We start from the raw sequence: 224,938 nt of genomic DNA, 5'->3' as shown, positions 1-224,938 counted from the left end.
CCAGGCTTCGATGAACTGAAGCGAGCCACTGTCGAAAACTGCGTAACTCATTGAATCTCAAGGAGTTTTCCGTTTCGACTGCGCCGGAAGTGGGGCGAATTATAGACCTCTGGAATCTGCCGTCAACCGTTAATTTCAGTTTTCTTTCAATAACTTGCAGGCAGGCTAAAAAGCACTCGATTCCCTCTATATAGAAGAAGGAATCAGCGCGCTTCTATATAGAAGTGAAGATCACAGCACGCCATCGTCCTTCAGCGCAGCCACCGCACCTGCGCCCAGCCCCAGCACTCGCTGCAAAACCTCCAGCGTATGCTCGCCCAGCAATGGCGGTGCACGACGATACTCGACCGGGGTTTGCGAGAGACGTATCGGACTGGCGACTTGCGGCACCTTACCCGCCAACGCATGGGGCAACTCGATCGCCAACCCACGCGCCTTTACCTGCGGATCCTCAAATACCTGCGACAGGTCGTTGATCGGCCCACACGGTACGCCTGCCAGCTCCAACTGAGCGACCCATTCGGCTGTGGTCTTGAACACTGTTGCCTGGCGAATCAACGGAATCAGCACCGCACGGTTCGCCACCCGCAGCTTGTTCGTGACGAACCGTGGATCGTCCGCCCACTGCGGCTGACCGGCCACCTCGGCAAACTTGCGGAACTGGCCGTCATTGCCCACGGTGAGAATGAAGTCGCCGTCGGCTGTAGGAAAGTCCTGATAAGGCACGATGTTCGGATGAGCATTACCCAGACGCTTGGGCGCATTGCCCGTCGTCAGGTAGTTCATCGCCTGGTTGGCCAGGCACGCTACCTGAACATCCAGCAACGCCATGTCGATGTGCTGACCACCGCCATCGTGATCCCGATGCGCCAGTGCCGCGAGGATCGCCACGGTCGAATACAGACCTGTGAGGATATCTGTCAGCGCCACCCCCACCTTTACCGGGCCGGCGCCCTCATCACCCTCGGGGCGCCCGGTCAGACTCATCAGCCCGCCCAGCCCCTGGATCATGAAGTCGTAGCCCGCACGCTTGGCGTAAGGCCCGGTCTGACCGAATCCGGTGATCGAGCAGTAGATCAGGTCTGGATTGATCGCCTTCAGCGATTCGTAGTCCAGCCCATACGCTGCCAAGCCACCCACCTTGAAGTTCTCGATGAGGATGTCCGACTTCGCCGCGAGGTCCCGCACAAGCTGCTGCCCTTCGGGGCGTGTGAAGTCGATGGTCACCGACTGCTTGTTGCGGTTGGCCGACAAATAGTAAGCCGCCTCGCTGGTGTTCTCCCCATAAGCGTCTTTAAGGAAAGGAGGCCCCCAGGCGCGAGTATCGTCACCATTACCCGGGCGCTCGACCTTGATTACCTCGGCGCCAAGGTCGGCGAGGATCTGCCCGGCCCACGGCCCGGCCAATACTCGCGATAAATCCAGTACCCGCAGATGCGACAGCGCGCCCATGGTCGCTCTCCTGTTAATAGAACGCCTGCAGACCGGTTTGCGCACGCCCAAGGATCAGCGCGTGGACGTCATGCGTACCTTCATAGGTATTCACCACTTCCAGGTTGACCAGGTGACGGGCCACGCCAAACTCGTCGGAGATACCATTACCGCCCAACATGTCACGGGCCATACGGGCGATATCCAGCGACTTGCCGCAGGAATTGCGCTTCATGATCGAAGTGATCTCGACCGCTGCGGTACCTTCATCCTTCATGCGGCCCAGTCGCAGGCAACCTTGCAGGGCCAGGGTGATCTCGGTTTGCATGTCGGCCAGCTTCTTCTGGATCAGCTGAGTGGCAGCCAACGGGCGACCGAACTGCTGACGATCGAGGGTGTACTGGCGAGCGGTGTGCCAGCAGAACTCGGCAGCGCCCAGTGCGCCCCAGGAGATGCCGTAGCGCGCGGAGTTAAGGCAGGTGAACGGACCTTTCAGGCCGCGCACGTCGGGGAAGATGTTCTCTTCCGGCACAAAGACGTTGTCCATGACGATTTCACCGGTGATCGACGCCCGCAGGCCGACCTTGCCGTGAATCGCCGGAGCGCTCAGGCCTTTCCAGCCTTTCTCCAGCACGAAGCCACGGATGTCGCCGGCATCGTCCTTGGCCCAGACCACGAACACATCGGCGATCGGGCTGTTGGTGATCCACATCTTGGCGCCGCTCAGGCTGTAGCCGCCGTCGACCTTGCGCGCGCGAGTGATCATCGCGCCCGGATCGGAACCGTGGTTCGGCTCGGTCAGGCCGAAGCAGCCGATCCATTCGCCGGACGCCAGTTTCGGCAGGTATTTCTGTTTCTGTGCTTCAGTGCCGAATTCATTGATTGGCACCATCACCAACGAGGACTGCACGCTCATCATCGAACGGTAGCCGGAGTCGACACGCTCCACTTCGCGGGCGATCAGGCCGTAGCTGACGTAGTTCAGACCGCTGCCACCGTACTGCTCAGGGATGGTCGCGCCGAGCAGCCCGACTTCGCCCATTTCGCGGAAGATCGCCGGATCGGTTTTTTCATGGCGGAACGCTTCGAGGACACGTGGCGCCAGGCTCTGCTGAGCGAACTGGGCGGCGGTGTCGCGGATCATGCGCTCCTCTTCGGTGAGCTGTTGATCCAGCAGCAGGGGATCGATCCAGTTGAAACTAGCTTTACCGCCCATGAGTGTGTCCTCGCAAATCGGTGAATTAACGTGGCATTGATCCTAGGCCGGGTTCGCCATCGCGGCAAACGAGGATTTCGCATCCTGTTGTGCTAATTTCTCACTCCGAAACGTCGCTGAATGCCTTTTAAGCGGCGCATTAGTGAGGTTGACGTACATGCGTAGAAAGATCCCCAGTACCACAGCCCTGATCAGCTTTGAAGCCGCCGCTCGCCACGAGAGCTTTACCAAGGCCGCCGAAGAGCTTTCCCTCACCCAGGGCGCGATTTGCCGACAGATCGCCAGCCTGGAGGACTTCCTCAGTGTGGAACTGTTCCGACGCTCACGACGCGGGGTGAAGCTGACGGAAGCCGGCCTGTCCTACAGCCGCAGGGTCGCCACGCAACTGGATGCCGTCGAGCGCGACACGCTTTCGGTCATGGGCCAACAAGGCACCAATGTGATCGAACTGGCAGTGGTGCCGACCTTCGGCACGCAATGGCTGCTGCCAAGGCTGAAGGATTTCCAGCTCAAGCACCCCGAGGTCACGGTCAACCTGACCAACCGCACCCGCCCATTCCTGTTTGCCGACACTGATTTCGACGCAGCGATTTACTTCGGCGACGCCGATTGGTCGGGTACCGAATCTCACAGGCTGATGGGCGAAAATCCGATGCCAGTATGCAGCCCCGCCCTGCTCGGCAGCAGAACGCATCTGACACCCGACGAGATCGCCGAGCTGCCGCTGCTGCAACAGACCACCCGCCCCTACGCCTGGCGCCAGTGGTTCAACTCACAGCACCTGAGCATCCCCCGTGACATGACAGGCCCACGCTACGAGCTATTCTCCATGCTGGCCCAGGCAGCCATGCACGACATGGGGATCGCGCTGATTCCACCGTTCCTGATTCAGCGCGAACTGACCGAGAAACGCTTGGTGATCGCCAACCCGAATGCGCTCTCCAGCATCAAGGCGTATTACCTGATGATTCCAGAGCGAAAAGTCGAATCGGCGTCGCTCAAGGCTTTTCGCGACTGGCTGGTGAATCAGGCAAACAGCTACAGCCTAGAAGGATAGGGGCTTTCAGCAATTGCTAACCCGGTAGTCAGGAAAATAAAAGCCCTACAGATATAAGTATTTGTCGCAAAATCGCAGACTGTATCCGAAAGTCGTACAGACGTCCCACAAGCGCCTGCGGACGTGGCTTTGAGCCTCCATCGAAGACTCATTACGGCCTATTCACGTCGCCGATGAGAAATTTTTTCAAATTCAGCCAGAATCCTTACAAGGCACGGCCTGCAAGGGATTGCGCCGGCCATCTGCGACATTCGGTCACGGGATGACTTGTAGTTAATTTTCCGTCACCCGTCATAATCCCTTGAAGGGCATAAAGTTCGCCTGCAAAATGCCGCGCCCCGCCCTGATTTGGCGGGATCGTGCTGATCGGCCGCCCCAGTCGCACCATCCGCAGTGCCTGGGTTTACTCAATAAGATCACGCAGGAGATTTGACGTGCACATTGGTGTTCCTCTCGAAACCCAGACCGGTGAAACACGGGTTGCTGCAACCCCGGAAACCATTAAAAAGCTGATCAGCCAAGGTCATAAGGTCACTGTGCAAACCGGCGCCGGCGTCAAAGCCAGTGTTGTCGACAGTGCCTATGAAGCAGCGGGCGCAACCATTGGCAGTGCCAATGACGCGTTCGGTGCCGAGCTGATTCTCAAAGTGGTCGCCCCCAGCGACGCCGAACTGACGCTGATCAAGCGCGGCGCGGTGCTGGTGGGGATGCTCAACCCGTTCAACAACGAAACCATCGCCAAAATGGCCGAGTGCGGGATCACCGCGTTCGCCCTCGAAGCGGCGCCGCGCACCTCCCGCGCGCAGAGTCTCGATGTGTTGTCGTCGCAGGCGAACATTGCCGGCTATAAGGCTGTGTTGCTGGCCGCGCACTACTATCCGCGCTTCATGCCGATGCTGATGACCGCTGCGGGCACCGTGAAAGCGGCGCGCGTGCTGATTCTCGGCGCAGGCGTGGCCGGGTTGCAGGCGATTGCCACGGCGAAACGTCTGGGTGCGGTGATCGAAGCGTCTGACGTACGTCCGGCGGTGAAGGAGCAGATCGAATCCCTCGGCGCCAAGTTCGTCGACGTGCCTTACGAAACCGACGAAGAGCGCGAATGCGCGGTCGGTGTCGGCGGTTACGCGCGACCAATGCCGGCGAGCTGGATGCAGCGTCAGGCCCAGGCCGTGCACGAACGCGCCAAACAGGCCGACATCGTCATCACCACCGCACTGATCCCGGGCCGCAAGGCTCCGGTGCTGTTGAGCGCGGACACCGTGGCGCAGATGAAGCCGGGCTCGGTGGTCATCGACCTCGCAGCAGCCCAGGGCGGCAACTGCCCGCTGACCGTGGCCGATCAGGTCGTGGTCGAGAACGGCGTGACCATCGTCGGCCCGACCAACCTGGCCGGTGAAGTTGCTGCAGACGCCTCGGCGCTGTACGCCCGCAACCTGCTGGACTTCCTCAAGCTGGTGTTCACCAAAGAAGGCCAGTTCGACGTCAACCTCGAAGACGACATCGTCGCCGCGTGCCTGATGTGCCGCGACGGCCAAGTCATCCGCAAAAACGCCTAAGCAGGGATTCAGACGATGGAAGAGCTTATCTCCCCCGGTATCTACAACCTGATCATCTTCGTGCTGGCGATTTATGTCGGTTACCACGTGGTCTGGAACGTTACACCTGCGCTGCACACGCCGCTGATGGCGGTGACCAACGCCATCTCGGCAATCGTGATCGTCGGCGCCATGCTGGCCGCCGCCCTCACCGTCACGCCGCTGGGCAAGACCATGGGCACCCTCGCCGTGGCACTGGCGGCGGTCAACGTGTTCGGTGGCTTCCTGGTCACCCGCCGCATGCTTGAGATGTTCAAGAAGAAAGCCCCGAAAGCAAAAGAAGAGGCGCCGAAGTAATGAGCATGAATCTCGTCACGACGCTCTACCTGATCGCGTCGATCTGTTTCATCCAGGCCCTCAAAGGCCTGTCGCACCCGACTACGTCGCGGCGCGGCAACCTGTTCGGCATGCTCGGCATGGCCCTCGCCATCCTCACCACCATCGGCCTCATCTATAAGCTGGGCGCTGAGCTGGCGACTGCGGGTATCGGTTATGTGATCGTCGGCCTGCTGATCGGCGGCAGCGCCGGTTCGATCATGGCCAAGCGCGTTGAAATGACCAAGATGCCAGAGCTGGTCGCCTTCATGCACAGCATGATCGGTCTGGCGGCGGTGTTCATTGCGATTGCCGCGGTGGTCGAGCCGCAATCGCTGGGCATCGTCAAGCAACTGGGCGACTCGATCCCTGCGGGCAACCGTCTGGAGCTGTTCCTCGGTGCCGCGATCGGTGCAGTCACCTTCTCCGGTTCGGTGATTGCCTTCGGCAAGCTGTCGGGCAAGTACAAGTTCCGCCTGTTCCAGGGTGCACCCGTACAGTTCAGCGGTCAGCACAAGCTGAACGCGGTATTGGGTCTGGCAACACTGGTGCTGGGCGTGACCTTCATGCTCACCGGCAACCTCGCTGCGTTCGCGCTGATGCTGGCCCTGGCGTTCGTGATGGGCGTGCTGATCATCATCCCGATCGGTGGCGCCGACATGCCGGTGGTGGTGTCGATGCTCAACAGCTATTCCGGCTGGGCGGCGGCGGGGATCGGCTTCTCGCTGAACAACTCGATGCTGATCATTGCCGGTTCGCTGGTGGGTTCGAGCGGTGCAATCCTCTCGTACATCATGTGCAAGGCGATGAACCGTTCCTTCTTTAATGTACTGCTCGGCGGTTTCGGCAACACGGCCGACGCTGGCCCGGCCGGTGCGAAAGAAGCCCGTCCGGTGAAATCCGGTTCGGCTGACGACGCGACCTTCCTGCTGACCAACGCCGACACCGTGATCATTGTCCCGGGTTACGGTCTGGCAGTGGCCCGCGCGCAGCATGCGCTGAAAGAACTGACCGAGAAGCTGACCCACCGTGGCGTCACTGTGAAGTACGCGATCCACCCGGTGGCCGGTCGCATGCCAGGTCACATGAACGTACTGCTGGCCGAGGCCGAAGTACCTTACGACCAAGTGTTCGAGATGGAAGACATCAACTCCGAGTTCGGCCAGGCCGACGTGGTGCTGGTGCTCGGCGCCAACGACGTGGTCAACCCGGCCGCCAAGAACGATCCGAAATCGCCGATTGCCGGCATGCCGATTCTCGAAGCGTTCAAGGCCAAGACCATCATCGTCAACAAGCGCTCGATGGCCAGCGGCTATGCCGGCCTGGACAACGAACTGTTCTACCTGGACAAGACCATGATGGTGTTCGGCGACGCGAAAAAAGTCATCGAAGACATGGTCAAAGCGGTCGAGTAATCCGTCGCTGCGGTACCGAACGCCCCGACTTGTCGGGGCGTTTTTGTTTGCGCATAGCGTCGGACAATTTGCCGCGTTGTTGCAGATCCGGTAACGGTGTTTTACTTCAAACCCGCTAAATAGACGCCTCGTTTGCGACCTTGGTAGCGGGACAGGCGCCCGCGAAATTCACTAGACTGCGCATCCTGCTACTCGCTTCCCGAGAAAATAATCCATGTACCGTGACCGTATTCGCCTGCCTTCGTTGTTGGATAAAGTGATGAGCGCCGCCGACGCCGCCGCGCTGATTGAAGACGGCATGACCGTCGGCATGAGTGGCTTCACCCGCGCCGGCGAAGCCAAGGCTGTCCCTCACGCACTGGCCGAGCGAGCCAAGGTCACGCCGCTGAAGATCAGCCTGATGACCGGGGCCAGCCTGGGCAACGACCTCGACAAGCAACTGACCGAGGCCGGCGTTCTGTCGCGGCGCATGCCGTTCCAGGTCGACAGCACCTTGCGCAAGGCGATCAACGCCGGCGAGGTGATGTTCATCGACCAGCATCTGTCGGAAACCGTTGAACAGTTGCGCAATCAGCAATTGAAGCTGCCGGACATCGCGGTGATCGAAGCCGTGGCCATCACCGAGCAGGGCCACATCGTGCCGACCACCTCGGTGGGCAACTCGGCAAGCTTCGCGATTTTCGCCAAGCAGGTGATCGTCGAGATCAACCTGGCGCACAACGCCAACCTCGAAGGCCTGCATGACATCTATATTCCGACCTATCGCCCGACACGCACGCCGATCCCGCTGGTGAAAGTCGATGACCGCATCGGCAGCACTGCGATCCCGATTCCACCGGAGAAGATCGTCGCCATCGTCATCACACAGCAGTCGGATTCGCCGTCCACGGTGTCGACCCCGGATGTCGACACCAACGCCATTGCCGAGCACCTGATCACCTTCTTCAAGCAGGAAGTCGACGCCGGTCGCATGACCAACAAGCTCGGCCCGTTACAGGCCGGGATCGGCAACATTGCCAACGCGGTGATGTGCGGTCTGATCGACTCGCCGTTCGAAGACCTGACCATGTACTCCGAAGTGCTGCAGGACTCGACCTTCGATCTGATCGATGCGGGCAAGCTGAGCTTTGCCTCGGGCAGCTCGATCACCCTGTCGGAGCGGCGTAACAGCGACGTGTTCGGCAATCTGGAGAAGTACAAGGACAAACTGGTCCTGCGCCCGCAGGAGATCTCCAACCATCCGGAAGTGGTGCGCCGGCTGGGCATCATCGGCATCAACACCGCGCTGGAGTTCGACATCTACGGCAACGTCAACTCCACCCACGTCTGTGGCACACGGATGATGAACGGCATCGGTGGCTCCGGCGACTTCGCACGCAATGCGCACCTGGCGGTATTCGTGACCAAGTCGATCGCCAAGGGCGGGGCGATTTCCAGCGTGGTGCCGATGGTCAGCCACGTCGACCACACCGAGCATGACGTCGACATCCTGGTGACCGAAGTCGGCCTGGCCGACCTGCGCGGCCTGGCGCCGCGCGAACGCGCCCGGGCGATCATCGACAACTGTGTGCATCCGGATTATCGCCAGGCGCTGAATGACTACTTCACCGCTGCCTGCGCCATCGGCGGTCATACCCCACACATCCTGCGCGAAGCCCTGAGCTGGCACATCAACCTGGAAGAAACCGGACGCATGCTCGCGGTGTAATCACACAGTCAAACCGCTGATGCAAACACAGTTTGTGTCAGCGGATTTTTTCACCCGCCACATCTGGCAAAAACTGTACTGCTGTACCGGTTGCTTCCTACAGCTTTTGCCTACCGCCTCCCTCGAATTGAGCAAAAGCGCACCACATAAGTGCGGACAGGTACAGTTTGCTCAATTTTGACCCGTACACCCCCTATAAACAGTTAACTGGTCACTCACAATACAGTTGAACTGTATCTAGAGAGACTAGGCAAACCAGAGGATCATGGGCACCAGTTAAACCACTACCTGATCCCGCCACAAGCGGAAGGATGTCAACCATGGAACGTACACTCAGTTCCGAACTGTTCTTCGAAGACAAAGCTGCAAAAAACCAGGCTTCCCTGCCTCTGCGCGTTATCGCCAACCTGATGTTGTGGCAGCGCCGCATCTCCAGCCGCCATCAACTGGCTCGTCTGGATTCGCGTCTGCTGGCTGACGCCGGTATCAGCGAAGCACAACGCTACGAAGAGCTGAGCAAGCCGTTCTGGCGCTAAGTAGCGTCGCTGGCTCTGGTCGTTAGACCCACCGCCAGCAACCCGAATTGAATAAACAAGACCCGTCGCGGGAAACCGCGACGGGTTTTGTCGTTTCAGGGGTTTGAAAAGCACCCATACAGCGACTCACAGCAGCAACAGGTACAGTTTATTAAATCCTTAATCTGAACCAGTACAATTTCACTTCGGTGTATCTGCTTCTCACATTGCATCCGGCGCACCATGTCCTTAACCCCTCTCGGCTTAAGGAATGCGCCATGAAAGACTTACAGGATGTTTCAGCAATTTCGATCCAACCGCTGGTTCGTCCACAACCGCTGCGACGCTTGCTGCGTGGCGTGTGGCAGGGACTGGAGCGCGCCAGGACACGGCGTCTACTGGCTCAGCTTGATCAGCGCGACCTCGCGGATCTCGGTCTCAGCCACGCCGATCGGCTCAGCGAACTGGAGAAACCTTTCTGGCGCTAGCATTCTGCCCACTGTCCGAACCCCGCGCGCCGGCCTAATATCCACGCCAGAACGTGGCGAATCTTCTGTAACCCGCGTCTGACTCATCAGACACAAGCCACCTCTCTATACGGTTCACTTTCAGGAGATCCACCATGTCCCGTCTTCGCCTGCTCAGCGCTGCCGCCTTACTGGCCGTGGCTGCCAACGCCAGCGCCTCCAGCTTCATCGTGACCACCGACGCCGTGGTTGGCGCGCTGAAGTCCTCGTCGGACGCCACTTCCGACGTCAGCTCTTCGCTGCGTGACAACAAGGTGGTTATCGCCGCCCGTGACGACGCGGCCAGCTTCGTCGCCAGCCAAGGCCAGATCCGCGGCGTGAAACTGGAAAGTGCCCTGGATCTGATCCGCCATCAGGCGCCGCAACTCAACGCAACCGACGCCCAACTGGCGCAAGCCATTCTGGCGATCTGATCCGACGTTGCTGTGAGGGACACGCCAGTCGTGTCCCTATGTTTCGCCGCTGGCTCTGGCCCGGGCATTTGCGCTAGCCTTTAGGCTCGTTAATCGTTATCGAGTCCCATGCGTTTACTCAAACTGCTTTTTCCTTCTGTGCTCATCAGCGCCTGCTGGGCGACGTCGGTCGATGCCTTTGATGTCTCCACGCAAAACACTGTGGTCAGCCTCTGGGCGACCGGTATGGTGTCTTCCGCACCGTTCGACCGTAAACTGTTGCTCGCCGCTCACGATGACGCGGCGGCGTTTGTTGCCAGTGACGGTGAATGGCGAGGCGCGCAGCTCGAATCCGCCCTGCACTACCTGCGCAAATCCCGACCAAAACTTCATGTCAGCGACCTTGAACTGGCACAGGCAATTCTCGTCCAATAGTTATTCCAGTCCTTCGTTATCATTGCCCTTCCGGAGTCGTTCCATGCGTAGCCCGCTGATTGCTGCCGCCCTTGGCCTGTTTTTGTTGGCCGACGTGGCCCAGGCGCACACCCTGGTAGCCACCAGTAACATCATCGTTCGTGCCTCCCAGCGCACCATCGATTTCACCTCAGACACCACGACGTCGATTCGCGATTCGAAAATCATCCGCGAAGCCCACGACGATGCGGCCAGCTTCGTTGCCACCAACGGCGACATTCGCGGTGCACACCTGGAAGCCGCCCTCAATACCTTGCGCACGCGCGTGCCGGAAGCTCGCGACGCCAGTGACCAGGTACTCGCCGAAGCCATCCTCGCACTGTGAAGTCACTCGGCGCCTGGCTGCTGGCCGGGGCGTTGCTGCTGCTTGGCAACAGCGCTCACGCCAGCCTGCAATTGCGACTCAAGACCGACGGTCTGAGCCCCGCTCAACAGCAGGCCAGCCAGGCGCTGCTCGATGAAGCGATGCAGAAGCTGCCGCCGAGCTTCGTCGAACAGCTGGACCGGCGTATCGATGTCGGCTGGACCGACGACATGCCCGGCAACGCCTACGGCCAGGCGACCCTGGTTGCCGAACTCGACCTGAACCGCAAACTGCTGGCAGGCCTCACCGACGGCAGCGCGGCCAAAGAGAAAACCAATCGCCCCCACGGCACGGTGCGCCAGGAACTGCTGGCAACGGTGCTGCACGAACTCACCCACATTTATGACCGCGCGCGCCTGTGGCCCGCCGCCGAGCGCACGCTGATCCAGCGCTGCACCCGCCGGAGCAACAGCGCCGGCCTGATCGGCATTCCCGACGAATGTCGCGGCCAGACCGAACGGCGCTTCACCCTCAGCGATGACCCGCGTCTGCTCGATCTCGCCGGTTGGCAGCAATACGTCGGGCGCCGTGGCGAGCGTGAACAGCACAATCGTCAGGTGGCCCGCAGTCCGGATCTGTACGAGATCTCCAGCCCGAAAGAGTTTGTCGCGGTCAACATGGAGTATTTCCTCCTCGACCCGAGCTATGCCTGTCGGCGTCCGGCGCTCTATCGCTACTACAAGGAGCGCTTCGGCTGGGCACCTGCGGCCAAGGACACCTGCAGCAACACCTTCGCCTTCCTCAATGCCGGCAACGATTTCGCCAAACAGCCACTGGGGCAAGTCGATCCGGAACGGGTGTATGCCGTCGACTACCTGCTGGCCGAGGCCAACCAGAACTGGGTCAGCCGCTGGGGCCACAGCATGTTGCGCCTGGTGATCTGTGCGCCGGGCCGACCACGGGGCCCGGATTGCCGGCTCGACCTGGACCAGCATCTGGTGCTGTCCTACCGCGCCTTTGTCGGTGACGTGCAGTTGTCGAGCTGGGACGGTCTGGTCGGCAAGTACCCGTCGCGGCTGTTCGTGCTGCCGCTGGCCCAAGTCATCGATGAATACACCAAGACCGAACTGCGCAGCCTCGCTTCGGTGCCACTGAACCTGTCGCGCACCGAGATTGAAGAGGTGGTCGAACACGCTGCCGAGATGCACTGGAGCTACGACGGCAACTACTTCTTCCTGTCCAACAACTGCGCCGTCGAAAGCCTCAAGCTGTTGCGCAGCGGCAGCAACAACAAGCAACTCGTCGGCCTCGACAGCATCATGCCCAACGGTTTGCTGGAGGTCTTGAAAGGTCGTGGCCTGGCCGACACCAGCGTACTGGACAATCCCAGGGAAGCCCTGCGCCTGGGCTATCGCTTCGACTCGTTCCGCGATCGCTATCAGGCGATGTTCGATGTGTTGAAGAAACAGTTGCCGATCCAACAGACCAGCGTCGAGGACTGGCTATCGCTGTCTGCCGAAGAGCGGCGCCAGTGGTTCGAGCGCGCAGACCTGCGCACCAGTGCTGCGCTATTGCTGCTGGAACAGGCCAGCTATCGCCGCCAGTTGCTGCTGGCCCAGGATGAGGTCAAGCAACGCTACCTTGGCGCCCGGGAGCTGGAGAATGGTGGCATGGACAAGGCCAACGCCACCCTGCAGGAAATTCTCGCCAACAGCGGCTTCCTCAGTCGTCCGGCGGAACTGCTCGACAGCCGCGGCTACGGTCTGCCGCAACCGAGCGAGTTCAAGCGTCTGCAAGACGAAAGCAGCCAACGCCAAAAGCAACTGCTGGCCCTGAGCGGCGATCTGGACAAGGAAGTGCGCAAGTTGCTGGAACCCAAGCGTGCGGCGGAGATTGCCGCCAGCGAAGCCAACGTGAAACAGATCGGCGAGCATCTGCGCAAACTGCACAAGGCATCCGGCGGACTTGAATTACCCTGAGACAGAAGACTGGAACTGAGCCTTGTGGCGAGGGAGCTTGCTCCCGCTCGGCTGCGCAGCAGTCGCAAAGCGGCTGAATGCAGAATTTGCAGAGCCGCTCCGCGCCCCATCGGGAGCAAGCGCCCTCGCCACAGATGATCGTGTCAGATCAGTACAGAACACCGTCCAGAATTTCGTAAACGATCCCGGTGCCCACCGCGATCAGCACGATGTCACCCCCGGCCCTGCGCCATTCATAGCCCGGATACACCGGCAGACGACTCAGTGCCCGACCGTCCAGCCGCTCGCCGTAATAGCCGTGCGGCAACGGCCGGCCGCGCTCCAGACGAATGCCCGGCGGTGGCGGTGCACCGCGCACGAAATAGCCGTGGTTGTCGCGAATGGTCTGCCGCACCGGACCGAAATCGCGCGGTGGACCGCCACGGTGGTCGTTCTGCGGGCCACGGTGATCGTCGCCGTGATTCTCGTAATGGCCCGGTTGCGGGCCGCCGTGGTCATGATCATCGCGTGGATCGGCGCTGGCCAGCAGCGGGGTCGCGCTGATCATCAGCACACCCAGTCCGGCAATCAGACGTTTCGGCATTTTCATCGGGTCTTTCCTCACTGCACAAACAGCAAAAAGGGATTCAGAACGTGGTTCTGAATCCCTCGGTCTTGCTTGATTAGGCTGCGTTGTGAGGCGCGAATTCCTCTGTATCAGGAACTTTACCTTCAGCTGACGCGGGCCTGACGCACGCCTTCGGAAAGCGCTTTGCACAGACCCAGCACACCGTCGATGGCCTGGTCCGGCGTGGTCGCGTTGGCGATGTGATCGATCAGCGCCGACCCCACCACCACACCGTCGGCCAAGCGCGCGATTGCCGCCGCTTGCTCCGGTGTACGGATACCGAAGCCGATGCTGATCGGCAGATCCGTGTGACGACGCAAGCGCGTCACCGCTTCTTCGACGTGCTCCAGCGTCGCCGCACCGGCACCGGTCACCCCGGCCACGGATACGTAGTAAACGAAACCGGAGCTGCCATTGAGCACCTTCGGCAGACGCGCGTCGTCAGTGGTCGGGGTGGTCAGGCGAATGAAGTCCAGGCCGGCAGCCTGGGCCGGGTCGCACAGTTCATTGTTGTGCTCTGGGGGCATGTCGACCACGATCAGACCGTCGACGCCGGCGTCTTTGGCATCCGCGATGAAGCGCTCGACGCCATACATGTGCACCGGGTTGAAGTAGCCCATCAGCACCAGCGGCGTGTCGCTATTGCCTTCGCGGAATTCGCGGACCATCTGCAGGGTTTTCGTCAGATTCTGCTTGGCGCCCAACGCACGGATGTTCGCCAGTTGAATCGCCGGGCCGTCGGCCATCGGGTCGGTGAACGGCATGCCCAGTTCGATCACATCGGCGCCAGCACCCGGCAGGCCTTTGAGGATCGCCAGCGAAGTGGCGTAGTCCGGATCACCGGCGGTGACGAAGGTCACCAGCGCGGCGCGGTTCTGTTGCTTGAGTTCGGCAAAACGGGTTTGCAGGCGGCTCATCAGTGTTTCTCCTGCTTCGACTGTTCCATGTGATGCATCACGGTCTGCATGTCTTTGTCGCCACGGCCCGACAGGTTGACCACCATCAGGTGATCCTTCGGCAGTTTCGGTGCGCGTTTGAATACTTCAGCCAACGCATGAGCGCTTTCCAGTGCAGGAATGATCCCTTCCAGACGGCAGCATTTGTGAAACGCTTCAAGGGCTTCGTCGTCGGTCACGGAGGTGTACTGAACGCGACCGATGTCATGCAACCAGGCGTGTTCAGGGCCGATGCCCGGGTAGTCCAGACCGGCGGAAATCGAGTGGGCGTCGATGATCTGGCCATCGTCGTCCTGCAACAGGAAGGTCCGGTTGCCGTGCAACACACCCGGTACACCGCCATTGAGGCTGGCCGCGTGTTTGCCGGTTTCGATGCCGTAACCGGCCGCTTCAACGCCGATGATCTCGACGCTCTTGTCGTCGAGGAATGGATGGAACAGGCCCATGGCGTTGGAACCACCACCGATGCACGCCACCAGGCTGTCCGGCAGACGCCCCTCCTGAGCCTGCAGCTGCTCGCGGGTTTCCTTGCCGATCACGGCCTGGAAGTCACGCACCATCGCCGGGTACGGGTGCGGGCCGGCCACGGTGCCGATCAGGTAGAAAGTGCTGTCGACGTTGGTCACCCAGTCACGCAGGGCTTCGTTCATCGCGTCTTTCAGGGTGCCGGTGCCGGCCACCACCGGGATCACTTCGGCGCCCAGCAGCTTCATGCGGAACACGTTGGCCTGCTGACGCTCGATGTCAGTGGTGCCCATGTAGATCACGCAGTCCAGACCGAAGCGTGCGGCCACGGTTGCGGTTGCCACGCCGTGCATGCCGGCGCCAGTTTCGGCGATGATGCGTTTCTTGCCCATGCGCCGCGCCAGCAGGATCTGGCCAATGCAGTTGTTGATCTTGTGCGCGCCGGTGTGGTTCAGCTCTTCGCGCTTGAGGTAGATCTTGGCGCCGCCACAGAATTCGGTCAGTCGCTCGGCGAAATACAGCGGGCTCGGACGTCCGACGTAATCACGCTGGAAATAGGCCAGCTCTTCCTTGAACGCCGGATCTTCCTTGGCCGCTTCGTATTCGCGGGCCAGATCGAGAATCAACGGCATCAGGGTTTCCGCCACGTAGCGGCCACCGAACGCGCCGAACAGGCCGTTATCGTCAGGGCCGCTGCGCAGATTGGAAGTGTTCGACGTCTGGGTCATGGTGTGCTCCAGGTGAATTCGGTTCGAAAGACAATGACGCCACTCTACCCCTCACCTTCCACGCTGAAAACCGATAAGATCGCCACAACCTGTCAGGAAAACTCACAGATATCATGAGCCATGACCTTCCCCCGCTGAACGCCTTGCGGGCCTTTGAAGCCACCGCCCGGCTGAACAGCGTCAGTCAGGCCGCCGAGCAGCTGCACGTTACCCACGGTGCCGTCAGCCGTCAGCTCAAAGTGCTCGAAGAGCATCTGGGCGTGAGCCTGTTCGTCAAGGACGGGCGCGGCTTGAAACTCACAGATGCCGGCATTCGTCTGCGAGACGCCAGCGGCGAGGCATTCGATCGATTGCGCAGTGTGTGTGCCGAGTTGACGCAAAGCACCGCCGACGCGCCATTCGTCCTCGGCTGCTCGGGGAGCCTGTTGGCGCGCTGGTTCATTCCACGCCTGGGCCGGCTGAATGCCGACTTGCCGGACTTGCGTCTGCACCTGTCGGCCGGTGAAGGTGATCTCGATCCACGGCGCCCCGGACTCGACGCCTTGCTGCTGTTCGCCGAGCCGCCATGGCCGGCAGACATGCAGGTGTATGAACTGGCGGCGGAACGCATCGGGCCGGTAATGAGCCCGCTGTTCAGCGGTTATCAGCGCCTGCAAACCGCGCCGGCGTCCGCCTTGCTCAGCGAACCGTTGCTGCACACCACCTCGCGCCCGCAAGCCTGGCCGAGCTGGGCACAGCAAAGCCACCTCGACGCCAAGGCGTTGAAGCTCGGGCAAGGTTTTGAGCATTTGTATTATTTGCTGGAAGCCGCAGTGGCCGGACTCGGCGTGGCGATCGCGCCAGAGCCGCTGGTGGCGGAAGATCTGAAGGCCGGTCGCCTGGTTGCACCGTGGGGTTTCTGTGAAACCCCGGCGCAACTGGCGCTGTGGCTACCCAAGCGCGCCGCAGACGGGCGCGCCCGGCAACTGGCGCAGTGGCTCAAGAACGAGCTGCGCCAGTCGGATCACTCGCCGCGCTTGAACAGCAAGTAAGCGGCCAGCAAGCCGATTGCACCGACTGCCACACCGGCGGTGGTCCAAGGATGTTCCTGAGCGTAATCGCGGGTGGCGATGCCGGTCTCGCGGGTTTTCACTTTGACTTCTTCATAGGCATCGCTGAGCAGGCTGCGCGAATGTTTCAGCGCGCTTTCAGCGTTGCTCTTGAGCGCCTTGAGGGTCTTGCGCGACTCGTCAGAGGCGTCATCCTTCAGGCTTTCCAACGATTTGAGCAGACTCTCGATCTCGGCTTCCATGCTTTGCAACGAGGCTTTACGTAAAGAGGTGTTGGCCATGGTGGCTCTCCTGCATTGGTGATGAGTGGCGTGTGTTGGTTGGGACTTCGCCGGTTCGAGAAAGTGCAGAAAATCTGAACTTCGCTTGCGCCGTGGCACCGAAATCAACAGAGCAGATTCACTGCTAGTCTCAATTCCACACGTCAATTTCACCCGTCAAGGAGTTCGCCATGAGTGACCATCACACGTACAAGAAAGTCGAGCTGGTCGGCTCGTCCACCACCAGCATCGAAGACGCCATCAACAATGCGCTGGCTGAAGCGAACAAGAGCATCAAACACCTGGAATGGTTTGAAGTGGTCGAGACCCGTGGCCACATCAAGGACGGCAAGGCAGCGCATTTCCAGGTCACGCTGAAAGTCGGCTTCCGGATTGCCAGCAGCTGAGTTTGCGCTACGCTTCTGAACTTGCGCGCTGGCCGAGTGCCATAGGAATGGCAAAGCGCTACAAGGTGAGTGCATCGGGATGCCCGATGCCCGCCTCTTTTAATCCGACCAGGGAGTGCGACCGATGAAGAAGTTCATATTGGCAGTAGGTTTGTTGAGCCTTGCGGGTGGCGCGTTTGCTGCTGGCAAGCCTTGTGAAGAGCTGAAAAGCGAGATTGCGGCGAAGCTGGATGCCAAGGGCGTTTCAGGGTATTCGCTAGAGATTGTTGATAAGGGCACCGCAACGGATGGCAAGGTCAACGGTACCTGCGAGGGCGGCACCAAGGAAATCGTCTACAAACGCGGGTGATCGCGATTGAAATGCAAAAGCCGACGCGAAGGCGTCGGCTTTTTTGTGGGTGATGATTTTCTATTGCGGGCGTCAGCCCTTCATCACCTGCGCCAGCAATTCATAGGAATGCAGGCGATCGGCATGCTCATACAGGTCGCAGGTGAAAATCAGCTCATCGGCCTGGGTCTGCTCGACCAGCACCTCCAGCTTCGCACGGATCTTCTGCGGGCTGCCGACCATCGCCAGACCGAGGAAATCACCCACCGCCTCGCGCTCATGGGGCAGCCACAGGCCGTCCATGCTTTTCACTGGCGGACGCTGCACCAGACTCTGCCCACGCATCAACGCGAGAATGCGCTGGTACACCGACGTCGCCAAGTAGTCGGCCTGCTCATCGGTATCCGCCGCCACCAGCGGCACACCGAGCATCACGTACGGTTTATCGAGCACCGCCGACGGTTTGAAGTGGTTGCGATAGACCCGAATCGCCTCATGCATGAAACGCGGCGCGAAGTGCGAGGCAAAGGCATAAGGCAAACCGCGCTCACCGGCCAGTTGCGCACTGAACAGACTGGAACCGAGCAACCAGATCGGCACATGGGTGCCGGTGCCGGGCATGGCGATTACCCGCTGATCCGGGGTGCGCGGACCGAGGAAACGCGCCAGCTCGGCGACGTCTTCCGGGAAGTCATCGGCACTGCCGGAGCGTTCACGGCGCAGGGCACGGGCAGTCATTTGATCGGAACCCGGCGCACGGCCCAGACCCAGGTCGATGCGTCCCGGATACAGGCTTTCCAGGGTGCCGAACTGTTCGGCGATCACCAGCGGCGCGTGGTTGGGCAGCATGACGCCGCCGGAGCCGACGCGAATCGTCGAGGTGCCGCCGGCCAGATAGCCCAGCAACACCGAGGTGGCCGAACTGGCGATGCCGTCCATGTTGTGGTGCTCGGCGACCCAGAACCGGGTATAGCCGAGCTTCTCGACGTGCTGCGCCAGGTCCAGCGAGTTGCGCAGCGACTGCGCCGGGCTGCCGTTTTCGCGCACCGGCACCAGATCGAGGGTAGAAAATTTTACATCTGAGAGTTGCTTCATAAACCTGCTTCTCCGAGTGAGGAGGCAGGTTTTTCTTGCTAACGAAAACCTGCCGAATCCATAAGCGTGTTTTGTGCAATGAGGGCATATACCCGAATTTCAATAGCGCAGGCAAAATTTCCTACTAAAAAAGTCAACCATTCAGATGAGCTGAACTTTGTCCCGGCGTCTATCCTCAGAAGCCTTGCAAGCAAAACCACGACGGCGCGGCGTTCCGCGCCAGATCTTGAGGAGGCAGACATGGCTATCGTGAAGAAAGCATCCGCACATTGGGCAGGCGATCTGAAAACCGGCATCGGCTCGATCTCGACCGAAACCGGTGTCCTCAGAGAAGCGCCCTACGGCTTCAAGGCCCGCTTCGAAGGCGGCAAGGGCACCAACCCGGAAGAACTGATTGGCGCGGCCCATGCCGGCTGTTTTTCCATGGCGTTTTCGATGATTCTCGGCGATGCCGGCCTGACGGCCGAGAGCATCGACACCAACGCTGAAGTCACTCTGGATCAAGTCGAGGGCGGTTTTGCGATCACTGCGGTGAAGCTGATCCTCAAGGCGAAAATCCCGGGGGCGACCCAGGCGCAGTTTGAAGAACTGAGCAACAAGGCCAAGGAAGGATGCCCGGTGTCCAAGGTGTTGAATGCCAAGATCACCCTTGAAGCTTCGTTGGTCAGCTGAGTCGGCGCTGACTGGCCCCTTCGCGAGCAGGCTCGCTCCCACAGGGGATGTGTGTTGTGAACACGTCCAATGTGGGGGCGAGCCTGCTCGTGATGGCGATCCAAAGTTACCGCAGTACTTGAAGATGTGAGCGAAGTCAGAACCCGCTGCGCAAAAATATGGTCGAATACGTGACAGCAGCTTCAGCGCACGCCCGTGCGCGCTGCACCAGGGAGCTTCATCTATGAAACGTATTGGCTTGGCTATTCTCTGCAGTGCACTGGCCACAACGGTTCTGGCCGCACCGAAAGATTGTGAAGAATTGAAGAAAGAGATCGAAGTAAAAATCCAGGCGAATGCAGTGCCGTCCTACACACTGGAAATTGTCAGCAAGGAAGAGGCCGACAAGCACGATGTGGCGATGGTTGTCGGCACCTGCGAAAACGGCACAAAAGCGATTGTCTACCAGAAGAATGACATCTGACATTCCGCTCAAGGCACGCAGTTGATCTGGCGTTCTTCGGCAACTATCTGCCCTTGGCGATTGATCAACCGAGCACTCGGCGTGAACGCCAGCGACCGGGCTTCAAGACGGTAACGATGCCCGGCTTCGAAATGATCGTAGCGCACGGTCATGTAACACAGACGCTCTTGCGGGTCAGTGTCCATGCCTTGGCTGCCACCGAAGATTTCGAAATCGAAGCGCACCGTCAGCTCATGACTGCCCGGCGCGACCTGGAAAAAGCGCCCGTCCCGCAGGCGCACGTTGTCCAGCCGTTCAGCCATCAGCACTTTACCGCCGGGTGTCGGCATCGAAAAGTCGACCCAGGCCTTGGCGGGATCGGCTGCCGGCATCGGGCTCTGACAGCCGGCAAGCAGACTTGCGGCGAGCAACAACGTCAACCTGTGCATGATCAATGTCCTGTGATTTGGACATCCAGCATAATCCCGATCAGGTTTTCTGGCAGCCCGCGGGTGTGCCCTGCCCCACGACTTTGCGCTGTTCATCATAAAGCTTCGCCCATGGCCGGAAACCGATGCTGCCGGCCTGCAGTTGATAGCGCTGACCCGCGCTGAAATCCTTGAACTTCACATTCAATTGACAGTCGCGCCACAGTGGCTCGGCATCGGGGCCGATGTTGGTGGCGTCGACCGGGAATTGATAGCGCACCTGCAATTGGTGGCTGCCGGGCTCAACTTCAAAATAACGTTTGTCGACGGTCGCCTTGTCATCGACTTTCAGCGCTTGCAGCGCCGTGTCCTGTTGCCGGGCATCGAGGTCGATCCAGGCTTGCGAGGGGTCAGGGTCGGGCATTCCGAATCCGGCACAACCGGCCAGCGTCAGCAGGCCTCCTGTCAGCAACAACATGCGCATAGCGAAGCTCCAAATGGCGGGATAGTCTTGCGGGCAGACTTTCCAAAGGATTTTTATTTTGAGCAGGCCGCTTCCAAGCCATGGGTTACTTGATCGCGTTTTTCGGATTTTGTTTCCGGGTGTGATGTTTTTGTTGCTCAACGGTTGTTCCAGCGTCAGCTATTACAGCCAGCTGGCCAGCGGTCAGCTGCAACTGCTGCGGGCGCGCGAGCCGGTGACCAAGGTGATCGCCGACCCCAGCCGCGATGCGGCATTGCGCACGCACCTGATCCAGTCGCAGAAGGCTCGGGCCTTCGCCAGCGAACAGCTGCACCTGCCGGACAACCAGAGCTATCGCCTGTACGCCGACATTGGCCGGCCTTACGTGGTGTGGAACGTGTTCGCCACCCCGGAGTTTTCTCTGACCCCGCAGAACCATTGCTTCCCGATCGCCGGTTGCGTGGCCTATCGCGGCTACTACACCCAGAGCGCCGCCCGTGGTGAAGCGGCGATCCAGCGCCTGCAAGGCATGGACGTGTCGATTGGCGGCGTCGAGGCCTATTCGACCCTGGGCTGGTTCAACGACCCGATTCTCAATTCGATGATGGGCTGGGGCGACGAGCGCCTGGCCACGCTGATCTTCCATGAATTGGCGCACCAGCGCTTCTATGTGCAGGACGACACCGAGTTCAACGAGTCCTTTGCCACGTTTGTGGAACAGGAAGGCACCCGGCAGTGGCGGGCGTTTCGGGGCCTGCCACCGGACACCGACTCGCGCCTCCAGCAACGTGACCAGTTCATCGAGTTGGTTCTGGAAACGCGCTCACGCCTGGAAAAGCTCTATGCCCAGGCACTGCCGGCCGAGCAGATGCGCGAGCGCAAAGCGGCAACGTTCGAGCAGTTTCGTCGCGAATATCGACTGATGCGCGACAGCCTGTGGGCCGGGGACAAGCGCTATGACGCCTGGGTGAATATGCCGCTGAACAATGCGCGGTTGTTGCCGTTCGGGCTGTATGACCAGTGGGTACCGGCGTTTGCAGCGCTGTTCAGGCAAGTTGGGGGGGATTGGGTGCGGTTTTATGCTGAGGTTGAGAAGTTGGGGGATTTGCCTGTCGAGAAGCGCAAGGCGGCTTTGAAAATATTGGTAGATACAAACAGTTGAGTTGATTGGAAGACGCCATCGCGAGCAGGCTCACTCCTACAGGGGAACGCATTCCAAATGTAAGAGTGAGCCTGCTCGCGATAGCAATCTGATCAGCGTCGCAAAAACGCCTGATGCAACTCCGCCAGCGTTTCACAGTGATAAGCCGGCGCTTCGGCATTCAACTCTTCAAAACTGCCAAACCCGTAACCTACCGCCGCCGCGTCGAGCCCGTTGCTGCGCGCGCCAATCAGGTCGTGCTTGCGATCGCCGATCATCAGCGTAGTGGCCGGGTCCAGCCCTTCTTCGGCCACCAGGTGCGCAATCAGCTCGACCTTATTGGTCCGCGTGCCATCCAGTTCACTGCCGTAGATCACCTTGAAATGTTTGGCGAAGTCGAAATGCCGGGCGATCTCGCGGGCGAATACCCATGGCTTGGAGGTCGCGATATACAGCTGTCGCCCCTGGCCGCTCAGGGTTTCGAGCAATGGCGTGACGCCGTCGAACACGCGGTTTTCGTAGAGGCCGGTGACCTTGAAGCGCTCGCGATAGAAGTTCACTGCTTCCCAGGCCTTGGCCTCATCGAAATCATAGAACTGCATGAACGCCTGCAACAGCGGCGGGCCGATGAAGTGTTCGAGCTTGGTCAGGTCCGGCTCATCGATGCCGAGCTTGCTCAAGGCGAACTGGATGGAACGGGTGATGCCCTCACGCGGGTCGGTCAGGGTGCCATCGAGGTCGAACAGTACGGTTTGGTAATGCATGAGAAATCCTGAGCAGGTGTAAGGCGATTCAGCGCTGGTCGTAGCCTTCGGCCAGGTGCAGATCCTTGAGCTTCACGTAGTTCGCCGCGCTGTAGGTGAAAAAGGCGCGTTCCTTGTCGGTCAGCGGGCGGACTTGTTTCACCGGGCTGCCCACGTAGAGGAAGCCGCTTTCCAGGCGCTTGCCCGGGGGCACCAGACTGCCGGCGCCGATGATCACGTCATCCTCGACCACTGCGCCGTCCATGACGATGCTGCCCATGCCGATCAGCACGCGGCTGCCGACGCTGCAGCCATGCAGCATGACCTTGTGGGCAATGGTCACGTCGTCACCGATCAATAGCGGGAAGCCGTCCGGGTTGAACGGGCCGGCATGGGTGATGTGCAGCACGCAGCCGTCCTGCACGCTGGTGCGCGCGCCGATACGGATGCGGTGCATGTCGCCGCGGATCACGGTCAGCGGCCACACGGAGCTGTCTTCGCCGATTTCGACGTCGCCGATCACCACCGCCGAGGCGTCGACAAACGCGCCTTTGCTGAGCTGCGGGGTGTGATTCTGATACTTGCGAACGGACACGATAAGTTCTCTCTCTGTCGCCGATAGCTGCGGTGAATGCCGATTGTAATTAAGATGGTTGCATGTTTCCCCAGCCAAGGTGCCAACCGTGAGCGTGAACAACCCTCTTCTGCAGTCCTACGACCTGCCCCCGTTCTCCACGATCCGTGCCGAACATGTGCTGCCAGCGATTGAAACCATTCTGGCCGACAACCGCGCCGCCATTGCCGAGATCCTCAAGACCCAAGGCCAGAACCCTACCTGGGCCGGCCTGGTATTGGCGATGGACGAACTCAATGATCGCCTCGGCGCCGCCTGGAGCCCGGTCAGTCACCTCAACGCCGTGTGCAACAGCGCCGAACTGCGCGAAGCCTACGAGTCGTGCCTGCCGGCCCTGAGCGCCTACTCCACCGAGATGGGCCAGAACCGCGAGCTGTTCCAGGCTTATGAAGCGCTGGCCAACAGCCCGGAAGCCGCCGGTTTCGACGTGGCGCAAAAGACGATTCTGGAACACGCCCTGCGCGATTTCCGCCTGTCGGGTATCGACCTGCCGGAAGCCGAGCAGAAGCGCTACGCCGAAGTGCAGAGCAAACTGTCCGAGCTGGGCAGCCGCTTCTCCAACCAGTTGCTCGACGCCACGCAAGCCTGGACCAAGCACGTCACCGACGAAGCCGCCCTCGCCGGCCTGACCGATTCGGCCAAGGCGCAAATGGCGGCTGCCGCACAGGCCAAGGGCCTCGATGGCTGGCTGATCACCCTGGAATTCCCGAGCTACTACGCGGTGATGACCTACGCGCAAGATCGCGCGCTGCGTGAAGAAGTCTACGCCGCCTACTGCACCCGTGCCTCGGATCAAGGCCCGAACGCCGGGCAGAACGACAACGGCCCGGTGATGGAAGAGATCCTCGACCTGCGCCAGGAACTGGCCAAATTGTTGGGTTTCGCCAGCTTCTCCGAGCTGAGCCTGGCGACCAAGATGGCCGAGTCCAGCGATCAGGTGCTGAGCTTCCTGCGCGACCTGGCCAAGCGCAGCAAGCCGTTTGCCGCACAGGACCTGCAACAGTTGCGTGCCTTCGCCGCCGAACAGGGCTGCGCCGATCTGCAAAGCTGGGACAGCGGTTTCTACGGCGAAAAACTCCGCGAGCAACGCTACAGCGTCGCTCAGGAAACCCTGCGCGCCTACTTCCCGATCGATAAAGTCCTCGGCGGTCTGTTCGCCATCGTCCAGCGCCTGTACGGCATCGAAATCGCCGAACTGAAAGGCTTCGACACCTGGCACCCCGACGTGCGCCTGTTCGAGATCAAGGAAAACGGCCAGCACGTCGGCCGCTTCTTCTTCGACCTCTACGCCCGCGCCAACAAGCGCGGCGGTGCCTGGATGGACGGCGCCCGCGACCGTCGTCGTACCGTCGACGGCGTGCTGCAAAGCCCGGTCGCCAACCTGGTGTGCAACTTCACCCCGGCCGACAGCGGCAAGCCTGCGCTGCTGACCCACGATGAGGTGACCACCCTGTTCCACGAATTCGGCCATGGCCTGCATCACCTCCTGACCCGCGTTGATCATGCCGGTGTCTCCGGGATCAACGGCGTGGCATGGGACGCGGTCGAGCTGCCGAGCCAGTTCATGGAAAACTGGTGCTGGGAGCCGGAAGGCCTGGCGCTGATTTCCGGTCATTACGAAACCGGCGAGCCGCTGCCACAGGACCTGCTGGAAAAAATGCTCGCGGCGAAGAACTTCCAGTCCGGGCTGATGATGGTTCGCCAGCTGGAATTCTCGCTGTTCGACTTCGAACTGCACGCCACCCACGGTGATGGCCGCAGCGTTGCCCAGGTGCTGGAAGGCGTGCGCGACGAGGTGTCGGTCATGCGTCCTCCGGCGTACAACCGCTTCCCCAACAGCTTCGCGCACATCTTCGCCGGCGGTTACGCGGCTGGCTATTACAGCTACAAGTGGGCCGAAGTGCTGTCGGCAGATGCCTTCTCCAAGTTCGAAGAGGACGGCGTGCTCAACGCCGACACCGGTCGTGCCTTCCGCGAAGCGATTCTGGCCCGTGGCGGTTCGCAGGCGCCGATGGTGCTGTTCGTCGACTTCCGTGGCCGCGAGCCATCGATTGACGCACTCTTGCGCCATAGCGGCCTGAGTGAGGACGCGGCAGCATGAGTGAGGCTCCTGTGATTACCAAGAAACGCTTTATCGCCGGGGCTGTCTGCCCGGCGTGCAGCGAGCCGGACAAGCTGATGATGTGGAGCGAAGACAACGTGCCGCACCGCGAGTGCGTGGCCTGCGGTTACTCCGATACGCTGAACGAACAAGGGCTGTCGGTACCGAAAGAGCTGGGCACGCGGGTCAACACCAGCGCGCTCAACAAGCCTGCGCCGGACAAGACGGTGCAGGCGGTCCAGTTCTTCCCGAATCCGAAACTGAAGAAAAAGTCCGAAGACTGAGCCGGTGAATAGCCCTCCACGGTGCAACGCCGTGGAGGGCTCGGCTTATTTGAGATTGACCGACTGCAACCAGCTCTTCATCGAGCAGGTCGCAAACGCACTGGTGCTGCAATCGCCATTGGCCAGCGCGGTGCGCAGTTTGTCGGCATCGGCCTGCATCACATAGCGCACGCCATCCTTGAAATGGCCGCTTTCACCAAACCCGCCCTGAGTCATCTCATTCAGCGCGTCTTCCTTGCTCCAGCCCTGCACCACGATCCGGTACATCGCAGCCATCAGGCCGGTACGGTCGGAACCGTGCTTGCAATGCATCAACACCGGGCCATTGGCTTCGGCAGCCTGAATCGCGCGCAACGCCTTGAGCACATCGGCGTCATCTACATGGTTGGTGCGATAAGGCAGTTGCACCTGATTGATGCCCGGCTCGGACAGCCAGCGGCTGTCGGCTTCCGGCAGGAAGTTGATCACCGTCGCCACTTTCAGGTTCTTCAGCAACGGCACCGCGCCAGCATCCGGCAAGGCACTGCGGTAAAGCGTTGGCGACATCTGGAACAGGTTGTACTGGACTTCAACCGGTTGCGCCCACTCAGGCGGACGCGATGACGCAGAAGCGTCAGCCTGTGCCGGCATCAAGTGCAGCAGGGCAACCAGCGACAAACATAAAACAGGAAAAAGGCGCACTCGTGACATGCTGGGCTGACCGTATCGGGATTCATCAATGAAAGGCCTTGCAGCTTCCACGTCCGACGGTCAAAGCCCTGTGAGGCACTTGTCAAAGAATCGTGAATCCGCGCGATTTCATTGAGCGCCGAGTAAAAAAACCGCGGCTTTTTCCGCTGAATCGGTTCAAGCCGATGATTAGCCTGCTACCATTTGTCACACGATGTTGCAGGCGTCCCCCTTTTCCCGGTCAACCGGGCCTCGCGCCGCGACGAAAAAATGCTCAAGCCGTTCGCAGAAACGGACAACCATCAATGCCTGATGAGGTGCACCCCATGTCTGATGCAGATCGAGACAACCCGCGGCGTGAGTTTTTGCGCAAATCCCTGACCCTGATTCCCGTGGTCACCCTCGCCGGTAGCGGCCTGGGCAGCAGCGTGTTGCAAGCGGCGCCTGAAGCCACCCCGGCGGCGCCCGCAGCACCCCCGACGAAAACCGAGGCCGGTGCCTACCAGCCGAGCTATTTCACCGCCGAGGAATGGGCCTTCATCAATGCCGCCGTGGCGCAATTGATCCCCAACGACGCCCAAGGCCCGGGTGCCCTGGAAGCCGGCGTGCCGGAATACATCGACCGCCAGATGAACACCCCGTACGCCGCCGGTGCCCTGTGGTACATGCAGGGTCCGTTCAACGCCGACGCCGCGCCGGAGATGGGTTGGCAGAGCAAACTGGTGCCCAAAGAGATCTATCGCCTTGGCATCGCTGCCACGGACCAGTGGGCAAAATCCCTCAACGGTAAAACATTTGCCGAGCAAGACAGCGCTACCCGAGACGATTTGCTCAAGCAACTCGAAGCCGGCAAACCGCAGTTCGATGCGGTTCCGGCGAAGATTTTCTTCAATCTGCTGCTGCAAAACACCAAGGAAGGGTTCTTCTGCGACCCGATCCACGGCGGCAATAAAGGCATGGTCGGCTGGACCATGATCGGCTTCCCCGGCGCCCGCGCCGATTTCATGGATTGGGTGGAACGCAACGAGCAATACCCCTTCCCGGCAGTTTCGATTCGCGGCGAGAGGGCGTAAGCATGGCAACCGTAATGAAGAAGGTCGACGCGGTGATCGTCGGTTTCGGCTGGACCGGCGCAATCATGGCCAAAGAGCTGACCGAAGCCGGGCTCAATGTGCTGGCGCTGGAGCGCGGGCCGATGCAGGACACCTACCCCGACGGCAACTATCCGCAGGTGATCGACGAACTCACCTACAGCGTGCGGAAAAAACTCTTTCAGGACATCTCGAAAGAAACCGTCACCATCCGCCACAGCGTCAACGACATCGCCCTGCCGAACCGCCAGTTGGGTGCGTTCCTGCCGGGTAATGGCGTGGGCGGCGCCGGTTTGCACTGGTCGGGCGTGCACTTCCGGGTCGATCCGATCGAACTGCGCATGCGCAGCCATTACGAAGAGCGCTACGGCAAAAGCTTTATCCCCAAGGACATGACCATCCAGGACTTCGGCGTCAGTTATGAAGAATTGGAGCCGTTCTTCGATTTCGCCGAGAAAGTCTTCGGCACCTCGGGCCAGGCCTGGACCGTGAAGGGCCAACTGGTCGGTCAGGGCAAAGGCGGCAACCCGTATGCGCCGGATCGTTCCAACCCGTTCCCGCTGGAGGCGCAGAAAAACACGGTTTCCGCACAGCTGTTCGGCAAAGCAGCGACAGAAGTCGGTTACAAACCCTACAACCTGCCCTCGGCGAATACCTCAGGCCCGTACACCAATCCCTACGGCGCACAGATGGGCCCGTGCAACTTCTGCGGATTCTGCAGCGGCTACGTTTGCTACATGTATTCCAAGGCCTCGCCGAACGTGAACATTCTGCCGGCGCTCAAGCCGCTGCCGAATTTCGAGCTGCGGCCTAACGCCCATGTCCTGCGGGTCAACCTCGACAGCACCAAGTCCAAGGCCACCGGCGTGACTTACATCGACGGTCAGGGCCGCGAGATCGAGCAACCGGCGGATCTGGTGATCCTCGGCGCCTTCCAGTTGCACAACGTGCGCCTGATGCTGCTCTCGGGCATCGGCAAGCCGTACGACCCGATCAGCGGCGAAGGCGTGGTCGGGCGCAACTTCGCCTACCAGAACATGGCGACCATCAAGGCGTTCTTCGACAAGGACACCCACACCAACAACTTCATCGGTGCCGGCGGCAACGGCGTGGCGCTGGATGACTTCAACGCCGACAACTTCGACCACGGTCCGCACGGCTTCGTCGGCGGTTCGCCGATGTGGGTCAACCAGGCCGGCAGCCGGCCGATTGCCGGGACTTCAAACCCGCCGGGCACTCCAGCCTGGGGCAGCGCGTGGAAACGTGCGACCGCCGATTACTACACCCACCAGGTGTCGATGGACGCCCACGGCGCGCATCAGTCCTACCGCGGCAACTACCTCGATCTGGACCCGGTGTACCGCGATGCCTACGGCTTGCCACTGCTGCGCATGACCTTCGACTGGCAGGAAAACGACATCAAGATGAACCGCTTCATGGTCGAGAAAATGGGCAAGGTCGCCCAAGCCATGGGGCCGAAAGCCATCGCGGTGATCGGCAAACAGGTCGGTGATCACTTCAACACCGCGGCCTACCAGACCACCCACCTCAACGGGGGCGCGATCATGGGCACCGATCCGAAGAAGAGCGCGCTGAACCGCTACCTGCAGAGCTGGGACGTGCACAACGTATTCGTACCGGGTGCATCGGCATTCCCGCAGGGTCTGGGCTACAACCCGACCGGGCTGGTGGCGGCGTTGACCTACTGGTCGGCCAAGGCGATCCGCGAGCAGTACCTGAAAAACCCCGGCCCGCTGGTTCAGGCATAAGGAGCGATGACCATGAAAAATCTCGTTATCGCGACCCTGGCCCTGCTCGGCAGCGTGGCTGTACACGCTGCCGACGTTGATTCAGCGTTGATCAAACAAGGCGAATATCTTGCCCGCGCCGGCGACTGCGTGGCCTGTCACACCGCCAAGGGCGGCAAGCCGTTCGCCGGCGGCCTGCCGATGGAAACCCCGATCGGCACGATCTACTCGACCAACATCACCCCGGACAAAACCGGCCTCGGTGAGTACAGCTTCGAGGACTTCGACAAGGCCGTGCGCCATGGCGTCGCCAAAAACGGCAGTACCTTGTACCCGGCGATGCCGTATCCGTCCTACGCCCGCGTCAGCGAAGCCGACATGCAAGCGCTGTACGCGTACTTCATGCACGGCGTTGAACCGGTGGCACAGGAGAACAAGGCCAGCGACATCCCATGGCCGTTGAGCATGCGCTGGCCGTTGATGGGCTGGCGCTGGCTGTTTGCGCCGAAGGTCGAAGATTACCAGGCAACGTCGGACGATCCGGTGATCGACCGTGGCGCCTATCTGGTCGAAGGCCTCGGCCATTGCGGCGCGTGCCATACGCCACGTGCCCTGACCATGCAGGAAAAATCCCTGAGCGCCACTGACGGCAAAAACTTCCTCGCCGGCAGTGCACCGCTGGAAGGCTGGATCGCCAAGAGCCTGCGCGGGGATCACAAGGACGGTCTCGGCAGCTGGAGCGAGGCGCAACTGGTGCAGTTCCTCAAGACCGGGCGCAGTGATCGCAGCGCGGTGTTCGGCGGCATGAGCGATGTGGTCACCCACAGCATGCAATACATGACCGACGCCGACCTGACCGCGATTGCCCGTTATCTCAAGTCGCTGCCGGCCAATGATCCCGCGGATCAGCCGCACCAGTACGACGAGAAAGCCGCCAAGGCCCTGTGGAACGGCGACGACAGCCAACGCGGCGCAGCGGTGTACATCGACAATTGCGCGGCCTGCCACCGCACCGACGGCCACGGCTATACCCGAGTGTTCCCGGCCCTGGCGGGCAATCCGGTGCTGCAATCGGAAGACCCGACCTCGTTGATTCACATCGTGCTCAAGGGCGGCACCCTGCCGGCCACGCACACGGCGCCATCGACCTTCACCATGCCGGGTTTCGCCTGGCGCCTGTCGGATCAGGAAGTGGCCGATGTGGTGAGCTTCATCCGTGGCAGTTGGGGTAACACCGGCGCGCCAGTGAAAGCCGCCGATGTCGCCGAACTGCGCAAGGAGGACATGAAACACACCTCCAGCGACGACCTCGGTCAGGTCACGCAACACAACTGACCAATCGCCCGACGGCACTAGCCAGATGAGCAACGCCTCGATACTGTATATGCACACAGTATCGGGGCGTTTTCATGTCTATTCCATTGCCACCTCGGGGCCGCGGCACCGCGACCAACCCGCACAATCGCTTTGCGCCGAACCGTTCGGTGGCCGAGGATGACGGCTGGTATCAGGAAGTGCCCGACACGCAGAACACCGAGGTGATGATCGAAACCGCGAAAACCATCATTACCCGCAACACCTCGCCGGACCTGCCCTTCGACCGTTCGATCAATCCCTATCGCGGCTGCGAGCACGGCTGCATCTATTGCTACGCGCGACCCAGCCACGCCTATTGGGACATGTCGCCGGGGCTGGATTTTGAAACGAAGCTGATCGCCAAGACCAACGCCGCCCAGGTGCTGGAAGAACAGTTGAGCAGACGCGGCTACCAGTGCGCGCCGATCAACCTCGGCTCCAACACCGATCCGTATCAGCCCATCGAACGCGAACACCGGATCACCCGCCAGACCCTCGAAGTGCTGCTGCGCTATCGGCACCCGGTGACCATCGTCACCAAGGGTTCGCTGATTTTGCGCGACCTCGACCTGCTCACTGAACTGGCGCAGCAACGGCTGGTGGCGGTAATGATCAGCCTGACCACCCTCGACGACGAACTCAAACGCATCCTCGAACCGCGCGCAGCGGCGCCCAAGGCCCGATTGCGGGCGATACGGGTGATGCGCGAAGCGGGCATTCCCGTGGGGGTGCTGTGTTCGCCGATGATTCCGATGATCAACGACAGCGAAATCGAAAGCCTGCTGACCGAGGCGCATGCCGCCGGTGCGCAAAGCGCCGCGTACATGATGCTGCGCCTGCCGCTGGAGGTGGCGCCGCTGTTCGAAGAATGGCTGCAGGCGCACTACCCGCAGCGTGCCGCGCATGTGCTGAGCCTGGTGCGCCAGAGCCGGGGCGGCGAGCTGTACGACAGCCGTTTTGGCGTCAGGATGCGCGGCGAGGGGCCGTTCGCCGATCTGCTCGCGCAGCGTTTCGCCAAAGCCATTAAACGTCTCGGTTTAAATCACCGTGAAGGCTACAACCTCGATTGCACGGCCTTCTGTCCGCCGGGTCGTCAGATGTCGTTGATCTAGCAACAATCCGCCTTGGTTGATGGGTTGGAATCCTTTCGTCGAACTGCCCCAGTCACGTTTTTTGTGATCTGGAACACACGTTCTAGAGCGATTGATTCAGTTTGAGTTAAGTTTCGGCGGCTACCTTGTTCATCGAGTGACTGACGGGTCTGGATGACCCGGATGTTTTAAACAGCCACTGGCTTTACACCGGAATACACGGGAATGACTCCCCGAATCCGCCAAAGAGGATGAATCATGAGTGACAAGGATAAACAGCCGTTGGCTGCGTCGGCGCAAGCCGTCCCTGGGGCGGCATCCGCCGATGCAGCGCTGAAAACCATCGTTGACGGCTTTTTGCATTTTCATCATGAGGTCTTCCCGCAGCAGGAAGAACTCTTCAAGAAACTCGCCACGGCGCAATCGCCACGCGCGATGTTCATTACCTGTGCCGACTCGCGCATCGTGCCGGAACTGATCACCCAGAGTTCACCCGGCGATCTGTTCGTGACCCGTAACGTCGGCAACGTCGTACCACCTTACGGCCAGATGAACGGCGGCGTCTCCACCGCCATCGAATACGCGGTGCTGGCGCTGGGCGTACAGCACATCATCATCTGCGGCCACTCCGATTGCGGCGCCATGCGCGCAGTGCTCAATCCGGACAGTCTGGAAAAAATGCCGACAGTCAAAGCCTGGCTGCGTCATGCGGAAGTGGCAAAAACCATGGTGCACGAAAACTGTAACTGCACCGACGAAAAAGAAAGCATGCCGATCCTCACCGAGGAGAACGTCATCGCCCAATTGCAGCACTTGCGTACCCATCCTTCGGTAGCCTCGCGCATGGCGAACGGTCATCTGTTCATCCATGGCTGGGTCTACAACATCGAAACCAGTGAAATCAAAGCTTACGACGCGGATCAGGGACGTTTCCTGCCGCTCGACGGCAGCCATCCGATTCCGGTGGCGACGCCCAAAGCGCGCTTCTAAATCCTCCTAAACATCTGTGTGGTTTGACGCCGGTCGCTGTTTCAGCGATCCGGCCTCGCCATGCCTGAAGAAAACTTCGGGAGAGTCACCATGCGTGCTGCTCAATTGAAAGCGGTTCTGCCACGGGAGCTGCTGGCTTCGGTGGTTGTGTTCCTGGTCGCCCTGCCGCTGTGCATGGGTATTGCGATTGCTTCCGGGTTGCCGCCGGCCAAAGGCCTGATCACCGGGATCATCGGCGGTCTGGTGGTCGGTTGGCTGGCGGGCTCGCCATTGCAGGTCAGCGGTCCGGCGGCGGGGCTGGCGGTGCTGGTGTTCGAACTGGTGCGCCAGCACGGGATCGAGATGCTCGGGCCGATTCTGTTGCTCGCCGGTTTCCTGCAACTGGTGGCCGGGCGCCTGAAACTCGGTTGCTGGTTTCGGGTGACGGCGCCAGCGGTGGTCTACGGCATGCTGGCGGGGATCGGCGTGTTGATCGTGCTCTCGCAAGTGCACGTGATGCTCGACGCCAAGCCGCAACCCTCCGGCCTGGATAACCTCACGGCCTTCCCCGGCGCGGTGGCGCAAGCCTTGCCCTCGTTCGGCTGGCAGGCCGGTCTGCTCGGGCTGGCGACCATCGCGGTGATGTGGCTGTGGGAGAAATTTCGCCCGCATTCGCTGCGATTCATTCCCGGTGCGCTGCTCGGTGTTGGCCTGGCGACAGGCGCCAGCCTGCTGCTGGCGTTGCAGGTCAAACGGGTTGAGGTACCGGAGAACCTCGCCGAAGCCATCGACTGGCTGAAACCGGCGGACCTGCTCAGCCTCGCTGATCCGACCCTGTTGATTGCTGCGTTTGCCGTGGCGTTCATCGCCAGCGCCGAAACCCTGCTGTCGGCGGCGGCGGTGGACCGCATGCACAGCGGTGTGCGTTCAGACTTCGACCGTGAGCTGTCGGCGCAAGGTGTCGGCAACATGCTCTGCGGACTGGTCGGTGCGCTGCCGATGACCGGGGTGATCGTGCGCAGCTCGGCCAACGTGCAGGCCGGTGCGACCACGCGTTATTCGACGATCTTCCATGGCCTGTGGCTGTTGGGGTTCGTGCTGTTGCTGTCGAGCGTGCTGCAAAGCATTCCGGTGGCGAGTCTGGCGGGGGTGCTGGTGTACACCGGTTTCAAACTGGTCGACCTCAAGGCGTTTCGCGGTCTGGGCCGTTACGGGCGGATGCCGATGTTCACCTACGCCGCCACGGCGCTGGCGATCATCTTCACCGACCTGTTGACCGGCGTGTTGATTGGTTTCGGCCTGACCCTGTTGAAACTGGCGTTCAAGGCTTCGCGGTTGAAAATCAGCCTGATCGACCTGCCGCAGGACGGCGAGATGGAGTTGCGCCTGGTCGGTGCAGCGACCTTCCTCAAGGTGCCGGCGCTGACCCAGGTACTGGGCAGCATTCCAGCGGGCACGACGGTGCATGTGCCGCTCAATAACCTGAGCTACATCGACCATTCGTGTCTGGAGTTGCTGGAAGAATGGGGCCGGGCGAACGCGGCGAAAGGGTCGAAGCTGTTGATCGAGTCGCGAGGGTTGAAGCGCAGGCTTGAGGGACGGATTCGCACAACCACAGGTATCGGCGCGGCCGGATAAATCTTCCCGCCTGCACACAAACCCTGTAGGAGCTGCCGCAGGCTGCGATCTTTTGATCTTGATTGTTAAAAACCACATCAAAAGATCGCAGCCTGCGGCAGCTCCTACATTGGATTGTGTGTCACTCAGGCGGCAGGCTGGTCGAGTTCCAGGCCCACACCCAGGCGACGGCCCATGCACGGCCAGCGCTTCCATGCCGCACCGGTATCCGGGCTGCTCAGTTTGTCGCGGTAGGCTTCTACCGATTCCAGCGCGAAACTCTCGTCGTCGAGCATTTCGTCGATGGCGTGATGCACCGCTTCGTCCAGTTGGTTGGCAAATTCCTCACCGATCAATTGGTGAGCAATCAGGTTGGCGACCGTCATGTCCAAGGGGATCAGTGGCTGGCCGAGATGCTTGATGTACAGGTCGTTGACCTCTTCGACAAAGCGGTGCGCCAGATAGGCTTCGTCCAGCAGGCTGTCCAGGCCGACCGGCGGCTGGAGGAAGTACTGCTCGGCGATTTTCAGCACCGGTTTGATCTGTGACTCGATTCCCGCTTCCCTGGCAACTTCATTGGCTGCATCCAGCATGTCTGGCACTTCGTCGATGTAGGCGGTGACGAAGCTGGTCAACGCTTCTTCGCGGTTAGCGTCCGGCAATTGGATGGCCGAATGCAGATGAGGCAACTTGGCTTCCAGCTGACGCTTGAGCCGTCCGGTTTCGTTTTCGGTTTGTCGGGCTTTTTGGATCTGCTCGCGCAATGCGGCGGTGTTCATGAAAACTCCAGGGTACAAGGCATTGAAATAGGGAAGACATAAGTTAGCTGGCTTACGAAAAATGCTAAGACGCATTTGTCATAATTATTTCATCCTTGATGCACCGGCGTTATATCGGCTCGCCACCACTCGTCTGCATCCTTCTCCATTCGTGCCCTTGAGCGCAAGCCCCGGCTGTTTCAGATCATTTACGCGCCGACATTGCAATTCCCGATGGCTGTCTATACTCGCCATTGAATGGAGTTAGCTGATGACGCCCGACTGCACCCGCAGCAAGGCCCGGCGATTCAAGTTCGTAGTCTGATGCAGCCGCTCCCTTGCCGCAGGCGAAAGCCGGCGGGATAACAAGAACGATAAGGGGAACCCGCAATGATGCGACATCCACACGTCTGGATGGGCCTCCTGTTGTGGTCGATTTTCAGCCAGGCCAACGCGGCCTGGACTGTGAATATGGCGCCTGGAGCGACTGAAATCAGTCACGCAGTATTCGACCTGCACATGACCATTTTCTGGATCTGTGTGGTGATCGGGATCATCGTCTTCGGCGCCATGTTCTGGTCGATGATCGTGCATCGCCGCTCGACCGGGCAGGTCGCCGCGAAATTCCACGAAAGCACCACCGTCGAAATTCTCTGGACCGTCGTGCCGTTGCTGATTCTGGTGGCGATGGCCGTTCCGGCGACTGCCACCCTGATCCGCATGTACGACACCAGTGAGCCGGATATCGATATCCAGATCACCGGTTACCAGTGGAAGTGGCACTACAAATACCTGGGCCAGGACGTCGAGTTCTTCAGCAACCTGGCCACCCCCGCCGAACAGATCCACAACAAGGAAGCCAAGGGCGAGCACTACCTGCTCGAAGTCGACAAGCCGCTGGTGCTGCCGGTCGGCGCCAAGGTGCGCTTCCTCGTGACCTCCGCCGACGTGATCCACTCGTGGTGGGTGCCGGCGTTCGCGGTCAAGCGCGATGCGATCCCGGGGTTTGTCAACGAAGCCTGGACGCGCATCGACAAACCCGGCATTTACCGCGGCCAGTGCGCCGAGCTGTGCGGCAAGGATCACGGCTTCATGCCGATCGTGGTCGACGTCAAGGAGAAGCCCGACTACGACAAGTGGCTGGCCGACCGCAAGGCCGAAGCGGCGCAGCTCAAGGAGCTGACCAGCAAGGAATGGACGCTGGACGAGCTTAAAGAGCGCGGCGACAAGATCTATCACACCACTTGCGTGGCCTGTCACCAGGCCGAAGGCCAGGGCCTGCCGCCGATGTTCCCGGCGCTCAAGGGCTCGAAAATCGCCACCGGGCCGAAAGAAGGCCACCTGAGCATTGTCTTCCACGGCAAGCCCGGCACCGCCATGGCGGCGTTCGGCAAGCAGTTGTCGGAAGTCGATATCGCAGCGGTCGTGACCTACGAACGTAACGCCTGGGGCAACAACAAGGGCGACATGGTCACGCCAAAAGAAGTGCTTGAGCTCAAACAGGCGGAAAGCAAATGAGCCGGTCCACCGCGTACTTCGTGAAACGGCCGGGGCAGCGCGCCCCGGCCAGCCCCGTCCACTCACGTAAAGGAGACCGGCCATGAGCGCTGTAATCGATGACCACGGTCATGCCGACCACGCCCATGGCCCCGCCAAAGGCCTGATGCGCTGGGTGCTGACCACCAACCACAAGGACATCGGCACGCTGTACCTGTGGTTCGCCTTCTGCATGTTCCTGCTCGGCGGCTCGTTCGCCATGGTGATCCGCGCCGAACTGTTCCAGCCCGGCCTGCAGATCGTCGAACCGGCGTTCTTCAACCAGATGACCACCATGCACGGTCTGGTGATGGTCTTCGGTGCGGTGATGCCGGCGTTCGTCGGCCTCGCCAACTGGATGATCCCGCTGATGATCGGCGCGCCGGACATGGCCCTGCCACGGATGAACAACTTCAGCTTCTGGCTGCTGCCGGCGGCGTTCCTGCTGCTGGTCTCGACCCTGTTCACCGCCGGTGGCGGACCGAACTTCGGCTGGACGTTCTACGCCCCGCTGTCCACCACCTACGCGCCGGAAAGCGTCACCTACTTCATCTTCGCCATCCACCTGATGGGGATCAGTTCGATCATGGGCGCGATCAACGTGATCGCCACCATCCTCAACCTGCGCGCCCCCGGCATGACCCTGATGAAAATGCCGCTGTTCGTCTGGACCTGGCTGATCACCGCGTTCCTGCTGATCGCGGTGATGCCGGTGCTGGCCGGGTGCGTGACGATGATGCTGATGGATATCCATTTCGGCACCAGCTTCTTCAGTGCCGCCGGTGGCGGTGACCCGGTCTTGTTCCAGCATGTGTTCTGGTTCTTCGGCCACCCCGAGGTGTACATCATGATCCTGCCGGCCTTCGGCGCCGTCAGCCAGATCATCCCGACCTTCTCGCGCAAGCCGCTGTTCGGCTACACCTCGATGGTCTATGCGACGGCGAGCATCGCGTTCCTGTCGTTCATTGTCTGGGCGCACCACATGTTCGTGGTCGGCATCCCGCTGGTGGGCGAGTTGTTCTTCATGTACGCGACCATGCTCATCGCCGTGCCGACCGGGGTCAAGGTGTTCAACTGGGCCAGCACCATGTGGCAAGGCTCGCTGACCTTCGAGACGCCGATGCTGTTTGCCGTGGCGTTCGTGATCCTGTTCTCGATCGGCGGTTTCTCCGGACTGATGCTGGCCATCGCTCCCGCGGACTTCCAGTATCAGGACACTTACTTCGTGGTGGCGCACTTCCACTACGTGCTGGTGCCGGGGGCGATCTTCGGGATCTTCGCCTCGGCCTATTACTGGTTGCCGAAGTGGACCGGGCACATGTACGACGAAACCCTCGGCAAGCTGCATTTCTGGCTGTCGTTCGTCGGCATGAACCTGACCTTCTTCCCGATGCACTTCGTCGGCCTTGCGGGGATGCCGCGGCGGATTCCGGACTACAACCTGCAGTTCGCCGACTTCAACATGGTCTCGTCGATCGGCGCGTTCATGTTCGGTGCCACGCAGATCTTCTTCCTGTTCATCGTGATCAAGACCATTCGCGGCGGCCCACCGGCCCCGGCCAAACCGTGGGATGGCGCTGAAGGCCTGGAGTGGAGCGTGCCGTCGCCGGCGCCTTATCACACCTTTACTACGCCGCCGGAAGTGAAATGAAACGCTCCTCTGCTAACGCGACCCCTGTGGCGAGGGAGCTTGCTCCCGCCTGGGTGCGCAGCGCCCAAAAAATCATTGGGGCGGCTGCGCCACCCAGCGGGAGCAAGCTCCCTCGCCACAACGGCTCACTCGCACCTTCGAGGGAGGCATGAACCATGGCTGACTCGATCTCGCTGAAAAAACTGGTCACCCGCCTGCTCGGAGTCGTCGTCGCAATGTTTGTCTTCGGCTTTGCCCTGGTGCCGATCTACGACGTGATGTGCAAGGCCTTCGGCATCAACGGCAAGACGGCCGGGCAATACGAGGGCGAGCAGGTGGTGGATAGCACGCGGCAGGTGCGCGTGCAGTTTCTGTCGACCAACAACATCGACATGCCGTGGGAGTTTTACCCCAAGCACGATGAGCTGACCGCCAACCCGGGCGCGGTCAACGAGATGATTTTCGTGGCGCGCAACCCCACCGACAAACCGATGAGCGCCCAGGCCGTGCCGAGTATCGCGCCCAGCGAAGCGGCGGCGTATTTCCACAAGACCGAATGCTTTTGCTTTACCCAGCAGGTGCTGCAGCCGGGTCAGCAGATCGAGATGCCGGTGCGTTTCATCGTTGACCGCGACATGCCCAAGGACGTGAAGCACCTGACGCTGTCCTACACGCTGTTCGATATCACCGCCCGACATCCTCCGGTGGCTGCAAACACTGGCGGTTAAGCGTGCCCGATAAGGAGAACAATAAATGGCAACTCATGAGCACTATTACGTCCCGGCCCAGAGCAAATGGCCGATCATCGCCACCTTCGGCATGGTCATCACCGTGTACGGCCTGGCGACCTGGTTCAACGATCTGAAGGCGGCTCGTCCGGAATCCCACGGCCCGTACATCTTTTTCGTCGGCGGGTTGTTACTGGCGTACATGCTGTTCGGCTGGTTCGGCGCGGTGATCAAGGAAAGCCGCGCGGGCTTGTACAGCCCGCAACTGGATCGCTCGTTCCGCTGGGGCATGAGTTGGTTCATCTTCTCCGAGGTGATGTTCTTCGTCGCTTTCTTCGGTGCGCTGTTCTACGTGCGGCACATTTCCGGGCCGGCGCTGGGTGGCGAAGGCCCGAAAGGCATCGCCCACATGCTCTGGCCGAACTTCCAGTTCACCTGGCCGCTGCTGCACACGCCGGATCCGAAACTGTTCCCGCCGCCCAAGGAAGTCATCAGCCCGTGGGGCCTGCCGCTGATCAACACGATTCTGCTGGTCAGCTCCAGCGTGACCATCACCATCGCCCACCATGCCTTGAAAAAGGGCCATCGCGGTGCGCTGAAAATCTGGCTGGCGATCACCGTGCTGCTGGGCTGCGCGTTCCTCGGCTTCCAGGCTGAGGAATACATGCACGCCTACCACGAATTGGGGCTGACCCTGGGTTCGGGCATCTACGGCGCGACGTTCTTCATGCTCACCGGTTTCCACGGCGCCCACGTGACCATCGGCACGATCATCCTGTTCGTGATGCTGATGCGCATCATGAAGGGCCATTTCGATGCCGAACATCAGTTCGGTTTCGAGGCGGCGAGCTGGTACTGGCACTTCGTCGATGTGGTGTGGATCGGCCTGTTCGTCTTCGTTTACGTACTCTGAGCGTCCGCTACCAAGGCGCGTGCGACACCAGTTGGCCGCTGTAGAAGCCCCAGGCGATCAAGCCGACGGTGGCAGCGGCCAGTGCCACCCGAACACTCAAGGCGATCACCAGGCGATTGGAACTGCTGTCGTCCTTGACCAGGAAAAACAGGCCGCTGAACAGGCTGATCACCGTGGCAATCAGCAGCACGACAATGGCTGCTTTGAGCATGGGAAGACTCCGGGGGACAGGCGATGCAGTTGAGTATAGCGATCGCGACGACTGACTTTGTGGCGCGGCCATGAAGCGCTTTCGCCCGGGCGTGATACCGACCGTGGTGGTGGCGCTGTTGTTGCCGCTGCTGGTGTCGCTTGGGTTCTGGCAGCTGGGCCGGGGCGCGGAGAAAACCGCGCTGCTCGCCAGTTACGCCGAACGCCGCGCCGCCGAACCGATGGCCAGCAGCGAGTTGCTCCTCGGCAGCGACCCGGCCTATCGCCGCGTGCACCTGTACGGCCAGTTCGATGGCGCGCACAGCCTGCTGCTCGATAACCGCCAGCGCAACGGCAAGGTCGGCGTCGAGCTGCTGCAACCGTTTCAGGACCGCGCCACCGGCCTGTGGCTGCTGGTCAATCGTGGCTGGCTGCCATGGCCGGACCGCCGCGTCACGCCGCAATTCACCACCCCGACCGAGGCGCTAAGCCTCGACGCCTGGGTCTACGTCGCCCCCGGCGCCACCTTCCAGTTGCACGCCGACCCGGTCAGCAGCACCTGGCCGCAAACCATCACCGCCGTCGAGCCCGCCAGACTGTGGAAAACCCTCGAGCGCGACGGTTTCGCTTACGAATTACGCGCCGAACCCGGCCCTGCCAGCTATGAGGCCGACTGGCCGGTCGTCGCCATGGGCCCGGAAAAACACCTCGGTTACGCCGTGCAGTGGTTCGCCATGGCCACCGCCCTGCTCGGTCTCTACCTCTACCTCGGCTGGCACAAAGCAAAGGAGAACAACCATGGGAACGGCCATGAATCCACCCAGCATGTCTGAGGCAAAAACCCCGGCCAGCCGTCGTCGCGGACGGCTCCAGCTGCTGCTGATTGTGCTCGGCGTGGTCGGCCCGATGATCCTCGCCACCGGCATGTACAAATTGCAGTTCTGGGTGCCGGAAGGGCGCAGCTACCACGGCGAGCTGATCGGCAACGGCCAGTCCCGCGCCGACCTCGGTGTGCAGGCCGATGAACAGCGTTGGCAGATGCTGGTCACGGCGCCCAAGGATTGTGCGGTCGACTGCCAGCAACTGGTGTACCTCGCCCGGCAGATCCAGATCGGCCTCGGCCGCGATGCCGGGCGCGCCAGCCATGCCCTCGCCGCCGCGCAACCGCTGAGCGCCGACTACGAGGCCAAGCTGAGCCGCGAATACCCGCAATTGCAACGCTACCCGCTGGACGCCGCCGCCTTCAGCAAGGCCACCGGCGACAAGGCCACGCCGCAGCTGTGGGTCATCGACCCGCACGGCAACCTCGTGCTGCGCTACGACCCGAGTGTGAAGGGCAAGGATCTGCTCAACGACCTGCGCCACCTGCTGAAACTGTCGAACATCGGATAAGGGCATCGTCATGGCCAAACCTGGATTTCGCCTCGCGCTGTTTGCCACCCTGCTGGCACTGATCGTCGTGCTGCTCGGCGCCTACACCCGCCTGACCCACGCCGGCTTGGGCTGTCCGGACTGGCCGGGGTGCTACGGTTTTATCAGCGTGCCGAAAAGCGAAGCCCAACTGGCCCATGCCGAACTGCATTACCCCGACTCGCCGGTGGTGGCGCACAAGGGCTGGAACGAGATGATCCACCGTTACTTCGCCGGCACCCTCGGCCTGCTGATTTCGATCCTGGCCGGGCGCGCCTGGGTCAATCGTCGCCATCCCGGCCAGCCGCTGAAGCTGCCGCTGTTTCTGCTGGCGGTGGTGTTCGCCCAAGCGGCGTTCGGCATGTGGACGGTGACGCTCAAGCTCTGGCCGCAAGTGGTCACCGGGCATCTGCTCGGCGGTTTTGCGACATTGAGCCTGCTGTTCCTGCTGACCTTGAGATTGTCCGGGGTGTTGCCGGCACTGACCGTGCCCAAGCGCTTGCAGTATTGGGCGACTGCCGGGCTGTTGCTGGTGATTGGCCAGATCGCGCTGGGTGGCTGGGTCAGTTCCAACTACGCAGCAGTGGCCTGCATCGACTTCCCGACCTGCCACGGCCAATGGTTGCCGCCCGCCGACTTCGCCAATGGTTTTCACCTGACTCAACACATCGGCCCGAACTACCTCGGCGGACAACTCGACAGCGATGCGCGCACGGCGATTCACCTGACCCACCGCATCGGCGCCCTGCTGGTGACGCTGGTGCTGCTGGGGCTGGCCTGGCAACTCAGGGCCGTCGGCATGACCCGGCTCGCCGGTCTGGTACTGGTCGCCCTCGGCGCACAAATCACTCTTGGCATCAGCAACGTGCTGTTCCATTTGCCGCTGCCGGTGGCCGTGGCACACAACGCCGGCGGCGCAGCACTGCTGCTGACCATGGTGCTGGTCAATTACCACGCGCGGACCAGTCTGGTCCGGGTCAAACAGCCGGTGCTCGCACGCTGGCGCCTGAGCCCGCGTAAACAGGTGGCCGCGCCCATCACGATAAAAGGAGAAACGCCATGGCGCTTCTGATCGGCGAACGTCCCGCGCAAGCGCTGTGGCGTGACTATCTGGAGCTGACCAAGCCGAAAGTGGTGGTGCTGATGCTCATCACCTCGCTGGTCGGCATGTTCCTCGCGACCCGCGCCGGGGTGCCGTGGACGGTGCTGGTATTCGGCAACCTGGGTATTGCGCTGTGTGCCGGCGGTGCGGCGGCGGTCAACCATGTGGTGGACCGGCGCATCGATGCGGTGATGGCGCGCACGCACAAACGGCCGCTGGCTGAAGGCCGGGTGTCACCTGCCGCGGCACTGACCTTTGCCTTGGTGCTGGCGCTGCTCGGCCAGGCGTTGTTGCTGACCTTCACCAATCCACTGACTGCGTGGCTGACCCTCGCTTCGTTACTCGGCTACGCGGTGATCTACACCGGTTTCCTCAAACGTGCGACGCCACAGAACATCGTCATCGGCGGCCTCGCCGGCGCGGCACCACCGCTGCTCGGCTGGACCGCCGCCACCGGTCATGTCAGCGCCGAACCGTTGCTGCTGGTGCTGATCATCTTCGCCTGGACCCCGCCGCACTTCTGGGCGCTGGCGATCCATCGCAAAGAGGAATACGCCAAGGCCGATATCCCGATGCTGCCGGTCACCCACGGCGAGCACTACACCAAGGTGCACATTCTGCTGTACACCTTTGCGCTGCTGGCGGTGAGTCTGCTGCCGTACGTGATCCACATGAGCGGCGTGCTCTACCTGATCTGCGCCCTCGCGCTCGGCGCAAGGTTTCTGCAATGGGCCGTGGTGCTGTACCGTGGCACTCGGCCGCACGCGGCGATCAATACCTTCAAGTACTCTATTTATTACTTGTTCCTGTTGTTCATCGCCCTGCTCGTAGACCACTACTTACTGTTGAACCTATGACTCGAACCCAGAAAACCGTCTTCATCCTCGTCGCCGTGATCGCGCTGATCCTGGGACTTACCGTCAACAAAGTGCTGAGTGGCAAGGGCCAGGGCGATCCCACCGCGCTGATCGACGCCGGCATCATTCTGCTGCCGCAGAGCCGTACCCTGCCGGGCGTGACGATGACCAATCAGGATGGCCAACCGGTCGCCATCGACGAATTGAAGGGCAAGTGGAGCCTGCTGTTCTTCGGCTACACCTTCTGCCCGGACATCTGCCCGACCACCCTCGCGCAACTGCGCCAGATCAAGAGCGAGTTGCCCAAAGACGCTGTGGATAAGTTGCAGATCGTGCTGGTCAGCGTTGACCCGAACCGCGATAACCCGCAGCAGTTGAAGCAGTACCTGGGCTACTTCGATCCGCAGTTCGTGGGCCTCACGCCGAAGTCGATCGAAGAACTGCAGAAGGTCGCCAACGCGGTGAGCATTCCGTTTATTCCGGCGGACACCAGCAAGCCGAATTACACCGTCGACCATAGCGGCAATCTGGCGGTGATCGGCCCGGACGGCACGCAGCGCGGCTTTATTCGTGCGCCGTTGAACAACGCCAAACTGGTGGCGCAGCTCCCGGTCATGCTTAACCGCAAGTAACGCCCTGATGAAAATCTGTGGCGAGGGAGCTTGCTCCCGCTGGGCTGCGAAGCGGCCCCAAAACCAGCTGATGCGGACTAATAGTTGCACCGCAACAGTAGGGTTTACGACTGCTGCGCAGCCGAGCGGGAGCAAGCTCCCTCGCCACAAAAACCGGCATCCAGGGGATCTGTGTTTTGGGCACAAAAAAGGGGACGCCATTGGCGTCCCCTTTTCATTGCAGCAATCTGTATCAGAACGCCGGCAATACCGCGCCTTTGTACTTCTCGGTGATGAATTTCTTCACTTCCGGGCTGTGCAGGGCGGCGGCCAGTTTCTGCATCGCGTCGCTGTCCTTGTTGTCCGCACGGGACACCAGGATGTTCACGTAAGGCGAGTCGTTGCCTTCGATCACCAGCGCGTCATTGGACGGATCGAGCTTGGCTTCCAGCGCGTAATTGGTGTTGATCAGTGCCAGGTCGACCTGAGTCAGCACGCGCGGGATGGTCGCGGCTTCCAGTTCACGGATTTTCAGGTCTTTCGGGTTCTGCGCGATGTCTTTAACGGTCGACAGGATGTTGGTCGGGTCCTTCAAAGTAATCAGGCCAGCCTTGGCTAGCAGCAACAGTGCACGGCCGCCGTTGGTGGCGTCGTTCGGGATCACCACGTTGGCGCCGCTTGGCAGTTCATCGAGCTTCTTGATCTTGCTCGAGTACGCGCCCAGCGGCTCCAGATGCACGCCAGTCACGGCGACCAGGCTGGTGCCCTTGGCCTTGTTGAACTCATCGAGGTAAGGCTGGTGCTGGAAGAAGTTGGCGTCCAGACGTTTTTCGGCAACCTGTACGTTCGGCTGAATGTAGTCGGTGAAGACCTTGACCTTCAGATCCACACCTTCTTTGGCCAGGGCCGGCTTCACGAACTCGAGGATTTCCGCATGCGGCACCGGGCTGGCGGCAACGGTCAGGGTTTCTTCTGCGTGCGCGGAAAAGGCAGCAACGGCAGCGAGGGCAACGATCAGTTTTTTCATTCAGCTAACTCCTTATTAGGCGCCCGTCTGGCGCCTGCCAGCGAATGGCCGGCTCATTCTTGATTAAAAAACCGGTTATTTGCGCGAGAAATGCACGACCAGTCGATCACCAACCATTTGCAGCACTTGCACCAGAATCAACAGCAGCACCACGGTGACGATCATCACGTCAGTCTGGAAGCGCTGGTAGCCGAAGCGGATCGCCAGGTCACCCAGACCACCGGCACCGACCACACCGGCCATGGCCGTGTAGGACACCAGGGTAATCGCCGTCACCGTAATCGCTGCGAAGATGCCCGGACGGGCTTCCGGCAGCAAGGCGTTCATGATGATCTGCCGGGTGGTCGCGCCCATCGACTGGGTCGCCTCGATGATGCCGCGATCGACTTCACGCAGCGCGGTTTCCACCAGGCGCGCGAAGAACGGGGTTGCCCCCACCACCAGCGGCGGAATCGCCCCGGCCACGCCCAGCGAGGTGCCAGTGATCATCACGGTGAACGGGATCATCACGATCAACAGAATGATGAACGGCAGCGAGCGCAGGATGTTCACCGCCAACGACATGATCGCGTAGACCACCCGGTTTTCCAGCAGCTGGCGCGGGCTGCAGAGAAACAGCAGCACACCCAGCGGCAGGCCGAGCAGAACAGTGAACAACAGCGAACCACCGAGCATCAGCATGGTGTCGTTGGTGGCCAAGCCGATTTCCAGCCAGTCGATGTTCTGGAAGAACAGCTTGATGGCTTCTACTGCGGCGTCGTAGTTCTTGATTGCAGCGTCGTACATTTCCATTAACGCAGCACCTCCATGTGAACGTCGGCGGCGGTGAAACGGGCGAAGGCCGCTTCCATGTCGCCACCGGTGACGGCGAGGGTCAATTGCCCGTAAGGAATGTCTTTGATGCGGTCGATGCGACCGGCGAGGATGCTGTAGTCGACCCCGGTTTCCCGGGCGACGGTACCGAGCAACGGCGCGTAAGTCGCTTCGCCCTGGAAGGTCAGACGGACGATGCGACCCGGCACGTGAGCGAAGTCATCACGCTGCTCGTTTTCGTCGATCTGCTCGCTTTCCTGCACAAAACGCTTGGTGGTCGGGTGCTGCGGATGCAGGAACACATCGGCCACCGAGCCTTGCTCGACGATCACGCCTGCGTCCATCACCGCCACCTGATCGCAGACGCGACGGATCACATCCATCTCGTGGGTGATCAGGACGATGGTCAGTTTCAGCTCGCGGTTGATCTCGGCCAGCAGTTGCAGGACCGACGCGGTGGTCTGCGGGTCGAGGGCACTGGTGGCCTCGTCACACAGCAGAATCTTCGGTTTGGTCGCCAGGGCGCGGGCGATGCCGACGCGCTGCTTCTGGCCGCCAGACAATTGCGCCGGGTACTTTTTGGCGTGATCCGACAGACCGACCCGCGCCAGCAACTCGGCAACGCGTTGATTGATCTCGCTGGTCGACAGCTCACCGGCCAGGGTCAGCGGCAGCGCAACGTTGTCGGCCACGGTCTTGGAGGCGAGCAGGTTGAAGTGCTGGAAGATCATCCCGACTTGCTGGCGGAAACGACGCAGGCCGTTGGCGTCCAGCGCGGTGACTTCTTCGCCGTCGACGATGATCTTGCCGCCGCTGGAGTCTTCCAGGCGATTGATCAGACGCAGCAGGGTACTTTTTCCCGCACCGGAATGGCCGATCAGGCCGAAGACCTGACCGTTTTCAATCGAAAGACTGGTCGGGTGCAGGGCGGGAATGTCCTTACCGGCAACGCGGTAAGTTTTGTGGACGTTTTGAAACTCGATCACGTAGCGAACCTTGTGGGGCGCGTTAGAAAAGGATCAGCGGTTAGCCGGGCGCGCATTTTAGCCTGTCCGTATAGAGGTTCTTAGCATTTATTTCGCAATTAACCTTCGATTTGGCAATAACAAGATCAAAGGTCATAAAAAAGGAACGCCCGTTCCTGCTCATTGGTCACTAGTTAAACGACTTGAAACCCTGGGTAACCGTGCCCGGAAACGCTCAAGAGTCCCCGTTGAAACGGGGTCAACCGAGGAGTTTACGTCTGATGAGCAGCAAGAAACCTACGACCGACAAAAGCCAGCTGGCCGGAACCGATACCAAGGATCGCGCCAACACCAACGCCAAACTCGACAGCCTGGAGAAATTTCGCTCCGACGCTACCGGCCAGGCCCTGCGCACCAACCAAGGGGTGAAGGTCGCCGATAACCAGAACACCCTCAAGGCCGGCCCGCGCGGACCGTCGCTGCTGGAAGATTTCATCATGCGTGAAAAGATCACGCACTTTGACCACGAACGCATTCCGGAGCGCATCGTCCACGCCCGCGGCACCGGCGCCCATGGTTTCTTCCAGGCCTACGAGAACCATTCGACACTGACCAAGGCCGGTTTCCTGCAGGATCCGGGGAAAAAGACCCCGGTGTTCGTGCGTTTTTCTACCGTGCAGGGGCCACGCGGCTCCGGCGACACCGTGCGTGACGTGCGCGGTTTTGCCGTGAAGTTCTTCACCGACGAAGGCAACTTCGATCTGGTCGGCAATAACATGCCGGTGTTCTTCATTCAGGATGCGATCAAGTTTCCCGACTTCGTTCACGCGGTAAAACCTGAACCGCACAACGAAATCCCGACCGGCGGCTCGGCCCACGACACCTTCTGGGATTTCGTCTCCTTGGTGCCGGAATCGGCACACATGGTGATCTGGGCGATGTCCGACCGGGCGATCCCGAAAAGCCTGCGCAGCATGCAGGGCTTCGGCGTGCACACCTTCCGGCTGGTCAACGCCGAGGGCAAATCGCGCTTCGTCAAATTCCACTGGCGCCCTACCGCCGGCACTTGCTCGCTGGTCTGGGACGAAGCACAAAAGCTCGCCGGTAAAGACACCGACTACCACCGCCGCGATCTCTGGGAAGCCATCGAGATGGGCGACTATCCAGAGTGGGAACTCGGCGTACAGATCATCGAGGAGGAAAACGAACACGACTTCGATTTCGACATCCTCGACCCGACCAAATTGATCCCTGAAGAAATCGTGCCGATCACCCCACTGGGCAAGATGACGTTGAACCGCAACCCGGACAACTTCTTTGCCGAGACCGAGCAGGTTGCGTTCTGCCCGGGCCACATCGTGCCAGGCATCGACTTCTCCAACGACCCGTTGCTGCAAGGTCGGCTGTTTTCCTACACCGACACGCAAATCAGCCGACTCGGTGGGCCGAACTTTCATGAACTGCCAATCAACCGCCCGGTGGCGCCGTTCCACAACGGTCAGCGCGATGCTCAGCACCGCACGGTGATCGACAAGGGTCGCGCGTCTTACGAGCCGAACTCGATTGACGGTGGCTGGCCCAAAGAAACCCCGCCGGCCGCGCAAGACGGTGGTTTCGAGACGTATCCGGAACGCATCGATGCCGCCAAGATCCGCCAGCGCAGCGAATCGTTCAGCGATCACTTCTCTCAGGCGCGGCTGTTCTTCCACAGCATGAGCGCACACGAGAAGGAGCACATCATTGCCGCCTACAGCTTCGAGTTGGGCAAGGTCGAGCGCGAGTTCATCCGTGCGCGGCAGGTGAACGAGATTCTCGCCAACATCGACCTGGAACTGGCCAAACGTGTCGCGGCCAACCTGGGCCTGCCGGCGCCAGGCAAAGGCACGGTCGAGGTGCGTAAAACCTCCTTCGACAATTCGCCTTCGCTGAGTCAGGCCAACCTGCTGCCGGAGAACATCAAAACCCGCAAAGTGGCAATTCTTGCCGCCAACGGCGTCGATGGTGCAGCGATTGATGCGATGAAGAAGGCCCTGGCGGCGGAAGGTGCGCACGCCAAGCTGCTCGGCCCGACCTCCGCGCCGGTGAAGACCGCCGATGGCAAGACCCTCGCGGTGGATGCGTCGATGGAAGGCATGCCTTCGGTGATCTTCGATGCGGTGTTCGTGCCGGGTGGCGCAGCATCGATCAAAGCGCTGAGCGGCGACGGCGTGGCGCTGCACTACCTGCTGGAGGCGTACAAGCATCTGAAGGCGATTGCGCTGCATGGCGAGGCCAAGCAGTTGCAGGATCTGCTGAAGCTGGAGGCGGACGCTGGATTGTTGCAAGGCAAGGATGTGCCGGGGTTGACCAAGCCGTTCTTCGCGGCAATCGGGCAGCATCGGGTTTGGGCGCGGGAGCCTAAGGCGAAAGCCATTCCGGCTTAAAAGCAAAAGATCGCAGCCTTCGGCAGCTCCTACAGAGGATGAGTTTCACCTGTAGGCGCTGCCGGAGGCTGCGAAGCTTTTAGGGTTTACGCGGGCTCAAGACCATCTGCGCCGGCACTGTGCGCAGGATTTGCTTCTCAATCTGCAGATCGAAATCCGGATTCAGTTTCTTCACGCGTTTTTTCAACAATGTCGCCAGCCAAGGATAATCCTGGGTACGCGGCGCCTGAATGCTTACGGCACATTCGTAATTCACCACATCGGCGGCGATCGCATCCAATTGCCGGCGAAGTTTGCGACTGTCGTTGATGTTCAGCGCCACCGTGGTGCTCTCAGCGGTCGGATCGATCACCTTGGCTTTCGGCTTGGCTTCGGCCGCCAGCAGCGCCGCTTCGGCCTTTTCCAGCTCGGCCTTACGGGCTTCGGTGATGGCGCCGTTGACGCCACCGGTCAGCGCCGGGGCCTTGGGCATCAGCGCGCGGGCACGGCTCAGCGCAGTGGCGGCGGCGTTCACATCCCCTTTCTGCAACACGATCTGGCTGCGGCGCAGGTAGGCTTCGGCCAACTGCCGCTGGTACTGCTCAAGGGACTGATCGCTGGGGTTTTGTGCCTGCAAGGTGGCCAATTGGTCTTCGGCGGTGGCCAGTTCGCTACTGGCCAGGCTTTGTTCCAGCTGTGCGATGGCCGTGGCCCGCGCGTCGGGGGCTTCGGCCACCGGCGGCGTGCTTTGGCAGGCGCCCAGCAGCACGGAAAATGCGACAAGGAGCAGATAACGGGAGGCGAACGGCTTCATTCCTGCGACTCTCTAATTGCGCAAAAAGCGAGCAAGTCTACACCCCTCGACGGGGCAGAACAAAACTCAGCAGAAACAGTGCGGCCGCCGTTACCACGATTGACGGCCCCGCCGGGGTGTCTTTGAACCATGACAGCGCCAGCCCGCCACACACCGCGAGCATGCCCAGCAGGCTCGCGCCCAGGGCCATCTGCTCCGGCGAGCGGGCGTGACGCTGTGCCGCAGCCGCCGGGATAATCAGCAGCGAGGTAATCAGCAACACCCCGACGATTTTCATCGCCACCGCGATCACCACCGCGATCAACAGCATCAGCGCCATGCGCAGGCCCGCCACCGGCAGGCCTTCGACCCTGGCCAACTCTTCATGCACGGTGATCGCCAGCAGCGGTCGCCACAGCGTCACCAGCAACACCAGGACCGCCGCGCTGCCGCCGAGGATCCAGGCCAGATCGGTCGGGCTGATCGCCAGCAGGTCGCCAAACAGATAGGCCATCAGGTCGATCCGCACTTCATGCATGAAGCTTAGTACCACCAGGCCAAGAGAGAGCGTGCTCGGCGCAAGAATCCCCAACAGCGTGTCGGAGGCCAGCGGCTGGCGCTGTTGCAAGGTCACCAGCAGCACCGCCAGCAGCAGGCAGCCAACCGTGACCGCAACGGTCGGGCTGACATCCAGCAGAAAGCCCAGCGCCACGCCCAGCAGCGCGGCGTGCGACAGGGTGTCGCCGAAATAAGCCATACGCCGCCAGACCACGAACGAGCCTAACGGCCCGGCAACCACCGCCAGTGCCAGACCTGCAAGCAGGGCATACAACAGAAAATCAGCCATGCTTGCAGTGGTCTCCGTGAACGTGGGTATGGCCCGCACCGGGCGCCTTGACCACCGAACCGTGCAGGTCGTGGGCGTGGTCGTGATGATGGTGATAGATCGCCAGGCTCGGCGCGTTCTTGCCGAACAGCTCGACGAACGCCGGATCGCCGCTGACCTGCTCGGGGTGCCCGGAGCAGCAGACGTGACGGTTCAGGCACACCACCTGATCGGTGGTGCTCATCACCAGATGCAAATCGTGGGACACCATCAGCACGCCGCAGCCGTGACGGTCACGCAGGCGGGTGATCAGGCTGTAAAGCTCGGCTTGCCCGGCGACGTCGACGCCTTGCACCGGTTCATCAAGCACCAGCAATTGCGGCTCGCGCAGCAACGCCCGCGCCAATAGCACGCGCTGCATCTCACCGCCGGAAACGCTTTGCACCGGGCTGTCGATGACGTGTTCGGCGCCAACTTCCTTGAGCGCGGCCAGCGCACGCGGACGATCAACGCCCGGCACCAGGCGCAGGAAGCGCAGCACCGACAGCGGCAAGGTCGGATCGACGTGCAGCTTCTGCGGCATGTAGCCGACGCGCAGTTTCGGCTTGCGCCAGACGCTGCCGCTGTCCGGCTTCAACAGTCCGAGCACGGCGCGCACCAGCGTGGTCTTGCCGGCGCCGTTGGGGCCGATCAGGGTGACGATCTGCCCCGGCTCGACGCTCAGCTCGATGTTGTCCAGCACGGTCTGCCCGGCAAACGTCACGGCGACGTGCTGAAGACGGATCAACGGGTCGCTCATCAGGCCCCCTGGCAACCGGCGCACAAGCCGACCACTTCGACGGTCTGCGCTTCGACGATGAAACCGACGTCCTTGGCGCTGTTGATGATCGCGTCGCTGATGGCTTTCTGTTCCAGCTCGATGGCAGCGTGGCAGTCGCGGCAGATCAGGAACTGACCTTGATGCGCATGCTCGGGATGCACGCAACCGACGAAGGCGTTGAGCGACGAGATGCGGTGCACCAGGCCGTTTTCCAGCAGAAAATCCAGCGCGCGGTACACGGTCGGCGGCGCGGCGCGGCGGCCGTCCTGCTCGCTCAGCACCGCGAGAATGTCGTAGGCGCCCAGCGGCTTGTGGCTCTGCCACACCAGTTCCAGCACGCGCCGGCGCAATGCAGTCAGGCGCAGACCTTTCTGGGCGCACAAGGCATCGGCCTCGGTCAGTGCGCTGTGCACGCAATGAGAGTGGTCGTGGGGACGGCTGGCAATCGGTGTAATAGGCATGGGCGGCGACGAGTTTTGATAGAGACGTTATTATGTTACCCGTTCTCGCCTCCTTGAGTGGTCATCGTGTCCCGACTTTTTTCTGTTTTTGTGGCGTTTGTCGCCAGTTTTCTGCTGATCGGTTCGGCCAAGGCCGAAGTCAAGGTCCTCACCAGCATCAAACCGTTGCAGTTGATTGCCGCCGCCGTGCAGGACGGCGTGGCCATTCCCGAAGTGCTGTTGCCGCCGGGCGCCTCGCCGCATAACTACGCGCTGCGCCCGTCTGATGTGCGCAAGGTGCAATCGGTGGACCTGCTGTACTGGATCGGCCCGGACATGGAAGGGTTCCTGCCCCGCGTATTGAACGGCCGGACCCTGCCGAGCGTGGCCGTGCAGGATCTGCCGGGCATGAAACTGCGCCGCTTTGCCGAAGACAGCCACTCCCACGCCGAAGACGCCGACGAGCATGATCACGATCACCGCCCGGGCACCCTGGACGCGCATTTGTGGTTATCGCCGGTCAACGCGCGGGTGATTGCCGACAAAATGGCCGCCGACCTGAGTGCAGTAGATCCGGCCAACGCCGAGCGCTATCAGAGCAACGCCAAGGCTTTCGACGGACGCCTCGATGCGCTGGATGCGCGTTTGAAGAAGCGTCTGGCCAGTGTTGAAGGCAAGCCGTACTTCGTGTTCCACGAAGCCTTCGATTATTTCGAGGAAGCTTACGGCTTGAAACACACGGGCGTGTTCAGCGTGGCCGCCGAAGTGCAGCCGGGCGCCCAGCACGTCGCGGCGATGCGCAAACGCCTGCAGGAAGTGGGCAAGACCTGTGTGTTCAGCGAGCCGCCGCTGCGTCCGCGTCTGGCCGAAACGTTGGTGGCTGGCCTGCCGGTGAAACTGGCGGAGCTGGATGCGCTGGGCGGATACACCCCGGCGACGGCTCAGGGCTATGAGCAAGTGCTGGAGAAGTTGGGTAACGATTTGGCGGGATGCCTGGAGTCGCTGTAACCCATAGAAAAAGATCGCAGCCTTCGGCAGCTCCTACAGGTTCCGGGTTCGCCACGATACCTGTGTAGGAGCTGCCGAAGGCTGCGATCTTTTGATCTTAGAGGGCGAACGGTAACGGTGTACTGACCTGCTGCCGCTGCGCCAACCGCTGCTCGAACTCCTGCGGATCGTGAATCAGCACGTCCTGCCCGGCAAACTGCTCCGCTGCGATCAACCGCGACAGCCAGAACCGCACACACGCCACCCGCAGCATCGTCGGCCATAGCTCCGCTTCGGCAGCCGTAAACGGCCGCAGCGCCGCATAGGCACCGAGAAACGCACGGGCACGCGGGCCATCGATCAAACCGTCCTCGTCCGAACACCAGTCATTCAAGGCAATCGCCACGTCGTAGAGCATCGGCCCCGAACAGGCGTTGTAGAAGTCGATCAGGCCGGTCAGGTGCGTGCCTTCGAACATCGCGTTATCGCGAAACAGGTCGGCGTGGATGTTGGCCCGAGGCAGTGCGAGGATCTTCTCTTTGCGCTCGGTGATTTCCTCCAGCGCCTTGTGCAGCAGCGCACGCGGCGCATCGCTCAGGTGCGAGAGAAACTCGCTGCCCTCCTCCAGCATCCAGTCCAGGCCGCGATCGGTCTTGCGCTTGATCATGCGCTCGCCCTGGGTCGCCAGGTGCAGATGCGCCTGCAACTCGCCGACCTGCGCGCAATGTTGCGCGTTGGCAACTTTGATGTGCTTGCCCGCCAGACGCGGTTGCAGCAGCGCCGGTTTGCCCTTCAGCTCACGCAACGCCACGCCGTCGGTGGTGCGCAGTGCGTAAGGCACCGGCAGATCGGCCTCGTGCAGGACATCGAGCAGGTCGATGAAGAACGGCATCTCCTGCACCGGGCCGCGCTCGACCAGGGTCAGGACGAATTCGCCCTGCTCCAGGCTGATAAAGAAATTGGTGTTTTCGCTGCCGGCGGCGATCCCCTGGAAATCAAGCAGACGGCCGAGCCCATAAGGGGCGAGAAAGGTTTCCAGCTCGGGCCGAGCCAGGGGGGTGAACACAGACATGGTTAAAAACTGCTCAGTTCGGGCGCCGCTGTCGAGCGGCGCCGATTAAAAGTCGGGAAACTTACTTCCAGGTAAAGATTTCCCACGACGGAATCAGCATATCCGGCTGGTCGGAGCGGATGTAGTTCGCGTCCGAACCATCGGCGCGCACCAGGAAATACGGTTTACCGCCCTTGGGCGTGACCTTGATCGCATAAACGAAGCCACTGCGGCTGTATTCCTGAATGACCTTGTCGCCTTCGGTGTGCGTGTTAATGGTAACTTCCGGCTCCTTTGACGGTGCATCATCCGCCGCCATCGCGGCCAAGGGTGAGGCAGCAATCAAACTGACCAGCAGCAAGCGATTTAGCGTACGCATGATAACCTTGTCCCTTTGTCGTCAACGGTCCCGCTATTCTAGCGCCGGGCCCGCCGAAAAGGTTGATTCTGCTCATGAGCCAAGCCCCCCTCGTCCTGGTGGACGGTTCGTCTTACCTGTACCGCGCTTTCCACGCACTGCCACCGCTGACCACCTCCAAAGGCCTGCCGACCGGCGCGGTCAAAGGGGTGCTGAACATGCTCAAGAGTCTGCGCAAGCAGTACCCGGACAGCCCGTTCGCCGTGGTCTTCGACGCCAAGGGCGGGACGTTTCGCGATGAGATGTACGCCGAATACAAAGCCAACCGCCCGAGCATGCCCGACGACATGCGCGTGCAGATCGAGCCGCTGCACCAGAGCGTGATCGCCCTCGGTTTCCCGCTGCTGTGCGTGGAAGGCGTCGAGGCTGACGACGTGATCGGCACCCTGGCGCGCAGCAGCGCGGCGGCGGATCGCCCGGTGATCATCTCCACCGGCGACAAGGACATGGCGCAACTGGTCGACGGCCACATTACCTTGGTCAATACCATGTCCGGTAGCTCGATGGACGTGGAGGGCGTGAAGGAGAAATTCGGCGTCGCTCCCGAGCAGATCATCGATTATCTGGCGCTGATGGGCGATTCTTCCGACAACATTCCGGGTGTTCCCGGCATCGGCCCGAAGACCGCATCCGGCCTGCTGGTGGGGGTCAACGGTGGCCTCAACGAGCTTTACGCGAATCTCGACATCGTCCCGACCCTGCCGATTCGCGGCGCCAAGACCCTGCCGGCCAAGCTCGAAGAGCACAAGGAGATGGCGTTCCTCTCCTATCAGCTGGCAACGATCAAGATCGACGTGCCGCTGGACATCGGCCTCGACGACCTGCAGATGGGCCAGGAAGACCCGGCCAAACTCTACGAGCTCTACACCCTGCTGGAATTCAAGAGCTGGCTGAATGATCTGGATCGCGACGCCAAGCGCCAGGAACTGAGCGCGGCCGCCGAGCCTGCGCCGGCCGGCGATCTGTTCAGCGCGCCAGCAGAAGAAGCCCCTGCAGCACCGGCTGAAGCCGCGTACGAAACCATCCTCGATCAGGCGCGCTTCGACGTCTGGCTGGAAAAACTCAACAACGCCAAGCTGTTCGCCTTCGACACTGAAACCACCGGCATCGACGCGCAACAGGCGCAACTGGTCGGCCTGTCGTTCGCGGTGCAGGCCAACGAAGCGGCGTACATCCCGCTGACCCACTCCTACATCGGCGTGCCGGAGCAACTGGATCGCGACACCGTGCTGCGCGCGCTGAAGCCGATTCTCGAAGACCCGAACAAACTCAAGGTCGGCCAGCACGCCAAGTTCGACATGAACATCCTGGCCAACTGCGCCATCGGCGGCGATCAGAGCCAGGGCATCAACGTGCGCGGCATCGCCTTCGACACGATGCTTGAGTCCTACGTGCTCAACTCCACCGCCACCCGCCACGACATGGACAGCCTTGCGCAGAAGTACCTGGACCACACCACTGTGAGCTTCCAGGACATCGCCGGCAAAGGCGCCAAGCAACTGACCTTCGACCAGATCGCCCTGGAACAGGCCGGCCCGTACGCCGCCGAAGATGCCGACATCACCTTGCGCCTGCACCAGACCCTGTTCGAAAAACTCAGCGCGATCCCGAGCCTGGCCAGCGTGCTGACCAACATCGAGATCCCGCTGGTGCCGGTGCTGGCGCGCATCGAGCGCCAAGGGGCGTTCGTCGATGCCGAACTGCTCGGCATCCAGAGCATTGAACTGGGCAACAAAATGGTCGCGCTGGAGCGCGAAGCGTTCGAGATCGCCGGGGAGGAATTCAACCTCGGCTCGCCGAAGCAGTTGGGCGTGATCCTCTACGAAAAGCTCGGCCTGCCGGTGCTGAAGAAAACCGCCAAGGGCCAGCCATCGACCGCTGAGGAGGTGCTGGCGAAACTCGCCGAGGACGATCATCGTCTGCCGAAAGTGCTGATGGAACACCGTTCCATGAGCAAGCTGAAGAGCACCTACACCGATCGGCTGCCGGAGCAGATCAACCCGCGCACCGGGCGCATCCACACCTCGTACCACCAGGCCGTGGCATCCACCGGGCGCTTGTCTTCCAGCGATCCGAACCTGCAGAACATTCCGGTGCGTACCGCTGAAGGCCGGCGTATCCGTCAGGCCTTCGTCGCGCCAAAAGGTTACAAACTGCTGGCGGCGGACTATTCGCAGATCGAACTGCGGATCATGGCTCACCTGTCCAAGGACGAAGGCCTGATGAACGCCTTCCGCAACAACCTGGACGTGCACACCGCCACCGCCGCCGAAGTGTTCCGGGTCGAACTCAACGAAGTGACCTCCGACCAGCGCCGCGGCGCCAAGGCGATCAACTTCGGTCTGATCTACGGCATGGGCGCACAGAAGCTCGGCAAGGACATCGGCGTCGACACCAAGACCGCCAAGGCCTACATCGACACCTATTTCGCCCGCTACCCGGGCGTGCGCGAATACATGGAGCGCACTCGCAAACAGGCCGCCGATCAGGGCTACGTCGAGACGTTCTTCGGTCGACGCCTGTACCTGCCGGAGATCAACTCGAACAAACCGCAGGAACGCGCCGCCGCCGAGCGCACGGCGATCAACGCGCCGATGCAGGGCACCGCAGCGGACATCATCAAGAAAGCCATGGTGGCGGTGGATAACTGGCTGGCAGCGTCCGGGCTGGACGCCAGAGTCATCTTGCAGGTGCACGATGAACTGGTACTGGAGGTTCGCGAGGATCTGGTCGATCAGGTGAGCCAGGAAATCCGCCTGCACATGAGCGAAGCGGCGAAGCTGGACGTGCCGTTGCTGGTGGAAGTCGGTGTCGGCAACAACTGGGACGAGGCGCACTAAGGCGTCTGGCCCGGCCGTTTGCCGCGACACGGTGTCGCGGCAAACGCCAGAAACGGCCTTATTTCAAAACGCGCTTGGGGTTATTCCAAAGCTTTTTGAAAAAAATCTGAACTAATCTGACCGCTCACTACTCAGAGATACTGAATGGCTGGTGAAGCCCTTCAATGCTCCTATGTTGTGTTAAGTGTTGGCAGATATCTGAACCCCGCCCTAGCGGTTCGGAACTTAAACCCCGGAACTTCTCCCTCCCCATATGAAGTCCGGGGCTTTTTTTGCCTCAAAACTGGCTGCGGCGCCGCCAGAGTGCGTTAAAAGCGCAGCTAAAAATGCTCATTCAGGTCCCCTAAACTCCGCTTTTTACCAGCACTTTTGCCTTGCCTGGCAGCACCGCAGACAGTTTTGACAATCCCTCACTCAGCTGTTGCTTCTGCACCTTTATCCGCCAGTTCCATCCAGCCTGCCAACACAGTGTAGGCCTCTTCCAGCCCCATGCGCTTTGGCGCCGAGAACAGCTGGATTGTCACCAGATCGCCCCAACCCTTGCGGATTTCCGACTGCACTTTGAGCAGGGTGTTCTTGGCTGCGCCATAGGTCAGTTTGTCGGCCTTGGTCAGCAGAATGTGCATCGGCATGCCGGCGGCAACGGCCCAGTCGAGCATCAGCAGGTCGAAGTCGGTCATTGGATGACGGATGTCCATCATCAGAATCAAACCCTTCAAACTCTCCCGGCCACCGAGGTACGCCTCGAGGTGACGCTGCCAGTGTTGCTTGAGCGGGATCGGTACTTTTGCATAACCGTAGCCAGGAAGGTCGACCAGACGCCGTTCATCGTCTAGCTTGAAGAAGTTCAACAGCTGTGTGCGACCCGGGGTTTTCGAGGTGCGCGCCAGGCTGGCGTGAGTCAGGGTGTTCAGTGCGCTGGATTTACCGGCGTTGGAACGACCGGCGAACGCCACTTCGAAGCCTTCGTCGTCAGGGCATTGATCGACTTTGGCGGCACTGAGCATGAACGTGGACTGTTGGCACAGGCCGAGGATGGGATTCTTGAGTTGCATGGGATTTCCGATGTGGGCGGCGCCGGGATTGGGCGCGGAACGCGGTGTCGCTTCCGTTTCAGTGACGCCAGTATATAATGCCGCAGATTTTGTGTGTGCTTTGTCCCAGCGAAGGATGAAGTTCACGAGAGCCAAAGACCTTGATTGCGCATCAGAACGCAGAACGCTCTCAACCCTGAAAAGGTCGTTTTATGACGAAATGGCTGCTGGCTGCCGGAGTCCTGATACCGCTTTACAGCGCACAGGCTACACAGGAACCGGAAGCCGTGTACAACCGTGTTTGTGGTGCCTGTCATTCCGGCCAACTCCCCATGGCGCCCGAAAGAGGCGATCAGGAGGCTTGGACGCCGAGGTTGGCGAAAGGTATGGAGACGCTGGTGCAACACGTAACCCAGGGTTTCAAGGCGATGCCGCCGCGTGGTTTGTGCATGGACTGCAGTGCCGAGGATTACCAGGCCATCATCCTTTGGATGAGCGAGAGTAAACCCGGTCCATAACTCTTAACCCTTAGCCGTAGTTGGATTAGCTGATGAACAAATTGATCGTGAGTCTGCTGTTGACCGTGGGAATCTCAGGCATCGCCCATGCTGCAGGGGATGCAGCAGCCGGCCAGGCAAAGGCTGCCGTATGCGGCGCCTGCCATGGCCCGGACGGGAACAGCATGGCACCCAACTTTCCGAAACTGGCAGGTCAAGGTGAACGCTACCTGACCAAGCAACTGCACGACATCAAGTCAGGCAAGCGCACCGTTCTGGAAATGACCGGCTTGCTGACCAACCTGAGCGATCAGGACCTGGCCGACATCGCCGCCTACTTCGCCAGTCAGAAAGGCAGCGTCGGCGCAGCCGATCCAAAGATCGTCGCTCGCGGTGAAGCTTTGTTCCGCGGCGGTAATCTGGCCAAGGGCCTGCCAGCCTGCACCGGTTGCCACTCGCCGAATGGCGCCGGCAACGCCGCCGCCGGCTTCCCGCATCTGGGTGGCCAACACGCTCAATACATTGCCAAGCAACTGACCGATTTCCGCAAGGAAGAAGGCGGCCGCAACAACGACGGCGACACCATGACCATGCAAACGATCGCCAAGCGCCTGAGCGACGAAGACATCGCTGCGGTCGCCAGCTACATCCAGGGCCTGCACTAACCGCCCTGAATCGAGCGTTAACGCTGATGGACATCTCCTGCAACGTTAACGCTCGATTAATCCGTCGCAGCAAGTATAAAAAGGGTGGCTTTGGCCGCCCTTTTTTGTGGCCGCTGCCGTTACACTACAGAACTCATGCCCGCCAGGATCTGTCTGAAAACAGGTCGCGCGAGGCGACCAAAATTGTCCAGGAGTAAAGCATGCGTAATCTGATCATCAGCGCCGCTCTCGTCGCTGCCAGTCTGTTCGGCGTGACCGCCCAGGCCGCTGAAGCACCGGCTGCCCCTTACGTCGAACTGGCTAACCCGGTGCCGGTGGCAGAGCCTGGCAAGATCGAAGTGGTCGAGCTGTTCTGGTATGGCTGCCCGCACTGCTACGCGTTCGAGCCGGTGATCAATCCATGGGTTGAAAAACTGCCTTCCGACGTCAACTTCGTACGTATTCCCGCCATGTTCGGCGGCCCATGGGACGCTCACGGTCAAATGTTCCTGACCCTGGAAGCAATGGGTGTCGAGCACAAGGTTCACAACGCCGTGTTCAATGCCATTCAGAAAGAACACAAGAAGCTGACCGACAAGAATGACATGGCCGATTTCCTCGCCACCCAAGGCGTGGACAAGGAAAAATTCCTCGCCACTTTCGATTCGTTCGCCATCAAGGGCCAGATCGTCAAGGCGCGTGAACTGGCCAAGAAGTATGAAATCACTGGCGTACCAACCATGATCGTCAACGGCAAATACCGCTTCGACATCGGCTCCGCCGGTGGTGCCGAAGAAGCCTTGAAACTGGCTGATCAACTGGTCGCCAAAGAGCGAGCAGCCAACAAGGCCGCCGCCAACTAAGCGCGGTAACCGCCATGCGCCGCTGGGGAACCGAACGCATCGTTGGCCTGCATGATCCGCAGGTCAACGAGCATCATCTGGAGTCCACGGGCCTGCCCGCAGACCATCGTCTGCGCTTGCTCAGTTTCAATATCCAGGTCGGCATCAGCACCGAGCGCTATCGGCATTACCTGACCCGCAGCTGGCAGCACCTGCTGCCGCACACCGGGCGCTCAAGCAATCTGCAGAAGATTGGCGACCTGCTGGGCGACTTCGATCTGGTCGCCCTGCAGGAAGCCGATGGCGGCAGCCTGCGTTCAGGCTACGTCAATCAGGTCGAACACCTGGCGCACCTCGGCGCCTTTCCCTACTGGTATCAACAACTCAATCGCAACCTCGGCCGACTGGCCCAGCACAGCAATGGCGTGCTCAGTCGCCTGAAGCCGTGGGCGATCGAAGACCATCCGCTGCCCGGCCCGAAAGGTCGCGGCGCCATCCTGCTGCGCTTCGGCGAAGGCCCGGAAGCGCTGGTGGTGGTAATGATGCACCTGGCGCTTGGCGCGCGAGTGCGCAGCCTGCAACTGGCCTACATTCGTGACCTGATCAGTGGCTACAAGCACCAGATATTGATGGGTGACATGAACACCCATGCCAGTGATCTGCTACAACAGTCACCGTTACGCGATCTCGGCCTGCTGGCCCCGCAGATGGAAGCCACGTTTCCCAGCTGGCGGCCGCAGCGTTGCCTGGATCATATTTTGCTCAGCCCGACCCTGACCCTGGAAAAGGTCGAAGTGCTGGCTCAACCCATTTCCGATCACCTGCCGGTCGCGGTAGAGATTCGTCTGCCGGGTTCGCTCACGGCCGATGCATTGCCCGCGTTGAGTCCTGCCCCTCGCGGAACCCCTGAATGAGCGACGACGCCCAGCGCTGGAAAGAGAAATACCTCAAAAGCATCGAACAACAGGACAAGCTCGAACGTCGCTGGGCCGCCAGGCTCGACTTGCTGCGTCGCGGCCTGGTGCGCAGCACCCTGGCGGCGGAAGGCACCGACAAAGTCGTTGATCAGTGCATGAAAGAGATGCGCGACGTGGTGCGCACCGACGACATGGACGCCGGCCTCGCCGCCCTGCTGCCGCGCCTGGAGAAAGCCGTACTCGATTCCGAGCAGCGCCGCGAGACCCGTATCGATCAGGTCAGCACGGCGTTGACCGCGCTGGTCACCCAACTGCAAGCCTTGCCGCTGCCGCGTGAAGTCGCGCAACCGCTGAAGAAGTTCGCCAAGCAACTCGACAGCCGGGTCGGTCAGGCGCGGGAAATGCCGTTGCTGCTCAGCGAGCTCAGCGGCTTGCAGGGCAAGGCCTTGAGCCAGCTGGAAACGCCCGCCGGACCGGACCGCCCGGGTTTTCTGCAGCGTCTGTTTGGCAATCGCGACAGTGAAGAGACGCCGGCAACACCTGCGCCGGCGCCGGCGCCGGTAGCGGAGCAACCTCAAGCGCCAACGCCAACGCCAACGCCAACGCAACCTACACCCAGCGCAGAGCCAGCGCCGCAGCCTGTGCAGGCAGCTCCCGCCGAGCCGACTCCAGCGCCGCCCGTCATCGCACCCCCTGTCGCGCCGCCCCCTGAAGTCATCCTTGATCAGGTGCAAGCGCCGGCCGAATCACCCGTGGTTTCGTTCGTGCCGCCGGTCATCGCGGTCGAGGCATTCGCCGAAACAGCTGCCGCCCCCACGCAGCCGGTACCCGAACCGTCGGCCGCGCCAATCGCACCGCCAGCCGCTTCGATGACAGCAGCGACGTTCAACCCCGACGAACTGATCCATCCCGGGGACATTCCAAGCACCACGCCGCTGATCCTCGACAGCCTGCCCCTGCCCGAACCCATCGCCCAGGCATTGGCCGCCATCGATCCGGAGCAATCGGAACAGGACATTCTCTACGCCCTGCCCGATTCGCCGGAGCCGTCGTACAGCTCGGTGGCCAAGCACATCGAAGACACGCTGATCGGGCTGCTCGACGACCTGACCCTGCCCGAGCGCCATCGACCGCAGGCCGAGGCAATGCGCGACCGTTTGAAAAACGGGCTGAACTGGTACGAACTACTACCGATTCTCGACGATCTTGCCACGTTGATGTTGGCGATCACCGACAGCGGCCAGCACGAATTCGAAGCCTATCTGCAGCAACTCAACGAACGTCTCGAAGCGTTCCAGAGCAACCTGCAGGCCGCCAGCGACGGCCACGCCGACAACAGCTCGGCGGCGCGGGCGATGGACACGCAGATCCGCGAACAGGTCGACGGCTTGCAGACCAGCATGCAGGAAGCGGCCGACCTGGACGACCTCAAGCAAGTGCTGGAGAACCACCTCGAAGGCCTGCTCGGCACCATGGACCAGCACCAGAAGCAGCGCGATGCCCGCGAGCAGGAAGTCGCGGCACGCCTCAAGGGCCTGGCCGAACGCGTGGCGCACATGGAGCAGGAAGCCCTGGGCTTCCGGGAGCACCTGGAAGAACAACGCCAGAAAGCCTTGATCGACCCGCTCACCGGCCTGCCCAACCGCGCCGCGTGGAGCGAACGGCTCGAACACGAGATCAAGCAGTGGCAGCAGCACGGCAACACCCTGAGCCTGGCGATGCTCGACCTCGATCACTTCAAGCGAATCAATGACAACTACGGCCATCTGGCCGGCGACAAGGTGCTGAAGATCATCGCCACGGTGTTGCGCAAGCGCCTGCGCGGTGCAGATTTCATTGCCCGTTTTGGTGGTGAGGAATTCGTTCTGCTGATGCCGGCGACCACACCCCCCGTGGGCGCCAAACTGCTGGAGACCCTGCGCGCCGCAATCGAAGCCTGCCCGTTCCACTTCAAGGGCGAGCGAGTGACGATCACCCTTTCCATGGGACTCGCATCGTTTCGGCCGGGAGAACACAGCGATCTGGTGCTTAAAAGAGCCGATCAGGCGTTGTACCGCGCTAAAAACGGTGGACGCAACCGGATCGAACTGGGCTGAACAATTGTTCCATTTTGTTTAAATCAGCCCGTCGACCGTCGATACGCAAGGCAGTACGTTACACTGTTGCATTACTGTCTTGCGTGTACTGCCTCCTGCCATGAAATTTTTTACCCTCCTCGCGTCACTGCTCGTCCTGGCCGGTTGTGCCAGCGGCCCGCGTTACGACACCAGCCATCCTTCGGCCAACCACGACAGCCGCGTGCAGTTCGTGATCGTGCATTACACCTCCGCGTCACTCGCGCGTTCGCTGCAACTGCTGACCCATGGCGAAGTCAGCAGCCACTACCTGATCGGCGACGACAAGAGCGGCACCATCTACAAGCTCATGGATGAAAACCAGCGCGCCTGGCACGCCGGGGAGAGCCAATGGCTGGGCCGTACCTGGCTGAACTCCAGCTCGATCGGCATCGAAATCGTCAACCCGGGCTTCAAGGACACCCCGACCGGGCGCCTGTGGTTCCCGTACAGCGAAGCGCAGATTCAATCGCTGATCGTGTTGCTCAAGGACATCAGCCAGCGCCAAGGCATCAGCCCGCGCCATATCATCGGCCACAGCGACATTGCGCCGCTGCGCAAACTGGACCCGGGCCCGTTGTTTCCGTGGAAGCGCCTGGCCGCCGAAGGCTTGGGCATATGGCCCAATGAACAAGCGGTGGCGCGTCAGCAGGCGCAGTTCAACGCCGAGCTGCCAGGCATCAGCTGGTTTCAGGAACAACTGGCGCGTGTCGGTTACGACACCCCGCAAACCGGCGAGCTGGATGTCGCAACCCGCCACGTCCTGGCCGCGTTCCAGATGCATTACCGCCCTTCACGCTTTGACGGTACGCCGGACGCGCAAACGGCCGCGTTGTTGCTGGTACTCAACCAGACAAAATAATGACGCCCGCCCGACGGTCAGGGCGAAACCGCAATCAGCAGCTATAACTCATTGGTAACTCTTCGGATATTCCATGATGGTTGCTACCCGAGAGACGCTGCGTAGCTGGTTTTATCGCCCCTGGTTTTTGGCGATGATCGCGGCTGTCCTCAGTGCTGCGCTGCTGATCACCGGTGGAATGTTCTTCGCCGTGCATCAGATCGAACAGAACGAGAGCCAGGAAATGAACGCTCAGGGCGAACGCTTCCTGGCACGTCTTGAGCAATTGTTCGGGCAGTTGCGCGAAAGCCTCGATGATCTCGAGGCGCAGCCTTTGCGCAGTTGCGATGACGAAATGATCGCCACCCTGCAACAGGTGACCTTCAACTATCGCTTCGTCTACGAAGCGGCCTACATGGACGGCTCACGGATCTGCTCCAACCGGCCTCGGCAGGAAGGACTGTCAGTGGCTCGCGCACCGGACATCAAAGGGCCGACCTACAGCTACTGGCTCAACACCACCACCGAACCTGATGAAAACCGTGCCGCGCTGATGCTCGGGCGCGGTAATTTTCGCGTCGCGACCTCTCGCGGGCATTTGACCGACATGGTCGATCTGCCGCCGGACAGCAGCTTGCTGGTGGTGCTGGATCACGGCAAACGGGCGATTCCGGTACTCGGCACGGCTCAGGCATGGCCACCGGCCGAGGCCTGGCCACCAAAGAGCCGCGAAGCCCTGCAGGTGACCCAGTCACAACTGATCTACCGGATGCCGACGAACAACCCGGAATACCAATTGGTGCTGATCACGCCGCGTAGCGGTATGCACATTCCGTCGGTCTGGTGGTGGATGCTGCCGGTCTGCCTGCTGCTGGGAGCATTTATCGGGTTCTGCGTGTTTTTGCTGGTGCGCCAGCGTCAGTCGCTGGACGCCGAGCTGCAGGGCGCGATCCGTCGCGGGGAGCTGCAGGTGCTGTATCAACCGATCTTCGACCTCGACAGCCGCAACTGCGTGGGTGCCGAAGCCCTGCTGCGCTGGCGACGTCCGGATGGCACGCTGACCAGTCCCGACCTGTTCATTCCTTTGGCGGAAAACACCGGGCAGATTCGGCAGATGACCGATTTCGTCCTGCAACGGCTGCTGGAACAACTGGGGCCGGTGCTGCGCGCCAATCCGCAGCTGTACATCTCGGTCAACCTCGCCGCGTGCGACGTGATGGTGCCGCGCATCGGCCAGGTCATGGCCAGGCTGTTGACCCTGCACCGGGTCGCGGCACGGCAGATTGCCTTCGAGGTCACCGAGCGCGGGCTGATCGATGTCGTGGTGGCACGGGAGAACCTGCAAGCCTTGCGCGATGTCGGCCATCAAGTGTTGATCGATGACTTCGGCACCGGCTATTGCAGCCTCGCCTACCTGCAAACCCTGCCGGTGGACTGCCTGAAGATCGACAAGGCGTTTATCGACGCGCTCGGGCATGACGCCGCCAGCAGCGGCGTTGCCCCGCACATCATCCACATGGCGCAGGCACTGGAGTTGAAAGTGATTGCCGAGGGCATCGAGCATGAAGCGCAAGCCGTGTTTCTCAGCAGCGAAGGGGTGAAATTCGGCCAGGGCTGGTTATTCGCCCAAGCCTTGAGTGCGGTGCAGTTCATTGAGCTGATCACCCGTGGCCGGCGCCTCGCCGGACGCCGACTCGACGACGAAGCCTAAACCGCCAGCGCCATGTAGAACTGCGTGCCCTGCCCCGGCCGCGAATAAACCCCCATCCGCCCGCCGTGCAACTGGACGATTTCCTTGCACAGCGCCAGACCGAGGCCGGCACCGCCCTTCTTGCGCCCGACCTGCACGAACGGTTCGAAGATCCGCCCCTGCTGACCGTAGGCAATGCCCTCGCCGTTGTCTTCCACGCTGATGATCACCCGCTCACCATGCCGGCGCGCCTGCAGGCGGATCTGCCCGTCGCGAGCGGTATGGCGCAGGGCGTTGTCGATGAGGTTGTCCAGTACCCGATCGAGTTGCACCTGATCGGCCTGCAAGCGTGGCAGCGGCCCCTGCACTTCGACGTTGAGGGCAATGCCCTTGCTCGCGGCCGAATCGGCGAAACGCAATTGCGCCTGCTCCAGCAAGTCTTCGATGGAACACGGCGCCAGCGTGAGTTTCTGCAAACCGTTCTGGTAACGCGAGAAGTTGAGCAGGTCGTTGATCAGCTGCATTAGGCGCTGCATCTCTTCGTTGACCGTGTCGAGCAGGTCTGCCTCGCGTGATTCCGGGGGAAACTTGGCCCGCTCGCGAAACAGGCCGAACGCCATGTGCATGCCGGTCACCGGCGTGCGCAATTCATGGGAAGCACGCAGCACAAACTCACTGCGCACCCGCTCGAAAGCACGCTGCTCGGTGACGTCGTGCAACACCATCACCGCGCCGAGAATATGCCCCTGCGTGTGGCTGACCGGGGTCAGGCTGTACGTCAGCAAACGGGATTCACCATCGACTTCGATGCTCAAATCTTCCGGCGCGCGCTCCAGCGTGCCGCCGCGCAGTACCAGGTGCAGCTGTGCATCGAGCTCCGGGCGCTGCAGCGCTGCGCCCAGTCCTTGGCCCAGCCGATCGCTGTCCCAGCCCAATTGCCGCTGGGCCACCGGATTGAGGTGTTCCAGGTGCCCTTCGCGGTCGATCATCAACAAGCCGTCGTCAATGCTGTCGAGCACTGCCTGCAGACGCTGTTGACCGGCCAGCAGTTCGTCGACATTGGTCGCCTGATGCTCACGCAACGCTTCTGCCATCAGCCCGAAGCGCTTGGTCAACTGATTCATTTCCGCCGCTGAGGAAATCGGCAGGGTCACTTCGAAATTGCCCTGACCGATGTTGTCCGCCGCTTGTGCCAGTGCCTCGATCGGCGCGCCAAAACGCCGGGCAATCGCATGCGCCGTGACAAAACCGATGATCAACACCGCCAGTCCCACCAGACCGAGGAGGCCCGAGACCAGCAGCGCCCGCTCTCTGGCGTCATGCTGGACCGCGTTGATGTTGTCCAGCGCGTGCTTGTGCTCGGCGATCAATCCGTTGCGCAGGGTGTTGAAGTGTTCTCTGAGATCGCTGTTGCCATTGAGCACGTTGCCCGGATCACGCGACAGCTCGAATGCCTGCAGAAAACTCAGATAATCGGCCTTGGCCTGGGTAAATCCGTACTGCCGGCCATCGCCCTCTTCCTCCTTGGCAATACCTTCATCAAGCAATTGCAGGTAATGCTGCTTTGACGCCTCGAACGCGACGGGATCGGGCTTCTCGGCCAGCATCAGCACCAATTGGTCGCCGAGGGTCTGGCGCAATTTGAGCCCCAGGTCCAGGGTCACGAAGTTGCTGCGGATTGTCGCTTCCTGAGTACCGGCCATCTGCATCACGCTGACCAGCCCGAGCAGCAGCCCGAGCAAAGCAACCGTGATCAGCGCAGAAATACTCAGGAACAAGCGCGTGCGCAACTTCATCGCCAGTTTCATCGTCGGGCGCTCACAGGTTGTACTGCTTGCGCTTGCGATACAGAGTCGACGCGTCGATGCCCAAGGTCTTGGCCGCCTGATCAAGGGTACCGGCCGTTGCCAGCACCGCACCGATGTGGGCTTTTTCCAGTTCATCCAGACTCAGCGCCGCGCCGACCCGGGGTGCGTTGTTGGCCGGTTGTTCGGCCATGCCGAGGTGGCTGATTTCCACGCGTTCCTGCGGACAGATGATGCTCGCCCGCTCGACCACGTTGCGCAGCTCACGAATATTGCCCGGCCAGCGGTAGCCGAGCAGCGCTTCCCGCGCCTCGTCGCTGAAGCCACGGGCCGGACGGGCGTATTCTTTGACGAAACGCGCGAGGAAACGGTCGGCCAGGGTCAGGATGTCCTCGGCGCGCTCGCGCAGCGGCGGCAGATGCAGAGTGATCACGTTCAGGCGATACAACAGGTCCTCACGGAAGCGACCGTCGCGCACCATGTCTTCAAGGTTGAGGTTGGTCGCGGCAAGAATACGCACATCGGCGCGGCGGGTGACTGGGTCCCCTACCCGCTCATATTCCTTGTCTTGAATAAACCGCAGCAACTTGGGTTGCAACGTCAGGGGAAAATCGCCGATCTCGTCGAGAAACAACGTGCCACCGTCCGCCTGATTGACCCGACCCAAGGTGCTTTCGCTGGCCCCGGTAAACGCGCCGCGACTGTGGCCGAACAGCTCGCTTTCCATCAGTTCGGCGGTCAACGACGGGCAGTTGATGGTCACGCAGGATTTCTTCTCGCGCTTGCTCCAGCCGTGAATGGCTCGCGCCAGTTCGCCTTTACCGGTGCCGGACTCGCCAAGGATCAGAATGTTGGCGTCGGTACCGGCGACCTGACGCGCGGTTTCCAGCACGACTTTCATCGCCGGGCTGTGAGAATCGAGGCCATCCTTGGGTTTGCGGATCTCGCCTTCGAGGGCTTCCAGGCGCGCCGAGAGCTGACGCACTTCCAGTTGCTTGGCGGTCGCCAGGCGCAACTGATCGGGGCTGCACGGCTTGACCAGATAGTCGGCGGCGCCCGCCTGGATCGCATCCACGGCGGTATCGACCGCCGAGTGCGCGGTGACGATCACCACGCGCATCCATGGCGCCTGAACACGCATCTGCGCCAGCACATCAAGACCGTTGTCTTCGCCCAGACGTAAATCAAGGAAGCACAGGTCGAACACCTGACGTTGCAGCAATGCCTCGGCCTGCGCCGCGCTGTTGGCGGTGGCCACTGTATAACCTTCGTCTTCGAGGCAATAACGGAAGGTTCGCAGGATGGCAGACTCGTCGTCCACCAGCAGAATGCGGCCTTGATGCTCAGTGGCAGATTCCATTTTTCCTACGCTCCATAAGTGATTGATCTTGGTTAGTCCCGGAAAAATCGGGCAAGTTGCATGGTCGATTCTGAACGATGCCAGCCATAGCAGGGTAGCCCTCTCCTGACATGACGGCCAATCCATTGAATTTGTTGAACATTTAAACAATCACCGGATTGCAGGCGGTTGCCTGCGTACTTTTCTGACATCCGAGACCTGCTCTCAATTCAATAAGAATGAAATCTCCTACGAAATAATCATGCATTTCGCACGACCGCAGATGACCCATCGTGCAGGATGCGTCCATGGCTGAAATCTCATCGCTTATAAGCCATTGATTTTATTGAATATTTTTCAATTAAAAAACTGGCATGCAGCCTGCAATAACTCATTCAGCCCGGGCAGATTCCACTGCCCTAACCAAACAAGAGTGAGGAAACCCAGGATGACTCGCCAACGTGCCGCCAAATTGCGTATCTCGCCACTGCATATCCAGCAGGGTCTGTTTGGCGTACTTGCACTGTTGATCACCCTGATCGCTTGCCAGCAATACCTGAGCTGGGAGAACAGCCAGAAACCTGAGCCGCTGATCTCGATTCAACACAACACGCAGACACACTTCAGCGCCGTCAGCAGCAGCCAGGCCGAGAGCGCCTCGATGCGCATGATGGATGTCGATCAGCCGCAGCCGCTGGATCAACTGCCACGTGAAGAGCGCTGGGTTTTCTGACGCACCAAGAATTCGGGCGCAACGCGCCAGGACACGCAACATCCCTAAATAGAGAAGTAAGGAGAATCACCATGTTGAGCTGGGCAATTACATTCTTGATCATTGCCATCATCGCCGCCGTACTGGGCTTCGGTGGTATCGCGGGCACCGCCACGGGTATCGCCAAGATTCTCTTTGTCGTGTTCCTGGTGATGTTCATCGCTTCCTTCTTCTTTGGCCGTCGCGGCCGAGGTTAACGATGATCGCTTTAAAGACACTGGCAGCCGCCCTGCTTCTGGGCGGTAGTGCCATGGCGATGGCGGCCAATGATGGCCAGACGCGGGTCAACGAGCTGCTTGGCTCCGACCCGCAATACAGGGAAACCTGGCAAGGCGTTGTGAAGCACGAAGAACGTCTGCCGGAATGGGTGATGAACCTGTCCGGCACGCCAGAACAGCAGATGAATGCCGTGACGGAAGACGGTGACAAGTATCTGGTCGGGCCGCTCTGCGAATCCGCAGACAAGTGCCTCAACCACCGCTTGATCGTCGCGTTCAGCTTCGACAAGAAAGATGCTTACGCCATGCTCGTCGATGTGCCCGAAGGACTGCCGGCCGACAAGTCGCCGACGCGACATGCAACCTACCGCTTCCTCGGCAAACCCGATCAGGGCATGCAGGATCTTTTGATGGAAACCCTCAAGAAAGATCCAAAGTGGTACTGATTTGAACATGAAGGCAGCAGCCCTGCTGCCTTCCATTGCGCCCGCCCGAGGAAGGTGGTCGCATGACCAAGGGGCCGGGACGTTCTGACTGTTTCAGGGTCGGAGTGACCTACGGGTACAGGGAGTGCCTGCGCAAGGGCCGGGTCAGGGTAAAAGCTGCGACGCAGGTTCGCCGGCCCTCGGCGGTTCGACGGACTTGCGCTGAGCTTTTCATGATGCAAAACATTGATCTAGAGCGTCCTGCTCATCTTTTTATGGCTCAGACTGCGCGCGAAAACATTACGCCGTGTTTCCTGACGACCGTATATCGACAAAGAGTCCTTTTAAGCAGTGAGACTTCTAGTCTGCAAATGAAGGCTTTTTCTTGAATTTTTCGCCGAATTCAATCGCTCAAAAAACAACCAACCTAAGCTGAAATGGCCGGTTCACGGCACTTATGCCGGCTTAAATGTCGCAATCGAACCGGTTGGGACGCCAGTTTCATTTAAAAAAGCTCATGCCGATTCGGCATAGGGTAGGCGTTTACGGCATTAGACGGCGCAACCTTGCATCGGAATAGTTGCGCCTTTTTTCGCCTGCCGAAGAGCCGTAAACACGCGCTTCGGGGCACCTTATACGGAGGCAGATGCACAGACTTTTCCGCTAAAGAGCGTTCCAGTTGCTGCATGTGCCTGAGTCAAACGCAAGTAAGGGTAAAGATAATGAAGAAGGCAAAACTCAGCCTCGCCTGGCAGATCCTCATCGGTCTGGTTCTAGGGATTGCAATTGGTGCGTTGCTCAACCATTTCAGTGCCGAGAAGGCCTGGTGGATCAGTAACGTCCTGCAACCGGCAGGCGATATCTTTATCCGTCTGATCAAGATGATCGTGATCCCGATCGTCATCTCCTCCCTGATTGTCGGCATTGCCGGCGTGGGCGACGCCAAGAAACTCGGGCGTATCGGCCTGAAGACGATCATCTATTTCGAAATCGTCACCACCATCGCCATTGTTGTCGGCCTGCTGCTGGCCAACCTGTTCCATCCGGGCACCGGCATCGACATGAGCACGCTGGGCACGGTGGACATCTCCAAGTACCAGGCGACCGCCGCCGAAGTGCAGCATGAACACGCGTTCATCGAGACCATCCTTAACCTGATCCCGTCGAACATCTTCGCGGCCATGGCCCGCGGCGAGATGCTGCCGATCATCTTCTTCTCCGTGCTGTTCGGCCTCGGTCTGTCGAGCCTGCAATCGGACCTGCGCGAGCCGCTGGTGAAGATGTTCCAGGGCGTCTCGGAAAGCATGTTCAAAGTCACCCACATGATCATGAACTACGCCCCGATCGGCGTGTTCGCCCTGATCGCGGTGACCGTCGCCAACTTCGGTTTCGCTTCGCTGCTGCCGCTGGCCAAGCTGGTGATCCTGGTTTACGTGGCCATCGCCTTCTTCGCCTTCGTGGTGCTGGGCCTGATCGCCAAGCTGTTCGGCTTCTCCGTGCTCAAGCTGATGCGCATCTTCAAGGATGAGCTGGTGCTGGCCTACTCCACCGCCTCCTCGGAAACCGTGCTGCCACGGGTGATCGAGAAGATGGAAGCCTACGGCGCACCGAAAGCCATCTGCAGCTTCGTGGTGCCGACCGGTTACTCGTTCAACCTCGACGGTTCGACCCTATACCAGTCCATCGCGGCGATCTTCATTGCCCAGCTGTACGGCATCGACCTGTCGATCAGCCAGCAACTGCTGCTGGTCCTGACCCTGATGGTCACCTCCAAAGGCATCGCCGGCGTACCGGGCGTGTCCTTCGTGGTGCTGCTGGCCACCCTGGGCAGCGTCGGTATCCCGCTGGAAGGCCTGGCCTTTATCGCCGGTGTCGACCGCATCATGGACATGGCGCGTACCGCACTGAACGTAATCGGCAACGCCCTGGCGGTACTGGTTATTGCGCGTTGGGAAGGCATGTACGACGACGCCAAGGGCCAGCGCTACTGGAACTCCCTGCCGCACTGGCGCAGCAAGGAAAAACTGCCGGCTGGCGAAATCTCGAAGAACTGATAGCTGAACCTCTGTAGGAGCTGCCGCAGGCTGCGATCTTTTGATCTTGCTTTTGAAAAATCAAAAGATCGCAGCCTTCGGCAGCTCCTACCGTTGATTGAGTCCAGCCATACGAACGAACCCCGGAGAAATCCGGGGTTTGTCGTTTCTGGCGACCCCGCTATCATTCGCCGCATCTTCCGGGGGATTTGACTGATGCTTAATGGCCTGTGGCTTGGCTTCTTCGTCGTGGCAGCAATATCGGCGCTGGTGCAGTGGCTGGTCGGCGGCAACGCCGGGATTTTTGCGGCGATGGTGGAAAGCATTTTTGCCATGGCCAAGCTGTCGGTCGAGGTGATGGTGCTGCTGTTCGGCACCCTGACCCTGTGGCTGGGCTTCCTGCGCATCGCTGAGAAAGCCGGGATCGTCGAATGGCTGGCCAAGGTCCTCGGCCCGCTGTTCCTGCGCCTGATGCCGGAAGTCCCGCCCGGTCACCCAGCGCTGGGCCTGATCACCCTGAACTTCGCCGCCAACGGCCTGGGGCTGGACAACGCCGCGACGCCGATCGGCCTCAAGGCCATGAAAGCGCTGCAAGAGCTCAATCCCAGTGCCACCGTCGCCAGCAACGCGCAGATCCTGTTCCTGGTGCTCAACGCGTCGTCCCTGACCCTGTTGCCGGTGACGATCTTCATGTACCGCGCCCAGCAAGGCGCACCGGACCCGACGCTGGTGTTCCTGCCGATCCTGCTGGCAACCAGTTGCTCGACCATCGTCGGCTTCCTCTCGGTGGCGTTCATGCAGCGCCTGCGCATCTGGGACCCGGTGGTGCTGGCATATCTAGTTCCCGGAGCGCTGCTCCTCGGCGGCTTCATGGCACTGCTGGCGACGATGTCGGCCACGGCGCTGGCCGGGCTGTCATCAATCCTCGGCAACCTCACGCTGTTCGGCCTGATCATGCTGTTCCTGGTGATCGGCGCGCTGCGCAAGGTCAAGGTCTACGAGGCCTTCGTCGAGGGCGCGAAAGAGGGCTTCGACGTCGCCAAGAACCTGCTGCCGTACCTGGTGGCGATGCTGTGCGCGATTGGCGTGCTGCGGGCGTCCGGGGCGCTGGACTTCGGTCTGGACGGGATTCGCCACCTGATCGAGTGGGCCGGGTGGGACACGCGGTTTGTCGACGCGTTGCCGACGGCGATGGTCAAACCGTTTTCCGGCAGCGCCGCACGGGCGATGCTGATCGAGACGATGAAAACCTCGGGCGTCGACAGCTTCCCGTCACTGGTGGCGGCGACGATACAGGGCAGCACCGAGACCACGTTCTATGTGCTGGCTGTGTATTTCGGCGCGGTGGGGATTCAACGCGCGCGGCATGCGGTGGGCTGTGCGCTGCTGGCGGAACTGGCCGGTGTGCTGGGCGCGATTGGCGTCTGCTACTGGTTCTTCGGCTGATCCCAGACTTCTTGGGCTAGACAGATTCTCTGTGGCGAGGGAGCTTGCTCCCTCGCCACAAAGGCATCCCTGTAAAGTCAGAGTTTTGGAGGGGCGAGCTTCTGGCCCTGATCGACCGCCCACGCCACGACTTTCGCGGTCAGCCGATCACTGGCCTGCCCAAACCCCGCCACCACCGCCGGCACCTGCACATCGCTCAGCGGCTGACGCTCTTCAAAGCGCCGGCTGGCGAGAATCTTCTGGTCGTAGCCGCGCACCAGCAACGCATCGACCCGCACCACGACGCTGGCCTGGTTGCCCTGATACTCGGTCTGAAACGCCTGCAGACTGCCGCCCAGCTCCAGATCCGCAGCGAAGTTGCTGTCATCGGTGCTGAGCAACGTCACCCGGCCATCACGCGCAAAGCCATCGAGCAGCCGATTGCGCACCAGCACCGGCGCCGGATCGCTCCAGCGCGAGGCCTTGTAGCTGCTGATCACGTCACCCTGTGGAATCACCGCGATGTTCGGCCGGTTCAGCGCTTCGCTGGCCTGCAGTTTGTTCAGCCGTAGCGACCAGTGCTGGATGGCCGCCGGGCTGGCCGAGGCGGGCGCCTGCGCGGCGGGCAGGCGATAAACGTCCGATGGCTCGGCCTTGGGCAGGATCGAGCACGCACTGAGCAGGGTAAGGCCTGCGGCGAAGAGGGCGAGACGAGTCAGCTTCATGGCGTGAACTCCTTGTTCTTGTCACTGCCCAGCAGGTAACCGCTTGGGTTGGCCTCCAGGCGTTGGGAAATGGCGCGCAGCGAAGTCAGGGTTTCACGCAGCTCGCGAATCGCCGGGGCCAGGCCATTGAGGCCCTGCATACCGTTGTCGAGGGCGTTCTGGTTCTTGCTCAGCAGGCCGTTGATGGTCGCGCTGCTCTGTTCCAGCGACTTCATCGCCTGCTCGGCACTGCCCAGCGCCTGCTTGCCCTGATCGTTGAGCAGGCCGTTGGCGTTGCGCATCAGCAGCGAGGTCTGTTCGAGCATGCTGCCGGCCTGTTTGCCGACGCTCGCCAGTTGCTGCATGGCCTGGCGCAGGTCGCCGCGTTGATCGTTGATCGAGCCGGTGGTCTGCTCCAGATGCGCCAGGGTGTTGCTGACACGCTCGACGTTCTGCGGGGAGAACATCTGGTTGGCATTGTTCAACAGGGCGGTGATGCCGGTCATCAAGTCGTTGCTGTCATTGAGCAGCCGGGAAATGGGCGAGGGCGCGGCAACGATGGTCGGCAATTCGCCGTCATGCCCGCGCAGTTTCGGGCTCTGCGGGGTGCCGCCGCTGAGCTGGATGATCGAGGTCCCGGTGATCCCGGCCAAGGCCAGCTTGGCCTGGGTGTCTTCCTTGACCGGCGTGTCACCGCCGAGGCGAATCCGCGCCAGCACCCGGCGCGGGTCTTTCGGGTCGAGGCGCAGGCTGACCACGTCGCCGACCTTGATCCCGCTGTACTGCACCGGGCTGCCCTTGGACAGGCCGCTGACCGCCTCGTTGAAGACCACTTCGTAATCCTTGAACTCGGAGTCGACGCTGGACTTGGCCAGCCACAGGCCGAAGAGCAGGGCGCCTGCCACCACTATCACCGAGAACAGGCCGATCAACACATGATGGGCTCGGGTTTCCATGTCAGACCTCGTTGAGCAATTTGGCGGCGTCCAGCGCCGAGCGGCCGCGCGGGCCGTGGAAGTATTCGTGAATCCACGCGTCAGCGGTTTCCGAGACCACGTCGATCGGGCCGGCGACCAGCACTTTCTTCTGCGCCAGCACCGCCACACGGTCGGTGATGGTGTAGAGCGTGTCGAGGTCGTGGGTCACCAGAAACACGCTCAGGCCCAGCGCATCGCGCAGGGTCAGGATCAGTTGATCGAACGCTGCCGCGCCAATCGGATCGAGGCCGGCGGTGGGTTCGTCGAGAAACAGGATATCCGGGTCCAGCGCCAGCGCCCGGGCCAGCGCGGCGCGCTTGATCATGCCGCCGGACAACGAGGCCGGGTATTTGTCCGCCGCCGACAGCGGCAGCCCGGCCAGCGCCAGCTTCACCGCCGCCAGGTGCTCGGCGTCGTTGCGGCTCAGGCCGGCGTGTTCGATCAGAGGCAGGGCAACGTTCTCGGTCACCGTCAGCGAGGAGAACAGCGCGCCCTTCTGGAACAACACGCCGAAGCGCCGCTCGACCAGCGAGCGCTCGTGTTCGGACAGGCTCGGCAGGTTCTGGCCGAAGACTTTCACGCTGCCTTCGCTGGGCCGGCGCAGGCCGACAATGCTGCGCAGCAGCACCGATTTGCCGCTGCCGGAGCCGCCGACCACGGCAAGGATTTCGCCTTTGTACAGATCCAGGTCGAGGTTCTCGTGCACGCTCTGGCTGCCAAAGCGGTTGCACAGACCACGGACTTCGATCACCGCCTCCGAGGGCGCGCGGGGTAGACGACTCACCAGCCCATCTCCATGAAGAACAGCGCAGCCACCGCGTCGAGCACGATCACCACAAAAATCGACTGCACCACGGCGGACGTGGTGTGCGCGCCGACCGATTCGGCGCTGCCGCTGACCTTGAAGCCTTCCAGGCAACCGATCGTCGCGATCAGAAAGGCAAAGATCGGTGCTTTCACCAGGCCGACCAGAAAATGCTGAATGCCGATGTCGCTTTGCAGCAGCGAGAGGAACATCGCCGGCGAGATCCCCAACGACACCGCACACACCACGCCACCACCAATGATCCCGCAGAGCATCGCCAGAAACGTCAGCATCGGCAGCGCCACCAGCATCGCCAGCACCCGCGGCACCACCAGCAACTCCATCGGGTCGAGGCCCAGCGTTCGGATCGCATCGATCTCCTCGTTGGCCTTCATCGAGCCGATCTGCGCGGTGAACGCACTGGCGGTGCGCCCGGCCATCAGGATCGCAGTGAGCAACACGCCGAACTCGCGCAGGAAGGAGAAGCCCACCAGGTCCACGGTAAAGATCGTCGCGCCGAAACTGGCCAGCACCGTCGCACCGAGAAACGCCACCACCGCGCCCACCAGAAAGGTCAGCAGCGCCACGATCGGCGCGGCGTCGAGGCCGGTCTGCTCGATGTGTGCAACGACGGGGGTGATGCGCCAGCGCTTGGGACGGAACAGATTGCGGGCAATGGTTTCGAGGATCAGGCCGATGAAACCCAGCACTTGCAGGGTGTCCTGCCAGACCGTTTCCACCGCGCGCCCGATGCGCGTCAGCAATTGCACGCTGACGCTGACTTCCGGCTCCTTGATCGGCACGCAGAAATCGCTCAGCGAGCGATACACGGTTTGCAGCAACGCGCGGTCAGCCGGGGAAATCGTGCAGTCGGGGTGTTCGGCGGATTGGCCCAGACGCTCGGAACCGAGCAACTCCACCAGCAGCGAAGCGCCCGCAGTGTCGAGGGCGCCGAGGCTGTTGAGGTCAACCACGGTATTGGCGTCGTACTGGCCGCGAAGCTGTTCGGTCAGGTGCTTGAGGTCGGCGTAATGGGCAAGCGTCCAGTCCCCGGACACCCGCAGGCGGGCAGGGCTGAGCGACGTGTCCAGTCGGGCATTACCGGTCATCGAGCTGCTGGTCATAAGCTCCGTGCTTGTTCGGCTAAATACGCTGGCATACGTAATAGCACGAACCGGATTACTTTTCTTTGATCGCTGTGCTGTCCGTCACTTCGAAACGCAGCACACCAATCACCTGACCGTCTTCAGTCAGCACCCGCACCTGCCACTTGCCCACCGGGTTGCCGGGGAAGTTCTGCTTGTGCGTCCAGGCGCGATAGCCTTCCTTGCGCCCGCCATGGATATCGAGGGCGATGCGGTCGACTTCCTGACCGTTGAACTGCCACACGTGGTAGATCCGCTCATCAAGCCCGCGCGGGGCGTTGATTGCGGTGTAGGCGTAGAGGCCGCCGTTGCGGATCTGCTCGGCACTGACTTCGTCCAGGCTCGCGCCGGGCGTACGGTCCTGCAACTGGGTGCTGATCGCCACGTCGGTCATCCACAGCGTCGCCGGCGGCACCCACGAGCGCAGGGTCCAGCCGACCGCGCCGATGCCGAACGTGATGCATAGGATCGCCAGCGCGTTGCGCACGGTACGGATCGGAAAGATCGACGCCAGGCTCGGGAACGACAACACCACCGCCGTGCCCAGCGCCCATTTGAAACTCTGCGCGGTGGTCAGGTGCATGATCACCGGCAACGCGGTAAGCAGGGCGGCAAACAGGGTCAGGGTGTGCAACGCGAGAAACGCCCAGCGCCGTGGCGCCAGCCATTTGTAGTAGAGCGGGTCGACAATCGAGATCAACGCGGCGATGCACAGCAGGCCGGTGAAGATCAGCTGGCCGCTGTTCCACGTCGTGGTGATGAAGAAGAACGGCAGGACGAAAAACAGGCTTTCCTGGTGGATCATCTGCGTCGCGTAACGCAACAGCGGCTGCGGGATTTCGCGTTTGAAGATGCGGGTGAACAGCCCGGTGAGGGTGTTCTCCAGCATCAGCCAGATCCAGCTGAGCAGCATGATGATGGTGATCCAGCTCGCCAGCCCCTGCTGCCGATCGACCAGAATGAAACTGCCGACCCCGGAGATGAAACCGCCGAGCGCAATGACCCCGGGATAGCGCTTAATCAGTTCGAAAATGCGCTGGATGATCTGGGGTATTTTTGGCATTTGGCGGTTCACGACTTGAGAGGAAAAAACCTCGACAGAGTACCGCCGGCGCGGCGGTGTGGCGAGGCTCCCGGTCACTTAAAACCATCGCATTTCCCTGTAGGAGTGAGCCTGCTCGCGATTGCGGTCTATCAGCCACTATTTATGCGGCTGACACAACGCAATCGCGAGCAGGCTCACTCCTACAAGGTTAATATTCGGCGGGTTTTCGGCGTCGGTGCAAACGCCAGCCAATCAGCCCCAGCAACACCACGCCCAGACCACCGGCAATCAGCCACAACACCTCATCATCACTGAGCAACGGCTTCTCGATCCGCAGATACCCCGGCTGCAACAGCAATTCGCGCATGGCCTTGTTCGCCGTTTCCAGGGTCACGCCCTGCAGCTCGCGGGCCGGGTTGGCAAAGCGCCCGTCCTCGTAGTCGCCCAGCGCGCTCCAGTAGTAATCCGCCATCGCGCTGTTGCCTTGCACAGCCCAGGCCTGGTGGGCGATGGCCGCCTGTTTGATCCGGGCGAAGGTGTCGGGGTCGAGGCCGTTTTTCAGCAAGTCAGCCTTGAGGTCTTCCAGCACCTGCTTGGCTTCGGCGAGGTCATCGCGATCCACGTCGGCATTGAGGCTCATGAAGCCGACCCCGCCAAACACTTCACGCTCGGCCCATGGCCCATAGGACAAGCCGTGGTTCAGACGAATCTGCCGGTACAGCGCCCAGTCGAGGTAGTCCTTGAGGATGTCGAACGTCTCGTCGTACTGATCGTCGAGCATCGGCTCCGGCACCAGCCAGTGCAACTTGGCACTGTCGCCGATGAAGCCGCGGGTGAGGGTGCGTTCATGGGCGGCGCTGGTGCGGATGTCCGGCAGCTCACGGTGCTCGGCCGGGTCCACCGCTTCGAGCGCACCCCAGGTGCGTTCCAGATAGGCCGGCAGCAGTTTGTCGAGCTCGCCGACGACGATCAGGGTCATGTTGTTCGGCGCGTACCAGGTCTTGCGCACCTGCTCCAGTTGTTGCTGGGTCAGGTGACCGACTTCGGCCCGTTGCGGGCATTTCAGGCCCAGTTCCACCGCCAGTTGATTGCTCGCGGTGTGGCCCAGATCCTGCCGGTCGAGGAAGCGTTGCAGGCGCGTGTAATGGCCGCCGTCCTCGCGCTCGACCACGCGCTTGGCGGCGTTGATCGCGTTGTCGTCGATACGGGTCTGGGTCAGCAGGCCGAGCAGCAGGTCGAGCACCTTGCGCTGGTTCTTCGCCGGGGCTTCGATGACGAACGTGGTGTCGGCGTTGCTGGTGAACGCGTTCCACTCACCGCCCAGCGCCTGCATGCGCTCCTCGAGGCCGCCTTCGCCGGTGGCGTCGACGCCGCTGAACAGCAGGTGCTCGAGCAGGTGCGGCAGCTCTTTTTCATCGCAGTCGAAATCGTCGAGACCGACGCCCACCACCAGACGAATCGCCACATGCCCGCGTTCGGTGCCGGGCTTGAGCAACAGTTGCAAACCGTTGGGCAGCGCATAGCCTTCGACCTGAAAGCGATCAACGGCAAAGGCGGGCAGGGAACCGAGCAACAGACAGGCGAACAACAGGCAACGCATAACAGGCTTCCATACGGCTGATTTGGAGATCCGTGTCGTCAGTCAGGCCCTCATCGCTAGCAAGCCAGCTCCCACAAGGATTGGCGGCATTCACAAAACCCTGTGGGAGCTGGCTTGCCAGCGATGACGTCCTTGAGGCTGAACTCTGAGTTACTGACTGACCCCAGCCGCAGACGTTCAAGGTGAATGCGTAATGTCGGCAATATCATCCGCTTCCAGCGCCCCGGTGTCCGCCGTTTCCAGCACCACGTAAGCACTGCTGCAAAACAGCGAATTCAAGCGCTTCATATCCGCAATCAGCTCCAGATGCAGCGAACTGGTTTCCAGACTCTGCACGATCTTACGTTGCAAACGGCTGACATGGGCATGGGCCAAACGGCGTTCCTGTGCGCGGAAGCGACGTTTTTCACGCAGCAACTGCCGGGCGCTTTCCTTGTCGCCGCTGAGAAACACCGACAGCCCCAAGCGCAGGTTGGCGATCAGTTGCTGATGCAGCCCGGCCAGTTCCTCCAGTCCGTCCTCGGAGAACGAGCGCCGTTGTGAGGTTTTCTGCTGCTGCACCTTGCGCAACATGCGTTCGATCAGGTCGCTGGCCAATTTCAGGTTGATCGCCAGCTCGATGGTCTCCGCCCAGCGCCGACTGTCCTGCTCGCCAAGGTCCTCGCGGGGCATTTGCGCCAGGTACAGCTTGATCGCGCTGTACAGCGCCTCGACGTCATCGGTCAGACGGCGCATCTCCTGGGTGACGGCGGTCTGTTTGCCGCGCAGCACATCGAGGGTGGCGTCGAGCATGTTGTCGATCAGATCGCCCATGCGCAGGGTCTCGCGGGCGGCGTTGGCCAGCGCCAGGCTTGGGGTGACCAACGCCGTCGCATCGAGATGACGCGGCTTGGCGGTGCCATTGACCTCCGGGCGCTCCGGCAGCAGCCACGCGCACAGGCGCGCCATCGGCGAGACGCTGGGCAACAGAATCAGGCAGCGCGCCGTGTTGTAGAGCAGGTGGAAGCCGATGACCATTTCCTGCGGACTGAAATCCAGGCCGTCCATCCAGTGCACCAGCGGATCGAGCACCGGAATGATCAGCAACAGCCCAATCAGTTTGTACAACAGGCTGCCCAGCGCTACTTGCCGCCCGGCGGCGTTCTGCATGCTGGTGCTCATGAACGCCAGCACGCCGCTGCCGATGTTGGCGCCGATCACCAGACCGATCGCCACCGGCAGGCTGATCACGCTGGCGCCGGCCAGCGTCGCGGTCAGCAGCACGGCGGCGAGGCTGGAATAGGAAATCATCGCGAACAGCGCGCCTACCAGGGCGTCGAGGAGGATGTCGCCGGTCAGTGAAGCAAAGATCACCTTCACCCCTTGGGCGTGGGTAATCGGTGCGGCGGCTTCGACGATCAGTTGCAGCGCGAGAATGATCAGGCCCAGACCGATGCTGACCCGGCCCATCTGCCCGAGCCGCGTCTGTTTGCGCGACAGAAAGAAAATCACCCCGAGAAAAATCAGCAGCGGCGACAGCCACGACAGGTCAAAGGTCAGCACCCGCGCCATCAGCGCGGTACCGACGTCGGCGCCCAGCATGGTCGCCAGCGCCGGGGTCAGCGCCATCAGGCCCTGACCGACAAAAGAAGTGACAAGCATGGCGGTGGCGTTGCTGCTCTGCACCATCGCAGTCACGACGATGCCGGCGACGAACGCGAGCCAGCGCTTGGACATGTTCTGGCCAATGACATGGCGCAGGTTGGTGCCGTACACCCGCAGGATGCCGGTTCGGACGATGTGCGTGCCCCAGATCAGCAGGGTCACGGCAGAAAGCAAATTGAGCAGGGTGAGCATGCAGACCCCCTGTATTTCAGCGCCCCAGAGGAGCAAGTGGACGGTACCGCGCGGTTTCTACGTCTTGTACTTAAGCTGTAGTTGGCTAACGGTCAGGGCGCCAGCATTGCACAGCTAAAGTGCTGATTGAAATAAAAGTGTCATGAAAATGGGTTTATTCATGACGTGCACAACCGCCACGAAACCCTGTGGGAGCAGGCTTGCCAGCGATGACCACAGCACTGCCAACATTGATGTTGCCTGACACGCCGCTATCGCTGGCAAGCCAGCTCCCACAGGGTTTTCGGTGATGTTTTGAAGGGGTTACACACGAATTTTCCGGGATGTTTAACCACACGTCGTGTTACGTCCGGGAGGCTACAAATCCTTGCGCCGTTGCCTACGGCTACGCCAGAATCCGCCGGCTTGTGCGCCTTGGACTTGCTGCGTAATTTGGCTCCATCACTGCCCATCAGTGATCGGGTTTAGCAGCTCGTCGAGTTGAGCCGTACAGGCCTCTATCAGTCAGGGATTTGATTCCTGCACTTGATGGTGGCTGTGCGCAGGGCACCTTCGGGTGCGCCGATTGCTTGGCTCGTCGGTCTGCTAACCTGCGCACAGCTGCCACCCTGATCGTTTAGCAGCGGATTGGTTGCAGCCTTACTCTGAAGAGAGGTTAGAGCCAATGTTCAAAGTGACACCGAATCCACCGGACACCGAGCCGGCACCCCATAACTCCGCCAACGAAGCGCAACGCATGAAAGAGGCGGCCGACCGGGCCATCGGTTTCTACCTCGACCCCAAGCTCCGGAAAAGCGCCGAACCCGCGCGCAAACCCAGCACCATTTTCCTCATTGATCCCGCCGTCGATAACGAAACCCTTTTGGTGCATGCCTGCGAATCACTGGCGTCGGCAAGCATCATGGCCAGTGATCTGGCCGGGTTCATCGACGGGCCGCAGCGCAATTCTCTCCTCGGCATTCAGCAGGTGATCATGCTGGGCGAACTGGCCGTGAACCGGGTGCTGGATAACCTCGCGCCCATCTCCTAAAGGCAAACCACTCGTCGCCACCTGTCAGACCTGACAGGTGGCAACCTTGCGAATTTCCTGTGTGATAGCTCCTTGCCCCTCACCTGTGCGATCCGGAGCTTCCCATGAACACGCGCAACCTGACTGACGAAACACAGTCGCAACCCATTACCCCGTTTGCACTCCGTCCGCCGATCCTCCCCAACTGGACGACCCCCGTGGTGGGCTATGACGGCGGTATCCGGGCGGCGGCCATCGAGGGGGGGCTGGCCTATGAGATCAGCCCTTGGCTGAACATGGCTCCTAACGACGCCGTAGACTTTTACTGGGGCAACGAATCAGCTCCGATTTTCACGGTAGTCATCAAAGATGGCGAGGAAAACAAACCGGTACGCGGTTTTATCGACGCCGGGCATATCATCAACGGTGATGTTGACGACTTGTTTTACATCGTCAGGCGCGTCAGCCAAGCACCGGAAGAATCCACCCCCAGACTCAAGCTGCTGGTCAAGCTCGATCGACCCGGGGGCTACGATGACGATCTCAATGAACCCGGACATTCGCACCTGCGCTTTTCGATCCCACAAGCCATCATCGACAAGGGCGTAGGCCCGGACGAAGCCAAGGCAGGCGTGCCCGTTACCATCGAGCCTTATCCCTTCATGCGGGTGCGTGACCGGATTCACTTCTTTTGGGGCCCCGTCAGGATTCTTGTCGTTGTCACCCAAGAGCAGGCCAATGACCCGGCCAACCACCCGTTGATCGTGATGGTCGATGAAGCCCACATTGAACAGGCTGGCGACAACGACAAGCTCTCGCTGCAGTATCAGGTCATCGACGAAGTCAACAATTATCCCGATCCGCGCTCTCCGTGGTCTGCGGTCATCCAGGTACTGGTGGACCTCCAACAAAATCGCCTCGAAGCCCCCATCGTCATTGAGGCAAACCCCCTTACGGACGTCATCCACCTCGACGAACTGGGCGAGAACGACGTCGAGGTGGTCATCAACACCCCAAGCGGCGATTTCAAGGTGAATGACAAGGTGCTCGCCACTTGGGTTGGTACGCCGGCTGAAGGCTCGCAAGTGATTCACGGGCCGATAGAGCTGACCGTCACCCGCCCGGGGATCGCCGTCAGTTTCATGGTGCCCAACGCCAAAGTCAGGGCCATTGCCAAGGGCCGCGCTACGGCTTCCTATGTGCTGAAAAGCCCCGGCAACCCGGATCGGCCTTCAAAAAACGCCACGGTCATCGTCGAAGGTGACATCAGCCAACTGCAGCCGCCTCGGGTTCTGGAGGCCTCCGCCGGACAACTGCCTGCCAATGCGCAGCAAGCCACGATCTCGGTGCCGTACTACCCAGGGCGCCACCCGGGTGATTTGATCATCTTTCGCTGGGAAGGCACCGCCCCGGGTGGCGGCCGGACCTATTTCGAGATCCGGGTCATTGTCTCCAATGAAGCGGAAGGCACCCCCATCGAACGCACCGTGCCGAACAGCGAAATCACCCCGTTAAACGGCGGCACGGTGAAGGTGCATTACACCGTGGCCAATGACGACATCATGCTCAGCAGCGTTCGCGACTCGTTGCCGTTGAATCTGACTGTCGGTGAGGCGCAGGCAGATTTACCCAAACCGGAAGTGCCTCAGGCGCCCGATGACGTTCTGCTTCCGGAGAATGTGCCAGGGGGAGTCGACATCATCGCGCCGTTTACCGGCACCCTTGCCGGCGATACCGTAGGCCTGCGCTGGGTGGGCTCGATCAGTGGCGCGCATCCGCTGTATGAGGTGCCACTCAATTCGCATACCGCAGGCTATCCGGTGCCTTTCCAGGTGGACCCGTCGTACGCCGAAGCCAACCGCAATGGCACAGTGAACCTCGATTACTACGTCAAGCGTGCAGGCCAACCCCTGCGCTATTCCCTGGTGCGCACCTTGAGCATCGGGGTCGCCCAGCCCAAATGGGCAGCGCCCCAGGTAAAGGAGGCTCCCTCCGGAATACTTGATCCCAACACCTATCAGAGCGGTTTCACCGTACGCGTCGATACAACCGGGATGCAAAACAACGACGGCATCGACCTGATCATCGAAGGTCGCCCTGGCGAAGGCTCGGTGCGCCCGGAACGGCGCTATGTGCAGGGGCAGGCTTACATCGACTTCCCGATTGCCGCGTCGATCACCGGTGCCAATATCGGCAAGAGCGTGAGTGTGCGATATGACGTGGTGCGGGCCAGCGGCCCATTGCCTTCGGAAGTTTTACAATTACAGATCGGCACACTGAGTGACTTGCCGACGCCGAAGCTGGAAGGTTTCGACGGTGAATCGCTGAACATCGGTCAAATCAAAGATGCAACCCAAGTACTTTGCGCTCAATGGCCGTTCCAGCAATACGGCGCTCCCGTGTGGGTGAGTTATATCGAAACCCGAACGGATGGAACAACCCGTACACTTGATCATCTTGTGGGAGTGGCCAACAATCAAATCATCGGATTGGCAGTGCCGGCGGCGGTACACTGGCTACGCGAGTGCGGTGAGAGTTCTACCGTCAGTATTGTTTTGAAAGTTGGGTTGTTTCAGGCGGCAACGCTTGCGGATGCGGTTGCTTGCCCGCTGAGAGCTTATAAAATCCACACGTTATTCGATGATTTAACAACGTTTACAGATTATGAATTTAATGATTGGAACGTGCGTAGTAGGCCAAGCAAGATAACTGAAGAAAATGGAGAATATTATCTAGAGCCTGTGCAAACATGGATTAGTATTGATAAAAAATTTGACGGACTTAAAACCAACGTTGGCTTTGAATTGAGTTTTGATTACTACATACCTAACGACGTGTGGTTAACTGTTAATGAAGTTTTCCCCGAGAGCGTTTCAATACTTCTGAGATCAAAAAACGAATGGACACGTTTTATCTTGGGTTACCTTAATACTAGACCCTCTCCTTCAATCATTATTTCGTTGGGGGAGGCCAAATCGAAAGTTGACAACATCCGCCTTAGACAGACGTCACCATAAAAACTTGCAATATCGAATATCAATAACACTCAACATAAGCAAATTTAAAAATAAATAAAGGGGCCCCAAAGGCCCCTTTATCGTCACTTCACATGCCCTTACTGCCCCGGCACGTCCTTGCGCAGTTTCACCGGATCTTGCTGCTGTTTCTTCTTGGCCATCGCGCCGCGCAGTTTGATGTTGATCGCCTCAACCGCCAGCGAGAACGCCATGGCGAAGTAGACGTAGCCTTTCGGTACGTGCACGTCGAACGACTCGGCAATCAGCACGGTACCGACCACCAGCAGGAACGACAGCGCCAGCATTTTCAGCGACGGGTGCTTGTCGATGAACTCGCTGATTTTGCCCGAGGCCGCCATCATCACCAGTACGGCTACGACAATTGCCGCGACCATCACCGGCACATGGGAGACCATACCGACGGCGGTGATCACCGAGTCCAGCGAGAACACGATGTCGATGATCGCGATCTGGATGATGGTGTAAAGGAAGTTGCCGCCCTTGCCCGAAGGCTCGTCGCCGCTTTCGTCTTCGCCTTCCAGTGCGTGGTACATCTCTTGCGAGCTCTTCCACAGCAGGAACAGGCCACCGAAGAACAGAATCAGGTCGCGGCCGGAAATGCCCTGGCCGAACACCACGAACAGGTCGGCGGTGAGGCGCATCACCCAGGTGATCGACAGCAGCAACAGGATCCGCGTGATCATCGCCAGGCCCAGGCCGAAGATCCGCGTGCGCTGCTGCATGTGTTTGGGCATGCGGCTGACCAGGATCGAAATCATGATGATGTTATCGATGCCCAGAACGATTTCCAGGGCGGTCAGGGTAAAGAAGGCAACCCAGATTTCGGGGTTGGTCAGCCAATCCATGTGTATTCCTTTGAGCGAGTGTTAAACCATGACGCCAGCAAGCAGCTGGCGTCATGGTGAGTGAATGCCGTTACAACGTGCTGAACAGCGGGAACGTCCCCAGCAGCAAGGCGGCCACCAGTATGCACAGGCAGACCAGCACTGCCCACTTCAGGGTGAAACGCTGGTGGTCACCGAATTCGATACCGGCCAGTGCCACCAGCAGATACGTCGACGGAACCAGCGGACTCAGCAAGTGGACGGGCTGCCCGACGATCGAGGCACGGGCCATTTCCACCGCGGTAATGCCGTAATGGCTGGCCGCTTCGGAGAGCACCGGCAACACGCCGTAGTAGAACGCGTCGTTCGACATGAAGAACGTGAACGGCATGCTCACCAGCGCCGTGATCACCGCCAGGTACGGGCCGAGGAAGTCCGGGATTACTGCCAGCAGACTTTTCGACATGGCGTCGACCATGCCGGTTCCGGACAGGATACCGGTGAAGATGCCCGCAGCAAAAATCAGACTGACCACCGACAGCACGCTACCCGCGTGGGCCGCTACGCGGTCCTTCTGCATTTGCAGGCACGGGTAGTTGACGATCATCGCGATGCTGAACGCCACCATGAACAGCACCGGCAACGGCAGCAGGCCGGCGATCAGCGTGCACATCAGGGCCAGGGTCAGCAGGCCGTTGAACCAGATCAGCTTCGGACGGCGGGCGTCCGGGAACTGCGACACGCTGATTTCGCTGTGATCGATCTCGTCGCCGATCAGGTGCAGCTCACCCAGACGCGCACGTTCACGTTTGCCGTAGAAGTAGGCAATGATCAGGATCGCCACCACACCGGCAGCCATCGCCGGGATCATCGGCACGAAGATGTCCGACGGGTCGACATGCAGCGCACTGGCGGCACGCGCGGTCGGGCCGCCCCAAGGGGTCATGTTCATCACGCCACCGGCGAGGATGATCAGACCGGCCATGATCCGCGGGCTCATGCCGATGCGGCTGTACAGCGGCAGCATGGCGGCCACGCAGATCATGTAAGTGGTCGCGCCGTCACCATCAAGGGAAACGACGAGCGCCAGCACGGCGGTACCGACCGAAACTTTCAGCGGGTCGCCCTTGACCAGTTTGAGGATCTTGCGCACGGCCGGGTCGAACAGGCCGGAGTCGATCATCAGGGCGAAGTACAGAATCGCGAACATCAGCATCACGCCGGTCGGCGCGAGCTTGGTGATGCCTTCGAGCATCATCGGGCCGATCTTCGGCGCGAAACCACCGAACAGGGCGAACAGGATCGGGATGATGATCAGGGCGATCAGCGCAGACAGGCGCTTGGTCATGATCAGGAACATGAACGTGATGACCATGGCAAAGCCAAGGAAAGTCAGCATGGGAATACTCCAGGCGTAGCGCGGCGAATGAAGTGAGCGGATCGGAGGGGATCAGCGCAGAACGGGAAGCACGAGGCGTACGGGCGGAGTTTCAGCGAGAAGGCGGGCTACAGAGGACATCAGAATCACCATTGTTGTTGTTAATTGGGCCTGACGTGCGAGCGATCACACGCATTGGCCAACCGGTCTGTTGCCGGTAGTGGCGGCGATCCTAATCGGGCAACCTTTCAGCTACCTTTCGCCGACGAAAGCTTCGGGCGAATGGCCAACCGGCCGTCGGATGCGGCTAGAGTCAATCAATTCGGGGACGGGAGGGCAGGAACATGGGAGAAGTGCACAGCGGTGGCTGCCATTGCAGACATATCCGCTATCAGTTCAGCGGGGCATTGCACGACATCGCGCACTGCCACTGCTCGATCTGCCGCAAGGTCAGCGGCGGCATCGTCACCACATGGATCAGCGTGCCGGCGGCGAATTTCCAGTGGCTGGCGGGGACTCCGGCGCGCTATGACTCCTCCAGCAGTTGCGCGCGCTACTTCTGCCCGCAATGCGGCGCGCAACTGGCGCTGGTGACCCTGCTCAGCCCGGAGAGCATCGATGTGACCATCGCCACGCTGGATCACCCGCAGCGCGCACCGGCCGAGCGGCATATCTGGACCGACAGCCAACTGCCCTGGCTGCATCTGGACGAGCATCTGCCGGGCGAACCCGAAGAAACCCTTTGATCAGAAAATAGACAGGTCCAACGGGCGTATCGCGCCCATCCAGATCGCATGCTCGGTGTGGTCGAGCAGATCATTGCCGGTGTCCGGGTGCAGGAACACCACCAACCCCTGGCGATTGAGCGCCAGCCACGGCAGCACCTCGCCAATCAGCTGCGGACCGAAGGCCAGTTGGCAGCTCCAGTCCGGGTGCGGGCCGACCGGACGCTCGTGCATCCGGCCCATCTGCAAGGCAAATGTCTGCGCCGCCCGCTCGCACAAGGCCCGGGCCTGCGCAAGCGTGCTGGCGTCGTAATAGATATGGGCGTGGTAGCCCTTGATCGTGTGCATGTGCAAGCCTCTGAATCGATTCGAACCCTCGCCGGTTCCTGTGGGTCACACGCCATATGACAGGAACAGGAGCTCAGCCATGAAAAATGCCGAAACCCCGACGGTGAAAGTGGTGCTCTATGGTGCCATGGCCAGCCTGGGCGGCGCGTTGATGGCTGAAATGCTGCGCAGGCAGCACGAAGTCATCGCGATTCTCGACGATTTGAACGTGCTCGCGCCACGGCCCGGACTGCGCACCAAGAGCGGCGATCTGTTCGACGCCGAGCGGGTCAAGCAAAGCGTAGCGGGCAGCTCGGCGGTGATTTGCCTGCTGGATGCACCGGGCCTGCCGTTCAGCAGCGACCAGGTGGAACGGTCCGTGGTGCTGGGACCGGTGGAGCAGGTGCTGGCGGTCGATGCATTGGTCGACGGCCTGCAAGCGGCGAACGTGTCACGGCTGTTTTTGGTGGGGAATTTTGCCGTCCTTGATGAACCGGATCTGGACGACGGGCTGCAACGCCACGCCGCCGAAGAAATCCGCGAAGCCCTGCAAAGCAGCCCGTTGCAGTGGACACTGGTGAACGCGCCCCACGGTGTGGCCGGGCTGAGCATCGAGCATTTCAGTCAGGTGGGCGGCAATCTTGAGCCGGGGCTGGCAGAACCGCTGGAACGGCTGAACCGGGTTGCGGTGGGGATTGCCGATGAGCTGCGGTTGAATCTGCATGTCGGGCAGCATGTGAATTTTGTGGCGACGTCAGATACGTAAAAAGATCGCAGCCTGCGGCAGCTCCTACATAGATATGCAACCTCCTGTAGGAGCTGCCGCAGGCTGCGATCTTTTGATCTTCAAACCGCAATCGAAGGCAACGCCATACCATTCAGGGATTCTGCACTGCTGGCCTGCTCAGCCATCAACCAGTCGACAAACTGCTGAATCAACGCGCTCCGGCGTTTCCGTTGCGGCAGCACCACGTAATAACCGAGGCGCGAGAGGGTGGTTTCGGCGATGGGCCGACAGAGCAAGCCTTGGGTCAGCAAGTTATCCACAAGGTGGCGCCAACCAATCGCCACGCCCTGACCGCCAATCGCCGCTTGAATCAGCAACGTGTAGTTGTCGAAACGCAATTGTCCCGGTGCCGGTGGCGTGCTGATACCCAGTTCGCGGAACAGCCCGCTCCAGTCAAACCAGTTGCTGCTGTTTTCCCCGCGCAGGTGCAGCAGCGGCAACTCCAGCAGTGCCTGAGCGGGCAAGGGCAGGGGCCGGTCCTTGAGCAATTGCGGGCTGCACACCGGGAACACTTCTTCGCTGAACAGCCAATGGCTCTCGCCCTGTTTGAAGCGCCCGTCGCCAAACAGCACCGCGACATCGATATCGGTGCGCAGCATGTTGTGGTTGCGCTCGCTGGTCACCAGGCTGACGTCGACGTTCGGGTTGGCCTGGTGAAAGCGCTGCAGGCGCGGCATCAGCCAATAGGCAGCGAAGGCAAAGTCGGTGGCGACCTGCAACACTTCATGCTGCTGTTGCGTACTGATCGCGCTCAATCCTGCGTCGATATGCTGCAAACCGAGCTGAACCTGCTCGAACAGGATCGCCCCGCCCTCAGTGAGTTCGATACCCCGGTAGATCCGGTCAAACAACCGTGCACCCAACTGCTCTTCCAGGCGCTTGATCTGCTGACTGATCGCCGGTTGCGTGGTGCCCAATTCCACCGCCGCTGCGGTAAAACTGCGATGCCGCGCCGCAGCTTCGAAGGCGCGCAACAGGTCGAGGGACAGATTACCGAGGGCTTCATACATAAGCTGTGCTTATCCTAGTCATTGTCCGGCGCGGGCTTTACCGGACAGGGGATGGGCTCCATGCTCGATCGCAGCAATGTCGCATAAATATTCACTATGGAATGCCGCGATCACATGAAGCGCAAGAACATTCTTTTCATCATGGCCGATCAAATGGCCGCGCCAATGTTGCCGATCTACGGCCCGTCGCCGATCAAACTGCCGAATCTCTCACGCCTCGCCGCCCAAGGCGTGGTGTTCGATGCCGCGTACTGCAACAGTCCGCTTTGCGCGCCGTCACGCTTCACCCTGGTCAGCGGCCAGTTGCCGAGCAAGATCGGCGCCTACGACAACGCCGCCGATTTCCCCGCCGACATTCCGACCTACGCCCACTATCTGCGCCGCCTCGGCTACCGCACCGCGCTGTCGGGAAAGATGCATTTCTGCGGCCCGGATCAACTGCACGGCTATGAAGAACGCCTGACCAGCGACATTTACCCGGCCGATTACGGCTGGGCGGTGAACTGGGACGAACCGGACGTGCGCCCAAGCTGGTATCACAACATGTCTTCGGTGCTGCAGGCCGGGCCGTGCGTGCGCACCAACCAGCTCGACTTCGATGAAGAGGTGGTGTTCAAGGCCCAGCAATACCTGTTCGACCATATCCGCGAGGACGGCGATCAGCCGTTCTGCCTCACGGTGTCGATGACTCACCCACACGACCCGTACACGATTCCCAAGGCATTCTGGGATTTGTACGACGACGGCGACATCCCGTTGCCGACAACCCCGGATCAACACACCCTCGATCCCCACTCGCAACGCCTGCTCAAGGTCTACGACCTGTGGGACAAGCCGCTGCCTGTGGATAAAATTCGCGACGCGCGCCGTGCCTATTTCGGCGCGTGCAGCTATATCGACGCCAACGTTGGCAAACTCCTGCAAACCCTCGAAGATACCGGGCTGATCGACGACACCATCATCGTGTTCTCCGGCGACCATGGCGACATGCTCGGCGAGAAAGGCCTCTGGTACAAAATGCACTGGTTCGAGATGGCTGCTCGCGTGCCCCTGTTGATAAGTGCTCCAGGCCAGTTCAATGCAGCCCGCGTCAGCGCCGCCGTATCGACCGCCGACCTGTTGCCGACCTTCGTCGAGCTGGCCGGCGGCACCCTAGAACCGGGCCTGCCGCTGGATGGCCGTTCGTTGCTGGCGCATCTGCAAGGGCAGGGCGGGCATGACGAAGTGTTCGGCGAATACATGGCCGAAGGCACCGTCAGCCCGCTGATGATGATCCGGCGCGGCGCGTACAAATTTATCTACAGTGAAAGCGACCCTTGCCTACTCTTCGATGTGCACAACGATCCGCGCGAGCTCGAAGAACTCAGCCAGTCGCCGCAACATCAGCAAATTTTCGACGATTTTCTCGCTGAAGCGCGGGCGAAGTGGGACATCCCGGCGATCCACCGCGAGGTCCTCGCCAGCCAGCGCCGCCGTCGTTTTGTTGCCGATGCCCTGACCATCGGCAAGCTGAAGAGCTGGGATCACCAGCCGCTGGTGGATGCCAGTCAGCAGTACATGCGCAACCACATCGACCTCGACGATCTGGAACGCAAGGCCCGTTATCCACAACCCTGCCAAAACCAATAATGTTAAGGGGAAGTCCATGCGCAAGTTATCCACAGTGCTGACGATTAGTCTGCTGGCCCTGGGCAGTGCCTCGGCATTTGCCGAACAAAGCTGCGAAACGGTGAAAATGGCCGACCCGGGCTGGAGCGACATCGCCGCCACTAACGCCATCACCGGGTTTCTGCTGGACGGCATGGGCTACAAGGCCAAGGTCGACACCCTCGCGGTGCCGATCACCTTCGGCGGGTTGAAGGACGGTCAGGTGGATGTGTTCCTCGGCAACTGGATGCCGGCGCAGCAGGGCTTCTACGACAAGTTCGTCGCCACCGGCGACGTGACGCAACTGGCGAAGAACCTCGACGGTACCGAATTCACTCTGGCAGTCCCGGATTACGTGTGGGACGCCGGTGTGCATAACTTTGCCGACCTGAACAAATACGCCGACAAGTTCGAGAAGAAGATCTACGGCATCGGCTCCGGTGCACCCGCGAACATCTCGCTGCAGGAGATCATCAAGAAGAACGACTTCGACCTCGGGCAGTGGAAGCTGATCGAGTCCAGCGAACAGGCGATGCTCGCCGAAGTGTCGCGGGCCGTGAAGAAACAGAAATTCGTCACCTTCCTCGGCTGGACCCCGCACCCGATGAACGTGCAGTTGAAGATGCATTACCTGAAGGGCGGCGAGAAGTATTTCGGCGACACCGGCAGCGTATTCACCCTGACGCGCAAAGGCTACGCCGAGGCCTGCCCGAACGTGGGCAAGTTGCTGACCAACCTGTCGTTTACCCAGGACATGGAGAACAGCATCATGGCTGAGGTGGTGAACAAGAAGGTCAGCAATGCCGACGCGGCGAAGGCGTGGATCAAGGCCAATCCGGCGGTGCTGGATAAATGGCTGGACGGGGTGAAGACCGTGGATGGCAAGGATGCTTTGCCTGCGGTGAAGGCCAGGCTCTGACGCATTCTTGTGGCGAGGGAGCTTGCTCCCGCTGGAGTGCGAAGCGCTCCCAATCGGGCTGACTGGGTTTTCGCAGATAAACCGAGCAGTCTGGTTTGCGACTGCTTCGCAGCCGGGCGGGAGCAAGCTCCCTCGCCACAGTGATTGCCGCGTCCTGATAACCTTGCATAAACCCACACCCCGCGAGGACCCATGGCCCTGCCCAGTCGCCACTCACTTTTCCCCTTCCTGACCTGGCTGCCCCGGCAAACCCGCGCCAGCGTCGGCCGGGATCTGGTCGTTGGCCTCAGCGGTGCCATTCTCGCGTTGCCACAGTCGATCGCCTACGCACTGATCGCCGGCCTGCCACCGGAATACGGACTTTACGCCGCGATCATCCCGGTCTTGATCGCCTGCCTGTGGGGTTCGTCGTGGCATCTGATCTGCGGCCCGACTGCAGCGATTTCGATTGTGCTGTATGCCAGCGTCAGTCCCTTGGCCGTGCCCGCGTCGCAGGATTACATCACGCTGATCCTGCTGCTGACCTTTCTTGCCGGTCTCTTCCAGTGGCTACTGGGCTTGCTGCGCTTCGGCGCTTTAGTGAATTTCGTTTCGCATTCGGTGGTGCTCGGCTTCACCCTCGGCGCAGCGGTGGTGATTGCCATCGGCCAATTGCCCAACCTGTTGGGGCTGGACCTGCCGGCGAAAGCCACGGCCCTGGCCAGCCTGATGGACCTGCTGCAACACCTGCGGGCTGTGGATAAACCGTCATTGGTATTGGGCGTGGCGACGGTGCTCGTCGGTTTCGTGCTCAAACAATTGCTGCCGCGCTGGCCGACCCTGTTGATAACCCTGGTGCTGGGCAGTGCAGTCGTGTGGTTGTGGCCGTCGATGTTCGGCCATGTGCATCTGGTCAGCGCTTTTGTCGGGCGCTTGCCGCCGTTCAGTGGGTTGCCGCTGGATCTGGATCTGATTCTGCGCTTGCTGCCGAGTGCGGTGGCGGTGGGCATGCTCGGGCTGGTCACCAGCCTGTCGATTGCCCGCTCGATTGCTGCACGTTCGCAGCAGCTGCTCGATGCCAATCAGGAAGTTCGCGCGCAAGGTTTATCGAATATCGTCGGCGCGTTCTTTTCCGGATCGTTGTCCGCCGGCTCGTTCACCCGTTCCGGCCTGAGTTACGAGGCGGGCGCCTGCTCACCGCTGGCCGGGGTGTTTTCGGCGATCTGGGTGGCGTTGTTCGCGATTTTCGGCGCCGGACTGATTTCGCACATTCCGATTCCCGCCATGGCCGGGAGCATTCTGTTGATCGCCTGGGGACTGGTGGATCATCGCGGCATCCGCTCGTTGCTGCGGGTCAGCCACGCCGAGTTCGTGGTCATGGCGCTGACCTGTCTCGCGACCCTGCTGCTGGAATTGCAGACCGCGATTTATGCCGGGGTGCTGGCGTCGCTGTTTTTCTACCTCAAGCGGACATCGCAACCGCGCGTCCAGCATTGGCGCGACGGTGAAGACGATGTGCTGCGGGTCGGTGGCTCGATCTTCTTCGGCGCCAGCCATTACCTGCAAGTGCGTCTGCAACGGCTGCACGGCACGCGCGTGGTGATCGATGCGCAACACATCAACTTCATCGACTATTCAGGGGTGGAGATGCTGCATCAGGAGGCGCGGCGCCTGCTGCGCCAGGATCGCAGCCTGACCCTGCGCCGGGCACGGCCGCAGGTGGTGGAGGAGTTGAGAAAGCTGGAAGGGCCGGAGCAATGCCCGATCCGGTTTGAGGACTGAAAAGATCGCAGCCTGCGGCAGCTCCTACAGGGTGAACGCAATCCCCATGTAGGAGCTGCCGCAGGCTGCGATCTTTTGATCTTCAACCCGCCAATTGGCGGCGTAGTTCGGCCAGCACCGGTGCCGTATCCGGACGCACTCCGCGCCACAGGAAAAACGCCTCGGCTGCTTGCTCAGCCAGCATCCCCAGACCATCCATCGACACCGCCGCACCCTGCTCGCTGGCCCAGCGGCAGAACGCGGTCGGTTCCTTGCCGTACATCATGTCGTAGCACAAGGTCTGACCCGGCTCGATCAGGCTCGGTGCAATCGGCGGCACGTCGCCGGTCAGGCTGGCGGAGGTGGCGTTGATGATCACGTCCACCGGCTCCTGCAACCAGTCGAAACCACTGGCCGACACCGGTCCCAGATCACAGAACAACTCGGCCAGCAGCTCGGCCTTGTCCACCGTGCGATTGGCGATGATCACCGACGCCGGTTTTTCCGCCAGCAACGGCTCCAGCGCGCCACGCACTGCGCCACCCGCACCGAGCAGCAGGATGCGTTTGCCGGTCAGGCTGAAACCGGCGTTCACCGTCAGGTCGCGCACCAGTCCGGCGCCGTCGGTGTTGTCGCCCAGCAATGAACCATCGGCCAGTTTGCTCAAGGTGTTTACCGCACCGGCCCGTTGCGCACGAGCGGTCAGGCTGTTCGCCAGACGATAGGCCTCTTCCTTGAACGGCACAGTGACGTTGGCGCCGCGACCTTCCTGGAAGAACGCCATGGCGCAGGCACTAAAGTCGTCGAGTGGCGCCAGCAGGGTGCTGTAGTCGAGACGCTGCCCGGTCTGCTCGGCGAACAGTTTGTGAATCATCGGCGACTTGCTGTGGCCGATCGGGTTACCGAAAACGACGTAACGATCCATCAGCAGTCCTCAGGCCTGGGCCAGCCAGTCGCGGTCTTGCAGGAAGTAGTCGGTCAGACGCGCCTCTTCGCTGCCGGGCTCGGCCTTGAAGTCGTAGGCCCAACGCACTTGCGGCGGCAGCGACATGAGGATCGACTCGGTACGCCCGCCGGACTGCAGGCCGAACAGCGTGCCGCGGTCATACACCAGGTTGAACTCGACGTAGCGGCCACGACGGAATTCCTGGAATTCACGTTGCTTTGCAGTGAACGCGTCGTTCTTGCGCCGTTGGACGATCGGCAGGTAAGCGTCGATGTAGGCATCACCGATGGCGCGCATGAAGGCGAAACTGGTGTCGAAGTCCCACTCGTTCAGGTCGTCGAAGAACAGGCCGCCGATGCCGCGCGGTTCATGGCGGTGCTTGATGTGGAAGTAGGTGTCACACCAAGCCTTGTAACGCGGATAGACGTCCGGCCCAAATGGCGCGCAGGCCTGCTCGGCGACCCGATGCCAATGGATGCAGTCTTCTTCGTTGCCGTAATACGGGGTCAGGTCGAAGCCGCCACCGAACCACCAGACCGGCTCTTCACCTTCCTTTTCGGCGATGAAAAAGCGCACGTTGGCGTGGGACGTCGGCACGTGCGGGTTGTGCGGGTGAATCACCAGCGACACGCCGAGTGCTTCGAAGCCACGCCCCGCCAACTCCGGGCGATGGGCGCTGGCCGACGGCGGCAGACCGCTGCCGAACACATGGGAAAAGTTGACCCCGCCCTTTTCGATCACCGTACCGTTTTCGATCACGCGGGTGCGACCGCCACCGCCGGCAGGCCGGGCCCAGGCGTCTTCGACGAAGCGCGTGCCGCCGTCCTCGGTTTCCAGTGCGGCGCAAATGCGGTCTTGCAGGTCGAGCAGATAGGCCTTTACGGCGTCGGTGCGGGTCGTCATGGCTTCACCTTGAATCAGGGCATAGCTACGCGGGCGCCCCGCAGGCGGGGGTCGGCGCAAATGGGCGCGTAGCATAACACCGCAGGCAAGCGCGCCGCAGTTGACGAAGATCAACCAGGGGAGTTGGATAGGGGGCTCATAAAAGACCCAAGGAGAGCAGGCAGATGGCAAAGCGTATCCAGTTCCGCGCCCACGGCGGTCCCGAAGTGCTCGAGTTTGTTGACTATGAACCCGCTGCTCCCGGCCCGAATCAGGTACGGGTGGCCAACAAGGCGATCGGTCTGAACTTCATCGACACCTACTACCGCAGCGGTCTGTATGCACCGCCCGCTCTGCCATCCGGCCTCGGCGCTGAAGGCGCCGGCATCGTCGATGCGGTGGGCAGCGACGTCACCCGGTTCAAGGTCGGTGATCGCGTGGCATACGGCAGCGGTCCGCTGGGTGCCTACAGCGAGTTGCACATCCTGCCCGAGGCCAATCTGGTCAAGCTGCCGGACGAAATCAGCTTCGACACTGCCGCCGGGGTCATGCTCAAGGGCCTGACCGTGCAATACCTGCTGCGCCAGACCTATGAGCTCAAGGGCGGCGAAACCATTCTGTTCCACGCCGCCGCCGGGGGCGTCGGCTCGCTGGCCTGCCAATGGGCCAAGGCACTGGGCGTGAAACTGATCGGCACCGTCAGTTCCAAGGAAAAAGCCGAGCTGGCCAAGGCCAACGGCGCCTGGGCGACCATCGACTACAGCCACGAAGACGTTGCCCAGCGCGTGCTGGAGCTGACCGATGGCAAGAAAGTTCCGGTGGTCTACGACGGCGTCGGCAAGGACACCTGGCTGACCTCGCTCGACAGCGTGGCGCCGCGTGGCCTGCTGGTGAGTTTCGGCAATGCTTCCGGTGCAGTGGACGGGGTCAATCTGGGGATTCTTGCGGCCAAGGGTTCGCTGTACGTGACCCGCCCGACCCTGGCAACCTACGCCAACAACGCCGAGAACCTGCAGCGCATGGCCGACGAGCTGTTCGAGATGATCATCAGCGGCAAGATCACGGTGGACATCAGCCAGCGCTATCCACTGGCTGAGGCGGCAAAAGCGCAGATCGAACTGTCGGCCCGGCGCACCACCGGCTCGACCATCCTCCTGCCCTGATAAACCTTCGGCGTCTTGCCAGTCAGGGTCTCGGTACCACGACTGGCAGGACGGTCGAACGCCTTCAGACACCCGGCGGATGACACGCCAACGGTTTCTGCACCAGATGGCCAACCGTCGCCTGGTCAGGCTGTTGAACCGCCGCGAGGATTTGCCGCCATTCGGCTGACAACACCCAGTAATCGCCGCGTGCGCGCTGTTCGATGTGCAGGGCATTGGACGCGATCGGCATCAGGCCGAAACGCTGGAAAAAGCGCAGCTGTTGTGACCTGCACAGTGCGGTGACGCCCTGGTAACCGCTTTTTATCGCCCACTCGGCAGCGGCTGCCAACAGACCGTTGACCGCGATGGGCAGTTGATGGGTCGAGTAAGAGATCAAGCGACTGAATTCGACATGACGTGACAGCGCCACCGTGGGCGACACATGTTGCTGCGCCAACAGCGCCCATTCGAACGGGGCCGGAGTCGCCCGCATGACCGCCAGCAGTTGATCGTGCCGGTACAGCAGAAAGTGGGTACTGCGCGACTTTATCGCCAGTTGCGTTTCGAGCATCCGCGCACGTGAGGTCAGCATGTAATGCTGCAGCCGCAGCCGAAATTGCCGATCGATAAACCGATCGAACTCCTGAGTATCCGCCCCCGCTTCAAGCGTTACGATACGGCATCCCTCATGGTGACTCTTTAGCGTCACCTGAAGCGCCTGCAGGTAATCCGTGAGTTGCAAATCCGTAGTGTCCATTCTTTCTCCGCAGACCTTAACTTATCGAAGTGTTTCGAGTGCAGGGAAAGGATGGTTGCTTTTGGCGATTCCGCCACGGCAGGAGGTCTGATAATCAAGTGGGAAAAGTCAATGATTCCGGTGACTTGGCGACTATTCCGACGCGGGAACACGCCCCGTTGCAGGACAAATCGCAGGCACGCGTAGTACTCCTCGCCATCAAGCCGAGGAGTACTCACATTTCAAAGGTTCAAGGCCGGATCAGTCGGGACGAATGACCTTGCCGGTCGCCAGATCACGGATCACGCTGGGGTTCTTGCGCCCACCCAGTTGCCCGCCGAGGATCAGGTCGATCTGCCCGCGGAAATACTGTTCGACACGCAACCGTGTGCGCGCCGCCGGACGCCCCTGGGGGTTGGCCGAAGTCGAAATCAGTGGCCCGACCATCGAGCACAGATCGCGGACCTGCGGATGATCGCTGACCCGCAGCGCCACCGTGTCATGCACGCCCGTCACCCATTCCGGCAACAGGTTCTGATGCGGCACCAGCCAGGTATTCGGCCCCGGCCACGTGCTGGACATGCGGTCGATCCACTCTTGCGGGAAGTCTTCGAACAGAAAATCGAACTGACGGATGTTGTCGGCGACCAGGATCAGGCCCTTGTCCACCGAACGGTTCTTGATCGCCAAAAGCCGATCCACCGCCTCTTCGTTCCACGGGTCGCAACCCAGCCCCCAAACGGCTTCGGTTGGATAGGCAATCACCGCCCCGGCGCGAATCTCTCGCGCGGCTTGTTGCACACGCCAACTGTTGACCATGAAAAAACTCTCCGCAAACAGGTTTTGCGCAGTTTACCGATCTTCCCTGTAAAACCTAGCGTGTCCTGGCCAGCCAGCGACCGTTTTCGCACACCGCACGCCCCTCCATTTCCAGTTCAGTGAGCGCGACCAGGACTTTGGGCAGCGCCCAGCCACTGCTGTCGGCCAACGCCTCACTGGTGTGCGGCGCGGCATGCAGCAGGTTCAACAGGGGATGCTCACTGCGCGGCGTGTCTGTGGATAACGGCAGATGTTGCCAGCCGCGCAAGGCTTCGAGGATGTGCTCGATGGTTTCCACCAGCACCGCGCCGTCGCGGATCAACTGGTGACACCCCCGCGCGCCGGGGTGATGGATCGAGCCGGGAATCGCATACACCTCGCGCCCTTGTTCCGCCGCCAGCCGCGCGGTGATCAGCGAACCACTGGCGACACTCGCCTCAACCACCAGTACGCCGAGGGATAATCCGCTGATGATCCGATTGCGCCGCGGAAAGTTGCTCGCCGTCGGGCCGGCGTCCAGGGGGAACTCCGAAAGCACCGCGCTGCCGGCGGCGATCATCGCCTCGGCCAGGCGCTGATTGCGCTGTGGATAAAATTTTTCCAGACCGGTACCAAGGACGCCCACGGTGTGCCCGCCGACATCCAGCGCAGCTTGATGGGCGGCTGCATCGATGCCTAGCGCCAGGCCACTGGTGATGACAAAACCGGCCCCGGCCAGGCTGCGGGAAAACGCCGCGGCGGTGTCCATTCCCGGACGCGAGGCGCGACGGCTGCCGACCATCGCCAGTTGCGGTTTTTCCAGAATCAACGGATCGCCGGCCACGAACAACAGCGGCGGCGGGTCGGGTATCTGCGCCAGCAGTGCCGGGTAATCGGCCTGGTCCCACATCAGCAAATGCTGGTGCGGACGCTCTAGCCAGCGCAATGCATGGCTGGCGCCATCGCGCACTTCGGGACTGCGCCGCGCCTCGGCAGACGCCGCCGGCAAACCCAGCGCTCGCCAGGCACTGGCCGGCGCACTGAGGGCTTTCGAGGCCGAGCCGAAGGCTTCGAGCAGTTTGGCAAAACGTTTGGGGCCAACATCCGGCAAACGGTGCAGGCGCAAACGCGCTTCCAGTTCCGCAGGGGAAACCGGCGTAGAGGCAGACAGCATCGTGGATCATCCTTGATCGTTATAAGTCCCGAACCATTCGGAACAAGCTGTGGATAACTCTGTTGGTAACTTGTTAAGCCTGCTAAGGATTTCGCACCTTGTCGAGCACCGCCAGTGAGCGTGAAGCGTTGAGCACAAGGCCGTAACTGAGCTTGTCGTAAGTGCGGAACACCATCAGCAACCCGGCCCGTTCGTCAGGAATTTTCAGTGGCTGGCCGGTGACCCGGTCGCGCACGGTTTCCCCGGTTTTCATCACCACCAGTACATTGCCTTCGGCCAGACCGTCGCGTTTGCCCTTGTTCAGGGTGACCACGTCCATCACGCCGATCTGGGTGACGCCGCGCGGCACGTCGATGATCAGCCCATTGATCGCGGCGCTCGGAGCGCTGGGCATGAAGGTTGAGTTGATCGAACGCTCTTCGCCGCTGAACAAGCGGTCGCCCAGGCGCACTTCCTGGGTGGTGCGTTGCAGGGCGAGAGTGGCGACGTCGCCTTCGGTGGCCACGATCTCACCGCCACCGATGTCGTCGGCGTTGATCCCGAGAAACTCTTTGGTCTGCGGGTCGGTGTATACCTTGCCCTGGCGGAAGATGCCGTACACCGGCTGATTCGGGTCGAAATGGCCGCGAGCGAAGATCCGGTCGCCGGTGCCGCTGAGCACGCGTTCAGCATCGCCGGCGACGATGTACGGCGCCTTGTCGAAATCCTCGACCTTGTCGACGATGCGGTTGCTCAGCAGAAAACTGTTGATCGATTTCAGTGGGATGCTCGGAATCGCCTCGGCCACCGGGCTGGTGCGGATACGCGGCGACAGTTTGATCGTGCCCCGTGACTCACCACGGTTGAGGGTCAGTTGCGGCTGGCCATTGACGTAACGGAGCGTCAACGTGTCGCCGGGGTAGATCAGGTTGGGGTTTTCGATCTGCGGGTTGGCCCGCCACAGCTGTGGCCACTGCCAGGGCTCGCGCAGGTATTTGCCGGAAATGTCCCAGAGGGTATCCCCCGAAACCACCGTGTATTGCTGTGGAAAACCATCCCTGAGTTGCACTTGCCCTTGCGCCACGCCGGCCGAAGCCAGAAGCAGCAGGGCGAGTAGTGTTTTCCTCATGCAGCGAATCCCTTTATCATGTGCGTTCGCGTGAACCGTCAGAGCCCCCGTGGCTCGCCAGTGCAAACTGCATTGGCTACGCTTCACAACGGTAGCCTGCATCTTCGGACCTGCCAGGCCATCGACCCGACTTTACTCAATACGTGCAGCAATCAGCCTATGGCCATTTTAAACATCCTCGAATTCCCGGACCCGCGTCTGCGTACTATCGCCAAGCCTGTGGCTGTAGTGGACGACGAAGTGCGTCAGTTGGTCGATGACATGTTTGAAACAATGTATGAAGCGCCGGGCATCGGCCTCGCCGCGACCCAGGTCAACGTGCACAAACGTATCGTCGTGATGGACCTTTCCGAAGACCGCACCGAACCCCGGGTGTTCATCAACCCCGAGTTCGAATCGCTGACCGACGAGATGGATCAGTACCAGGAAGGCTGCCTCTCGGTGCCGGGTTTCTACGAAAACGTCGACCGCCCGCAGAAGGTCAAGATCAAGGCGCTGGACCGCGACGGCCAGCCTTACGAACTGATCGCCGAAGGTCTGCTCGCCGTGTGCATCCAGCACGAATGCGACCACCTCAACGGCAAGCTGTTCGTTGATTACCTGTCCACGCTCAAACGCGACCGGATCAAGAAGAAACTGGAAAAGCTGCATCGCCAGAACGCTTGATGCCCCTCTTCAAAGGCTTGCTGCGGCAAGCCTTTTTCTTTTTATGAGACTCCTTTCATGACTGAGCCATTGCGCATCGTTTTTGCCGGCACCCCGGAATTCGCCGCCGAGCACCTCAAGGCCCTGCTGAACAGCCCTTACGAGATCGTTGCGGTCTACACCCAACCGGATCGTCCGGCCGGTCGTGGGCAAAAACTGATGCCGAGCCCGGTCAAACAACTCGCGCTGGAAAATAATATCCAGGTGTTGCAGCCGCCGACGCTGCGCAACGCCGATGCTCAAGCCGAGCTGGCTGCACTGCAACCGGACTTGCTGGTGGTGGTCGCCTACGGCCTGATCCTGCCGCAGGCGGTGCTGGATATTCCGCGCCTGGGCTGCATCAACAGCCACGCCTCGCTGCTGCCACGCTGGCGCGGTGCCGCGCCGATCCAGCGCGCCGTGGAACACGGTGATGCCGAAAGCGGCGTGACCGTGATGCGCATGGAGGCAGGCCTGGATACCGGGCCGATGCTGCTCAAGGTCGTGACCCCGATCAGCGCCGACGACACCGGCGGCACCCTGCACGACCGTCTCGCCGAAATGGGCCCGCCCGCCGTGGTTCAGGCGATTGCCGGCCTGGCGGCTGGAACGCTGGAGGGCGAAGTGCAGAACGACGAACTCGCCACCTACGCGCACAAATTGAATAAGGACGAAGCACGCATCGACTGGAGCCGCCCGGCGGTCGAGCTGGAGCGTCTGGTGCGCGCGTTCAACCCGTGGCCGATCACCCACAGCACCCTCAATGGCGAAGCGCTGAAAGTCCTGGCGGCGACACTGGCCGAAGGTAAAGGCGCGCCGGGCGAAGTGCTCAGCGCCAGCAAGGAAGGTTTGATCGTCGCGTGCGGCGAGCAGGCGCTGTGCCTGACCCGCCTGCAATTGCCCGGCGGCAAGGCGCTGAACTTCAGCGACCTGTTCAACAGCCGCCGTGAGAAATTCGCCGTCGGCACCGTGCTGGGTGCAGCGGTGGACGCGCAATGAATCCGCGTCTGGCCGCCGCCAAGGCACTCGCCGCCGTCCTCAGCGGCAAGGCATCGCTGAACAGTTCGCTGCCCACGCAACTGGACAAGGTCGAAGACCGTGATCGCGGTTTCACCCAGGATCTGGCGTTCGGCACCGCGCGCTGGCAGCCACGCCTGTCGGCACTGGCCGAAAAGCTGCTGCAAAAGCCGTTCAAGGCGGCTGACGCCGATGTCGAAGCGTTGCTACTGGTCGGCCTCTATCAATTGCTCTACACCCGTGTGCCGCCGCACGCCGCCATCGGCGAAACCGTCGGTTGCGCCGACAAGCTGAAAAAACCGTGGGCCAAGGGTTTGCTCAACGCCGTGCTGCGCAACGCCCAGCGTGAAAGCGAGACGATTTTCGCCGAGCTGGAGCGCGATCCGGTGGTACGCACCGCTCACCCGCGCTGGCTGCAAAAATCCCTGAAGGCTTTCTGGCCGGAGCAATGGGAAGCGATCTGCGCCGCGAATAACGCGCATCCGCCGATGATCCTGCGGGTCAACCGCCGCCATCACAGCCGCGACGCCTACCTCGGCTTGCTCAGCGAGGCCGGCATCGCCGCCACGCCGTGTGTCTACAGCCGCGACGGCATCGTCCTCGACGCCGCCGCCGACGTGCGCAGCCTGCCGGGTTTTGCCGAAGGCTGGATCAGCGTGCAGGACGAAGCCGCGCAACTGGCCGCCGATCTGCTCGATCTGGCGCCGGGTCAGCGCGTGCTCGACGCCTGTTGCGCTCCGGGCGGAAAGACCTGCCACATCCTCGAGGCCGAACCGGCGCTGGCCGGCGTGGTGGCAGTGGATCTGGAAGCCAAGCGTCTGGTGCGCGTAAAGGAAAACCTTGAGCGATTGGGCCTGAGCGCCGAACTGATCGCTGCCGACGGACGCGATACCGCAGCGTGGTGGGACGGCAAACCGTTCCAGCGCATCCTGCTCGATGCGCCATGCTCGGCCACCGGAGTGATCCGCCGCCATCCGGACATCAAGCTGACCCGTCAGCCGGACGACATCGTCGCCCTCGCGCAACTGCAAGGCGAGTTGCTCGACGCTCTGTGGAAAACCCTCGAAGTGGGCGGGATCCTGCTGTACGCCACCTGCTCGACCTTGCCGACCGAGAACACCGAGGTCATCGCCGCGTTCCTCGAGCGCACGCCGGGTGCCCGCGAACTGGATCTGGCGACCACCGCCGGGATCAAACAGCCCCATGGTCGCCAATTGCTGGCCCAACAGGGCGGCCATGACGGGTTCTACTACGCCAAGCTGATCAAGATCGCTGCCGCGCGCGGCTAAACGGATTCAACGGAGTGACTGGATGAAAATCATCATCCTCGGTGCGGGACAGGTCGGCGGTTCGCTGGCCGAACACTTGGCGAGCGAAGCCAACGACATCACCGTGGTCGACACCGACGGCGAACGCCTGCGCGATCTCGGCGACCGTCTCGACATCCGCACCATTCAGGGTCGCGGCTCGCTGCCGTCGGTGCTGCGCCAGGCCGGCGCCGACGATGCCGACATGCTGGTGGCGGTGACCAACAGCGACGAGACCAACATGGTCGCCTGCCAGGTCGCCCACACCCTGTTCCACACCCCGACCAAGATCGCCCGGGTGCGCGAAGCGTCCTACCTCAATCGCGAGGAGCAGCTGTTCCAGAACGAAGCGATTCCGGTCGACGTGCTGATCAGCCCCGAGCAAGTGGTGACCAACTACATCAAGCGCCTGATCCAGCATCCGGGCGCGCTGCAAGTGATCGACTTCGCCGAAGGCCAGGCGCAACTGGTGGCGGTGCGCGCGTATTACGGCGGGCCGCTGGTGGGTCAGCAACTGCGTCAGTTGCGCGAGCACATGCCGAATGTCGAGACGCGTGTCGCGGCGATTTTCCGCCGTGACCGGCCGATCCTGCCCCAGGGCGATACGGTGATCGAGGCCGATGACGAAGTCTTCTTCATCGCCGCCCGCGAGAATATTCGCGCAGTGATGAGCGAAATGCGCCGCCTCGACGAAACCTACAAGCGCATCGTCATCGCCGGCGGCGGGCAGATCGGTGAACGCCTGGCCGAGGCCATCGAAAGCCGCTACCAGGTGAAGATCATCGAGATGAACCCGGCACGCTGCCGCTATCTCTCCGACACCCTCGACAGCACCGTGGTGCTGCAGGGCAGCGCGTCGGACCGCGACCTGCTGCTGGAAGAGAACATTGCCGACGCCGACATCTTCCTCGCGCTGACCAACGATGACGAGGCCAACATCATGTCGTCGCTGCTGGCCAAACGGCTGGGGGCGAAGAAGGTCATGACGATCATCAACAACCCGGCCTACGTCGATCTGATTCAGGGCGGCGACATCGACATCGCCATCAGCCCGCAACTGGCGACCATCGGCACCTTGCTCGCTCACGTCCGCCGTGGCGACATCGTCAGCGTGCACTCATTGCGTCGGGGCGCGGCGGAGGCCATCGAGGCGATTGCCCACGGTGATGCAAAGTCGAGCAAAGTCATCGGCCGGCCCATCGAAAAAATCGGCCTGCCGCCGGGCAGCACGATTGGCGCGATCATTCGCAACGAAGAAGTGATCATCGCCCACGACGACACGGTGATCGAAACCGGCGACCATGTGATTCTGTTCCTTGTGGATAAAAAGCATATTCGCGATGTGGAGAAGCTGTTTCATGTGGGGCTGAGCTTCTTCTGAGGTTTACGCTGACGGCACAGGCCCCTTCGCGAGCAGGCTCGCTCCCACATTTGGAATGCGTTTCCCCTGTGGGAGCGAGCCTGCTCGCGAAGGCGGTCTCAATACCCCCCATCAACACCTGACACTCCCAAGAAAGGAATCCCCCCCATGCTCGAATCCCTGGAAAAAATGCTCGCCAAGGGTGTGGATAACGCCTTGCTGCGCTTCGGCCTGGGCAAGGGTTATCTGGACCTGGGGGAGAACGCCAAGGCAGCCGAGCATTTTCAGCACTGCGTAGCCTTCGATCCGAAGTACTCGGCCGCGTGGAAACTGCTGGGCAAGGCGCAGCAGGCGCTGGGCGATCACGCCGCCGCGCGACAGGCATGGGAACAAGGTCTGGACGCCGCCCGCGCCCATGGCGACAAGCAAGCGGAAAAGGAAATGACGGTGTTTCTGAAGAAGCTCGACCGTCAGGCGCAGTAAGTCAAAGGTAGCGAAGACCGATGCCGTCGGCATCCACCGTCACCACTTCCATCCGCACCCGTGGCGCACCTGTGGGTAAACCCTGCACCTGGCCATAAACCACTGCGCCCTTGGGCAGCGAAGCCAGGCGCGGATGCTCGACATACACCCCGGTGGCCGACAGATTGCGCGTCTGGCCAAGGCATTCGCCAAAGCTGTCGTGGGTGATCTTGATGCGAAACGACTTGCGGTGTTCGGACATCTTCTTGCGCCCTTGAATGAACGTTGTGGATAACCTCGACGCAAGGTTATCCACAGATCATGCCAATATCGTTGAATCCAGCTCAGTACCAGCGTGCTTCGCCCGGCGGACGTTTCTTGAAGCGCTTCATGCTCCACATGTACTGGCTCGGATACGCCGCCACATAGCGCTCGACCACTTTGCTCATCGCCGCGCAGGACTCTGCGGTATCGGTGCTGTACATGGCCTCTGGCGCCGCCTCGAGGATCACTTTGTATCCGGAACCGTCCGGCAGGCGCAGGGCATGAAGGAACACCCCGACCGCTTTGCCGCCGGCGAGCATGTTCGGCACGAATTTGCTGGTCAGCGCCTGAGTCGCGAAGAACGGCACAAAGATCCCGGCGGATTCGGCCGGTTCCGGGTCAGCGGGGATGCCCACTGCACCACCCTTGCGCACTTCCTTGATGACGCTGAGGATGCCTTCCTTGGTCGACGCGGCGACTTTGTTGCCCAGTTGCACGCGTTGTTTGCGCAGCAATTCATCCACCGCCTTGAGCTTCGGCGGACGGTAGAAAATGATCGGTTTGCACTGGCTGCAATAGAAGTGGTTGAGCACTTCCCAGTTGCCCAGGTGGCTGGTGATGCCGACCACGCCTTTGCCCGAGGCCAGCGCATCCTTGAGGATGTCGAGTCCTTCAACTTCGCGCACCAGATCGATCGAGCGCTGCGCCGGCCAGATCCACGCGCAGGCGCTTTCGGTCAGGGACTTGCCGATGTCTTTGAGGCTCTGGCCGACCAGACGCTCGCGCTCGGCTGGGTCCATCTGTGGAAAACATTTGGCGAGGTTGATCCGCACCACGTCGCGGGAACGGTTGGGGGTTTTCCACATGATCCAGCCGATCGCCGAACCCACGGCCTGTACAGCCCGCCATGGCAGCAGGGCAAACAGCCGCAGAGCGCCTACCAGCAAGGCGCCTTTAAACTTTTCCACAGGTCACTCCTGATCTTGTGCTGTGCGCGAGGCGGTCATTCTAACCGCCGTTGACGAGCTGCGCGTAGCGGTCGCAGTCCTGGGTGTGATCCATGACCATGCCCGAGGCCTGCATCAGCGCGTAGCAAATGGTCGGGCCGACGAAGGTGAAACCGGCCTTTTTCAGGGCTTTGCTCATCGCCAGCGCTTCGGGGGTGATCGCCGGGACTTCGCTGCGATCCTTGAAATGATTGATGATCGGCTTGCCGCCGACGAACGACCAGAGGAATGCCACCGGGTCTTCCAACGACAGCCAGGCTTGCGCATTACGGCGGGCGGCATTGAGTTTGAGACGGTTGCGGATGATCCCCGGATCGAGCATCAGTTCGGCGATTTCCGCGTCACTCATCTGCGCCACACGCTGCACGTCGAAGCCGTACAACACCTCGCGGTAGCGCTCGCGTTTGCGCAGCACGGTGATCCACGACAGCCCGGCCTGGAACCCTTCGAGCAAAAGCAACTCGAACAAACCCTGCGCATCGCGTAGCGGCGTGCCCCACTCCTGATCGTGATAAGCCATGTACAACGGATCTTCGGTACACCAAAAGCAGCGTGGCATAAGGCTCCAGGGGGTGGAGGTGCGACTGAATCGGGTATACTCCCGCTCTTTAAATCGCAGCCCAAGAAACAGGTGAATTTCGTGAGCCAGCCTACGCCAGCCGTGCGTACCTTCCAAGACTTGATCCTCGCGCTCCAGCAATACTGGGCCGAGCAAGGTTGTGTGGTACTTCAGCCCTACGATATGGAAGTAGGCGCCGGCACTTTCCACACCGCGACCTTCCTGCGCGCCATCGGCCCGGAAACCTGGAACGCCGCGTACGTGCAGCCAAGCCGCCGTCCGACTGACGGCCGCTACGGGGAAAACCCGAACCGTCTGCAGCACTACTATCAGTTCCAGGTGGTGCTGAAGCCGAACCCGGACAACTTCCAGGAACTGTACCTGGGCTCCCTCAAGCATGTCGGCCTGGACCCGCTGGTCCACGACATTCGCTTCGTCGAAGACAACTGGGAATCGCCGACCCTCGGCGCCTGGGGTCTGGGCTGGGAAGTCTGGCTCAACGGCATGGAAGTGACCCAGTTCACCTACTTCCAGCAGGCGGGCGGCATCGAGTGCTACCCGGTCACCGGTGAGATCACCTACGGTCTCGAGCGTCTGGCCATGTACCTGCAAGGCGTTGACTCGGTCTACGACCTGGTCTGGGCTGACGGTCCGTTCGGCAAGGTGACCTACGGCGACGTGTTCCACCAGAACGAAGTGGAGCAGTCCACCTACAACTTCGAACACGCCAACGTCGACAAACTGTTCGAACTGTTCGACTTCTATGAAAGCGAAGCCAAGCGCCTGATCGAACTCGACCAGCCGCTGCCGCTGCCGAGCTACGAAATGGTTCTGAAGGCGTCGCACACCTTCAACCTGCTGGATGCGCGCCGGGCGATCTCGGTGACCGCGCGTCAGCAATACATTCTGCGCGTACGCACCCTGGCGCGTTCCGTTGCGCAAGCCTACCTGCTGGCCCGCGCCAAGCTGGGCTTCCCGATGGCGACCCCGGACCTGCGTGACGAAGTACTGGCCAAGCTGGAGGCTGCACAATGAGTGCGCAAGATTTTCTGGTTGAACTGGGCACCGAAGAACTGCCACCCAAAGCCCTGAACACCCTGGCTGAAGCGTTCCTCGCCGGTATCGACAAGGGCCTGCAAGCTGCCGGCCTGAGCTACGAGAGCAAAACCGTCTACGCCGCACCGCGTCGTCTGGCCGTGCTGATCACTGCGCTGGCCACCCAGCAACCGGATCGCAGCATCAACCTCGACGGCCCGCCGCGTCAGGCGGCGTTCGATGCCGAAGGCAACCCGACTCAGGCTGCCCTGGGTTTTGCCAAGAAGTGTGGCGTCGAGCTGAGCGAAATCGACCAGAGCGGTCCGAAACTGCGCTACAGCCAGAACATCGCCGGCAAACCGACCGCGAGCCTGCTGCCGACCATCGTCGAAGATTCGCTGAACGACCTGCCGATCCCGAAACGCATGCGTTGGGGTGCTCGCAAGGAAGAGTTCGTGCGTCCGACCCAGTGGCTGGTGATGCTGCTCGGTGACCAGGTCATCGACTGCACCATCCTCGCCCAGAAGGCTGGCCGTGATTCCCGTGGTCACCGCTTCCACCACCCGGAAAGCGTGCTCATCGGTTCGCCATCGAGCTATCTGGCCGACCTGCGTGCCGCTTATGTCCTGGCCGACGCCAACGAGCGTCGCGAGATCATCAGCAAGCGCACCGAAGAGCTGGCCACCCGTCAGGAAGGCACGGCAATCGTGCCGCCGGCACTGCTCGACGAAGTGACCGCGCTGGTTGAATGGCCGGTGCCGCTGGTGTGCTCGTTCGAGGAACGCTTCCTCGACGTGCCGCAGGAAGCGCTGATCACCACCATGCAGGACAACCAGAAGTACTTCTGCCTGCTGGATGCCGACGGCAAGTTGCTGCCACGGTTCATCACCGTCGCCAACATCGAAAGCAAAGACCCGCAGCAGATCATCGCCGGTAACGAGAAAGTGGTTCGCCCACGCCTGACCGACGCCGAGTTCTTCTTCAAGCAAGACAAGAAGCAGAAGCTCGAAGACTTCAACCTGCGCCTGCAGAACGTGGTGTTCCAGGAAAAACTCGGCAGCGTCTACGACAAGGCCGAGCGCGTTTCGAAACTGGCGGCGTACATCGCCGCGCGCATTGGCGGCAACGCCTCGTGGGCGGCCCGTGCAGGCCTGCTGTCGAAGTGCGACCTGTCCACCGAAATGGTCGGCGAGTTCCCGGAGATGCAAGGTGTCGCCGGTTACTACTACGCCCTCAATGACGGCGAGCCGGAAGACGTCGCGCTGGCGCTCAACGAGCAGTACATGCCACGCGGTGCCGGCGCCGAACTGCCAGCGACCCTGACCGGTGCGGCCGTCGCGATCGCCGACAAGCTCGACACCCTGGTCGGTATCTTCGGTATCGGCATGCTGCCAACCGGCAGCAAGGACCCGTATGCCCTGCGCCGTGCGGCACTGGGTGTGCTGCGCATCCTGATCGAGAAAAAACTCGACCTCGATCTGAACGATGCTGTGAATTTCGCCGTGGCCGCGTTCGGTGCCAAGGTCAAGGCTGCCGGTCTGTCCGATTCGGTACTGGAATTCATCTTCGACCGTCTGCGTGCGCGTTACGAAGACGAAGGCGTGGATGTCGCGACTTACCTGTCGGTGCGTGCCTTGAAGCCGGGTTCGGCGCTGGACTTCGACCAGCGTGTACAAGCGGTACAAGCCTTCCGCAAACTGCCGGAAGCGGCAGCGCTGGCGGCGGTCAACAAGCGTGTGTCGAACCTGCTGAGCAAGGTGGAAGGCTCGGTGCCGACCGTGGTCGAAGCCAAGTATTTCGACAACGCCAACGAGTTCTCGCTGTACTCGGCGATCCAGCAAGCGGATCAGGCGGTGCAACCAATGGCCGCAGCACGTCAGTACAACGAATCGCTGGCGCGTCTGGCTGCCCTGCGCGAGCCGGTAGACGCGTTCTTCGACGCCGTCATGGTCAATGCCGAAGACGCCAAGGTCCGGGCCAACCGCTACGCGCTGCTGGCGCGCCTGCGTGGCCTGTTCCTCGGTGTTGCCGACATTTCGCTGCTGGGTTGAGGGACTGCTGTTGAAACTGCTGATTCTCGATCGGGACGGAGTGATCAATTACGACTCCGACGCTTACATCAAGTCGGTGGAGGAGTGGATTCCGCTGCCCGGCTCGATCCAGGCGATTGCGCAGTTGAGCAAGGCCGGCTGGACGGTGGCAGTGGCTACCAACCAGTCGGGCATTGCTCGCGGCTACTACGACCTCGCCGCCCTCGACGCCATGCACGCGCGCTTGCGCACGCTGGTGGCGGAGCAGGGCGGTGAGGTCGGGCTGATCGTTTACTGCCCGCATGGGCCGGATGAAGGCTGCGATTGCCGCAAGCCGAAACCGGGCATGTTGAAAACCATCGCGGCGCATTACAACGTGGCGCTGACGAATGTCTGGTTCGTCGGCGACAGCCTTGGTGACCTGGAGGCCGCCAAAGCCGTCGATTCACAGCCCGTTTTGGTAAAGACCGGGAAAGGCGAAAAGACTCAGAGTAAAAACCTGCCGGTTGGCACCCTGATTTTTGACGATCTGGCGGCGATTGCCGCAGAACTTATCCACAACTAGAGCGCTTCTGAAGTTCCTGACCAGGGATTGATCGGGAGTGCGCTTGAACAGTCGGGCAGTGCCCGTAACGGTAAACGTCGCCATGTCGATACTGCAGGCCATCAGAATTTTTCTCTTTTACCTTCTGCTGGGCACCACTGCCTTGCTGTGGTGCAGCCTGAGCTTTTTTATCGCGCCCTTTCTGCCGTTCAAGGCGCGTTATCGTTTTATCAATGTCTACTGGTGCCGTTGCGCCTTGTGGTTGACCAAGGTGTTTCTCGGCATCCGTTATGAGGTCAAAGGCGCGCACAACGTGCCGGACCGGCCCTGCGTGATTCAATCGAACCACCAGAGCACCTGGGAGACGTTCTTTCTCTCCGCTTATTTCTCGCCCTTGAGCCAGGTGCTCAAGCGCGAATTGCTGTACGTGCCGTTCTTCGGCTGGGCGATGGCCATGTTGCGGCCGATCGCGATTGACCGCGACAACCCGAAAGCCGCGCTCAAGCAAGTCGCGGCCAAAGGCGATGAACTGCTCAAGGATAACGTCTGGGTATTGATCTTCCCTGAAGGCACCCGCGTTCCTTACGGCACCGTCGGCAAGTTTTCCCGCAGTGGCAGCGCGTTGGCGGTGAATGCGGCGCTTCCGGTGCTGCCGATTGCACACAATGCCGGCAAGTTCTGGCCGAAAATCGGCTGGGGCAAGCAGCCGGGCGTGATCACCGTGGTTATCGGCGAGCCGATGTACGCCGAAGGCACTGGGCCACGCGCCATCGCCGATCTGAACGACCGTGTGCAAGCCTGGAACGAGCAGGCTCAGCGCGAAATGGGTTCCCTGCCGCCGGCGCAACAGGCCCCGGCGGCAAATGATCAGATGGCTGTCTGATTTTTGTGGATAACCTGTGTACGGTTTTGTTGAAAAAGCCTGAATATTAAAAGTAACTAATTGATTTACTTATATATTTCTCAAACTAATAAAACGCCGCAAAACGTGCATAAGTTTTTTTCGGAAGTAAAAAAACCGGCTGATATAGCCGGTTTTTTTGTGCCCGATCATTCAGCAATCAGCGGTATTCGAAGCCGGAAGGTCGTGCCCTGATTGACCACGCTCTGACACTCGATACTGCCGCCGTGATGATCGATCACGGCTTTGACCATCGACAGCCCCAGGCCGACGCCATCGATTCCCTGCGCCGATGAAAAGCGGCGGTACTGGGTGAACAGATCCGGCAGTTCTTCGGCGGCGATGCCTTTGCCCTGATCGGTCAATTCACAGCACAGCCACTCGTCCTGGCAACTGACGCTCAACTGAATCGTGGTCCCGGGCGGGCTGTACTTGATCGCGTTTTCCAGCAGATTGAACAAGGCGCGGGTCAGCAGGCCTTGGTCGGCATTGATCAGGCGCTCCTGGGATGGCTCATCCATGTCATGCAACAGCTGGATGTTTTTCTGCTGGGCAATGGGCAAGGCCTGGTCCAGTACGTCCAGCACCAGCATCGCGAACAGACTGGGCTGGAATTGATAGGCTTCGGATTCCGCTCGCGCCAGCAACACGAAGCCGTCGGTCAGATCGAGCGCACGGCGCACCTGGCGCTCGATCTGCTCGAACAGGGGGGAGTCCGCTCCGGCCTGATGACGGTGCACATCGAGCAGAGCAAGGATTGCCGAGTGCGGGGCACGCAGATCGTGGGAGAGAAACCGCAGCAACACGCCGCGCTGTTCTTCGGCGGCGCGTTCGGCGCTCAGGTCCGTGAGGCTCAGCAGCCAGCCAATCGGCGTATCGCCATCCACCGGCAACAATGCCGCGCGCTCCAGACGCAGGCTGCGTTCCTTGTGATCGCGAAACTCCAGCAGCGCCAGGGCGGACAACGCCGGGCGCGGTACTGTGGACAACTCCGGGTAGCCAAGACGGGCCAGTTGTTCGAGCACATCGTCACCTACCAACGGGTGATCGAACAGAACACGGGCCTTACGGTTGCCCAGCAGGATCTGCCCCTTCGGATCGCTGATCAGTGTCGCCACCGGCAGGTATTCCAGACCATCGGCAATGAAGCGCCGGGTATCGCGGGTGCGGCTCATGGCCTGTTCCAGCGCCATGATCTGCCCCTGTAACTGGTCAGCGCTGGTGAATTGCGCGCGGCGACGTTCCGGGAACACTTTCGGCTCGCGGTCCAGCCGCGCCAGCTCCCAGCCAAAATACGTCAGCACCACGCTCAAGCGCCGCCAGTTCCAGATCAGATAGCCGAACAACATGCCGAGCGCCGCCGGGGTCGGTGACCACCAGTGCCGGATTTCCGCCAAACCGGCGCTGGTCAGCAACACGCACGCCACCCCGCCCAGCGTCACCCAGATCGCCCAGCGCGGGCGCCACAGCAGCAACCCGAGCACGCACGCCACCAAACCCACCGAGAGCAGCGCGTTCAAGACCGGCACCGCATCGTGCAGGTTGATCTGGGCGCGATACGACAACAGCGCAGTCAGCGGCAACAGCACTAGACTTATCCACAACCACTCGCGCACCAGCCGCCGAAACAGGCGCTGGACCTGACTCGGCTCGCGACTTTCGCGCCGGCGCGGGTTATTCATGGCAAACAGGGGAGGGGACAGTGAATGGTTTCATGGGCAACAGGTCTGAGGACGTAGATCCGAAGAATCATAGCGGACGTCGACCGACGGCGGACGGCTTACTTTCACCGCACAGGCCAAGCCGCTAAGGTTATCGGCCACTGCCCAAGCAACAAGGAACCCACGCGTATGCGCGTTGCGATACTGGACGATGAACCCGCCGAACTGCGCCGGGTCGAGCAAACCCTGCAGCAAATGGCGGCCGTGGGCGATCAGCCATGGTCACTGCACAGCTTTGAACGGGGTGAGGACCTGCTGCGTCAATTGCGCAGGGACACGTTCGACCTGCTGATCCTCGACTGGCAATTGCCCGACCTGACTGGCCTGGCCCTGCTGCGCTGGACCCGTGAACACATGGAGTCGCCGCCCGCCGCAATCATGCTGACCAGCCGCGACGGCGAAAGCGATATCGTCCAGGCCCTGAACGCCGGTGCTGATGATTACGTGAGCAAACCGTTCCGTCCCAATGAATTGAAAGCCCGAGTCGCCGCCGTACTGCGCCGGCACAGCCAGCAGCGCAGTACCGCCACCGAAGTGCTGAGCTTCAATGACCTGACCTTCGACGACGCTGAACTGACCGTCACCCGCGAGGGTAAGGCCGTGATCATGACGGAGCGTGAATATCGCTTGGCACGGTGCCTGTTCAGTAACCTGGGGCGGCCGCTGTCGCGCGAATACCTGTATGAACGGTTCTGGCCCCATGAAGAGGTGGTCTCGTCGCGACCGCTGGATACGCACATCTATCGTCTGCGCAACAAACTGGGGCTGACGGCGGAGCGCGGATGGCAGTTGCTGACGATTTATGGGTATGGGTATCGGTTGGAGAGTGTGGCGGCAGCCTCCGACTAAACACGCAAGCCGCCAAGACGACATCGTTGTTTGTGCCGTCCAAAAAAAAGGCCAACGCTAATGCGTTGGCCTTTTTTCAAGGGTGTCGACGCGGATCAGAAATCCAGGTTGGACACCGCCAGTGCATTGCTCTCGATGAAGTCCCGGCGAGGTTCGACCGCATCACCCATCAGGGTGTTGAAGATCTGGTCTGCGCCAATGGCGTCTTCGATGGTGACTTTCAGCATGCGACGCACGCTTGGGTCCATGGTGGTTTCCCACAGCTGGTCCGGGTTCATTTCGCCCAGACCTTTGTATCGCTGAATGGTGTGACGCTTGGTGCTTTCGGCCATCAGCCAGTCGAGAGCTTCCTTGAACTCGGTGACCGCTTTCTTGCGCTCGCCACGCTGGATGTACGCGCCTTCGTCGAGCAGGGTGCTCAGTTGAGCGCCGAGGGTGACGACGGTCTTGTAGTCATTGCTGCCGAAGAAGTCGCGGTTGAAGGTGACGTAGTTAGACAGGCCGTGGGAGATCAGTTCGACCTCCGGCAACCACACGCCACGTTCACGGTCTTCACGCAGGCTGGCCTTGTAGACCAGGCCCGACTTCTCGACGGTGCGCAGACGGACTTCGTACTGGGCCAGCCAGTCCTGCATCTTGGCGTGGTCGCCGAGCATTTCCAGGCTGACGGCCGGCAGGTAGATGAAGTGCTCGGTCAGCTCCTGCGGATACAGGCGCGACAGACGCTTGAGGGTCTTCATCACCATGCGGAAGTCGTTGACCAGACGCTCGAGCGCTTCACCGGAAATGCCCGGGGCTTCTTCGTTCAGGTGCAGGCTCGCATCTTCCAGGGCCGACTGCGTCATGTACTCTTCCATGGCGTCGTCGTCTTTGATGTATTGCTCTTGCTTGCCTTTCTTGACCTTGTACAGCGGCGGCTGGGCGATGTAGATGTAGCCACGCTCGATCAGCTCCGGCAACTGACGGAAGAAGAAGGTCAGCAGCAGGGTACGGATGTGCGAACCGTCGACGTCAGCATCGGTCATGATGATGATGTTGTGATAGCGCAGCTTGTCGATGTTGTACTCTTCGCGACCAATGCCGCAGCCCAGCGCGGTGATCAGCGTACCCACTTCCTGGGACGAGATCATCTTGTCGAAGCGTGCTTTCTCGACGTTGAGGATCTTGCCCTTCAGCGGCAGGATCGCCTGGGTCTTGCGGTTACGTCCCTGCTTGGCAGAGCCGCCCGCGGAGTCACCTTCCACGAGGTACAGTTCGGACAGTGCCGGGTCTTTTTCCTGGCAGTCAGCGAGCTTGCCCGGCAGGCCGGCGATGTCCAGCGCGCCTTTGCGGCGGGTCATCTCACGGGCTTTACGCGCCGCTTCACGGGCACGGGCCGCGTCGATCATCTTGCCGACGACCAGCTTGGCTTCGTTCGGGTTTTCCAGCAGGAAGTCGGAGAAGTACTTGCCCATCTCCTGCTCGACCGCGGTCTTCACTTCGGAAGACACCAGCTTGTCTTTGGTCTGCGAGCTGAACTTCGGATCCGGCACTTTTACCGAGATGATCGCGGTCAGGCCTTCACGGGCATCGTCACCGGTGGTGGCGACTTTGTGCTTCTTCGCCAGACCTTCCTGCTCGATGTAGTTGTTCAGGTTACGCGTCAGGGCCGAACGGAAGCCCACCAGGTGGGTGCCGCCGTCGCGCTGCGGAATGTTGTTGGTGAAGCACAACAGGTTCTCGTTGAAGCTGTCGTTCCACTGCAGGGCGATTTCCACGCCGATGCCGTCTTCACGCTGGATGTTGAAGTGGAACACCTGGTTGACCGCAGTCTTGTTGGTGTTCAGGTATTCAACGAACGCACGCAGGCCGCCTTCGTACTTGAACAGCTCTTCCTTGCCGCTGCGCTCGTCCTTGAGGACGATGCCGACACCAGAGTTGAGGAAGGACAGTTCACGAATGCGCTTGGCCAGGATGTCCCAGCTGAAGTGAATGTTCTTGAAGGTTTCGCTGGAAGCCTTGAAGTGGATCTGGGTACCGGTGGTCTCGCTGTCGCCAACGATGGCCATCGGCGCCTGAGGCACGCCGTGAACGTAGGTCTGTTCCCAGATCTTGCCGCTGCGGCGCACGGTCAGTACAAGTTCTTCGGACAGGGCGTTCACTACCGACACACCTACGCCGTGCAGACCGCCGGATACCTTGTAGGAGTTGTCGTCGAACTTACCGCCAGCGTGGAGGACGGTCATGATGACCTCGGCGGCGGAAACGCCTTCCTCTTTGTGCACGTCTACCGGGATGCCACGGCCGTTGTCTTTAACGGTGATGGACTCATCCGGGTGGATAATGATGCTGATGTCGTCGCAGTGGCCGGCGAGGGCTTCGTCGATCGAGTTGTCGACCACCTCGAACACCATGTGGTGCAGACCGCTGCCATCGTCGGTGTCACCAATGTACATACCGGGACGTTTGCGTACGGCATCCAGGCCTTTCAGCACTTTAATGCTCGTTGAGTCGTACGTATTTTCTTCGCTCAATGCCTTCACTCCCGATGGTCGTGGGTCTGGGTGATACGGCCCTGTTCCACGTGGAACAGAGCGACTGGCGTTTCCGTCTGCCAGCCTTCCCTCAATAATTCGTGATCTACACAGGTGATAAAAACCTGGCAGCGTAAGTCTTCCAGCAAGCGGCACAGCGCGCGACGGTGGCTCTCGTCCAGCTCGGACGGCAAGTCATCCACCAGATAAATACACTGACCGCGTCGGGCCTGGCTCACCAGATGCCCCTGGGCAATCCGCAATGCGCAAACCACCAACTTCTGCTGACCCCGGGACAAGATGTCCGCGGCGTTATGTGCGCCCAATCTAAGACGCAAATCAGCCCGTTGCGGTCCGGCCTGGGTATGACCCATTTGCTGATCCCGTTGCACGGAACCAGCCAGTACGGCACTCAGTTCCCGGTCCTTGTCCCAGCCGCGGTAATAGCTGAGCGTCAAACCTTCAAGCTCAACCAGTTCGCTCAAGGTTTGTTCAAAGACTGGTTTCAAGGCTTTGATGTAAGCGCGGCGGTATTCATCGATTTCAGCGCTGGCCTGGCACAGTTCCCTGTCCCAAACCGCCTGCGAAACGGCGTCAAGTGTACCATGCCGCAGCCAGGAGTTTCTCTGGCGCAAGGCCTTCTGCAAACGCTGCCAGGTCGCCATGAACCGCGGCTCGACGTGGAACACGCCCCAGTCGAGGAACTGCCGGCGAATCTTCGGCGCCCCTTCGAGCAGGCGGAAGCTGTCGGGGTTGATCAACTGCAGCGGCAGGATCTCCGCCAGTTGCGCGGCGCTGCGGGCGTTCTGGCCGTCGATGCGGATCTGGAACTCGCCCTGACGATCCCGCGAGATCCCCAACGCACTGTGCCCACCCTCGGCCAGCTCGACCTGCCCGAACACGGTGCAGGCAAGTTGCTCGTACTGGATGACCGGCAACAGCCGCGTGCTACGAAACGAGCGGGCAAGCCCCAGCAGATGAATGGCTTCCAGAACACTGGTTTTGCCGCTGCCGTTGGCGCCGTAAAGAATGTTGATGCGGGGGGAGGGGGAGAAGGTCACCGGGTGCAGATTGCGCACCGCGGTGACCGAAACGCGACTTAAGGACATCCAGGTTCAGCTGATTACAGACGCATCGGCATGACAACGTAAGCCGAGTCGTCATTGTCGGACTCTTGCACCAGCGCACTGCTGTTGGAGTCGGACAGGATCAGGCGAACCTGCTCGGTGGTCATCACGCCCAGCACGTCGAGCAAATAGCTCACGTTGAAGCCGATTTCCAGCGAGCCACCGTTGTACTCAACGCCCACTTCTTCTTCCGCTTCTTCCTGCTCCGGGTTGTTGGCCTGGATCTTCAACTGACCGCTCGCCAGTTGCAGACGGATACCACGGTATTTCTCGTTGGACAGAATCGCGGTACGGCTGAAGGCTTCACGCAGTGCCTGACGATCGCCCAATACCAGTTTGTCGCCACCTTTCGGCAGTACGCGCTCGTAGTCCGGGAATTTGCCGTCGACCAGCTTGGAGGTGAAGGTGAATTCACCGGTGGTGGCGCGAATGTGGTGCTGGCCGAGAACGATGCTGACGTTGCCATCCGGCTCGGTGAGCAGACGCGCCAGTTCGAGAATACCTTTGCGCGGCACGATCACCTGATGGCGATCCGGCTGACCGATATCGGCCTGCATCGAGCACATCGCCAGACGGTGACCGTCGGTGGCCACGGCACGGATCACGCCGGCCGAGACTTCCAGCAGCATGCCGTTGAGGTAGTAACGCACGTCCTGCTGGGCCATGGCGAAACTGGTGCGTTCGATCAGACGACGCAGTTTGCTCTGCTCCAGGCTGCAGGTCAGCGAACCCGGGCCTTCTTCCACAGTCGGGAAGTCGTTGGCCGGCAAAGTCGACAGGGTGAAGCGGCTGCGGCCGGCCTTCACCACCAGTTTCTGCTCGTCGACCTTGATATCGATCAGCGCATCGTTGGGCAGGCTCTTGCAGATGTCCATCAGCTTGCGCGCAGGCACGGTGATGGAACCTGTTTCGGCCGGCTCTTCGAGTTGCACACGACCGACCAGCTCGACCTCAAGGTCGGTACCGGTCAGCGACAGTTGCTGGCCATCGACGACCAACAGCACGTTGGACAGTACCGGCAAGGTCTGTCGGCGCTCGACGACGCCTGCGACCAGTTGCAGGGGTTTCAACAGGGCTTCGCGTTGAATGGTGAAATGCATGGTCTAGTCCCTTGCCTTAATAAGCTGCGCTGGTGTTCATCAAGTGGTCAGTGTACGCAGCAGGTTCTTGTAGTCCTCGCGGATGTCCGCGTCGGATTCCTTAAGTTCGTTGATCTTGCGGCAGGCGTGCAACACCGTCGTGTGGTCGCGACCGCCAAACACATCGCCGATTTCCGGCAGACTGTGGTTGGTCAGCTCCTTGGACAAGGCCATGGCCACCTGACGCGGACGAGCCACCGAGCGCGAACGGCGCTTGGACAGCAGGTCGGAGATCTTGATCTTGTAGTACTCGGCGACAGTACGCTGAATGTTATCCACAGAGACCAGTTTGTCCTGCAACGCCAACAAGTCTTTCAGGGATTCGCGGATCAGCTCGATGGTGATGTCGCGGCCCATGAAGTGCGAGTGGGCGATCACGCGTTTCAGCGCACCTTCCAGCTCACGGACGTTGGAGCGAATACGCTGGGCAATGAAGAACGCCGCATCGTGTGGCAGCTCGACTTTGGCCTGGTCGGCCTTCTTCATCAAGATCGCCACGCGGGTTTCCAGTTCCGGCGGCTCGACGGCAACGGTCAGGCCCCAGCCGAAGCGGGATTTTAGGCGCTCTTCAAGGCCTTCGATTTCTTTCGGGTAGCGATCACTGGTGAGAATGACCTGCTGACCACCTTCAAGCAGGGCGTTGAAGGTGTGGAAAAACTCTTCCTGGGAACGCTCTTTGCGGGCGAAGAACTGAATATCGTCGATCAGCAGAGCGTCCACCGAACGATAGAAGCGCTTGAACTCGTTGATCGCGTTCAGTTGCAGCGCCTTGACCATGTCGGCCACAAAGCGTTCGGAATGCAGGTACACGACCTTGGCATTCGGGTTCTTCTTTAACAGGTGGTTACCCACCGCGTGCATCAAGTGGGTTTTACCCAGACCGACGCCGCCATAAAGGAACAGCGGGTTGTAGCCGTGCTTGGGATTGTCCGCCACCTGCCAGGCCGCCGCGCGGGCGAGCTGGTTGGACTTGCCTTCCACGAAGTTCTCGAAGGTGAACGTGCGGTTCAGGTAACTGGTGTGCTTGAGCGCGCCTTCTACCTGAACGGTGCGCTGTTCGGCGCGAACCGGGGCCTGCTGCGAGGCCGCACCGGCCATCGGATCAAAGCTGTCGCGGGACGGCTCTTCACTGACTTCTTCGGTTTTCTGCGTCGAGCGCTTGGCCGGAGCGGGCGTTGGCGCAGATGCCGGGGCACTGGCCGGCGCCGCGTTGGCCTGAGCCAGGGACGCCTGCGCGGCAGCCAACGGTGCATTCGGCGCGGCGCGGGGTGCCGAGCTGCGTTTGCTGCCTATTAATAAGGAAAGCGCTGGCGCCATGCCGTTGCCGTGCTCATCCAGCAGTTCAAGGACGCGACCCAGGTACTTTTCGTTGACCCAGTCCAGCACAAAACGGTTCGGTGCGTAGACGCGCAACTCGTCGCCTTCGGCTTCGACCTGTAGTGGACGGATCCAGGTGTTGAATTGTTGGGCAGGCAGCTCCTCGCGCAAAAGCTCCACGCACTGCTGCCAAAGTTCCACTGACACGGATATCCCCTAAGTTGAAAGCCGGTGAGGCAAAAACAAGCGGCCATTGTAGCGGCGAGCGGTCCACTTATCCACATGCAGGTTGTGTGGTGACCATGATTAATCAATGCGTTAAGCGGGATAAAGGCGACCAACGGTGTGTGCATAAGCTCTGTGGATAACCGCCTCTGAGGGCACTGGACAACTGGGGGTAGAACTCGGTGGATAACCAGCCTGTGTATAACTCACCTTTTCACACACAGGTTATCCGATAGCGCAGCACAGGCTGAACACTGTTTTCCACCGTAGTTGTCATTCTCTGTACATCAAGCCGTATCAGGCCTGAGACTAGTTATCCACAGAAGGTGGCGGCCCTAGCTTTTACAAGCTTTACAGAAAAGCTTTAAATAATTCCCTTCTTTATTTTTATGTTTGGCAGACAGGGTTTCGATTCTGGAAGCTCCCCAGATCTATTTATAAGGAAACGCTGGTTGGAAATTGACCTGAAGGCTTGCTTTCTCTAGAATCCCCGGTCTCTTAAAACGGGGGCCATTCCGGCCCGTTGTGGACGAACCAGGTAACACGACATGAAACGTACTTTCCAACCAAGCACTATCAAACGCGCTCGTACCCACGGTTTCCGTGCTCGCATGGCTACCAAGAACGGTCGTGCCGTCCTGTCGCGTCGCCGCGCCAAAGGTCGTGCGCGTCTGGCAGTTTGATAATCCGGCACTGGAGGTGAGTCAGGACTTCAGTCGGGAAAAGCGTCTGCTTACCCCCCGGCATTTCAAGGCAGTCTTTGACTCCCCTACCGGCAAGGTTCCGGGGAAAAATCTCCTGCTCCTTGCGCGCAACAACGATCTTGATCACCCCCGTCTCGGGCTGGTTATCGGGAAAAAGAGCGTAAAGCTCTCCGTCGAGCGCAATCGTCTCAAACGCCTAATGCGCGAATCGTTTCGCCTGCACCAGGATTCACTGGTCGGCTGGGACATCGTTATCGTCGCGCGCAAAGGTTTGGGCGACGTAGAAAACCCCGAATTGATTCAGCATTTCGGCAAACTCTGGAAACGTCTGGCCCGTAACAAGCCAGTTCCAGCAGTCAAAACCGAAACTGTAGGGGTAGACAGTCCAGATGCGTAAACTGGCCCTCGTTCCGATCCAGTTTTATCGCTATGCCATTAGTCCCCTGATGGCCAGCCACTGTCGTTTCTACCCCAGTTGTTCCTGCTACGCGTATGAAGCCATTGAAAATCATGGCCTTCTGCGCGGTGGCTGGCTGACCTTTCGTCGTTTAGGTCGCTGTCATCCGTGGAATCCCGGTGGTTATGACCCGGTTCCACCTATCCCTACCTCCCGTTCTTCTTCGATGGCCGAGTAATCATGGATATCAAACGCACGATCCTGATCGTCGCCCTGGCAATCGTGTCCTACGTTATGGTTCTTAAATGGAACCAGGACTATGGCCAGGCTGCCCTGCCGACTCAGAATGTTGCTTCCAGTACGACTGCATCCGGTTTGCCGGACACCGTTCCTGGCAATAACGCTTCCGCCAGTGACGATATTCCGCGTGCCGCCAGCGATACCAGCGCGCCAGCAGAAACCCCGGTCGCTGCCAGCAAGGATCTGATCCAGGTCAAAACCGACGTGCTCGATCTCGCGATCGATCCACAGGGCGGTGACGTTGCGCAACTGACCTTGCCACTGTATCCACGTCGTCAGGACCGTCCGGATGTTCCGTTCCAGCTGTTCGACAACGGCGGCGAACGTACTTATCTGGCACAAAGCGGTCTGATCGGCACCAACGGTCCGGACGCAAGCCCGGCCGGTCGTCCGGTTTACTCCTCGGAGAAGAAAAGTTATCAACTGGCTGACGGTCAGGACCAACTGGTCGTCGACCTGAAGTTCAGCAAGGACGGCGTCAACTACATCAAGCGTTTCACTCTGAAACGCGGCCTGTATGACGTGACCGTGACCTACCTTGTGGATAACCAGAGCGCGCAGCCCTGGTCCGGTTCGATGTTCGCCCAGTTGAAGCGCGACGCCAGTGCCGACCCTTCGTCGACCACTGCCACCGGTACCGCGACTTACCTGGGCGCCGCCCTGTGGACAAGTTCCGAGCCGTACAAGAAAGTGTCCATGAAAGACATGGACAAAGGTCAGCTCAAGGAAACCGTCACCGGTGGCTGGGTAGCATGGCTGCAACACTACTTCGTGACTGCATGGGTTGCGCCGAAGGGCGAAAACAACATCGTTCAGACGCGTAAAGACAGCAAAGGCAACTACATCATCGGTTACACCGGTCCTTCGCTGACCGCTGCGCCGGGTGCAAAAGTTGAAACCAGCGCCATTCTGTACGCTGGCCCGAAAAGCCAGGCCGTGCTGAAAGAGTTGTCCCCAGGTCTGGAACTGACGGTCGACTACGGCATTCTGTGGTTCATCGCTCAACCGATCTTCTGGCTGCTGCAACACATCCACGCGATTGTGGGTAACTGGGGCTGGTCGATCATCTTCCTGACCATGCTGATCAAAGGGATTTTCTTCCCGCTGTCGGCTGCCAGCTACAAATCCATGGCGCGCATGCGTGCCGTTGCTCCGAAACTGGCTGCACTGAAAGAGCAACATGGCGATGACCGGCAGAAAATGTCGCAGGCCATGATGGAGCTGTACAAGAAAGAGAAGATCAATCCACTGGGTGGCTGCTTGCCGATCCTCGTGCAGATGCCGGTTTTCCTTTCGCTGTACTGGGTTCTGCTGGAAAGCGTGGAAATGCGCCAGGCGCCGTTCATGCTGTGGATCACTGACCTGTCGATCAAGGATCCGTTCTTCATCCTGCCGATCATCATGGGCGCGACCATGTTCATCCAGCAGCGTCTGAACCCGACTCCGCCGGATCCGATGCAGGCGAAGGTCATGAAAATGATGCCAATCATCTTCACCTTCTTCTTCCTGTGGTTCCCTGCCGGTCTGGTGCTGTACTGGGTTGTGAACAACTGCCTGTCGATTGCCCAACAGTGGTACATCACGCGTAAGATCGAAGCGGCGACGAAAAAAGCCGAGGCGTAACTTACTCTGTGGATAACACCACTCAAAACGCCCCCTAGTGGGGCGTTTTGCTATCTGCCATTTTTGTCTGGATTCCGGTTTATGAGCGCACCTCGTGAAACCATCGCCGCTGTCGCCACCGCTCAAGGTCGCGGCGGTGTCGGCATCGTCCGTATTTCCGGGCCGTTGGCCAGTGTTGCGGCCAAAGCCATCAGCGGCCGCGAACTGAAACCGCGTTACGCGCATTACGGTCCTTTTTTCAGTGCTGATCAGCAGGTGCTGGACGAAGGTCTGGCGCTGTATTTCCCGGGACCGAACTCATTCACCGGCGAAGACGTGCTGGAGCTGCAGGGCCACGGCGGGCCGATCGTTCTGGACATGCTGCTCAAACGCTGCCTGGAGCTGGGCTGCCGCCTGGCCCGCCCGGGGGAATTCAGCGAACGTGCGTTCCTCAACGACAAGCTCGACCTGGCCCAGGCCGAGGCGATCGCCGACCTGATTGAAGCCAGTTCTGCACAGGCTGCACGTAATGCCCTGCGTTCGCTGCAGGGCGCGTTTTCCCAACGTGTGCATAACCTCACCGAACAACTGATCGGGTTGCGCATCTACGTCGAAGCCGCCATCGACTTCCCGGAAGAAGAAATCGACTTCCTTGCCGATGGCCATGTGTTGAACATGCTCGACAAAGTGCGCGATGAACTGTCCACAGTGCTTCGCGAGGCCGGGCAGGGGGCTTTGTTGCGTGACGGCATGACCGTGGTAATTGCCGGCCGGCCGAATGCCGGCAAGTCCAGCCTGTTGAATGCCCTGGCCGGGCGCGAAGCGGCGATCGTGACCGAGATTGCCGGCACCACCCGGGACATCTTGCGCGAACATATCCACATTGATGGGATGCCGTTGCACGTGGTGGATACCGCCGGTCTGCGCGATACCGATGATCAGGTGGAAAAGATCGGTGTGGAACGGGCGTTGAAAGCGATCACAGAAGCGGATCGAGTGCTGCTGGTGGTCGATGCCACCGCTCCGGAGGCGGCAGACCCGTTTGCCCTGTGGCCTGAGTTCCTCGAAACCCGCCCGGATCCGGCCAAGGTCACCTTGATCCGCAACAAGGCCGACCTCACGGGTGAAGCCATTGCCCTGGAAGTCAGTGAAGATGGCCATGTCACCATCAGCCTGAGTGCGAAATCGGCCGGTGACGGTCTCGAATTGCTGCGCGAACACCTCAAGGCCTGCATGGGCTATGAACAAACCTCGGAAAGCAGCTTCAGTGCCCGCCGCCGGCATCTTGAGGCCCTGCGCCACGCCAGTGCGGCGCTGGAACATGGGCGTGCGCAACTGACGTTGGCTGGCGCAGGAGAGCTGCTGGCTGAAGATCTGCGTCAGGCGCAGCACTCGCTGGGGGAAATCACCGGGGCTTTCAGTTCCGATGACCTGCTTGGGCGGATCTTTTCCAGCTTCTGCATTGGTAAATGACCAAAGGGGCTGTGGACAATTTATCCACAGCCCCTTTTCGTTTCACCAGTTGTAAGACACCGTACCGAGCAAGGTGCGATCTTCACCCCAGTAGCAACGGCCAGCATCGTTGCATCCAGACACATATTCCTTGTCGAACAGGTTCTTGGCATTCAGGTCGACGCTCCAGTGCGTGTCGATTTGATAGCCGATCGCCGCATCCACCAACGTGACGTCGCCGGCATCCAGCTTTCCGTACAGAGAAGGCGAGGTGTAGGCGAAAGCACTGTCGAAGTAACGCACGCCGCCGCCCACGTACAAACCTTTCAAATCGCCATCAAGGAAGCGGTACTTGGCCCAGGCCGACGCCTGATTACGCGGTACGCCGGTCATCTGGTGGCCTTTGACCAACGAGGTCGCCGCGTCCTTGGTGATCCGCGCGTCGGTGTAGGTGTACGCCGCCGTCACATTGAGGTTTTGGGTCAGATTGCTGTTGAGTTCCAGCTCGACACCTTTGGAACGGCTTTCGCCTACCTGGCGATAGGTCGAGGTGGTCGAGTCGAAGTAGGTGTCGTCCTTTTTGCGCAGGTCATACACCGACGCGGTGAACGCGGTATCCCAGCCGATCGGTTCGTACTTGAGGCCCACTTCGTATTGGCTGCTGGTGATCGGATCGAGCGGTGCGCCGGCATTGGAAATCTGCTGCACCGGTACGAATGAGGTGGAATAGCTGACATACGGCGTCATGCCGTTGTCGAACTGGTACATCACCCCGCCCTGATAGGTGAATTTCTTGTCCTCGGAACTGATATTGCTGCCCTTGGCCACTTTGTCGCGGAAATCACTGTCGACCCAGTCCTGGCGCCCACCGAGCAAGAACAACCAGTGGTCATATTTGCTCTGGATCTGTGCATAAACACCTTTCATCTGCTGCTCGAGCAACGTGTTTTGCACCGCGATCGGGGTAGTGGGATCGCGTAGATAAACCGGATTGTAGATATCGATCGGTCCGACGATGCCGGCATTCCAGTCCTGATTGAACGAAGTGCGGTCGTAGCTCGCGCCAAACAGCACGGTGTTTTCCAGCTCACCGACCTGGAATTTGCCTTCCAGTTGGTTATCCAGCGAATACACCATCGATTTGTTGAAGCGATCGTACGCAGTCATGTTCAGGCGCGTACCGAAGCCTGCGTTGTTGAGGTTGCCCGGCCAGGTTTCATGGCGGTTGATGCGCGACTGCATGTAGCGCGAGTTCTGCCGGAACTGCCAATCATCGTTGAAGGAGTGGCTGAACTCGTAGCCGGTACTCCAGGTTTCCCGTTCGAAGGTGTTCCAGTCCGGGTCACCGAGCAGGGTGCCTTTGGATAACTTGCCGTTGGGGTTTGTCAGTAACGTCCCGGCGGCCGGTAGGCCAAGTTCCATATTGGTGTGATCCTTCTGGTAGTTGGCCAGCAAGGTCAGGGTGTTGAAATCGTCGAAATTCAGGGTCAGCGAAGGGGCGATGTAGAGGCGGTCATCCGGGACGTGATCGGTTTGAGTGTCAGACTTGCGACCGAGCATTACTACGCGCCCGAGAATGTTGCCACTGTCGTTCAGGGGGCCCGACACATCGACACCGATCTGCCGGCGGTTGTTCGAGCCATAACCCAGCTGCACTTCACCCCGAGGCTCAGCAGTCGGGCGTTTGCTGACCAGATTGACCAGACCGCCCGGTGCGTTTTCCCCATAGAGCAGCGAGGACGGGCCACGGAAAATCTCCACTCGTTCAAGTCCGTAAGGCTCGGTGCTGGTGTCATAGCGGTTACCTTGCACACGCAGGCCATCGCGCAGCAGGCCGTAGCCGTAATCGGTCGCGTTGAAACCGCGAATGAAAAACAGATCGCCGGCCAGACTGTCGCCGGCGGCAAACGGTGGGGCAAAGATCCCCGGAACGTAGCCGAGTACTTCGGTCAGCGTCTGAGATTTCTGATCTTTCATGCGCTCTGCGGTAACCACCGACACCGAACGCGGCGTTTCCGACAGCGGCGTGCTGGTTTTCGTACCGATCCGGCTGTTCTGCGCCTTGTAGCCGACGTCGGCGGCGTAATCCAGGTTCATCGGATTGGCCAATTGCCCATTGATGTTGGTCGGGGCCAGTTCCAGTGAATCGCCGTTGGGCAGCGCCTGCAGAATATAACTGCCCGGCGCCTGCGGTACGGCTTGCAAGCCCGAGCCTTGCAGCAGTTGGGCGAATCCCTGTTCGACGGTGAAGGTGCCGTTCAGTCCGGCACTGGTTAAACGGCTGCTCTGCTGTGGCGAGAACGACAGAATCACGTTTGCGGCGGAAGCGAATTGGCTCAAGGCGTTGTCGAGAGAGCCAGCAGCGATGGTGTAGGGCTGGTCGGCCGTTGCCGCGAAGGCGTTATCAGTCATTACCAGGCAGGACGCGGCACTGGTCATCAGCAGGCTGTAGGCAATGCAATGGTGGGAAAAACGCTGACGGAATGTGGGAAGACGCATGTGTGGATAAGCCCTGAAGGTGGCGAAGAGCCGCGTTTATCGCGATTACCTGTAGGGCCGGGTCAGGGCAAAAAAAGATAACCCTGTTTTCGATTTATTTTTCCCCAGGTGATTTTCGATCAGCCATTGTGGCTGATCGATACCCAGTAATGGCTGAAGTAGCGGACGTTGATCGGTAGAGAGGCCTGAAGATTGGCGAGTACGGCATCAGTGGAGTCGAGCCGAAAGGTGCCGGACACCCGTAAATCCCGGGCGCGGCTATCGCAGTGCAGAAAACCTCTGCGATAACGCCCCAACTCTTCGATCACCTCGCCCAGCCGTGCATCGAGCACAATGAGCTGGCCGTTGGTCCACGCCACTGCCGAGGATTTAAAGGGGTGAAGGAGCCCGACATGCCGACTGTCGAAATCCGCACCTTCGCCGGCTTTCAGGATCATCGCGGTCGTTGATCGATCAGCGGGTTGCACGCTGACCCGATCTTCCAGCACGCCGACCCGGGTCGAACCGGACAACTTATGCACAGAAAAACGGGTGCCCAACGCTTGAATCCGGCCATCCCCGGTTTCGACAAAAAACGGCCGCTGATCGCCAAGCTTGCCGGTCTGAATGAGGATTTCACCCGAGCGCAAGCGAATCAGCCGTTGCGCTGCCTCGAAAGACACATCGATGGCCGTATCGGTATTGAGCTGGATCTGGCTGCCATCCGCCAATGAGAGGTTACGCCGCTGGCCAACGCCGGTTTTGTAGTCCGCCCAGGCATTCCCAAGGGACGTATGTTGTTGGGCATTCCAACCCAGGAATCCCGTTCCGGTCGCGAGCAGCAACAACTTCAGCACCTGGCGCCGTTGTTGGCCGGTTTTCAGCGCGCGACGTTTCAAATCCTGCGGCAAAGTGCCGAGGTGACGCTGCAATTGTTCCATCTGGTTCCAGGCCGCCAGATGCGCTGGATCGCTATCTATCCACAGCTGCCAGGCTTTTTGTTCGGCGAGCGTCGGCGGATCGGCCTGAAACTGCACGTACCAACTGGCCGCCGCTTCGAACACCTGACGGTTCGGTGCACTGGCCATCAACGCTGCGCCATGATCAGGGCACATTCCGTCAGGGCGCGGATCATGTGCTTCTTTACTGTGGTCAGGGAAACCTTCAGCTGCACCGCAATCTGTTGATAAGTCAGGCCGTCGATCTGCGAAAGGATGAAGATCTTCTGGGTTCGCGCGCCCAGACCGGTCAAGGCTTTATCCACAGCGACCAAGGTTTCGATGATCAGCGCCTTATCTTCTTCGCTGATGGCAGTGGCTTCCGGTCGAGCAGCCAAAGTCTGCAAGTAGGCGACTTCGATGGCGTGTCTTCGATAACGGTCAATGACGAGGCCGCGTGCGATGGTCGCCAGATAATCCCGCGGTTCACGAATCTGCGAGGCATTACGTGCTGCGAGAATCCGCACGAAGGTGTCATGCGCGACATCGGCAGCATCGCAGGCGTCATGCAGTTTTCCCTTGAGCCATCCATATAGCCACGAATGGTGTTGCTCGTAGATTTTCTCGATCGCAGCGTGATGGGCGGGTAAGGACATGGGAGAAACTGGCGAGTTAATGATAATGGCTATTATTAGCCTCTGTTACGTTCTCTCACAATAGCCCTGTCACATCCCTCTATCGGCTACCTGGTCGTCACCGATCGCTCGATGGCGCTTTTTTTACGCCCTGAAAAAATGCTTGGGTCGAATTTCTGTGGATTAAGCCCTGTGAATAACTGCCACTGAGGTCGGTTGATAACAGGGCTTCAAAACAGGATATAACCTCCCCTGTGGATAACCACCCCTTTCATCCACAGGCTTACCCCGGTTATCCAACGGCCTCATTGGCACATGAGCACAGGGTTTTGAAACTCTGTACACATTGAATAATATGGCTTGTAGCGATCTATCCACAGAAAGGTGGGGCAGTAAGAATAAACATAAAAACAAAGGTTTTATAAATTTCTCTCTTTTTTATTCTTTTAACTTCGAGTTCTCCACAGCTGGTTAAATTTTGTGCAAAGGGTTCTTTAGGAAGGGCGAAGTCCCTATACTTGTCGACCAGGTCCAGAAACCTGATCTCAAACTATTCCTGAATTACCTACTTAAGCAGGCACGAGGTGCGTGGTGGATTTCCCTTCCCGTTTTGAAGTGATCGTCATCGGCGGCGGTCATGCCGGTACCGAGGCAGCACTGGCCTCAGCACGTATGGGGGCAAAAACCCTGTTGCTGACGCATAACGTGGAAACCCTCGGCGCCATGAGCTGCAACCCGGCCATCGGTGGCATTGGCAAAAGCCATCTGGTCAAGGAAATCGATGCCCTCGGCGGCGCGATGGCCATCGCCACCGACCTGGGCGGCATCCAGTTTCGCGTGTTGAACAGCCGTAAAGGCCCGGCCGTGCGTGCAACCCGGGCACAGGCCGACCGAATTCTGTACAAGGCCGCTGTCCGCGAAATCCTGGAAAACCAGCCGAACCTGTGGATATTTCAACAAGCCGCAGACGACCTGATCGTTGAGCAGGAACAAGTGCGCGGTGTTGTCACCCAAATGGGTCTGCGGTTCTTCGCCGATTCCGTGGTGTTGACCACCGGTACCTTCCTTGGCGGACTTATCCACATCGGTTTGCAGAATTTCTCCGGCGGTCGCGCCGGTGATCCGCCGTCGATTGCCCTGGCGCATCGTCTGCGTGAACTGCCGTTGCGTGTGGGTCGCCTGAAAACCGGTACGCCACCGCGCATCGATGGCAAATCTGTGGATTTCTCGGTCATGACCGAGCAGCCAGGTGATACGCCGATCCCGGTGATGTCGTTCATGGGCAACAAGGAACAACATCCACGCCAGGTCAGTTGCTGGATTACCCATACCAACGCCCGCACCCACGAAATCATCGCGGCGAACCTCGATCGTTCGCCCATGTATTCCGCTGCTGGCGAAATCGAGGGCATCGGTCCACGTTACTGCCCGTCGATCGAAGACAAGATTCATCGCTTTGCCGACAAGGAAAGCCATCAGGTGTTCATCGAACCGGAAGGTCTGACCACCCATGAGCTGTACCCCAACGGGATATCCACAAGCTTGCCGTTCGACGTGCAATTGCAGATCGTGCAATCGATCCGCGGCATGGAAAATGCGCACATCGTGCGTCCGGGTTATGCGATCGAATACGACTACTTCGATCCGCGCGACCTGAAGTACAGTCTGGAAACCAAAGTGATTGGCGGTCTGTTCTTCGCGGGCCAGATCAACGGCACCACCGGTTACGAAGAAGCGGGTGCACAAGGTCTGCTCGCTGGCGCCAACGCCGCGCTGCGTGCGAAGGGCAAAGAAGCCTGGTGCCCGCGTCGCGACGAGGCGTACATCGGGGTGTTGGTCGACGACCTGATCACCCTCGGTACTCAAGAGCCGTACCGCATGTTCACTTCCCGTGCCGAGTACCGCCTGATTCTGCGTGAGGACAACGCCGACCTGCGTCTGACCGAAAAAGGTCGCGAGCTCGGATTGGTCGATGACACGCGTTGGGCGGCCTTCTGCAAGAAGCGCGAAAGCATCGAACTCGAAGAGCAGCGCCTGAAAAGCACCTGGGTTCGCCCGGGCACTCAGCAGGGCGATGCGATCGCCGAAAAATTCGGCACGCCGCTGACCCACGAATACAACTTGCTCAATCTCTTGAGCCGCCCGGAAATCGACTACGCTGGTCTGGTCGAAGTGACCGGACAGGGCGCCGACGATCCCCAGGTCGCCGAACAGGTTGAGATCAAGACCAAATACGCCGGTTACATCGACCGTCAACAGGACGAAATCGCCCGTCTGCGCGCCAGTGAAGACACGAAACTGCCTGTGGATATCGATTACACCAACATTTCCGGTCTCTCCAAGGAGATCCAGAGCAAGCTCGGTGCGACGCGTCCAGAGACGCTCGGCCAGGCTTCGCGGATTCCGGGCGTGACCCCGGCAGCGATTTCGCTGTTGATGATTCATTTGAAAAAACGCGGCGCGGGCCGTCAGTTGGAGCAAAGCGCTTGAGTTCTAAGGTCACTTCGCAACACGCCGAAGAGTTATCCACAGGAGCCCGCGAGCTCGGTGTCAATCTCAGCGCCGCCCAGCACGAATTGTTGCTGGGTTACCTGGCCCTGTTGATCAAATGGAACCAGGCCTACAACCTGACCGCAGTCCGCGATCCTGACGAAATGGTTTCGCGCCATTTGCTCGACAGCCTGAGCGTGATGTCATTCATCGAAAACGGTCGCTGGCTCGATGTCGGCAGCGGCGGCGGCATGCCGGGGATCCCGTTGGCGATCCTGGATCCGGACTCGCAAGTGACCTGTCTGGACAGCAACGGCAAGAAAACCCGCTTTCTGACCCAGGTCAAACTCGAACTCAAACTGGATAACCTGCAAGTTATCCACAGTCGCGTCGAAGCGTTCCAGCCTGCCGAGCCGTTCAACGGGATCATTTCCCGGGCGTTCAGCAGCATGGAAAACTTCACAAACTGGACTCGCCACCTCGGCGATGCCGATACGCGCTGGCTGGCAATGAAGGGCGTTCATCCGGCCGATGAGCTGGTAGCATTGCCGGCAGACTTCAAACTCGATAGCGAACACGCCCTGGCCGTACCCGGTTGCCAAGGCCAACGCCATCTGCTGATACTGCGCCGCACGGCATGATTGGGAACACAAGCAAGAATGGCTAAGGTATTCGCGATAGCGAACCAGAAGGGTGGTGTGGGCAAGACCACCACCTGTATCAACCTCGCAGCATCCCTGGTCGCGACCAAGCGCCGGGTGCTGTTGATCGATCTCGATCCACAGGGCAACGCCACCATGGGTAGCGGTGTGGATAAACATGGCCTGGAAAACTCGGTCTATGACCTGCTGATCGGCGAATGCGATCTGGCCCAGGCCATGCACTACTCCGAGCATGGCGGTTATCAACTGCTTCCGGCCAACCGCGATCTGACCGCGGCCGAAGTGGTCCTGCTGGAAATGCAGATGAAGGAAAGCCGTCTGCGCAGCGCGCTGGCGCCGATCCGTGAAAACTACGATTACATTTTGATCGACTGCCCGCCGTCGCTGTCGATGCTCACGCTGAACGCACTGGTCGCCGCTGACGGGGTGATTATCCCCATGCAGTGCGAATACTTTGCGCTCGAAGGTTTGAGCGACCTTGTGGATAACATCAAGCGCATCGCCGAACTGCTGAACCCGAACCTCAAGGTCGAAGGTTTGCTGCGGACCATGTACGACCCGCGTCTGAGCCTGATGAACGATGTTTCGGCACAGCTCAAGGAACACTTTGGCGAACAGCTGTACGACACCGTGATCCCGCGCAACATTCGCCTGGCCGAAGCGCCGAGTTACGGTATGCCGGCACTGGCCTACGACAAGCAATCGCGTGGCGCGCTGGCCTATCTGGCTTTGGCGGGCGAGATGGTTCGCCGTCAACGCAAAAATTCACGCATCGCCGCTGCCCAGCCAACTTAAGGAATCCCCATGGCCGTCAAGAAACGAGGTCTCGGACGTGGACTGGATGCACTGTTGAGTGGTCCGACCGTCAGCGCGCTGGAAGAACAGGCGGCGCAGGCTGATACCCGTGAACTGCAACACCTGCCGCTGGATCTGCTGCAGCGTGGCAAATACCAGCCACGTCGCGACATGGATCCGCAGGCGCTGGAAGAGCTGGCGCAGTCGATCAAGGCGCAAGGCGTGATGCAGCCGATCGTGGTTCGCCCGATTGGCGGTGGCCGCTTCGAAATCATTGCCGGCGAACGCCGCTGGCGCGCCAGCCAGCAGGCTGGCCAGGAAACCATTCCGGCCATGGTCCGCGATGTGCCGGATGAAACCGCGATCGCCATTGCGCTGATCGAGAACATCCAGCGTGAAGACCTGAACCCGATCGAGGAAGCCGTCGCCTTGCAGCGTCTGCAGCAGGAGTTCCAGCTCACTCAACAACAGGTTGCCGAGGCTGTGGGTAAGTCCCGCGTGACTGTGGCTAACCTGTTGCGGCTTATTGCACTGCCCGAAGTCATCAAGACCATGCTGTCGCATGGCGACCTGGAAATGGGTCACGCCCGTGCTTTGCTCGGTCTGCCGGACAATCAGCAGGTGGAAGGGGCGCGACATGTTGTCGCACGCGGCCTCACCGTGCGCCAGACTGAAGCACTGGTTCGCCAGTGGCTCAGTGGCAAACCGGAACCTGTTGAAGCGGCCAAACCTGACCCGGACATCGCTCGTCTCGAACAGCGTCTGGCCGAGCGCCTAGGCTCTGCGGTGCAGATTCGCCATGGCAAGAAGGGAAAGGGTCAGCTGGTCATCGGTTATAACTCGCTCGATGAGCTTCAAGGTGTGCTCGCACACATCCGCTGAAACATTTCCTCATGTAGCGCGCAGTCGGAAATCACTACCTGACAGTTGAATAGGGGCAGAACCGCCCCTATACTCTGCGCGCATTTTGTCGGCACAAATTATGCCAAGTTATTGAATTCTGGCAGCCGACCATTGGAGAGCAAACGTGATGGAAACCCGCAAGCCAAACCGCCTGCCGTTCCATCGCCTGGCGGTTTTTCCGGTGTTGATGGCTCAATTTGTCATGTTGCTCATTGCCGCTTTGGCGCTTTGGCAATGGCACGGAGTCGTTGCCGGATACTCGGGACTTTGCGGAGGCCTGATAGCCTTGCTGCCCAATGTTTATTTCGCTCACAAGGCATTTCGGTTTTCCGGCGCCCGAGCAGCCCAGTCCATCGTCCGGTCTTTTTATGCCGGCGAGGCAGGCAAACTGATTTTGACGGCAGTGCTGTTTGCACTGGTGTTTGCAGGTGTGAAGCCATTGGCGCCGATCGCAGTATTCGGCGCTTTCGTGCTGACTCAGTCGGTCAGCTGGTTCGCTCCCCTGCTGATGAGAACAAGACTTTCGAGACCTTAGGGCGTTTGAGGCAACCATGGCAGAAACAACCGCTTCGGGCTATATCCAGCACCACTTGCAGAACCTGACCTTCGGTCAGCTACCTAACGGCGGCTGGGGCTTTGCCCATTCCGCAGCAGAAGCCAAGGAAATGGGCTTCTGGGCTTTCCACGTCGATACCCTCGGCTGGTCGGTCGCACTGGGCCTGATTTTCGTTTTCCTTTTCCGCATGGCGGCAAAGAAGGCGACTTCCGGTCAACCAGGTGCACTGCAGAACTTCGTTGAAGTATTGGTCGAATTCGTCGATGGCAGCGTGAAAGACAGCTTCCATGGTCGTAGCCCGGTGATTGCACCGCTGGCACTGACCATTTTCGTCTGGGTGTTCCTGATGAACGCCGTCGACCTGGTACCGGTCGACTGGATTCCTCAGTTGGCCATCCTGATCACCGGCGACCACCACATCCCGTTCCGCGCCGTGTCGACTACCGACCCGAACGCGACCCTGGGTATGGCGTTCTCGGTTTTCGCACTGATCATTTTCTATAGCATCAAGGTCAAGGGCATCGGCGGCTTCATCGGCGAACTGACCCTGCACCCGTTCGGCAGCAAGAACATCTTCGTTCAAGCCCTGCTGATTCCGGTGAACTTCCTGCTGGAATTCGTGACCCTGATCGCCAAGCCGATCTCCCTGGCTCTGCGTCTGTTCGGCAACATGTATGCCGGCGAGCTGGTGTTCATTCTGATCGCTGTGATGTTCGGCAGCGGCCTGCTCTGGCTGAGTGGCCTGGGCGTTGTTCTGCAGTGGGCGTGGGCTGTGTTCCACATCCTGATCATCACCCTGCAGGCGTTCATCTTCATGATGCTGACCATCGTCTACCTGTCGATGGCGCACGAAGAAAACCATTAAGAGCAGCCTCGGCTGATCTGATGTCCCTCCCTGTCAAACGGGAGGGGGCTCTTAACCGGGCCTCTGAAACGATTTGTTTTACCGCTTTAATCTAAAAAACCTAAACCATACGACGTAAAAGTCGGGAGGAAAGATGGAAACTGTAGTTGGTCTAACCGCTATCGCTGTTGCACTGTTGATCGGCCTGGGCGCACTGGGTACCGCAATTGGTTTCGGCCTGCTGGGCGGCAAGTTCCTGGAAGGCGCAGCGCGTCAGCCAGAAATGGTCCCAATGCTGCAAGTTAAAATGTTCATCGTTGCCGGTCTGCTCGACGCCGTAACCATGATCGGTGTTGGTATCGCTCTGTTCTTCACCTTTGCGAACCCGTTCGTTGGTCAGATCGCTGGCTAATTACCCGGATTCTTCCGAGTAATTTGATGTGATGGACAACGTAACTGCGAGGTGTTGGCGTGAACATTAATGCGACCCTGATTGGCCAGTCCGTTGCGTTCCTGATTTTTGTACTGTTCTGCATGAAGTTCGTATGGCCTCCGGTCATTGCGGCTCTGCACGAACGTCAAAAGAAGATCGCTGATGGTCTGGACGCTGCCAGCCGAGCAGCTCGCGACCTGGAGTTGGCCCAAGAGAAAGCGGGTCAGCAACTGCGCGAAGCGAAAGCTCAGGCAGCTGAAATCATCGAGCAAGCCAAGAAACGCGGTAACCAGATCGTTGAAGAGGCTGTTGAAAAAGCCCGTATCGACGCTGACCGTGTGAAGGTTCAGGCTCAAGCCGAGATCGAACAGGAACTGAACAGTGTCAAAGACAAGCTGCGCGCCCAAGTGGGCTTGCTGGCTGTCGGCGGCGCCGAGAAGATCCTGGGTGCCACAATCGATCAAAACGCGCACGCAGAGCTGGTTAACCAACTGGCTGCTGAAATCTAAGCGAGGGCGATCATGGCAGAACTGACCACGTTGGCCCGACCTTACGCTAAGGCGGCCTTCGAGCACGCTCAGGCCCACCAGCAACTGGCCAATTGGTCAGCCATGCTCGGCCTGGCAGCAGCGGTGTCGCAAGACGACACCATGCAGCGCGTGCTCAAGGCCCCGCGACTGACGAGCGCAGAAAAGGCCGCCACGTTCATTGACGTGTGCGGCGACAAGTTTGATGCCAAGGCACAGAATTTCATCAATGTCGTTGCCGAAAACGACCGTCTCCCGCTTCTGCCGGAGATCGCCGCTCTTTTCGACCTGTACAAGGCCGAACAAGAGAAATCGGTAGACGTTGAAGTGACCAGTGCTTTTGCATTGAACCAAGAACAGCAAGACAAACTCGCCAAGGTTCTCAGTGCACGACTCAACCGGGAAGTGCGCCTGCAAGTTGCGGAGGACGCTGCCTTAATTGGTGGTGTCGTGATCCGCGCCGGCGACCTGGTTATCGATGGCTCGATTCGCGGAAAAATCGCGAAACTTGCCGAAGCATTGAAATCTTGAGTTTGAAGGGGCAGCAGAGCAATGCAGCAACTCAATCCTTCCGAAATAAGTGAAATTATCAAGGGCCGCATCGACAAGCTCGATGTGACCTCCCAAGCCCGTAACGAAGGCACTGTCGTCAGCGTATCTGACGGCATCGTGCGGATTCACGGTCTGGCCGACGTCATGTACGGCGAGATGATCGAGTTTCCGGGCGGCGTCTACGGTATGGCCCTCAACCTGGAGCAAGACTCCGTAGGTGCCGTTGTATTGGGCGCATACACCAGTCTGGCTGAAGGCATGAGCGCCAAGTGCACTGGCCGCATCCTCGAAGTTCCGGTTGGTAAGGAACTGCTGGGTCGCGTAGTCGACGCACTGGGTAACCCTGTTGACGGCAAAGGTCCACTGGGCAACACCGAGACCGACGCGGTCGAGAAAGTTGCTCCGGGCGTGATCTGGCGTAAGTCGGTAGACCAGCCTGTACAGACTGGCTACAAGGCTGTCGATGCCATGATTCCTGTCGGCCGTGGCCAGCGTGAGCTGATCATCGGTGACCGTCAGATCGGTAAAACCGCTCTGGCGATCGACGCGATCATCAACCAGAAAGACAGCGGCATTTTCTGCGTCTACGTAGCGATCGGTCAGAAACAATCGACCATCGCCAACGTGGTTCGCAAGCTGGAAGAAAACGGCGCCCTGGCCAACACGATCATCGTGGCTGCCAGTGCTTCGGAATCTCCTGCGCTGCAATTCCTGGCACCGTACTCCGGTTGCACCATGGGTGAATTCTTCCGCGACCGCGGTGAAGACGCGCTGATCGTTTATGACGATCTGTCCAAGCAAGCAGTGGCTTACCGCCAGATTTCCCTGCTGCTGCGCCGTCCACCAGGCCGTGAAGCTTACCCAGGCGACGTGTTCTATCTCCACTCCCGTCTGCTGGAGCGCGCATCCCGCGTTTCGGAAGAGTACGTAGAGAAGTTCACCAACGGCGCAGTGACCGGCAAAACCGGTTCCCTGACCGCACTGCCGATCATCGAAACCCAGGCTGGCGACGTTTCCGCGTTCGTTCCGACCAACGTGATTTCCATCACCGACGGTCAGATCTTCCTGGAATCGGCCATGTTCAACTCGGGCATCCGCCCTGCAGTGAACGCCGGTGTTTCGGTATCCCGTGTGGGTGGTGCCGCTCAGACCAAGATCATCAAGAAGCTGTCCGGTGGTATCCGTACCGCTCTGGCTCAGTACCGTGAACTGGCGGCATTCGCCCAGTTCGCTTCTGACCTGGACGAAGCGACCCGTAAGCAACTTGAGCATGGTCAGCGCGTTACCGAGCTGATGAAGCAGAAGCAATACGCACCAATGTCGATCGCTGACATGGCGCTGTCGCTGTATGCCGCTGAGCGTGGGTTCCTGACTGACATTGAAATCGCCAAGATCGGCAGCTTCGAACAAGCGCTGATTGCTTTCTTCAACCGCGATCACGCCGATTTGATGGCCAAGATCAACGTTAAAGGTGACTTCAATGACGAAATCGACGCTGGCATGAAAGCTGGTATCGAGAAGTTCAAGGCCACCCAAACCTGGTAAGCCGCAGCGGGAGCCGCGAGGCTCCCGCTTGCTAACCTGATAGGTGTTACATGGCAGGCGCAAAAGAGATTCGCAGTAAGATTGCGAGCATCAAAAGCACGCAAAAGATTACCAGCGCCATGGAAAAAGTGGCGGTCAGCAAAATGCGCAAGGCACAAATGCGCATGGCTGCTAGCCGTCCTTATGCGGAGCGTATCCGCCAGGTAATTGGGCATCTGGCCAACGCCAACCCGGAATACCGCCACCCGTTCATGATCGACCGCGAAGTAAAGCGCGTCGGTTATGTCGTCGTGAGCAGTGACCGTGGTTTGTGCGGCGGCTTGAACACCAACCTGTTCAAGGCCCTGGTCAAGGACATGGCGGTAAACCGCGAAAACGGCGTCGAGATTGATCTGTGTGTCGTGGGTAGCAAGGGTGCGGCCTTTTTCCGCAACTTCGGCGGTAACGTCGTTGCAGCTATCAGCCACCTGGGTGAAGAGCCGTCGATCAATGATCTGATCGGCAGCGTCAAGGTGATGCTGGATGCCTACCTGGATGGCCGTATTGACCGCCTGTCCGTGGTGTCCAACAAGTTCATCAACACCATGACGCAACAGCCTACCGTGGAGCAGTTGATTCCACTGGTGGCGACCCCGGATCAAGAACTCAAGCACCACTGGGACTATCTCTACGAACCGGATGCCAAAGAGCTGCTTGACGGCTTGATGGTGCGTTACGTGGAGTCGCAGGTCTACCAGGCGGTGGTCGAGAACAACGCGGCTGAACAAGCTGCGCGGATGATCGCGATGAAGAACGCTACCGACAACGCCGGTGATTTGATCAGCGATTTGCAGCTGATCTACAACAAGGCGCGTCAGGCTGCGATCACCCAAGAGATCTCGGAAATCGTCGGCGGCGCTGCCGCGGTTTAACGGTTCAAATATTCAGAGGATCCAGCTATGAGTAGCGGACGTATCGTTCAAATCATCGGCGCCGTTATCGACGTGGAATTCCCACGCGACAGCGTACCGAGCATCTACAACGCGCTGAAAGTAATGAGCGCGGCCGAAACCACTCTGGAAGTTCAGCAACAGCTGGGCGACGGCGTGGTTCGCACCATTGCGATGGGTTCCACCGAGGGCTTGAAGCGCGGTCTGGAAGTTACCGATTCTGGCGCAGCCATCTCCGTACCGGTCGGTAAAGCGACCCTGGGCCGGATCATGGACGTCCTGGGTAACCCAATCGACGAAGCCGGTCCAATCGACACCGAAGAGCGTTGGGGCATTCACCGTCCAGCGCCTTCGTTCGCTGAACAGGCAGGCGGCAACGACCTGCTGGAAACCGGCATCAAGGTTATCGACCTGGTTTGCCCGTTTGCCAAAGGCGGTAAAGTCGGTCTGTTCGGTGGTGCCGGTGTAGGCAAAACCGTAAACATGATGGAACTGATCCGTAACATCGCCATCGAGCACAGCGGTTATTCCGTGTTCGCCGGTGTGGGTGAGCGTACTCGTGAGGGTAACGACTTCTACCACGAGATGAAGGACTCCAACGTTCTGGACAAAGTGGCACTGGTTTACGGTCAGATGAACGAGCCGCCGGGTAACCGTCTGCGCGTAGCACTGACCGGCCTGACTATGGCCGAGAAGTTCCGTGACGAAGGTAACGACGTTCTGCTGTTCGTCGACAACATCTATCGTTACACCCTGGCCGGTACTGAAGTATCCGCACTGCTGGGCCGTATGCCTTCGGCAGTAGGTTACCAGCCGACCCTGGCTGAAGAGATGGGCGTTCTGCAAGAACGTATCACTTCGACCAAGGAAGGTTCGATCACTTCGATCCAAGCGGTATACGTACCTGCGGACGACTTGACCGACCCGTCGCCAGCGACCACCTTCGCCCACTTGGACGCCACCGTCGTTCTGTCCCGTGACATCGCTTCCCTGGGTATCTACCCAGCGGTAGATCCACTGGATTCGACTTCGCGCCAGCTGGATCCGAACGTAATCGGCCAGGACCACTACGACACCGCTCGCGGCGTTCAGTACGTTCTGCAACGTTACAAAGAGCTGAAAGACATCATCGCGATCCTGGGTATGGACGAGCTGTCGGAAGCCGACAAACAGTTGGTTAACCGTGCTCGTAAGATCCAGCGCTTCTTGTCGCAGCCGTTCTTCGTGGCTGAAGTCTTCACCGGTGCTTCGGGTAAATACGTTTCCCTGAAAGACACCATTGCTGGCTTCAAAGGCATCCTCAACGGTGACTACGACCACCTGCCAGAACAAGCGTTCTACATGGTTGGCGGCATCGAAGAAGCGATCGAGAAAGCCAAGAAACTGTAATCCCGGCGCCCGGCAACGGGCGCTAATTTAGGTTGAGGCAATCAGATGGCTATGACAGTCCATTGCGATATCGTCAGCGCGGAAGGGGAAATCTTTTCCGGCCTGGTCGAGATGGTGATTGCGCACGGTGCACTGGGTGATCTTGGTATCGCTCTGGGTCACGCGCCGCTGATCACTAATCTGAAGCCAGGTCCGATCCGCCTGATCAAGCAAGGCGGGGAAGCCGAGGTGTTCTACATCTCCGGTGGTTTCCTCGAGGTTCAGCCGAACATGGTCAAGGTGCTTGCCGATACCGTGCAACGTGCCGCCGACCTGGATGAAGCTCAGGCTCAAGCAGCTCTCAAGGCTGCCGAGGCTGCTCTGCACGAGAAGAGCGCAGATTTCGATTACGGAGCTGCGTCCGCACGTCTGGCCGAGGCCGCAGCTCAGCTGCGTACCGTCCAGCAGATCCGCAAGAAGTTTGGCGGTTAATCCGTCAGCCGCTTGTTGTGCGATTGATAAAAAAGGGTAGCCTCGGCTACCCTTTTTTCTTTTCCTATTTTTACAACCCCGGTCGCAGTTGCTGACCACCCAGGATTGGTAGCCAGTCATGTCTCTCGAAATCGTTATTCTCGCGGCCGGTCAAGGCACCCGCATGCGTTCGGCGTTGCCTAAAGTGCTGCATCCGGTTGCCGGCAATTCCATGCTGGGTCATGTTATCCACAGCGCGCGGCAGCTTGATCCGCAGCGCATCCACGTGGTCATCGGTCACGGTGCCGATGCAGTGCGCGAGCGCCTGGCGGCCGATGACCTGAATTTTGTGCTGCAGGACAAACAGCTCGGCACAGGTCATGCGACCGCTCAGGCTGTTCCGTTCATTACCGCCGACACGGTACTGATTCTTTACGGTGACGTGCCGCTGATCGAAGTCGAAACCCTGCAGCGCCTGCTAAAGCATGTCGTGCCGGGACAGATGGGTCTGTTGACCGTCGAGCTGGACGACCCGACCGGTTACGGACGCATCGTGCGTGACGCTGACGGCAAGGTCGCTGCCATCGTCGAGCATAAAGATGCCAGTGAAGCTCAGCGCGCAATCACCGAAGGCAATACCGGCATTCTCGCCGTTCCGGCCAATCGTCTGGCCGACTGGATGAGCCGCCTGTCGAACAACAACGCGCAGGGCGAGTACTACTTGACCGACGTGATCGAGATGGCCGTCAACGACGGCCTGGTGGTTGCTACTGAGCAGCCGCACGATCCGATGGAAGTGCAGGGCGCCAACGATCGCAAGCAATTGGCGGAACTGGAGCGTCATTACCAGCTGCGTGCCGGCCGCCGTCTGATGGCACAAGGTGTGACCTTGCGCGATCCGGCGCGTTTCGATGTGCGTGGCGAAGTGACTGTTGGCCGCGATGTGCTGATCGACGTCAACGTGATCCTTGAAGGCAACGTGGTTATTGAAGACGACGTGGTGATCGGCCCGAACTGCGTGATCAAGGACAGCACCCTGCGCAAAGGTGTGGTGATCAAGGCCAACAGTCATATCGAAGGTGCCGTTCTTGGTGAAGGCAGCGATGCCGGTCCATTCGCGCGCTTGCGGCCGGGCACCGTCCTTGAAGCCCGCGCCCATGTAGGTAACTTTGTCGAACTGAAAAACGCGCACATGGGCGAGGGTGCCAAGGCCGGGCACTTGACCTACCTGGGCGACGCAGAAATTGGTGCGCGCACCAACATCGGCGCTGGCACCATCACCTGCAACTACGATGGCGCCAACAAGTGGAAAACCGTATTGGGCGAAGATGTGTTCATCGGTTCCAACAACTCGTTGGTAGCACCTGTGGATATCTCCTCCGGTGCAACCACCGCTGCTGGCTCGACCATCACGCAGAATGTGGATAACGCGCAGTTGGCGGTAGGACGTGCGCGGCAGCGAAACATCGACGGCTGGAAGCGGCCGGAGAAGATCAAGAAGAGCTGAGTTATCCACAGCGGCTTGAAGACCAAGAGATCGCAGCCTCGGCAGTTCCGACAGGACCTGTCGCAGGTTGCGATTTTTTTTGCGACACGGCTTGACGATTTATGGCCAATAGGTTTTGATTGCTTCCGTTATCTTTCGAATCGAAACTTAAGTAGCCATGTCGAAACGCAACACGCCCCAGCGCCGGCACAACATCCTCGCCTTGCTCAATGAGCAGGGCGAAGTCAGTGTGGACGAATTGGCCAAGCGTTTCGAAACCTCCGAAGTTACGATCCGCAAAGATCTCGCAGCGCTGGAAAGCCATGGGCTGTTGCTGCGCCGTTATGGCGGGGCGATCACCATGCCGCAGGAATTGGTTGCCGAACCCGGCCAAAGTGTTTCGAAGTACAAACAGGCGATTGCCCGCGCTGCCGTCAAACGTATCCGCGAGCACGCCCGCATCATCATCGACAGTGGCAGCACCACCGCTGCGATGATTCCCGAGCTTGGCCAACAGCCGGGCCTGGTGGTCATGACCAACTCCCTGCACGTGGCCAACGCCCTCAGCGAGCTCGAGCACGAGCCGGTGTTGCTGATGACCGGCGGCACCTGGGATCCGCATTCAGAATCCTTTCAGGGTCAGGTCGCCGAGCAGGTACTACGCTCTTACGACTTCGACCAGTTGTTTATCGGCGCCGATGGCATTGATCTGGTGCGCGGCACTACCACGTTCAACGAGTTGCTTGGCCTGAGCCGGGTGATGGCCGACGTGGCGCGTGAAGTCATCGTGATGGTCGAGGCCGACAAGATCGGTCGCAAGATTCCCAACCTGGAGCTGCCGTGGAGCAGCGTCCATACCCTCATTACCGATGATCGCCTGCCACAAGAGGCCCGCGATCAGATTCAGGCCCGCGGTATCACCGTGATTTGCGCGGCTGTCAGTCAGGAGAAATAAGCATGTGTGGAATTGTCGGCGCGGTTGCTGAACGTAATATCACCGCTATCTTGCTCGAAGGCCTCAAGCGCCTCGAATACCGTGGCTATGACAGTGCCGGTGTAGCGGTTTTCACCAATGATGAAAAGCTTGAGCGCATGCGCCGTCCGGGCAAGGTCAGCGAACTCGAAGCAGCGCTGGCTGAGCATCCGCTGGTCGGTCGTCTCGGTATCGCGCACACCCGTTGGGCGACCCACGGCGCGCCTTGCGAGCGTAATGCGCACCCGCATTTCTCCGGTGACATCGCCGTGGTGCACAACGGCATCATCGAGAACCACGAAGCCCTGCGTGAGCAGCTCAAGGCGTTGGGTTACGTGTTCACTTCGGACACCGATACCGAAGTCATCGCGCACCTGCTGAACCACAAACTCAAGGATCAGCCTGACCTGACCGTTGCACTGAAAGCGACCGTCAAGGAACTGCACGGTGCTTACGGTCTGGCCGTGATCAATGCACATCAGCCGGACCGCCTGGTTGCCGCGCGCAGTGGCAGCCCGTTGGTGATCGGCCTGGGTCTGGGCGAGAACTTCCTTGCGTCCGACCAGCTGGCCCTGCGTCAGGTTACTGACCGCTTCATGTACCTCGAAGAGGGCGATATCGCCGAAATTCGCCGCGATAGCGTGCAGATCTGGGATGTGAACGGTCAGACCGTCGAGCGCCAGACCGTGCAGTACAGCGATGGTGCCGAGGCCGCTGATAAAGGCGAGTTCCGCCACTACATGCTCAAGGAAATCCACGAGCAGCCGTCCGTGGTGCAGCGCACCCTCGAAGGTCGTCTGAGCCCCAACCAAGTGCTGGTTCAGGCGTTCGGTCCACAGGCTGCCGAACTGTTCGCCAAAGTGCGCAACGTGCAGATCGTCGCCTGCGGTACCAGCTACCACGCCGGCATGGTCGCCCGTTACTGGCTCGAAGAACTGGCCGGCATTCCGTGCCAGGTCGAAGTGGCCAGCGAGTTCCGCTACCGCAAGGTGGTGGTGCAACCGGACACCCTGTTTGTCACGATCTCCCAGTCCGGCGAAACCGCCGACACCCTGGCCGCGCTGCGTAACGCCAAAGAGCTGGGCTTCCTCGCCAGCCTGGCGATCTGCAACGTCGGCATCAGCTCGCTGGTGCGCGAATCCGACCTGACCCTGTTGACCCAGGCTGGTCGTGAAATCGGTGTGGCCTCGACCAAAGCGTTCACTACGCAACTGGTCGGCCTGTTGCTGCTGACCCTGTCGTTGGGCCAAGTGCACGGCACGCTGGGCAAAGATGTCGAAGCCACGCTGGTGGAAGAACTGCGTCGCTTGCCGACCCGTCTGGGCGAAGCGCTGGCGATGGACAGCACTGTGGAAAAGATCTCCGAACTGTTCGCCGAGAAGAACCACACCCTGTTCCTCGGCCGTGGCGCGCAATTCCCGGTGGCAATGGAAGGCGCCTTGAAGCTCAAGGAAATCTCTTACATCCACGCCGAAGCCTATCCGGCCGGCGAGCTGAAACACGGTCCGTTGGCACTTGTGGATAACGACATGCCGGTGGTCACTGTTGCGCCGAACAATGAACTGCTGGAGAAGCTCAAGTCCAACCTGCAGGAAGTCCGCGCCCGTGGCGGAGAACTGATTGTGTTCGCCGACGAGAAGGCCGGGATGACCAACGGAGAAGGCACCCACGTGGTGCAGATGCCGCACATCCACGACATCCTTTCGCCAATCCTCTACACCATCCCGCTGCAACTGCTGTCGTACTACGTCGCCGTGCTCAAAGGCACCGACGTCGACCAGCCGCGCAACCTGGCGAAGTCGGTGACGGTGGAATAAGTTATCCACAGCTGATAATGACCCGCAAAAATCGCAGCCTCGGCTGCGATTTTTGTATCTGACTCGAGGGCATCCATGGACCGCTTCCAGGAAATGCAGATCTTCGCCACGGTGGCCCAGGAGCAGGGGTTCTCGGCGGCGGCGCGGCGTCTGGGTCTGTCGGCGGCCAGTGTCACTCGGGCGGTGGCAGCGCTGGAGCAGCGGATCGGTACGCAGTTGCTGATCCGCACGACGCGCAGTGTGCATTTGAGCGAGGCCGGTCAGCGTTATCTGGAAGACTGTCGGAGAATTCTCGCCGAGGTGCAGGAAGCCGAGGATTCGGCTGCCGGCAGTCACGCACAGCCCCGTGGGCAATTGACAGTGACCGCGCCGGTGTTGTTTGGCGAGTTGTTTGTCACGCCGTTGATGGCCGGTTATCTGACGCAATACCCCGACGTTTCGATCAATGCGCTGTTGGTCGATCGGGTGGTGAGCATGGTCGAGGAGGGCATCGATGTCGCGGTGCGCATCGGTGAGTTGCCGGACAGCAATCAGCACGCCATCCGTGTCGGCGAAGTGCGGCGGGTGATCTGTGGTTCGCCGGCCTATCTGGCGGAGCACGGCCGTCCCGCGCATCCGCAAGCGCTGGCCGGTGCGCCGGTGGTGGCGACTTCGTCCATTGGCCAGTTGCGCAGTTGGCCGTTTCTCGATCAAGGCGAAGCGATCAGCGTGCGGCCCGAACCGAGGCTGGTGGTCACCGCCAATCAGGCGGCGATTGCGGCGGCCTGCCTGGGGTTGGGGCTGACCCGGGTGTTGTCCTATCAGGTCGCTGGCAAGGTGGCGTCGGGTGAACTGGAAATTGTCCTCGCCGACTTCGAACTGCCGCCGCTGCCGATTCATGTGGTGTATCAGGGCGGGCGCAAGGCGCCGGCGCGGGTGCGCAGTTTTGTCGATCATGCGGTGAAAGTGTTGCGTGAGCACCCGGCGCTGCAGAACGCGGCATTATTTCATCAGATGAAATAATCGATTGCGATTGCTGGTGATTCTGTTGCTTTGAGGATAGGTAGAAGATGGCCTCCATCGGCGCTGCCATCCCGAACAGCGCCACCTCCAGCGGAGTCGACCATGCAAGCGATCAAACTCTACAACTTCCCGCGTTCCGGCCACGCCCATCGGGTGGAGCTGATGCTGTCCCTGCTGCAGCTGCCGACCGAGCTGATCCTGGTCGATCTGGCCAAGGGTGAGCACAAGCAGCCGCCGTATCTGGCAATCAACAGCTTTGGCCAGGTACCGGCGATCGATGATGACGGCGTGGTGCTGGCCGACTCCAATGCGATCCTGGTGTATCTGGCGCTCAAGTATGGCAATGGCCGCTGGCTGCCGACCGATCCGCTGGGTGCTGCGCGAGTGCAACGCTGGCTGTCGGTGGCAGCGGGGCCGATTGCTTTCGGGCCTGCTGCGGCGCGCCTGGTCACGGTGTTTGGGGCGCAACTGAATGCTGAAGAACTGATTACCCGTGCGCACAACCTGCTCAAGGTGATGGAGCTGGAGCTGGGCAAGACCCCGTATCTGGCCGGCAGCGAGCCAACCATCGCCGACGTTTCCGCCTACAGCTACATCGCCCACGCGCCGGAAGGCAACGTGTCGCTGGATGACTACGCCAACGTCCGCGCCTGGCTGGCGCGGGTCGAAGCCTTGCCCGGTTTTGTCGGCATGCCGCGCACCATTGCCGGTCTGCAAAAAACTGCCTGAAGACCTGGCCCGGTCTGACCGGGCCCTGCACATTGCGCCAGTGGCGCGGGGAGATGCGTGATGGAACGTTCACCGTGGCACGCTGGCGAGCAGCAATTACAAGCCCATGTCGGGGTTGCCGAACGCATGGAGGCCTTCGGCCGTAAAGTGATTCGCGACTGGATGCCGGATCAGCACCGTGCCTTTTATGAGCAATTGCCGTTCATGCTGTACGGCGCGGTCGATGCTGAAGGTCGTCCGTGGGCCAGTGTGCTCGAAGGGGCGCCGGGGTTTGTCGGTTCGCCAGATCCGCAGCACCTGCAACTATCCAGTCTGCCGGCAGCCGATGATCCGGCCCGACTGCTCAACGGCGCGGCCATCGGTTTGCTGGGCATCGAACTGCACACCCGGCGGCGCAACCGTCTCAACGGTCGTGTCGGCAATCTCGACGCCAGCGGTTTCGCGGTGACGGTGGATCAGTCGTTCGGCAACTGTCCGCAATACATTCAACTGCGCCAGTTCCAGCGTGTGCCGCTGTCCGATCCGCAGACGCGGCCAGCGCAGCATGGCGACAGCCTCGATGACGCGGCCAAGGCCATGATCGAAGGCGCAGACACCTTCTTCGTCGCCAGTTACGTCGATGTCGACGGGCAACGTGCGGTGGACGTTTCCCATCGCGGTGGCCAGGCCGGGTTTGTCCGGGTCGAGGGTAATCGCCTGACCATCCCGGATTTTGCCGGCAACCTGCACTTCAATACCTTAGGCAACCTGCTGCTCAACCCGCGTGCGGGCCTGCTGTTCATCGACTTTTCCACAGGCGATGTGCTGCAACTGAGCGGGCGTACCGAGATCATCCTGGAGGGGCCGCAGATCGAAGCGTTCCAAGGCGCCGAGCGCCTGTGGACATTCGAGGTGGAGAAAAGGGTGCGGCGTCCGGCGGCACTGGCCTTGCGCTGGCGCTTCGACGGTATGTCGCCCACCAGCCTGCTGACCGGCACCTGGGCCCAGGCCGATGCGCGTTTACAGGCCAAAGCCTTGGGTGACAGCTGGCGGCCACTGCGAGTGACCCGCATCGAGCGGGAGAGCCAGCACATCCGCTCAATCTATCTGCAACCGGACGACGGCGCGGGCATGCCGGTGTTTCAGGCCGGGCAGCATTTGCCGCTGCGCTTCACCCTGGACGGTGAAACGCATATCCGTACCTACAGCCTGTCGAGTGCGCCGTCGGATGACTTTTTACGCATCAGCGTGAAGCGCGAGGGTCTGGTTTCAAGCCATTTGCACCAGCAAATCCGCGTTGGCGATGTCCTCGAAGCACGGGCGCCACAGGGGCACTTTACGGTGGCGCCGCTGGAGCGACGCCCCTTGGTGCTGCTCGCGGCGGGTGTCGGCATCACGCCGTTGCTGTCGATGCTGCGCGAGGTGGTGTATCAAGGCCTGCGCACCCGGCGGATTCGCCCGACGTGGTTGCTGCAGAGTTCGCGCAGCCTGGCCGATCAGCCGTTTCGCCAGGAACTGGATCGCTTGCTGGAAGACGCAGGTGACGCCGTACGAGTGATGCGCCTGCTCAGCCAGCCCGAAGCCGACGTACACGAGGGAGAGGATTTCGACCGGCGCGGGCGTATCGATGGGGCACTGCTGCGCGATTTGCTGGAGGTCGAGGATTACGACCAGATCGACTTCGTGGTCTGTGGCCCGGGCGGTTTTACCCAAGGTCTGTACGACAGCTTGCGCGAGCTCGACATTCGCGATGCGCGGATCCATGCGGAAACGTTCGGCCCGTCAACGCTCAAGCGCCAGCCCGATCCGGATGCGGTTGTCATTGCGCAACCGCCCGCAGCCACGACGTCAGTCCCGGTGATGTTCGAACGTTCTGCCAAAGAAGCGCGCTGGCAGCCGGACGGCGGCAGTCTGCTGGAGCTCGCGGAGAGCCGGGGCCTGCGCCCAGAGTTCAGTTGCCGGGGAGGTTCATGCGGTACTTGCAAGACGCGTCTGGTCAGTGGCGCGGTGAATTATCCACAGCCCCCGGCGGACATGCCGGAGGCGGGGCAGGTGCTGATTTGCTGTGCGGTGCCGGCGCAGAGCGAGCAGTTGCTGGTGCTGGATCTGTAACGCTTCCCACCGTAGGAGCTGCCGAAGGCTGCGATCTTTTGATTCTGGGTTTCTAAAATCAAAAGATCGCAGCCTTCGGCAGCTCCTACAGAAGATTGATGTCGTGTATCAGGTCAGGCGTAAGACAGGTCTTTCTCTTCCAGCAACTCCTGATACAACTCGGTCCACTTGCGACCCATCTCATCGGCTGTAAACAACTGCCGGTAACGCGCTTCGGCCTTCACACCCATGGCCGCCGCGCGTTCCGGGTTTTCCCACAGGGTGCGCATCGCCTCGCGAAACGCCAGTGGATTGCTTGGCGGCACGACCAGGCCGGTTTCGTTGTGGATATTGATGTAGCTGGTGCCGGTGCCGATTTCGCTGGAGATCATCGGCTTGCCGTACATCGCGCCTTCAAGCAGCGAAATGCCGAACGCTTCGGAGCGCAGGTGCGAAGGGAACACGATGGCGTAGCTCATTTGCAGCAGGGCGACCTTGTCCTCATCTCCCAGGCGTCCGAGGAAGTGGATATTGCGCAGGCCCAGTGCGGCGGCCTGGGCGTGCAATTCCAGCTCCAGCGGGCCAGCGCCGACGATCACCACCGGGTAGTCCACGTCCTTCAAGGCATCGAGCAGAATGTGCAGGCCCTTGTAATAGCGCATGACCCCGACGAACAGGAAAAACTTATCCCCAAGCTGCTGGCGCCAGCGGTTCATTCGCTCCGCATCGGCCTGTGGATAACCCGCTTTGTTCAAACCGTACGGAATCACCCGGGTCTTGTTCTGGAACTGCTGCAACACGTCGCTGGTGTGCAGGTAGTTCGGCGAGGCCGCGACGATTCGGTCGGCGCTGGCGAGGAAGCGGTTCATCAGCGGCCGGTAGAGTTTGAGCAGATGCTTCTGGCGAATGATGTCCGAGTGGTAGGTCACTACGCTTGGTTTGTTCATGCCGCTGGCGAAATGCACCAAGTCCATGAACGGCCAGGGAAAGTGATAGTTGACCACATCGGCTTCAGCCGCCAGCTCGCGAAACTGTTTGAACACACTCCAGGAAAACCCGGTAGAGGCGAATTGAATGTCGAGTCTGGCGCGATGCACTTCGTGCTGGCCCAGTTGCACCACCGGCGGTGTCGGGTCGGCGCTGAGGGTCAGGACCTGGCCGTCGATGCCGTGATGCGCACCGCTCTCGCACAGCTGGAAGATCACTTGCTCGATACCGCCGACCGAGTCAGGCAAGTAGGTTTTGAAGAAATGAAGCACTCGCATTCAGCCTCCCATGGCCTGGCGATAGGCACCGGCGGTGGCTTGTGCGCAACGTTCCCAGGAAAAAAGCCGCGTCCGGTGCAATCCGGCTTCTCGGCAGGCCTGCCAATGCGCGTGATCGTCGATCAGGCGGTTCAGCGCATCGCGCAGGCCATGTGCATCGTCAGCTTCAATATAGTTGCCAGCCGCACCGGCGACTTCCGGCATGGCTGAAGAACGGGTCAGGATCACCGGCGTGCCGCTGGCCATGGCTTCCAGTACCGGCAGCCCGAAGCCTTCGTATAGCGACGGAAACACCAGTGCCCGGGCGCCGGCCAGCAGTTGCGCGACCTGTTCATCGGGCAGATAGCCGAGCAGGCACACGTGTCCCGAGACCAGGGCCTGGCGCAGTTCGGCGCTGAACTGGCTCTGTTGCCAGCCGGCCATGCCGACGATCAGCAGCGGAAAGCGCTGGCGCACGGCCTCCGGCAGCAGGGCATGGGCGCGCAGGGCCAGGTTCAGGTTCTTGCGCGGCTCGAGGGTGCCGACACACAGGAAGTATTCGCGCGGGGCAACGGCATGCGCGTTGAGCACCGCCGCGATGGCGTGCTGTTCCCGTGGGTGAAAGCGCTCGGCGACACCCAATGGCGCCACCACAAAGCGTTCGGCTGGCAGGCCGAACCACGCTTGGGCCTCGTCGGCAATCGCCTGCGAGTCGGTGATGATGCGCTGCGCCTGTTGCACGCCAGCGGCCAAGCGCCGTTCGATCTCCTTGAGGCGCGCTGCCGGTTGGGTATCAGGAAAGTGCAGGTGAGTCAGGTCGTGCAGGGTGATCACGGTCGGGCCGTCGAAGGCCAGCGGCCACAGGCTCGGTTCGTGATACAGGTCGATGTCTTGCGCACGGCCCTGATCGAAACGTTTCTGCTCCAGCCAGCGCCGCGCCTGGTAGGCCCCGGGGATCTGCCGCAGCAGTGGTGTCACACGCGAGTAGCCGGGCATGGCCGCTTCCGGCAACGCCGAACTCCAGCCCCAGCCGTGAAACAGCGCCACCTCGACATCGGTTGTGTCGCGCAAGGCGCGGACCAGTTCGGCGACGTAATGGCCGATGCCGGTGCGCGGCGCCTGGAGAATCCGCGCGTTAAGAGCAATGCGCATGCTGACTCTCTGACGCCGGCTGTGAATGATCCAGGTTGCGTTCGATACGCTGGACCAGTTGCGCACTCGCTTCGCGCCAGCTCAGCCAGCGCCACTGGTCGAGGCTCTTGGGCGCCGGAAAGACTCCGGAGCGTTCCATTGCGAGCACCAGCTCGGTGAGGCTCTGCGGGTTGTGCAGATCGAAATACGCCATGTAATCGCCGCCGATTTCACGGAACACCGGAATATCGCTGGCCATCGCCGGCAGGCCGCGCTGCATGGCTTCCACCAGCGGCAAGCCGAATCCTTCGACGTGCGACGGGAACACCAGTGCGGTGGCGTGGGAGTAGGCGTGCTCAAGGCTTGTGTCCGAGAGCGAGTTGAACATGAACAGACGCCGGTTCAGTTGCGGGTGCTGGCGAATCCGCTCGATCAGTGCCTCACATTTCCAGCCGATTTTCCCGGCAATGCACAACCGCGCCGTGGAGCCCGCCGCCCAGGCCCGTTCAAAGGCATCGAGCAGGTAGGCGTGGTTCTTGCGCGGTTCGATGGTGCTGACCATCAGGAACACCGGCTCCGGGCGCTTGAACATGTCCAGCAGATGGCGATCGACTTCGGCCGTGGCATCGCTCAAATCTAGCTCGGAGCCGAGGTGGAAATAGTCGAACCAGCGCTGTTGGACCTGTTGCGTGCCGATCCGGCGCAACATCTCCTGGCGCACCTGATCGCGGATGGTGGTCGAGATCGCCACATAGCCGTCGGCAGTGCGCGCGATCCAGTCGAACCAGTCGTTGAACACCTTGACCAGGCCCGCGTCGCAGAACTGCGGATGGGTCAGCGGGATCAAGTCGTAGATCACCGAAACGATGCCCACGCCATCGCGCTTGAGTTGTTCGGCCAAGGGGAAGAAGTTGGCGTGCCAGGACGAGTCGAGCAACACCAGTTGATCGCCGGCCCGATGTTGCAAGGGGACGCAGCGTTCGGGCACGGGCTTGCCCTTGAGCAGGCGTCCGAGCACGCGCATCGGCAGGCTGAAACAGGCAAACGCGGTGAGCCGGCAGAGCACGTACAGCACCCGCCGGGCGAAATGCGACTGGCTGAAAGGGCGGCGTCGTTCGAGGGCGCGATGGCGCAACCAGAAGCCGTTGGCCCAGTGTTCCAGCTTCACCCGCAGGCTGGTCAGATTGATTTTCGGGGTCTTGATCGGTGCCAGGCTTTTCACCTGATACAGGGCTCCGTCGAGCATCACCACCGGAATGCATTCACGCTCGGCGTCAGCGTCGGGCAACTGTTGAATGACGTTGCGCACCACCCGTTGAATCCCCGAGTTGGCCGACGGGTGCTCAAAGACGTAGGTGCACTCCACCAGCAGTCGTGTCATCGCGAGATCTCCTTGTCCGCCTGTAGTGTCGTGTTCTCACTGGCGCGGCTGATCTCGGTCCGAGCCTGCAGCCATGAACAGCCGACAAAGTCTTCCTGACGATTGTTGATCACATGGAAAACCAGACCGTAATCGCGCCATTCGAAGTTGCGATCCAGGTGCGAATCCAGGCGCGACAGGCTCAGCGCCACCGAATAGCTGCCCTTGCCCAGACGCATGTCAAAGGCGAAGCGGAAGGTCACTTGTTCACCGGCACTCAGGTCGTTGAGCGCCTGATCCTGGCGATGGGTGTTGATGCCGTAGATCGCCTGGCCGAGGCGGTCCTTGATCAGAAAGCCCAGCACCAGGCGCTCGATGTCCTCACGGACCTCGGTCTGCACTTCCAGCACCACCGGCTGACCGACTTCCGCGACTTCCAGGCTGCGGCCCTGAGCGTCGAGCAAACGTACGCTGACAATCCCGGCTTCACCGGTGCCGGAAATGGTTTGCACCTGACCATTGGCGAGCATTTCCTGGCGCACGATCTGGCCTTCGCGCTGGGCGAGCATGGCGTTGTAGTAGTCCATGACTTCTTCGGGTTTGCCACGCATGGCCAGACGCCCGTTCTCCAAAAGGATCGCGGTGTCACAAATCGACTGAATCGCCGAGCGGTCATGGGACACAATCAGCAGGGTGGTGCCGGCCTTGCGGAAATTACGAATGCGCTCGAAGCTTTTGTGCTGGAAGTAGGCGTCGCCCACCGACAGCGCTTCATCGACGATCAGGATATCCGGACGGCGCGCGGTGGCGACGCTGAAGGCCAGGCGCATCTGCATGCCGCTGGAATAGGTGCGCACCGGGTGGTCGATGGCTTCGCCGATTTCGGCGAAGCTCTCGATTTGCGGCATCAGTGCTTCGATCTCTTCGACCTGCATGCCCAGTAACTGACCGGCCATGAACGCGTTCTGGCGGCCGGTGAAATCCGGGTGAAAACCCATCCCCAGTTCCAGCAGGGCGGCGACGCGGCCTTGCAGTTGAATCTGCCCGCAGCTCGGTTGCGTGGTGCCGGTGATCATCTTCAGCAGGGTGCTTTTGCCCGCGCCGTTGACCCCGACGATGCCGACGGCTTCGCCGGGCTGAATCTCGAAATCGATGTCCTGCAGAACCCAGTGCAAATGGTGCCGGGTGCCCGAAAACGGCACCAGCCACTCGAACAACCGGCTCCAGCGATTGGGGTATTGCTTGTAGGCCTTGCCCAGGCCACTGACGCGTATATGTCCCATCAGAGTTCATCCACCATTTCGCCGACACGTTGCCGGAACAGGCGCAACGCCATGGCGCAGAACAGCAGGCCGATGATCAGCAGCGGCAGCAGCGATGGCCAGTCTGGCCACTGGTTGTAGAGGAACACGTTCTGGTAGCTGGTCATCAACGACGTCATCGGGTTGAGGCTGATCAGCTGCTGGATGCCCGGCGGCAGGATCGACAGCGGGTAAACGATCGGCGTCAGCCAGAACCAGAACTGCAGGCAGATGCCGAACATCTGTCCGACGTCGCGGAAGAACACGTTGAGGATGCCGAGGATCATGCCCAGCCCGGCGGCGAAGATCACTTGCACGATCAACAGTGGAATCAGCGCGAGCAAGGCCATACCGGGCAGGCGTCCGCTGATCAGCAGAAAGCCGAAAAACAGCGCGAGGATGATCGCGAAGTTGATCCCGGCGTTGAGCAGCGCAATCACCGGCAGGCAGATGCGCGGGAAGCTGATTTTCTTCAGCAGGTTGGCGTTTTCCAGAAACATGCTCTGGCTGCGCGAGGTGATTTCGGCAAACAGTCCCCAGGTCAGCAGGCCCGCACACAGGTACACGCTGTAGGCCAGGCCATCATCCACACCCGGCAGGCGCGCGCGCATGATCTGGGAAAAGATCACCGTGTACACGACGATCATCGACAACGGATTGAGCACGGTCCACAGCGCGCCGAACAGCGAATTGCGATAACGCGCCTGAAACTCCCGCTTGACGCTGCCGAGGATGAATCCGCGGTAGCTGCGCAGCGAGCGGTACAGGGAAAACAGCATCAAACCGTCCTGCCGTATTGGTCTTCGAAGCGCACGATGTCGTCTTCACCGAGGTATTCGCCGCTTTGTACTTCGATGATCACCAGGTCGATCACCCCGGGGTTTTCCAGGCGATGCCGGTGTCCGGCGGCAATGAACGTCGATTCGTTCTTGGCCACCAGATGCGTGCCGGTGCCGTTGTTGGTGACCTTGGCCATGCCTTCGACCACCACCCAGTGTTCGTTGCGGTGATGGTGCATTTGCAGCGACAGCTTGCCGCCGGGCTTGACCACGATACGTTTGATCTTGAAGCGCGGACCTTCCTCAAGCACGGTGTAAGTGCCCCACGGGCGGCTGACCGTGCGGTGCAGGCGATAGGCTTCGTGGGATTTGTCCTTGAGCTGCTTGGCGACACGCCGCACGTCCTGGGCGCGGTCGGCATGGGCCACCAGCACCGCGTCGGCGGTGTCGACGATGATCAGGTTATCCACTCCGACAGCGGCCACCAGCCGGCCTTCGCTCTGCACGAAGTTGTTATGGCTGTCGACGAAGACCGCTTCGCCGCTGGCGCGGTTATTGTCGGCATCGGCGGGTATCAGCGCCGCCACGGCGCCCCACGAGCCAATGTCGCTCCAGTCGAAACCGGCGGGCACCACCACGACCTTGTCCGAGCGTTCCATCAACGCGTAATCGATGGAGATATCGGTGATTTCCGCGAACAGTGCCGGTGACAGTTCCTGTTGCAGGCAACCGACGGTTTCCACCGCGGCGCTGGCCTGCATGCAGGTGCGAGTCTGCTCCAGCAACTCGGGGGCGTGCTGTTGCAGTTCGTTGATCAGGGTGGCGGTGGTGAAGCAGAACATGCCCGAGTTCCACAGGAAGTTGCCGCTTTCCAGGTAATGCGTGGCGGTCTGCAGGTCGGGTTTTTCCACGAAGCGCTGCACTTTCGCTGCGCCTTTGGCGTCCAGTGGTGCGCCGGTCTCGATGTAGCCGAAGCCGGTTTCCGGGGCAGTCGGCACTACGCCGAAGGTCACCAGGTAGCCGTCCTTCGCCAGATGGACGGCGTGTTCGACGGCAGTCTTGAGTGCCTCCTGATTGACGATCAAATGGTCGGCGGGCATGACCACCATGATCGCGTCGTCGCCATGCAGCGCCTGTAGCGACAGGGCGGCGGCGGCGATCGCCGGGGCGGTGTTGCGTCCGCTCGGCTCGAGCAGGAAATGCCCGCGATGGCGCGACACGTGGGCAGCGCAATAGTGATCCTTGCTCTGGAAGTAGTACTCGCGGTTGGTCACCGTGACAATGTCGCCCCAGCCATCGAGCAATGCGGCAGCACGCTGATAGGTCTTGCCCAGCAACGACTGGCCGTCGGGCAGGGTCATGAACGGCTTGGGATGGCCCTCGCGGGACACTGGCCACAAACGAGTGCCGGCGCCGCCGGACAGAATCACGGGGATGAGCATGACCTACTCCTTGGCGACGCGTTTCATGTCCGCATCCATCATCATGCGGATCAGGGTGTCCAGATCGGTTTTCGGTTTCCAGCCCAGCACGCGCTGCGCCTTGGCCGGGTTGCCGAGCAGCACTTCGACTTCGGCCGGGCGGAAAAATGCCGGGTCGATCTTCACGTAGTCGCGGTAGTTCAGGCCGACGTGATCGAAGGCGATGCGGCACATTTCGCGCACAGTCGTGGTGACGCCGGTGGCGACCACGAAATCGTCAGGTTTGTCCTGTTGCAGCATCAGCCACATGGCTTCGACGTAGTCTCCGGCAAAGCCCCAATCGCGTTTCGCGTCGATGTTGCCCAAGGCCAGCTCCTGCTGCTTGCCCTGTTTGATGCGGGCGGCGGCGTCGGTGACCTTGCGGGTGACGAACTCGATGCCGCGCAAAGGCGACTCGTGGTTGAACAGGATGCCGCTGCTGGCGTGCAGGTTGAAACTTTCGCGGTAATTGACGGTAATCCAGTGGCCGTACAACTTGGCCACGCCGTAAGGGCTGCGCGGGTAGAACGGGGTGTTCTCGTCCTGCTGCTCGGCCTGGATCAAGCCGAACATTTCGCTGGTAGAGGCCTGATAGAAGCGAGTGTGCGGACTGAACTGGCGAATCGCTTCGAGCAGGTGGGTCACGCCCAGGCCATCGACGATGCCGGTGGTCACCGGTTGATTCCAGGACGCGGCGACAAAGCTTTGCGCGGCCAGGTTGTAGACCTCGTCCGGCGCCGCTTGAATGACAGCACGCTGCACCGAGCAGGCATCAGCCATGTCACCGTCCAGATAGACGATGTCCGCTTCGACGCCCATCTCGCGCAGGCGCCAGCGCGAATCGCTGCTGCGCCGGGCGACCAGACCGTAAACCTTGTATCCCTTGTCGAGCAGCAGTCTGGCCAGATAAGCGCCGTCCTGGCCGGTGATCCCTGTGATCAATGCACTTTTCATTCTTGTCGTACTCGCTGCTCCCAGTCGGACAGGATCGTCCGCAGGGATTGTTGTGTGGTGATTGCCGGCGTCCAGCCGGTGGTCTGGGCCAGCTTTGCGTGACTCCCGCACACCCGGCGCTGATCCGCACGGCGCATGCGCGCCGGGTCTTGAACCAGTTGCAGGTCGACCTCGGCGAGGTCGCCCATCTGCTCGATCAGACTACGGATGCTTTGCTCGCGGCCCGAGCAGATGTTGTAGACCTGCCCCGGCGTGCCTTTTTCCAGCAATGCGAAATACGCCGAGATCACATCGCCGACATCGAGAAAATCGCGCGTGACGTCGATGTCGCCGACTTCCAGTTGCGGAGCTTGCAGGCCTTGTTTGATGCGGTTGATCTGGCGCGCAGCACTGGCAATGACAAAGTTGTCTTTCTGCCCGCTGCCAATGTGGTTGAACGGCCGCGCCACCAGCACCGGCCAGCCTTCGCTGAGGCCCCATTGCAGGCTGAGGAATTCCGCCGACAGTTTGCTCACCGCATAGGGATTGCGCGGGCAGGGCGCTTGTTGCTCGGTAATGGGCAGGGCGCTCTCGGCCACCTGACCATAGACGTCACCGGAGCTGACATACAGAAAGGTCCCCTGAAATCCGCGCGCCTTGAGGGCCTGCAACAGATTGAGGGTGCCGAGCAGATTGATCTCGAGTGTACGGGCCGGATCACGGAAGGCTTCGGGAACGAAGGTCTGGCCGGCCAGGTGAATCACCGCGTCGGGCAATTGTGGCCACAGGTCGACGAGGCTCGCCGGTGCCGTGAGGTCGTAGGACGTGGCGGCAGACAGCAGCTGCCACGTCGAGTCGGGCCGAATCAGGCGCGACTGGATATGTTGTCCCACGAATCCACTGAGACCCGTGACGAACAGACGTTTTTTCAAACAGCGACCCCTTGGTCTTTAACTTTCGCCACTTTCCCACAGGCTCTAAGGAGAAGTCTGTCAGGCCGGATGAAAAAGCCGACAGGACGGCGGGCGAAGTCGTTGTTGTATTTGTTTGTTACCAATCTGTGCCAATTGCACAGCAATTTCAACAGCGCAAACCGTGACCGGTCAGTTCTCGTCAGCGTAGCCCGATTTATTCTCGTCGGGCGGTTCCCGGATTCGCGACGGATGTGTTTAGAATGGCCCTCGTCGCCATTTCCCCGGGTTCACTGGGGATGTTGCGCAACAGGGTGAAACCAGCCACTAAAACAAGAACGAAGACGAGCGCCATGACGAAAGACGAGCAGCGGTGATCCCGACTCGATCCGACGCCTGGCCGTCATAGCGTGAAACTGCCGGGATGGTGGTTTCACCGTGGGATGCCATGAATTTCATTCTTTATTCGGACGTCAACGACCGCTCCATCAGCCAGAGTCTGGGCCGTCCGGAATACAGCTATTACTTCGTGCTCAAGGCCTATCGTCCGGTGCTGGAAAGCCTTGGGCAGGTGCACGTGGTGTCGACGGCGGCCGAAGTCGACCCGCTGTACCGGCAGTTGCAACTGGCTGGCCAGGACTGCCTCTTTCTTTCGTTTGCCCCTCCGCACAAAACCCCGACTGACCTGCAATGCCCCGTGGTTTGCGTCATTGCTTGGGAGTACGACTCGATCCCGGTCGATCCTCGCGAAGAAGATGCCCACCATGACTGGAGCCGGATCCTCGCGCGCCATGGTCGGGCGATCACCTTGTCCAGCCACACGGCGCAAGCCATTCGCCGGACCCTGGGTGAAGATTTCCCCGTACTGGTATTGCCCACGCCGTTGTGGGAAGGCTTTGCCGGGGTGCGCCAGCAATACCCTGCTGCGCCGGTGAATCCGGGCGCCTTGCTGCAGATCAAGGGCTGCATCATCGACAGCCGTGCCCTCGGGTTGTCCGCCGATGGGCTGATTGCGCCCATTCACAATGAGCAGGAATGTGAAGCACGGGACCTGACGGACGTCGTTGTGCCGGCCGGACCAAACCCAGAGCCCGAACCTGAGGCGGCACCGGCCCTGACCTTGCGCCGACGTGCGTTCATCACCAAGCACTACTTGCGCGAAAGTTATCGGGCCGCCTCGACCCCGAGTGACCAGGGGCCGCTATTTTTGCTCAAGCACAATCTGCTGCTGTGGTATCACGAAGCCGTTCGCGACTTGCTCCCGGTCGCGGTCCGCCGACAGCTCTTCCGATTGCGCACGCCAGCAGCTGAGCCAATACCGACGGCCGTCAATGTCGAGGCACCCGCGGTAGCCGAGCATCCACAGGCCAGCCTGCCGGACACCACTGCCACGGTGCAGACCGAGGTCAGCGGCGTGGTGTATGTGAGCGTGTTCAACCCTGAAGACGGGCGCAAGAACTGGCATCACCTGATCACCGCATTCTGCTGGGCCATGCGCGACGTCGAAGACGCCACGCTGGTGTTGAAGATGACGCAGAACGATCTGGCGACTTACTACGTGCACCTGATCACTTTGTTATCGCAGCTGTCGCCGTTCGCCTGTCGGGTGGTGGTCATGCACGGTTACCTGGAGGACGACGAGTTCGCCAGGCTTTACGGTGCGGCCAGTTTCTACGTCAACGCATCCCGTTGCGAAGGTTTGTGCCTGCCGCTGATGGAGTTCATGTCGTGCGCCCGTCCGGTGATTGCGCCGGACCATACGGCGATGCACGACTACATCGATGAGCGCGTCGGCTTCATCGTCAAATCCAGTCGTGAGCCGACGATCTGGCCGGATGATGTGCGGATCCTCTATCGCACCCTGCGCCATCGACCGGACTGGGGTTCGTTGAAAAAGGCCTACGAGGACAGTTACGCCATGGCCAGGCACGATCCGGCGGCCTATCAGGCCATGGCCCTGGCCGCCAATGAACGCATGCGCGAGTACTGCAGCTTTGCCCCGGTGCAACAGCGTCTGGCGCAATTTTTTCAGCTGACGCCGAGTGCAGCCCCACAGCTGATCGCCGAGGCGGGGACTGCATCATGCTGATCATCATTCATTCGGAAACCAACAAGAGCAACATCCAGCAGAATCTCGGACGTCCCGAGTACAGCTACTACTTCGTGCTCAAGGAATTTCGCCCCGTGCTCGAACGCCTGGGGCAAGTCATTGAGGTGAGCAACCCGGACGAACTGGTCGATCGCTTGTACTTCGATTGCCTGAGTCGCGGTGAGGCATGCGTGTTTCTGTCGTTCTCGCCGCCGCATCGTACACCGATTCATTACGCCTGCCCGACGATCCCGGTCTTTGCCTGGGAGTTCAGCACCATCCCCACCGAGAGCTGGCACGGCGAGCCACGCCATGACTGGCGCGTGGTCTTGAACGCCTGCGGCATGGCGATTACTCATTCGAGCTTTACTGTCGACGCTGTCTGCGACGTGATGGGCGCGGACTATCCGATCTGCGCGATTCCCGCGCCGGTGTGGGATCGCTTCGCCGCCCGCGGTGCGCAATTGCGCAAGCAACCCGTGGTCGAAGCGGTGCAGTTGCAGTTGCGCGGCCTGTTGCTCGACAGCCGCAGCGTAGACCTGCGCGCCTACGGTCCACCAGGGTTGTGCGAAGGCACGCCGCTATCGTTTGCCGGGCCGCCACAGGACTGCCAGTTGCAACTGGACGGCGTGGTCTACACCTCGGTGTTCAACCCTTACGACGGGCGCAAGAACTGGCAGGACATGATCAGCGCCTTCTGCACCACGTTCCGTGACGTCGCCGATGCCACCCTGGTGCTGAAGCTCACGCACCATGACATCGCCAACGCCCTGAGCGACATGTTGCATCACCTGTACAAGAACCAGTCCTACCAGTGCCGGATCGTGCTGATCCACGGGTATCTGGCGGACGCCGATTACGAAGCGCTGGTGCAGGCCACCAGTTACGTGGTCAACAGTTCCTACGGCGAAGGGCAGTGCCTGCCGCTGATGGAGTTCATGTCCTGTGGCAAACCGGCGATTGCGCCGCTGAACACGGCGATGGCCGACTACGTCGACAGCGACAACGCGTTCATCGTCGATTCCACCGACGAACTCACGGCGTGGCCTCACGACCCACGGGCGGCCTATCGCACCTTGCGCTACATGACCGATTGGGACTCGCTGTGCGCGGCGTACCGCGACAGTTACGCGGTGGCGAAAAACGACGTCGAGCGCTACGCGCAGATGTCCGAACATGCCGTGCGCAACCTGCAGAAATTCTGCAGTCAGGCGAGCGCCGAGGAGCGGCTGCGGACGTTTTTTGCCCAGCGCGCGCCAGCGCTCAAGTCGTTGTCCGTGGAAGCCTCGGGCGCATGATTCGGCGCCTGCTCGCACGCTTGCGCCCGGCACCGTTGCCTGCTGCACCTGCACCGTCCGTGCAGGTTTCGCCACGGGACGTGGGGTTGCATGACGCGATCCTCGACGGCTGGTTTTTGCCCGACAGCGGCGAATTGCTCAAAGGCTTCGCGATCACCGCTGACGACACCTTGCTCGATGTCGGTTGCGGAGAAGGCGTGGCGACGCTGTTCGCGGTGCGGCAGGGCGCCTCGGTGATATTTACCGATAGCGAACATGCCAAGGTCCGCGATCTGGCCCGACAGGTTCAGGCACAAAGCGCCAAGCCGAATCTGGGGCTGGTCAGCAACAGTCTGCCATTGCCGCTGGCCGCCGGTTGCGCCAGCAAAGTGGTGTGCATGGAAGTGCTGGAACACATCGATCAGCCGGAACCGTTCATGGCCGAACTGGTGCGCATGGGCCGCCCCGGTGCGCAATACCTGCTGAGTGTCCCGGCGCCGGTGGGTGAGCACCTGCAGCAGGGCATCGCCCCGGCCAGTTATTACCAGACGCCCAATCATGTGCAGATTTTTACCGAGCAGCGCTTTGCCGAACTGGTTGAGAACGCCGGGCTGGTGATCGAGCATCGACAGGCCAGCGGGTTCTTCTGGGTGATGGGCATGATCTTTTTCTGGGCCAGCGAACGCGCTGCCGGCCGTGACCTCGGGGGCGCGGTGCGCGACCGGATTCAGGCGCCGTATCCGCCGCTGATGGAGAGCTGGGCGCGTACCTGGCAGGACCTGCTGGCGCAGCCCGACGGCCTGGCCATCAAGCAGATGCTCGACCGCTTCATGCCCAAGAGCCAGGTGATCATCGCGCGCAAGCCGCTGGCAACTGAAACCAGCGCCGGGGGGCAGCCATGAGTGCCAAGCGGATCATGGACATCGAGGTGCTGCGCGCCATCGCTGTCCTCGGGGTGTTGTTCCATCACCTGCAGGGCAGCCTGTTCACCGACACTGTGCCGCTGCTAGAAAAAATCCACGCCTGGGCGCAGCCGTGGTGGGGCGTTGATCTGTTTTTCGCAATCTCCGGGTTTGTCATCGCCCGCAGCCTGATTCCTGCGCTGCGAGGCTGCTCGACGCGTCAGGAATATTGGCAGCAGACGCGCAATTTCTGGCTGCGGCGGGTGTTCAGGCTGCTGCCCTCGGCCTGGTTGTGGCTGGCGCTGATCCTGATGGCGTGCGTGTTTCTCAACCGCTCCGGCGCCTTTGGCAGCCTGCACGCGAACCTGCAGGCGACGCTGGCGGGCGTGTTGCAGTACGCCAATTTCCGCTTTGCCGACAGTTTCTTTCATTACGAGTACGGCAGCAGTTTCGTCTACTGGAGCCTGGCCCTGGAGGAGCAGTTTTACCTGCTGTTCCCGTTGCTGATTCTGCTGTGCCGCAAGCATCTGGTCTGGGCCTTGCTGGCGCTGGTCGCGGTGCAACTGTTGACCCTGCGCACGCCGTTGCTGATGGTGGTACGCACCGATGCGCTGGCGCTTGGCGTGCTGTTGGCGATGTGGAGCGCGCAACCTTCTTACTCGCGCTGGCAGCCGACGTTTCTGCGGCGCCCGTGGGCCGGCGTGTCCGTGCTGATCGGCGTGGCGCTGCTGATGAGTTTCATGGCCACCGACCGTTTCACCTTCGCGCCTTACCGCATCGGTTCGATTGCCGTGCTCGGCGCGTTGCTGGTGTGGATCGCCTCGTACAACCGCGATTACCTGCTGCCGGCGGGCCCTGTGCAGCGGCTGATGGCGTGGATCGGCAGTCGTTCCTACGGGATTTACCTGATTCACATCCCGGCCTATCTGCTGGTGCGTGAGCTGATCTTTCGTCTGCAGGCTGCCGGTCTGCCGAGCCCGGCCGGGCACCCGATTCTGACGTTGCTGATCGCCTTCGGCCTGATCGTGCTGCTCAGCGAGCTGAACTACCGTTTTATCGAAATGCCGATGCGCAATCGTGGGGCTGCCCTGGTGCGGCGCCTTGATACGTCCCGAACTGCCGTTTCATCTCCCGGAGCCACCTCATGCTGAGCCTATTGAAGAAACTCACGGCGGCGACGCCTGCACCGGCCCCCGCGCAGCCCGCCGCCCCGGTGGCGGACAAGGTCGATCCGTACATGCTCGGCCTCTACGATGCCAAGCTCAGCGGCTGGTTCAACCAGGAGACCAACGAGCTGTTCAAGGGCTTCCCGGTGACGGCCGATGACACCTTGCTTGATGTCGGCTGTGGCGATGGCGGCAATGTGCACTTCTGCGGCATGCGCGGGGCGAAGATCATCATTGCCGATATCGACGGCGCCAAGGTCGAGGCCACCCGCCAACGCCTGAGCGACACCCCGGCGCGCAGCGTCGAATGCCACGTCACCGACTGCAACCCGTTGCCGATTGCCGACGGCACCGCTACCCGGGTGGTGTCCACCGAAGTCATCGAACACGTCGACGACCCGGCGCAGTTCCTCGCCGAACTGGTACGGGTCGGCCAGTCCGGGGCGCTGTACCTGCTGAGCGTGCCGCACCCCAGTTCCGAAGACCTGCAGAAGGACATTGCGGCGCCGGAGTATTTCCAGAAGCCCAACCACATTCGCATCATCAGCGAAGCGCAGTTCAAGGCGCTGGTCAGCGACGCCGGCCTGGAGATCATCAGCCACAGCCAGTACGGTTTTTACTGGTCGATGTGGATGTTGCTGTTCTGGGAAGCCAAGGTCGATTTCAGCCATCCGGATCATCCGTTGCTCAACCACTGGGCCGACACCTGGCAAGCGGTGCTCGATTCGCCGCGTGGCGCGCAGATCAAGCAGGCGCTGGATGCGGTTGTGGCGAAAAGTCAGGTGATCATTGCCCGCAAGCCCTGAGTGCTTTTGTGTAACCTTGCAGCCTGATGTCTCAGGGATCTGCAAGGTATGCGCGTTATCGCCCGGTTGTCGGCCATGCTGGCTGTGTTGTTGCTCTGCGCGTGTGAGCGCCAGGACGCAGCGCCACTCGATCAGCAACTCTATGTCTGGCAACGCCAATGGACACCCGCCCATGAGCTTGCGCTGAAAGACAGTCGCGACGATTTCTCGACCTTGCGCGTGCTGGCCTTGCAGGCGTTCCCCAATGACGGCTGGCATCGGGCGCGTATCGATGCGCCGTTGCTCAAGCATGACGGCCGGCCTCTGATTGCGGTGATTCGCCTCGACGGTCAGCTCAAGGCACTCGATCAGCAGCAGGTCACCGCACAGATTCTGCAGGTGCTGGCTGACTGGCAAGCGCAAGGGCTGACCGTGAGCGGCGTCGAGATCGATCATGACGCCGGGAACGCACGTCTGTCGGCTTACGCCGAATTCCTCTCCCATCTGCGCCGTGCATTGCCAGCCAACGTAGCGCTGAGCATCACTGCGCTGCCGGCGTGGCTCGGCAGTCTACAGTTGCCGGCGTTACTGGCCACGGTCGACAGTAGCGTGCTGCAGGTGCATGCCGTCAGCGATCCGCGACGCGGGTTGTTCGACCCCGGGCAGGCGCGGCGCTGGGCCAGCGACTGGGGGAAAATCAGCAGCAGACCGTTCTATCTGGCGCTGCCGGCCTATGGTGTGGCGCTGCTGCCGGATACCGGCGGTGCGCCAGTGGTGGAGGGCGAAGTGCCGCTCGAGCGCGATGGGCAGCGCCGGGAACTGCTCGCCGATCCGTTGCAACTGAGCCAACTTGCAAAAGCCCTGCGCGACGATCCGCCGGCGCATCTGGCCGGGCTGATCTGGTTTCGCCTGCCGCTGCCCAATGACCGCCGGGCCTGGAGCCTGACCACGTTGCGCGCCGTGGCTCGCGGCGATGCGTTAAGTAGCCGGCTCGGCCTGACCTTCAGCGAACACGACGGCCTCTACGACATCCACCTCGCCAACCCGGGGAATCTCGACGCGGCCTGGCCTGCGCAGTTGCGCGTCAAGGCGCGCGGCTGTGAAGGTGCCGATGCGCTTGCCGGTTACTCGTTGCAACAAAGCCCGGATCTGCTTACCTTCACCCGCCTGCGCGACGGTCGTCTGCCGGCGGGTGGACAACGCGCCATCGGTTGGGCGCGCTGTGCATTTATTGATCAAGGAGGTTCGCATGTTGACCCGTAACTGGCCCCGCCATCTGCTCTGCCTGAGCCTCAGCCTGCCGCTGGGTTCGGCGCTGGCCTGCGGCCCGGACTTCCCGATGCGCCTGCTCGACAATCGCGGGCAAACCCTGGCTGAGCTGCCGGAGGGCAACTTCAACTTCGAGATCAGTCGCTTGGGCAAAACCATTGCCGGGCTGAAGCACGTCACCGCGGCGACGCACAATCCTGACGACCTGTACGGCGACGAAAGCGAGCCTGCTGCAGCTCGCGAAAAAGCCGAACAGGTCGGTCTGAGCGCCGAGCAACAAGCGTTGGTCAAGCAACTGCGCGGCCTGACCGATGCGCGTCAGGTCGAGGCGCAGGGCGCCAGTCTGCCGGCGGAAATCCGCCTGTACGTGGCCGGCGCGGTAGCCTTTGCCACGGGCGACCATCAACTGGCCGTCGAGTATTTCAACAAGGTGCTGGCGCTGCCGGCCGATCAGCGCTCACTGCGTAGCACCTGGGCGGCATATTCCCTGGGCCGGACCTGGTTTGCCATGAGTGCCGAGGCAGGCGACGTCATCGAAGCACTGGAGCAGGCGCGTGAGGCGTTCCGTCAGGCCCGACAGATGAGCATCGATGGCTTGAGCGATCCGCTGGAGCTTGGTGTGGCCAGCCTCGGCGAAGAGGCACGGGTGCTGCGCACTGCTGGCGACTGGAGCGGCGCCATCGAACTGTACGAAGCGCAGAACCTGCACGGCTCGGCCGTGGGTTACACCTCGCTGAAACAGCTGATGAATGAACTGGCCGAGCTGCCGGAACCGGAATTGGCGAAGCTGCTGGAGCGCAAGGCGGTGCAGCAACTGGTCACCGCCTCGTTGGTCAGTCGCATGGGCTGGTCATTCGACGAGCAGCCGCCGAACGAGAAGAAACTCATCAAGCTGTTGCAGAACAGCACCCGTGGCAGCCTGGAAAACGCTGATCGACTGGCGGCGATGAATTACCAACAGGGCGATTACGCCAGCGCCAAGGCCTTTCTGGAAAATGCCGGTGACGGCGGACTGGCGTGGTGGCTGCGGGCCAAACTGGCGGTGCGTGACGGCGACAAAAATGCGGCCGCTGCGGCCTATGCCAAAGCCGCGCAGGCGTTCCCGCAGAACGAGGACTGGGGCTACCGGCGCACTCCGGACTGGGACTTCGAAACCCTGCAGCCCAAATGCCGGGTCGAGGGCGAGAGCGCGATTCTCGCGCTGCAACGTGGCGAATACCTGCAAGCGTTCGTGCAGCTTTATCGCAGCAACAGCATCTATTGGTTCGACGCGGCGACGGTGGCCGAGCGCGTGCTGACGGTCGATGAGCTCAAGCGCTATGTCGATGACAACGTGCCGGCGCCGCCGGCGTTGACCCAGCAGCAGCGCGACAACTACGTGCCGCTGCCGGTTGCCGCCAGCCTGCGTAACCTGTTGGGGCGGCGCTTGCTGCGCGAAGGGCATTACGAGGAAGCGGTCGGCTATTTCGACAATCCCGATCTGCAGCACAAGGCCCGGCTCTACGGTGAACAGCGGATGAAGGCCGACGCTGCCTGGTGGCCGACCAAACGCGCCAGCGCCTTGTACAACGCGGCGTGGACCGCGCGTGAATGGGGCATGGACATCCTCGGTTACGAGATGGCCCCGGATTACGCCACGTTTGGCGGTAACTACAGCCTGGAAAGCACCGAGCTGAAAGTCGGGCCGCTGGTGGCCGAGGGCGAAGTGCAGCGGCAGAAGGCCAGCCAGGCACAGCCGGACGAGCGTTATCACTACCGTTTTGTCGCCACCGCGTTGGCCGGTCGCGCCGCCGACAACTTGCCGCACACTAGCCAGGCGTTTGCGGCGGTGCTGTGCAATGCCGCGGGTTTCAATAGCAGTCTGGAGGAGCAAAGCGCGCTGTATCGACGTTACGTCAACGAAGGCCCGTACGTGCCTTGGGCGGTGGACTTCGGCAATCAGTGCCCGTACCCGGATTTCGAAAGCGCCGACAAGCGTTACGTGACTCAGGTCACCGATGCCGCTCGTACGGCCCTGCGACCTTACAAATGGCCGGTGCAGATCGGCGCGATCGTGCTGGGCGTCGGCGTTGCATTGGCGCTGATCAGCCGTCGCCAACGCAAGACGCGCAAACCCTAGGCCTGCTGGATAAACGTCAGGCGCACGGCGAAGCCGATCAACAGGCTGCCGAACAGCCATTGCTGGAGGCGCTGCGCGGTTGGATTGTGTTGCAACCAACGGCCCAGCGCCGCGCCGGCCAGGGCGTAAGCGCTGTCGAACAGCAGCCCGACGCCCACCAGCAGCACACCGAGGGTGGCAAATTGGGTCAGCACCGGTGCGCCGTCATTGACGATGAATTGCGGCAGCAGCACCGAGCAGAACAGCAACGCCTTGGGGTTGAGCAGATTGGTCAGCAAGCCGCGACGAATCGCTTCGCGCCACTGTCCATGGGCGTCGGTGTCAGGGGCTGCATTGAGGTTCGGCAGCAGCGTGCTGCGCAGGCACTGAATGCCGATCCACAGCAGATACGCCGCGCCCGCCAGGCGCACCAGATCAAACGTCCACGGCGCTGCCTTGAACAGCGCCGCCAGACCCAACGCCGCCAACGCCACGTGACAGCCGCGAGCGATCCCCAAGCCAATAGCGGTCGCCAGCGCCGCGCCGCGACCCTGACGAGCACCGGTTTGCAGCAACAGGATCATGTCCGGGCCGGGCAACAGGAAGACCACGGCCAATGCCAGAAAAAACAGCCAGATACTTGCCATGTCGCAGCCCCTTCGTGGTCGATTCGGTGAGCCGATTCTATGGCGCAAGCGTGGGGCAGGTGCTTGCGTAGTCAGCTTCAAAAGCACTAGGAATTGGCATAACCTGCTTTCTTTTCGCGCCTTGACCATCAGGATCTGCCAACCATGAAACTCGACGCCTTTGACCGCAAGATTCTCGCCGCTTTGCAGCGCAACGGCCGGCTGAGCAACGTCGAGCTGGCGGACGAAATCGGGTTGTCGGCGTCACCCTGCCTGCGCCGGGTGCGGATGCTGGAGGAGGCCGGGGTGATTCGCGGCTATCAGGCCAACCTGGATCGCGACGAAGTGGGGCTGGGACTGACGGTGTTTGTCGGGGTCAAGGTCGAGCGGCACAACGACGAACAGGCCGAAGCCTTTTATGCAGCGGTTACGGCGCTGCCGGAAGTGATCTCGGCATTTCTGGTGTCGGGGGAGTCGGACTTTCTGTTGCAGGTGGTGGTGCCGGACCTGCGCGCGTATGACCGCTTTCTCAGCGGCTGTTTGCTGAAGCTGCCGGGGGTGAGTGACATTCGCAGCAATTTTGCGATTCACACGGTGAAGACCCCGGGGGCATTGCCGTTGGGGCATCTTCCGCTGTAGACCGCGTAGCCTTCATCGCGAGCAGGCTGGCTCCTGCATTTGAGCGCAGTCCTCCAGCAGGAACACGGTCAACTGTGGGAGCTGGCAAGCCAGCTCCCACAGGGATTGGGTGACCATCTACATCTGCGTCGCCATCCCTTCGACATTCATCGCCGCCTGGCGCAACGCTTCCGAACGCGTTGGGTGCGGGTGGCAGGTCAGCGCGATGTCTTCGGCCGACGCGCTGAACTCCATGGCCACGCAGTATTCTCCGATCATTTCACTGACGCTCGGGCCGACCAGGTGCACGCCGAGGATTTCGTCGGTGCGTTCGTCGGCGAGGACTTTGGCGAAGCCTTCGGTTTCGTGGTTGATCTTCGCCCGGCTGTTGGCGGTGAACGGGAATTTGCCGACTTTGTAGGCTCGCCCTTCGGCCTTGAGTTGCTCCTCGGTCTTGCCGACGCTGGCCAGCTCCGGCCGGGTGTAGATGACGTTGGGAATCAAATCGTAATTGACCTCGCCGGCCTTGCCGACGATCTGTTCGATACAGGCCATCGCCTCGTCTTCGGCCTTGTGCGCGAGCATCGGCCCGGAAGTCACGTCGCCGATCACCCAGACGCCGTTTGCTTCGGTGCGGTGCTGGCGGTTGGCGAGCATGCCGCGCTTGTCGGTGGTCAGGCCGACATTCTCCAGGCCCAGACCCTGGGTGTACGGGCGCCGGCCGATCGCGACCAGCACGTAGTCGGCTTCGAGCAATTCGGCGCTGCCACCGGCGGCGGGTTCGACGCTGAGCTGCACGCCGCTGGCCGAGGGGGTGGCGCAGGTGACCTTCGAACTCAGTTTGAAGCTGATGCCTTGCTTGCTCAACGAGCGCTGCAGGGTCTTGCCGGCCTCGCCATCGACGCCCGGGCAGATGCGGTCGAGGTATTCGACCACGGTCACCTGGGCGCCGAGGCGGCGCCATACCGAACCCAGCTCGAGGCCAATCACCCCGGCGCCAATCACCACCAGATGCTTGGGCACTTCACTCAGCGACAGCGCACCCGTGGAGTCGAGAATGCGTTGGTTGTCGATCTCGACGCCGGGCAGGGGCGTGGGTTCGGAGCCGGTGGCGATGATGATGTCCCTGGCGCTCAGCTCGGTCTGGTTGCCTTGCTCATCGGTTACCGTGACTTTGCCCGGGCCGTCGATATGGCCCCAGCCCTTGATCCAGTCGACCTTGTTCTTGCGAAACAGAAACTCGATGCCTTTGGTCAGGCCGCTCACGCTCTCGTCTTTCTGTTTCATCATTTGCGCGAGGTTGAGCGTGGGTTTGACCTCGATGCCGAGGTTGGCGAATTCCGCACCCATGGCCGCGTCGTACAGCTCCGAGGCGTGCAGCAAGGCTTTGGACGGCATGCAGCCGACGTTCAGGCAGGTGCCGCCGAGGGTGGCGCGACCTTCCACGCACGCCGCCTTCAGGCCCAACTGGCCGGCGCGGATCGCCGCGTTATAACCACCGGGCCCGCCGCCCAGAATGACCACATCGTAGTGACTCATGCTCTTGCTCCTCGTTGGGGATGCGGATCGCTGAAATTAGTCAGGCATAAAATTACGTACGTAATATGTGCGTTTCCGGACATTTCGGTCAAGGCTTCAGGCAAGCGACAGGTTGTGCATCTTTAGATAAGCGTATTTGTGTACGAATATTTCACGGTTTTCGTTATATCGTAACGATCAGACCGCTGAATCAATGGCTTTGGGGTGATATGCAAGTCGATCTGGATGTCGATGGCACGCAAGTGACCGGGCTGCCGCGCTTTCAACAAGCGGCCACGCAGGGGCGCCGCTTGCGCCGACTGGCTATAGGTCTCGGCGGATTGGCCGGGGCGGGGTGGGTCCTGGCGTTTTTTGTCGGGCTGTTTGCCGCGCAATCGTTATGGCCGGCGTTGCTGGTCAATCTGAGCGCAGCGCTGCTGGTGCTGGTTGCCGGCCTGCAGTCGGCGTGGTGGGTCACCCAGTGGCGCGCACGGGTGATGCACCCGCTGGCGCCGGTGGCGCTGACCGAGGAGCCGGAGTCAGCAGCGCCTGAAGGCTGGTACGAACGGCTGCTGGCGCGTTTGAGTCAGCGCGGAGTGCACCTGCTCGGGCAGATCGGCGCTGCTACCTTGTGGCTCGGCGGTTGGTCGGCGTTGGTGGTGCTAAGCATCGATCAGGTGTGGAACCTTGCGTTGCCGGCCGGCGCGGTCGGGTTGTCTGCCAGCGTCGGCGCGGCGCTGATGTTGCTGCTCGGCTTCGGTTTGTTGGTGCTTGAGCGCCAATTGGCTCAGGAGAGCCCGACGCAATGGCCGGAAGCCGGACCCCTCGCGCAATTGGCGCGGGTGGCGATCATCAGTCTGGTGCTCGGCGCGCTGTGCCTGTTATTTGCCAGTGAGGCTTCGTTGTGGCCCGTACGGCTCGCGGTATTGATCGGGATCTTGCCGGGATTGGTCGCAATCGAGTTGCTATTACGCGCAGTCCTGTCGATATTCAGCCCGCACCGCGAACGGCTCGAACCGACCTTGTTGGCGCGCAGTTTTGTCGCCGACATGCTGCGATGGCCACCTCAGCCGTTGCTCGCGTTGCAGCATGAATTGCACAACCGCTTCGGTATCGATTTGCGCCAGATCTGGGCCTTCAGCTATATGCGTCGGGCTTTTCTGCCGGTGCTGGCGCTGGTCGCTGCGGTCGGCTGGGTGTTGACCGGCATTCACGAAGTTCCGCTGCAGGGGCGCGGCATTTATGAGCGTTTCGGCAAACCGGTGCAAGTCTTCGGCCCCGGGCTGCACGCCGGTCTGCCGTGGCCGCTGGGCCGTGTGTTGAATGTCGAGAACGGCGTGGTGCACGAGTTGGCGACCAGCGTCGGCGATGCTCCTGCCCCGACCCAAGTCGAGCCCGCCGAAGGTCCGGCACCGCTGAGCGCCAACCGTCTGTGGGATGCCAGCCACGTCAACGACAAATCCCAAGTGATTGCCAGCAGCCGTGGCGATCAGCAGAGCTTTCAGATCGTCAACATGGACGTGCGCTTCGTCTATCGCATTGGCCTGGGTGACCAGGATGCTTTGGCCGCGACCTACAACAATGCCGATGTGCCGACGCTGATTCGCAGCACCGCGAGCCGGATTCTGGTCCACGATTTTGCCTCGCGCACCCTCGACGGTCTGTTGGGGGCGGACAGGGTAGGGCTGGGTGAAGAAATCGGCCGCGTGGTGCAAGGCGATCTGCAGAAACTCGACAGCGGTGTGGAGATCCTCGCCACTGTGGTCGAGGCGATTCATCCCCCTGCCGGTGCCGCCAATGCTTATCACAGCGTGCAAGCGGCGCAGATCGGCGCGCAGGCGTTGATCTCCCGCGAGCGCGGCGCGGCGGCTGAAGCCAATAACCAGGCGCAGTTGCAGGCCAGCCTTGCCCGGGATCAGGCCACTGCCAGCGCGCGTGAAGTCAACGCCACGGCGCAGGCGGCGGATCTGAAGTTTAAGGCGGAACAACAGGCCTATGCCAGCGCCGGCCAGGCGTTCGTGCTGGAGCAATATTTCAGTCAGCTCAGCCAGGGCCTGAGCAAGGCCAAGTTGCTGGTGCTTGATCACCGTTTAGGCGGCAGCAGCAATGCGCCGACCATCGACCTGCGTACGTTCACGCTGCCGGCTGACCCGACGCCCGCGCGCACCACCGCTCAACCAGGAGTTGCCCCTTGAGCCAGTCGCACACACACGATTCGCATGACCACAGCGGCCACGATCACGGCCACGCCGGGCATCACCATCATCATGGGCATCACCACCACGGTGCGCCGGAAGAGGCGGGCCCTTTTCCGTGGCGGCGCATGGGCTGGGCGGTGTTGCTGGTGGCGTTTGCCATCGCAGCGGCGAGCCTGGTGCAAGTGCGCTCGGGCGAAGCCACGGTCATTACCCGTTTCGGTAATCCGTCGCGAGTGTTGCTTGAGCCCGGTTTGAGCTGGCGTTGGCCCGCGCCGTTCGAAGCGGCGATCCCGGTGGATCTGCGCCTGCGCACCACCTCCAGCGGCTTGCAGGATGTCGGCACCCGCGACGGTTTGCGCATCATCGTTCAGGCCTACGTGGCGTGGCAGGTGCAGGGCGACCCGGACAACGTGCAGCGTTTCATGCGCGCAGTGCAAAACCAGCCGGACGAAGCCGCGCGGCAGATCCGTACCTTTGTCGGCTCGGCGCTGGAAACCACCGCCAGCAGTTTCGACCTGGCGAATCTGGTGAACACCTACGCCAGTCAGGTGCGCATCGCCGATTTCGAAGCGCAGTTGCGCAAGCAGATCGATCAGCAACTGCTCGCCACTTACGGCGTGCGCGTAGTGCAGGTCGGCATCGAACGGCTGACACTGCCCTCGGTGACACTCACGGCCACGGTCGATCGAATGCGTGCCGAGCGTGAAACAATCGCCACCGAACGCACGGCTATTGGCAAGCGTGAGGCGGCGCAGATTCGTTCGGCAGCCGAACGCGATGCGCGGATCGTGCAGGCCGATGCCACGGTGAAAGCTGCAGACATCGAAGCGCAATCCCGGGTTGAAGCCGCTCAGATTTACGGCCGCGCCTACGCCGGTTCGCCACAGCTGTACAACCTGCTGCGTTCTCTGGATACCTTGGGCACCATCGTCACGCCCGACACCAAACTGATCCTGCGCACCGACGCCGCGCCATTCCGCGTGCTGGTGGATGGTCCGCCCACGGTCGATAACAAATCCGGATCGCAACCATGAGTGATGAAGTTCCACGTGGAACACATTCGTTGAGCAGTCCGTGGATTCAGGCCGGGCGTCTGGCGTTTTTCGCCTTGTACGCGGTGACGGTTTTGGCCGCGTTGGCGTGGGCGCTCTCCAATGTGCGGCAGATCGACCCGCAGAACCGGGCGGTGGTTTTGCACTTTGGCGCGCTGGATCGCATCCAGAATGCCGGTCTGTTGCTCGCTTGGCCGCAGCCGTTCGAACAGGTGGTTTTGCTGCCGGCCGCGGATCGTGTCATTGAGCGCCGAGTGGAAAATCTGCTGCGCAGCAGTGAGGCGATCAAGGCCGACCGTGTAGCGACCTTCGCTACACCCCTGAGCGATGCACTGGCGGGCTCCGGTTATTTGCTGACCGGCGACGCCGGTGTGGTGCAGCTGGATGTGCGAGTGTTTTACAAAGTCACCGATCCGTACGACTTCGTGTTGCAGGGTGATCACGTGCTGCCGGCGCTGGATCGGTTGGTCACCCGCAGCGCGGTGGCGTTGACTGCCGCGCGCGATCTGGACACGATTCTGGTCGCCCGGCCGGAGCTGATCGGCGCCGATAATCAGGCGGCCGAGCGCCGCGAGCGTCTGCGCGGTGATCTGGTGCAAGGCATCAACCAACGCTTGGCCGAGCTGAAGGCGGGCGGGCAGGGCATCGGCATCGAAGTCGCGCGGGTCGACGTTCAGTCAAGTCTGCCGGATCCGGCCGTCAGCGCCTTCAATGCTGTTCTGACGGCCAGTCAGCAAGCCGACAAAGCCGTCGCTAATGCGCGCACCGAGGCGGAAAAACTCACCCAGACTGCCAACGAACAAGCCGACCGCACCCTGCAAGTGGCCCATGCGCAGGCCGGCGAACGGTTGGCGAAAGCCTCTGCCGACACCGCCACGGTCCTGAGCCTGGCCAAGGCTCAGCAACAGGGCACCGATCCGCAGATGCTCCTGCGGCTGTACCGCGAACGCATGCCGAAGATCCTCGGCCAGGCCGGCTCGGTGACTACGGTCGATCCCAAAGACGATTCCCGCCTGATCATTCAGGGAGCCAGTAAATGACTGCGACCACTGCTGCACCGAGCCTGTTGTCCTCGGCCGAACAGCGCCGCGCCGCACGGCAATTGACCCTGGCGATGCTCGCCCTGGGCTTGCTGGGACTCGGCCTGATCTGGCGTTGGCAGGTGCCGGAACAAACCGGCGTCAGCCAGTTGCTGCTGGGTTTTGCTTCCTTATTGGTGGCAGTGCCGGTGATGCGTTCGGCGTGGTACAGCCTGCGTTATCCGAGCCTGCACGGCATCACCGATCAACTGATTGCCCTGGCGATGCTCGGCGCGTGGGCGACGGGCGATCTGCTAACCGCCGCGCTGCTGCCGATCATCATGATCTTCGGCCACGTACTGGAAGAGCGCAGCGTGATCGGCTCGCAGGAGGCGATTCACGCCCTTGGCCAATTGACCCGCAGCCACGCACGCAAGATTCAGGCGGACGGTTCGATCATCGAAGTCGATAACGGCACGCTCAAACCGGGTGACACGGTCGAAGTGCGCGCCGGTGATCGGGTGCCGGCGGATGGCCGGGTGCTGTCCGGTCAGGCCAGCCTCGACACGGCCTCCATCACCGGCGAGTCGGTCCCGGTTGAAGCGGCGGCGGGCATGACGGTGTTCGGTGGGGCAATCAACCTCGACGGCTTGTTGCGCATTGAAGTGACCCGCACCGGCGACCAATCGACGTTGGGCAAAGTCATCGCGCTAATGCAAAACGCCGAGCGCTCCAAGCCGCCGATCACCCGGCTGCTGGAGCGTTATGCCGGCAGCTACATGGTGCTGGTGTTGTTGCTGGCGGCGGTGACCTGGTTTGTCACCAACGACGCGCAAGCCATGCTCGCGGTATTGGTCGCGGCATGTCCCTGCGCTTTGGTGCTGTCGGCACCGGCCACGGCGATTGCCGGCGTGGCGGTGGCGGCGCGTCACGGCATCTTGATTCGCAGTTCAGCATTCCTTGAGGAACTGGCCGATCTCACCTCGCTGGTGGTCGACAAGACCGGCACCCTGACTTACGGCACCTTGCGTTTGCAATCAATCAGCAGCCCGCGTCTGGATCAGGTTTCTGTGATGACGCTGGCCGCCAGCCTCGGCGCGGCCAGCAGTCACCCGGTCAGCCGTGCGCTGGCCGGGCTGGTCAGTCAGGAACAGAGTCTGCCACTGACCGATGTGCATGAGCGCCAGGGTCTGGGCGTGGTCGCCATGACCGCGCAGGGCGAGGCGGCGTTGGGGCGTCCCGAGCTGTTCGCGCAACTGGGCATTGTCACCACGCCCGTTCCCGTACATGACGGGCCGATCGCCGGCTTGGCCTTGAACGGTGAGTTTGTCGCCTGGCTGTTACTGGCCGACAGCGTCAAACCGGAAGCGCGCTTTGCCCTCGCTGAGTTGCGCGAACTCGGCCTGGGTCGGCAGTTGCTGCTGACTGGTGACCGCCAGAGTGTCGCGCAGACCCTGGCCCGGGAAGTGGGCCTGCAAGAGCTGGAAGCGCAGGCGCTGCCCGAGGACAAACTCAACCGCGTGCTCAAGGAAATCGACAATGGTTTCCGGCCGATGGTGGTGGGCGATGGCATCAATGATTCGCTGGCGCTCAAGGCCGGAGTGGTCGGCGTCGCCATGGGCGCCGGCGGTGCTGACATTGCGCTGGCCTCGGCGGACATTGTGCTGATCGGCAGCGACCTGCGTCGCCTCGGCACCTGTGTGCGGCTCAGTCGTCAGTGCCGCCGGACCTTGCAGGTCAACGTGATCATCGGTCTGGGCTGGACGCTGGCGATCGTGGTGTTCGCAGCCTTCGGCTGGCTCGGCGCGGCGGGGGCGATGATTGCCGCGTTGCTGCATAACCTCAGCACGCTGCTGGTGCTGGGCAATGCCGGACGGTTGCTGCGGTTTCAGGAGCCGCTGCTCAAGCTCAAGGACGATCACTGAAAATATTTTTCGCACCTCTGTAACGCCGTCGGGGCAGCCCTCTCTAGTGCTATGTCGGGACTGAACAACCTTCCAGCCGACACCCCTGACGCTTACCGAGGATGTAAAAAATGACTATCAAATCCGCTGCTGCTGGTGCCGCTCTCGCTTTGGCCGCCGCCACAATGTTTGCCGGTGTCGCCACCAACGCCATGGCGGCCGATGCCCAGGTTCACTGCTACGGCGTCAACGCCTGCAAAGGCCAGAACGACTGCAAGACCAAGGACCACGCGTGCAAAGGCATGGGCTCCTGCAAAGGCCAGGGCTTCAAGGCCATGACTCAGTCGGCTTGTGAAAAAGCCGGTGGCAAGGTCGGCGAGTAAGCCACCTGTGAGTGCTGCCGCAGCGGGTGATGCCGCTGCGGCCACTTTGCAAAGGAGTCCTGGCATGTCAGCTTCTGTTCCTTTCCTGGGTTATGGCCTGGGTTTGCGCAGCGCCTATTACCAACAGATCCTCGAACAGTCGCCAGACGTGGACTGGTTCGAAGTGGTCTCGGAAAATTTCATGGTGCAGGGCGGCAAAGCCTTGTACTTCCTCGACGCCATCGCCGAACGCTACCCGGTAGTGATGCATGGCGTGTCCCTGTCCATCGGTGGGCCGCATGTCCTCGATGCGGACTATCTCAAACAGCTCAAGCAACTGGCCGAACGGGTCAAACCGGCGTGGATCTCCGATCACCTGTGCTGGAGCCGTGGCAACGCCCATCAGCTGCATGATCTGTTGCCGCTTCCGTACACCGAAGAAAGCCTTGCCTACATCGCCGGGCGCGTGGCGCAGGTGCAGGACGTTTTGCAGCGGCCATTGGTGCTGGAGAACGTGTCCAGTTACGTGCGCGCCGCCACCGATGACTTCACTGAGTGGGAATTTCTCCAGGCCCTGAGTCACGTCAGCGGCTGCGAATTGCTGCTGGACGTGAATAACGTCTACGTCAGCTCACGCAATCATGGCTTCGATCCGTGGACGTTCATTCAGAGCTTGCCCAAGGACAAGGTGCGCCAACTGCATCTGGCCGGGCATAGCGACTACGGTGACTACGTCATCGACACCCACGATCATCCGGTGAGCGATCCGGTCTGGGCGCTTTATCAACGCACGCTGAAACACTTCGGGCCGGTGGCCACGCTGCTGGAACGCGATGATCATTTCCCGCCGTTCGCAGAGCTGCTCGACGAACTGCACAGGGCCCGCGAACTGGGCGACCACGTTTTGGCCGGGAGACAGCAATGCGCCTGAACGAATGGCAATTGGCATTTGAGGCGTTTCTGCTGGAGGAGTCGATGGCAGCGTCTCCATCCTTGAGTGCCAGTCTGATTGGCGGCCCGACGCTGGACGTGGACACGGGGCTGGCGATCTATCACAACGCCTACAAGGCGCGTTTGCTGGAGGTGCTGCGCAATGACTTCACGGCCATCCATCATTGGCTGGGGGACGAAGAGTTCGACGCGCTCGCGGGGGCGTACATCCGTCAGCACCCATCGAAGCACTACAGCCTGCGCTGGCTCGGCCAGGGCTTCGAGACATTTATCCGCGAGCACTTGGTGCCGGAGCAAAGTGCCGCGTTGAGTGAACTGGCCACCCTTGAGTGGGCGTTTACCCTGGCGTTTGATGCGCCGCCCGGTGCGCCGTTGACGATTGAGGCGATGGCGGCGTTTTCTCCACAGGAATGGCCCGTTCTTAAGGTCAAACCGACGCCGTCGCTGCAGTGGCTTGAGCAGCGATTCAACAGTCTGGCCCTGTGGCGCTCGCTCAAGGAGGCAACGGATTTTCCGCACAGCGAGACACTTGAAGTCCCGCAGGTATGCCTGATCTGGCGCAGTGATCTGCTGTGCAACTACCGAAGTCTGGAGCCGGCTGAGGCCAACGCGCTGCACGGCCTGTTGATTGAAGGCTGGAATTTCGCCGAACTGTGCGCCGAGTTAACAGTCATCTATGGTGAGGGCGCGCCACTTCAGGCTGTAACCTGGTTAAAGCAGTGGGTGCATGACGGCATGCTGGAGCGTCTGGAACGATAGTCTCGGCCAATCAAATCGATAGCCTGCTATTTTTCAAGGATGGTCTACCCTCAGATCTGACGTCTGAAACAAGGGGGGATATTCCATGCTCGCGCAACTTCCACCGGCCTTACAGAATCTGCAGCTTCCGCTGCGCTTGCGACTCTGGGACGGCCATGAGTTCAATCTCGGGCCGGCGCCCAGTGTCACCATCGTGGTCAAGGACCCGACGATGGTCAGCCAGTTCACCCATCCAAGCCTTGACGCGCTGGGGGCGGCGTTTGTCGAGGGCAAGCTGGAACTGGAGGGCTCGATCAGCGAGGTCATCCGGGTCTGCGACGAATTGAGCAGTGCCTTGCTCGATGAAGATGAAGACACCCAGCCAGTGCGTGCGGTACACGACAAGGAAACCGACGCCAAAGCCATTTCCTACCACTACGACCTGTCCAACGCGTTCTACCAGCTGTGGCTGGACAGCGACATGGCGTATTCCTGCGCGTATTTCGAAACCGGCAGCGAAACCCTGGAACAGGCGCAACAAGCCAAATTCCGCCACTTGTGTCGCAAGCTGCGCCTGCAACCGGGCGACTATCTGCTGGATGTCGGCTGTGGTTGGGGGGGACTGGCGCGTTTTGCCGCGCGGGAATTCGGCGCCAAGGTGTTCGGTATCACCCTGAGCAAGGAACAACTGGAACTGGCCCGGGAGCGGGTCAAGGCCGAAGGCCTGGAAGACCAGGTCGAACTGCAGCTGCTCGACTATCGCGATCTGCCGCAGGACGGGCGCTTCGACAAGGTGGTCAGCGTTGGCATGTTTGAGCACGTCGGCCACGCCAACCTCGCCGAGTACTGCAAAGTCCTGTTCGGTGCGGTGAAGGAGGGCGGTCTGGTGATGAATCACGGCATCACCGCCAAACACACCGATGGCCGTCCGGTGGGGCGTGGTGCTGGCGATTTCATCGAGAAATACGTATTTCCCAACGGTGAGCTGCCACACCTGGCGATGATCTCGGCCGAGATCAGCGAAGCAGGGTTGGAGATTGTCGACGTCGAAAGCCTGCGCCTGCATTACGCGCGCACGCTGGACCACTGGAGCGAGCGACTGGAGGACAACCTCGAAGCTGCCGCTAAGTTGGTGCCCGATCAGGCGTTGCGTATCTGGCGGCTGTATCTGGCCGGGTGTGCCTATGCGTTCGCCCGTGGCTGGATCAACCTGCACCAGATTCTGGCGGTGAAGGCGCATCCCGATGGCAGCCATGAACTGCCCTGGACTCGCGAAGATATCTACCACCCTTGAGGCTCGAACCCATCCCCTTGCGATGGGGGATGGGCCGTCTACAGAATCGGCGAAATAAGCCGGGCGATTCGCATACCGAGCTGTTGCAGGCGGTGGATCTCCCGGCTTTCTTCTTTGGCGACTTCGTAAGCCTGTTCGAAGTCCTCGTTGAGCATGTGTTCCACGTGGGCGGCGAACTCGCTGTCGACGGTCAGCAGCATCACTTCGAAATTCAGCCGGAACGAGCGGTTGTCCAGATTGGCGCTGCCGATGGCACTGATCTCGCTGTCGATCAACACCACTTTCTGATGCAAGAACCCCGGTTCGTAGCGGAACACTCGTACCCCGGCGCGCACCGCTTCGAACGCGTAGAGGCTGGAGGCGGCGTAGACGATGCGATGATCGGGACGCGAGGGCAGCAGCAGGCGCACATCGACGCCGCGCAGCACCGCCAGGCGCAACGCGGCGAATACTGCCTCATCGGGAATGAAATACGGGCTGGTGATCCACACCCGTTCCGTCGCCGCGTGGATGGCTTCGACGAAGAACAGTGAACAGGTTTCGTAGGCATCCGCCGGGCCGCTCGCCAGCAATTGGCAGAGCACGCCATCTTCCGGGTAGACATCCGGCAGGATCAGCGGTGGCAACGTGCGGGCAGCCCAGAACCAGTCCTCGGCAAACGACTCCTGCATGCAGGCCACCACCGGACCACGCACCTGGACATGGGTATCGCGCCATGGTGCCAGTGGCGGTTTTTCGCCCAGGTATTCATCACCGACGTTGTGCCCGCCGACAAATCCAAGCACACCATCGACCACGACGATTTTGCGGTGATTGCGGAAATTCACCTGGAAGCGATTGAGCCATCCGCCGCGCGTGGCGAAGGCTTTGACCTCGACACCGCCATCGCGCAGCGCCTGTACGTAGCTGTGGGGCAGGGCGTGGCTGCCGATACGGTCGTAGAGCAGATGAATCGCTACGCCTTCGGCAGCTTTTTTCAGCAGCAGATCGCGCAGGCTTTGACCGAGGCGGTCGTCATGGATGATGAAGAACTGAATCAGCACGGCTTCACGCGCCTGCTCGATGGCCTGGAAAATAGCCGCGAAGGTCGCTTGACCATTCACCAGCAATTGCACTTCGTTGTTCGCCAGACACGGCATGCGCCCCAGCTTGGGCATGGCGCGCAGCGAGGCGTAGGCATTCGAAGCGCGGGCGGTGAGGGCTTCTTCGACCCACGGCCGCCAGTTCAATTCGGAAATCGCCTGGCGCATCTGTTCGTTGGCCTGACGCCGCGCCTTGATGTAACCGTCGAACGTGCTGCGGCCAAAGACCAGGTAAGGGATGAGTGTCAGGTAGGGGATGAAAATGAGCGACAATGCCCAGGCGATCGAGCCTTGCGCGGTGCGTACGGTCAGCACCGCGTGGATAGCGGCGATCAAGCCGAGGCTGTGTATCAGGGCAATCAGATAACCGAAAATGTGCGGTCCAAAATAATCCATGGGGCAGCCTTGCTCCTGAAGATTCAATGCGTAACAGACCATGTTCCGGCGCGATTGTCGCTATTTAATTGGCCCATGAACCGAAGCCTTTGGCCGACGTCTAACGGCCACTACTGATCAGGAGTTTTTCGATGAACGTTCGTCTGCTGGGTTTGGCGCTGGGCCTGGGTTTGGCAATGCCGGTGGTTGCGCAGGCGCAAATGCTGCAGCCGGGTTTGTGGGAAATGACTTCGAGCAACGTCAAGGTCGATGACCAGCCGATGGATGTGCAATCGATCCTCGGCCAACTGCAAGGCCAGATGACCCCGCAGCAGCGGGCAGCGCTGGAGAAGAACGGGATCAACATCGGCGGCAAGGGCATCCGTGCCTGCCTGACGCCGCAGCAGGTCGCGACCAACGATATCCCGCTGGCCGATCCGCAATCGGGCTGCAAACAGCAGATCACCGAGCGCACCGGCAACCAGTGGAAATTCCGCTTCAGTTGCCCGAAAGCGCAAGGCACCGGTGTGGCCACCTTCGTCAGTGATCGTGAGTTCACCACTGTAGCCAATGGTACGTTCAATGCCATCGGGATCAACCAGAAAGGCAGCCTGGAAACCCGCGCGGTGTGGTTGGGTCAGGATTGCGGCACGGTTAAGCCAAGAGCTTGAAGCTTCGCGAGCAGGCTCGCTGCCACCGTTGGAATGTATTTCCAATGTGGGGCGAGCCTGCTCGCGAAAGCGTCTTGCTGATCAGCGCATGAACCGCAACGGCAAGCCCTGACACCCCTCATTCACCTGCCCGCCATCCCAGGCAATCTGTCCCGACACCAGTGTCGTATTCACCCGATATCGGAACGTCTTGTGAGCAAACGGCGTCCAGCCGCACTGTGACAGGATCGGTTGCCGAGACACTTCCAGCGCCGCTGGCTCCACCAGCACCAGATCTGCCCAATAGCCTTCACGCAAATAACCCCGATCCGGAATCGCAAACAGATCCGCCACGCGATGGCTGGTCTTCGCCACCAGTGTGGTGATTGGCAGCACGCCATCGGCCACCAGTTCCAACAGCGCTGGCAACGCCTGTTGCACCAGCGGCAAACCGGAGGGCGCCTCGGCATATGGTCGCTGCTTTTCCGCCCAGGTGTGCGGAGCGTGATCGCTGCCGATCACATCCAGTCGATTGCTCAACAAGGCCTGACGGAGCGCGTCCCGGTCGGTCTGGGTCTTGATCGCAGGGTTGCATTTGATCAGGTTGCCGAGGGCTGGATAGTCGCGGTCATCGAACAGCAGATGATGCAGGCAGACTTCGGCCGTGATGTATTTTTGTGCGAGCGGCTTGTCCTCGAACAACGCCAACTCGCGGGCGGTGGTGAGGTGCAAGACATGCAGGCGGGTGCCATGCCGTTTCGCCAGTTCTACGGCCAGTGATGAAGAGCGGTAGCACGCCTCGGCATCGCGCACCAGCGCATGAATATTCGCCGGCAGGTGTTCGCCCAGTTGCTCGCGCAGACGGGCAGCGTTGGCCTCGATGCTCGGCGTGTGTTCGCAATGGGCCAACAGTATCGTCGGCACCTCGGCGAACAGGCGCTCGAGAATCTGCGGATCATCCACCAGCAGGTTGCCGGTGGAGGCGCCCATGAACACTTTGACCCCGGCCACTTCGCAGGGGTTGAGTGCGGCGACGGTGTCGAGGTTGTCCTGACTGACACCGAAGTGGAAACCATAGTTGGCCACGGAGTTGATCGCCGCCCGGCGCTTTTTATCGGCCAGCGCTTCGAGGGTGAGTGTGGCCGGTTGGGTATTGGGCATGTCCATGAAACTGGTGATGCCACCCGCCACCGCCGCTCGAGACTCGGTGTGAATGCTGCCCTTGGCCGGCGCGCCCGGCTCGCGAAAATGCACCTGGTCGTCAATCATGCCCGGCAACAGCCACCGGCCACGGGCGTCGATTTCCACCTGGGCGTTTTCGCCATCGATGCTGCGCGCGATCTTGACGATACGACCGTTGCTGACCAGCAGATCGCCGTCGTACTCGCGCCCTTCGTTGACCAGTCTGGCGTTACGAATCAGCACGCTGCTCATGGTTCAGAACTCGTTCTGCAAGGCTTTGTAGCCGCGCACCAGATCGACATTGGTGCGTGCCACGTCTTCGGAAAACTCCGAAGCACTGACACTCACCGGCGGGAACTGCGAGAGGTCGGTGTTGGGACCGATGCGGGTGGTGGAGGGCACGTAGAACGCGTCCGGCAAATCGCGGCCATCAACCACCGAGTTATGCCGCACCACGCAGCCGTCACCGACCACGCAATTGAACAGCACACTGTTGAAGCCGATAAACACCCGGTCGCCGACCACGCAAGGGCCATGCACGATCGAACGGTGAGCGATCGAGGTGAATTCGCCGATGGTCACGGCGGCGCCGGATTTGGAGTGGATCACCACGCCGTCCTGGATGTTCGAATTGGCGCCGATGGTGATCGGCTCCATAGCACCGGAGGCGTCCACCTCATCCGCGCGAATCACGGCATAGGGACCGACGAACACGTTCTCGCCGATGACCACCTTGCCGCAGATGATCGCGGTTTTATCGACGTAGGCCGACTCGGCAATTTGCGGCAGATCGCCTGAAGGATTCTTGCGGATCATGGTTGGCTCAGCGCGTTGTAAAGGGTGTTGAGGTTGTATTCGAACAGCCCGGCAAAGGTACTGGCCGGACCACTGGCGGCGAGGGCATCGGAGTACAACGTGCCGCCGATGTGCGCGCCGCTCTCATCGGCGATCTGCTTGAGCAGGCGCGCGTCCTTGATGTTTTCCATGAACACCGCTTTGACCTTGGCCTGACGGATCTGCGTGATCAGTGCGGCGACTTCGGCGGCCGAAGGTTCACGCTCGGTGGACAGGCCTTGGGGCGCCATGAAGTCAATGCCGTAGGCCTGACCGAGATAACCAAAGGCATCGTGGCTGGTGACGATCTTGCGATTGCCCGGCGGTAGTGAACCGAGCTTGGCTTTGGCTTCGGCGAGCAGAGCATAGATCTGTTTCAGGTAGACCTGACTGTTGCGTTGGTAGTCGGCCTTGTTCGCCGGGTCGGCAGCAATCAGCGCCTTGGTGATGTTGGCGATGTACAACTCAGTGTTGGCCAGGTTGTGCCAGGCGTGCGGGTCGGGAATGGTTTCGCCGTCTTCATCGAGCGAGCGCGGAATCACACCGTGGCTGGCACTGATGAGTGGAGCCTGGGTGCCGGTGCTGGTCACCAGGCGGTCGAGCCATGGTTCGAAACCAAGGCCGTTCTTGATGATCAACTTGGCCTTGAGCAGTGCTTTGGCATCGTCCGGTGTCGGCTCATAGGTGTGCGCATCGGCGTCCGGGCCGACCATGTTGGTGATCTGGATATGCTCACCGCCGACCTGATGGACCATGTCGGCAAGGATGCTGAAGCTGGTGACCACCGGCAATTTCTCCGCCGCCGACAACGACATCGACAGCAGCAAGCTGAACAGCACGAGTAGAGCGCGCATCGGAAAACACCTCATTGGGATGTGAGCGAAGGTGGGCGGCGCAGCAGACTGTGGACCGGTCCGAACACCACGGACAGCAAGTAGGCGAAACCGGCGACAAGAACGATGGCCGGGCCGCTGGGCAGCGAGTAGTCGAACGACAGCAGCAAGCCGAGCCACACCGACAGGCAGCCGATGAGCGCCGCAATGGCGATCAGCGCCGGCAGACGTCGGCTCCAGAAACGGGCAGCAGCGGCTGGCAACATCATCAGGCCGACCACCATCAATGCACCGATGGCCTGGAAGCCGATCACCAGATTGAGCACCACGAGGGTCAGGAACACGCCGTGCGCGAGAGGGCCGAGACGACTGACGGTTTGCAGGAATAAAGGGTCGAGGGTGTCGAGCAGCAGTGGTTTGTAGATCACCGCCATGGCGATCAGGCTGAAGGCCGAGACCCATAACATGCCGTGAAGGGTCGGGCCGTCGACCGCCAGTGCCGAGCCGAACAACAGGTGCAGCAGGTCGAGGCGTTTGCCGGCGATGCCGAGAATCAGCACGCCGCTGGCGAGAGAGATCGGGTAGATCGCGGCGAGACTGGCGTCTTCGCGCAAGCCTGTTCGCCGGGTGATCCAGGCAGCCAGTCCGGCCATGCTCAGGCCGGCGCCGAGACCTCCGAGGGTTAACGCGGGCAGACTCAGACCGGCAAACCAGAAGCCCAATGCTGCGCCGGGAAGAATGCCGTGGGCGACGGCGTCACCGATCAGGCTCATGCGCCGCAGGATCAGAAACACGCCAAGTGGCGCTGTGCTGCAGGCCAATACCAATCCGCCGAGCAGCGCTCGGCGCATGAACACGAACTCACTGAACGGTTGCCAGAGGTGGGCGACGGTGAGCATCAGGCCACCTGTGTATGGGGCGTTTGCTGGATCAGATCAGCGCTGGCGCCAAACGCGCACTCACGGTCTTTGATCAACAACGTCTGCGGGATGTGTTGGCGGACGGCGGCGAGGTCGTGGCAGACCATCAGCACTGTTCGGCCTTCGGCGTGCCAGGCGTGGATGTGTTGCCACAGTAGTTGCTGGCCCAGCTCATCAAGCGCGGCGTGGGGTTCGTCGAGGAGCAGTAATGGCGCGTCAGCCAGACTCAAACGGGCGAGCAACGCGCGTTGCAGTTCGCCACCGGAGAGGGCCATCAGCGGGCGCTTCTCGAGGCCGCTCAGGTGCCAGTGATCGAGTGCATTGGCGAGGCGTTGCGCGCGCAGTTGTGTCGACAATCTTCGGCCCCAGAAACCGGCGGCCACCAGCTCTTGCAGGCTGATGGGGAACTGCCGGTCGAGGTGTTGCTGTTGCGGCAGGAACGACAGGCCCCCTTGGCGTGGAACCCCTAAGGCAACTTTTCCGGATAACGGTTTCTGCAATCCGGCGATGACTTTCAGCAGGCTGCTTTTACCGCAGCCGTTGGCGCCGATGATGGCGGTCAGGCTGCCGCTGTCCAGCGCGATGGTCAGTGGTGCCGTCAGCGGTTGTCCCGGGGCGCCCCAGCTCAGGGTATGGCAGCGGATCATGCGAGCTCCCGGTGCCAATGACTCTCGGCGACGGCATCGTGGGCGTGCAGGCTTTCGGCGTGAATCACCCGCAGGTGGAATCCGCTGACACCGGGAGAGCGGCGCAGGGCCAGGTTAAGTCGGCGGACGGCATCTTCGCAGAACATCAGATTTTGCCCATTGGCCAGTGCGAAGGCTTGTTCATCGGCGCGCTTCACTGCGGTTTGGACGGCAGTGCCGAGCGCAGCTTCGGCGTCGTTGATGATCACGCTCAGGGGCAGTTCGTCGATGAACTCATCCAGGTGCATGTGCAATTGTGCGGTGCTGCGTTGGCTGTGCGGAGTGGCGACGATGCCGTGACTTGATCCAAGCCAGGCCAGAACCTCGGCGTGCTGCAGTGGTTTGTTGGCAAAGTCATCGATGAATTGCTGCTGGATCAACTGCCGCGCTAATGCCGCTGAACATGGGCAAGTTGAGGAGTAGGGCACTTCGATTTTCAGTTCCACGTGGAACACTTTGTTTTTCAGGCTTGCAGAAATGCTCACTGGATAGCTTTTCCACCCGGCCAGCGGACTGACCAACGCGGGTCTTTTCAGTAGCACTTCGCTATGGATATTCAGGTAGGCATTGCTGGATAAACCATCGTGGCTTTCCAGGAAATCATCCAGTACCTGACGCAAAACCCACGGAGAAAGGTTCTGCTGCTCAAGTGTCGCCAAGGCCAGATACAACCGTGACATGTGAATGCCGCGTGCCTCGCCATCATCGAGACTGACGCCCGCGTCAGCCTTGGCGCTCAGGCGTTGTCCCTCCAATAAAACGGGCAAAGCGATTTCGCGCATTCCCACCCACTCAAGCGGTAGTGCTTGGCGAGCGGCTTGAGCGGCGATATCCGGAAGTGTCAGCGAATTCATGTTCAGGACCATCGTGTTGATTGAATTTAATGTTACATTATAACAATTCAAATCACGATGCCTTTTTCATGAACGGGTCTTCATATGCACAGACGCCACTTGCTCAATTTGTTCCTGGCCAGCGCAGCTTTCGCTTTGCCGTTCAGTGTTTCGGCTACCCAAGTACGTAATGCGCGACTCTGGCGTTCGGATGAAAGGCTGCGATTGGTCTTCGATTTGAGCGGTCCGGTGCGTTACAAAACCTTTGCTCTGAGTGCGCCGGAGCGCTTGATCATTGATCTCTCCGGGGCGAGTTTGAGCGGTAACTTCAGTCAGTTGGTGTTGGCGGATACGGCAATTCGCTCCATCCGCTCCGGACATTTTGGTCAGGGTGATACGCGGATCGTTCTCGATCTGAACAATCCAGTGCTATTGAACAGCTTTTTGTTGGCGCCTCAGGATGGCCAAGGCCACCGCTTGGTGCTGGATCTGGTGAATGCCAAACAGGCCTCAAATACGGCAATGGTTCCACGTGAAACACCTTCTAGTAAGGCTCACGCCAAACGCGACATCGTTGTCGTAGTCGACCCAGGACATGGCGGTAAGGACCCCGGCGCGGTCGGTGCCAAGGGTGAGCGGGAAAAAGATGTGGTGTTGTCCATCGCACGATTGCTCGCCAAACGCCTGAAAAGGGAGAAGGGGTTCGACGTGAAGCTGGTGCGCAACGACGACTTTTTCGTGCCCCTTCGCAAGCGTGTGGATATCGCCCGTCAGCACAAAGCCGACATGTTTATCTCTGTGCATGCCGATGCGGCACCGCGTCTGACGGCGTCAGGCGCATCGGTGTATTGCCTGTCCGAAGGCGGCGCGACGTCAGCGACCGCGCGCTTTATGGCGCAGCGCGAGAACGGCGCGGATCTGCTCGGCGCGACCAGCCTGCTCAATCTCAAGGACAAGGACCCGATGCTCGCCGGCGTGATTCTCGATATGTCGATGAACGCCACCATCGCCGCCAGCCTGCAACTTGGCAGCAACATACTCGGTAGTTTGGAAGGCATTACCACGCTGCATCAGAAGCGCGTGGAGCAGGCGGGATTTGCCGTGTTGAAGTCGCCGGATGTGCCGTCGATTCTGGTGGAAACCGGCTTCATCTCCAATGCACGTGACAGCCAGCGACTGGTCACCGCTCGGCACCAGCAGGCTATCGCCAATGGATTATTTGAAGGATTGCAGCGCTATTTTCAGAAGAATCCGCCGATCGACAGCTATATCGCCTGGCAGCAGGAACAGCAAAAGACACAGGTTTAGCAGCCAGTGATGCGGCTGCAGGTGAACTTCGCACTGCTGCCTCCCGAGCTGGAAAAGCGATTGATCGTCGTCCAGCCGACTCGACGGGTGTAGCCAACCCAGGCTTCACCGTCAGAGGCGATCCCGGTGAAGAATGTCAGTTGGCCGAAACGGCTATTGGTCTGCGCCCAGTAACGTTTGCCATCCTTTTCAAAGCCCCGCAGGTAAATCGTGCTGCCCACGGTGTTCACGCTGTAGGCATTGCCTTGAGCGTCGACGCAGGCCAGCAGATTGGCGCTGCGTGTGCAGTGGGCGAGCGTTGGCGTTTGTCCCCAGGCGTCGGCACCCGAGAGCAATGCAAGGCTCAACAACGAGCATTTAAGGGCAATTTTCATCACGGTTCTCGATGGCTGCATGCATGCAGCTTCCGGCTCTTTATCGGCTTGGGCAAGGGCGGGGCTAGCTTATTCATATTGTTATACTATAACATTAAATTGAATTGAGCCTGCTGCCCTCGCCGATTTCTAGCGTCTGCTTCCGCGACAATACTGTTTTGAAGCCTAAGAACGCGGTGCGTTACGCCAATACCCGGCGTAAACGCCCATCGGCCACTCCCTGAAGAGGATTATCCAATGTCATCGCCACTTCCCGTGACCGTTCTTTCGGGCTTTCTCGGTGCCGGAAAAAGTACACTTTTGAATTACGTACTACGTAATCGAGAGGGCTTGCGCGTCGCGGTCATCGTTAACGATATGAGCGAAATCAATATTGATGGCAGCGAAGTTCAGCGCGATGTCAGCCTGAACCGTGCTGAAGAAAAACTGGTGGAGATGAGCAACGGCTGTATCTGCTGTACGTTACGCGAAGACCTGCTGGAAGAAGTGAGCAAACTCGCCCGCGAAGGCCGTTTCGATTACTTGCTCATCGAATCCACCGGCATTTCCGAACCGCTGCCGGTCGCGGAAACATTCACCTTCCGCGATGAGCAGGGCCAGAGCCTCGCTGACGTAGCGCGCCTCGACACCATGGTGACGGTAGTCGATGGGATGAACTTCCTCCTCGACTACCAGGCGGCCGAGAGCCTCGCTTCCCGGGGAGAGACTTTGGGAGAGGAAGACGAACGCTCGATTACCGACCTGTTGATCGAGCAAATCGAGTTCGCCGACGTCCTGCTGATCAGCAAGATCGACCTTATCAGCCGCCAGGACCGTGACGAGCTGACAGCAATCCTCAAGCGCCTCAATGCCCAAGCGGAAATCATTCCGATGGTGATGGGCGAAGTGCCGCTGCAGAAAATCCTCAACACAGGCCGTTTCGATTTCGACAAGGCCGCTCAGGCTCCGGGGTGGCTGCAGGAGTTGCGCGGTGAACATGTGCCGGAAACTACCGAGTACGGCATTGCTTCCACGGCTTACCGCGCACGCCGACCGTTCCACCCGCAGCGCTTCTACCACTTCATCGACCGTCCATGGACGAACGGCAAATTGCTGCGCTCCAAAGGCTTCTTCTGGCTCGCCAGCAAGGCCACGGAGGCGGGCAGCTGGTCGCAGGCTGGCGGCCTGATGCGCCACGGTTTCGCTGGGCGCTGGTGGCGTTTCGTCCCGAAAGACCAATGGCCGCAGGATCAGGAAAGTACGGCAGCGATCATGAAAAACTGGACACCGAGCGTCGGAGATTGCCGTCAGGAACTGGTGTTCATTGGTCAGAACATCGATTTCCTACAGCTCACTGCCGAGCTCGACGCCTGCTTGCTGACGGATGCGGAAATGGCTGCCGGCGTTGAGAGTTGGCGCACGCTGCCGGACCCCTTCGGCCCTTGGCACGATGAGGCTGCCTGATGCTTGCGCTCACACTGAAGCAAAACCGCGTGCGCCATCAGCATCAGGGGGGGACGCCGAAAACGCTGACGCGAATCCTTGAGGACGACGTCAACCTCGCGGTGTGGCAGCGCCAACTGCCGTTGCACATCGCTGATTTCGCAGAGTTACTGCTGTCGCTCAATGATCCCCTGGCGGAATCGCTCTGCATCGAATTGCCGGATGAAGACGCCGATCCCGACCTCGGCGCACTGGCTGCCGGGTTTCGTGATCTGGAAGGCTACGAAGGCTTTATCGCCGATCTGCAATGGCTGGTCAGTGCCTTCGCTTGCCTGCTGGGCGCGCGCCGCGTTGGCCTGCGTCTGCGCGTACTGGATAAGGCCATGTGCCCGCGTTTTCATGTCGATCATGTGCCGGTGCGCTTGATCACAACCTACGGCGGGATCGGCAGTCAGTGGCTCAAGGAAGGGGTGATGGATCGCGAGCAATTGGGTCAGGCAAACGCCGAACCACGGGACATGGCGAACGTCCAGCAACTGCAGAGCGGTGACGTGGCGCTATTGAAAGGCGAGAAGTGGCACGGCAACGAAGGCTTCGGCCTGATTCATCGTTCTCCGCAACCGGCAGCGGGCGAACGACGCCTGCTGCTGACCCTCGACTGGCTCGGCTGACGGCTCAAGGCTCAAGGCTTGAGCCACTTGCCCTGGCTCTGGCCTTCGCAATACGGCCGCAAATACGCCGTGTCGGAGGCGACCCCGTAATAGTGGATATCCTGGCGATAGGGCATATTGGCAACTTGCGCGTTACTGCACACGCCGAACGCGCCGCTTGGGCATTGATCGGCATACTGCACATCGACGTTCTGCCCGGCCAGGGTCGGTTTGCAGAAGCCATCGCTGAACAGTTTCTCGGGAATATTGCGGTTCTGCTGGCAGACTTTGACGTCGAGCCGCTCGCCCTGGCTGTGCACAACGCAGGCTTGAGCCAAGGCTTCGCTCGACAGCAGCATCCACAGCAACGACCATCCCATCCAACGCATGTCCAATCCCCTCAGAAACGCCTAGCCATGTTGCAGAACATTCCTACTCATGTGATCGCCGGCCCTTTGGGCGCCGGCAAGACCAGCCTGATTCGCCAGCTCATGGCGCAACGGCCTGAAGGCGAGCGCTGGGCGGTGCTGATCAACGAATTCGGCCAGATCGGCCTCGACGCCGCACTGCTGACCCGCGACAGCGATGGTATCGCACTGGGCGAGGTCGCCGGGGGCTGCTTGTGTTGCGTCAATGGTGCACCGTTCCAGATCGGCCTCGGCCGTTTATTGCGTAAAGCCCGGCCGGATCGGCTGTTCATCGAGCCGTCCGGTTTGGGCCATCCGGCGCAGTTGCTCAAGCAGTTGAGTGAAGCACCATGGCTGGGTGTACTCGCGGTACAGCCTTGTGTGTTGGTGCTGGACGCCCAGGCGCTTGCTGCCGGGAAGTCTTTGCCGGCCGCTCAGCAGGACGCTCTGGCCAGTGCCGGTCTGCTGTTGCTGAACAAGGCCGAAAGTCTGGATGAGGCGGTGCGGCAGGCCATCGCCAAGCGCCTGCCACCGGTCAGGTTGATTTGGACGCTACAAGCGCAATTGCCTTTGCGCGAGTTGCCAGGTGTGGCGGCGCAAGCGGTAGCGGGTGTGGATAACTTTGTCGAGCCCAAGGGGGCGGGGTCAATCCCGGCACTCTGGAGTGACCCGGCCGTGCCGATTTGCCTGAATCAGGCGCAGGAGGGTGGCTGGAGCATCGGCTGGCGTTGGCACCCGGGCCAGACGTTCGATACGCAGCGCGTGAGCGAATGGCTGCGAGCGCTGAATTGGCGGCGGGCCAAACTGGTTATCCACAGCGCCGAGGGCTGGGTTTCGGCCAACGCTCTGGATAACGCCGGGCTCCATTGGCAGCTCAGCGAATGGCGCAGGGATTCACGTATCGAGCTGATCTTCACCGATCCGCAGAATGTCGATGATTTGCAGGCAGGCCTGGCGCAATGCCGGGTTCAAGCGGATTAGTTTATGGCTTCCACTTGTTGTGTTCCTGGCGCCACTGGCTCAACTCGATCACTTCGGCCCGTGGGCGACTGACTTCGACCACCGGCGGCGTCTCGTCGAACGGGGCCGGGTAGGGCGCCAGTTCGATCTGCGCACTGTGCGCGCCAAACTGGGTGATGGTGCCGTTGTGCCGGGTTTCGCCGGTCACGGTGAACTCGAAGTTGTAGACCCGGGCCAGACGCCGCCGACCGCTGGCATCCTTGATCAAGCCGATTTTTTTCAACGCGACGTTACCGTCCAGCAGCTCGACGCCGACGTTGATGCAATGCTGCTTGACCCGCTCCAGTGCCCGTTCGCGCAAGCCGTGGTTGTGCCATAGCCACGCACCGGCAGCGGCGAACAGCATCAGCACGAAGATGTTTTCAAGGGTCAGCATCAACAGGAAACTCCAAAAGATAAGCCCAGCTTAACTGCGTCGCCGGTCTGTCGTACAGGCTGTGTTTCGTCGCATACTGCGCGGCTTGAATTTCAATCGTTTTACGGAATAACCCGAATGAAACGTACGCCTCATCTGCTCGCCATTCAGTCCCATGTGGTCTTCGGCCACGCCGGCAACAGCGCCGCGGTTTTTCCGATGCAGCGGGTCGGGGTGAACGTCTGGCCGCTCAACACCGTGCAGTTTTCCAATCACACCCAGTACGGGCAATGGGCCGGTGAGGTGCTGGCGCCGCACCAGATTCCCGAGCTGGTCGAAGGCATTGCTGCCATCGGCGAGCTGGGCAACTGCGACGCAGTGCTTTCCGGTTATCTGGGTAGCGCGGCGCAGGGCCGGGCGATTCTCAGTGGCGTCGAGCGCATCAAGGCAGTCAATCCAAAGGCCTTGTACCTGTGCGATCCGGTGATGGGCCATCCGGAAAAAGGCTGCAGTGTGCCGGCCGAAGTCAGCGACTTCTTGCTGGAAGAGGCGGCGGCGGTGGCGGACATCATGTGCCCGAACCAGCTGGAACTGGACAGTTTCTCCGGACGCAAGCCGCAGTCGCTGTTCGACTGCCTGGCGATGGCCCGGGCGCTGCTGGCGCGCGGCCCGAAAGCGGTGTTGGTCAAGCATCTGGATTATCCGGGCAAGCCGGCGGAGGGTTTCGAGATGTTGTTGGTGACCGCCGATGAAAGCTGGCACCTGCGCCGTCCGCTGCTGGCGTTTCCGCGTCAGCCGGTGGGCGTGGGCGATCTGACGTCCGGCCTGTTCCTGGCGCGGGTGCTGCTGGGTGACAGTCTGGTGGCGGCGTTCGAGTTCACCGCAGCGGCGGTGCATGAAGTGCTGCTGGAGACCCAGGCGTGTGCCAGTTATGAGCTGCAACTGGTGCGGGCGCAGGACCGGATTGCGCATCCGCGGGTGAAGTTCGAGGCGACGGCGATCAGTCTGTAATCGCATTATCGTTCAAAAGATCGCAGCTTCCGGCAGCTCCTGCAGGGTTATAAGTTCCCTTGTAGGCGCTGCCGAAGGCGGCGATCTTTTGCTTTAAGCGTCGCCCTTGATCTCCTGATAACGCTTCTCCAGCTCCTGACGAATCTGCCGGCGTTGCTGGGCCTGCATGTAGCGGCGCTTGTCTTCGCTGTTCTGCGGTTGCAGCGGCGGCACGGCGGCCGGTTTGCGCTGGTCATCCACCGCGACCATGGTGAAGAAGCAGCTGTTGGTATGGCGCACCGAGCGCTCGCGGATGTTTTCGGTCACCACTTTGATGCCGACTTCCATCGAGGTGTTGCCGGTGTAGTTGACCGACGCCAGGAAGGTCACCAGTTCACCGACATGGATCGGCTCGCGGAAAATCACCTGATCCACCGACAGCGTCACCACGTAGCGGCCGGCATAGCGGCTCGCGCAGGCGTAGGCCACTTCGTCGAGGTATTTGAGCAGGGTACCGCCGTGGACATTGCCAGAGAAGTTGGCCATGTCGGGGGTCATCAGTACCGTCATCGACAGTTGGGCGTTTCCGGGTTCCATAACGTTCTCACGGATCAAGGCTGGGGTGGCTGGAAGCACCTCTGCGGGTGCCTGGTCGCTTTTTCAAAAGCACCGTTATCGGGACGCCAGGCGACTGGCTGCCGTCACGCCGGGATCGATCTGTTTCCTTATATTGCACCGCCTTCCAGCCGCAAGTCGCGGTGTTAACCTGCAAAAGGCCCTGCCCAAGGCCAATTCCCACACAAAAAGCGGATTTTTTACCCTGCTTGCTCAGACCTTTCTGATGTCTGACGGCGGGTCACGTCATACAAGGAGCCCACACCATGCATGCCATCAGCTTTATTCAGGACCTGGCAGTGATCATGTTGGTCGCAGGTGTGGTCACCGTGCTGTTTCACCGCTTCAAGCAGCCGGTGGTACTCGGTTACATCGTCGCCGGTTTCATCATCGGCCCGCACACCCCGCCGTTCGGCCTGATCCACGACGAAGAAACCATCAAGACCCTCGCCGAGCTGGGGGTGATCTTCCTGATGTTCTGCCTTGGGCTGGAGTTCAGCCTGCGCAAGTTGTTCAAGGTCGGCGCCACGGCGTTTATCGCGGCGTTCCTCGAGATCGTGCTGATGATCTGGATCGGCTACGAGATTGGCCGCTGGTTCGACTGGAACACCATGGACTCGCTGTTCCTCGGCGCGATCCTGGCAATCTCCTCGACCACCATCATCGTCAAGGCGCTCAACGACCTGAAGATGAAGAACGAGCGCTTTGCCCAACTGATCTTCGGTGTGCTGATCGTCGAGGATATCCTCGGCATCGGCATCATCGCCTTGCTGTCGAGCATCGCCGTCAGCGGTACGGTCAGTTCGGGCGAAGTGTTTTCCACGGTCGGCAAGCTGTCGTTGTTCATGATCGTCGCGCTGGTGGTCGGCATTCTGTTGGTGCCGCGCCTGCTGGCGTATGTCGCCAAATTCGAAAGCAACGAGATGCTGCTGATCACCGTGCTCGGCCTGTGTTTCGGCTTCTGCCTGCTGGTGGTCAAGCTCGAATACAGCATGGTGCTTGGCGCTTTCCTGATCGGCGCGATCATGGCTGAATCGCGGCAACTGCTGAAAATCGAGCGCTTGATCGAGCCGGTGCGCGACTTGTTCAGTGCGATCTTTTTCGTCGCTATCGGGTTGATGCTCGATCCGATGATCCTGCTGCAATACGCGTGGCCGATTGCCGTTATCACCGTGGCCGTGGTGCTCGGCAAGATGTTGTCCTGCGGCCTCGGTGCCTTTATCGCCGGCAATGACGGACGCACCTCACTGCGCGTAGGGATGGGGCTGTCACAGATTGGCGAATTTTCCTTCATCATCGCTGCGCTCGGAATGACGCTGCAGGTCACCAGCAACTTCCTGTACCCGGTGGCGGTGGCGGTATCGGTGATCACCACCCTGCTGACGCCGTACCTGATCCGTGCGGCCGATCCATTGTCGATCAAGCTCTCTGCCGCCGTGCCCAAGCGCCTGGGGCGGGTGTTAGGGATGTATGGCGAATGGCTGCGCAGCATCCAGCCGCAAGGCGAGGGCGCGATGCTGGCGGCGATGATTCGGCGGATCCTGTTGCAGGTCGGGGTCAACCTGGCGCTGGTGATCGCGATTTTCTTCAGCGGTGCGTTCTTTGCCGGTCGGCTGTCGGTGTGGATGCAGGACTGGATCGGCGATCCGAGCTGGCAGAAAGCACTGATCTGGGGCGGGGCGCTGTTGCTGTCGTTGCCGTTTCTGATCGCGGCGTATCGCAAGCTCAAGGCGCTGTCGATGTTGCTGGCGGAGATGGGCGTGAAGCCGGAGATGGCCGGGCGGCACACGCAGCGAGTGCGCCGGGTGATCTCCGAAGTGATCCCGATCCTCTCGCTGCTGGTGATTTTCCTGCTGTTGGCAGCCTTGTCGGCCAGTATTCTGCCGACCAACAAGTTGCTGGTGCTGATCGCCGTGGTCGCGGCCGCCGTGGCGGCGCTGCTCTGGCGCTGGTTCATCCGCGTGCACACGCGGATGCAGGTGGCCTTGCTGGAGACCCTCGACAACCACAAGGAGTCGTCGGGGCATTGACCACCCGGGGCGCTGGGCGGATCAGCTTTCCAGCCAGACGTCCCGCGCCCAGTGCCACACCGATTCCCAGGATTCTTCGGTGATCAGCTCTTCTTCGCCGGACCACAGCACCACCGTGCCGTCTTCTTCGACGCAGTAGTAGTTGTCGCCATCCTGGCAGATCGGGATCAGGTCACGCGGTACGCCGATGTCCCACGCATTGGCCGCGACATCCGGCAGGTAGGTGTGCGATTGCGGGTCGGTGACGGTCACCGGCTCGAGGCTGCCGTAAACCACGTCGCTGACAGTCAGCAGAAACTCTTTGAAGACGAACGGGATGTTGATGAAGAGTTCTTCTTCGATCTCCACCAACTGGTCTTCGTCAGGCAATTCCAGGGGAACCGGTACGGGTTCGTTGGCTTCGCGCAGTTGTTCGATGATTTCTTCCACGTCCGGGATCCTCTTGCTTGAATGGCGCGGTTTATATGGGCCGGTTTATACAGTAGCTCGCTATAGATGCAACCGTGAAATAGAAAACCCCAGCCGAGGCTGGGGTTTTATTACCGCATGCGCAGTGCAGAGGGATCAGCCGTTCTGGCGGATACCCGCGACCAGCCAAGGCTGGTTCTCGCCCTGCGGACGTTCCATGTTCCAGCTTTCGCTGAACACTTCGCCCTGGTCGAAGCGCGAAGTCTTCGACACGCCGCTGAAGGTCAGGGTGGCGATGGTCTTGTCGGCACGATCATCCACGCCGTCCAGCTGCACTTGCAGGTTGTCGATGTAGGTCGACTGGAAGCCGTCGCCCAGGTCCGCACGCTCACGCTTGAGGAACTCGAGCATTTGCGGGGTCACGAACTCGGCGATCTTGTCCATTTCGTTGGCGTCCCAGTGCTGCTGCAGCGACTGGAAGTGGCTGCGCGCAGCGGCGAGGAAGTTCTGTTCGTTGAACCAGGCTGGCGCGTTGATTACCGGACGAGCGGCAACCGGAGCAGCCGAACCACCGAAGATCGAGCCCATGGCAGCAGGCTTCTGCTCGAACACTTCACGCTGCATCGGCGCGCCGGCCGGAGCCAGGTGCTCCTGCTGCTTGCGTCGACGGGCGGCGATGAAGCGGAAGATCACGAACGCGATCACGGCCATGATCAGGATGTCGAAGATCTGCATGCCCTGGAAGCCGCCGCCCATGAACATGGACGCGAGCAGGCCACCGGCGGCGATACCGGCCAGCGGGCCGAGCCATTTCGAAGCGCCGCCCGCCTTGGCAGCGGCACCGGCAGCGCCGGCAGCACCTGCGGTCGCTGCTGCGCCGCCCATGCCTGGGGAAGAAGGAGCCATCTGGCTGGTCTGGTGCGTCGGCGCAGCGCCGGCGCTTTTGCCACCACCGAAGCGCTTGGCGTTGGCGTCGAGGCTCATCGTCAGGCCGATGCACAACGCCATGGCGATGCTAAGAAAACGTTTCATAAAGGGAATTCCCGTTTGTGGAGACACGCGCGCCATGTTGCACAGCTGAAGTGTTACTGGCTAGCGAGAGAGTGTTTCGGGCTTTTGCCTGACAGGTTACGTTCAGCTCGGTCGAGGCAATAAGGCCATGTACTTTTGTCTGTAGGAAAATGGGATAGGTTCAGCAAGAAATGGCTTAGCGACGAAACGCCAGCATCACCACACCGGCTGTGATCAGGCCGATGCCGCCCCATTGGCGCAGGTCGAGTTTCTCGCCCAACAGGATCACGCCGAGCACCGCCACCAGCACCACGCTGAGCTTGTCCACGGGCGCAACCAGAGAAGCCGGGCCGACTTTCAATGCGCGGAAATAGCACAGCCAAGACGCGCCGGTACCCAGACCGGACAACAGCAGGAACAGGTAGCTCCTGGCGGAAATCGATCCCAAGGACTGATATTGGCCCGTGGCGTACAAAATCAAGGCCAGACTGACCAGGACCACGATGGTGCGCAGCAGGGTGGCGAAGTCGGAATTGACGTTTTCGATGCCGACTTTGGCGAAGATCGCCGTCAGCGCGGCGAAAGTCGCCGAGAGCAGGGCCCAGAATGTCCACGAAGAAAAGAAGCCCGAGCCCATGGATATGTCCTTGTTAGATCATCCAACGCCGACCATGTGGGAGCGAGCCGGCTCGCGAAAGCCACACTGCGGTTATCAGATCAACCACGGTTATGTCATTCGCGAGCAGGCTCGCTCCCACAGAAAAGCGAAACCGGCGTCAGATCGCTTCCAGCTTCGCGTACCCGAGCATCAGCCACTTGCTGCCTTCACTGAAATTCACCTGCACCCGCGCCTGCGCGCCGGCACCCTCGAAGTTCAGGATCACACCGTCGCCGAAGACCGAGTGACGCACCGCCTGTCCGAGGCTGAAGCCGGTTTCCGGAATCTCGCTGCCACTGAACAGGTTGCTGCCGCTCATCGACTGGTTGCCGCCGAACGGTCGGCTGACGCTGTTCGACAGACGTACTTCCTGAATCAAGCCTTTCGGCACTTCACGGACGAAACGCGAGACCTTGTTGTAGGTTTCGCTGCCGTACAGGCGTCGGGTTTCAGCATAGGTCATCACCAGATTCTGCATGGCCCGGGTGATGCCGACGTAGGCCAGACGGCGTTCTTCTTCAAGGCGACCCGGTTCTTCCAGGCTCATCTTGTGCGGGAACAGGCCTTCTTCCATGCCCACCAGGAACACGTAAGGGAATTCCAGACCTTTGGCGCTGTGCAGGGTCATCAGCTGAATGCTGTCTTCGTGCTCGTCGGCCTGGGTATCACCGGCTTCCAGCGAAGCGTGGCCGAGGAACGCCGCCAGTGGCGACAGCTCTTCGTCTTCTTCGGTGTTCTCGAAGTTGCGCGCGGCGCTGACCAGTTCCTCAAGGTTTTCCACCCGGGCCTGGCCTTTCTCGCCTTTTTCCGCTTCGTGATAAGCGATCAGCCCCGATTGCTCGATGACAGTCTGGGTCATCAGGTGCAGCGGCATCTCCATGCACTTGGCGGCGAGGTTCTCGATCAGTTCGATAAACGCACCCAGCGCACCAGCGGCGCGACCGGTCAGGCCTTTATTGGCGACCAGCTGGCGCATCGCTTCCCACATCGACACATCGCTGTGGCGTGCATGGTCGCGGATCGCTTCGACGGTTTTTTCGCCAATGCCACGGGCCGGCACGTTGATCACCCGTTCCAGCGCGGCATCGTTGCCGCGACCTTCGAGCAGACGCAGGTAGGCCATGGCGTTCTTGATTTCTGCGCGCTCGAAGAAGCGCTGGCCGCCATAGATGCGGTACGGAATACGCTCACGCAGCAACGCTTCTTCCAAAACGCGCGATTGGGCGTTGGAGCGGTAGAGAATCGCGATATCGCTGCGGGCTAGGCCGGTTTTCAGCGCACTTTCGATGGTTTCGACAACATAGCGCGCTTCATCGTGTTCGTTGAACGCGGCATACAGGTTGATTGCTTCGCCGTCGCCACCGTCGGTCCACAGCTCTTTGCCCAGACGCCCGGTGTTGTTGGCGATCAGGGCATTGGCGGCCTTGAGGATGCCGGCGGTGGAGCGGTAGTTCTGCTCCAGACGAATGGTCACCGAATCCGGGAAGTCGGACGAATACTGATGAATGTTCTCGATTTTCGCGCCGCGCCAGCCGTAGATCGACTGATCGTCGTCGCCGACCACCATCAGGCTGTCGCCGCCCTTGCCGAGCAGACGCAACCAGGCGTACTGCACGGCGTTGGTGTCCTGGAACTCGTCCACCAGAATGTGCCGGAAGCGCTTCTGATAATGCGCCAGCAGGCCGGGGTGATCGCGCCACAGGTCGAGGGCGCGCAGCAGCAGTTCGGAGAAATCGATGACGCCGGCGCGCTGGCAGGCAGCCTCGTAGGCCTCATAGATGCCGCGCATGGTCGCCAGGTACAAATCGCCGCTGGCCTGAATGTGTTGCGGACGCAGACCTTCGTCTTTCTGCCCGTTGATGAACCACTGGGCCTGACGGGCCGGCCAGCGTTGTTCGTCCAGCCCCAGCTCGCGGATCACCCGCTTGACCAAGCGTTGCTGGTCGTCGCTGTCGAGAATCTGGAAGGTCTGGCTCAGGCCCGCTTCCTGCCAGTGCGCCCGCAGCAAGCGGTGCGCCAGGCCGTGGAAGGTGCCGACCCACATGCCGGCCGGGTTGATACCCAGCAACTGCTCGATGCGGTGACGCATCTCGGCAGCGGCCTTGTTGGTGAAGGTCACCGACAGAATGGAGTGGGGCGAGGCGTTTTCGACCTGGATCAACCAGGCGATACGGTGCACCAGCACTCGGGTTTTACCAGAGCCGGCACCGGCCAGGACCAACTGACGGCCAACGGGGGCTGCTACGGCCTGGCGTTGGGCATCGTTGAGAGAGTTCAGCAGAAGGGAGAGATCATCGCGCATCGGGGCATTCTAGGGTGCGCCGCAGGCCCGGGCAAACCGAGCTTTGCATTAGCCGATGAAAGTGCTGCCGATGACGACCGGTCGGTCACTGGCTACAGGCGTCGGCCCGTCTCGCTTTGCGGGTTTTGCCGGTGATCGGGCGGGCAAACGTTTCCTGCAATTTGTGATCTGGAGCAGTTTGGCAACGGGGTCGGCTTGTGTATGCTCCGTCCACGTTTCGGGCCCATGCTCACTCTTATAAGAACAAAAACATTGCAAAAGACCCTCAGCTCAGACCTGTCGGGCCCCTCTGTGGAACCCCGGGTCATCCGCAAGCATTACGCCACCGAAATGGCGGTTGAACGCACGCGCCTGCTGTATCAGGGCTCGCTGCTGCCCACGTTGTTCATGTTACTCAATGGTCTGGTCTGCGCCGGTTTGCTCTGGAGTCCGCAGCGCTATTTCGTGGTCAGCATCTGGCTGGTCTGGTTGTTGTCGCTGGTGGCGCTGCGGGTAATTCAGGTCGCCGCGTTCGATTCGGCGATTCCCGACCGTCAGGCCCACCCGATCTGGTTCCGCATGTTCCTGCTCGGCTCGACCATGACCGGCCTGACCCTGGCCGGCGCCGGCATCGCGCTGGTGCCCGCTGACAACTTCATGCAGCAAGCCTGGGTGTTCGGCCTGATCGGCGCCGCGACGCTGTCGGCCAGTGTTGCCTACGCCGTCAGCCTGCCGGCGTTTCTGTCTTTTACCTTGCCGTGTCTGCTGCCGGCGATCGGTTATCTGTTCTGGGGCGGTGACGAGCAGGCGCGTGGCTGGGGCTGGCTGGGCCTGATCCTGCTCGGCTCGCTGAGCGTGGTGGCGTGGCAGGTCAACCGGTTGATTGATCGCGGGTTGTTGCGGCGCTTTCAGAATCAGCACCTGATCGAGCATTTACAGCAGGCCCAGAGCTGCAGCGAGCAGCTCAATCAGGCGCTGGGCAAAGAGGTCGAGCAACGGCGCTGTGCCGAAAGTGCATTGCGCGAGGCGCAGGTCGAGCTGGAAGACCGGGTGGCGCAGCGCAGCCGCGAACTGGACGTGGCCAACCAGGCGCTGAGCAAAAGCGAAGCACGGCTGGCCCTGGCATTGAAGGCCAGCGAACTGGGGCTGTGGGACTGGAACCTGCAAACCGACGAAGTCCACCACACGCAGATCCAGGAATTGTTCGGCCTCGCGCCGGAATACGTCACGGCGATCCTGCGCGACCTTAAACCACGCCTGCACCCCGAGGATGTGCCGCCGCTCAAGCAGGCGCTGATCGAGCACCTGAAGGGCCGCACCGAGGACTATCAGATCGAATACCGCGTGCGTCACGGCGACGGCCATTGGGTGTGGATCGAGGATCGCGGCCGGGCCGTGGAGCGCAGTGACAGCGGGCGGGTGATCCGCATGGTCGGCACCCGGCGCGACATCAGCGTCAGCAAAAGTCTCGAAGAACAACAGCGGCTGGCAGCCACGGTGTTTGAAGCTGCCAGCGAAGGCATCGTCATTCTCGACCCGAACTATGCGTTGATCGCGATCAATCAGGCGTTCAGCCGGGTCACCGGTTATGACATTGAAGACATGCTCGGGCGCAATGTCGTCGAACTGCCGTGCAGCCGTGATGCGCGGCGGCACTATGTCTCGATCCGCCACGCGCTGGAGCAGCACGGCAGCTGGCAGGGCGAGCTGGTCGAGACCCGTAAGAACGGCGAGCTGTATCCGCAGTGGCTGCAGCTCAACGCGGTGCGCGACAGTCGGGGAAATGTCAGTCATATCGTCGGCTTCTTCGCCGATCTTTCAGCGCGGCGCGAATCCGAAGAACGCATGCGCTACTTGACCCACTACGATGAACTCACCGGGCTGGCCAACCGCTCGCTGTTCCGCGAGCGCTTGCACGAAGCCCATCAGCGCGTGCGTCAGGGCGGACGACGTAGCCTGGCGTTGCTGCACATCAATCTGGATCGTTTCAAGTTGCTCAACGACAGCCTCGGTCACGAGGTGGCGGATCAGTTGCTGCAGAAAATGGCTCGGCGCCTGGTCAACGCGTTGCCGGAGGCTGACACCATCGCCCGACTGTCGGGTGACGAATTTGCCGTGTTGTTCGATGCCTACGGCAACCTGTCGAGCCTGGCGCGGGTCGCCACGCGGCTGTCGAGCAAGCTGCGCCTGCCACTGACAGTCGAAGGGCATGAGCTGGTGGTCAGTGCCTCGATGGGCATCAGCATGCTGCCGGACAACGCCCGGGAGATTTCCGCGCTGGTCAGTCAGTCGAACATGGCCATGCAACACGCCAAGCATCTGGGCGGCAACAATTTCCAGTTCTACACCGACAGCCTGCAGGCCAGCACCCTTGAGCGCTTGCAGTTGGAAAACCAACTGCGCAAAGCCATCGAGGACAAACAGCTCAAGGTGTTCTACCAACCGAAGCTGTGCCTGCAGACCGGACGTCTGAATGCGGCAGAAGCGCTGGTGCGCTGGGATCATCCGACCATGGGTCGGGTGCCGCCGGGGGATTTCATCGGTCTGGCCGAGGAAACCGGATTGATCGGGCCGATCGGCGAATTCGTGTTGCGCCAAGCCTGTTGGCAGGCGTGCGAATGGCAGCGGCAGGGGCTGGCGCCGATTCGCGTATCGGTGAACCTGTCGGTGCATCAACTGCGTCAGGGCAAACTGGTCAGCCTGGTGCGTCAGGTGCTGGAAGAAACCGGTCTGGCGCCGCACTACCTCGAGCTGGAACTCACCGAAAGCCAGTTGCTCGACAGCGTCGAACACATCATCGCGACCTTCCAGCAACTGCGTGATCTGGGGGTGAAACTGGCGATCGATGATTTCGGCACCGGCTATTCGTCACTGAGTTACCTCAAGCGCATCCCGGTGGATTACGTGAAGATCGACCAGGCGTTCATTCGCGGGCTGGGTCAGGGCAGTGAAGATACGGCTATCACCCGGGCGATCATCGCCATGGCGCATGGGCTGTCGTTGAAAGTGGTGGCCGAAGGGGTCGAGCGATCCGAGCAGCTGGATTTTCTACGCACCGAGCACTGCGATGAAGTGCAGGGCTATCTGATCAGCCGTCCGGTGGAGGCCGAGCGTCTGGCCGGGCTGTTGCGCGAACAGGGCAATCCGCTTTAAGGGCTACATGCACCCCATCGCGCCTGATATGGGGACATGGAGTTACGCATTGAGCAGGCAAAAAGCCAATTCATGTAGTATAACTACAAGCGTGCTACATCCTTGCCCATAAGAAGAGTCCAGCCCCTTGAATCTGCTGCAACACATCGCCCAGTCACGTCACCTGTTACGCAAGTCGGAGCTCAAGGTCGCCGACCACGTGCTGCTTGACCCTGCGGCCGTGATGCACAGTTCCATGGCCGACCTGGCCCACAGCGTCGGCATCAGTGAGCCGACCATCGTGCGTTTCTGCCGGGCCATCGGCTGTTCCGGTTTTCAGGATCTCAAGCTCAAACTGGCGCAAAGCCTGGCTGCCGGTGCCAGCTTCGGTCAGTTCGCGATCCACGAAGACGACTCGGTCGCCGACTACAGCCTGAAGATTTTCGACACCACGCTGCACACCCTGATGGAAGTGCGCGAGAAGCTCGACCCGGTGGAATTGCAGCGGGCGGTGACGCTGATGTCCCAGGCGCAGCGGGTCGAGTTCTACGGCTTCGGCGCGTCGGGCGCGGTGGCGGCGGATGCGCAGCACAAGTTCTTCCGCTTGCTGCTGACGGCGGCGGCGTACTCCGACCCGCACATGCAGGCGATGTCGGCGGTGACCTTGAAGCCGACCGATGTGGCGATCTGCATTTCTCAGTCCGGACGCTCCAAGGACCTGCTGATTACCGCTAACCTCGTTCGCGAGAGCGGCGCATCGTTGATTACCCTGTGCCCGAGCCAGACGCCGTTGGCCGAGCTGTCGACCGTCAACCTGGCGATCGATGTGCACGAAGACACCGAAATCTACACGCCGCTGACCTCGCGTATCGCCCATCTGGTGGTGATCGACGTGCTGGCGATGGGCGTGGCGATGGCGCGCGGGCCGAGCCTGGTCAATCATCTGAAGAGCGTGAAGCGCAGTCTGCGCAGCTTGCGGCTGTCGCCCAAGGCCGTGAAAGCGCTGGACGATTAAGATCAAAAGATCGCAGCCTTCGGCAGCTCCTACATTGGAATGCATTTCCCTGTAGGAGCTGCCGAAGGCTGCGATCTTTGCTTTTCGAAGTGAACTTTCATCAGTCTGTAACCCCGAAGCAGCCAAACCGTCATCCCTCGCGCCTATCGTGAAACTCCCGTACTCGCCTTGGGAGACTCGAAATGGCTCAGCCCTACGAAGAACGCAACAGCGCCGCGAAAACTCGTCGTCAACAGGAAGACCAGCGCCGCATGGAATTCCGTCGCGCCATCGAAGATCGCTTCGAACTCCGTCAGCTTCAGAGCGAAATCAGCGATTTTCCCGAGGATATCGAACTCAACTACTGGCAAGCCGCACCGGCAGCTTCCCGTCGAAGCGCTCAACCAGCGCGCTGATCTGCACCCGCTCACTGCGGATAAACGCCAGGAAGGCGTGCGCTACCGGTGACAGCCGTTTGGCCTTGGCTTGCACCAGGCACCAACTGCGAAACAGCGGTAACTCTTCGACCGGCAGCTCGACCAGGCCGCCGGTCGCCAGCTCCAGGTTCAGGGCGTGGCGCGTCAACAGCGCCAGGCCCAGACCCGCCGCCACGCATTCGCGCTGGGCTTCGGCAGACGCCACCTCCTGGGTCTGCGTGAAGTGCACGCGCTTCTCCTTGAAGTATTCCTCGCAGGCCAGTCGCGTGCCCGAACCCGGTTCGCGGATCAGCAACGTGTAGGGCTCAAGATCCTGCAGGCGCAGCGGCCCCATGTGCGCCAACGGATGGTCCGGGCGCGCCACGGCGACAATCGGATTGTTCAAAAACGGCAGAAATTCCAGGCCCATGTCCTGCGGCACCATCGACATGATCACCAGATCGTCGCGGTTGTCCGAAAGGCGGCGAATCACTTGGCCGCGGTTGACCACGGTCAGTTGCAGGTTCACTTCCGGGTGCTGGCGCTTGAAGGCGGCGAACAGGTGCGGCACGAAGTATTTGGCGCTGGATTCCACCGCCAGCTTCAATTGCCCTTGCAGCGAGCCCTGCATGTCCGACAGCTGCATGTCGAGATTTTCCAGACGGCCGAAGATGTCCCGGCTGGCGCGCTGCAGGGCTTCGGCGGCCTCGGTCATGTAGAGTTTTTTGCCGACATAATCGAATAATGGCTGGCCGATCAGCTCTTCCAGTTGACGAATCTGTAGGCTGACGGCCGGTTGTGTGAGAGACATTTCATCGGCGGCGCGGCTGTAAGAGCGTAAATCACACACTTCGTTGAAGATCTGCAGTTGACGTAATGTCATACGCATCAAGGACTTACGCATTTCTTATAGGCTCTGACGGCAGGCTGATGGTTTAACTATAAGTCTTTACTTATGCCTGACCCAATTTTTATTCATTTTTGTTAATCCCTTGTGGGGGCTAGTGTGGGGCTGCGACTAAATTGAAACATTTAGTCACGCGTCGACCTGGGTCTAGCAGGTCGTGGTGCCACCGGCTCAAGGGAACCTCCAAGTGATAACAAAGATCCTGATCGCCAACCGTGGTGAGATTGCCGTACGAATCGTGCGAGCCTGCGCCGAGATGGGCATTCGCTCGGTTGCGATTTTTTCCGACGCCGACCGCCATGCCTTGCATGTGAAGCGTGCGGACGAAGCCCACAGCATCGGTGCCGAGCCGCTGGCCGGTTACCTGAACCCGCGCAAGCTGGTGAACCTGGCGGTGGAAACCGGTTGCGATGCACTGCACCCCGGTTACGGCTTCCTGTCGGAAAACGCTGAGCTGGCAGACATCTGCGCCGAACGCGGCATCAAATTCATCGGCCCGTCGGCGGAAGTCATTCGCCGCATGGGCGACAAGACCGAAGCCCGGCGCAGCATGATCAAGGCCGGTGTGCCGGTCACGCCGGGCACTGAAGGCAACGTTGCGGACATCGAAGAAGCCTTGGCCGAGGGCGACCGTATCGGTTACCCGGTGATGCTCAAGGCCACTTCCGGTGGTGGTGGTCGCGGTATCCGTCGCTGCAACAGCCGCGAAGAGCTCGAGCAGAATTTCCCTCGGGTGATTTCCGAAGCGACCAAGGCCTTCGGTTCGGCAGAAGTGTTCCTGGAAAAATGCATCGTTAACCCCAAGCACATCGAAGCGCAGATTCTCGGCGACAGCTTCGGCAACGTGGTGCACCTGTTCGAGCGTGACTGCTCGATCCAGCGCCGCAACCAGAAGCTCATCGAAATCGCTCCGAGCCCGCAACTGACCCCGGAACAGCGCGCCTACATCGGCGACCTGTCGGTGCGCGCGGCCAAGGCGGTGGGCTACGAGAACGCCGGCACCGTGGAGTTCCTGCTCGCCGAGGGCGAGGTGTACTTCATGGAAATGAACACCCGGGTGCAGGTGGAGCACACCATCACCGAAGAAATCACCGGGATCGACATCGTTCGCGAGCAGATCCGCATCGCCTCCGGCCTGCCGCTGTCGGTGAAGCAGGAAGACATCCAGCACCGTGGTTTCGCGTTGCAGTTCCGCATCAACGCCGAAGACCCGAAAAACAATTTCCTGCCGAGCTTCGGCAAGATCACCCGCTACTACGCCCCCGGCGGTCCGGGCGTGCGCACCGACACGGCGATCTACACCGGTTACACCATTCCGCCGTTCTACGACTCGATGTGCCTGAAACTGGTGGTCTGGGCGCTGACCTGGGAAGAGGCCATGGACCGTGGCCTGCGCGCCCTCGACGACATGCGCCTGCAAGGCGTGAAGACCACCGCCGCGTATTACCAGGAAATCCTGCGCAATCCGGAATTCCGTAGCGGCCAGTTCAACACCAGCTTCGTTGAAAGCCATCCTGAACTGACCAACTACTCGATCAAGCGCAAACCCGAAGAGCTGGCCCTGGCCATCGCCGCCGCCATCGCCGCCCACGCAGGCCTGTGAGGAATATAAGAATGAGCAAGAAGATCTTCGTAACCGATACCATCCTGCGCGACGCTCACCAATCGCTGCTCGCCACCCGCATGCGCACCGAAGACATGCTGCCGATCTGCGACAAGCTCGACAAAGTCGGCTACTGGTCGCTGGAATGCTGGGGCGGTGCGACGTTCGACGCCTGCGTGCGTTTTCTCAAAGAGGACCCGTGGGAGCGCCTGCGCCAACTGCGCGCCGCGCTGCCTAACACGCGTCTGCAAATGCTCCTGCGCGGGCAGAACCTGCTCGGCTACCGCCACTACAGCGACGATGTGGTCAAAGCGTTCGTCGCCAAGGCTGCGGTCAACGGCATCGACGTATTCCGCATCTTCGATGCGATGAACGACGTGCGTAACCTGCGCGTCGCGATCGAAGCGGTGAAAGCGGCCGGCAAACACGCCCAAGGCACCATCGCCTACACCACCAGCCCGGTGCACACCATCGACGCCTTCGTGGCGCAGGCCAAGCAAATGGAAGCCATGGGTTGCGACTCGGTGGCGATCAAGGACATGGCCGGTCTGCTCACGCCGTACGCCACCGGCGAACTGGTCCGCGCGTTGAAAGCCGAGCAGTCGCTGCCGGTGTTCATCCACTCGCATGACACGGCGGGTCTGGCGGCGATGTGCCAATTGAAAGCCATCGAAAACGGCGCCGACCACATCGACACCGCGATCTCCAGCTTCGCTTCGGGCACCAGCCACCCGGGCACCGAGTCGATGGTTGCTGCGCTCAAGGGCACCGAATACGACACCGGTCTGGACCTTGAACTGCTGCAGGAAATCGGTCTGTACTTCTACGCCGTGCGCAAGAAATACCACCAGTTCGAAAGCGAATTCACCGCCGTCGACACCCGCGTGCAAGTCAACCAGGTGCCAGGCGGGATGATCTCCAACCTCGCCAACCAGTTGAAAGAGCAGGGTGCTCTCAACCGCATGGCCGAAGTGCTGGCGGAAATCCCCCGTGTGCGTGAAGACCTCGGCTTCCCGCCGCTGGTGACCCCGACGTCGCAGATCGTCGGCACCCAGGCGTTCTTCAACGTGCTGGCCGGCGAGCGTTACAAGACCATCACCAACGAGGTCAAACTGTACCTGCAGGGCGGCTACGGCAAGGCCCCGGGCGTGGTCAACGAGAAGCTGCGTCGTCAGGCCATCGGCAGCGAAGAAGTCATCGACGTGCGTCCGGCTGATCTGCTCAAGCCGGAAATGACCAAGCTGCGGGCCGACATCGGCGCACTGGCCAAGTCTGAAGAAGACGTGCTGACCTTCGCCATGTTCCCGGACATCGGGCGCAAGTTCCTCGAAGAGCGTGCCGCCGGCACCCTCGTGCCGGAAGTGCTGTTGCCGATCCCTGAGGCCGGCGGTGTGGCGAAGGCCGGCGGCGAAGGCGTGCCGACCGAGTTCGTCATCGATGTTCACGGCGAAACCTACCGCGTCGACATCACCGGTGTCGGCGTGAAGGCCGAAGGCAAGCGTCACTTCTACCTGTCTATCGACGGCATGCCGGAAGAAGTGGTGTTCGAACCGCTCAACGAATTTGTCAGCGGTGGCAGCAGCAAGCGCAAGCAAGCGTCGGCCCCGGGCCACGTCAGCACCACCATGCCAGGCAACATCGTTGATGTGCTGGTCAAGGAAGGCGACACCGTCAAGGCCGGCCAGGCTGTGCTGATCACCGAAGCGATGAAGATGGAAACCGAAGTCCAGGCCGCCGTGGCCGGCAAGGTCACCGCCATTCATGTTGCCAAGGGCGACCGGGTTAACCCGGGCGAAATCCTGATCGAAATCGAAGGCTGAGATAACCGCCGCGATTCACCGGTTTAAACCTCGGGGGGGCATGTGCTCCCCTTTTTTTTCGCCTGCAATTTACCTGCATCAAGACCCTTTTCATGCGTGAGCCTGCTCGCGATAGCAGAGTATCGGTCAGTGCAGAGGTCGACTGATCTACCGCTATTACGAGCAGGCTCACTCCTGCAACGATTGGTGTTCAGTGCGTCAGAACGCCAGGCGCCACTGGCCCATCACGCCATAGCTACGGCTGTCGCTGCCGGCCTCGCCAGTGACGCCAACGCCCAAGGTATGGCGCGCGGACAGGGTCAGATCCAGACCCGCATCCAGCAGCGTGCGGTTGCGGTCCATCTGCGCACCGGTGACCTCGAAGCTTTTGCCGCCCCTGAGCAGTTGCTGACGTGTTGCGCTGTCGAGTTCGCCGTAGGTGTGTTTCACGCTGGCGCTGAGACGCGGCGTCAGTTGCATGCCGTTGGCCAAATGACTGGTTTTCGCCAGGCGCAGGCCGACGGTGCTGCTCGGATTCGCGCGTGTCTGACCCTCCACTTTCAGCGCCGCATCGCCACCTGTCTCGCTATAACCGTCACGCTGGTAGCGCTGATACCCGACACCGGCGAACGGTTCGATGCTGAGGTTGCCACGGCCCACGTTGTAGCCGACTTCGGCAAACAGCTGCTGGGTATTGGCGTTGTACTTGCTCTGCAGTCGGTCGCTGAAACCGCTGAAGGCGACATGCCGTTTGCCGCTGCCATCGTGCCTGCCATAGGACGCGCCCAACCGCAGGGCGAACGGCCCGTCCTGACGCAGGGCATAGGCGCCGAGGTGCCAGCTGTCGAGATCGCCATCGAACTGCCGGGCATCCAGTCGGGTCTGCGACTTCGCGCCGATCAGGCCGAAGTGCCATTGCTCGTCGAAGCGCCAGTCGGCCCCCAGGATCAGGCCTTCAGTGGCGTGTTTCAGCGCGCTGTCGAAATCACGATCGACCTTGCCGCCATGTCCCAGTGCTTGCAGCCAGACTCGACCGGCACCGTCACCTTTGCGATTGTCCAGTTGATGCATCGCCGAGAGCATGCTGGCGCTGACCGGAGCGGCGCTGCTCAGGGTGGCTTTGGCAAGGTTGGCGTTGCTGCCGGCGGCAAGCTGCTCGAGTGCCAGGCTGGCCGCTGGTGGGCTCGCGCCGTGCAGGGCGCTGATGGCGGTGTTGGATAACGCGGCAGGACTAATGGGCTGCGCCGGCGGATTAGATGGCCCAGGCTCTTGCGGTTGCTGAGGTTGCTGAGGTTGCTGAGGTTGCTGAGGTTGCTGAGGTTGCTGAGGTTGCTGAGGTTGCTGAGGTTGCTGAGGTTGCTGAGGTGGGGCGGGATCTTTTACCAGGCTTTTGGCGAGTTCCTGAGCATTTTTGCTGCTTGCCAGATGCTCGAGAGGTTTGTCACGCAAGGGTTCAAAGGGCATGCCCTGATCGGGTGTCTGCTGGTCTCTGCTGTTGGCGGAGGTTTGCGCCAGCGTTTCGCCGAACAACGCCTGGTCCGGTGCAAGGTTGCCGGGCGGGTCGATAGCGGTTGCAGGGCTTTGGCTGAGCACTTCTTTAGTCGCCGGGAGGTCGCCTGACGCTGTGGGTGGTTTTGGTGTTTTTTTCCGAGGCTTTTTCGGTTTGCTTTCAACTGCGTTTTCGATGACCGGGATGTCCGGCTGTTGTGCGCTGGCGACATTGCTCCATCCGATTGCCAGCGCAATCGCCACGGCGAGTTGGAGGGGGCGAAGCGAGTAGTGTCCGGGCATGAATCGGGCCTCACTGGATAGGAGACCCCACTCTATTTTTGCCGTAAAAAATCCGATGTCGGCCGCGTCTCGCAGCCTTGCAGGCGATGTCCGAGCCTGCCCGTAGAAAATGACGGCAAGACCCGCGACAGGTGTTTTTACTCAAGCCTGACCAAGCCTTTTCCTACGGCAGATCCAGACGCCGCCGGCTGTTCAACACTCAGAAACGGTTGAACGCCAGCGTGCGTTTGCCAGCGGCTCTACTCAGCTGCGGCGCAGGTAGGCCTTGCCGTAATGGCGCTCCATCCGCGCCTGGATCAATTCCAGACCGATCGACATCAGCCAGTAAATGATCGCCGCGGTGGTCAGCATTTCGATGTAGCGGTAGCTCGAGCGCCCGTAGGACTGGGCCAGGAACATCACTTCCCACACGCCCATCACCGAGATCAGTGACGAGTCCTTGAGCATCGAGATGAACTGGTTGGTGGTCGGCGGGATGATGGTGCGCATGGCCTGGGGCAGGGTGATGCGCCAGAAGATCACGCTTTCGCGCATGCCCAGCGCCAGTGAGGCTTCGCGCTGACCATAAGGCACGCCGAGGATGCCGGCGCGGAAGATCTCGCTGAGGTACGCGCCATAGTTCAGCGACAAGGCGATGATCCCGGCCACCACCGCACCGGGCACGACGCCCAGTTGCGGCAGGCCGAGGTAGATCAACAGGATCTGGATCAGCAGCGGCGTGCCGCGAAAGAACGAGGTATAGAAACTGGCGATGCCGAATGCCACGGCGCTTTTTGACAGGCGTGCCAGGGCGGTGATGAAGCCCAGCAATGACGAAGCGACGATGGCGCAGGCACAGAGAAACAGGGTCAGCGCTGCGCCCTGCAGAAAGCCGTTGGGCGCCAGGTGCACACCGAGCAGGTTCGGCAATTTGTCGAGGATGATCGACAGCTTCAGATCGAAGCTCAGGAAAAAACCGGCGAACAGGCTGAACATCGCCGCCCACGTCAGGTACAGGCGTGTGCGGAAACCGAACAGCCGTTGCAGGCGTGATTCAACCACCGGTTGCGGCGGCTGTGGAGGTGTCGGGAAGGCAGTCATTGGCTGATATCGGCGCCGATCCATTTCTGCGACAGCTTGCTCAGCGTGCCGTCCTGTTTCAGTTGTGCAAACACCTCGCGCACCTTGGCGTCCCACTGCGCGTCACCCTTTTCGATGGCCACCGAGTTCGGCTCCGAATACAGCGGCGCGCCGGCCAGTTTGAAGCGCTGGTCCTGATTCAGGCGCGGTTGCGCGGTCACCAGGTTGGTGAGAATGGCGTCGAGGCGCACCCCGGCGCCCAGGCCCAGGTCCTGGAAGGCGACGTTGTCAGTATCGTACGGGGCGATCTGCACGTCCTCGAACGGATACTCCAGACGTGTGTCCTCGGCGCCTTCAATGACCAGATTCTTGTTCAGATAACTTTCATAGCTGGAGGCGCTGGTCAGGCCGACTTTCTTGCCGCTCAGGTCCTTGGCGCCGTGGATGCGATCATCCTTGGCGTTGACCACGATCACTGCCGGCGAGGCGTAATACTCCACCGGGAAGTCGAACACTTCGGCGCGGGCCTTGCTCGGGGTCATGGAGCAGATGCAGATGTCATAGCGCCCGCTCCAGCGGCCGGCGGCGATGACATCCCAGGACGGCGTTTCCAGGCGCAGCTTGACCCCGAGTTTGTCCGCCACGGCTTTGGCGACATCCACATCGAAGCCGTCGAGCTGGTTCTGGTCATTGAGGAACGAGAAGGGTGGATAGCTTTCCATCAGCACGCCAACCAGTTCTTTTTTCTGTTCGACACGATCAAGTGTGGCGCCACCGAAGGCTTGGGTGGAGGCGGCCAGAACGGTCAGGCCCAAGGCCAGTAGTGGTTGAAGTTTCACAGTCGACACCTGAAAAAAAGAGGTTGTTATTAACCGGATGGTGCGTATTAAATAGTTATAAGAACTACTCTGGTAGTGAGTTATTTTCATAAGCATATGAGCGAATTGCATATGGGCACAGCAAACACGGTAATTCTGGATGGCGGCATGGGCCGTGAGTTGCAGCGCGCCGGCGCACCGTTTCGTCAGCCCGAGTGGTCGGCGCTGGCCTTGATCGAGGCGCCGCCAGCGGTTGAAGCGGTGCACGTCGCCTACATCGCCAGCGGCGCCAATGTGATCACCAGCAACAGTTATGCGCTGGTGCCGTTTCACATTGGCGAAGCACGATTTGCCGCGGAAGGTACGGCGCTGGCGGGATTGGCCGGGGAGTTGGCGCGGCGTGCGGTGCAGGCCTCGGGCAAAGCGGTGCGGGTGGCCGGTTCGTTGCCGCCGCTGTTCGGTTCCTATCGTCCGGACCTGTTCGACGCGGCGCGGGTGAACGAGTTGCTCGCGCCACTGGTGAACGGCCTGGCACCCCACGTCGACCTGTGGCTGGCGGAAACCCAGAGTTCGATCATCGAGGCGCGTTCCATCCGCGCGGGTCTGCCCAAGGACGGCAAGCCGTTCTGGCTGTCGTTTACCCTGAAGGACGAAGACACCGATGAGGTGCCGCGTCTGCGCTCCGGTGAACCCGTGGCGGAAGCTGCGGCGGTAGCAGCCGAGTTGGGCGTCGAGACGCTGCTGTTCAACTGCAGCCAGCCGGAAGTGATCGGTGCGGCGATTGATGCGGCGCGCGACACCTTTGAACGCCTGGGTGTGCAGATTCACATCGGCGCCTATGCCAATGCGTTTCCGCCGCAACCCAAAGAGGCGACCGCCAACGACGGTCTTGATCCGCTGCGCGATGATCTGGATCCGCCGGGGTATCTGCATTGGGCGCAGGACTGGCAGCGGCGTGGCGCCAGCCATTTGGGCGGCTGCTGCGGCATCGGCCCGGAACACATTGCGGTGCTGGCGCAGAAGCTGGTGTAAATAACCATCAAAAGATCACAGCCTGCGGCAGCGCCTACATGGGATTGATGTTCACCCTGTAGGCGCTGCCAAAGGCAGCGATCTTTTGCTTTGACGGTTTAACGACGGCATTCAACCAAGCCTTTCAGCTGCCCGTCGGGCGTCTGATTTTCATCGGACAGCCACCGCTCGAACCCCGCCGCAATCGCCGGCCACTCCGAATCCAGAATCGAGAACCACGCGGTGTCGCGGTTCTGGCCCTTGACCACCATGTGCTGGCGGAACACGCCTTCGAAGCTGAAGCCCAAGCGTTCGGCGGCATATTTGGAGCGCGCGTTGCCGTTGTTGCACTTCCACTCCAGGCGCCGGTAACCCAAGGCGAACGCGTATTTGGCGAGCAGGTACACCGCTTCGGTGCTTTTCGGTGAGCGCTGCATCGGCGCGCCGAAGGTGACGTGGCCAATCTCAATGCGGCCCTGAGCCGGGACGATCGACATCAGGCTCAGAATGCCCTGCACCTGCCCCGTGGCGCGGTCGATCACACTGAAGAAATACGGATCGCTGCTGGCGGCATGGTTGTTCAGCCAGTCATTGAAAACGCTGCGCTGCGGGAACGGCCCATAGGGCAAATAGTCCCAGAGTTTCGGGTCGGCGCCGGGGCCTTCGAGAGCGTTGAACAGCTCGTCGCTATGGCGTGCCGGGTCGAGTCTTTCCAGGCGGATGAAGCGACCTTCGAGCAGTTTGCTGGTGGGCGACGGAACGCCTTTCCAGTCGGCAAGTGAAGTGGTCATGTACGCGGCTCCTTAAATGGCTTTGCGAAACTGGATGAATCCGGGGCGTTCGGCGATTCGCTCGTAGAGCTGGATCGCGGTAGCGTTAGTCTCGTGGGTCAGCCAGTGGACTTTGCAGCAGCCATCGGCCTTGGCAGTGGCGTAGACGTGCTCGATCAGCAGCCGACCAACCCCCGTGCCGCGTGTCTGCGGTGCCACCAGCAGGTCCTGCAGGTAGCAGGAGTTTTCAATGCTCCAGTTCGAGCGGTGGTAAATGAAATGCACCATGCCCACGGCTTTGCCATCGGCCCAGGCGAGGGCGGCGTGGGTCGGTTCGCTCGGGTCAAGGAAACGCTGCCAGGTGCTGTGGGTGACGGCGTCCGGCAACTCGGTGTTGTAGAAGCGCAGATAGGCTTGCCACAACGGCAGCCAGGCGGCGTGATCACCAGCAGTCACCGGGCGGATCTGGATCTGACTCATGCTGTTTCCTTAACGCATCAAGTGGGCGAGGGTCTGGTCATTGATGTCCGGGCTGGCGGCCAGCCCTTCGCGCACGCCGGCGATGTCTTCGGCGCTGCGGTTCTGGCTGAGCTTGCGCTTGCCTTCGAGGCGGTCTATGGGGATGGCGAAACCGACGATGGCCTTGAGCATGCCGTCGATGTAGTCGGCAGGCGCGTCGTCGACCTTCCACGGTTGCGCGCGACCGGATTCATGGCGATCGGTGAGGGTGCTGACGATGTCCAGCAGGCGCCCGCCATCGCTGAAGGTTTCGGCGTGGCCATAAGCGTGCACGGCGACGTAGTTCCAGGTCGGCACGACTTTGCCGTGCTCGGCCTTGCTTGGATAAAAGCCCGGGCTGACGTAGGCGTCCGGGCCGGCAAAGATCAGCAGGGCTTCGGCGCCGTCGCGCAGGTCTTTCCATTGCGGGTTGGCTTTGGCCAGATGCCCGTACAGCGTGCCGTGCTGGCCTTGTTCGCGATGCAGCAGCACCGGCACATGGCTGGCCTGCAGGCCGCTTTCACCGTGGGTCACGAGAATCGCGAGGCGGGTGGCGAGGATCAGTTCGTGGAGTTGGGACAACTCGTCGATGGCAAAAGCGCGGGGCGTGTACATGGAGAGATTTTCCTTGGCGAATGCCTGCATCCTAGGCAGGCTATTGGACTGTTGTAAGAGCCATTGATGACCAATTTCATAGGTCCATTGCCATGCCCGAAGCGCCCGCGCTGTCCATGCCATTCAATCCGGCGGGAATCGAACTCGACCGTCGTCAGGGCTTGAGCCGTCAGTTGTATCAAGCATTGCGCTTGCGCGTACTGGACGGACGTCTCGCCAGTGGTACGCGGCTGCCGGCCAGCCGCGACCTGGCGGCTGCGCTGGCGATCTCGCGCAACAGCGTGGTGCGTGCTTACGATCAGTTGTACGCCGAAGGCTTTATTGAAGGCCGGGTCGGCGACGGCACTTACGTTGCGCAATTGCCCCAGGCGGCGTTGCCGGCGAAAAAACTATCCACAAAAGTATCCACAGGGTTTTCAACAGGCTTACCCACAGCCTTATCCACAAATTGGCTGGATTTACCTGTGGATCCATCCAGCAAAGTTATCCACAGCGACGCGCTGACCCGGATCAAAAACAATCATTTGGCCCGTCCACCCAGTGGCCCGCCCCGGGCTTTTCGGGTCGGTGTGCCGGCGTTCGATCTGTTCCCTTTCGACGTCTGGGCCAAGCTGAATGCGGCTTTCTGGCGCAAACCGGATTTGCAGCAACTGTGTTACGGCGATCCGGCCGGCGACGCGCGGTTGCGCGGGATGATCGCGGCCTATTTGCGCAGCTCCCGAGGCATGCAGTGCACGGCTGAGCAAATTGTGATCACCAGTGGCGCGCAGCAGGGGATTAGCCTTTGTGCACAGTTGCTGGTGGAGCCCGGCGACGGCGTGGCGATCGAGAATCCGGGGTATCGCGCGGCCGGGCATGCCTTCGCCGTGGCCGGTGCCCGGTTGCATGGGGTGGCCGTCGACAGCGAGGGCATCGACTGTCAGCAATTGGCAGGGCTGACCGATTGCCGCCTGACCTATGTCACGCCCTCCCACCAGTATCCCACGGGGGTGGTGATGAGTCTGGCGCGGCGCCTCGAACTGCTGGCCTGGGCCGAGCGCACGCAAGGCTGGATCGTCGAGGATGATTACGACGGCGAATACCGTTACAGCGGTGCACCGCTGGCGCCCTTGGCTGCGCTCGATCAACAGGGGCGGGTGCTGTATGTCGGCACCTTCGGCAAGGTCGCGTTCCCGGCGTTGCGCCTGGGGTATCTGGTGCTGCCGCCGGGGTTGGTGGATGTGTTTGCTCAGCGGCGCGCGGTGGATGTGCGCCATTCTGAAGTCAGTACCCAGGCGGTGATGGCCGAGTTCATGGCCGCCGGGCATTTTCAACGACATATCCGAAGGATGCGCCGAGCCGCCCTGAGCCGTCGCGACACCTTGCTCAGTGGCTGGCCAGCGGATATTCCCGGGGTCGGTCCGTTACCCACCGTGGCGGCCGGCCTGCACCTGACGGTGCCGGTCGACAGCGTGGCCCGTGAACGGACGCTGATCGAACAGGCGGCCAGCGTCGATGTGGAGATCAATGGCCTGAGCAGCTATTGGCTCCCCGACTCGAGCACCGCGCCGGATCGCCGCGCCGGGCTGGTGATGGGGTTTGCCGCGGTGCCCGAAAAAGCCATCGAGGCCGCACTGGCACGCCTGCGCACGGCCTGGCGCGTAGGTTGAAGCGGGTCTGCTGACCCGCCCGGTTCATGACCTCAGCGACGCGCTTCCAGTTTGAAGAACAGCGCCGGATCACTGATGCGTCGCAGCACATAGTCGATCGGAGCCAGCTCGGTCAGGGCCTGTTGGCGTTCAGTGCTGAACTGCTGCAGATGGACGTCGGCGATTTTCAGGTGCGCTGCGGTGAATGCCTCCAGCGGAGCTTGCATCGAATCGTAGTGAAAATGCGCCAGCCACAAAGGCTGATCGCGGTGGGTGGTATCGAGGATCCGGTATTCCTGAAAGTAGTCCCGGCGTTTCTTGGTCCTGATCCGCCCCTGCGGGTTTTTCTCGATGCGCACCTGATGATTGTCCAGCAACCATTGCACGTACGCCTGGCGTGGCTGGCGCTCCTTGAGCAGCGCAGCGCGGACACTGATGCCCTCGGCGCGCAAGCGCTCGGCGGCGCTTTGCAGCTCCGCCGGCAGGTTGCCCACCGGAAAGCGTGTGCTACCGCTTTCGCGCACCCGCGCCAGTGCCTGCCGGACCGCTGTCGCGGACTGCTCCAGGCGCTGCGCCTGTTGATCAAACAGATCCTGCATGTCGGCCGGGATGCGATTGGGGCGGAACGCGTCCTTGCGTGTCTGATCGATGAACCCCTGCACGTTTTCGTTGAGCGTCAGGCCATTGGCGATGGTGTCGGTATCGTCCGGTAGCGGTTCGGCGGCGGGGCGAGGGCGTGCCGGCAGGATGTCGTGGAACGCCGGCTCGGTGGCGGTCGAAGGCTTGGCGGGATTCGGGTCACGGGGCCGGCTCTTGGTGACCTTGGGGGCCGGACGAGACGGGCCGGCGACGGCGGGTTTCGGCGTGACCGGCTTGATCGGCGCAGGCTCTGGGGTCTCGGGCAACAGCAGGCTCAATTGCTCCTGTGCCACTCGCCGGAAATCGCCGATCAGTCTGCGAACTCGATTGACCTCGGCCGGTTCGATCTTGCCCGGGTACTCGTCCGGGAGCTCCTTGAAGCGCTGATCGGTATCGGCATAGACGTCGAGCAGCCGGCTGAGGGTGTCGATGCGTCCGGCCACCGGCTCACTGCTGTCTGACCTCTTGAGCTGTGCAGCATGCTGATGTGTGGCGGTCGCTGCTTCGATAATCAACCGACCCACGGCATCGCGCTGGGCGCCACCGGTACTGGCATCGCCGCGCAGGCACAACTCATGGGACATGCCGATTTCGTTGGCCTTCAAATCCCACTCGGTGAAGGCCGGCAGCATGTTGCGCTGGCGTTTTGCGGCCGTGATGCCGGCGCTGCCAGTAGCCTCCAGGTCTTCCAGCGAGGTTCGCGCCAGTTGCAGGCGAGCGACCATGTCCTGGCTCAACGCCAGCATTTGCCTGACTGTCGCGATGTGCTCCTGCAAGCCGGTTTCTGCCTCGATGACACTGTTCCCGCTCAGCTTCTGGTTCAAGGTGGCATAGGCATTGCGCTGCAGGGTGAACCACAGGTTGAGGTTTTTCTGCAGGTGCGTCGTCATGTTCAGCAAGTCATAAAAGTAGCCGACGCTACCACCCTTGAGGCGCCATTCCTGAAGGTTTTTCAGTGCCTGCTGGTAATCGGTAATGAGCTTTTCCACTTGGGCGAGGTAGCGCCGGGTCGCCTCTTCGTGAGCCACACCGGTAGTGTTCATGATCTCCGCCTGAGCGGTTCTCAAGGCCTCATTGCCGATCGATTCCTGACGTTTGAAGGCGTTCAGGGTGGCTTCCAGTTGTTTGCGCTGTTGCTCCTTGACCCAACGCTGCGCGCGCAACTGGCTTTGCAAGCTTTGACCACCGGCTCCCCCGCGCAGGCGCAGGCGAGTATCGACAACCCATTGGCCCTGAGTGTCATGCGCCAATAGCGGGCCGGGCTCTGGCGGGCTGCCCGGAAACTCGATCTGGATCTGTTGCTCGTCGTTTTCGACGACGCCGTACCAGCGCTCGCCGACTTGTGCGTAGAGGCGATCACCGCGGCGATACAGGTGCCCGGTGCCGTATTCGATTTTTTCCAGGGTCGTGTCCGTCAGGTCAAGCGGCGTCACGCTTGCCTTCAGCAGGTAGGCGAGCAATGCGTCGGCCGAGCGGCGCGGAACGGAACCCCGTGCTTCCAGTGAAGAACAATGGCTCGTCGGCAGTTCACCGGTCAGCGTCGTGGGGATGCGGGTCACCCTGGGCGCTGCCGGTTGAGCGGCGGCGGGCACGGTGGTGGGCACTGCGCTTTCAACCGGGGCGGGCGTCTGGCGTCGGCCGCTTCGCCGGGAAACGGCCGCGCGGTGAGCCAGGAGCAGCCCCAGGCTCAGCAGCATATCGCCGAAGGCATCCCATTCGGCGAGCTTGTCGCCCCGTTGGCGTGCCTGCAGCGCCTGTTCGACTTCACTGATGCTTTGCCAGATCCAGACCGCAGCGCCGGCCGGGCCACTGAGGAAATTTGCGGCGACGTTGAACAATGCCCAGCCGCTGTCGCGCAGTAGTGTCCAGCGCCGCTCGGCGTTGGACTGAGATTGCCGGTCGGCGAGTTCGGCCATGGTCTGGGCATGGGTCTTGAACAGGATGCCGAATACGTCGCCGTGCAGCTCTTTTGATGAGAGCTGGACCGGGCCGGTCCAGTCTGTCCCGGTCCACGGCTCGGACAGCAACTGCGCGCCCGTCCATGGGCTGGGCAGCCCAACAGGAAACGTATATTGCGCGTATTTGAAACTGGTAGCCGAATCCGCCAGCCACGCCAGCACCGAATCCCGCAACTCCCCGGGCTGATGCAGGGCGTACACAAGGTTCTGCGGAGAAGGAAACTGCAACAACGGATGGTCGAGCAGCGGGCGATACAGCAGGCACGGTCCGCTGTCCGCCTGACGTGGGCCGATCAGGAACATGTTGGCCACCGTGTCGCCTTCGGTGTCCCCGGCGCGCAAGAACGTCAGGGGACGAATGACCACCGGCTGCAGATGACCAGGCGTGGGTTTGAGCCACTCGCGAACATACGCGTAGCCCCGCTCGTCGATACCGCCAATCCCGCGAATTTTGCATTCCAGGGCAATTAGTGGCAGCAGGGCATGTAGCTGGCGCAGGTAAAAATGTTTCTGCAGGGAGGCTTGCTCGGAATCATTGATCAGTTTGTCCTTGAGCAATTGAGGGTAGGTCTGGCCGATGTCGACTTTTTTCGCCATTTCCGTCAGGTACGCGCTGTCCAGCCAGGCGGGAAGCGGCTGCGGCGGGTTGAAGCGCAGGGTGGCCATATAGGGCGGCGAGTTCTGCAGCGCGAAGTCGCCCAGGTTTTCGCTATAGCTGTCGAGCGGGTTGGGCAGGGTCAAGCCACCGGACTCGAAACTGTTGGTGATGGTGATTTCCAGTGAATCCAGGGGTAACCCGGCGGCGGTTGGCTGGTCGGCAATGATCGCGTCGCGCATTCGCTGCTGGGCGAACGCGTCGATCGCCGGCAGATGGAACAGCTTTTTATCGACGTGCTTGTACAGCTTGCCCAGAGCATTGACGGAGCGGCTGTAGTGATCCATGTCGGCAGCGCTGGCGCCGGCCAGCCATTCGGGCATGGCCTCATCAAGCGCCTCCAGCGTGTCTTTTACATCGTTGCTGGAAGGCGGTAGTGCGGGCGGCAGGCTGCCGGCATTGGTAGCGCTGGCGACGGACTCGCGAGTGAGTTCGGCAATGGCCTCGAGTTGGCTGGCGATCAAGGCCCAGGCCATATGGTCGAAAAAATTGCCTTCGGGTTCGAACAGTCGCCACTTCATGTCACGCCCGTCCAGACGTTCTTCGAGGCGCCCGGGCAATGATGCGCCCAGAGCGTCCAGCGACTCGAACGATTCATAACCGCTGTCCACGGTGTACATCATCACCAGGTCGCGCTCGCGATAACGCCCTGTCAGCACCGCAACGCCGCCGACCACCAAGTGCCGGGTTTGATCCTTGGCGTCGACGGTGTCGATGTCGATCAGCTGCACCCTGATCGTTGCGAGTGCTGGTTGCCGGCCGTCCCGTTGCTGCTTGTCGGGAAAATGCGAAACGGCCCGGGCGACATGGCACTGGTCGGCATCCCAGCCGTTGACGGTCTGCACATCAAGGGATTTGCGCAGGGCATCGGACAGTTCCTGCCAGCGCGGCACTTTGTGAACGGTGCTGTTCCAGAAGGCCAACTGGCGTTCGCGATAGGCGACGAACAGCAGCGGCGTGTAATCGTTGAGCAGGGTGGCGATGGCTTCGATGCTGATATCCAGATGCACCACGGGAGACGCCTGCGGGTCGGCTGTCAGAAAGTGTTCGCCCTCCAGGTAATTGGCGTCGGTGTCGGTGAAGAACTGGCGCACCAGCGCCTGGGTCAACGATTCGAATACAATCGGCAGCGCGCGGACCTTGCCATCGGCCCATTGCCAGCGAGGAGTGCCGATCAGGGTGTGATCGGGGTCCAGGGACTGATCCGCAAACTGCTTTTTCAAGGCCACGCGCAGCATATGCGCGGCGACCTCATCGATCGTGGGGCCCTGACTGATCTGTTGCAGCACCAGGTTGTTGATCAGTTGGACGGGCACGCGGGTGTTGTCGGTGTGTTCGGTCATCGTCAGCTTCCTTTTTGACGTTTCGGGATTACGAAAAAAACAGTTTGCGGGCCAGTTGCGCGCTGATCTTGCTGCGGTAAATGGCGATCACTTGCGTGTTTGTAGTGTCCGCACTGATCTCGAAGGCGCCTGCCAGCAACCGTTGGCCGCTGGTTTTCAAATGGGCGGCAGTGAAGTTTTCCACCGGTCCGTCGGGTGCGGCGTAGTGGAAGTGCGCATACCACAGCGACGTCTGCGTGCCGTGATCACGGATTTCGTATTCCTTCAGGTAATCCTTGCGCGGCCCTTTGAGCCGGCGCCGTCCGGCAGTGGGCACGATGTCGATTTCGTTCTTGCTCAACAACCATTCGATGCGCGCAGCGGTAGGGGGCTGCTGCTTGATCAT

At 60.9% G+C, this 224,938-nt stretch carries 209 protein-coding genes (1 of these 209 running past the window's edge); 121 read left to right on the top strand and 88 right to left on the bottom strand.

What is annotated here, in order from left to right; all coding sequences use genetic code 11:
* Window positions 1–231: 231 nt before the first annotated feature.
* Window positions 232–1,452 carry a CaiB/BaiF CoA transferase family protein gene (locus tag HBN98_RS13180; protein WP_083367402.1) on the bottom strand — a complete coding sequence of 407 codons (1,221 nt, stop codon included), beginning with the start codon at window positions 1,450–1,452 and terminating at the stop codon, window positions 232–234.
* 13 nt (window positions 1,453–1,465) lie between these two features.
* Entirely contained in the window at window positions 1,466–2,647 is a 1,182-nt protein-coding gene (locus HBN98_RS13175) for an acyl-CoA dehydrogenase (protein WP_083367403.1), read from the bottom strand.
* Between the two features lie 157 nt (window positions 2,648–2,804).
* On the opposite strand from HBN98_RS13175, the gene HBN98_RS13170 reads away from it, so the two are divergent.
* The 11 genes from HBN98_RS13170 to HBN98_RS13120 all read left to right on the top strand — a co-directional run bounded on the left by HBN98_RS13170 (window position 2,805) and on the right by HBN98_RS13120 (window position 12,928).
* Entirely contained in the window at window positions 2,805–3,704 is a 900-nt protein-coding gene (locus HBN98_RS13170; RefSeq protein ID WP_064585341.1) for a LysR family transcriptional regulator, read from the top strand.
* 434 nt (window positions 3,705–4,138) lie between these two features.
* Window positions 4,139–5,260, top strand: coding sequence for a Re/Si-specific NAD(P)(+) transhydrogenase subunit alpha (locus tag HBN98_RS13165; protein ID WP_083367404.1), 1,122 nt, complete (start codon window positions 4,139–4,141; stop codon window positions 5,258–5,260).
* A 15-nt stretch (window positions 5,261–5,275) separates the two neighbouring features.
* Entirely contained in the window at window positions 5,276–5,596 is a 321-nt protein-coding gene (locus HBN98_RS13160) for an NAD(P) transhydrogenase subunit alpha part 2 (protein ID WP_003220416.1), read from the top strand.
* Window positions 5,596–7,029, top strand: a complete 1,434-nt coding sequence (locus HBN98_RS13155) for an NAD(P)(+) transhydrogenase (Re/Si-specific) subunit beta (RefSeq protein WP_083367405.1) — start codon at window positions 5,596–5,598, stop codon at window positions 7,027–7,029. The genes HBN98_RS13160 and HBN98_RS13155 overlap by 1 nt, the downstream gene beginning before the upstream one ends.
* A 214-nt stretch (window positions 7,030–7,243) precedes the next feature.
* A complete protein-coding gene (locus tag HBN98_RS13150) occupies window positions 7,244–8,737 on the top strand; it encodes an acetyl-CoA hydrolase/transferase family protein (RefSeq protein WP_083367406.1) in 1,494 nt (497 codons plus the stop codon).
* Between the two features lie 320 nt (window positions 8,738–9,057).
* Window positions 9,058–9,273, top strand: coding sequence for a DUF1127 domain-containing protein (locus HBN98_RS13145; protein WP_007962833.1), 216 nt, complete (start codon window positions 9,058–9,060; stop codon window positions 9,271–9,273).
* 257 nt (window positions 9,274–9,530) lie between these two features.
* Window positions 9,531–9,740: a DUF1127 domain-containing protein gene (locus tag HBN98_RS13140; RefSeq protein WP_064585334.1), complete on the top strand. Its 210-nt coding sequence runs from the start codon at window positions 9,531–9,533 to the stop codon at window positions 9,738–9,740.
* Window positions 9,741–9,874: 134 nt separating this feature from the next.
* Window positions 9,875–10,192 (top strand): DUF2388 domain-containing protein, encoded by a 318-nt coding sequence (locus HBN98_RS13135; RefSeq protein WP_083367407.1) that lies wholly within the window; start codon window positions 9,875–9,877, stop codon window positions 10,190–10,192.
* A gap of 108 nt (window positions 10,193–10,300) precedes the next feature.
* Window positions 10,301–10,606 carry a DUF2388 domain-containing protein gene (locus HBN98_RS13130; protein WP_064585331.1) on the top strand — a complete coding sequence of 102 codons (306 nt, stop codon included), beginning with the start codon at window positions 10,301–10,303 and terminating at the stop codon, window positions 10,604–10,606.
* Between the two features lie 43 nt (window positions 10,607–10,649).
* On the top strand, window positions 10,650–10,970 hold the full coding sequence (locus HBN98_RS13125; protein WP_007911662.1) for a DUF2388 domain-containing protein: 321 nt from the start codon (window positions 10,650–10,652) through the stop codon (window positions 10,968–10,970).
* Window positions 10,967–12,928 (top strand): DUF7844 domain-containing protein, encoded by a 1,962-nt coding sequence (locus tag HBN98_RS13120; protein ID WP_083367408.1) that lies wholly within the window; start codon window positions 10,967–10,969, stop codon window positions 12,926–12,928. The genes HBN98_RS13125 and HBN98_RS13120 overlap by 4 nt, the downstream gene beginning before the upstream one ends.
* Window positions 12,929–13,076: 148 nt before the next feature.
* Here the strand turns inward: HBN98_RS13120 and HBN98_RS13115 are convergent, their stop codons facing one another.
* From HBN98_RS13115 to trpB, 3 genes are all read right to left on the bottom strand, one after another.
* Entirely contained in the window at window positions 13,077–13,517 is a 441-nt protein-coding gene (locus tag HBN98_RS13115; RefSeq protein ID WP_064585327.1) for an anti-virulence regulator CigR family protein, read from the bottom strand.
* 122 nt (window positions 13,518–13,639) lie between these two features.
* Entirely contained in the window at window positions 13,640–14,452 is an 813-nt protein-coding gene (gene trpA, locus HBN98_RS13110) for a tryptophan synthase subunit alpha (RefSeq protein WP_083367409.1), read from the bottom strand.
* Window positions 14,452–15,684 carry a tryptophan synthase subunit beta gene (gene trpB, locus HBN98_RS13105; RefSeq protein ID WP_064585323.1) on the bottom strand — a complete coding sequence of 411 codons (1,233 nt, stop codon included), beginning with the start codon at window positions 15,682–15,684 and terminating at the stop codon, window positions 14,452–14,454. Before trpB ends, trpA begins: the two co-directional genes overlap by 1 nt.
* A 113-nt stretch (window positions 15,685–15,797) precedes the next feature.
* On the opposite strand from trpB, the gene HBN98_RS13100 reads away from it, so the two are divergent.
* The gene (locus HBN98_RS13100; RefSeq protein WP_083367410.1) at window positions 15,798–16,715 is read left to right on the top strand and encodes a LysR family transcriptional regulator; all 918 of its coding nucleotides are present in this window, start codon (window positions 15,798–15,800) and stop codon (window positions 16,713–16,715) included.
* On the opposite strand, the gene HBN98_RS13095 is transcribed toward HBN98_RS13100, so the two are convergent.
* On the bottom strand, window positions 16,688–17,014 hold the full coding sequence (locus HBN98_RS13095; protein WP_003220391.1) for an ElaB/YgaM/YqjD family protein: 327 nt from the start codon (window positions 17,012–17,014) through the stop codon (window positions 16,688–16,690). The two genes, HBN98_RS13100 and HBN98_RS13095, sit on opposite strands and share 28 nt — an antisense overlap.
* Before the next feature lie 170 nt (window positions 17,015–17,184).
* Here HBN98_RS13095 and HBN98_RS13090 point away from each other — a divergent pair, with 170 nt between their 5' ends.
* Both HBN98_RS13090 and HBN98_RS13085 read left to right on the top strand, forming a co-directional pair.
* Window positions 17,185–17,400 carry a dodecin gene (locus HBN98_RS13090; protein WP_083367411.1) on the top strand — a complete coding sequence of 72 codons (216 nt, stop codon included), beginning with the start codon at window positions 17,185–17,187 and terminating at the stop codon, window positions 17,398–17,400.
* 124 nt (window positions 17,401–17,524) lie between these two features.
* Entirely contained in the window at window positions 17,525–17,749 is a 225-nt protein-coding gene (locus HBN98_RS13085) for a DUF1161 domain-containing protein (RefSeq protein WP_064585315.1), read from the top strand.
* 72 nt (window positions 17,750–17,821) lie between these two features.
* Here HBN98_RS13085 and HBN98_RS13080 read toward each other — a convergent pair whose 3' ends face one another.
* Window positions 17,822–18,823, bottom strand: a complete 1,002-nt coding sequence (locus HBN98_RS13080; RefSeq protein WP_064585314.1) for an LLM class flavin-dependent oxidoreductase — start codon at window positions 18,821–18,823, stop codon at window positions 17,822–17,824.
* Between the two features lie 240 nt (window positions 18,824–19,063).
* Here HBN98_RS13080 and HBN98_RS13075 point away from each other — a divergent pair, with 240 nt between their 5' ends.
* Both HBN98_RS13075 and HBN98_RS13070 read left to right on the top strand, forming a co-directional pair.
* A complete protein-coding gene (locus tag HBN98_RS13075) occupies window positions 19,064–19,495 on the top strand; it encodes an OsmC family protein (protein ID WP_083367412.1) in 432 nt (143 codons plus the stop codon).
* Window positions 19,496–19,718: 223 nt separating this feature from the next.
* Window positions 19,719–19,958 carry a DUF1161 domain-containing protein gene (locus tag HBN98_RS13070; RefSeq protein ID WP_027610205.1) on the top strand — a complete coding sequence of 80 codons (240 nt, stop codon included), beginning with the start codon at window positions 19,719–19,721 and terminating at the stop codon, window positions 19,956–19,958.
* Between the two features lie 8 nt (window positions 19,959–19,966).
* On the opposite strand, the gene HBN98_RS13065 is transcribed toward HBN98_RS13070, so the two are convergent.
* Both HBN98_RS13065 and HBN98_RS13060 read right to left on the bottom strand, forming a co-directional pair.
* A complete protein-coding gene (locus HBN98_RS13065; protein WP_064585310.1) occupies window positions 19,967–20,386 on the bottom strand; it encodes a PA0061/PA0062 family lipoprotein in 420 nt (139 codons plus the stop codon).
* Between the two features lie 40 nt (window positions 20,387–20,426).
* Window positions 20,427–20,849, bottom strand: a complete 423-nt coding sequence (locus tag HBN98_RS13060) for a PA0061/PA0062 family lipoprotein (protein WP_064585308.1) — start codon at window positions 20,847–20,849, stop codon at window positions 20,427–20,429.
* Window positions 20,850–20,907: 58 nt separating this feature from the next.
* Between HBN98_RS13060 and HBN98_RS13055 the strand changes: the two genes are divergently transcribed.
* A complete protein-coding gene (locus HBN98_RS13055; RefSeq protein WP_083367413.1) occupies window positions 20,908–21,990 on the top strand; it encodes an aminopeptidase in 1,083 nt (360 codons plus the stop codon).
* 92 nt (window positions 21,991–22,082) lie between these two features.
* Here HBN98_RS13055 and HBN98_RS13050 read toward each other — a convergent pair whose 3' ends face one another.
* Together HBN98_RS13050 and HBN98_RS13045 are read right to left on the bottom strand one after the other, a co-directional pair.
* A complete protein-coding gene (locus tag HBN98_RS13050; protein ID WP_083367414.1) occupies window positions 22,083–22,733 on the bottom strand; it encodes an HAD family hydrolase in 651 nt (216 codons plus the stop codon).
* Between the two features lie 28 nt (window positions 22,734–22,761).
* Window positions 22,762–23,307: a gamma carbonic anhydrase family protein gene (locus tag HBN98_RS13045; protein WP_064585303.1), complete on the bottom strand. Its 546-nt coding sequence runs from the start codon at window positions 23,305–23,307 to the stop codon at window positions 22,762–22,764.
* Between the two features lie 88 nt (window positions 23,308–23,395).
* Between HBN98_RS13045 and prlC the strand changes: the two genes are divergently transcribed.
* Both prlC and HBN98_RS13035 read left to right on the top strand, forming a co-directional pair.
* Window positions 23,396–25,447 (top strand): oligopeptidase A, encoded by a 2,052-nt coding sequence (gene prlC, locus HBN98_RS13040; protein WP_083367415.1) that lies wholly within the window; start codon window positions 23,396–23,398, stop codon window positions 25,445–25,447.
* Window positions 25,444–25,731, top strand: coding sequence for a YheV family putative zinc ribbon protein (locus HBN98_RS13035; RefSeq protein ID WP_064585299.1), 288 nt, complete (start codon window positions 25,444–25,446; stop codon window positions 25,729–25,731). The genes prlC and HBN98_RS13035 overlap by 4 nt, the downstream gene beginning before the upstream one ends.
* A 45-nt stretch (window positions 25,732–25,776) precedes the next feature.
* On the opposite strand, the gene HBN98_RS13030 is transcribed toward HBN98_RS13035, so the two are convergent.
* Window positions 25,777–26,421 carry a dual specificity protein phosphatase family protein gene (locus HBN98_RS13030; protein ID WP_083367416.1) on the bottom strand — a complete coding sequence of 215 codons (645 nt, stop codon included), beginning with the start codon at window positions 26,419–26,421 and terminating at the stop codon, window positions 25,777–25,779.
* Window positions 26,422–26,726: 305 nt separating this feature from the next.
* On the opposite strand from HBN98_RS13030, the gene HBN98_RS13025 reads away from it, so the two are divergent.
* The 6 genes from HBN98_RS13025 to HBN98_RS13000 all read left to right on the top strand — a co-directional run bounded on the left by HBN98_RS13025 (window position 26,727) and on the right by HBN98_RS13000 (window position 34,293).
* Complete coding sequence (locus HBN98_RS13025) at window positions 26,727–27,473, top strand: gluconate 2-dehydrogenase subunit 3 family protein (RefSeq protein WP_083367417.1); 747 nt, start codon at window positions 26,727–26,729, stop codon at window positions 27,471–27,473.
* 2 nt (window positions 27,474–27,475) lie between these two features.
* The gene (locus HBN98_RS13020) at window positions 27,476–29,260 is read left to right on the top strand and encodes a GMC family oxidoreductase (protein ID WP_064585294.1); all 1,785 of its coding nucleotides are present in this window, start codon (window positions 27,476–27,478) and stop codon (window positions 29,258–29,260) included.
* 12 nt (window positions 29,261–29,272) lie between these two features.
* Window positions 29,273–30,574 (top strand): cytochrome c, encoded by a 1,302-nt coding sequence (locus tag HBN98_RS13015; RefSeq protein WP_083367418.1) that lies wholly within the window; start codon window positions 29,273–29,275, stop codon window positions 30,572–30,574.
* Between the two features lie 74 nt (window positions 30,575–30,648).
* Window positions 30,649–31,707, top strand: coding sequence for a PA0069 family radical SAM protein (locus HBN98_RS13010; RefSeq protein ID WP_083367419.1), 1,059 nt, complete (start codon window positions 30,649–30,651; stop codon window positions 31,705–31,707).
* Window positions 31,708–31,944: 237 nt separating this feature from the next.
* The gene (locus HBN98_RS13005) at window positions 31,945–32,676 is read left to right on the top strand and encodes a carbonic anhydrase (RefSeq protein ID WP_083367420.1); all 732 of its coding nucleotides are present in this window, start codon (window positions 31,945–31,947) and stop codon (window positions 32,674–32,676) included.
* Window positions 32,677–32,766: 90 nt separating this feature from the next.
* Window positions 32,767–34,293: a SulP family inorganic anion transporter gene (locus HBN98_RS13000; protein WP_064585287.1), complete on the top strand. Its 1,527-nt coding sequence runs from the start codon at window positions 32,767–32,769 to the stop codon at window positions 34,291–34,293.
* A 125-nt stretch (window positions 34,294–34,418) separates the two neighbouring features.
* On the opposite strand, the gene HBN98_RS12995 is transcribed toward HBN98_RS13000, so the two are convergent.
* The gene (locus HBN98_RS12995; protein WP_064585285.1) at window positions 34,419–35,051 is read right to left on the bottom strand and encodes a hypothetical protein; all 633 of its coding nucleotides are present in this window, start codon (window positions 35,049–35,051) and stop codon (window positions 34,419–34,421) included.
* A gap of 369 nt (window positions 35,052–35,420) precedes the next feature.
* On the opposite strand from HBN98_RS12995, the gene coxB reads away from it, so the two are divergent.
* From coxB to HBN98_RS12975, 4 genes are all read left to right on the top strand, one after another.
* Window positions 35,421–36,548: a cytochrome c oxidase subunit II gene (gene coxB, locus HBN98_RS12990; protein WP_064585283.1), complete on the top strand. Its 1,128-nt coding sequence runs from the start codon at window positions 35,421–35,423 to the stop codon at window positions 36,546–36,548.
* 82 nt (window positions 36,549–36,630) lie between these two features.
* The gene (gene ctaD, locus HBN98_RS12985) at window positions 36,631–38,217 is read left to right on the top strand and encodes a cytochrome c oxidase subunit I (RefSeq protein ID WP_083367421.1); all 1,587 of its coding nucleotides are present in this window, start codon (window positions 36,631–36,633) and stop codon (window positions 38,215–38,217) included.
* A 155-nt stretch (window positions 38,218–38,372) separates the two neighbouring features.
* Complete coding sequence (locus tag HBN98_RS12980; protein ID WP_064585280.1) at window positions 38,373–38,924, top strand: cytochrome c oxidase assembly protein; 552 nt, start codon at window positions 38,373–38,375, stop codon at window positions 38,922–38,924.
* Between the two features lie 25 nt (window positions 38,925–38,949).
* The gene (locus HBN98_RS12975; RefSeq protein ID WP_064585278.1) at window positions 38,950–39,837 is read left to right on the top strand and encodes a cytochrome c oxidase subunit 3; all 888 of its coding nucleotides are present in this window, start codon (window positions 38,950–38,952) and stop codon (window positions 39,835–39,837) included.
* Between the two features lie 7 nt (window positions 39,838–39,844).
* On the opposite strand, the gene HBN98_RS12970 is transcribed toward HBN98_RS12975, so the two are convergent.
* Complete coding sequence (locus HBN98_RS12970) at window positions 39,845–40,048, bottom strand: twin transmembrane helix small protein (RefSeq protein ID WP_041073718.1); 204 nt, start codon at window positions 40,046–40,048, stop codon at window positions 39,845–39,847.
* A gap of 70 nt (window positions 40,049–40,118) precedes the next feature.
* Here HBN98_RS12970 and HBN98_RS12965 point away from each other — a divergent pair, with 70 nt between their 5' ends.
* From HBN98_RS12965 to HBN98_RS12945, 5 genes are read left to right on the top strand one after another with little or no spacing between them, the layout of a single operon-like run.
* A complete protein-coding gene (locus HBN98_RS12965) occupies window positions 40,119–40,859 on the top strand; it encodes an SURF1 family protein (protein WP_083367422.1) in 741 nt (246 codons plus the stop codon).
* A complete protein-coding gene (locus HBN98_RS12960) occupies window positions 40,825–41,418 on the top strand; it encodes a hypothetical protein (protein ID WP_064585274.1) in 594 nt (197 codons plus the stop codon). The genes HBN98_RS12965 and HBN98_RS12960 overlap by 35 nt, the downstream gene beginning before the upstream one ends.
* A 10-nt stretch (window positions 41,419–41,428) precedes the next feature.
* Window positions 41,429–42,508, top strand: a complete 1,080-nt coding sequence (locus HBN98_RS12955; RefSeq protein ID WP_064585272.1) for a COX15/CtaA family protein — start codon at window positions 41,429–41,431, stop codon at window positions 42,506–42,508.
* Window positions 42,496–43,395 carry a heme o synthase gene (gene cyoE / locus HBN98_RS12950; RefSeq protein WP_007962774.1) on the top strand — a complete coding sequence of 300 codons (900 nt, stop codon included), beginning with the start codon at window positions 42,496–42,498 and terminating at the stop codon, window positions 43,393–43,395. The genes HBN98_RS12955 and cyoE overlap by 13 nt, the downstream gene beginning before the upstream one ends.
* A complete protein-coding gene (locus HBN98_RS12945) occupies window positions 43,392–44,027 on the top strand; it encodes an SCO family protein (protein ID WP_007962772.1) in 636 nt (211 codons plus the stop codon). Before cyoE ends, HBN98_RS12945 begins: the two co-directional genes overlap by 4 nt.
* A 232-nt stretch (window positions 44,028–44,259) precedes the next feature.
* Here the strand turns inward: HBN98_RS12945 and HBN98_RS12940 are convergent, their stop codons facing one another.
* The 3 genes from HBN98_RS12940 to HBN98_RS12930 form a co-directional block, all read right to left on the bottom strand.
* A complete protein-coding gene (locus HBN98_RS12940) occupies window positions 44,260–45,033 on the bottom strand; it encodes a MetQ/NlpA family ABC transporter substrate-binding protein (RefSeq protein ID WP_083367423.1) in 774 nt (257 codons plus the stop codon).
* A gap of 75 nt (window positions 45,034–45,108) precedes the next feature.
* Window positions 45,109–45,819, bottom strand: a complete 711-nt coding sequence (locus tag HBN98_RS12935; protein WP_162276305.1) for a methionine ABC transporter permease — start codon at window positions 45,817–45,819, stop codon at window positions 45,109–45,111.
* Between the two features lie 5 nt (window positions 45,820–45,824).
* Entirely contained in the window at window positions 45,825–46,832 is a 1,008-nt protein-coding gene (locus tag HBN98_RS12930; RefSeq protein ID WP_083367424.1) for a methionine ABC transporter ATP-binding protein, read from the bottom strand.
* Between the two features lie 260 nt (window positions 46,833–47,092).
* On the opposite strand from HBN98_RS12930, the gene katE reads away from it, so the two are divergent.
* A complete protein-coding gene (katE, locus tag HBN98_RS12925) occupies window positions 47,093–49,234 on the top strand; it encodes a catalase HPII (protein WP_083367425.1) in 2,142 nt (713 codons plus the stop codon).
* 79 nt (window positions 49,235–49,313) lie between these two features.
* Here katE and HBN98_RS12920 read toward each other — a convergent pair whose 3' ends face one another.
* Genes HBN98_RS12920 through HBN98_RS12905 form a run of 4 tightly spaced genes read right to left on the bottom strand, consistent with a single transcriptional unit; the run spans window position 49,314 to window position 52,113 of the window.
* Window positions 49,314–50,027, bottom strand: a complete 714-nt coding sequence (locus HBN98_RS12920; RefSeq protein ID WP_083367426.1) for a PA5502 family lipoprotein — start codon at window positions 50,025–50,027, stop codon at window positions 49,314–49,316.
* Window positions 50,028–50,064: 37 nt separating this feature from the next.
* Window positions 50,065–50,853, bottom strand: a complete 789-nt coding sequence (znuB, locus tag HBN98_RS12915; RefSeq protein WP_042556960.1) for a zinc ABC transporter permease subunit ZnuB — start codon at window positions 50,851–50,853, stop codon at window positions 50,065–50,067.
* Window positions 50,846–51,631, bottom strand: coding sequence for a zinc ABC transporter ATP-binding protein ZnuC (gene znuC / locus HBN98_RS12910; RefSeq protein WP_083367427.1), 786 nt, complete (start codon window positions 51,629–51,631; stop codon window positions 50,846–50,848). Before znuC ends, znuB begins: the two co-directional genes overlap by 8 nt.
* Window positions 51,631–52,113, bottom strand: a complete 483-nt coding sequence (locus HBN98_RS12905; protein WP_064585259.1) for a Fur family transcriptional regulator — start codon at window positions 52,111–52,113, stop codon at window positions 51,631–51,633. The genes znuC and HBN98_RS12905 overlap by 1 nt, the downstream gene beginning before the upstream one ends.
* A gap of 66 nt (window positions 52,114–52,179) precedes the next feature.
* Between HBN98_RS12905 and HBN98_RS12900 the strand changes: the two genes are divergently transcribed.
* Window positions 52,180–53,100 (top strand): zinc ABC transporter substrate-binding protein ZnuA, encoded by a 921-nt coding sequence (locus HBN98_RS12900; RefSeq protein WP_083369383.1) that lies wholly within the window; start codon window positions 52,180–52,182, stop codon window positions 53,098–53,100.
* Window positions 53,101–53,197: 97 nt separating this feature from the next.
* Here the strand turns inward: HBN98_RS12900 and HBN98_RS12895 are convergent, their stop codons facing one another.
* Entirely contained in the window at window positions 53,198–54,151 is a 954-nt protein-coding gene (locus HBN98_RS12895) for a homoserine kinase (RefSeq protein ID WP_064585255.1), read from the bottom strand.
* Between the two features lie 61 nt (window positions 54,152–54,212).
* Entirely contained in the window at window positions 54,213–54,509 is a 297-nt protein-coding gene (locus HBN98_RS12890) for a DUF2782 domain-containing protein (RefSeq protein ID WP_064585254.1), read from the bottom strand.
* A 74-nt stretch (window positions 54,510–54,583) separates the two neighbouring features.
* Here HBN98_RS12890 and polA point away from each other — a divergent pair, with 74 nt between their 5' ends.
* Window positions 54,584–57,388, top strand: coding sequence for a DNA polymerase I (gene polA, locus HBN98_RS12885; RefSeq protein WP_083367428.1), 2,805 nt, complete (start codon window positions 54,584–54,586; stop codon window positions 57,386–57,388).
* A 410-nt stretch (window positions 57,389–57,798) separates the two neighbouring features.
* On the opposite strand, the gene yihA is transcribed toward polA, so the two are convergent.
* Entirely contained in the window at window positions 57,799–58,443 is a 645-nt protein-coding gene (gene yihA, locus HBN98_RS12880) for a ribosome biogenesis GTP-binding protein YihA/YsxC (protein WP_047597033.1), read from the bottom strand.
* 191 nt (window positions 58,444–58,634) lie between these two features.
* On the opposite strand from yihA, the gene HBN98_RS12875 reads away from it, so the two are divergent.
* From HBN98_RS12875 to HBN98_RS12845, 7 genes are all read left to right on the top strand, one after another.
* Window positions 58,635–58,940, top strand: a complete 306-nt coding sequence (locus tag HBN98_RS12875; RefSeq protein WP_025112302.1) for a c-type cytochrome — start codon at window positions 58,635–58,637, stop codon at window positions 58,938–58,940.
* A 32-nt stretch (window positions 58,941–58,972) separates the two neighbouring features.
* Window positions 58,973–59,584, top strand: coding sequence for a c-type cytochrome (locus HBN98_RS12870; protein WP_064585251.1), 612 nt, complete (start codon window positions 58,973–58,975; stop codon window positions 59,582–59,584).
* A 200-nt stretch (window positions 59,585–59,784) separates the two neighbouring features.
* Window positions 59,785–60,426: a thiol:disulfide interchange protein DsbA/DsbL gene (locus HBN98_RS12865; protein ID WP_083367429.1), complete on the top strand. Its 642-nt coding sequence runs from the start codon at window positions 59,785–59,787 to the stop codon at window positions 60,424–60,426.
* 14 nt (window positions 60,427–60,440) lie between these two features.
* Window positions 60,441–61,319, top strand: a complete 879-nt coding sequence (locus HBN98_RS12860) for an endonuclease/exonuclease/phosphatase family protein (RefSeq protein ID WP_064585247.1) — start codon at window positions 60,441–60,443, stop codon at window positions 61,317–61,319.
* Complete coding sequence (locus HBN98_RS12855; RefSeq protein ID WP_083367430.1) at window positions 61,316–63,418, top strand: GGDEF domain-containing protein; 2,103 nt, start codon at window positions 61,316–61,318, stop codon at window positions 63,416–63,418. The genes HBN98_RS12860 and HBN98_RS12855 overlap by 4 nt, the downstream gene beginning before the upstream one ends.
* 100 nt (window positions 63,419–63,518) lie before the next feature.
* A complete protein-coding gene (locus HBN98_RS12850; protein WP_083367431.1) occupies window positions 63,519–64,298 on the top strand; it encodes an N-acetylmuramoyl-L-alanine amidase in 780 nt (259 codons plus the stop codon).
* A 76-nt stretch (window positions 64,299–64,374) separates the two neighbouring features.
* Window positions 64,375–65,988 (top strand): EAL domain-containing protein, encoded by a 1,614-nt coding sequence (locus HBN98_RS12845; RefSeq protein ID WP_169842812.1) that lies wholly within the window; start codon window positions 64,375–64,377, stop codon window positions 65,986–65,988.
* Here the strand turns inward: HBN98_RS12845 and HBN98_RS12840 are convergent.
* Window positions 65,985–67,775 (bottom strand): KinB sensor domain-containing domain, encoded by a 1,791-nt coding sequence (locus HBN98_RS12840; protein WP_083367432.1) that lies wholly within the window; start codon window positions 67,773–67,775, stop codon window positions 65,985–65,987. The genes HBN98_RS12845 and HBN98_RS12840 overlap by 4 nt on opposite strands.
* Window positions 67,776–67,785: 10 nt before the next feature.
* The gene (gene algB / locus HBN98_RS12835) at window positions 67,786–69,132 is read right to left on the bottom strand and encodes a sigma-54-dependent response regulator transcription factor AlgB (RefSeq protein ID WP_003220286.1); all 1,347 of its coding nucleotides are present in this window, start codon (window positions 69,130–69,132) and stop codon (window positions 67,786–67,788) included.
* A gap of 427 nt (window positions 69,133–69,559) precedes the next feature.
* Here algB and HBN98_RS12830 point away from each other — a divergent pair, with 427 nt between their 5' ends.
* The 5 genes from HBN98_RS12830 to HBN98_RS12810 all read left to right on the top strand — a co-directional run bounded on the left by HBN98_RS12830 (window position 69,560) and on the right by HBN98_RS12810 (window position 74,005).
* A complete protein-coding gene (locus HBN98_RS12830) occupies window positions 69,560–69,844 on the top strand; it encodes a hypothetical protein (protein ID WP_064585242.1) in 285 nt (94 codons plus the stop codon).
* 71 nt (window positions 69,845–69,915) lie between these two features.
* Window positions 69,916–70,080: a DUF1328 domain-containing protein gene (locus HBN98_RS12825; protein ID WP_003177151.1), complete on the top strand. Its 165-nt coding sequence runs from the start codon at window positions 69,916–69,918 to the stop codon at window positions 70,078–70,080.
* Between the two features lie 2 nt (window positions 70,081–70,082).
* Entirely contained in the window at window positions 70,083–70,547 is a 465-nt protein-coding gene (locus HBN98_RS12820; protein WP_064585241.1) for an inhibitor of vertebrate lysozyme family protein, read from the top strand.
* Between the two features lie 701 nt (window positions 70,548–71,248).
* Window positions 71,249–72,580 carry a glutamate/aspartate:proton symporter GltP gene (gltP, locus tag HBN98_RS12815; RefSeq protein ID WP_064585240.1) on the top strand — a complete coding sequence of 444 codons (1,332 nt, stop codon included), beginning with the start codon at window positions 71,249–71,251 and terminating at the stop codon, window positions 72,578–72,580.
* Window positions 72,581–72,775: 195 nt separating this feature from the next.
* Window positions 72,776–74,005, top strand: a complete 1,230-nt coding sequence (locus HBN98_RS12810) for a nucleoside recognition domain-containing protein (RefSeq protein WP_083367433.1) — start codon at window positions 72,776–72,778, stop codon at window positions 74,003–74,005.
* Window positions 74,006–74,082: 77 nt separating this feature from the next.
* Here HBN98_RS12810 and HBN98_RS12805 read toward each other — a convergent pair whose 3' ends face one another.
* From HBN98_RS12805 to HBN98_RS12775, 7 genes are all read right to left on the bottom strand, one after another.
* Complete coding sequence (locus HBN98_RS12805; RefSeq protein WP_083367434.1) at window positions 74,083–74,709, bottom strand: ABC-type transport auxiliary lipoprotein family protein; 627 nt, start codon at window positions 74,707–74,709, stop codon at window positions 74,083–74,085.
* Window positions 74,706–75,644, bottom strand: coding sequence for an MlaD family protein (locus tag HBN98_RS12800; protein ID WP_083367435.1), 939 nt, complete (start codon window positions 75,642–75,644; stop codon window positions 74,706–74,708). Before HBN98_RS12800 ends, HBN98_RS12805 begins: the two co-directional genes overlap by 4 nt.
* Before the next feature lies 1 nt (window position 75,645).
* The gene (locus HBN98_RS12795) at window positions 75,646–76,449 is read right to left on the bottom strand and encodes an ABC transporter ATP-binding protein (protein WP_064585236.1); all 804 of its coding nucleotides are present in this window, start codon (window positions 76,447–76,449) and stop codon (window positions 75,646–75,648) included.
* Window positions 76,446–77,594: an ABC transporter permease gene (locus HBN98_RS12790; RefSeq protein ID WP_064585235.1), complete on the bottom strand. Its 1,149-nt coding sequence runs from the start codon at window positions 77,592–77,594 to the stop codon at window positions 76,446–76,448. Before HBN98_RS12790 ends, HBN98_RS12795 begins: the two co-directional genes overlap by 4 nt.
* Before the next feature lie 55 nt (window positions 77,595–77,649).
* Window positions 77,650–78,678 (bottom strand): DUF5924 family protein, encoded by a 1,029-nt coding sequence (locus HBN98_RS12785; protein ID WP_083367436.1) that lies wholly within the window; start codon window positions 78,676–78,678, stop codon window positions 77,650–77,652.
* A 190-nt stretch (window positions 78,679–78,868) separates the two neighbouring features.
* Entirely contained in the window at window positions 78,869–80,260 is a 1,392-nt protein-coding gene (locus HBN98_RS12780; protein ID WP_064585233.1) for a M16 family metallopeptidase, read from the bottom strand.
* Window positions 80,261–80,437: 177 nt separating this feature from the next.
* Window positions 80,438–82,096, bottom strand: coding sequence for a Na/Pi cotransporter family protein (locus HBN98_RS12775; RefSeq protein WP_064585232.1), 1,659 nt, complete (start codon window positions 82,094–82,096; stop codon window positions 80,438–80,440).
* A gap of 664 nt (window positions 82,097–82,760) precedes the next feature.
* Here HBN98_RS12775 and HBN98_RS12770 point away from each other — a divergent pair.
* A complete protein-coding gene (locus HBN98_RS12770) occupies window positions 82,761–83,126 on the top strand; it encodes a DUF6124 family protein (RefSeq protein WP_083367437.1) in 366 nt (121 codons plus the stop codon).
* Between the two features lie 104 nt (window positions 83,127–83,230).
* Window positions 83,231–86,122, top strand: a complete 2,892-nt coding sequence (locus HBN98_RS12765; RefSeq protein ID WP_083367438.1) for a hypothetical protein — start codon at window positions 83,231–83,233, stop codon at window positions 86,120–86,122.
* A 98-nt stretch (window positions 86,123–86,220) separates the two neighbouring features.
* On the opposite strand, the gene HBN98_RS12760 is transcribed toward HBN98_RS12765, so the two are convergent.
* Together HBN98_RS12760 and HBN98_RS12755 are read right to left on the bottom strand one after the other, a co-directional pair.
* On the bottom strand, window positions 86,221–86,988 hold the full coding sequence (locus tag HBN98_RS12760; RefSeq protein WP_064585231.1) for a TerC family protein: 768 nt from the start codon (window positions 86,986–86,988) through the stop codon (window positions 86,221–86,223).
* A gap of 70 nt (window positions 86,989–87,058) precedes the next feature.
* A complete protein-coding gene (locus HBN98_RS12755) occupies window positions 87,059–88,366 on the bottom strand; it encodes a CitMHS family transporter (protein ID WP_007954069.1) in 1,308 nt (435 codons plus the stop codon).
* A 323-nt stretch (window positions 88,367–88,689) separates the two neighbouring features.
* On the opposite strand from HBN98_RS12755, the gene HBN98_RS12750 reads away from it, so the two are divergent.
* Entirely contained in the window at window positions 88,690–89,091 is a 402-nt protein-coding gene (locus tag HBN98_RS12750; protein WP_083367439.1) for a GFA family protein, read from the top strand.
* On the opposite strand, the gene HBN98_RS12745 is transcribed toward HBN98_RS12750, so the two are convergent.
* Entirely contained in the window at window positions 89,092–89,418 is a 327-nt protein-coding gene (locus HBN98_RS12745; protein WP_083367440.1) for a DOPA 4,5-dioxygenase family protein, read from the bottom strand.
* A 79-nt stretch (window positions 89,419–89,497) separates the two neighbouring features.
* Here HBN98_RS12745 and HBN98_RS12740 point away from each other — a divergent pair, with 79 nt between their 5' ends.
* Window positions 89,498–90,163 (top strand): NAD(P)-dependent oxidoreductase, encoded by a 666-nt coding sequence (locus HBN98_RS12740; protein ID WP_083367441.1) that lies wholly within the window; start codon window positions 89,498–89,500, stop codon window positions 90,161–90,163.
* Window positions 90,164–90,243: 80 nt separating this feature from the next.
* Here HBN98_RS12740 and HBN98_RS12735 read toward each other — a convergent pair whose 3' ends face one another.
* Complete coding sequence (locus HBN98_RS12735; protein ID WP_083367442.1) at window positions 90,244–91,194, bottom strand: choline sulfate utilization transcriptional regulator; 951 nt, start codon at window positions 91,192–91,194, stop codon at window positions 90,244–90,246.
* 114 nt (window positions 91,195–91,308) lie between these two features.
* Between HBN98_RS12735 and betC the strand changes: the two genes are divergently transcribed.
* The 3 genes from betC (at window position 91,309) to HBN98_RS12720 (ending at window position 95,521) form a co-directional block, all read left to right on the top strand.
* Entirely contained in the window at window positions 91,309–92,823 is a 1,515-nt protein-coding gene (gene betC, locus HBN98_RS12730; RefSeq protein ID WP_083367443.1) for a choline-sulfatase, read from the top strand.
* A gap of 16 nt (window positions 92,824–92,839) precedes the next feature.
* Window positions 92,840–93,760 (top strand): choline ABC transporter substrate-binding protein, encoded by a 921-nt coding sequence (choX, locus tag HBN98_RS12725; RefSeq protein ID WP_083367444.1) that lies wholly within the window; start codon window positions 92,840–92,842, stop codon window positions 93,758–93,760.
* 192 nt (window positions 93,761–93,952) lie between these two features.
* Entirely contained in the window at window positions 93,953–95,521 is a 1,569-nt protein-coding gene (locus HBN98_RS12720; RefSeq protein WP_083367445.1) for a SulP family inorganic anion transporter, read from the top strand.
* Window positions 95,522–95,603: 82 nt separating this feature from the next.
* Here the strand turns inward: HBN98_RS12720 and aroE are convergent, their stop codons facing one another.
* Together aroE and hemF are read right to left on the bottom strand one after the other, a co-directional pair.
* Complete coding sequence (gene aroE, locus HBN98_RS12715) at window positions 95,604–96,425, bottom strand: shikimate dehydrogenase (protein WP_083367446.1); 822 nt, start codon at window positions 96,423–96,425, stop codon at window positions 95,604–95,606.
* 9 nt (window positions 96,426–96,434) lie between these two features.
* Complete coding sequence (gene hemF, locus HBN98_RS12710) at window positions 96,435–97,349, bottom strand: oxygen-dependent coproporphyrinogen oxidase (RefSeq protein WP_083367447.1); 915 nt, start codon at window positions 97,347–97,349, stop codon at window positions 96,435–96,437.
* A gap of 164 nt (window positions 97,350–97,513) precedes the next feature.
* Here hemF and HBN98_RS12705 point away from each other — a divergent pair, with 164 nt between their 5' ends.
* A complete protein-coding gene (locus tag HBN98_RS12705) occupies window positions 97,514–98,491 on the top strand; it encodes a quinone oxidoreductase family protein (protein WP_083367448.1) in 978 nt (325 codons plus the stop codon).
* A 64-nt stretch (window positions 98,492–98,555) separates the two neighbouring features.
* Here HBN98_RS12705 and HBN98_RS12700 read toward each other — a convergent pair whose 3' ends face one another.
* From HBN98_RS12700 to HBN98_RS12685, 4 genes are all read right to left on the bottom strand, one after another.
* The gene (locus tag HBN98_RS12700) at window positions 98,556–99,065 is read right to left on the bottom strand and encodes a hypothetical protein (RefSeq protein WP_229754976.1); all 510 of its coding nucleotides are present in this window, start codon (window positions 99,063–99,065) and stop codon (window positions 98,556–98,558) included.
* A 405-nt stretch (window positions 99,066–99,470) separates the two neighbouring features.
* Window positions 99,471–100,028 (bottom strand): L-threonylcarbamoyladenylate synthase type 1 TsaC, encoded by a 558-nt coding sequence (gene tsaC / locus HBN98_RS12695; RefSeq protein WP_064585219.1) that lies wholly within the window; start codon window positions 100,026–100,028, stop codon window positions 99,471–99,473.
* Window positions 100,029–100,083: 55 nt separating this feature from the next.
* Window positions 100,084–101,181 (bottom strand): DNA-processing protein DprA, encoded by a 1,098-nt coding sequence (gene dprA, locus HBN98_RS12690; protein ID WP_083367450.1) that lies wholly within the window; start codon window positions 101,179–101,181, stop codon window positions 100,084–100,086.
* 82 nt (window positions 101,182–101,263) lie between these two features.
* On the bottom strand, window positions 101,264–102,289 hold the full coding sequence (locus tag HBN98_RS12685) for a LysM peptidoglycan-binding domain-containing protein (protein ID WP_083367451.1): 1,026 nt from the start codon (window positions 102,287–102,289) through the stop codon (window positions 101,264–101,266).
* A 159-nt stretch (window positions 102,290–102,448) separates the two neighbouring features.
* On the opposite strand from HBN98_RS12685, the gene def reads away from it, so the two are divergent.
* The 5 genes from def (at window position 102,449) to HBN98_RS12660 (ending at window position 107,140) form a co-directional block, all read left to right on the top strand.
* Window positions 102,449–102,955 (top strand): peptide deformylase, encoded by a 507-nt coding sequence (gene def / locus HBN98_RS12680; protein ID WP_027610272.1) that lies wholly within the window; start codon window positions 102,449–102,451, stop codon window positions 102,953–102,955.
* Between the two features lie 57 nt (window positions 102,956–103,012).
* On the top strand, window positions 103,013–103,972 hold the full coding sequence (gene fmt, locus HBN98_RS12675; RefSeq protein WP_083367452.1) for a methionyl-tRNA formyltransferase: 960 nt from the start codon (window positions 103,013–103,015) through the stop codon (window positions 103,970–103,972).
* On the top strand, window positions 103,969–105,279 hold the full coding sequence (rsmB, locus tag HBN98_RS12670) for a 16S rRNA (cytosine(967)-C(5))-methyltransferase RsmB (protein WP_064585215.1): 1,311 nt from the start codon (window positions 103,969–103,971) through the stop codon (window positions 105,277–105,279). Before fmt ends, rsmB begins: the two co-directional genes overlap by 4 nt.
* A 22-nt stretch (window positions 105,280–105,301) precedes the next feature.
* Window positions 105,302–106,678: a Trk system potassium transporter TrkA gene (gene trkA, locus HBN98_RS12665; protein WP_003220233.1), complete on the top strand. Its 1,377-nt coding sequence runs from the start codon at window positions 105,302–105,304 to the stop codon at window positions 106,676–106,678.
* A 147-nt stretch (window positions 106,679–106,825) separates the two neighbouring features.
* On the top strand, window positions 106,826–107,140 hold the full coding sequence (locus HBN98_RS12660; protein WP_064585214.1) for a tetratricopeptide repeat protein: 315 nt from the start codon (window positions 106,826–106,828) through the stop codon (window positions 107,138–107,140).
* Between the two features lies 1 nt (window position 107,141).
* Here the strand turns inward: HBN98_RS12660 and HBN98_RS12655 are convergent, their stop codons facing one another.
* The 3 genes from HBN98_RS12655 to HBN98_RS12645 all read right to left on the bottom strand — a co-directional run bounded on the left by HBN98_RS12655 (window position 107,142) and on the right by HBN98_RS12645 (window position 108,949).
* Window positions 107,142–107,381, bottom strand: a complete 240-nt coding sequence (locus HBN98_RS12655) for a PilZ domain-containing protein (RefSeq protein WP_083367453.1) — start codon at window positions 107,379–107,381, stop codon at window positions 107,142–107,144.
* 82 nt (window positions 107,382–107,463) lie between these two features.
* Window positions 107,464–108,351, bottom strand: a complete 888-nt coding sequence (locus HBN98_RS12650) for a lysophospholipid acyltransferase (RefSeq protein ID WP_083367454.1) — start codon at window positions 108,349–108,351, stop codon at window positions 107,464–107,466.
* A gap of 40 nt (window positions 108,352–108,391) precedes the next feature.
* Complete coding sequence (locus tag HBN98_RS12645) at window positions 108,392–108,949, bottom strand: DNA-3-methyladenine glycosylase I (protein WP_083367455.1); 558 nt, start codon at window positions 108,947–108,949, stop codon at window positions 108,392–108,394.
* Window positions 108,950–109,030: 81 nt separating this feature from the next.
* Here HBN98_RS12645 and glyQ point away from each other — a divergent pair, with 81 nt between their 5' ends.
* From glyQ to HBN98_RS12625, 4 genes are all read left to right on the top strand, one after another.
* On the top strand, window positions 109,031–109,984 hold the full coding sequence (glyQ, locus tag HBN98_RS12640; protein ID WP_003187265.1) for a glycine--tRNA ligase subunit alpha: 954 nt from the start codon (window positions 109,031–109,033) through the stop codon (window positions 109,982–109,984).
* On the top strand, window positions 109,981–112,035 hold the full coding sequence (gene glyS / locus HBN98_RS12635) for a glycine--tRNA ligase subunit beta (RefSeq protein ID WP_083367456.1): 2,055 nt from the start codon (window positions 109,981–109,983) through the stop codon (window positions 112,033–112,035). The genes glyQ and glyS overlap by 4 nt, the downstream gene beginning before the upstream one ends.
* A gap of 4 nt (window positions 112,036–112,039) precedes the next feature.
* Window positions 112,040–112,579 (top strand): D-glycero-beta-D-manno-heptose 1,7-bisphosphate 7-phosphatase, encoded by a 540-nt coding sequence (gmhB, locus tag HBN98_RS12630; protein ID WP_169844056.1) that lies wholly within the window; start codon window positions 112,040–112,042, stop codon window positions 112,577–112,579.
* 82 nt (window positions 112,580–112,661) lie between these two features.
* Window positions 112,662–113,441: a lysophospholipid acyltransferase family protein gene (locus HBN98_RS12625; RefSeq protein WP_064585208.1), complete on the top strand. Its 780-nt coding sequence runs from the start codon at window positions 112,662–112,664 to the stop codon at window positions 113,439–113,441.
* A gap of 167 nt (window positions 113,442–113,608) precedes the next feature.
* Here the strand turns inward: HBN98_RS12625 and HBN98_RS12620 are convergent, their stop codons facing one another.
* Window positions 113,609–115,141 (bottom strand): sensor histidine kinase, encoded by a 1,533-nt coding sequence (locus HBN98_RS12620; RefSeq protein WP_083367458.1) that lies wholly within the window; start codon window positions 115,139–115,141, stop codon window positions 113,609–113,611.
* A 168-nt stretch (window positions 115,142–115,309) separates the two neighbouring features.
* On the opposite strand from HBN98_RS12620, the gene HBN98_RS12615 reads away from it, so the two are divergent.
* Complete coding sequence (locus tag HBN98_RS12615) at window positions 115,310–116,029, top strand: response regulator transcription factor (protein ID WP_083367459.1); 720 nt, start codon at window positions 115,310–115,312, stop codon at window positions 116,027–116,029.
* 95 nt (window positions 116,030–116,124) lie between these two features.
* Here HBN98_RS12615 and gyrB read toward each other — a convergent pair whose 3' ends face one another.
* From gyrB to dnaA, 4 genes are read right to left on the bottom strand one after another with little or no spacing between them, the layout of a single operon-like run.
* The gene (gyrB, locus tag HBN98_RS12610; protein ID WP_007960764.1) at window positions 116,125–118,542 is read right to left on the bottom strand and encodes a DNA topoisomerase (ATP-hydrolyzing) subunit B; all 2,418 of its coding nucleotides are present in this window, start codon (window positions 118,540–118,542) and stop codon (window positions 116,125–116,127) included.
* 5 nt (window positions 118,543–118,547) lie between these two features.
* Window positions 118,548–119,651 (bottom strand): DNA replication/repair protein RecF, encoded by a 1,104-nt coding sequence (gene recF / locus HBN98_RS12605; protein WP_003220208.1) that lies wholly within the window; start codon window positions 119,649–119,651, stop codon window positions 118,548–118,550.
* Window positions 119,652–119,665: 14 nt separating this feature from the next.
* Complete coding sequence (gene dnaN, locus HBN98_RS12600) at window positions 119,666–120,769, bottom strand: DNA polymerase III subunit beta (protein WP_007960767.1); 1,104 nt, start codon at window positions 120,767–120,769, stop codon at window positions 119,666–119,668.
* Window positions 120,770–120,808: 39 nt separating this feature from the next.
* Entirely contained in the window at window positions 120,809–122,332 is a 1,524-nt protein-coding gene (gene dnaA / locus HBN98_RS12595) for a chromosomal replication initiator protein DnaA (protein WP_083367460.1), read from the bottom strand.
* 566 nt (window positions 122,333–122,898) lie between these two features.
* On the opposite strand from dnaA, the gene rpmH reads away from it, so the two are divergent.
* The 5 genes from rpmH to mnmE all read left to right on the top strand — a co-directional run bounded on the left by rpmH (window position 122,899) and on the right by mnmE (window position 126,826).
* Entirely contained in the window at window positions 122,899–123,033 is a 135-nt protein-coding gene (rpmH, locus tag HBN98_RS12590; protein ID WP_003213577.1) for a 50S ribosomal protein L34, read from the top strand.
* Between the two features lie 16 nt (window positions 123,034–123,049).
* Complete coding sequence (gene rnpA / locus HBN98_RS12585; protein ID WP_011336726.1) at window positions 123,050–123,451, top strand: ribonuclease P protein component; 402 nt, start codon at window positions 123,050–123,052, stop codon at window positions 123,449–123,451.
* On the top strand, window positions 123,444–123,689 hold the full coding sequence (gene yidD, locus HBN98_RS12580; protein ID WP_010465488.1) for a membrane protein insertion efficiency factor YidD: 246 nt from the start codon (window positions 123,444–123,446) through the stop codon (window positions 123,687–123,689). The genes rnpA and yidD overlap by 8 nt, the downstream gene beginning before the upstream one ends.
* A gap of 2 nt (window positions 123,690–123,691) precedes the next feature.
* A complete protein-coding gene (gene yidC / locus HBN98_RS12575) occupies window positions 123,692–125,374 on the top strand; it encodes a membrane protein insertase YidC (RefSeq protein ID WP_064589935.1) in 1,683 nt (560 codons plus the stop codon).
* Window positions 125,375–125,455: 81 nt separating this feature from the next.
* Window positions 125,456–126,826: a tRNA uridine-5-carboxymethylaminomethyl(34) synthesis GTPase MnmE gene (gene mnmE, locus HBN98_RS12570; RefSeq protein ID WP_064589934.1), complete on the top strand. Its 1,371-nt coding sequence runs from the start codon at window positions 125,456–125,458 to the stop codon at window positions 126,824–126,826.
* A 42-nt stretch (window positions 126,827–126,868) separates the two neighbouring features.
* Here mnmE and HBN98_RS12565 read toward each other — a convergent pair whose 3' ends face one another.
* The 3 genes from HBN98_RS12565 to HBN98_RS12555 all read right to left on the bottom strand — a co-directional run bounded on the left by HBN98_RS12565 (window position 126,869) and on the right by HBN98_RS12555 (window position 130,877).
* Window positions 126,869–129,304 carry a TonB-dependent siderophore receptor gene (locus HBN98_RS12565; protein WP_083367461.1) on the bottom strand — a complete coding sequence of 812 codons (2,436 nt, stop codon included), beginning with the start codon at window positions 129,302–129,304 and terminating at the stop codon, window positions 126,869–126,871.
* A gap of 119 nt (window positions 129,305–129,423) precedes the next feature.
* Window positions 129,424–130,371 carry a FecR domain-containing protein gene (locus tag HBN98_RS12560; protein ID WP_083367462.1) on the bottom strand — a complete coding sequence of 316 codons (948 nt, stop codon included), beginning with the start codon at window positions 130,369–130,371 and terminating at the stop codon, window positions 129,424–129,426.
* On the bottom strand, window positions 130,371–130,877 hold the full coding sequence (locus HBN98_RS12555) for a sigma-70 family RNA polymerase sigma factor (protein WP_083367463.1): 507 nt from the start codon (window positions 130,875–130,877) through the stop codon (window positions 130,371–130,373). Before HBN98_RS12555 ends, HBN98_RS12560 begins: the two co-directional genes overlap by 1 nt.
* A gap of 570 nt (window positions 130,878–131,447) precedes the next feature.
* Here HBN98_RS12555 and mnmG point away from each other — a divergent pair.
* From mnmG to HBN98_RS12460, 19 genes are all read left to right on the top strand, one after another.
* The gene (mnmG, locus tag HBN98_RS12550; RefSeq protein ID WP_083367464.1) at window positions 131,448–133,346 is read left to right on the top strand and encodes a tRNA uridine-5-carboxymethylaminomethyl(34) synthesis enzyme MnmG; all 1,899 of its coding nucleotides are present in this window, start codon (window positions 131,448–131,450) and stop codon (window positions 133,344–133,346) included.
* Entirely contained in the window at window positions 133,343–133,987 is a 645-nt protein-coding gene (gene rsmG / locus HBN98_RS12545) for a 16S rRNA (guanine(527)-N(7))-methyltransferase RsmG (RefSeq protein WP_083367465.1), read from the top strand. The genes mnmG and rsmG overlap by 4 nt, the downstream gene beginning before the upstream one ends.
* A gap of 18 nt (window positions 133,988–134,005) precedes the next feature.
* Window positions 134,006–134,803 (top strand): ParA family protein, encoded by a 798-nt coding sequence (locus HBN98_RS12540; RefSeq protein WP_003229787.1) that lies wholly within the window; start codon window positions 134,006–134,008, stop codon window positions 134,801–134,803.
* 9 nt (window positions 134,804–134,812) lie between these two features.
* The gene (locus tag HBN98_RS12535; protein ID WP_007960777.1) at window positions 134,813–135,685 is read left to right on the top strand and encodes a ParB/RepB/Spo0J family partition protein; all 873 of its coding nucleotides are present in this window, start codon (window positions 134,813–134,815) and stop codon (window positions 135,683–135,685) included.
* 148 nt (window positions 135,686–135,833) lie between these two features.
* Window positions 135,834–136,241, top strand: a complete 408-nt coding sequence (locus HBN98_RS12530) for a F0F1 ATP synthase subunit I (RefSeq protein ID WP_083367466.1) — start codon at window positions 135,834–135,836, stop codon at window positions 136,239–136,241.
* Between the two features lie 16 nt (window positions 136,242–136,257).
* Complete coding sequence (gene atpB / locus HBN98_RS12525; protein ID WP_064589928.1) at window positions 136,258–137,127, top strand: F0F1 ATP synthase subunit A; 870 nt, start codon at window positions 136,258–136,260, stop codon at window positions 137,125–137,127.
* A gap of 133 nt (window positions 137,128–137,260) precedes the next feature.
* Complete coding sequence (gene atpE / locus HBN98_RS12520) at window positions 137,261–137,518, top strand: F0F1 ATP synthase subunit C (RefSeq protein WP_003097235.1); 258 nt, start codon at window positions 137,261–137,263, stop codon at window positions 137,516–137,518.
* A 59-nt stretch (window positions 137,519–137,577) separates the two neighbouring features.
* Window positions 137,578–138,048, top strand: coding sequence for a F0F1 ATP synthase subunit B (locus HBN98_RS12515; protein WP_011336718.1), 471 nt, complete (start codon window positions 137,578–137,580; stop codon window positions 138,046–138,048).
* Between the two features lie 12 nt (window positions 138,049–138,060).
* Entirely contained in the window at window positions 138,061–138,597 is a 537-nt protein-coding gene (locus HBN98_RS12510; RefSeq protein ID WP_007911956.1) for a F0F1 ATP synthase subunit delta, read from the top strand.
* 21 nt (window positions 138,598–138,618) lie between these two features.
* The gene (atpA, locus tag HBN98_RS12505; protein WP_064589927.1) at window positions 138,619–140,163 is read left to right on the top strand and encodes a F0F1 ATP synthase subunit alpha; all 1,545 of its coding nucleotides are present in this window, start codon (window positions 138,619–138,621) and stop codon (window positions 140,161–140,163) included.
* 50 nt (window positions 140,164–140,213) lie between these two features.
* Complete coding sequence (gene atpG / locus HBN98_RS12500; RefSeq protein ID WP_007954161.1) at window positions 140,214–141,074, top strand: F0F1 ATP synthase subunit gamma; 861 nt, start codon at window positions 140,214–140,216, stop codon at window positions 141,072–141,074.
* Between the two features lie 27 nt (window positions 141,075–141,101).
* On the top strand, window positions 141,102–142,481 hold the full coding sequence (gene atpD, locus HBN98_RS12495; protein WP_034152182.1) for a F0F1 ATP synthase subunit beta: 1,380 nt from the start codon (window positions 141,102–141,104) through the stop codon (window positions 142,479–142,481).
* A gap of 45 nt (window positions 142,482–142,526) precedes the next feature.
* A complete protein-coding gene (locus HBN98_RS12490) occupies window positions 142,527–142,952 on the top strand; it encodes a F0F1 ATP synthase subunit epsilon (RefSeq protein WP_007954164.1) in 426 nt (141 codons plus the stop codon).
* Window positions 142,953–143,070: 118 nt separating this feature from the next.
* Complete coding sequence (gene glmU / locus HBN98_RS12485) at window positions 143,071–144,438, top strand: bifunctional UDP-N-acetylglucosamine diphosphorylase/glucosamine-1-phosphate N-acetyltransferase GlmU (protein ID WP_064589926.1); 1,368 nt, start codon at window positions 143,071–143,073, stop codon at window positions 144,436–144,438.
* A gap of 157 nt (window positions 144,439–144,595) precedes the next feature.
* Window positions 144,596–145,372, top strand: coding sequence for a DeoR/GlpR family DNA-binding transcription regulator (locus HBN98_RS12480; protein WP_064589925.1), 777 nt, complete (start codon window positions 144,596–144,598; stop codon window positions 145,370–145,372).
* Between the two features lie 2 nt (window positions 145,373–145,374).
* Window positions 145,375–147,207 carry a glutamine--fructose-6-phosphate transaminase (isomerizing) gene (gene glmS, locus HBN98_RS12475; protein ID WP_083367467.1) on the top strand — a complete coding sequence of 611 codons (1,833 nt, stop codon included), beginning with the start codon at window positions 145,375–145,377 and terminating at the stop codon, window positions 147,205–147,207.
* 75 nt (window positions 147,208–147,282) lie between these two features.
* The gene (locus HBN98_RS12470) at window positions 147,283–148,209 is read left to right on the top strand and encodes a LysR family transcriptional regulator (RefSeq protein WP_064589923.1); all 927 of its coding nucleotides are present in this window, start codon (window positions 147,283–147,285) and stop codon (window positions 148,207–148,209) included.
* Window positions 148,210–148,311: 102 nt separating this feature from the next.
* Window positions 148,312–148,938, top strand: coding sequence for a glutathione S-transferase family protein (locus HBN98_RS12465; RefSeq protein WP_064589922.1), 627 nt, complete (start codon window positions 148,312–148,314; stop codon window positions 148,936–148,938).
* Between the two features lie 60 nt (window positions 148,939–148,998).
* Window positions 148,999–151,029 (top strand): pyridoxamine 5'-phosphate oxidase family protein, encoded by a 2,031-nt coding sequence (locus HBN98_RS12460; RefSeq protein WP_083367468.1) that lies wholly within the window; start codon window positions 148,999–149,001, stop codon window positions 151,027–151,029.
* Between the two features lie 113 nt (window positions 151,030–151,142).
* Here HBN98_RS12460 and HBN98_RS12455 read toward each other — a convergent pair whose 3' ends face one another.
* The 8 genes from HBN98_RS12455 to HBN98_RS12420 are packed head-to-tail and all read right to left on the bottom strand — an operon-like array spanning window position 151,143 to window position 160,148.
* The gene (locus tag HBN98_RS12455) at window positions 151,143–152,273 is read right to left on the bottom strand and encodes a glycosyltransferase family 4 protein (protein WP_083367469.1); all 1,131 of its coding nucleotides are present in this window, start codon (window positions 152,271–152,273) and stop codon (window positions 151,143–151,145) included.
* Window positions 152,274–153,404 (bottom strand): glycosyltransferase family 4 protein, encoded by a 1,131-nt coding sequence (locus HBN98_RS12450; protein WP_083367470.1) that lies wholly within the window; start codon window positions 153,402–153,404, stop codon window positions 152,274–152,276.
* Window positions 153,388–154,764: a glycosyltransferase family 4 protein gene (locus tag HBN98_RS12445; RefSeq protein ID WP_083367471.1), complete on the bottom strand. Its 1,377-nt coding sequence runs from the start codon at window positions 154,762–154,764 to the stop codon at window positions 153,388–153,390. Before HBN98_RS12445 ends, HBN98_RS12450 begins: the two co-directional genes overlap by 17 nt.
* The gene (locus HBN98_RS12440) at window positions 154,761–156,026 is read right to left on the bottom strand and encodes an ABC transporter ATP-binding protein (RefSeq protein ID WP_083367472.1); all 1,266 of its coding nucleotides are present in this window, start codon (window positions 156,024–156,026) and stop codon (window positions 154,761–154,763) included. The genes HBN98_RS12445 and HBN98_RS12440 overlap by 4 nt, the downstream gene beginning before the upstream one ends.
* Window positions 156,026–156,823 (bottom strand): ABC transporter permease, encoded by a 798-nt coding sequence (locus tag HBN98_RS12435; RefSeq protein ID WP_083367473.1) that lies wholly within the window; start codon window positions 156,821–156,823, stop codon window positions 156,026–156,028. Before HBN98_RS12435 ends, HBN98_RS12440 begins: the two co-directional genes overlap by 1 nt.
* Complete coding sequence (locus HBN98_RS12430; protein ID WP_083367474.1) at window positions 156,823–158,265, bottom strand: mannose-1-phosphate guanylyltransferase/mannose-6-phosphate isomerase; 1,443 nt, start codon at window positions 158,263–158,265, stop codon at window positions 156,823–156,825. The genes HBN98_RS12435 and HBN98_RS12430 overlap by 1 nt, the downstream gene beginning before the upstream one ends.
* 3 nt (window positions 158,266–158,268) lie before the next feature.
* Window positions 158,269–159,237: a GDP-mannose 4,6-dehydratase gene (gene gmd, locus HBN98_RS12425; protein ID WP_064589914.1), complete on the bottom strand. Its 969-nt coding sequence runs from the start codon at window positions 159,235–159,237 to the stop codon at window positions 158,269–158,271.
* Complete coding sequence (locus tag HBN98_RS12420; RefSeq protein WP_083367475.1) at window positions 159,234–160,148, bottom strand: GDP-mannose 4,6-dehydratase; 915 nt, start codon at window positions 160,146–160,148, stop codon at window positions 159,234–159,236. The genes gmd and HBN98_RS12420 overlap by 4 nt, the downstream gene beginning before the upstream one ends.
* Window positions 160,149–160,575: 427 nt before the next feature.
* Here HBN98_RS12420 and HBN98_RS12415 point away from each other — a divergent pair, with 427 nt between their 5' ends.
* Genes HBN98_RS12415 through HBN98_RS12385 form a run of 7 tightly spaced genes read left to right on the top strand, consistent with a single transcriptional unit; the run spans window position 160,576 to window position 169,734 of the window.
* On the top strand, window positions 160,576–162,216 hold the full coding sequence (locus HBN98_RS12415) for a glycosyltransferase (RefSeq protein ID WP_083369384.1): 1,641 nt from the start codon (window positions 160,576–160,578) through the stop codon (window positions 162,214–162,216).
* Window positions 162,210–163,514, top strand: coding sequence for a glycosyltransferase (locus HBN98_RS12410; RefSeq protein ID WP_083367476.1), 1,305 nt, complete (start codon window positions 162,210–162,212; stop codon window positions 163,512–163,514). Before HBN98_RS12415 ends, HBN98_RS12410 begins: the two co-directional genes overlap by 7 nt.
* Window positions 163,511–164,395 (top strand): class I SAM-dependent methyltransferase, encoded by an 885-nt coding sequence (locus HBN98_RS12405; protein ID WP_083367477.1) that lies wholly within the window; start codon window positions 163,511–163,513, stop codon window positions 164,393–164,395. Before HBN98_RS12410 ends, HBN98_RS12405 begins: the two co-directional genes overlap by 4 nt.
* Window positions 164,392–165,546, top strand: a complete 1,155-nt coding sequence (locus HBN98_RS12400) for an acyltransferase family protein (protein WP_083367478.1) — start codon at window positions 164,392–164,394, stop codon at window positions 165,544–165,546. The genes HBN98_RS12405 and HBN98_RS12400 overlap by 4 nt, the downstream gene beginning before the upstream one ends.
* Window positions 165,540–166,367, top strand: a complete 828-nt coding sequence (locus HBN98_RS12395; protein ID WP_064589909.1) for a class I SAM-dependent methyltransferase — start codon at window positions 165,540–165,542, stop codon at window positions 166,365–166,367. The genes HBN98_RS12400 and HBN98_RS12395 overlap by 7 nt, the downstream gene beginning before the upstream one ends.
* A gap of 48 nt (window positions 166,368–166,415) precedes the next feature.
* Window positions 166,416–167,609 (top strand): DUF3142 domain-containing protein, encoded by a 1,194-nt coding sequence (locus HBN98_RS12390; RefSeq protein WP_083367479.1) that lies wholly within the window; start codon window positions 166,416–166,418, stop codon window positions 167,607–167,609.
* Window positions 167,596–169,734 carry a hypothetical protein gene (locus HBN98_RS12385; RefSeq protein WP_083367480.1) on the top strand — a complete coding sequence of 713 codons (2,139 nt, stop codon included), beginning with the start codon at window positions 167,596–167,598 and terminating at the stop codon, window positions 169,732–169,734. The genes HBN98_RS12390 and HBN98_RS12385 overlap by 14 nt, the downstream gene beginning before the upstream one ends.
* Here HBN98_RS12385 and HBN98_RS12380 read toward each other — a convergent pair.
* Window positions 169,731–170,360, bottom strand: a complete 630-nt coding sequence (locus HBN98_RS12380) for a LysE family translocator (protein WP_083367481.1) — start codon at window positions 170,358–170,360, stop codon at window positions 169,731–169,733. The genes HBN98_RS12385 and HBN98_RS12380 overlap by 4 nt on opposite strands.
* 144 nt (window positions 170,361–170,504) lie before the next feature.
* Here HBN98_RS12380 and HBN98_RS12375 point away from each other — a divergent pair, with 144 nt between their 5' ends.
* Complete coding sequence (locus HBN98_RS12375; protein ID WP_007960832.1) at window positions 170,505–170,978, top strand: Lrp/AsnC family transcriptional regulator; 474 nt, start codon at window positions 170,505–170,507, stop codon at window positions 170,976–170,978.
* A 117-nt stretch (window positions 170,979–171,095) separates the two neighbouring features.
* Here HBN98_RS12375 and lpdA read toward each other — a convergent pair whose 3' ends face one another.
* On the bottom strand, window positions 171,096–172,496 hold the full coding sequence (gene lpdA / locus HBN98_RS12370) for a dihydrolipoyl dehydrogenase (RefSeq protein ID WP_083367482.1): 1,401 nt from the start codon (window positions 172,494–172,496) through the stop codon (window positions 171,096–171,098).
* Window positions 172,497–172,705: 209 nt separating this feature from the next.
* Between lpdA and hflK (HBN98_RS12365) the strand changes: the two genes are divergently transcribed.
* From hflK (HBN98_RS12365) to cfaB, 8 genes are all read left to right on the top strand, one after another.
* Complete coding sequence (gene hflK, locus HBN98_RS12365; protein ID WP_083367483.1) at window positions 172,706–174,670, top strand: protease modulator HflK; 1,965 nt, start codon at window positions 172,706–172,708, stop codon at window positions 174,668–174,670.
* The gene (gene hflC, locus HBN98_RS12360; protein ID WP_083367484.1) at window positions 174,667–175,707 is read left to right on the top strand and encodes a protease modulator HflC; all 1,041 of its coding nucleotides are present in this window, start codon (window positions 174,667–174,669) and stop codon (window positions 175,705–175,707) included. The genes hflK (HBN98_RS12365) and hflC overlap by 4 nt, the downstream gene beginning before the upstream one ends.
* Window positions 175,704–176,765: a protease modulator HflK gene (gene hflK, locus HBN98_RS12355; protein WP_083367485.1), complete on the top strand. Its 1,062-nt coding sequence runs from the start codon at window positions 175,704–175,706 to the stop codon at window positions 176,763–176,765. Before hflC ends, hflK (HBN98_RS12355) begins: the two co-directional genes overlap by 4 nt.
* On the top strand, window positions 176,762–178,669 hold the full coding sequence (locus HBN98_RS12350) for a cation-translocating P-type ATPase (RefSeq protein WP_083367486.1): 1,908 nt from the start codon (window positions 176,762–176,764) through the stop codon (window positions 178,667–178,669). Before hflK (HBN98_RS12355) ends, HBN98_RS12350 begins: the two co-directional genes overlap by 4 nt.
* A gap of 110 nt (window positions 178,670–178,779) precedes the next feature.
* Window positions 178,780–179,031, top strand: a complete 252-nt coding sequence (bufA2, locus tag HBN98_RS12345) for a BufA2 family periplasmic bufferin-type metallophore (protein ID WP_064589899.1) — start codon at window positions 178,780–178,782, stop codon at window positions 179,029–179,031.
* Window positions 179,032–179,095: 64 nt separating this feature from the next.
* Window positions 179,096–179,941, top strand: a complete 846-nt coding sequence (gene bufB, locus HBN98_RS12340) for an MNIO family bufferin maturase (protein ID WP_083367487.1) — start codon at window positions 179,096–179,098, stop codon at window positions 179,939–179,941.
* Window positions 179,932–180,720 (top strand): HvfC/BufC N-terminal domain-containing protein, encoded by a 789-nt coding sequence (locus HBN98_RS12335; protein ID WP_083367488.1) that lies wholly within the window; start codon window positions 179,932–179,934, stop codon window positions 180,718–180,720. The genes bufB and HBN98_RS12335 overlap by 10 nt, the downstream gene beginning before the upstream one ends.
* 85 nt (window positions 180,721–180,805) lie before the next feature.
* Complete coding sequence (gene cfaB / locus HBN98_RS12330) at window positions 180,806–181,993, top strand: C17 cyclopropane fatty acid synthase CfaB (protein ID WP_083367489.1); 1,188 nt, start codon at window positions 180,806–180,808, stop codon at window positions 181,991–181,993.
* A gap of 38 nt (window positions 181,994–182,031) precedes the next feature.
* Here the strand turns inward: cfaB and cls are convergent, their stop codons facing one another.
* Window positions 182,032–183,471: a cardiolipin synthase gene (gene cls, locus HBN98_RS12325; protein WP_083367490.1), complete on the bottom strand. Its 1,440-nt coding sequence runs from the start codon at window positions 183,469–183,471 to the stop codon at window positions 182,032–182,034.
* Between the two features lie 131 nt (window positions 183,472–183,602).
* Here cls and HBN98_RS12320 point away from each other — a divergent pair, with 131 nt between their 5' ends.
* Window positions 183,603–184,121: a DUF3617 domain-containing protein gene (locus HBN98_RS12320; protein WP_083367491.1), complete on the top strand. Its 519-nt coding sequence runs from the start codon at window positions 183,603–183,605 to the stop codon at window positions 184,119–184,121.
* An 81-nt stretch (window positions 184,122–184,202) separates the two neighbouring features.
* On the opposite strand, the gene HBN98_RS12315 is transcribed toward HBN98_RS12320, so the two are convergent.
* From HBN98_RS12315 to folE2, 6 genes are read right to left on the bottom strand one after another with little or no spacing between them, the layout of a single operon-like run.
* The gene (locus HBN98_RS12315) at window positions 184,203–185,534 is read right to left on the bottom strand and encodes a dihydroorotase (RefSeq protein WP_083367492.1); all 1,332 of its coding nucleotides are present in this window, start codon (window positions 185,532–185,534) and stop codon (window positions 184,203–184,205) included.
* A gap of 3 nt (window positions 185,535–185,537) precedes the next feature.
* Window positions 185,538–186,098 (bottom strand): gamma carbonic anhydrase family protein, encoded by a 561-nt coding sequence (locus HBN98_RS12310; protein ID WP_025112617.1) that lies wholly within the window; start codon window positions 186,096–186,098, stop codon window positions 185,538–185,540.
* Window positions 186,095–186,970, bottom strand: a complete 876-nt coding sequence (locus HBN98_RS12305; RefSeq protein ID WP_083367493.1) for a metal ABC transporter substrate-binding protein — start codon at window positions 186,968–186,970, stop codon at window positions 186,095–186,097. The genes HBN98_RS12310 and HBN98_RS12305 overlap by 4 nt, the downstream gene beginning before the upstream one ends.
* 11 nt (window positions 186,971–186,981) lie before the next feature.
* Window positions 186,982–187,848, bottom strand: coding sequence for a metal ABC transporter permease (locus HBN98_RS12300; RefSeq protein ID WP_083367494.1), 867 nt, complete (start codon window positions 187,846–187,848; stop codon window positions 186,982–186,984).
* Complete coding sequence (locus HBN98_RS12295) at window positions 187,848–188,516, bottom strand: metal ABC transporter ATP-binding protein (protein ID WP_083367495.1); 669 nt, start codon at window positions 188,514–188,516, stop codon at window positions 187,848–187,850. The genes HBN98_RS12300 and HBN98_RS12295 overlap by 1 nt, the downstream gene beginning before the upstream one ends.
* Window positions 188,513–189,409: a GTP cyclohydrolase FolE2 gene (folE2, locus tag HBN98_RS12290; RefSeq protein ID WP_083367496.1), complete on the bottom strand. Its 897-nt coding sequence runs from the start codon at window positions 189,407–189,409 to the stop codon at window positions 188,513–188,515. The genes HBN98_RS12295 and folE2 overlap by 4 nt, the downstream gene beginning before the upstream one ends.
* 84 nt (window positions 189,410–189,493) lie before the next feature.
* On the opposite strand from folE2, the gene HBN98_RS12285 reads away from it, so the two are divergent.
* Window positions 189,494–190,696 carry an N-acetylmuramoyl-L-alanine amidase gene (locus HBN98_RS12285; protein WP_083367497.1) on the top strand — a complete coding sequence of 401 codons (1,203 nt, stop codon included), beginning with the start codon at window positions 189,494–189,496 and terminating at the stop codon, window positions 190,694–190,696.
* On the opposite strand, the gene HBN98_RS12280 is transcribed toward HBN98_RS12285, so the two are convergent.
* Window positions 190,693–191,070, bottom strand: a complete 378-nt coding sequence (locus HBN98_RS12280) for a glutamine synthetase (RefSeq protein WP_083367498.1) — start codon at window positions 191,068–191,070, stop codon at window positions 190,693–190,695. The two genes, HBN98_RS12285 and HBN98_RS12280, sit on opposite strands and share 4 nt — an antisense overlap.
* 237 nt (window positions 191,071–191,307) lie before the next feature.
* Between HBN98_RS12280 and zigA the strand changes: the two genes are divergently transcribed.
* The gene (gene zigA, locus HBN98_RS12275) at window positions 191,308–192,513 is read left to right on the top strand and encodes a zinc metallochaperone GTPase ZigA (protein WP_083367499.1); all 1,206 of its coding nucleotides are present in this window, start codon (window positions 191,308–191,310) and stop codon (window positions 192,511–192,513) included.
* The gene (locus HBN98_RS12270) at window positions 192,513–193,163 is read left to right on the top strand and encodes a DUF1826 domain-containing protein (protein ID WP_083367500.1); all 651 of its coding nucleotides are present in this window, start codon (window positions 192,513–192,515) and stop codon (window positions 193,161–193,163) included. Before zigA ends, HBN98_RS12270 begins: the two co-directional genes overlap by 1 nt.
* A gap of 11 nt (window positions 193,164–193,174) precedes the next feature.
* Here HBN98_RS12270 and HBN98_RS12265 read toward each other — a convergent pair whose 3' ends face one another.
* The gene (locus tag HBN98_RS12265) at window positions 193,175–193,531 is read right to left on the bottom strand and encodes an NADH:ubiquinone oxidoreductase (RefSeq protein WP_083367501.1); all 357 of its coding nucleotides are present in this window, start codon (window positions 193,529–193,531) and stop codon (window positions 193,175–193,177) included.
* A gap of 27 nt (window positions 193,532–193,558) precedes the next feature.
* Between HBN98_RS12265 and HBN98_RS12260 the strand changes: the two genes are divergently transcribed.
* Entirely contained in the window at window positions 193,559–194,530 is a 972-nt protein-coding gene (locus tag HBN98_RS12260) for a CobW family GTP-binding protein (protein WP_064589886.1), read from the top strand.
* 1 nt (window position 194,531) lies between these two features.
* On the opposite strand, the gene HBN98_RS12255 is transcribed toward HBN98_RS12260, so the two are convergent.
* Complete coding sequence (locus HBN98_RS12255; protein WP_064589885.1) at window positions 194,532–194,945, bottom strand: DUF3301 domain-containing protein; 414 nt, start codon at window positions 194,943–194,945, stop codon at window positions 194,532–194,534.
* A gap of 117 nt (window positions 194,946–195,062) precedes the next feature.
* On the opposite strand from HBN98_RS12255, the gene pdxY reads away from it, so the two are divergent.
* On the top strand, window positions 195,063–195,935 hold the full coding sequence (pdxY, locus tag HBN98_RS12250; RefSeq protein ID WP_064589884.1) for a pyridoxal kinase PdxY: 873 nt from the start codon (window positions 195,063–195,065) through the stop codon (window positions 195,933–195,935).
* A gap of 93 nt (window positions 195,936–196,028) precedes the next feature.
* On the opposite strand, the gene HBN98_RS12245 is transcribed toward pdxY, so the two are convergent.
* Window positions 196,029–196,511, bottom strand: a complete 483-nt coding sequence (locus HBN98_RS12245) for an acyl-CoA thioesterase (protein WP_003229693.1) — start codon at window positions 196,509–196,511, stop codon at window positions 196,029–196,031.
* Window positions 196,512–196,795: 284 nt separating this feature from the next.
* Here HBN98_RS12245 and HBN98_RS12240 point away from each other — a divergent pair, with 284 nt between their 5' ends.
* The gene (locus tag HBN98_RS12240; protein ID WP_064589883.1) at window positions 196,796–198,559 is read left to right on the top strand and encodes a cation:proton antiporter; all 1,764 of its coding nucleotides are present in this window, start codon (window positions 196,796–196,798) and stop codon (window positions 198,557–198,559) included.
* A 21-nt stretch (window positions 198,560–198,580) separates the two neighbouring features.
* On the opposite strand, the gene HBN98_RS12235 is transcribed toward HBN98_RS12240, so the two are convergent.
* From HBN98_RS12235 to uvrD, 4 genes are all read right to left on the bottom strand, one after another.
* Window positions 198,581–198,988 (bottom strand): SMI1/KNR4 family protein, encoded by a 408-nt coding sequence (locus HBN98_RS12235; protein ID WP_047596914.1) that lies wholly within the window; start codon window positions 198,986–198,988, stop codon window positions 198,581–198,583.
* Window positions 198,989–199,123: 135 nt separating this feature from the next.
* Window positions 199,124–199,999, bottom strand: coding sequence for a Tim44 domain-containing protein (locus tag HBN98_RS12230; RefSeq protein WP_064589882.1), 876 nt, complete (start codon window positions 199,997–199,999; stop codon window positions 199,124–199,126).
* Between the two features lie 175 nt (window positions 200,000–200,174).
* Complete coding sequence (locus HBN98_RS12225; protein ID WP_083367502.1) at window positions 200,175–200,615, bottom strand: EamA family transporter; 441 nt, start codon at window positions 200,613–200,615, stop codon at window positions 200,175–200,177.
* Window positions 200,616–200,754: 139 nt separating this feature from the next.
* Window positions 200,755–202,938 carry a DNA helicase II gene (uvrD, locus tag HBN98_RS12220; RefSeq protein WP_064589880.1) on the bottom strand — a complete coding sequence of 728 codons (2,184 nt, stop codon included), beginning with the start codon at window positions 202,936–202,938 and terminating at the stop codon, window positions 200,755–200,757.
* Between the two features lie 201 nt (window positions 202,939–203,139).
* Between uvrD and HBN98_RS12215 the strand changes: the two genes are divergently transcribed.
* From HBN98_RS12215 to HBN98_RS12205, 3 genes are all read left to right on the top strand, one after another.
* The gene (locus HBN98_RS12215; protein ID WP_169844050.1) at window positions 203,140–206,070 is read left to right on the top strand and encodes a putative bifunctional diguanylate cyclase/phosphodiesterase; all 2,931 of its coding nucleotides are present in this window, start codon (window positions 203,140–203,142) and stop codon (window positions 206,068–206,070) included.
* Window positions 206,071–206,197: 127 nt separating this feature from the next.
* Window positions 206,198–207,064, top strand: a complete 867-nt coding sequence (gene hexR, locus HBN98_RS12210) for a transcriptional regulator HexR (RefSeq protein WP_007962240.1) — start codon at window positions 206,198–206,200, stop codon at window positions 207,062–207,064.
* Window positions 207,065–207,246: 182 nt separating this feature from the next.
* Entirely contained in the window at window positions 207,247–207,459 is a 213-nt protein-coding gene (locus tag HBN98_RS12205) for a PA3496 family putative envelope integrity protein (RefSeq protein WP_007962241.1), read from the top strand.
* Here the strand turns inward: HBN98_RS12205 and HBN98_RS12200 are convergent.
* A complete protein-coding gene (locus tag HBN98_RS12200) occupies window positions 207,401–208,363 on the bottom strand; it encodes a LysR family transcriptional regulator (protein ID WP_083367503.1) in 963 nt (320 codons plus the stop codon). The two genes, HBN98_RS12205 and HBN98_RS12200, sit on opposite strands and share 59 nt — an antisense overlap.
* Window positions 208,364–208,553: 190 nt before the next feature.
* Between HBN98_RS12200 and HBN98_RS12195 the strand changes: the two genes are divergently transcribed.
* Both HBN98_RS12195 and oadA read left to right on the top strand, forming a co-directional pair.
* Entirely contained in the window at window positions 208,554–209,969 is a 1,416-nt protein-coding gene (locus tag HBN98_RS12195) for an acetyl-CoA carboxylase biotin carboxylase subunit (RefSeq protein WP_025112637.1), read from the top strand.
* Window positions 209,970–209,980: 11 nt separating this feature from the next.
* On the top strand, window positions 209,981–211,789 hold the full coding sequence (oadA, locus tag HBN98_RS12190) for a sodium-extruding oxaloacetate decarboxylase subunit alpha (RefSeq protein WP_083367504.1): 1,809 nt from the start codon (window positions 209,981–209,983) through the stop codon (window positions 211,787–211,789).
* A gap of 198 nt (window positions 211,790–211,987) precedes the next feature.
* On the opposite strand, the gene HBN98_RS12185 is transcribed toward oadA, so the two are convergent.
* The 3 genes from HBN98_RS12185 to HBN98_RS12175 form a co-directional block, all read right to left on the bottom strand.
* The gene (locus HBN98_RS12185) at window positions 211,988–213,361 is read right to left on the bottom strand and encodes an autotransporter outer membrane beta-barrel domain-containing protein (protein ID WP_308425031.1); all 1,374 of its coding nucleotides are present in this window, start codon (window positions 213,359–213,361) and stop codon (window positions 211,988–211,990) included.
* 441 nt (window positions 213,362–213,802) lie between these two features.
* Window positions 213,803–214,639, bottom strand: a complete 837-nt coding sequence (locus HBN98_RS12180; protein ID WP_083367506.1) for an amino acid ABC transporter permease — start codon at window positions 214,637–214,639, stop codon at window positions 213,803–213,805.
* Window positions 214,636–215,457 carry an ABC transporter substrate-binding protein gene (locus HBN98_RS12175; protein ID WP_064589875.1) on the bottom strand — a complete coding sequence of 274 codons (822 nt, stop codon included), beginning with the start codon at window positions 215,455–215,457 and terminating at the stop codon, window positions 214,636–214,638. The genes HBN98_RS12180 and HBN98_RS12175 overlap by 4 nt, the downstream gene beginning before the upstream one ends.
* 111 nt (window positions 215,458–215,568) lie before the next feature.
* Here HBN98_RS12175 and HBN98_RS12170 point away from each other — a divergent pair, with 111 nt between their 5' ends.
* Window positions 215,569–216,468 carry a homocysteine S-methyltransferase family protein gene (locus tag HBN98_RS12170; RefSeq protein ID WP_083367507.1) on the top strand — a complete coding sequence of 300 codons (900 nt, stop codon included), beginning with the start codon at window positions 215,569–215,571 and terminating at the stop codon, window positions 216,466–216,468.
* Between the two features lie 98 nt (window positions 216,469–216,566).
* Here HBN98_RS12170 and HBN98_RS12165 read toward each other — a convergent pair whose 3' ends face one another.
* From HBN98_RS12165 to HBN98_RS12155, 3 genes are read right to left on the bottom strand one after another with little or no spacing between them, the layout of a single operon-like run.
* On the bottom strand, window positions 216,567–217,238 hold the full coding sequence (locus HBN98_RS12165; RefSeq protein ID WP_083367508.1) for a GNAT family N-acetyltransferase: 672 nt from the start codon (window positions 217,236–217,238) through the stop codon (window positions 216,567–216,569).
* 12 nt (window positions 217,239–217,250) lie between these two features.
* Window positions 217,251–217,697 (bottom strand): GNAT family N-acetyltransferase, encoded by a 447-nt coding sequence (locus tag HBN98_RS12160; protein WP_083367509.1) that lies wholly within the window; start codon window positions 217,695–217,697, stop codon window positions 217,251–217,253.
* 9 nt (window positions 217,698–217,706) lie between these two features.
* Entirely contained in the window at window positions 217,707–218,330 is a 624-nt protein-coding gene (locus HBN98_RS12155) for an FMN-binding negative transcriptional regulator (RefSeq protein ID WP_083367510.1), read from the bottom strand.
* Between the two features lie 92 nt (window positions 218,331–218,422).
* Between HBN98_RS12155 and pdxR the strand changes: the two genes are divergently transcribed.
* Entirely contained in the window at window positions 218,423–219,979 is a 1,557-nt protein-coding gene (gene pdxR / locus HBN98_RS12150; protein WP_083367511.1) for a MocR-like pyridoxine biosynthesis transcription factor PdxR, read from the top strand.
* Between the two features lie 32 nt (window positions 219,980–220,011).
* Here the strand turns inward: pdxR and HBN98_RS12145 are convergent, their stop codons facing one another.
* Window positions 220,012–224,553, bottom strand: a complete 4,542-nt coding sequence (locus HBN98_RS12145) for a hypothetical protein (protein ID WP_083367512.1) — start codon at window positions 224,551–224,553, stop codon at window positions 220,012–220,014.
* A gap of 28 nt (window positions 224,554–224,581) precedes the next feature.
* Window positions 224,582–224,938: the final stretch of a DUF6543 domain-containing protein gene (locus tag HBN98_RS12140; RefSeq protein WP_083367513.1), read on the bottom strand. 4,248 nt of this gene lie beyond the right edge of the window; the window shows 357 of its 4,605 coding nt (coding positions 4,249–4,605); the start codon falls outside the window, past its right edge; the stop codon is at window positions 224,582–224,584.

The sequence above is a fragment of the Pseudomonas koreensis genome (assembly GCF_012986595.1).
Taxonomy (GTDB): Bacteria; Pseudomonadota; Gammaproteobacteria; order Pseudomonadales; family Pseudomonadaceae; genus Aquipseudomonas; species Aquipseudomonas koreensis.
Note: the sequence above shows the minus strand (reverse complement) of the source record. Positions and strands in the feature narration are given on the sequence as shown.

Coding starts and splice junctions, on each gene's coding strand:
- HBN98_RS13180 (WP_083367402.1), bottom strand. CDS start 1,452: ATGGGCGCGCTGTCGCATCTGCGGGTACTGGATTTATCGCGAGTATTG.
- HBN98_RS13175 (WP_083367403.1), bottom strand. CDS start 2,647: ATGGGCGGTAAAGCTAGTTTCAACTGGATCGATCCCCTGCTGCTGGAT.
- HBN98_RS13170 (WP_064585341.1), top strand. CDS start 2,805: ATGCGTAGAAAGATCCCCAGTACCACAGCCCTGATCAGCTTTGAAGCC.
- HBN98_RS13160 (WP_003220416.1), top strand. CDS start 5,276: ATGGAAGAGCTTATCTCCCCCGGTATCTACAACCTGATCATCTTCGTG.
- HBN98_RS13155 (WP_083367405.1), top strand. CDS start 5,596: ATGAGCATGAATCTCGTCACGACGCTCTACCTGATCGCGTCGATCTGT.
- HBN98_RS13150 (WP_083367406.1), top strand. CDS start 7,244: ATGTACCGTGACCGTATTCGCCTGCCTTCGTTGTTGGATAAAGTGATG.
- HBN98_RS13145 (WP_007962833.1), top strand. CDS start 9,058: ATGGAACGTACACTCAGTTCCGAACTGTTCTTCGAAGACAAAGCTGCA.
- HBN98_RS13140 (WP_064585334.1), top strand. CDS start 9,531: ATGAAAGACTTACAGGATGTTTCAGCAATTTCGATCCAACCGCTGGTT.
- HBN98_RS13135 (WP_083367407.1), top strand. CDS start 9,875: ATGTCCCGTCTTCGCCTGCTCAGCGCTGCCGCCTTACTGGCCGTGGCT.
- HBN98_RS13130 (WP_064585331.1), top strand. CDS start 10,301: ATGCGTTTACTCAAACTGCTTTTTCCTTCTGTGCTCATCAGCGCCTGC.
- HBN98_RS13125 (WP_007911662.1), top strand. CDS start 10,650: ATGCGTAGCCCGCTGATTGCTGCCGCCCTTGGCCTGTTTTTGTTGGCC.
- HBN98_RS13115 (WP_064585327.1), bottom strand. CDS start 13,517: ATGAAAATGCCGAAACGTCTGATTGCCGGACTGGGTGTGCTGATGATC.
- trpA (WP_083367409.1), bottom strand. CDS start 14,452: ATGAGCCGCCTGCAAACCCGTTTTGCCGAACTCAAGCAACAGAACCGC.
- trpB (WP_064585323.1), bottom strand. CDS start 15,684: ATGACCCAGACGTCGAACACTTCCAATCTGCGCAGCGGCCCTGACGAT.
- HBN98_RS13100 (WP_083367410.1), top strand. CDS start 15,798: ATGAGCCATGACCTTCCCCCGCTGAACGCCTTGCGGGCCTTTGAAGCC.
- HBN98_RS13095 (WP_003220391.1), bottom strand. CDS start 17,014: ATGGCCAACACCTCTTTACGTAAAGCCTCGTTGCAAAGCATGGAAGCC.
- HBN98_RS13090 (WP_083367411.1), top strand. CDS start 17,185: ATGAGTGACCATCACACGTACAAGAAAGTCGAGCTGGTCGGCTCGTCC.
- HBN98_RS13085 (WP_064585315.1), top strand. CDS start 17,525: ATGAAGAAGTTCATATTGGCAGTAGGTTTGTTGAGCCTTGCGGGTGGC.
- HBN98_RS13080 (WP_064585314.1), bottom strand. CDS start 18,823: ATGAAGCAACTCTCAGATGTAAAATTTTCTACCCTCGATCTGGTGCCG.
- HBN98_RS13075 (WP_083367412.1), top strand. CDS start 19,064: ATGGCTATCGTGAAGAAAGCATCCGCACATTGGGCAGGCGATCTGAAA.
- HBN98_RS13070 (WP_027610205.1), top strand. CDS start 19,719: ATGAAACGTATTGGCTTGGCTATTCTCTGCAGTGCACTGGCCACAACG.
- HBN98_RS13065 (WP_064585310.1), bottom strand. CDS start 20,386: ATGCACAGGTTGACGTTGTTGCTCGCCGCAAGTCTGCTTGCCGGCTGT.
- HBN98_RS13060 (WP_064585308.1), bottom strand. CDS start 20,849: ATGCGCATGTTGTTGCTGACAGGAGGCCTGCTGACGCTGGCCGGTTGT.
- HBN98_RS13050 (WP_083367414.1), bottom strand. CDS start 22,733: ATGCATTACCAAACCGTACTGTTCGACCTCGATGGCACCCTGACCGAC.
- HBN98_RS13035 (WP_064585299.1), top strand. CDS start 25,444: ATGAGTGAGGCTCCTGTGATTACCAAGAAACGCTTTATCGCCGGGGCT.
- HBN98_RS13030 (WP_083367416.1), bottom strand. CDS start 26,421: ATGTCACGAGTGCGCCTTTTTCCTGTTTTATGTTTGTCGCTGGTTGCC.
- HBN98_RS13025 (WP_083367417.1), top strand. CDS start 26,727: ATGTCTGATGCAGATCGAGACAACCCGCGGCGTGAGTTTTTGCGCAAA.
- HBN98_RS13020 (WP_064585294.1), top strand. CDS start 27,476: ATGGCAACCGTAATGAAGAAGGTCGACGCGGTGATCGTCGGTTTCGGC.
- HBN98_RS13015 (WP_083367418.1), top strand. CDS start 29,273: ATGAAAAATCTCGTTATCGCGACCCTGGCCCTGCTCGGCAGCGTGGCT.
- HBN98_RS13010 (WP_083367419.1), top strand. CDS start 30,649: ATGTCTATTCCATTGCCACCTCGGGGCCGCGGCACCGCGACCAACCCG.
- HBN98_RS13005 (WP_083367420.1), top strand. CDS start 31,945: ATGAGTGACAAGGATAAACAGCCGTTGGCTGCGTCGGCGCAAGCCGTC.
- HBN98_RS13000 (WP_064585287.1), top strand. CDS start 32,767: ATGCGTGCTGCTCAATTGAAAGCGGTTCTGCCACGGGAGCTGCTGGCT.
- HBN98_RS12995 (WP_064585285.1), bottom strand. CDS start 35,051: ATGAACACCGCCGCATTGCGCGAGCAGATCCAAAAAGCCCGACAAACC.
- coxB (WP_064585283.1), top strand. CDS start 35,421: ATGATGCGACATCCACACGTCTGGATGGGCCTCCTGTTGTGGTCGATT.
- ctaD (WP_083367421.1), top strand. CDS start 36,631: ATGAGCGCTGTAATCGATGACCACGGTCATGCCGACCACGCCCATGGC.
- HBN98_RS12980 (WP_064585280.1), top strand. CDS start 38,373: ATGGCTGACTCGATCTCGCTGAAAAAACTGGTCACCCGCCTGCTCGGA.
- HBN98_RS12975 (WP_064585278.1), top strand. CDS start 38,950: ATGGCAACTCATGAGCACTATTACGTCCCGGCCCAGAGCAAATGGCCG.
- HBN98_RS12970 (WP_041073718.1), bottom strand. CDS start 40,048: ATGCTCAAAGCAGCCATTGTCGTGCTGCTGATTGCCACGGTGATCAGC.
- HBN98_RS12965 (WP_083367422.1), top strand. CDS start 40,119: ATGAAGCGCTTTCGCCCGGGCGTGATACCGACCGTGGTGGTGGCGCTG.
- HBN98_RS12960 (WP_064585274.1), top strand. CDS start 40,825: ATGGGAACGGCCATGAATCCACCCAGCATGTCTGAGGCAAAAACCCCG.
- HBN98_RS12955 (WP_064585272.1), top strand. CDS start 41,429: ATGGCCAAACCTGGATTTCGCCTCGCGCTGTTTGCCACCCTGCTGGCA.
- cyoE (WP_007962774.1), top strand. CDS start 42,496: ATGGCGCTTCTGATCGGCGAACGTCCCGCGCAAGCGCTGTGGCGTGAC.
- HBN98_RS12945 (WP_007962772.1), top strand. CDS start 43,392: ATGACTCGAACCCAGAAAACCGTCTTCATCCTCGTCGCCGTGATCGCG.
- HBN98_RS12940 (WP_083367423.1), bottom strand. CDS start 45,033: ATGAAAAAACTGATCGTTGCCCTCGCTGCCGTTGCTGCCTTTTCCGCG.
- HBN98_RS12935 (WP_162276305.1), bottom strand. CDS start 45,819: ATGTACGACGCTGCAATCAAGAACTACGACGCCGCAGTAGAAGCCATC.
- katE (WP_083367425.1), top strand. CDS start 47,093: ATGAGCAGCAAGAAACCTACGACCGACAAAAGCCAGCTGGCCGGAACC.
- HBN98_RS12920 (WP_083367426.1), bottom strand. CDS start 50,027: ATGAAGCCGTTCGCCTCCCGTTATCTGCTCCTTGTCGCATTTTCCGTG.
- znuB (WP_042556960.1), bottom strand. CDS start 50,853: ATGGCTGATTTTCTGTTGTATGCCCTGCTTGCAGGTCTGGCACTGGCG.
- znuC (WP_083367427.1), bottom strand. CDS start 51,631: ATGAGCGACCCGTTGATCCGTCTTCAGCACGTCGCCGTGACGTTTGCC.
- HBN98_RS12905 (WP_064585259.1), bottom strand. CDS start 52,113: ATGCCTATTACACCGATTGCCAGCCGTCCCCACGACCACTCTCATTGC.
- HBN98_RS12895 (WP_064585255.1), bottom strand. CDS start 54,151: ATGTCTGTGTTCACCCCCCTGGCTCGGCCCGAGCTGGAAACCTTTCTC.
- HBN98_RS12890 (WP_064585254.1), bottom strand. CDS start 54,509: ATGCGTACGCTAAATCGCTTGCTGCTGGTCAGTTTGATTGCTGCCTCA.
- polA (WP_083367428.1), top strand. CDS start 54,584: ATGAGCCAAGCCCCCCTCGTCCTGGTGGACGGTTCGTCTTACCTGTAC.
- yihA (WP_047597033.1), bottom strand. CDS start 58,443: ATGCAACTCAAGAATCCCATCCTCGGCCTGTGCCAACAGTCCACGTTC.
- HBN98_RS12875 (WP_025112302.1), top strand. CDS start 58,635: ATGACGAAATGGCTGCTGGCTGCCGGAGTCCTGATACCGCTTTACAGC.
- HBN98_RS12870 (WP_064585251.1), top strand. CDS start 58,973: ATGAACAAATTGATCGTGAGTCTGCTGTTGACCGTGGGAATCTCAGGC.
- HBN98_RS12865 (WP_083367429.1), top strand. CDS start 59,785: ATGCGTAATCTGATCATCAGCGCCGCTCTCGTCGCTGCCAGTCTGTTC.
- HBN98_RS12860 (WP_064585247.1), top strand. CDS start 60,441: ATGCGCCGCTGGGGAACCGAACGCATCGTTGGCCTGCATGATCCGCAG.
- HBN98_RS12855 (WP_083367430.1), top strand. CDS start 61,316: ATGAGCGACGACGCCCAGCGCTGGAAAGAGAAATACCTCAAAAGCATC.
- HBN98_RS12850 (WP_083367431.1), top strand. CDS start 63,519: ATGAAATTTTTTACCCTCCTCGCGTCACTGCTCGTCCTGGCCGGTTGT.
- HBN98_RS12845 (WP_169842812.1), top strand. CDS start 64,375: ATGGTTGCTACCCGAGAGACGCTGCGTAGCTGGTTTTATCGCCCCTGG.
- HBN98_RS12840 (WP_083367432.1), bottom strand. CDS start 67,775: ATGAAACTGGCGATGAAGTTGCGCACGCGCTTGTTCCTGAGTATTTCT.
- algB (WP_003220286.1), bottom strand. CDS start 69,132: ATGGAATCTGCCACTGAGCATCAAGGCCGCATTCTGCTGGTGGACGAC.
- HBN98_RS12830 (WP_064585242.1), top strand. CDS start 69,560: ATGACTCGCCAACGTGCCGCCAAATTGCGTATCTCGCCACTGCATATC.
- HBN98_RS12825 (WP_003177151.1), top strand. CDS start 69,916: ATGTTGAGCTGGGCAATTACATTCTTGATCATTGCCATCATCGCCGCC.
- HBN98_RS12820 (WP_064585241.1), top strand. CDS start 70,083: ATGATCGCTTTAAAGACACTGGCAGCCGCCCTGCTTCTGGGCGGTAGT.
- gltP (WP_064585240.1), top strand. CDS start 71,249: ATGAAGAAGGCAAAACTCAGCCTCGCCTGGCAGATCCTCATCGGTCTG.
- HBN98_RS12810 (WP_083367433.1), top strand. CDS start 72,776: ATGCTTAATGGCCTGTGGCTTGGCTTCTTCGTCGTGGCAGCAATATCG.
- HBN98_RS12805 (WP_083367434.1), bottom strand. CDS start 74,709: ATGAAGCTGACTCGTCTCGCCCTCTTCGCCGCAGGCCTTACCCTGCTC.
- HBN98_RS12800 (WP_083367435.1), bottom strand. CDS start 75,644: ATGGAAACCCGAGCCCATCATGTGTTGATCGGCCTGTTCTCGGTGATA.
- HBN98_RS12790 (WP_064585235.1), bottom strand. CDS start 77,594: ATGACCAGCAGCTCGATGACCGGTAATGCCCGACTGGACACGTCGCTC.
- HBN98_RS12785 (WP_083367436.1), bottom strand. CDS start 78,678: ATGCCAAAAATACCCCAGATCATCCAGCGCATTTTCGAACTGATTAAG.
- HBN98_RS12780 (WP_064585233.1), bottom strand. CDS start 80,260: ATGCGTTGCCTGTTGTTCGCCTGTCTGTTGCTCGGTTCCCTGCCCGCC.
- HBN98_RS12775 (WP_064585232.1), bottom strand. CDS start 82,096: ATGCTCACCCTGCTCAATTTGCTTTCTGCCGTGACCCTGCTGATCTGG.
- HBN98_RS12770 (WP_083367437.1), top strand. CDS start 82,761: ATGTTCAAAGTGACACCGAATCCACCGGACACCGAGCCGGCACCCCAT.
- HBN98_RS12765 (WP_083367438.1), top strand. CDS start 83,231: ATGAACACGCGCAACCTGACTGACGAAACACAGTCGCAACCCATTACC.
- HBN98_RS12760 (WP_064585231.1), bottom strand. CDS start 86,988: ATGGATTGGCTGACCAACCCCGAAATCTGGGTTGCCTTCTTTACCCTG.
- HBN98_RS12755 (WP_007954069.1), bottom strand. CDS start 88,366: ATGCTGACTTTCCTTGGCTTTGCCATGGTCATCACGTTCATGTTCCTG.
- HBN98_RS12750 (WP_083367439.1), top strand. CDS start 88,690: ATGGGAGAAGTGCACAGCGGTGGCTGCCATTGCAGACATATCCGCTAT.
- HBN98_RS12745 (WP_083367440.1), bottom strand. CDS start 89,418: ATGCACACGATCAAGGGCTACCACGCCCATATCTATTACGACGCCAGC.
- HBN98_RS12740 (WP_083367441.1), top strand. CDS start 89,498: ATGAAAAATGCCGAAACCCCGACGGTGAAAGTGGTGCTCTATGGTGCC.
- HBN98_RS12735 (WP_083367442.1), bottom strand. CDS start 91,194: ATGTATGAAGCCCTCGGTAATCTGTCCCTCGACCTGTTGCGCGCCTTC.
- betC (WP_083367443.1), top strand. CDS start 91,309: ATGAAGCGCAAGAACATTCTTTTCATCATGGCCGATCAAATGGCCGCG.
- choX (WP_083367444.1), top strand. CDS start 92,840: ATGCGCAAGTTATCCACAGTGCTGACGATTAGTCTGCTGGCCCTGGGC.
- HBN98_RS12720 (WP_083367445.1), top strand. CDS start 93,953: ATGGCCCTGCCCAGTCGCCACTCACTTTTCCCCTTCCTGACCTGGCTG.
- aroE (WP_083367446.1), bottom strand. CDS start 96,425: ATGGATCGTTACGTCGTTTTCGGTAACCCGATCGGCCACAGCAAGTCG.
- hemF (WP_083367447.1), bottom strand. CDS start 97,349: ATGACGACCCGCACCGACGCCGTAAAGGCCTATCTGCTCGACCTGCAA.
- HBN98_RS12705 (WP_083367448.1), top strand. CDS start 97,514: ATGGCAAAGCGTATCCAGTTCCGCGCCCACGGCGGTCCCGAAGTGCTC.
- HBN98_RS12700 (WP_229754976.1), bottom strand. CDS start 99,065: ATGCTGACCTCACGTGCGCGGATGCTCGAAACGCAACTGGCGATAAAG.
- tsaC (WP_064585219.1), bottom strand. CDS start 100,028: ATGGTCAACAGTTGGCGTGTGCAACAAGCCGCGCGAGAGATTCGCGCC.
- dprA (WP_083367450.1), bottom strand. CDS start 101,181: ATGCTGTCTGCCTCTACGCCGGTTTCCCCTGCGGAACTGGAAGCGCGT.
- HBN98_RS12685 (WP_083367451.1), bottom strand. CDS start 102,289: ATGAGGAAAACACTACTCGCCCTGCTGCTTCTGGCTTCGGCCGGCGTG.
- def (WP_027610272.1), top strand. CDS start 102,449: ATGGCCATTTTAAACATCCTCGAATTCCCGGACCCGCGTCTGCGTACT.
- fmt (WP_083367452.1), top strand. CDS start 103,013: ATGACTGAGCCATTGCGCATCGTTTTTGCCGGCACCCCGGAATTCGCC.
- rsmB (WP_064585215.1), top strand. CDS start 103,969: ATGAATCCGCGTCTGGCCGCCGCCAAGGCACTCGCCGCCGTCCTCAGC.
- trkA (WP_003220233.1), top strand. CDS start 105,302: ATGAAAATCATCATCCTCGGTGCGGGACAGGTCGGCGGTTCGCTGGCC.
- HBN98_RS12660 (WP_064585214.1), top strand. CDS start 106,826: ATGCTCGAATCCCTGGAAAAAATGCTCGCCAAGGGTGTGGATAACGCC.
- HBN98_RS12655 (WP_083367453.1), bottom strand. CDS start 107,381: ATGTCCGAACACCGCAAGTCGTTTCGCATCAAGATCACCCACGACAGC.
- HBN98_RS12645 (WP_083367455.1), bottom strand. CDS start 108,949: ATGCCACGCTGCTTTTGGTGTACCGAAGATCCGTTGTACATGGCTTAT.
- glyS (WP_083367456.1), top strand. CDS start 109,981: ATGAGTGCGCAAGATTTTCTGGTTGAACTGGGCACCGAAGAACTGCCA.
- HBN98_RS12625 (WP_064585208.1), top strand. CDS start 112,662: ATGTCGATACTGCAGGCCATCAGAATTTTTCTCTTTTACCTTCTGCTG.
- HBN98_RS12620 (WP_083367458.1), bottom strand. CDS start 115,141: ATGAATAACCCGCGCCGGCGCGAAAGTCGCGAGCCGAGTCAGGTCCAG.
- HBN98_RS12615 (WP_083367459.1), top strand. CDS start 115,310: ATGCGCGTTGCGATACTGGACGATGAACCCGCCGAACTGCGCCGGGTC.
- recF (WP_003220208.1), bottom strand. CDS start 119,651: ATGTCCTTAAGTCGCGTTTCGGTCACCGCGGTGCGCAATCTGCACCCG.
- dnaN (WP_007960767.1), bottom strand. CDS start 120,769: ATGCATTTCACCATTCAACGCGAAGCCCTGTTGAAACCCCTGCAACTG.
- rpmH (WP_003213577.1), top strand. CDS start 122,899: ATGAAACGTACTTTCCAACCAAGCACTATCAAACGCGCTCGTACCCAC.
- yidD (WP_010465488.1), top strand. CDS start 123,444: ATGCGTAAACTGGCCCTCGTTCCGATCCAGTTTTATCGCTATGCCATT.
- yidC (WP_064589935.1), top strand. CDS start 123,692: ATGGATATCAAACGCACGATCCTGATCGTCGCCCTGGCAATCGTGTCC.
- mnmE (WP_064589934.1), top strand. CDS start 125,456: ATGAGCGCACCTCGTGAAACCATCGCCGCTGTCGCCACCGCTCAAGGT.
- HBN98_RS12565 (WP_083367461.1), bottom strand. CDS start 129,304: ATGCGTCTTCCCACATTCCGTCAGCGTTTTTCCCACCATTGCATTGCC.
- HBN98_RS12560 (WP_083367462.1), bottom strand. CDS start 130,371: ATGGCCAGTGCACCGAACCGTCAGGTGTTCGAAGCGGCGGCCAGTTGG.
- HBN98_RS12555 (WP_083367463.1), bottom strand. CDS start 130,877: ATGTCCTTACCCGCCCATCACGCTGCGATCGAGAAAATCTACGAGCAA.
- HBN98_RS12540 (WP_003229787.1), top strand. CDS start 134,006: ATGGCTAAGGTATTCGCGATAGCGAACCAGAAGGGTGGTGTGGGCAAG.
- HBN98_RS12535 (WP_007960777.1), top strand. CDS start 134,813: ATGGCCGTCAAGAAACGAGGTCTCGGACGTGGACTGGATGCACTGTTG.
- HBN98_RS12530 (WP_083367466.1), top strand. CDS start 135,834: ATGGAAACCCGCAAGCCAAACCGCCTGCCGTTCCATCGCCTGGCGGTT.
- atpB (WP_064589928.1), top strand. CDS start 136,258: ATGGCAGAAACAACCGCTTCGGGCTATATCCAGCACCACTTGCAGAAC.
- atpE (WP_003097235.1), top strand. CDS start 137,261: ATGGAAACTGTAGTTGGTCTAACCGCTATCGCTGTTGCACTGTTGATC.
- HBN98_RS12510 (WP_007911956.1), top strand. CDS start 138,061: ATGGCAGAACTGACCACGTTGGCCCGACCTTACGCTAAGGCGGCCTTC.
- atpA (WP_064589927.1), top strand. CDS start 138,619: ATGCAGCAACTCAATCCTTCCGAAATAAGTGAAATTATCAAGGGCCGC.
- atpG (WP_007954161.1), top strand. CDS start 140,214: ATGGCAGGCGCAAAAGAGATTCGCAGTAAGATTGCGAGCATCAAAAGC.
- atpD (WP_034152182.1), top strand. CDS start 141,102: ATGAGTAGCGGACGTATCGTTCAAATCATCGGCGCCGTTATCGACGTG.
- HBN98_RS12490 (WP_007954164.1), top strand. CDS start 142,527: ATGGCTATGACAGTCCATTGCGATATCGTCAGCGCGGAAGGGGAAATC.
- glmU (WP_064589926.1), top strand. CDS start 143,071: ATGTCTCTCGAAATCGTTATTCTCGCGGCCGGTCAAGGCACCCGCATG.
- HBN98_RS12480 (WP_064589925.1), top strand. CDS start 144,596: ATGTCGAAACGCAACACGCCCCAGCGCCGGCACAACATCCTCGCCTTG.
- glmS (WP_083367467.1), top strand. CDS start 145,375: ATGTGTGGAATTGTCGGCGCGGTTGCTGAACGTAATATCACCGCTATC.
- HBN98_RS12470 (WP_064589923.1), top strand. CDS start 147,283: ATGGACCGCTTCCAGGAAATGCAGATCTTCGCCACGGTGGCCCAGGAG.
- HBN98_RS12465 (WP_064589922.1), top strand. CDS start 148,312: ATGCAAGCGATCAAACTCTACAACTTCCCGCGTTCCGGCCACGCCCAT.
- HBN98_RS12460 (WP_083367468.1), top strand. CDS start 148,999: ATGGAACGTTCACCGTGGCACGCTGGCGAGCAGCAATTACAAGCCCAT.
- HBN98_RS12455 (WP_083367469.1), bottom strand. CDS start 152,273: ATGCGAGTGCTTCATTTCTTCAAAACCTACTTGCCTGACTCGGTCGGC.
- HBN98_RS12450 (WP_083367470.1), bottom strand. CDS start 153,404: ATGCGCATTGCTCTTAACGCGCGGATTCTCCAGGCGCCGCGCACCGGC.
- HBN98_RS12445 (WP_083367471.1), bottom strand. CDS start 154,764: ATGACACGACTGCTGGTGGAGTGCACCTACGTCTTTGAGCACCCGTCG.
- HBN98_RS12440 (WP_083367472.1), bottom strand. CDS start 156,026: ATGGGACATATACGCGTCAGTGGCCTGGGCAAGGCCTACAAGCAATAC.
- HBN98_RS12435 (WP_083367473.1), bottom strand. CDS start 156,823: ATGCTGTTTTCCCTGTACCGCTCGCTGCGCAGCTACCGCGGATTCATC.
- HBN98_RS12430 (WP_083367474.1), bottom strand. CDS start 158,265: ATGCTCATCCCCGTGATTCTGTCCGGCGGCGCCGGCACTCGTTTGTGG.
- gmd (WP_064589914.1), bottom strand. CDS start 159,237: ATGAAAAGTGCATTGATCACAGGGATCACCGGCCAGGACGGCGCTTAT.
- HBN98_RS12415 (WP_083369384.1), top strand. CDS start 160,576: ATGAATTTCATTCTTTATTCGGACGTCAACGACCGCTCCATCAGCCAG.
- HBN98_RS12410 (WP_083367476.1), top strand. CDS start 162,210: ATGCTGATCATCATTCATTCGGAAACCAACAAGAGCAACATCCAGCAG.
- HBN98_RS12405 (WP_083367477.1), top strand. CDS start 163,511: ATGATTCGGCGCCTGCTCGCACGCTTGCGCCCGGCACCGTTGCCTGCT.
- HBN98_RS12400 (WP_083367478.1), top strand. CDS start 164,392: ATGAGTGCCAAGCGGATCATGGACATCGAGGTGCTGCGCGCCATCGCT.
- HBN98_RS12395 (WP_064589909.1), top strand. CDS start 165,540: ATGCTGAGCCTATTGAAGAAACTCACGGCGGCGACGCCTGCACCGGCC.
- HBN98_RS12390 (WP_083367479.1), top strand. CDS start 166,416: ATGCGCGTTATCGCCCGGTTGTCGGCCATGCTGGCTGTGTTGTTGCTC.
- HBN98_RS12385 (WP_083367480.1), top strand. CDS start 167,596: ATGTTGACCCGTAACTGGCCCCGCCATCTGCTCTGCCTGAGCCTCAGC.
- HBN98_RS12380 (WP_083367481.1), bottom strand. CDS start 170,360: ATGGCAAGTATCTGGCTGTTTTTTCTGGCATTGGCCGTGGTCTTCCTG.
- HBN98_RS12375 (WP_007960832.1), top strand. CDS start 170,505: ATGAAACTCGACGCCTTTGACCGCAAGATTCTCGCCGCTTTGCAGCGC.
- lpdA (WP_083367482.1), bottom strand. CDS start 172,496: ATGAGTCACTACGATGTGGTCATTCTGGGCGGCGGGCCCGGTGGTTAT.
- hflK (WP_083367483.1), top strand. CDS start 172,706: ATGCAAGTCGATCTGGATGTCGATGGCACGCAAGTGACCGGGCTGCCG.
- hflK (WP_083367485.1), top strand. CDS start 175,704: ATGAGTGATGAAGTTCCACGTGGAACACATTCGTTGAGCAGTCCGTGG.
- HBN98_RS12350 (WP_083367486.1), top strand. CDS start 176,762: ATGACTGCGACCACTGCTGCACCGAGCCTGTTGTCCTCGGCCGAACAG.
- bufA2 (WP_064589899.1), top strand. CDS start 178,780: ATGACTATCAAATCCGCTGCTGCTGGTGCCGCTCTCGCTTTGGCCGCC.
- bufB (WP_083367487.1), top strand. CDS start 179,096: ATGTCAGCTTCTGTTCCTTTCCTGGGTTATGGCCTGGGTTTGCGCAGC.
- HBN98_RS12335 (WP_083367488.1), top strand. CDS start 179,932: ATGCGCCTGAACGAATGGCAATTGGCATTTGAGGCGTTTCTGCTGGAG.
- cfaB (WP_083367489.1), top strand. CDS start 180,806: ATGCTCGCGCAACTTCCACCGGCCTTACAGAATCTGCAGCTTCCGCTG.
- cls (WP_083367490.1), bottom strand. CDS start 183,471: ATGGATTATTTTGGACCGCACATTTTCGGTTATCTGATTGCCCTGATA.
- HBN98_RS12320 (WP_083367491.1), top strand. CDS start 183,603: ATGAACGTTCGTCTGCTGGGTTTGGCGCTGGGCCTGGGTTTGGCAATG.
- HBN98_RS12315 (WP_083367492.1), bottom strand. CDS start 185,534: ATGAGCAGCGTGCTGATTCGTAACGCCAGACTGGTCAACGAAGGGCGC.
- HBN98_RS12310 (WP_025112617.1), bottom strand. CDS start 186,098: ATGATCCGCAAGAATCCTTCAGGCGATCTGCCGCAAATTGCCGAGTCG.
- HBN98_RS12305 (WP_083367493.1), bottom strand. CDS start 186,970: ATGCGCGCTCTACTCGTGCTGTTCAGCTTGCTGCTGTCGATGTCGTTG.
- HBN98_RS12300 (WP_083367494.1), bottom strand. CDS start 187,848: ATGCTCACCGTCGCCCACCTCTGGCAACCGTTCAGTGAGTTCGTGTTC.
- HBN98_RS12295 (WP_083367495.1), bottom strand. CDS start 188,516: ATGATCCGCTGCCATACCCTGAGCTGGGGCGCCCCGGGACAACCGCTG.
- folE2 (WP_083367496.1), bottom strand. CDS start 189,409: ATGAATTCGCTGACACTTCCGGATATCGCCGCTCAAGCCGCTCGCCAA.
- HBN98_RS12285 (WP_083367497.1), top strand. CDS start 189,494: ATGCACAGACGCCACTTGCTCAATTTGTTCCTGGCCAGCGCAGCTTTC.
- HBN98_RS12280 (WP_083367498.1), bottom strand. CDS start 191,070: ATGAAAATTGCCCTTAAATGCTCGTTGTTGAGCCTTGCATTGCTCTCG.
- zigA (WP_083367499.1), top strand. CDS start 191,308: ATGTCATCGCCACTTCCCGTGACCGTTCTTTCGGGCTTTCTCGGTGCC.
- HBN98_RS12270 (WP_083367500.1), top strand. CDS start 192,513: ATGCTTGCGCTCACACTGAAGCAAAACCGCGTGCGCCATCAGCATCAG.
- HBN98_RS12265 (WP_083367501.1), bottom strand. CDS start 193,531: ATGCGTTGGATGGGATGGTCGTTGCTGTGGATGCTGCTGTCGAGCGAA.
- HBN98_RS12260 (WP_064589886.1), top strand. CDS start 193,559: ATGTTGCAGAACATTCCTACTCATGTGATCGCCGGCCCTTTGGGCGCC.
- HBN98_RS12255 (WP_064589885.1), bottom strand. CDS start 194,945: ATGCTGACCCTTGAAAACATCTTCGTGCTGATGCTGTTCGCCGCTGCC.
- pdxY (WP_064589884.1), top strand. CDS start 195,063: ATGAAACGTACGCCTCATCTGCTCGCCATTCAGTCCCATGTGGTCTTC.
- HBN98_RS12245 (WP_003229693.1), bottom strand. CDS start 196,511: ATGGAACCCGGAAACGCCCAACTGTCGATGACGGTACTGATGACCCCC.
- HBN98_RS12240 (WP_064589883.1), top strand. CDS start 196,796: ATGCATGCCATCAGCTTTATTCAGGACCTGGCAGTGATCATGTTGGTC.
- HBN98_RS12230 (WP_064589882.1), bottom strand. CDS start 199,999: ATGAAACGTTTTCTTAGCATCGCCATGGCGTTGTGCATCGGCCTGACG.
- HBN98_RS12225 (WP_083367502.1), bottom strand. CDS start 200,615: ATGGGCTCGGGCTTCTTTTCTTCGTGGACATTCTGGGCCCTGCTCTCG.
- uvrD (WP_064589880.1), bottom strand. CDS start 202,938: ATGCGCGATGATCTCTCCCTTCTGCTGAACTCTCTCAACGATGCCCAA.
- HBN98_RS12215 (WP_169844050.1), top strand. CDS start 203,140: ATGCTCCGTCCACGTTTCGGGCCCATGCTCACTCTTATAAGAACAAAA.
- HBN98_RS12205 (WP_007962241.1), top strand. CDS start 207,247: ATGGCTCAGCCCTACGAAGAACGCAACAGCGCCGCGAAAACTCGTCGT.
- HBN98_RS12200 (WP_083367503.1), bottom strand. CDS start 208,363: ATGCGTAAGTCCTTGATGCGTATGACATTACGTCAACTGCAGATCTTC.
- oadA (WP_083367504.1), top strand. CDS start 209,981: ATGAGCAAGAAGATCTTCGTAACCGATACCATCCTGCGCGACGCTCAC.
- HBN98_RS12180 (WP_083367506.1), bottom strand. CDS start 214,639: ATGACTGCCTTCCCGACACCTCCACAGCCGCCGCAACCGGTGGTTGAA.
- HBN98_RS12170 (WP_083367507.1), top strand. CDS start 215,569: ATGGGCACAGCAAACACGGTAATTCTGGATGGCGGCATGGGCCGTGAG.
- HBN98_RS12165 (WP_083367508.1), bottom strand. CDS start 217,238: ATGACCACTTCACTTGCCGACTGGAAAGGCGTTCCGTCGCCCACCAGC.
- HBN98_RS12160 (WP_083367509.1), bottom strand. CDS start 217,697: ATGAGTCAGATCCAGATCCGCCCGGTGACTGCTGGTGATCACGCCGCC.
- HBN98_RS12155 (WP_083367510.1), bottom strand. CDS start 218,330: ATGTACACGCCCCGCGCTTTTGCCATCGACGAGTTGTCCCAACTCCAC.
- pdxR (WP_083367511.1), top strand. CDS start 218,423: ATGCCCGAAGCGCCCGCGCTGTCCATGCCATTCAATCCGGCGGGAATC.
- HBN98_RS12145 (WP_083367512.1), bottom strand. CDS start 224,553: ATGACCGAACACACCGACAACACCCGCGTGCCCGTCCAACTGATCAAC.